206 protein-coding genes, 2 tRNA genes and 7 pseudogenes (2 of these 215 only partly in view) are annotated in these 230,686 nt (G+C 60.0%); 108 read left to right on the forward strand and 107 right to left on the reverse strand.

The window, feature by feature from the left end; translation table 11 throughout:
- On the reverse strand, positions 1-270 hold the start of the coding sequence (locus ACGSLL_RS10335; RefSeq protein WP_394505499.1) for a LysR family transcriptional regulator. Its footprint begins 627 nt before the window's first position; the window shows 270 of its 897 coding nt (coding positions 1-270); it begins with the start codon at positions 268-270; its stop codon lies off the left edge, out of view.
- Between the two features lie 179 nt (positions 271-449).
- Between ACGSLL_RS10335 and ACGSLL_RS10340 the strand changes: the two genes are divergently transcribed.
- Positions 450-1,664 carry an MFS transporter gene (locus ACGSLL_RS10340; RefSeq protein WP_394505903.1) on the forward strand — a complete coding sequence of 405 codons (1,215 nt, stop codon included), beginning with the start codon at positions 450-452 and terminating at the stop codon, positions 1,662-1,664.
- 172 nt (positions 1,665-1,836) lie between these two features.
- Here ACGSLL_RS10340 and hemE read toward each other — a convergent pair whose 3' ends face one another.
- The 11 genes from hemE to ACGSLL_RS10395 form a co-directional block, all read right to left on the reverse strand.
- Complete coding sequence (gene hemE / locus ACGSLL_RS10345) at positions 1,837-2,904, reverse strand: uroporphyrinogen decarboxylase (protein WP_394505501.1); 1,068 nt, start codon at positions 2,902-2,904, stop codon at positions 1,837-1,839.
- Between the two features lie 253 nt (positions 2,905-3,157).
- A complete protein-coding gene (locus ACGSLL_RS10350; RefSeq protein WP_007909438.1) occupies positions 3,158-4,576 on the reverse strand; it encodes an FAD-dependent oxidoreductase in 1,419 nt (472 codons plus the stop codon).
- A gap of 33 nt (positions 4,577-4,609) precedes the next feature.
- Positions 4,610-9,055 (reverse strand): glutamate synthase large subunit, encoded by a 4,446-nt coding sequence (gene gltB / locus ACGSLL_RS10355; protein WP_394505504.1) that lies wholly within the window; start codon positions 9,053-9,055, stop codon positions 4,610-4,612.
- A 351-nt stretch (positions 9,056-9,406) separates the two neighbouring features.
- Positions 9,407-10,993 (reverse strand): AAA family ATPase, encoded by a 1,587-nt coding sequence (locus ACGSLL_RS10360; protein WP_394505506.1) that lies wholly within the window; start codon positions 10,991-10,993, stop codon positions 9,407-9,409.
- Between the two features lie 10 nt (positions 10,994-11,003).
- Positions 11,004-12,104 carry a 3-dehydroquinate synthase gene (gene aroB, locus ACGSLL_RS10365; protein WP_394505508.1) on the reverse strand — a complete coding sequence of 367 codons (1,101 nt, stop codon included), beginning with the start codon at positions 12,102-12,104 and terminating at the stop codon, positions 11,004-11,006.
- A 151-nt stretch (positions 12,105-12,255) separates the two neighbouring features.
- Positions 12,256-12,774, reverse strand: coding sequence for a shikimate kinase AroK (gene aroK / locus ACGSLL_RS10370; RefSeq protein WP_090280433.1), 519 nt, complete (start codon positions 12,772-12,774; stop codon positions 12,256-12,258).
- A gap of 4 nt (positions 12,775-12,778) precedes the next feature.
- The gene (gene pilQ, locus ACGSLL_RS10375; protein ID WP_394505511.1) at positions 12,779-14,857 is read right to left on the reverse strand and encodes a type IV pilus secretin PilQ; all 2,079 of its coding nucleotides are present in this window, start codon (positions 14,855-14,857) and stop codon (positions 12,779-12,781) included.
- Between the two features lie 13 nt (positions 14,858-14,870).
- Positions 14,871-15,398 (reverse strand): pilus assembly protein PilP, encoded by a 528-nt coding sequence (locus ACGSLL_RS10380; protein ID WP_394505513.1) that lies wholly within the window; start codon positions 15,396-15,398, stop codon positions 14,871-14,873.
- Positions 15,395-16,018 (reverse strand): type 4a pilus biogenesis protein PilO, encoded by a 624-nt coding sequence (pilO, locus tag ACGSLL_RS10385; protein ID WP_394505515.1) that lies wholly within the window; start codon positions 16,016-16,018, stop codon positions 15,395-15,397. The genes ACGSLL_RS10380 and pilO overlap by 4 nt, the downstream gene beginning before the upstream one ends.
- Positions 16,015-16,581 carry a PilN domain-containing protein gene (locus ACGSLL_RS10390; protein WP_394505517.1) on the reverse strand — a complete coding sequence of 189 codons (567 nt, stop codon included), beginning with the start codon at positions 16,579-16,581 and terminating at the stop codon, positions 16,015-16,017. The genes pilO and ACGSLL_RS10390 overlap by 4 nt, the downstream gene beginning before the upstream one ends.
- The gene (locus ACGSLL_RS10395) at positions 16,581-17,645 is read right to left on the reverse strand and encodes a pilus assembly protein PilM (RefSeq protein WP_394505519.1); all 1,065 of its coding nucleotides are present in this window, start codon (positions 17,643-17,645) and stop codon (positions 16,581-16,583) included. Before ACGSLL_RS10395 ends, ACGSLL_RS10390 begins: the two co-directional genes overlap by 1 nt.
- Positions 17,646-17,864: 219 nt before the next feature.
- On the opposite strand from ACGSLL_RS10395, the gene ACGSLL_RS10400 reads away from it, so the two are divergent.
- Both ACGSLL_RS10400 and ACGSLL_RS10405 read left to right on the forward strand, forming a co-directional pair.
- A complete protein-coding gene (locus ACGSLL_RS10400) occupies positions 17,865-20,309 on the forward strand; it encodes a penicillin-binding protein 1A (protein WP_394505905.1) in 2,445 nt (814 codons plus the stop codon).
- A 111-nt stretch (positions 20,310-20,420) separates the two neighbouring features.
- Positions 20,421-21,643, forward strand: a protein-coding gene (locus ACGSLL_RS10405) for an IS3 family transposase (RefSeq protein WP_394505521.1) whose coding sequence is annotated in 2 segments (ribosomal slippage) — positions 20,421-20,772 and positions 20,772-21,643 — 1,224 coding nt in all. Because the reading frame shifts where the segments join, the coding sequence is not laid out codon by codon here.
- 290 nt (positions 21,644-21,933) lie between these two features.
- Here ACGSLL_RS10405 and ACGSLL_RS10410 read toward each other — a convergent pair.
- From ACGSLL_RS10410 to rpmE, 3 genes are all read right to left on the reverse strand, one after another.
- On the reverse strand, positions 21,934-23,202 hold the full coding sequence (locus ACGSLL_RS10410) for a malic enzyme-like NAD(P)-binding protein (RefSeq protein ID WP_093105782.1): 1,269 nt from the start codon (positions 23,200-23,202) through the stop codon (positions 21,934-21,936).
- Between the two features lie 183 nt (positions 23,203-23,385).
- Positions 23,386-24,168, reverse strand: a complete 783-nt coding sequence (locus tag ACGSLL_RS10415) for a thermonuclease family protein (RefSeq protein ID WP_394505907.1) — start codon at positions 24,166-24,168, stop codon at positions 23,386-23,388.
- 41 nt (positions 24,169-24,209) lie between these two features.
- Entirely contained in the window at positions 24,210-24,431 is a 222-nt protein-coding gene (gene rpmE / locus ACGSLL_RS10420) for a 50S ribosomal protein L31 (protein ID WP_016772055.1), read from the reverse strand.
- A gap of 289 nt (positions 24,432-24,720) precedes the next feature.
- On the opposite strand from rpmE, the gene ACGSLL_RS10425 reads away from it, so the two are divergent.
- A complete protein-coding gene (locus ACGSLL_RS10425) occupies positions 24,721-26,940 on the forward strand; it encodes a primosomal protein N' (RefSeq protein WP_394505524.1) in 2,220 nt (739 codons plus the stop codon).
- A gap of 112 nt (positions 26,941-27,052) precedes the next feature.
- Here ACGSLL_RS10425 and ACGSLL_RS10430 read toward each other — a convergent pair whose 3' ends face one another.
- Complete coding sequence (locus ACGSLL_RS10430) at positions 27,053-27,175, reverse strand: hypothetical protein (protein ID WP_258450780.1); 123 nt, start codon at positions 27,173-27,175, stop codon at positions 27,053-27,055.
- On the opposite strand from ACGSLL_RS10430, the gene argS reads away from it, so the two are divergent.
- From argS to ACGSLL_RS10475, 9 genes are all read left to right on the forward strand, one after another.
- A complete protein-coding gene (gene argS / locus ACGSLL_RS10435) occupies positions 27,174-28,910 on the forward strand; it encodes an arginine--tRNA ligase (RefSeq protein ID WP_394505527.1) in 1,737 nt (578 codons plus the stop codon). The genes ACGSLL_RS10430 and argS overlap by 2 nt on opposite strands.
- Before the next feature lies 1 nt (position 28,911).
- The gene (locus tag ACGSLL_RS10440; RefSeq protein ID WP_203420403.1) at positions 28,912-29,628 is read left to right on the forward strand and encodes an SPOR domain-containing protein; all 717 of its coding nucleotides are present in this window, start codon (positions 28,912-28,914) and stop codon (positions 29,626-29,628) included.
- A gap of 233 nt (positions 29,629-29,861) precedes the next feature.
- The gene (gene hslV / locus ACGSLL_RS10445) at positions 29,862-30,392 is read left to right on the forward strand and encodes an ATP-dependent protease subunit HslV (protein ID WP_090280391.1); all 531 of its coding nucleotides are present in this window, start codon (positions 29,862-29,864) and stop codon (positions 30,390-30,392) included.
- Positions 30,393-30,447: 55 nt separating this feature from the next.
- The gene (hslU, locus tag ACGSLL_RS10450) at positions 30,448-31,785 is read left to right on the forward strand and encodes an ATP-dependent protease ATPase subunit HslU (protein WP_090280386.1); all 1,338 of its coding nucleotides are present in this window, start codon (positions 30,448-30,450) and stop codon (positions 31,783-31,785) included.
- 153 nt (positions 31,786-31,938) lie between these two features.
- Positions 31,939-32,316 (forward strand): gamma-butyrobetaine hydroxylase family protein, encoded by a 378-nt coding sequence (locus ACGSLL_RS10455; protein WP_394505530.1) that lies wholly within the window; start codon positions 31,939-31,941, stop codon positions 32,314-32,316.
- 258 nt (positions 32,317-32,574) lie between these two features.
- Entirely contained in the window at positions 32,575-34,254 is a 1,680-nt protein-coding gene (gene phaC / locus ACGSLL_RS10460) for a class II poly(R)-hydroxyalkanoic acid synthase (RefSeq protein ID WP_394505532.1), read from the forward strand.
- Positions 34,255-34,348: 94 nt separating this feature from the next.
- Complete coding sequence (phaZ, locus tag ACGSLL_RS10465) at positions 34,349-35,203, forward strand: poly(3-hydroxyalkanoate) depolymerase (protein WP_090280374.1); 855 nt, start codon at positions 34,349-34,351, stop codon at positions 35,201-35,203.
- Positions 35,204-35,342: 139 nt separating this feature from the next.
- Complete coding sequence (gene phaC, locus ACGSLL_RS10470; RefSeq protein ID WP_394505535.1) at positions 35,343-37,025, forward strand: class II poly(R)-hydroxyalkanoic acid synthase; 1,683 nt, start codon at positions 35,343-35,345, stop codon at positions 37,023-37,025.
- Between the two features lie 30 nt (positions 37,026-37,055).
- The gene (locus ACGSLL_RS10475) at positions 37,056-37,676 is read left to right on the forward strand and encodes a TetR/AcrR family transcriptional regulator (protein WP_394505537.1); all 621 of its coding nucleotides are present in this window, start codon (positions 37,056-37,058) and stop codon (positions 37,674-37,676) included.
- 201 nt (positions 37,677-37,877) lie between these two features.
- Here the strand turns inward: ACGSLL_RS10475 and ACGSLL_RS10480 are convergent, their stop codons facing one another.
- From ACGSLL_RS10480 to ACGSLL_RS10490, 3 genes are all read right to left on the reverse strand, one after another.
- The gene (locus ACGSLL_RS10480) at positions 37,878-38,783 is read right to left on the reverse strand and encodes a phasin family protein (protein WP_394505539.1); all 906 of its coding nucleotides are present in this window, start codon (positions 38,781-38,783) and stop codon (positions 37,878-37,880) included.
- A gap of 10 nt (positions 38,784-38,793) precedes the next feature.
- The gene (locus ACGSLL_RS10485; protein ID WP_394505541.1) at positions 38,794-39,216 is read right to left on the reverse strand and encodes a phasin family protein; all 423 of its coding nucleotides are present in this window, start codon (positions 39,214-39,216) and stop codon (positions 38,794-38,796) included.
- Positions 39,217-39,446: 230 nt separating this feature from the next.
- Positions 39,447-39,722: a polyhydroxyalkanoic acid system family protein gene (locus tag ACGSLL_RS10490; RefSeq protein ID WP_394505543.1), complete on the reverse strand. Its 276-nt coding sequence runs from the start codon at positions 39,720-39,722 to the stop codon at positions 39,447-39,449.
- Between the two features lie 154 nt (positions 39,723-39,876).
- Here ACGSLL_RS10490 and ubiE point away from each other — a divergent pair, with 154 nt between their 5' ends.
- The 11 genes and pseudogenes from ubiE to ACGSLL_RS10545 all read left to right on the forward strand — a co-directional run bounded on the left by ubiE (position 39,877) and on the right by ACGSLL_RS10545 (position 47,990).
- Positions 39,877-40,647, forward strand: a complete 771-nt coding sequence (gene ubiE, locus ACGSLL_RS10495; RefSeq protein ID WP_186531921.1) for a bifunctional demethylmenaquinone methyltransferase/2-methoxy-6-polyprenyl-1,4-benzoquinol methylase UbiE — start codon at positions 39,877-39,879, stop codon at positions 40,645-40,647.
- Positions 40,647-41,270 carry a ubiquinone biosynthesis accessory factor UbiJ gene (locus ACGSLL_RS10500; protein ID WP_394505546.1) on the forward strand — a complete coding sequence of 208 codons (624 nt, stop codon included), beginning with the start codon at positions 40,647-40,649 and terminating at the stop codon, positions 41,268-41,270. Before ubiE ends, ACGSLL_RS10500 begins: the two co-directional genes overlap by 1 nt.
- Positions 41,267-42,871, forward strand: coding sequence for a ubiquinone biosynthesis regulatory protein kinase UbiB (gene ubiB / locus ACGSLL_RS10505; protein WP_093105832.1), 1,605 nt, complete (start codon positions 41,267-41,269; stop codon positions 42,869-42,871). The genes ACGSLL_RS10500 and ubiB overlap by 4 nt, the downstream gene beginning before the upstream one ends.
- Positions 42,872-42,990: 119 nt before the next feature.
- Positions 42,991-43,392, forward strand: coding sequence for a phosphoribosyl-AMP cyclohydrolase (gene hisI / locus ACGSLL_RS10510; RefSeq protein ID WP_007909357.1), 402 nt, complete (start codon positions 42,991-42,993; stop codon positions 43,390-43,392).
- On the forward strand, positions 43,385-43,717 hold the full coding sequence (locus ACGSLL_RS10515; protein WP_007909355.1) for a phosphoribosyl-ATP diphosphatase: 333 nt from the start codon (positions 43,385-43,387) through the stop codon (positions 43,715-43,717). Before hisI ends, ACGSLL_RS10515 begins: the two co-directional genes overlap by 8 nt.
- A gap of 25 nt (positions 43,718-43,742) precedes the next feature.
- Complete coding sequence (locus tag ACGSLL_RS10520) at positions 43,743-44,024, forward strand: twin-arginine translocase TatA/TatE family subunit (RefSeq protein WP_090280346.1); 282 nt, start codon at positions 43,743-43,745, stop codon at positions 44,022-44,024.
- 10 nt (positions 44,025-44,034) lie between these two features.
- Entirely contained in the window at positions 44,035-44,487 is a 453-nt protein-coding gene (gene tatB, locus ACGSLL_RS10525; protein WP_394505551.1) for a Sec-independent protein translocase protein TatB, read from the forward strand.
- Positions 44,484-45,275: a twin-arginine translocase subunit TatC gene (tatC, locus tag ACGSLL_RS10530; RefSeq protein WP_394505553.1), complete on the forward strand. Its 792-nt coding sequence runs from the start codon at positions 44,484-44,486 to the stop codon at positions 45,273-45,275. Before tatB ends, tatC begins: the two co-directional genes overlap by 4 nt.
- Positions 45,272-45,979, forward strand: a complete 708-nt coding sequence (locus ACGSLL_RS10535; protein ID WP_394505555.1) for a 16S rRNA (uracil(1498)-N(3))-methyltransferase — start codon at positions 45,272-45,274, stop codon at positions 45,977-45,979. Before tatC ends, ACGSLL_RS10535 begins: the two co-directional genes overlap by 4 nt.
- A gap of 211 nt (positions 45,980-46,190) precedes the next feature.
- A pseudogene (locus ACGSLL_RS10540) lies at positions 46,191-47,135 on the forward strand (methyl-accepting chemotaxis protein); the annotation flags it as partial.
- Positions 47,136-47,276: 141 nt separating this feature from the next.
- The gene (locus ACGSLL_RS10545; RefSeq protein WP_394505909.1) at positions 47,277-47,990 is read left to right on the forward strand and encodes a methyl-accepting chemotaxis protein; all 714 of its coding nucleotides are present in this window, start codon (positions 47,277-47,279) and stop codon (positions 47,988-47,990) included.
- Between the two features lie 39 nt (positions 47,991-48,029).
- Here ACGSLL_RS10545 and ACGSLL_RS10550 read toward each other — a convergent pair whose 3' ends face one another.
- The 18 genes from ACGSLL_RS10550 to hutC all read right to left on the reverse strand — a co-directional run bounded on the left by ACGSLL_RS10550 (position 48,030) and on the right by hutC (position 69,574).
- A complete protein-coding gene (locus ACGSLL_RS10550) occupies positions 48,030-48,494 on the reverse strand; it encodes an HIT family protein (protein ID WP_394505557.1) in 465 nt (154 codons plus the stop codon).
- Between the two features lie 53 nt (positions 48,495-48,547).
- Positions 48,548-49,177 carry a ThiF family adenylyltransferase gene (locus tag ACGSLL_RS10555; RefSeq protein WP_394505911.1) on the reverse strand — a complete coding sequence of 210 codons (630 nt, stop codon included), beginning with the start codon at positions 49,175-49,177 and terminating at the stop codon, positions 48,548-48,550.
- On the reverse strand, positions 49,178-49,522 hold the full coding sequence (locus ACGSLL_RS10560; RefSeq protein ID WP_394505559.1) for a hypothetical protein: 345 nt from the start codon (positions 49,520-49,522) through the stop codon (positions 49,178-49,180). It abuts the gene before it with no gap.
- 430 nt (positions 49,523-49,952) lie between these two features.
- On the reverse strand, positions 49,953-52,523 hold the full coding sequence (gene mdoH / locus ACGSLL_RS10565; protein WP_394505561.1) for a glucans biosynthesis glucosyltransferase MdoH: 2,571 nt from the start codon (positions 52,521-52,523) through the stop codon (positions 49,953-49,955).
- Complete coding sequence (locus ACGSLL_RS10570) at positions 52,516-54,300, reverse strand: glucan biosynthesis protein G (RefSeq protein WP_332765494.1); 1,785 nt, start codon at positions 54,298-54,300, stop codon at positions 52,516-52,518. The genes mdoH and ACGSLL_RS10570 overlap by 8 nt, the downstream gene beginning before the upstream one ends.
- A 351-nt stretch (positions 54,301-54,651) precedes the next feature.
- A complete protein-coding gene (gene dtd / locus ACGSLL_RS10575) occupies positions 54,652-55,089 on the reverse strand; it encodes a D-aminoacyl-tRNA deacylase (protein WP_394505564.1) in 438 nt (145 codons plus the stop codon).
- Complete coding sequence (gene pip / locus ACGSLL_RS10580; RefSeq protein WP_208939085.1) at positions 55,086-56,057, reverse strand: prolyl aminopeptidase; 972 nt, start codon at positions 56,055-56,057, stop codon at positions 55,086-55,088. The genes dtd and pip overlap by 4 nt, the downstream gene beginning before the upstream one ends.
- A gap of 241 nt (positions 56,058-56,298) precedes the next feature.
- Complete coding sequence (gene hutG / locus ACGSLL_RS10585) at positions 56,299-57,102, reverse strand: N-formylglutamate deformylase (RefSeq protein WP_394505567.1); 804 nt, start codon at positions 57,100-57,102, stop codon at positions 56,299-56,301.
- Between the two features lie 10 nt (positions 57,103-57,112).
- The gene (gene hutI, locus ACGSLL_RS10590) at positions 57,113-58,318 is read right to left on the reverse strand and encodes an imidazolonepropionase (protein ID WP_394505569.1); all 1,206 of its coding nucleotides are present in this window, start codon (positions 58,316-58,318) and stop codon (positions 57,113-57,115) included.
- 134 nt (positions 58,319-58,452) lie between these two features.
- A complete protein-coding gene (gene hutH / locus ACGSLL_RS10595) occupies positions 58,453-59,985 on the reverse strand; it encodes a histidine ammonia-lyase (protein ID WP_394505571.1) in 1,533 nt (510 codons plus the stop codon).
- 115 nt (positions 59,986-60,100) lie between these two features.
- A complete protein-coding gene (hutH, locus tag ACGSLL_RS10600; RefSeq protein WP_394505573.1) occupies positions 60,101-61,624 on the reverse strand; it encodes a histidine ammonia-lyase in 1,524 nt (507 codons plus the stop codon).
- A gap of 133 nt (positions 61,625-61,757) precedes the next feature.
- Entirely contained in the window at positions 61,758-62,588 is an 831-nt protein-coding gene (locus ACGSLL_RS10605; RefSeq protein WP_258450796.1) for a quaternary amine ABC transporter ATP-binding protein, read from the reverse strand.
- Positions 62,585-63,436: an ABC transporter permease gene (locus ACGSLL_RS10610; RefSeq protein WP_007949591.1), complete on the reverse strand. Its 852-nt coding sequence runs from the start codon at positions 63,434-63,436 to the stop codon at positions 62,585-62,587. Before ACGSLL_RS10610 ends, ACGSLL_RS10605 begins: the two co-directional genes overlap by 4 nt.
- A gap of 83 nt (positions 63,437-63,519) precedes the next feature.
- Positions 63,520-64,488: an ABC transporter substrate-binding protein gene (locus ACGSLL_RS10615; protein ID WP_208939091.1), complete on the reverse strand. Its 969-nt coding sequence runs from the start codon at positions 64,486-64,488 to the stop codon at positions 63,520-63,522.
- 71 nt (positions 64,489-64,559) lie between these two features.
- A complete protein-coding gene (locus tag ACGSLL_RS10620) occupies positions 64,560-66,032 on the reverse strand; it encodes a purine-cytosine permease family protein (protein ID WP_394505577.1) in 1,473 nt (490 codons plus the stop codon).
- A 151-nt stretch (positions 66,033-66,183) separates the two neighbouring features.
- Complete coding sequence (hutU, locus tag ACGSLL_RS10625; RefSeq protein ID WP_394505579.1) at positions 66,184-67,866, reverse strand: urocanate hydratase; 1,683 nt, start codon at positions 67,864-67,866, stop codon at positions 66,184-66,186.
- Between the two features lie 428 nt (positions 67,867-68,294).
- Positions 68,295-68,867, reverse strand: a complete 573-nt coding sequence (locus ACGSLL_RS10630; protein WP_394505581.1) for a HutD/Ves family protein — start codon at positions 68,865-68,867, stop codon at positions 68,295-68,297.
- Positions 68,864-69,574, reverse strand: a complete 711-nt coding sequence (hutC, locus tag ACGSLL_RS10635) for a histidine utilization repressor (RefSeq protein WP_162803449.1) — start codon at positions 69,572-69,574, stop codon at positions 68,864-68,866. The genes ACGSLL_RS10630 and hutC overlap by 4 nt, the downstream gene beginning before the upstream one ends.
- 145 nt (positions 69,575-69,719) lie before the next feature.
- Here hutC and ACGSLL_RS10640 point away from each other — a divergent pair, with 145 nt between their 5' ends.
- The gene (locus ACGSLL_RS10640; protein ID WP_394505583.1) at positions 69,720-71,084 is read left to right on the forward strand and encodes a formimidoylglutamate deiminase; all 1,365 of its coding nucleotides are present in this window, start codon (positions 69,720-69,722) and stop codon (positions 71,082-71,084) included.
- A gap of 122 nt (positions 71,085-71,206) precedes the next feature.
- On the opposite strand, the gene ACGSLL_RS10645 is transcribed toward ACGSLL_RS10640, so the two are convergent.
- Positions 71,207-71,776 carry a lipocalin family protein gene (locus ACGSLL_RS10645; RefSeq protein ID WP_394505585.1) on the reverse strand — a complete coding sequence of 190 codons (570 nt, stop codon included), beginning with the start codon at positions 71,774-71,776 and terminating at the stop codon, positions 71,207-71,209.
- Positions 71,777-71,805: 29 nt separating this feature from the next.
- On the reverse strand, positions 71,806-72,060 hold the full coding sequence (locus ACGSLL_RS10650; RefSeq protein ID WP_093105895.1) for a hypothetical protein: 255 nt from the start codon (positions 72,058-72,060) through the stop codon (positions 71,806-71,808).
- Positions 72,061-72,343: 283 nt separating this feature from the next.
- On the opposite strand from ACGSLL_RS10650, the pseudogene ACGSLL_RS10655 reads away from it, so the two are divergent.
- Positions 72,344-73,378, forward strand: a pseudogene (locus ACGSLL_RS10655) (HAMP domain-containing protein); the annotation flags it as partial.
- A gap of 93 nt (positions 73,379-73,471) precedes the next feature.
- On the forward strand, positions 73,472-74,236 hold the full coding sequence (locus ACGSLL_RS10660; protein ID WP_394505914.1) for a methyl-accepting chemotaxis protein: 765 nt from the start codon (positions 73,472-73,474) through the stop codon (positions 74,234-74,236).
- A 184-nt stretch (positions 74,237-74,420) separates the two neighbouring features.
- On the opposite strand, the gene ACGSLL_RS10665 is transcribed toward ACGSLL_RS10660, so the two are convergent.
- The 5 genes from ACGSLL_RS10665 to ACGSLL_RS10685 all read right to left on the reverse strand — a co-directional run bounded on the left by ACGSLL_RS10665 (position 74,421) and on the right by ACGSLL_RS10685 (position 83,979).
- Positions 74,421-75,023 carry a DUF924 family protein gene (locus ACGSLL_RS10665; RefSeq protein WP_394505587.1) on the reverse strand — a complete coding sequence of 201 codons (603 nt, stop codon included), beginning with the start codon at positions 75,021-75,023 and terminating at the stop codon, positions 74,421-74,423.
- Between the two features lie 2 nt (positions 75,024-75,025).
- A complete protein-coding gene (locus tag ACGSLL_RS10670; protein WP_039756611.1) occupies positions 75,026-76,036 on the reverse strand; it encodes a class 1 fructose-bisphosphatase in 1,011 nt (336 codons plus the stop codon).
- 292 nt (positions 76,037-76,328) lie between these two features.
- Positions 76,329-77,693 carry a DUF3999 domain-containing protein gene (locus tag ACGSLL_RS10675; protein ID WP_394505590.1) on the reverse strand — a complete coding sequence of 455 codons (1,365 nt, stop codon included), beginning with the start codon at positions 77,691-77,693 and terminating at the stop codon, positions 76,329-76,331.
- Positions 77,690-81,274, reverse strand: coding sequence for a DUF2339 domain-containing protein (locus ACGSLL_RS10680; RefSeq protein WP_394505592.1), 3,585 nt, complete (start codon positions 81,272-81,274; stop codon positions 77,690-77,692). The genes ACGSLL_RS10675 and ACGSLL_RS10680 overlap by 4 nt, the downstream gene beginning before the upstream one ends.
- A 254-nt stretch (positions 81,275-81,528) precedes the next feature.
- Positions 81,529-83,979 (reverse strand): glycogen/starch/alpha-glucan phosphorylase, encoded by a 2,451-nt coding sequence (locus ACGSLL_RS10685; RefSeq protein ID WP_090280262.1) that lies wholly within the window; start codon positions 83,977-83,979, stop codon positions 81,529-81,531.
- 258 nt (positions 83,980-84,237) lie between these two features.
- Between ACGSLL_RS10685 and ACGSLL_RS10690 the strand changes: the two genes are divergently transcribed.
- Positions 84,238-84,675 carry a YkgJ family cysteine cluster protein gene (locus tag ACGSLL_RS10690; protein WP_252887178.1) on the forward strand — a complete coding sequence of 146 codons (438 nt, stop codon included), beginning with the start codon at positions 84,238-84,240 and terminating at the stop codon, positions 84,673-84,675.
- A gap of 271 nt (positions 84,676-84,946) precedes the next feature.
- Here the strand turns inward: ACGSLL_RS10690 and typA are convergent, their stop codons facing one another.
- Positions 84,947-86,767: a translational GTPase TypA gene (gene typA, locus ACGSLL_RS10695; RefSeq protein WP_208939100.1), complete on the reverse strand. Its 1,821-nt coding sequence runs from the start codon at positions 86,765-86,767 to the stop codon at positions 84,947-84,949.
- A gap of 139 nt (positions 86,768-86,906) precedes the next feature.
- Positions 86,907-88,361: a tRNA uracil 4-sulfurtransferase ThiI gene (thiI, locus tag ACGSLL_RS10700; RefSeq protein WP_093105919.1), complete on the reverse strand. Its 1,455-nt coding sequence runs from the start codon at positions 88,359-88,361 to the stop codon at positions 86,907-86,909.
- A gap of 328 nt (positions 88,362-88,689) precedes the next feature.
- Here thiI and glnA point away from each other — a divergent pair, with 328 nt between their 5' ends.
- From glnA to ntrC, 5 genes are all read left to right on the forward strand, one after another.
- On the forward strand, positions 88,690-90,096 hold the full coding sequence (glnA, locus tag ACGSLL_RS10705; protein WP_186552128.1) for a type I glutamate--ammonia ligase: 1,407 nt from the start codon (positions 88,690-88,692) through the stop codon (positions 90,094-90,096).
- A gap of 235 nt (positions 90,097-90,331) precedes the next feature.
- Positions 90,332-90,844: a DUF4124 domain-containing protein gene (locus tag ACGSLL_RS10710; RefSeq protein WP_394505596.1), complete on the forward strand. Its 513-nt coding sequence runs from the start codon at positions 90,332-90,334 to the stop codon at positions 90,842-90,844.
- Positions 90,841-91,458, forward strand: a complete 618-nt coding sequence (locus ACGSLL_RS10715) for a DUF4124 domain-containing protein (RefSeq protein ID WP_394505598.1) — start codon at positions 90,841-90,843, stop codon at positions 91,456-91,458. The genes ACGSLL_RS10710 and ACGSLL_RS10715 overlap by 4 nt, the downstream gene beginning before the upstream one ends.
- Before the next feature lie 230 nt (positions 91,459-91,688).
- Positions 91,689-92,774, forward strand: coding sequence for a nitrogen regulation protein NR(II) (gene glnL / locus ACGSLL_RS10720; protein WP_090280248.1), 1,086 nt, complete (start codon positions 91,689-91,691; stop codon positions 92,772-92,774).
- Positions 92,771-94,207 (forward strand): nitrogen regulation protein NR(I), encoded by a 1,437-nt coding sequence (ntrC, locus tag ACGSLL_RS10725; protein ID WP_394505601.1) that lies wholly within the window; start codon positions 92,771-92,773, stop codon positions 94,205-94,207. The genes glnL and ntrC overlap by 4 nt, the downstream gene beginning before the upstream one ends.
- Positions 94,208-94,833: 626 nt before the next feature.
- Here the strand turns inward: ntrC and ACGSLL_RS10730 are convergent.
- Positions 94,834-97,302 carry a leucine-rich repeat domain-containing protein gene (locus tag ACGSLL_RS10730; RefSeq protein ID WP_394505603.1) on the reverse strand — a complete coding sequence of 823 codons (2,469 nt, stop codon included), beginning with the start codon at positions 97,300-97,302 and terminating at the stop codon, positions 94,834-94,836.
- 183 nt (positions 97,303-97,485) lie between these two features.
- A complete protein-coding gene (locus tag ACGSLL_RS10735) occupies positions 97,486-97,926 on the reverse strand; it encodes a hypothetical protein (RefSeq protein WP_394505605.1) in 441 nt (146 codons plus the stop codon).
- Here ACGSLL_RS10735 and ACGSLL_RS10740 point away from each other — a divergent pair.
- Complete coding sequence (locus ACGSLL_RS10740) at positions 97,925-98,380, forward strand: tRNA (cytidine(34)-2'-O)-methyltransferase (protein WP_394505607.1); 456 nt, start codon at positions 97,925-97,927, stop codon at positions 98,378-98,380. The two genes, ACGSLL_RS10735 and ACGSLL_RS10740, sit on opposite strands and share 2 nt — an antisense overlap.
- Positions 98,381-98,545: 165 nt before the next feature.
- On the opposite strand, the gene secB is transcribed toward ACGSLL_RS10740, so the two are convergent.
- Genes secB through ACGSLL_RS10755 form a run of 3 tightly spaced genes read right to left on the reverse strand, consistent with a single transcriptional unit; the run spans position 98,546 to position 99,758 of the window.
- Entirely contained in the window at positions 98,546-99,031 is a 486-nt protein-coding gene (gene secB, locus ACGSLL_RS10745; RefSeq protein WP_064117041.1) for a protein-export chaperone SecB, read from the reverse strand.
- A gap of 57 nt (positions 99,032-99,088) precedes the next feature.
- Positions 99,089-99,343: a glutaredoxin 3 gene (gene grxC / locus ACGSLL_RS10750; RefSeq protein ID WP_090280239.1), complete on the reverse strand. Its 255-nt coding sequence runs from the start codon at positions 99,341-99,343 to the stop codon at positions 99,089-99,091.
- Between the two features lies 1 nt (position 99,344).
- A complete protein-coding gene (locus ACGSLL_RS10755) occupies positions 99,345-99,758 on the reverse strand; it encodes a rhodanese-like domain-containing protein (RefSeq protein WP_394505610.1) in 414 nt (137 codons plus the stop codon).
- A gap of 153 nt (positions 99,759-99,911) precedes the next feature.
- On the opposite strand from ACGSLL_RS10755, the gene gpmI reads away from it, so the two are divergent.
- The 5 genes from gpmI to ACGSLL_RS10780 all read left to right on the forward strand — a co-directional run bounded on the left by gpmI (position 99,912) and on the right by ACGSLL_RS10780 (position 106,544).
- Entirely contained in the window at positions 99,912-101,441 is a 1,530-nt protein-coding gene (gene gpmI / locus ACGSLL_RS10760) for a 2,3-bisphosphoglycerate-independent phosphoglycerate mutase (RefSeq protein ID WP_394505612.1), read from the forward strand.
- 218 nt (positions 101,442-101,659) lie between these two features.
- A complete protein-coding gene (locus ACGSLL_RS10765) occupies positions 101,660-102,946 on the forward strand; it encodes a murein hydrolase activator EnvC family protein (RefSeq protein WP_016772118.1) in 1,287 nt (428 codons plus the stop codon).
- 31 nt (positions 102,947-102,977) lie between these two features.
- Entirely contained in the window at positions 102,978-104,297 is a 1,320-nt protein-coding gene (locus ACGSLL_RS10770) for a S41 family peptidase (RefSeq protein ID WP_093105959.1), read from the forward strand.
- 2 nt (positions 104,298-104,299) lie between these two features.
- Complete coding sequence (locus ACGSLL_RS10775) at positions 104,300-105,076, forward strand: divergent polysaccharide deacetylase family protein (protein WP_394505615.1); 777 nt, start codon at positions 104,300-104,302, stop codon at positions 105,074-105,076.
- A 139-nt stretch (positions 105,077-105,215) separates the two neighbouring features.
- Positions 105,216-106,544: a Vps62-related protein gene (locus tag ACGSLL_RS10780; protein ID WP_394505617.1), complete on the forward strand. Its 1,329-nt coding sequence runs from the start codon at positions 105,216-105,218 to the stop codon at positions 106,542-106,544.
- 6 nt (positions 106,545-106,550) lie between these two features.
- Here ACGSLL_RS10780 and ACGSLL_RS10785 read toward each other — a convergent pair whose 3' ends face one another.
- The 7 genes from ACGSLL_RS10785 to ACGSLL_RS10815 form a co-directional block, all read right to left on the reverse strand.
- Positions 106,551-107,306: a substrate-binding periplasmic protein gene (locus ACGSLL_RS10785; protein WP_394505619.1), complete on the reverse strand. Its 756-nt coding sequence runs from the start codon at positions 107,304-107,306 to the stop codon at positions 106,551-106,553.
- An 85-nt stretch (positions 107,307-107,391) separates the two neighbouring features.
- Complete coding sequence (gene hisF, locus ACGSLL_RS10790; protein ID WP_007909211.1) at positions 107,392-108,162, reverse strand: imidazole glycerol phosphate synthase subunit HisF; 771 nt, start codon at positions 108,160-108,162, stop codon at positions 107,392-107,394.
- A gap of 9 nt (positions 108,163-108,171) precedes the next feature.
- Positions 108,172-108,909, reverse strand: a complete 738-nt coding sequence (gene hisA / locus ACGSLL_RS10795; protein ID WP_095137961.1) for a 1-(5-phosphoribosyl)-5-[(5-phosphoribosylamino)methylideneamino]imidazole-4-carboxamide isomerase — start codon at positions 108,907-108,909, stop codon at positions 108,172-108,174.
- A gap of 102 nt (positions 108,910-109,011) precedes the next feature.
- Entirely contained in the window at positions 109,012-109,272 is a 261-nt protein-coding gene (locus ACGSLL_RS10800; protein WP_339448188.1) for a DUF2164 domain-containing protein, read from the reverse strand.
- Positions 109,273-109,911, reverse strand: a complete 639-nt coding sequence (gene hisH / locus ACGSLL_RS10805; protein WP_394505623.1) for an imidazole glycerol phosphate synthase subunit HisH — start codon at positions 109,909-109,911, stop codon at positions 109,273-109,275.
- Positions 109,911-110,504: an imidazoleglycerol-phosphate dehydratase HisB gene (gene hisB / locus ACGSLL_RS10810; protein WP_007909204.1), complete on the reverse strand. Its 594-nt coding sequence runs from the start codon at positions 110,502-110,504 to the stop codon at positions 109,911-109,913. The genes hisH and hisB overlap by 1 nt, the downstream gene beginning before the upstream one ends.
- A gap of 271 nt (positions 110,505-110,775) precedes the next feature.
- The gene (locus ACGSLL_RS10815) at positions 110,776-112,440 is read right to left on the reverse strand and encodes an OFA family MFS transporter (protein WP_208939116.1); all 1,665 of its coding nucleotides are present in this window, start codon (positions 112,438-112,440) and stop codon (positions 110,776-110,778) included.
- A 224-nt stretch (positions 112,441-112,664) separates the two neighbouring features.
- Between ACGSLL_RS10815 and ACGSLL_RS10820 the strand changes: the two genes are divergently transcribed.
- The 11 genes from ACGSLL_RS10820 (at position 112,665) to ACGSLL_RS10870 (ending at position 121,229) form a co-directional block, all read left to right on the forward strand.
- Positions 112,665-113,114, forward strand: coding sequence for an acetyl-CoA sensor PanZ family protein (locus ACGSLL_RS10820; protein WP_394505627.1), 450 nt, complete (start codon positions 112,665-112,667; stop codon positions 113,112-113,114).
- Between the two features lie 33 nt (positions 113,115-113,147).
- On the forward strand, positions 113,148-115,364 hold the full coding sequence (locus tag ACGSLL_RS10825; RefSeq protein ID WP_394505629.1) for an AsmA family protein: 2,217 nt from the start codon (positions 113,148-113,150) through the stop codon (positions 115,362-115,364).
- On the forward strand, positions 115,361-116,428 hold the full coding sequence (gene mutY, locus ACGSLL_RS10830) for an A/G-specific adenine glycosylase (protein ID WP_394505631.1): 1,068 nt from the start codon (positions 115,361-115,363) through the stop codon (positions 116,426-116,428). The genes ACGSLL_RS10825 and mutY overlap by 4 nt, the downstream gene beginning before the upstream one ends.
- Positions 116,425-116,697, forward strand: coding sequence for an oxidative damage protection protein (locus ACGSLL_RS10835; RefSeq protein WP_258450837.1), 273 nt, complete (start codon positions 116,425-116,427; stop codon positions 116,695-116,697). Before mutY ends, ACGSLL_RS10835 begins: the two co-directional genes overlap by 4 nt.
- A gap of 91 nt (positions 116,698-116,788) precedes the next feature.
- Positions 116,789-116,864, forward strand: a tRNA-Phe gene (locus ACGSLL_RS10840).
- 331 nt (positions 116,865-117,195) lie between these two features.
- Positions 117,196-117,657, forward strand: a complete 462-nt coding sequence (locus tag ACGSLL_RS10845) for a hypothetical protein (RefSeq protein ID WP_394505634.1) — start codon at positions 117,196-117,198, stop codon at positions 117,655-117,657.
- Positions 117,658-117,780: 123 nt separating this feature from the next.
- Entirely contained in the window at positions 117,781-118,047 is a 267-nt protein-coding gene (locus ACGSLL_RS10850; RefSeq protein ID WP_394505636.1) for a hypothetical protein, read from the forward strand.
- A gap of 179 nt (positions 118,048-118,226) precedes the next feature.
- Positions 118,227-119,285, forward strand: coding sequence for a PDDEXK nuclease domain-containing protein (locus ACGSLL_RS10855; protein WP_394505638.1), 1,059 nt, complete (start codon positions 118,227-118,229; stop codon positions 119,283-119,285).
- 67 nt (positions 119,286-119,352) lie between these two features.
- Entirely contained in the window at positions 119,353-120,327 is a 975-nt protein-coding gene (locus ACGSLL_RS10860; RefSeq protein WP_394505640.1) for an alpha/beta hydrolase family protein, read from the forward strand.
- Between the two features lie 29 nt (positions 120,328-120,356).
- Positions 120,357-120,770, forward strand: coding sequence for a hypothetical protein (locus tag ACGSLL_RS10865; protein WP_208939122.1), 414 nt, complete (start codon positions 120,357-120,359; stop codon positions 120,768-120,770).
- A 6-nt stretch (positions 120,771-120,776) separates the two neighbouring features.
- Positions 120,777-121,229 carry a hypothetical protein gene (locus ACGSLL_RS10870; RefSeq protein ID WP_394505643.1) on the forward strand — a complete coding sequence of 151 codons (453 nt, stop codon included), beginning with the start codon at positions 120,777-120,779 and terminating at the stop codon, positions 121,227-121,229.
- A gap of 82 nt (positions 121,230-121,311) precedes the next feature.
- Here ACGSLL_RS10870 and ACGSLL_RS10875 read toward each other — a convergent pair whose 3' ends face one another.
- Both ACGSLL_RS10875 and gabP read right to left on the reverse strand, forming a co-directional pair.
- Positions 121,312-121,638: a hypothetical protein gene (locus ACGSLL_RS10875; protein ID WP_394505645.1), complete on the reverse strand. Its 327-nt coding sequence runs from the start codon at positions 121,636-121,638 to the stop codon at positions 121,312-121,314.
- Positions 121,639-122,009: 371 nt separating this feature from the next.
- Positions 122,010-123,401 (reverse strand): GABA permease, encoded by a 1,392-nt coding sequence (gene gabP / locus ACGSLL_RS10880; RefSeq protein WP_394505647.1) that lies wholly within the window; start codon positions 123,399-123,401, stop codon positions 122,010-122,012.
- A gap of 543 nt (positions 123,402-123,944) precedes the next feature.
- On the opposite strand from gabP, the gene ACGSLL_RS10885 reads away from it, so the two are divergent.
- The 8 genes from ACGSLL_RS10885 (at position 123,945) to ACGSLL_RS10920 (ending at position 130,887) form a co-directional block, all read left to right on the forward strand.
- The gene (locus ACGSLL_RS10885; protein ID WP_039756564.1) at positions 123,945-124,718 is read left to right on the forward strand and encodes an ABC transporter ATP-binding protein; all 774 of its coding nucleotides are present in this window, start codon (positions 123,945-123,947) and stop codon (positions 124,716-124,718) included.
- A gap of 13 nt (positions 124,719-124,731) precedes the next feature.
- Positions 124,732-125,481 carry an ABC transporter substrate-binding protein gene (locus ACGSLL_RS10890; protein WP_394505650.1) on the forward strand — a complete coding sequence of 250 codons (750 nt, stop codon included), beginning with the start codon at positions 124,732-124,734 and terminating at the stop codon, positions 125,479-125,481.
- A 77-nt stretch (positions 125,482-125,558) separates the two neighbouring features.
- A complete protein-coding gene (locus tag ACGSLL_RS10895; RefSeq protein WP_394505652.1) occupies positions 125,559-126,251 on the forward strand; it encodes an ABC transporter permease in 693 nt (230 codons plus the stop codon).
- Positions 126,251-126,940, forward strand: coding sequence for an ABC transporter permease (locus tag ACGSLL_RS10900; RefSeq protein ID WP_394505654.1), 690 nt, complete (start codon positions 126,251-126,253; stop codon positions 126,938-126,940). The genes ACGSLL_RS10895 and ACGSLL_RS10900 overlap by 1 nt, the downstream gene beginning before the upstream one ends.
- Positions 126,921-128,156: a methyltransferase gene (locus tag ACGSLL_RS10905; protein WP_394505656.1), complete on the forward strand. Its 1,236-nt coding sequence runs from the start codon at positions 126,921-126,923 to the stop codon at positions 128,154-128,156. Before ACGSLL_RS10900 ends, ACGSLL_RS10905 begins: the two co-directional genes overlap by 20 nt.
- Before the next feature lie 344 nt (positions 128,157-128,500).
- Positions 128,501-129,337, forward strand: coding sequence for an FkbM family methyltransferase (locus ACGSLL_RS10910; protein WP_394505658.1), 837 nt, complete (start codon positions 128,501-128,503; stop codon positions 129,335-129,337).
- Positions 129,338-129,412: 75 nt separating this feature from the next.
- Positions 129,413-129,488 (forward strand) — tRNA-Thr (locus ACGSLL_RS10915).
- Positions 129,489-129,729: 241 nt separating this feature from the next.
- On the forward strand, positions 129,730-130,887 hold the full coding sequence (locus ACGSLL_RS10920; RefSeq protein WP_394505660.1) for an ATP-binding protein: 1,158 nt from the start codon (positions 129,730-129,732) through the stop codon (positions 130,885-130,887).
- A 145-nt stretch (positions 130,888-131,032) separates the two neighbouring features.
- Here the strand turns inward: ACGSLL_RS10920 and ACGSLL_RS10925 are convergent, their stop codons facing one another.
- From ACGSLL_RS10925 to ACGSLL_RS10950, 6 genes and pseudogenes are all read right to left on the reverse strand, one after another.
- Positions 131,033-131,674, reverse strand: coding sequence for a BRCT domain-containing protein (locus tag ACGSLL_RS10925; RefSeq protein WP_394505662.1), 642 nt, complete (start codon positions 131,672-131,674; stop codon positions 131,033-131,035).
- A 204-nt stretch (positions 131,675-131,878) separates the two neighbouring features.
- Positions 131,879-132,007 (reverse strand): annotated as a pseudogene (locus ACGSLL_RS10930) (helix-turn-helix domain-containing protein); the annotation flags it as partial.
- A gap of 165 nt (positions 132,008-132,172) precedes the next feature.
- Positions 132,173-132,598: a type II toxin-antitoxin system HicB family antitoxin gene (locus tag ACGSLL_RS10935; protein ID WP_394505664.1), complete on the reverse strand. Its 426-nt coding sequence runs from the start codon at positions 132,596-132,598 to the stop codon at positions 132,173-132,175.
- Positions 132,599-132,681: 83 nt separating this feature from the next.
- Positions 132,682-133,347: an RES family NAD+ phosphorylase gene (locus ACGSLL_RS10940; protein ID WP_394505916.1), complete on the reverse strand. Its 666-nt coding sequence runs from the start codon at positions 133,345-133,347 to the stop codon at positions 132,682-132,684.
- An 11-nt stretch (positions 133,348-133,358) separates the two neighbouring features.
- Positions 133,359-133,769, reverse strand: a complete 411-nt coding sequence (locus ACGSLL_RS10945) for an MbcA/ParS/Xre antitoxin family protein (protein ID WP_203420345.1) — start codon at positions 133,767-133,769, stop codon at positions 133,359-133,361.
- Between the two features lie 309 nt (positions 133,770-134,078).
- Positions 134,079-134,588: a PBECR2 nuclease fold domain-containing protein gene (locus ACGSLL_RS10950; protein WP_394505667.1), complete on the reverse strand. Its 510-nt coding sequence runs from the start codon at positions 134,586-134,588 to the stop codon at positions 134,079-134,081.
- A 443-nt stretch (positions 134,589-135,031) separates the two neighbouring features.
- Here ACGSLL_RS10950 and ACGSLL_RS10955 point away from each other — a divergent pair, with 443 nt between their 5' ends.
- Positions 135,032-135,958, forward strand: coding sequence for a LysR family transcriptional regulator (locus ACGSLL_RS10955; RefSeq protein ID WP_394505669.1), 927 nt, complete (start codon positions 135,032-135,034; stop codon positions 135,956-135,958).
- On the opposite strand, the gene ACGSLL_RS10960 is transcribed toward ACGSLL_RS10955, so the two are convergent.
- From ACGSLL_RS10960 to ACGSLL_RS11005, 10 genes are all read right to left on the reverse strand, one after another.
- Complete coding sequence (locus ACGSLL_RS10960) at positions 135,875-136,192, reverse strand: AzlD domain-containing protein (protein ID WP_090288359.1); 318 nt, start codon at positions 136,190-136,192, stop codon at positions 135,875-135,877. The two genes, ACGSLL_RS10955 and ACGSLL_RS10960, sit on opposite strands and share 84 nt — an antisense overlap.
- The gene (locus tag ACGSLL_RS10965) at positions 136,171-136,887 is read right to left on the reverse strand and encodes an AzlC family ABC transporter permease (protein WP_394505672.1); all 717 of its coding nucleotides are present in this window, start codon (positions 136,885-136,887) and stop codon (positions 136,171-136,173) included. Before ACGSLL_RS10965 ends, ACGSLL_RS10960 begins: the two co-directional genes overlap by 22 nt.
- Complete coding sequence (locus ACGSLL_RS10970; RefSeq protein WP_394505918.1) at positions 136,884-137,261, reverse strand: GNAT family N-acetyltransferase; 378 nt, start codon at positions 137,259-137,261, stop codon at positions 136,884-136,886. Before ACGSLL_RS10970 ends, ACGSLL_RS10965 begins: the two co-directional genes overlap by 4 nt.
- Positions 137,262-137,340: 79 nt before the next feature.
- The gene (locus tag ACGSLL_RS10975; RefSeq protein ID WP_090288355.1) at positions 137,341-138,087 is read right to left on the reverse strand and encodes a 2OG-Fe dioxygenase family protein; all 747 of its coding nucleotides are present in this window, start codon (positions 138,085-138,087) and stop codon (positions 137,341-137,343) included.
- A 231-nt stretch (positions 138,088-138,318) separates the two neighbouring features.
- Positions 138,319-139,605, reverse strand: a complete 1,287-nt coding sequence (locus ACGSLL_RS10980) for an OprD family porin (RefSeq protein ID WP_394505674.1) — start codon at positions 139,603-139,605, stop codon at positions 138,319-138,321.
- Positions 139,606-139,901: 296 nt separating this feature from the next.
- Positions 139,902-140,570: a DsbA family protein gene (locus tag ACGSLL_RS10985; RefSeq protein ID WP_394505676.1), complete on the reverse strand. Its 669-nt coding sequence runs from the start codon at positions 140,568-140,570 to the stop codon at positions 139,902-139,904.
- Positions 140,571-140,942: 372 nt separating this feature from the next.
- Positions 140,943-141,155: a hypothetical protein gene (locus tag ACGSLL_RS10990; protein ID WP_090288350.1), complete on the reverse strand. Its 213-nt coding sequence runs from the start codon at positions 141,153-141,155 to the stop codon at positions 140,943-140,945.
- A 246-nt stretch (positions 141,156-141,401) separates the two neighbouring features.
- Positions 141,402-142,508 carry an agmatine deiminase gene (gene aguA, locus ACGSLL_RS10995; protein WP_394505679.1) on the reverse strand — a complete coding sequence of 369 codons (1,107 nt, stop codon included), beginning with the start codon at positions 142,506-142,508 and terminating at the stop codon, positions 141,402-141,404.
- A 5-nt stretch (positions 142,509-142,513) separates the two neighbouring features.
- Entirely contained in the window at positions 142,514-143,392 is an 879-nt protein-coding gene (gene aguB, locus ACGSLL_RS11000; RefSeq protein ID WP_090288346.1) for an N-carbamoylputrescine amidase, read from the reverse strand.
- Positions 143,393-143,695: 303 nt separating this feature from the next.
- Positions 143,696-146,608 carry an aminotransferase gene (locus ACGSLL_RS11005; RefSeq protein WP_394505681.1) on the reverse strand — a complete coding sequence of 971 codons (2,913 nt, stop codon included), beginning with the start codon at positions 146,606-146,608 and terminating at the stop codon, positions 143,696-143,698.
- A gap of 145 nt (positions 146,609-146,753) precedes the next feature.
- Between ACGSLL_RS11005 and ACGSLL_RS11010 the strand changes: the two genes are divergently transcribed.
- The 5 genes from ACGSLL_RS11010 (at position 146,754) to ACGSLL_RS11030 (ending at position 151,651) form a co-directional block, all read left to right on the forward strand.
- A complete protein-coding gene (locus ACGSLL_RS11010; RefSeq protein ID WP_394505683.1) occupies positions 146,754-147,344 on the forward strand; it encodes a DUF3916 domain-containing protein in 591 nt (196 codons plus the stop codon).
- A gap of 82 nt (positions 147,345-147,426) precedes the next feature.
- Positions 147,427-147,972, forward strand: coding sequence for a dTDP-4-dehydrorhamnose 3,5-epimerase (rfbC, locus tag ACGSLL_RS11015; RefSeq protein WP_394505685.1), 546 nt, complete (start codon positions 147,427-147,429; stop codon positions 147,970-147,972).
- A gap of 42 nt (positions 147,973-148,014) precedes the next feature.
- The gene (locus tag ACGSLL_RS11020; RefSeq protein ID WP_394505687.1) at positions 148,015-149,823 is read left to right on the forward strand and encodes a sensor histidine kinase; all 1,809 of its coding nucleotides are present in this window, start codon (positions 148,015-148,017) and stop codon (positions 149,821-149,823) included.
- On the forward strand, positions 149,820-151,199 hold the full coding sequence (locus ACGSLL_RS11025) for a sigma-54-dependent transcriptional regulator (RefSeq protein ID WP_394505689.1): 1,380 nt from the start codon (positions 149,820-149,822) through the stop codon (positions 151,197-151,199). Before ACGSLL_RS11020 ends, ACGSLL_RS11025 begins: the two co-directional genes overlap by 4 nt.
- Positions 151,196-151,651, forward strand: a complete 456-nt coding sequence (locus ACGSLL_RS11030) for a YiiD C-terminal domain-containing protein (protein ID WP_394505691.1) — start codon at positions 151,196-151,198, stop codon at positions 151,649-151,651. The genes ACGSLL_RS11025 and ACGSLL_RS11030 overlap by 4 nt, the downstream gene beginning before the upstream one ends.
- Positions 151,652-151,853: 202 nt before the next feature.
- Here the strand turns inward: ACGSLL_RS11030 and cysQ are convergent, their stop codons facing one another.
- The gene (gene cysQ / locus ACGSLL_RS11035) at positions 151,854-152,681 is read right to left on the reverse strand and encodes a 3'(2'),5'-bisphosphate nucleotidase CysQ (RefSeq protein ID WP_394505693.1); all 828 of its coding nucleotides are present in this window, start codon (positions 152,679-152,681) and stop codon (positions 151,854-151,856) included.
- A 7-nt stretch (positions 152,682-152,688) separates the two neighbouring features.
- On the reverse strand, positions 152,689-153,258 hold the full coding sequence (nudE, locus tag ACGSLL_RS11040) for an ADP compounds hydrolase NudE (protein WP_394505695.1): 570 nt from the start codon (positions 153,256-153,258) through the stop codon (positions 152,689-152,691).
- Between the two features lie 88 nt (positions 153,259-153,346).
- Between nudE and yrfG the strand changes: the two genes are divergently transcribed.
- A complete protein-coding gene (gene yrfG / locus ACGSLL_RS11045; protein WP_258450876.1) occupies positions 153,347-154,009 on the forward strand; it encodes a GMP/IMP nucleotidase in 663 nt (220 codons plus the stop codon).
- Between the two features lie 93 nt (positions 154,010-154,102).
- Here the strand turns inward: yrfG and lysM are convergent, their stop codons facing one another.
- Positions 154,103-154,543: a peptidoglycan-binding protein LysM gene (gene lysM / locus ACGSLL_RS11050; RefSeq protein WP_394505698.1), complete on the reverse strand. Its 441-nt coding sequence runs from the start codon at positions 154,541-154,543 to the stop codon at positions 154,103-154,105.
- 138 nt (positions 154,544-154,681) lie between these two features.
- On the opposite strand from lysM, the gene ACGSLL_RS11055 reads away from it, so the two are divergent.
- The 4 genes from ACGSLL_RS11055 (at position 154,682) to ACGSLL_RS11070 (ending at position 159,667) form a co-directional block, all read left to right on the forward strand.
- The gene (locus ACGSLL_RS11055) at positions 154,682-155,569 is read left to right on the forward strand and encodes a LysR family transcriptional regulator (protein ID WP_394505700.1); all 888 of its coding nucleotides are present in this window, start codon (positions 154,682-154,684) and stop codon (positions 155,567-155,569) included.
- 92 nt (positions 155,570-155,661) lie between these two features.
- Complete coding sequence (fdhD, locus tag ACGSLL_RS11060) at positions 155,662-156,501, forward strand: formate dehydrogenase accessory sulfurtransferase FdhD (RefSeq protein WP_394505702.1); 840 nt, start codon at positions 155,662-155,664, stop codon at positions 156,499-156,501.
- Entirely contained in the window at positions 156,498-158,846 is a 2,349-nt protein-coding gene (locus ACGSLL_RS11065; RefSeq protein ID WP_394505704.1) for an FdhF/YdeP family oxidoreductase, read from the forward strand. Before fdhD ends, ACGSLL_RS11065 begins: the two co-directional genes overlap by 4 nt.
- Positions 158,847-159,184: 338 nt before the next feature.
- Positions 159,185-159,667, forward strand: a complete 483-nt coding sequence (locus ACGSLL_RS11070) for a glycine zipper domain-containing protein (RefSeq protein WP_394505706.1) — start codon at positions 159,185-159,187, stop codon at positions 159,665-159,667.
- Between the two features lie 53 nt (positions 159,668-159,720).
- Here the strand turns inward: ACGSLL_RS11070 and ACGSLL_RS11075 are convergent, their stop codons facing one another.
- The 3 genes from ACGSLL_RS11075 to ACGSLL_RS11085 form a co-directional block, all read right to left on the reverse strand.
- Positions 159,721-160,152, reverse strand: a complete 432-nt coding sequence (locus ACGSLL_RS11075; RefSeq protein ID WP_394505708.1) for an acyl-CoA thioesterase — start codon at positions 160,150-160,152, stop codon at positions 159,721-159,723.
- A 143-nt stretch (positions 160,153-160,295) separates the two neighbouring features.
- Positions 160,296-161,522, reverse strand: coding sequence for a 3-hydroxyacyl-CoA dehydrogenase (locus ACGSLL_RS11080; protein WP_394505710.1), 1,227 nt, complete (start codon positions 161,520-161,522; stop codon positions 160,296-160,298).
- A 127-nt stretch (positions 161,523-161,649) separates the two neighbouring features.
- Entirely contained in the window at positions 161,650-163,584 is a 1,935-nt protein-coding gene (locus ACGSLL_RS11085) for a RecQ family ATP-dependent DNA helicase (protein WP_394505712.1), read from the reverse strand.
- Positions 163,585-164,033: 449 nt separating this feature from the next.
- Between ACGSLL_RS11085 and ACGSLL_RS11090 the strand changes: the two genes are divergently transcribed.
- From ACGSLL_RS11090 to ACGSLL_RS11115, 6 genes and pseudogenes are all read left to right on the forward strand, one after another.
- The gene (locus ACGSLL_RS11090) at positions 164,034-164,309 is read left to right on the forward strand and encodes a hypothetical protein (RefSeq protein WP_090288313.1); all 276 of its coding nucleotides are present in this window, start codon (positions 164,034-164,036) and stop codon (positions 164,307-164,309) included.
- 94 nt (positions 164,310-164,403) lie between these two features.
- Complete coding sequence (locus ACGSLL_RS11095) at positions 164,404-165,546, forward strand: hypothetical protein (RefSeq protein WP_394505715.1); 1,143 nt, start codon at positions 164,404-164,406, stop codon at positions 165,544-165,546.
- Between the two features lie 340 nt (positions 165,547-165,886).
- Positions 165,887-166,186 (forward strand): hypothetical protein, encoded by a 300-nt coding sequence (locus tag ACGSLL_RS11100; RefSeq protein WP_394505717.1) that lies wholly within the window; start codon positions 165,887-165,889, stop codon positions 166,184-166,186.
- A gap of 130 nt (positions 166,187-166,316) precedes the next feature.
- Positions 166,317-166,760 (forward strand): hypothetical protein, encoded by a 444-nt coding sequence (locus tag ACGSLL_RS11105; protein WP_394505719.1) that lies wholly within the window; start codon positions 166,317-166,319, stop codon positions 166,758-166,760.
- Positions 166,760-167,032 (forward strand): type II toxin-antitoxin system RelE/ParE family toxin, encoded by a 273-nt coding sequence (locus tag ACGSLL_RS11110; protein ID WP_394505721.1) that lies wholly within the window; start codon positions 166,760-166,762, stop codon positions 167,030-167,032. Before ACGSLL_RS11105 ends, ACGSLL_RS11110 begins: the two co-directional genes overlap by 1 nt.
- 82 nt (positions 167,033-167,114) lie before the next feature.
- A pseudogene (locus ACGSLL_RS11115) lies at positions 167,115-167,595 on the forward strand (helix-turn-helix domain-containing protein).
- Between the two features lie 64 nt (positions 167,596-167,659).
- On the opposite strand, the gene ACGSLL_RS11120 reads toward ACGSLL_RS11115, so the two are convergent.
- Together ACGSLL_RS11120 and hslO are read right to left on the reverse strand one after the other, a co-directional pair.
- The gene (locus ACGSLL_RS11120) at positions 167,660-169,201 is read right to left on the reverse strand and encodes a phosphoenolpyruvate carboxykinase (protein WP_394505723.1); all 1,542 of its coding nucleotides are present in this window, start codon (positions 169,199-169,201) and stop codon (positions 167,660-167,662) included.
- Positions 169,202-169,382: 181 nt separating this feature from the next.
- Positions 169,383-170,285: an Hsp33 family molecular chaperone HslO gene (gene hslO, locus ACGSLL_RS11125; RefSeq protein WP_090288303.1), complete on the reverse strand. Its 903-nt coding sequence runs from the start codon at positions 170,283-170,285 to the stop codon at positions 169,383-169,385.
- 105 nt (positions 170,286-170,390) lie between these two features.
- Here hslO and ACGSLL_RS11130 point away from each other — a divergent pair, with 105 nt between their 5' ends.
- Positions 170,391-171,191 (forward strand): phosphatase PAP2 family protein, encoded by an 801-nt coding sequence (locus ACGSLL_RS11130; RefSeq protein WP_394505726.1) that lies wholly within the window; start codon positions 170,391-170,393, stop codon positions 171,189-171,191.
- 131 nt (positions 171,192-171,322) lie between these two features.
- On the opposite strand, the gene ACGSLL_RS11135 is transcribed toward ACGSLL_RS11130, so the two are convergent.
- Positions 171,323-171,727 carry an RNA-binding S4 domain-containing protein gene (locus tag ACGSLL_RS11135; protein WP_394505728.1) on the reverse strand — a complete coding sequence of 135 codons (405 nt, stop codon included), beginning with the start codon at positions 171,725-171,727 and terminating at the stop codon, positions 171,323-171,325.
- Positions 171,728-171,843: 116 nt separating this feature from the next.
- Here ACGSLL_RS11135 and rimA point away from each other — a divergent pair, with 116 nt between their 5' ends.
- From rimA to rimK, 3 genes are read left to right on the forward strand one after another with little or no spacing between them, the layout of a single operon-like run.
- Positions 171,844-172,626, forward strand: coding sequence for a S6 modification regulatory phosphodiesterase RimA (gene rimA, locus ACGSLL_RS11140; RefSeq protein ID WP_258452055.1), 783 nt, complete (start codon positions 171,844-171,846; stop codon positions 172,624-172,626).
- Between the two features lie 16 nt (positions 172,627-172,642).
- Positions 172,643-173,122 (forward strand): retropepsin-like aspartic endopeptidase RimB, encoded by a 480-nt coding sequence (gene rimB / locus ACGSLL_RS11145; RefSeq protein ID WP_090288295.1) that lies wholly within the window; start codon positions 172,643-172,645, stop codon positions 173,120-173,122.
- On the forward strand, positions 173,119-174,024 hold the full coding sequence (rimK, locus tag ACGSLL_RS11150) for a 30S ribosomal protein S6--L-glutamate ligase (protein ID WP_007949201.1): 906 nt from the start codon (positions 173,119-173,121) through the stop codon (positions 174,022-174,024). Before rimB ends, rimK begins: the two co-directional genes overlap by 4 nt.
- Before the next feature lie 147 nt (positions 174,025-174,171).
- Here rimK and ACGSLL_RS11155 read toward each other — a convergent pair whose 3' ends face one another.
- On the reverse strand, positions 174,172-175,485 hold the full coding sequence (locus ACGSLL_RS11155; protein ID WP_090288293.1) for an ATP-binding protein: 1,314 nt from the start codon (positions 175,483-175,485) through the stop codon (positions 174,172-174,174).
- Positions 175,486-175,596: 111 nt separating this feature from the next.
- A complete protein-coding gene (gene ompR / locus ACGSLL_RS11160; protein WP_090288291.1) occupies positions 175,597-176,337 on the reverse strand; it encodes an osmolarity response regulator transcription factor OmpR in 741 nt (246 codons plus the stop codon).
- Positions 176,338-176,695: 358 nt separating this feature from the next.
- On the opposite strand from ompR, the gene ACGSLL_RS11165 reads away from it, so the two are divergent.
- From ACGSLL_RS11165 to ACGSLL_RS11205, 9 genes are all read left to right on the forward strand, one after another.
- Positions 176,696-179,020 carry a Tex family protein gene (locus ACGSLL_RS11165; protein ID WP_394505733.1) on the forward strand — a complete coding sequence of 775 codons (2,325 nt, stop codon included), beginning with the start codon at positions 176,696-176,698 and terminating at the stop codon, positions 179,018-179,020.
- Positions 179,020-179,403: a PaaI family thioesterase gene (locus tag ACGSLL_RS11170; RefSeq protein ID WP_258452056.1), complete on the forward strand. Its 384-nt coding sequence runs from the start codon at positions 179,020-179,022 to the stop codon at positions 179,401-179,403. Before ACGSLL_RS11165 ends, ACGSLL_RS11170 begins: the two co-directional genes overlap by 1 nt.
- Positions 179,404-179,672: 269 nt before the next feature.
- On the forward strand, positions 179,673-181,256 hold the full coding sequence (gshA, locus tag ACGSLL_RS11175; protein ID WP_394505736.1) for a glutamate--cysteine ligase: 1,584 nt from the start codon (positions 179,673-179,675) through the stop codon (positions 181,254-181,256).
- A gap of 209 nt (positions 181,257-181,465) precedes the next feature.
- On the forward strand, positions 181,466-182,443 hold the full coding sequence (gene tauA / locus ACGSLL_RS11180) for a taurine ABC transporter substrate-binding protein (RefSeq protein WP_394505738.1): 978 nt from the start codon (positions 181,466-181,468) through the stop codon (positions 182,441-182,443).
- Between the two features lie 16 nt (positions 182,444-182,459).
- The gene (gene tauB, locus ACGSLL_RS11185; RefSeq protein WP_394505740.1) at positions 182,460-183,254 is read left to right on the forward strand and encodes a taurine ABC transporter ATP-binding subunit; all 795 of its coding nucleotides are present in this window, start codon (positions 182,460-182,462) and stop codon (positions 183,252-183,254) included.
- Positions 183,251-184,084, forward strand: coding sequence for a taurine ABC transporter permease TauC (tauC, locus tag ACGSLL_RS11190; RefSeq protein WP_394505742.1), 834 nt, complete (start codon positions 183,251-183,253; stop codon positions 184,082-184,084). The genes tauB and tauC overlap by 4 nt, the downstream gene beginning before the upstream one ends.
- Before the next feature lie 142 nt (positions 184,085-184,226).
- On the forward strand, positions 184,227-185,069 hold the full coding sequence (gene tauD / locus ACGSLL_RS11195; RefSeq protein WP_394505744.1) for a taurine dioxygenase: 843 nt from the start codon (positions 184,227-184,229) through the stop codon (positions 185,067-185,069).
- A 114-nt stretch (positions 185,070-185,183) separates the two neighbouring features.
- Positions 185,184-185,858, forward strand: a complete 675-nt coding sequence (locus tag ACGSLL_RS11200; protein WP_394505746.1) for a hypothetical protein — start codon at positions 185,184-185,186, stop codon at positions 185,856-185,858.
- Positions 185,859-185,861: 3 nt separating this feature from the next.
- The gene (locus ACGSLL_RS11205; protein ID WP_394505748.1) at positions 185,862-187,064 is read left to right on the forward strand and encodes a helix-turn-helix domain-containing protein; all 1,203 of its coding nucleotides are present in this window, start codon (positions 185,862-185,864) and stop codon (positions 187,062-187,064) included.
- Positions 187,065-187,136: 72 nt separating this feature from the next.
- Here ACGSLL_RS11205 and mgrA read toward each other — a convergent pair whose 3' ends face one another.
- The 3 genes and pseudogenes from mgrA to ACGSLL_RS11220 form a co-directional block, all read right to left on the reverse strand.
- Positions 187,137-188,174 carry an L-glyceraldehyde 3-phosphate reductase gene (gene mgrA / locus ACGSLL_RS11210; RefSeq protein WP_394505750.1) on the reverse strand — a complete coding sequence of 346 codons (1,038 nt, stop codon included), beginning with the start codon at positions 188,172-188,174 and terminating at the stop codon, positions 187,137-187,139.
- A gap of 109 nt (positions 188,175-188,283) precedes the next feature.
- Positions 188,284-188,559: pseudogene (locus ACGSLL_RS11215) on the reverse strand (nitrilotriacetate monooxygenase); the annotation flags it as partial.
- Positions 188,560-188,618: 59 nt separating this feature from the next.
- Complete coding sequence (locus ACGSLL_RS11220; RefSeq protein ID WP_394505752.1) at positions 188,619-189,020, reverse strand: type II toxin-antitoxin system HicB family antitoxin; 402 nt, start codon at positions 189,018-189,020, stop codon at positions 188,619-188,621.
- A 282-nt stretch (positions 189,021-189,302) separates the two neighbouring features.
- Between ACGSLL_RS11220 and ACGSLL_RS11225 the strand changes: the two genes are divergently transcribed.
- Positions 189,303-189,569, forward strand: a complete 267-nt coding sequence (locus tag ACGSLL_RS11225) for a hypothetical protein (protein ID WP_394505754.1) — start codon at positions 189,303-189,305, stop codon at positions 189,567-189,569.
- Between the two features lie 24 nt (positions 189,570-189,593).
- Here ACGSLL_RS11225 and betT read toward each other — a convergent pair whose 3' ends face one another.
- Both betT and epsC read right to left on the reverse strand, forming a co-directional pair.
- Complete coding sequence (gene betT / locus ACGSLL_RS11230) at positions 189,594-191,555, reverse strand: choline transporter BetT (protein ID WP_394505920.1); 1,962 nt, start codon at positions 191,553-191,555, stop codon at positions 189,594-189,596.
- Between the two features lie 401 nt (positions 191,556-191,956).
- Entirely contained in the window at positions 191,957-192,883 is a 927-nt protein-coding gene (epsC, locus tag ACGSLL_RS11235) for a serine O-acetyltransferase EpsC (protein WP_394505756.1), read from the reverse strand.
- 190 nt (positions 192,884-193,073) lie between these two features.
- Between epsC and ACGSLL_RS11240 the strand changes: the two genes are divergently transcribed.
- The 13 genes from ACGSLL_RS11240 to ACGSLL_RS11300 all read left to right on the forward strand — a co-directional run bounded on the left by ACGSLL_RS11240 (position 193,074) and on the right by ACGSLL_RS11300 (position 206,105).
- Entirely contained in the window at positions 193,074-194,066 is a 993-nt protein-coding gene (locus ACGSLL_RS11240) for a D-cysteine desulfhydrase (RefSeq protein WP_394505758.1), read from the forward strand.
- A 306-nt stretch (positions 194,067-194,372) separates the two neighbouring features.
- A complete protein-coding gene (gene tcyJ, locus ACGSLL_RS11245) occupies positions 194,373-195,173 on the forward strand; it encodes a cystine ABC transporter substrate-binding protein (protein ID WP_332765743.1) in 801 nt (266 codons plus the stop codon).
- A complete protein-coding gene (gene tcyL, locus ACGSLL_RS11250; RefSeq protein WP_093106265.1) occupies positions 195,173-195,838 on the forward strand; it encodes a cystine ABC transporter permease in 666 nt (221 codons plus the stop codon). Before tcyJ ends, tcyL begins: the two co-directional genes overlap by 1 nt.
- Before the next feature lie 4 nt (positions 195,839-195,842).
- Positions 195,843-196,592 carry an L-cystine ABC transporter ATP-binding protein TcyN gene (gene tcyN, locus ACGSLL_RS11255; RefSeq protein WP_394505761.1) on the forward strand — a complete coding sequence of 250 codons (750 nt, stop codon included), beginning with the start codon at positions 195,843-195,845 and terminating at the stop codon, positions 196,590-196,592.
- A gap of 463 nt (positions 196,593-197,055) precedes the next feature.
- Complete coding sequence (locus ACGSLL_RS11260) at positions 197,056-197,820, forward strand: hypothetical protein (protein WP_394505763.1); 765 nt, start codon at positions 197,056-197,058, stop codon at positions 197,818-197,820.
- 232 nt (positions 197,821-198,052) lie between these two features.
- Positions 198,053-199,294 (forward strand): SfnB family sulfur acquisition oxidoreductase, encoded by a 1,242-nt coding sequence (locus ACGSLL_RS11265; protein ID WP_394505922.1) that lies wholly within the window; start codon positions 198,053-198,055, stop codon positions 199,292-199,294.
- 38 nt (positions 199,295-199,332) lie between these two features.
- Positions 199,333-200,526 (forward strand): SfnB family sulfur acquisition oxidoreductase, encoded by a 1,194-nt coding sequence (locus ACGSLL_RS11270; protein ID WP_394505765.1) that lies wholly within the window; start codon positions 199,333-199,335, stop codon positions 200,524-200,526.
- Positions 200,526-201,884, forward strand: a complete 1,359-nt coding sequence (locus ACGSLL_RS11275) for an LLM class flavin-dependent oxidoreductase (RefSeq protein ID WP_394505767.1) — start codon at positions 200,526-200,528, stop codon at positions 201,882-201,884. The genes ACGSLL_RS11270 and ACGSLL_RS11275 overlap by 1 nt, the downstream gene beginning before the upstream one ends.
- Positions 201,885-202,032: 148 nt before the next feature.
- A complete protein-coding gene (locus tag ACGSLL_RS11280) occupies positions 202,033-202,842 on the forward strand; it encodes a MetQ/NlpA family ABC transporter substrate-binding protein (protein ID WP_007952748.1) in 810 nt (269 codons plus the stop codon).
- 2 nt (positions 202,843-202,844) lie between these two features.
- Entirely contained in the window at positions 202,845-203,966 is a 1,122-nt protein-coding gene (locus tag ACGSLL_RS11285) for a methionine ABC transporter ATP-binding protein (protein ID WP_394505770.1), read from the forward strand.
- Complete coding sequence (locus tag ACGSLL_RS11290; RefSeq protein WP_039756400.1) at positions 203,956-204,600, forward strand: methionine ABC transporter permease; 645 nt, start codon at positions 203,956-203,958, stop codon at positions 204,598-204,600. Before ACGSLL_RS11285 ends, ACGSLL_RS11290 begins: the two co-directional genes overlap by 11 nt.
- A gap of 413 nt (positions 204,601-205,013) precedes the next feature.
- On the forward strand, positions 205,014-205,370 hold the full coding sequence (locus ACGSLL_RS11295) for a DUF6124 family protein (RefSeq protein WP_394505773.1): 357 nt from the start codon (positions 205,014-205,016) through the stop codon (positions 205,368-205,370).
- Between the two features lie 108 nt (positions 205,371-205,478).
- Positions 205,479-206,105, forward strand: a complete 627-nt coding sequence (locus tag ACGSLL_RS11300) for a class I SAM-dependent methyltransferase (protein ID WP_394505775.1) — start codon at positions 205,479-205,481, stop codon at positions 206,103-206,105.
- Positions 206,106-206,305: 200 nt separating this feature from the next.
- On the opposite strand, the gene ACGSLL_RS11305 is transcribed toward ACGSLL_RS11300, so the two are convergent.
- Genes ACGSLL_RS11305 through ACGSLL_RS11315 form a run of 3 tightly spaced genes read right to left on the reverse strand, consistent with a single transcriptional unit; the run spans position 206,306 to position 211,520 of the window.
- Positions 206,306-209,359, reverse strand: coding sequence for an efflux RND transporter permease subunit (locus ACGSLL_RS11305; protein WP_394505777.1), 3,054 nt, complete (start codon positions 209,357-209,359; stop codon positions 206,306-206,308).
- Positions 209,356-210,420, reverse strand: a complete 1,065-nt coding sequence (locus tag ACGSLL_RS11310; RefSeq protein ID WP_394505779.1) for an efflux RND transporter periplasmic adaptor subunit — start codon at positions 210,418-210,420, stop codon at positions 209,356-209,358. Before ACGSLL_RS11310 ends, ACGSLL_RS11305 begins: the two co-directional genes overlap by 4 nt.
- Positions 210,417-211,520 carry an efflux RND transporter periplasmic adaptor subunit gene (locus ACGSLL_RS11315; protein ID WP_394505781.1) on the reverse strand — a complete coding sequence of 368 codons (1,104 nt, stop codon included), beginning with the start codon at positions 211,518-211,520 and terminating at the stop codon, positions 210,417-210,419. The genes ACGSLL_RS11310 and ACGSLL_RS11315 overlap by 4 nt, the downstream gene beginning before the upstream one ends.
- 146 nt (positions 211,521-211,666) lie before the next feature.
- Here ACGSLL_RS11315 and ACGSLL_RS11320 point away from each other — a divergent pair, with 146 nt between their 5' ends.
- Positions 211,667-212,827, forward strand: coding sequence for an AAA family ATPase (locus tag ACGSLL_RS11320; RefSeq protein WP_394505783.1), 1,161 nt, complete (start codon positions 211,667-211,669; stop codon positions 212,825-212,827).
- Between the two features lie 112 nt (positions 212,828-212,939).
- Here the strand turns inward: ACGSLL_RS11320 and ACGSLL_RS11325 are convergent.
- The 10 genes and pseudogenes from ACGSLL_RS11325 to ACGSLL_RS11370 all read right to left on the reverse strand — a co-directional run.
- A pseudogene (locus ACGSLL_RS11325) lies at positions 212,940-213,401 on the reverse strand (type 2 periplasmic-binding domain-containing protein); the annotation flags it as partial.
- Positions 213,395-213,652, reverse strand: a pseudogene (locus ACGSLL_RS11330) (ABC transporter permease subunit); the annotation flags it as partial. The pseudogenes ACGSLL_RS11325 and ACGSLL_RS11330, both read right to left, overlap by 7 nt.
- Positions 213,653-214,287: 635 nt before the next feature.
- Entirely contained in the window at positions 214,288-215,085 is a 798-nt protein-coding gene (locus tag ACGSLL_RS11335) for a MetQ/NlpA family ABC transporter substrate-binding protein (RefSeq protein ID WP_042608547.1), read from the reverse strand.
- Positions 215,086-215,252: 167 nt separating this feature from the next.
- On the reverse strand, positions 215,253-216,185 hold the full coding sequence (locus ACGSLL_RS11340) for a sigma 54-interacting transcriptional regulator (protein WP_394505786.1): 933 nt from the start codon (positions 216,183-216,185) through the stop codon (positions 215,253-215,255).
- Positions 216,186-216,237: 52 nt separating this feature from the next.
- The gene (locus ACGSLL_RS11345) at positions 216,238-216,819 is read right to left on the reverse strand and encodes an alpha/beta hydrolase (RefSeq protein WP_332765749.1); all 582 of its coding nucleotides are present in this window, start codon (positions 216,817-216,819) and stop codon (positions 216,238-216,240) included.
- A gap of 288 nt (positions 216,820-217,107) precedes the next feature.
- Complete coding sequence (locus ACGSLL_RS11350; RefSeq protein ID WP_203420279.1) at positions 217,108-217,509, reverse strand: ExbD/TolR family protein; 402 nt, start codon at positions 217,507-217,509, stop codon at positions 217,108-217,110.
- A gap of 1 nt (position 217,510) precedes the next feature.
- Positions 217,511-218,236: a MotA/TolQ/ExbB proton channel family protein gene (locus tag ACGSLL_RS11355; RefSeq protein ID WP_394505789.1), complete on the reverse strand. Its 726-nt coding sequence runs from the start codon at positions 218,234-218,236 to the stop codon at positions 217,511-217,513.
- A 45-nt stretch (positions 218,237-218,281) separates the two neighbouring features.
- Positions 218,282-219,091, reverse strand: coding sequence for an energy transducer TonB (locus ACGSLL_RS11360; RefSeq protein ID WP_394505791.1), 810 nt, complete (start codon positions 219,089-219,091; stop codon positions 218,282-218,284).
- Positions 219,092-219,471: 380 nt separating this feature from the next.
- Entirely contained in the window at positions 219,472-219,798 is a 327-nt protein-coding gene (locus ACGSLL_RS11365) for a hypothetical protein (RefSeq protein ID WP_394505793.1), read from the reverse strand.
- A 195-nt stretch (positions 219,799-219,993) separates the two neighbouring features.
- The gene (locus ACGSLL_RS11370) at positions 219,994-222,354 is read right to left on the reverse strand and encodes a TonB-dependent receptor (RefSeq protein WP_394505795.1); all 2,361 of its coding nucleotides are present in this window, start codon (positions 222,352-222,354) and stop codon (positions 219,994-219,996) included.
- A 165-nt stretch (positions 222,355-222,519) separates the two neighbouring features.
- On the opposite strand from ACGSLL_RS11370, the gene ACGSLL_RS11375 reads away from it, so the two are divergent.
- The gene (locus tag ACGSLL_RS11375; RefSeq protein WP_394505797.1) at positions 222,520-223,464 is read left to right on the forward strand and encodes a LysR family transcriptional regulator; all 945 of its coding nucleotides are present in this window, start codon (positions 222,520-222,522) and stop codon (positions 223,462-223,464) included.
- A 104-nt stretch (positions 223,465-223,568) separates the two neighbouring features.
- Complete coding sequence (locus ACGSLL_RS11380; RefSeq protein WP_394505799.1) at positions 223,569-225,185, forward strand: alkaline phosphatase family protein; 1,617 nt, start codon at positions 223,569-223,571, stop codon at positions 225,183-225,185.
- Between the two features lie 223 nt (positions 225,186-225,408).
- On the opposite strand, the gene ACGSLL_RS11385 is transcribed toward ACGSLL_RS11380, so the two are convergent.
- Positions 225,409-226,317 carry a TauD/TfdA dioxygenase family protein gene (locus ACGSLL_RS11385; RefSeq protein ID WP_394505801.1) on the reverse strand — a complete coding sequence of 303 codons (909 nt, stop codon included), beginning with the start codon at positions 226,315-226,317 and terminating at the stop codon, positions 225,409-225,411.
- A gap of 180 nt (positions 226,318-226,497) precedes the next feature.
- On the opposite strand from ACGSLL_RS11385, the gene ACGSLL_RS11390 reads away from it, so the two are divergent.
- Positions 226,498-227,418, forward strand: a complete 921-nt coding sequence (locus ACGSLL_RS11390; protein ID WP_394505803.1) for a LysR family transcriptional regulator — start codon at positions 226,498-226,500, stop codon at positions 227,416-227,418.
- A gap of 134 nt (positions 227,419-227,552) precedes the next feature.
- Here the strand turns inward: ACGSLL_RS11390 and ACGSLL_RS11395 are convergent, their stop codons facing one another.
- The gene (locus tag ACGSLL_RS11395) at positions 227,553-228,566 is read right to left on the reverse strand and encodes an ABC transporter substrate-binding protein (RefSeq protein WP_394505805.1); all 1,014 of its coding nucleotides are present in this window, start codon (positions 228,564-228,566) and stop codon (positions 227,553-227,555) included.
- Between the two features lie 293 nt (positions 228,567-228,859).
- Between ACGSLL_RS11395 and ACGSLL_RS11400 the strand changes: the two genes are divergently transcribed.
- Positions 228,860-230,458 carry an ABC transporter permease gene (locus tag ACGSLL_RS11400; protein ID WP_394505807.1) on the forward strand — a complete coding sequence of 533 codons (1,599 nt, stop codon included), beginning with the start codon at positions 228,860-228,862 and terminating at the stop codon, positions 230,456-230,458.
- Positions 230,455-230,686 carry the beginning of an ABC transporter ATP-binding protein gene (locus ACGSLL_RS11405; protein ID WP_394505809.1) on the forward strand. It continues 584 nt past the right edge of the window, so 232 of the gene's 816 nt are visible here — the first part of the coding sequence; its start codon is at positions 230,455-230,457; its stop codon lies beyond the right edge, outside the window. Before ACGSLL_RS11400 ends, ACGSLL_RS11405 begins: the two co-directional genes overlap by 4 nt.

A 230,686-nucleotide genomic window follows, 5' to 3' on the forward strand; every position in this document is an offset into this window, starting at 1 on the left:
CAGTTCACCCAACTGTGCCCGGCGCGCGACATCGGCGGCCTTATCGACCTGCGCCAGCGCCAACCGCGCTTCCTGTAGAAACAGCCGGCCGGCTTCGCTGAGTTCGACCCGACGATTGGTCCGCTCAAACAGGCGCGCGCCCACCTCTTGCTCCAGCGCCTGAATCTGCTGGCTCAACGGCGGTTGGGAAATGCCGAGCACCTGTGCCGCACGACCGAAATGCAGTTCTTCGGCGACGGCAATGAAGTAGCGTAGATGGCGCAGTTCCATGGATTTCTCATTAGGTCGTAAAAGCTATCAAACAGGTCGAACAATATATTGGATAGAAACATTAGCCAGCTATATGATTTTTTCATTGCCTGCCTGGCTGTGCTCTCCCGAGGTCTGAAGTGAAAACTGCCGTTGCGCCATTAGCCCACGAAGTCCCGCCTGCTGCAGCGGACGATGCCATCGCCGAGCTGCAGGAGATTTTTATCGAAAAAGGCACACCGGCGTTCATGCGCACGGTGCTGGCGCTGTTCTGCGGCGGTTTTGCGACCTTCGCCTTGCTCTACTGCGTGCAGCCAATGATGCCGCTGCTGTCCCACGAATACGGGATCAACGCGGCGCAAAGCAGCCTGATCCTTTCGGTGGCAACCGGCATGCTGGCGTTCGGTCTGCTGATCACCGGGCCGATTTCCGATCGGGTCGGGCGCAAACCGGTGATGGTTGCCGCCTTGTTCGCCGCTGCGCTGTGCACCATGGCCAGCGCGATGATGCCGAGCTGGCACGGCGTCCTGGTCATGCGCGCGCTGATCGGCCTGTCACTCAGTGGCCTGGCGGCGGTGGCGATGACTTACTTGAGTGAAGAAATTCATCCACAACACATCGGCCTGGCGATGGGCTTGTACATCGCTGGCAACGCGATCGGCGGGATGAGCGGGCGCCTGATTACCGGGGTACTGATCGACTTCGTCAGTTGGCACACGGCAATGCTGGTGATTGGCGGGCTGGCGCTGATTGCCGCAGCGGTGTTCTGGAAGATCCTTCCCGAGTCGCGCAACTTCCGCTCCCGCTCACTGCACCCGCGCAGTCTGCTCGACGGTTTCACCATGCACTTTCGCGACGCCGGCCTGCCGCTGCTGTTTCTCGAAGCGTTTGTATTGATGGGCGCGTTCGTCACGCTGTTCAACTACATCGGCTATCGCTTGTTGGCAGCGCCCTACCACCTCGATCAGGTGTACGTCGGTTTGCTTTCGGTGGTCTATCTGTCAGGAATCTACAGCTCGGCGAAGATCGGTTCACTGGCGGACAAACTGGGACGGCGCAAAGTGCTCTGGGCGACGATTGCGCTGATGTTCGTCGGCCTCGCGCTGACGATGTTCGCACCGCTGCTGCTGATCATCGTCGGCATGCTGATCTTCACCTTCGGCTTCTTCGGCGCGCACTCGGTCGCCAGCAGCTGGATCGGCCGCCGCGCGACCAAGGCCAAGGGCCAGGCATCGTCGTTGTACCTGTTCAGCTATTACGCCGGCTCGAGCATTGCCGGCACGGCGGGTGGGGTGTTCTGGCATTTGGGCGGGTGGAACGGGATCGGGTTGTTCATCGGGGTGCTGTTGCTGATTGCGCTTGGGGTGGCGTTGAAGCTGGCGAAGTTGCCGCCGCTAGGCGGTGTCAAAGCCTGACGCAACTTGTAGGAGTGAGCCTGCTCGCGATAGCGGTGTGTCAGCCAACATATTGGGCGACTGGCTCACCGCTATCGCGAGCAGGCTCACTCCTACAATTGATCTGCGTACGACGTTGAATTGTGGAAACAAAAACGCCCGGCACAAGCCGGGCGTTTTTATCAGGCGAAAATTACTCGTGATACTGCGCCGACAGCTCATGCACCGCGCGCAGGAATGCGCCGGCATGTTCAGGATCAACCTCAGGCGTGATGCCGTGGCCGAGGTTGAACACATGCCCGCTGCCCTTGCCATAGCTGGCCAAAATGCGCCCGACTTCGGTGCGGATCGCTTCCGGTTTGGCGTAGAGCACGGTCGGGTCCATGTTGCCTTGCAGCGCGACCTTGTCGCCGACGCGGGCGCGGGCGTTGCCGATGTCGCAGGTCCAGTCCAGGCCCAGGGCGTCGGCGCCGGCTTCGGCGATGCTTTCCAGCCACAGGCCGCCGTTCTTGGTGAAGAGGATCACCGGCACCTTGCGACCATCGTTCTCGCGAATCAGGCCGCTGACGATTTTCTTCATGTAGGCCAGCGAGAATTCCTGATACGCCGCGGCCGACAGGTTGCCGCCCCAGGTATCAAAAATCTGCACCGCTTGCGCACCGGCCATGATCTGGCCGTTGAGGTACGAAGTCACCGACTGCGCCAGTTTGTCCAGCAACAGGTGCATGGCGTGCGGGTTGTCGTAGAGCATCGCTTTGGTCTTGCGGAAGTCTTTCGACGAACCGCCTTCAACCATGTAGGTCGCCAGGGTCCATGGGCTGCCGGAGAAGCCGATCAGCGGCACGCGGCCGTTCAGCTCGCGGCGAATGGTGCTGACTGCGTCCATCACATAACCGAGGTCCTTGTGCGGATCAGGAATCGGCAGGGCTTCGATGTCGGCCATGGTGCTGACGACTTTCTTGAAGCGCGGACCTTCGCCGGTCTCGAAATACAGGCCCTGGCCCATGGCATCGGGGATGGTGAGGATGTCGGAAAACAGGATCGCCGCGTCCAGTTGCGGATAGCGGTCGAGCGGTTGCATCGTGACTTCGCAGGCGAATTGCGGATTCATGCACAGGCTCATGAAGTCGCCGGCGTGGGCGCGGCTGGCGCGGTACTCCGGCAGATAGCGACCGGCCTGGCGCATCATCCACACAGGGGTGACGTCAACGGGTTGCTTGAGCAGGGCGCGAAGGAAGCGGTCGTTCTTCAGGGCAGTCATGTCGGCATCCGGAAAAAAAGTGCGGGCATTTTCTCAGAGCGCGAGGCAAAAGGCACGGATGTGGGTCAGCCTTTTGTCTATCGGGTCAATTTATCGCGCTGGAACACGATTTTCCGCAACGCCCTAAAACAACTGTGGGAGCGAGCCTGCTCGCGAAGAGGCCGACACATCCAACATTGAAGTTGGCTGACAGACCGCTTTCGCGAGCAGGCTCGCTCCCACAGGGGTATTGCGTTTGGCTCAGGCGCCGGAGTTAGACGCCCAGGTAATCGAGGATCCCTTCAGCCGCATTGCGGCCTTCGAAGATCGCCGTCACCACCAGGTCGGAACCGCGCACCATGTCGCCGCCAGCAAAGATTTTCGGGTTACTGGTCTGGTGCTTGTACTGACCTTGCTCAGGCGCAACAACGCGGCCCTGGCTGTCGGTCTGGATTTCGAACTGTTCGAACCACGGCGCCGGGCTCGGGCGGAAGCCGAAGGCGATGACCACGGCGTCGGCCGGAATGATCTCTTCGGAACCAGGGATCGGCTCGGGGCTGCGACGACCACGGGCATCCGGTTCGCCAAGACGGGTCTCGACGACTTTCACGCCTTCAACCTTGTCTTCACCGACGATGGCGATCGGCTGGCGATTATAGAGGAATTTCACGCCTTCTTCCTTGGCGTTCTTCACCTCTTTGCGCGAGCCGGGCATGTTCGCTTCGTCACGACGATAAGCGCAGGTCACCGACTTGGCGCCCTGACGGATCGAGGTGCGGTTGCAGTCCATCGCCGTGTCGCCGCCGCCAAGTACCACGACCTTCTTGCCTTTCATGTCGACGAAATCTTCCGGCGACTTTTCAAAGCCCAGGTTGCGGTTGACGTTGGCGATCAGGAAGTCCAGCGCGTCGTAAACGCCCGGCAGGTCCTCACCGGCAAAACCGCCCTTCATGTAGGTGTAGGTGCCCATGCCCATGAACACCGCATCGTATTCAGCGAGCAGTTGCTCCATGGTCACGTCTTTGCCGACTTCGGTATTGAGACGGAACTCGATGCCCATGCCGGTGAAGACTTCGCGGCGATTACTCAGCACGGTCTTTTCCAGCTTGAACTCAGGGATGCCGAAGGTCAGCAGACCACCGATTTCCGGGTTCTTGTCGAACACCACCGGGGTTACGCCACCACGCACCAGCACATCGGCACAGCCCAGGCCCGCCGGGCCCGCGCCGATGATCGCGACACGTTTGCCGGTCGGTTTGACCTTGGACATGTCCGGGCGCCAGCCCATGGCGAACGCGGTGTCGGTGATGTACTTCTCGACCGAACCGATGGTCACCGCGCCGAAGCCGTCGTTGAGGGTGCAGGCACCCTCGCACAGACGATCCTGCGGGCACACCCGGCCGCAGACTTCCGGCAGAGTGTTGGTCTGGTGCGACAGCTCGGCGGCCTGAAGGATGTTGCCCTCGGCCACCAGCTTCAGCCAGTTGGGAATGAAGTTGTGCACCGGGCACTTCCATTCGCAATACGGGTTGCCGCAACCCAGGCAGCGATGGGCCTGGTCGGCCGACTGCTGGGGTTTGAACGGTTCGTAGATTTCGACGAACTCTTTCTTGCGTTGACGCAACAGTTTCTTCTTCGGATCCTTGCGCCCGACATCGATGAACTGGAAGTCGTTATTCAGACGTTCAGCCATTGTTAAAACCTCATCAAACTCTTCAGGCGCATATCACTGCGGGTTGGCACGAGTGCTGGAAAGCAACGATTTCAGGTTGGCAGCCTTGGGCTTGACCAGCCAGAAACGACGCAAGTAGTCATCGAGGTTTTCGGCGAGTTCACGACCCCACTCGCTGTCGGTTTCCGCGACGTACTCGTTCAGCACGTTTTGCAGGTGGCTGCGATAGGCTTCCATCGCCTCGCCGCTGATCCGCTGGATTTCCACCAGTTCGTGGTTGACCCGGTCAACGAAGGTGTTGTCCTGATCGAGCACGTAGGCGAAACCACCGGTCATGCCTGAGCCGAAGTTGTAACCGGTCTTGCCCAGCACGCAGACGAAACCACCGGTCATGTATTCGCAGCAGTGATCGCCAGTGCCTTCCACGACGGTATGGGCACCGGAGTTACGTACGGCAAAACGCTCGCCTGCGGTGCCAGCGGCGAACAGCTTGCCGCCCGTGGCGCCGTACAGGCAGGTGTTGCCGATGATGGCGCTTTCCTGAGTCTTATAAACGCTGCCCTTCGGCGGCACGATGGTCAGCTTGCCACCGGTCATGCCTTTGCCGACGTAGTCGTTGGCATCGCCTTCCAGGTACATGTTCAGACCGCCAGCGTTCCACACGCCGAAGCTCTGCCCGGCCGTGCCTTTGAAACGGAAGGTGATCGGCGCTTTCGCCATGCCCTGGTTGCCGTGCTTGCGGGCGATCTCGCCGGAGATCCGCGCGCCGATCGAACGGTCGCAGTTGCAGATGTCCAGATCGAACTCGGCACCGCTCATGTCGTTGATTGCCGCCGAAGCCATCTCGACCATTTTCTCGGCCAGCAGGCCCTGGTCGAACGGCGGGTTGCGCTCAACCCCACAGAACTGCGGTTTGTCCGCCGGGATGTGGTCGCTGCCCAACAGCGGCGTCAGGTCCAGGTGGTTTTGCTTGGCGGTCTGGCCTTCGAGGATTTCCAGCAGATCGGTGCGACCGATCAGCTCTTCCAGCGAACGCACGCCAAGCCTGGCCAGCCACTCACGGGTTTCTTCGGCGACGTAGGTGAAGAAGTTCACCACCATGTCGACGGTACCGATGTAGTGATCCTTGCGCAGCTTCTCGTTCTGAGTGGCGACGCCGGTGGCGCAGTTGTTCAGGTGGCAGATACGCAGGTATTTGCAGCCCAGCGCGATCATTGGCGCGGTGCCGAAGCCGAAGCTTTCAGCGCCGAGGATCGCAGCCTTGATCACGTCGAGGCCGGTTTTCAGGCCGCCATCGGTCTGCACCCGGACCTTGCCGCGCAAGTCGTTGCCGCGCAGGGTCTGGTGGGTTTCGGCGAGGCCGAGTTCCCATGGTGCGCCGGCGTATTTGATCGAGGTCAGCGGCGAAGCACCGGTACCACCGTCGTAGCCGGAGATGGTGATCAAGTCCGCATAGGCCTTGGCCACACCGGCAGCGATGGTGCCAACGCCCGCTTCAGCCACCAGTTTCACCGAAACCAGTGCCTGCGGGTTGACCTGCTTGAGGTCGAAAATCAGCTGCGACAAGTCTTCGATCGAATAGATGTCGTGGTGCGGCGGCGGCGAAATCAGGGTCACGCCCGGCACTGCATAGCGCAGCTTGGCGATCAGCCCGTTGACCTTGCCGCCTGGCAGTTGCCCGCCCTCGCCCGGCTTGGCGCCCTGGGCAACCTTGATCTGCAGCACTTCGGCGTTGACCAGGTATTCCGGGGTCACGCCGAAACGGCCAGTGGCGACCTGCTTGATTTTCGAGCTCTTGATGGTGCCGTAACGCGCCGGGTCTTCACCGCCTTCGCCGGAGTTGGAACGTGCCCCGAGGCGGTTCATAGCTTCGGCCAAAGCTTCGTGAGCTTCCGGCGACAGCGCGCCCAGCGAGATACCGGCGGAGTCGAAGCGCTTGAGCACCGATTCCAGCGGCTCGACTTCACTGAGGTCCAGCGGCGTGTCGAGGGTCTTGACCTTGAACAGGTCGCGAATCATCGACACCGGGCGGTTGTCGACCAGCGAGGTGTATTGCTTGAACTTGGCGTAGTCGCCCTGCTGCACAGCGGCTTGCAGGGTGTTGACCACGTCCGGGTTGTAGGCGTGATATTCGCCACCGTGGACGAACTTCAGCAAACCGCCCTGCTGGATCGGCTTGCGCGGGCTCCAGGCTTCGACGGCGAGGGCTTTCTGCTCGGCTTCGATGTCGACGAAACGCGCGCCTTTGATGCGGCTCGGCACGCCACGGAAGCTCAGGTCGCAGACTTCTTCGGACAGGCCGATGGCCTCGAACAGCTGCGCACCGCGGTACGAAGCGATGGTCGAAATGCCCATCTTCGACAGGATCTTCAGCAGGCCTTTGGTGATGCCTTTGCGGTAGTTCTTGAACACCTCGTAGAGGTCGCCCAGCACTTCACCGGTACGGATCAGGTCGCCCAGCACTTCGTAGGCCAGGAACGGATACACCGCCGAGGCGCCGAAACCGATCAGCACCGCAAAGTGGTGCGGGTCACGGGCGGTGGCAGTTTCAACGAGGATATTGGAATCGCAACGCAGGCCTTTTTCGGTCAGGCGGTGGTGTACCGCGCCGGTCGCCAGGGAGGCGTGGATCGGCAGTTTGCCCGGGGCGATATGGCGGTCGCTCAGGACAATCTGGGTACGCCCGGCGCGCACGGCTTCCTCAGCCTGATCGGCAACGTTGCGGATCGCCGCTTCGAGGCCGAGGCTTTCGTCGTAGTTGAGGTCGATGATCGCCCGTTCGAAACCCGGACGGTCGAGGTTCATCAACGAGCGCCACTTGGCCGGGGAAATGACCGGCGAGCTGAGGATCACCCGCGAGGCGTGTTCCGGCGATTCCTGGAAAATGTTGCGCTCGGCACCGAGGCAGATTTCCAGCGACATCACGATCGCTTCACGCAGCGGGTCGATCGGCGGGTTGGTGACCTGGGCGAACTGCTGACGGAAATAGTCGTACGGCGTACGCACACGCTGGGACAGCACGGCCATCGGCGTGTCATCGCCCATCGAGCCGACGGCTTCGTAGCCTTGTTCGCCGAGCGGACGCAGTACCTGATCGCGCTCTTCGAACGTGACCTGATACATCTTCATGTACTGCTTGAGCTGATCGACGTCGTAGAACGCCGAACCGTGATCGTTATCTTCCATGGTCGCCTGAATGCGCAGGGCGTTCTTGCGCAGCCATTGCTTGTACGGATGACGGGATTTCAGACGGTTGTCGATCGCATCGGTGTCGAGGATCTGCCCGGTTTCAGTATCCACGGCGAAGATCTGGCCCGGGCCGACGCGGCCCTTCGCGAGCACGTCTTCGGGCTGGTAGTTCCACACGCCGATTTCCGAGGCGAGGGTAATGAAACCGTTCTTGGTGGTGACCCAGCGCGCCGGACGCAGACCGTTACGGTCGAGCAGGCACACCGCGTAGCGACCGTCGGTCATGACCACGCCGGCCGGGCCGTCCCACGGTTCCATGTGCATCGAGTTGTACTCGTAGAACGCACGCAGATCCGGGTCCATGGTTTCGACGTTCTGCCACGCAGGCGGAATGATCATCCGCACGCCACGGAACAGGTCGATGCCACCGGTGACCATCAGTTCGAGCATGTTGTCCATGCTCGAGGAGTCGGAACCGACACGGTTGACCAGCGGGCCGAGCTCTTCCAGATCCATCAGATCGTTGCTGAACTTGGTCCGACGGGCCTGTGCCCAGTTGCGGTTACCGGTGATGGTGTTGATCTCGCCGTTGTGCGCGAGGAAGCGGAACGGCTGCGCCAGCGGCCATTTCGGCAGGGTGTTGGTGGAGAAGCGCTGGTGGAACACGCAGATCGCGGTTTGCAGGCGCTCATCACTCAGGTCCGGATAGAACGCGGCCAGATCGGCCGGCATCATCAGGCCTTTATAGATGATGGTCTTGTGCGAAAAGCTGCAGATGTAGTGGTCGGTGTCCGCGGCGTTGGTCACCGACGAACGGCGACGCGCGCTGAACAGCTTCACCGCCATGTCCTGATCGCTCAGGCCTTCGCCGCCGATGTAGACCTGCTCGATCTGCGGCAGACGCTCCAGGGCCAGACGGCCGAGGACGCTGGTGTCGATCGGCACTTTGCGCCAGCCGATCAGTTGCAGGCCTTCGGCGAGGATCTCGCGGTTCATGTTCTCGCGCGCGGCTTCGGCCTTGGCCGGGTCCTGGTTGAAGAACACCATGCCCACAGCATATTGCTTGGGCAACTCGACGCTGAAGGCTTCCTGGGCAATGGCTCGCAGGAACGTATCAGGCTTTTGAATCAGCAGACCGCAACCGTCACCGGTCTTGCCGTCGGCATTAATCCCACCGCGGTGGGTCATGCAGGTCAGGGCCTCGATGGCCGTTTGCAAAAGGGTATGACTGGGCTCGCCCTGCATATGGGCTATCAGGCCGAAACCGCAGTTATCCTTGAATTCATCTGGTTGGTACAGACCTGCTTTCATAGACACTTTCTCACCAGGCTGCCTCTATTCGAGGCAAATTTCTTTTCAATTCAACCACTTGCGTTCCGCGCCGAACGTACGCCGGCTTCGCGGGGGCAAAAGGGTGGTCATTGTACACAGCGACACAGAAGCTCACAAATTTGACGACGAACTGTCGCAAATTCATGTCGCATTTGTGAAAGGTTTAAAGCGATCTGCTGTGCTAGTCAAAACTTTTTTAAATTATGACTGCAACGACTCAAAGACTACTGTGACGCAGACACCACAAGGCACGCATCCTTTTCAGAAAGCGCGCACTTATGGAGATTTTGAGGTGCCGGGAGAGGCGGCCTGGGTAAGGCCGCCGAATCTTCAGCGAGTTGTTGCCAGTTCCTGTTGGACGCTGGCGACAGTGCGAGGCCAAGGTTTACCAGCCTGAACCTTCGCTGGCAAGGCCTTGATGGCAGAAACGGCCGCATCACGATTGGCAAAGTTGCCGTAGGTAATCACGTAAAGCGGCTTGCCGTTGAGAACTTTCTTGAAATAACGGTACTCGCCGCCCTGCTCCTTGACGAAGTTCTGCGCAGCGGTTTCCGAGCTGGTACCGAGGATCTGTACCACGTAGTTGCTGGTCGGCTGACCGGCGTACCAGCTGCCACCGGCGGCTTTGGCAACGGTCACTGGTTTCTCGGCCGGTTTGGCTGGTGCTGGCGCTGGTTTGGCGGCTGGCGCGGCCGGAGCAGGCTTGGCCGTGGCGACTTGCGTTGGGGCTGGCGTCGGCGCTGGAGCCGGCTTGGTTGCTGGCAGCGGGACCGGAGTCGGCGCAGGACCGGCCGGCACGCCTGCAGGCGGCGCGGAGGTGGTCACGGTCGGCGGGGTATCACTGGAGCCTTCCACCGGCACACCGTCGTCACCTTCAGTGATGCCACCGGCCGCTTCGGCCAACGGCCCACGCATGACCGGTTGCGAGTTGCCGACCAGCGGCAGCGGCATCGGCTGGGTGTTGCCGGCGAATTCGACGTTCGGTGCCGCGCCGTTGGCGGGCGCCTGACCCAGAGGCAACTGCGCCTGTTCATTGGCTGGCGCGCCGGTGGTCGGCGCCTTGTTGCGACCCGGCATCAGCCAGGCGGCAGCGACCGCGACCACCACGACGGCGGAAATCGCCAATACGTGTTTCTTCGGCATGTTGAACCCCATACTTGGACGCTTCACCGCGGAGCGGCTGGCTATCATGACTTCGATCAGAGCATCGCGAGCGACCTGGTTGATGTTGCCCGGCCAACCCTCGGAGCTTTCGTGAATATCAGAGATCTGATCCGCGGTGAAAAGTTCGACACCCCGGCCCGCGCCTTCGAGCCGCTGGTCGAGATATTCGCGAGTCTCTTCTTCGGTGTACGGCTGCAGCTCGATGACGTGAAAATGCTCTTCTTCAAGCTGCAACGCCTCAAGCTGAGCGATCAGCGACGACTCGCCGAACAGGAACACATGCGGACGCCCTTCCGGCGTGCCGGCACCCAGCGCCATCAGCGCTTCGAGAGCGGATTCGTCGAGCTGCTCAGCGTCGTCCACCAGCAGATAGACTTCCTGACCGGTCAAGCCGAGCTGGACGACCTGTTCGAGAATCGCACCGACCTCAGCCTGGGCAACGTCCAGCGCCTGCGCGACCTGGCGCAGCACACCGGCGGCATCGCCGGCGCCACGGGCGGAAACCACCACGCTCTGCACCGACTGCTTGTTGGTGCTGGCGACCAGCGCCTGACGCAGCAAGGTCTTGCCGCTGCCCTGCGGGCCGGTGACCACCAGCAGCAACTGGCTGTAACGCGCCAGATGATGCAGTTGACCCAGCACCGGTTTGCGCTGGGCCGGGAAAAATTTGAAGCCTGGCACCCGCGGCGCGAACGGGTCATGACTTAACTGGAAATGGCCGAGAAACGCCTCGTCGGCATGCAAACTAGTCATCGGAATCTTATTAACCTTTAAGCTGAGCCAGGGCGCGGTAATCCGCTCCCAGCGTGGCCTGTAGAACCTCTTTCGGATAATCGTCGGTCACGACCGCTTCACCCATCCGGCGCAGCAGCACCAGGCGCAAACGACCGTCGATCACTTTTTTATCAATTGCCATGTGTTGCAGAAAATCGGCTTCACGCATTTCTTCGGGCGGAATCACCGGCAGACCGGCGCGCTGGAACAGACGAATGCCACGATCGCGCTCCTGCTCGCTGATCCAGCCAAGACGCGCGGACATCTCCAGCGCCATCACGGTGCCAGCCGCGACCGCTTCACCGTGCAGCCACACACCATAGCCCATATGGGTCTCGATGGCGTGACCGAAGGTATGGCCGAGGTTGAGCGTTGCACGCACGCCGGTTTCCTTTTCATCGGCGCCGACTACCGCAGCCTTGGCCGCGCAGGAGCGCTCGATCGCGTAGGTCAGGGCTTTCTGGTCCAGCGCGCGCAGGGCGTCGACGTTGTCTTCGAGCCAGGTCAGGAACGGCTCATCACAGATCAGACCGTATTTGATGACTTCGGCCAGACCGGCGGAGAGTTCACGCGCCGGCAGGGTTTTCAGCGACGCGGTATCGATCAGCACCACGTTCGGCTGATAGAAAGCGCCGACCATGTTCTTGCCTAGCGGATGATTGATGCCGGTCTTGCCGCCCACCGACGAATCGACCTGGGACAACAGCGTGGTCGGAATCTGAATGAAATCGACGCCGCGCTGATAGCAGGCAGCGGCGAAACCGGCCATGTCGCCGATCACACCGCCGCCCAGAGCGATTACAGTGGTACGGCGATCATGCCGAGCGGTCAGCAGACCGTCGAAGATCAACTGCAGGGTTTCCCAGTTCTTGAACGCTTCGCCGTCCGGCAGCACCACGGAAATCACCGAGAACTGCGCCAGGCTGCGGGTCAGACGTTCGAGATAGAGCGGCGCAACGGTCTCATTGGAGATGATTGCCACTTGCCGCCCGTGGATATGCGGCGCCAGCAGTTCGGGCTGGTCCAGCAGACCTTCGCCAATATGAATCGGGTAGCTGCGCTCGCCCAGGTCGACCTTGAGTGTCTGCATGTGTCCCCACAGTGAAGATGGAAGCAGGCGTCCTGCCCTGAATTATTGGTATCCGCCGTCTGTAACGGGTATGACGCCGCTCGCCGGCCGTCTGCCACACCCTCGGCGGGCGGTGACAGGACGCCGAGGATAGCGCATTTCGAGCGCGGCTTTAACGGGGTGGAAGCTGTGCCAGACGGTCGAGAATATCGAGCACCACCATGCGCGGCGGCCGTTCGTCGGTTTCCACCACCAGATCGGCAATTTCCCGATAGAGCGGATCGCGGATCGCCAACAGGTCGCGCAGGGTTTTCGCCGGATCGGCGGTGCGCAGCAACGGCCGGTTGCGGTCACGCGAGGTGCGGCCGACCTGCTGTTCGACGGACGCATGCAGGTACACCACCCGCCCGCCCTCGAACAGGGCCTTGCGATTGGCATCACGCATCACCGCGCCACCGCCGGTCGCCAGCACCACGCCGTCGAACGCGCACAGCTCGGCGATCATCGCCTGCTCACGGTCACGAAAGCCTGGCTCGCCTTCCTTGTCGAAGATCCATGGGATATTGGCACCCGTGCGCAGCTCAATTTCCTTGTCGGAATCCTTGAACGGCAGGCGCAGCTCTTTGGCCAGCAATCGGCCGATGGTGCTTTTGCCAGCACCCATCGGTCCTACAAGTATCAAATTTCGCACAGAATCAACGACTCACAGCAATCGCCTGGTTATTCATGATACGCGGAGTGAGAAATACCAGCAGCTCGGATTTTTTCTCCGAAACCACATCACGCCGGAAAAGGCGGCCAAGATACGGCACATCGCCAAGAAATGGCACCTTATCTACAACCTTGCTCTGAGTATTTGAAAAAACACCACCAATCACGATGGTTTCGCCGTCGTTGACCAGCACCTTGGCGTTGACCTCGTTTTTCTTGATCGGCGGCACATCCTGCACTTTGTTCAGGTAATCCGGTTCGTCCTTGGTGACCTTGACCTCCATGATGATGCGGTTGTCCGGCGTGATCTGCGGCGTGACCTCCAGCGACAGCGAGGCCTCCTTGAACGACACCGAAGTCGCGCCACTGGAACTGGCTTCCTGATAGGGAATCTCGGTGCCCTTGAGGATTTTCGCGGTTTCCTTGTCGGAGGTGACCACTTTCGGTTGCGAGACGATTTCGCCGTTGCCGGTCTTTTCCATCGCCGTCAGCTCAAGATCGAGCAGAACGTTATCGGTGATGAACGCGATGCCAATTCCGGAAGTATTGTTGACAGTGCCCATGTCGACGAACGGCGAGTTGGTGCTGGTGCTGCCCGGCGTACCGATGGTGCTCGACGAACCGTTGACCCCGGACGCGTTCCAGTTGCCCTTGTTCTGCACTGAACCACCCCAGCGCACACCGAGACTCTTGTCGTAATCGACGTTGGCCTCGACGATGCGCGCCTCGATCATCACCTGACGCACCGGAATATCCAGTTGCGCCACGATCCGCCGCAGCTCGTCGAGGCGATCCTGGGTCTGGTAGGCAATGATGTTGTTGGTCCGCTCATCGACGGTGATCGAACCGCGCTCATCGACTTTCGCTTCCGCGCTGGTCACCGACTGGAACAGTTTGGCAATGTCTGCCGCCTTCGCATAATTCACCTGCAACAGTTCGCGGCGCAGCGGCGCCAGTTCGGCAATCTGCTTCTGCGACTCGAGTTCCTGGCGCTCGCGGGCAGCGATCTCATCGGCCGGCGCGACCAGCAGCACGTTGCCGATCTTGCGTTTATCCAGGCCCTTGGTTTTCAGCACAAGATCCAGCGCCTGATCCCACGGTACGTTTTGCAGGCGCAGGGTAATGCCGCCCTGCACCGTATCGCTGGCCACCAGGTTGAGGTTGGTGAAGTCGGCGATCAGTTGCAGCACCGAGCGGACATCGATGTCCTGGAAATTCAGCGAGAGCTTTTCGCCGATGTAGGTCTGACGGTCGGCGTTGCGTTTTTGCAGGTCGTCGACGCTCATCGGGCGGACGCTGACGGTCAATTTGTTGTCGGTCTGGAAGGTCGAGTAGTCATAGGTGCCGCTGGGCTCGACGGTGATCAGCGTGCGATCACCGCTTACCGCGGCATTGACGAACTGCACCGGTGTGGCGAAGTCCTTGACGTCGAGGCGCACGCGCAGCTTTTCCGGCAATTGCGTGCGGGTGAAGCTGAGGATGATCTTGCCGTCGTGCTCCTGGATATCCGGGGCGATGGTCGGGTCGGACAGATCAATGACGACATTGCCCTCGCCCTCGGTGCCGCGCTGAAAATCGACGCCACGAATACCGCGGGGTTTCGGTGCGAATGCCTTTGCCGCTGGCGCAGCTGGCGTACTCGTGCGGGGCGCAACGGCGACGGGACGCGAGGCAGGCGCCGGAGCGCCCTGACCCACCACCACGAACAGCTTGTTGCCCTCGATGCGCGTGGTGTAAGGCGCAAGCTGGGTGAGGCTGACGATCAGCCGCGTGCGATCCTTGGCCTCGACCACCGTGGCGGTACGCGCATTGCCGCTGCCCAGGTCAAGATTCTTGTTGGTCAATTGGCTGGCAACACCGGGCAGATCGACAGCGATCCGCGCCGGCGATTCGGTGGTATAGCCCTTGGGCGACGGTGGCGGGCCGTCGAACGACAGCTTCAGTTCGACGCGGTCACCCGGTAACGCCGCTACATCCAGCGCTTTCAGGTTGGCCGCATTTACCATCGGCGACATCAGCGCTATCCATAGCGAAAAACCGAGGGTGGAGAAAATCCTGTTCATTATTCGACTTCCACTATGAATGCTCTTTCAAAGGAATGGTGCGCGGCCGCTCGAGCCAGGCGCCCTGCCCGTCGGGCACGATTTCGACGACGTCGATCTGTGTCGCACTGATGGCGACGATGCGCCCGTCGTTGCGCCCCAGGTAATCGCCGACTTTCAACCGATGCACCCCGCCCGCACCGCGCAGCAGCGCGAACGAGCCCGAGGCATTGGCAATCGTGCCGACCATCTCGAACTGCTCGATGTTGAAACCTTCCAGGTATTGCTTGACCCGATTGGGGTCGGGCTTGACGTTGCGTGAACCGTGTTTGCGCCCGGCCAGATCGACTCGCACCTGCGGTGAAAACGGACTGCGCAGGTTGGCCGCGCTGTAAGTGAATGTCGGGTAAGACCGGAATGTCGGCGTTGGTTCAATCTTGCCAGCCGGACGCAGGCGCACTTCATTCATGTAGGCGTCGAGATCACTGAAGTCATCCCCCCCGCCACACCCGCTCAATGCGAGCAGCGTCATCGCCCATGCCATGTAACGAATCGGGGTCATTTCTGCAGCCCCTTGTCGTTATAGCGGTAAGTCTTGGCGAGGATGCTCATGCGCAGCTTCGGTCCGACTTCCTTGTTGGCCGGTGCGAGCTCGAAATCGTGCAGGGTAACGATGCGCGGCAATCCGGCTACGCCACTGACGAATGTGGCGAGGTCGTGGTAAGCGCCGGTAACAGTGATCTGGATTGGCAGCTCGATGTAGAACGGCTGGGTGACTTCCGGCAGCAGCTTGATCTCTTCGAATTCCAGGCCGCTGCCCAGGCCAGTGCGGGTGATGTCTTCGAGCAGGCCCGGCACTTCGGTGTCGCTGGGCAACTGCCGCAGCAACTCGCCGAAGGTAGTTTCCATCTCCTTCATCTGCTGGGTGTACAGCTCGAGATTGGCCGACAGACGCGCCTTGCTGGCGAACTGTTCCTTGAGCGTCAGCTCCTCCTCCCGCTTGAGGTCGTGCTGGTTTTCCAGATCGCTGATGAAAAAGTTATAGCCAAGCGCCAACACCAGCACCATCAACAGCGCGCCGGCAATGAACTTCACCGCTGCCGGCCACGAACCGATGTTGCTGGTGTCGAGGTCGTTGAAGTCGACGCTGCGCAGGCTTTCCAGCCATTCGGACGGCTTCATTGGTCGTCCTCGGCAGTCTTGGGCTGCGTCTGGCGCACGGTCAGCTCAAAAGTGTTGGCCTGATCGACTTGGCCGGCAGTGGTCGCCTTGACTTCGTTGAGGCTCGGTGCATCGAACCAGTCCGATGCTTCCAGATTGCGCATCAGGTCGGAAACGCGATTGTTGGATTCAGCGGCGCCGCTGATCGACAGGGCTTTGCCGGCCATTTTCACTTCGGTGAAATACACACCGTCCGGCAGCGTGCGCGCCAGTTGATCGAAGATCCGCCCGCTGACCTGCCGGTTGCCCTGCAGGTCCTGGATGATGCGCATGCGTTCGACCAGTTGCTGGCGGCGCGCCTTGAGTTCACTGATCTGCTTGATCCGCTCGTCGACCACAGCGATTTGCTTGCTGATGTAGTCGTTGCGCGCAATTTGCCGGTCAATGGCGGCGCTGATGATCTGATCGGCAATCAGCAAGGCGCCGACCGAGCCGACGAACACGCCAGTCAATACCAGCAGAAAGCGCTTGCGCCGTTCCTCGCGACGCTCTTCGCGCCAAGGTAAAAGGTTGATCCGCGCCATCAGTCGAAACTCCTGAGCGCGAGCCCGCAGGCAACCATCAGCGCCGGCGCGTCGCTGGCCAGCGCACCGGCGTTGACCTTGCTGCTCAACGACATGTCGGCGAACGGATTGGCCACTTGCGTCGGCGTGTTCAGGCGCTGTTCGATCAAGCGATCCAGACCCGGTACCGAGGCCGTGCCGCCGGCCAGAAGAATGTGATCGACAGAGTTGTATTGCCCGGAGGCGAAGAAGAATTGCAGCGAGCGTGACACCTGCTGCACCAGCGCCTCGCGAAACGGCTGCAGGACTTCACTGACGTAATCGTCGGGCAGGCCACCCTGTTTCTTCGCCAGCCCGGCCTGCTCGACGGTAAGGCCGTAACGCCGCTGGATTTCCTCGGTCAATTGCCGACCGCCGAACAGTTGCTCGCGGGTGTAGATGATCTTGCCGTTATGAAGGACGCTGAGAGTGGTCATCGTCGCGCCGATGTCGACTACGGCGACGGTCAGGCGCTCCTGGGACGCCGCCAGTTGCGTCGCCAGCAAAGCGTATGAGCGTTCCAGCGCGTAGGCCTCGACGTCCACCACGCGGGCCGTCAGCCCGGCAAGGGCCAAGGCCGCTTCGCGCACTTCAACGTTTTCCTTGCGACAGGCCGCCAGCAGGACGTTGACTCGTTCGGGATTGCGCGGCGATACGCCCTGGACTTCGAAGTCGATGGCGACTTCATCCAGCGGATAGGGAATGTATTGGTCGGCCTCGATTTTCAGCTGGTTTTCCAGCTCGTCGTCGGACAGCCCGGCGTCCATCTCGATGACCTTGGTGATCACCGCCGAGCCGGCCACCGCCACCGCCACGCCCTTGAGCCCGGTGCGCGCCTTGCTCAGCACGCGACTGAGGGCCTGGCCGACGCCTTCAAGTTCGGCGATGTTCTTTTCGACCACTGCGTTGGCCGGCAAGGGCTCGACGGCATAGGCCTCGACCCGGTAGCGCTCGCCCTGACGGCTCAGTTCCAGCAGCTTCACTGACGTAGAACTGATGTCGATCCCCAGTAACGTATTGGCTTTTTTATTGAAGAGTCCCAGCACTACCAATTCCCTATGACTTTCCGTGAGTTACGGACTCTGTAATACGCATTGCGTTCCTTCACCCCGTCTTGACAGAAGCGCAAATGACGCCCCCTGCGGAAAAGTGCTTATAATGCCCAGCGTTTTTTTCCGCTTTTTACTGCCCGCGCGGACCGTTCTGTGTGTTACCAGAACCCCGTCGCCAAATTCATTCTTTGCTCTGGATGTCCAAAAGCCTTGATTCGTCTGCTGAAATTTTTCGGTTGGTCCATCGTCGCCGTTTTCTGCGGACTGCTATTAGGTCTCAGCGGCGCGTTTCTTTACCTTAGTCCGGGTTTGCCGTCTGTGGAGGCTCTGCGAAGCATTCAGTTGCAGATTCCGCTTCGCGTCTACAGCAGCGATGACAAGTTAATCGCAGAGTTTGGCGAAATGCGCCGCACACCGATCCGTTTCGCCGACATTCCGCCCAATTTCATTAATGCGTTACTAAGTGCTGAAGACGACAATTTCGCCAACCACTACGGCGTCGATCCGAGCAGCCTGATGCGCGCCGCAACGCAACTGGTCAAAAGCGGGCACATCCAGTCCGGCGGCAGCACCATCACCATGCAGGTGGCGAAGAACTTCTTCCTCACCAGCGAACGCAGCTTCTCGCGTAAAACCACGGAAATTCTTCTGGCCCTGCAGATCGAACGCCAGCTGACCAAGGACGAGATCCTTGAGCTGTACGTCAACAAGATCTATCTGGGCAACCGCGCCTACGGCATCGAGGCGGCGGCGCAGGTGTATTACGGCAAATCGATCCGTGACGTCAGCCTGGCGCAGATGGCGATGATCGCCGGCCTGCCGAAAGCCCCGTCGCGCTTCAACCCGCTGGCCAACCCGGCGCGCAGTAAAGAGCGCCGCGACTGGATCCTCGGGCGCATGTACAAACTCGGCAAGATCACCGAGGCCGACTACACCGCCGCGATCAACGAACCGCTGAATGCCAGCTACCACGTACCGACGCCGGAAGTGAACGCGCCGTACATCGCCGAAATGGCCCGCGCGGAAATGGTCGGCCGCTATGGCAGCGACGCCTACACCGAGGGTTTTCGCGTCACCACCACGGTGCCGAGCAACCTGCAGGAAATGGCCAACACCGCGCTGCACGAAGGCTTGATGACCTACGACCAGCGCCACGGCTACCGCGGCCCCGAGTCGCGCCTGCCGGGCAAGACCCGCGAGGCCTGGGCCAGCGAACTGACCAAACAGCGCACCATCAGCAGTCTGGAGCCGGCGATCGTCACTCAGGTCGACAAAAACGGCCTGCAAGTGCTGACCCGCACCGGCGAAGAACATGTCGCCTGGGACACCATGAAATGGGCGCGGCCGTTCCTCAATACCAACAGCATGGGCGCCAATCCGCGTCAACCGGCGGACGTCGCGCAGGTCGGCGATCTGATCCGCGTGCAGCGCCAGAAAGACAACTCGCTGAAGTTCAGCCAGATCCCGCAGGCGCAAGGCGCTTTGGTGTCGCTGGATCCGCAGAACGGCGCGATCCGTTCGCTGGTCGGTGGTTTCGCGTTCGAGCAGAGTAACTACAACCGCGCCATGCAGGCCAAGCGTCAGCCGGGTTCGAGCTTCAAACCGTTCGTTTACAGTGCCGCACTGGACAGTGGGTACACCGCTGCGACTTTGGTCAACGATGCGCCGATCGTGTTCGTCGACGAGTACCTGGACAAGGTCTGGCGTCCGAAGAACGACACCAACACCTTCCTCGGTCCGATCCGTCTGCGCGAGGCGCTGTACAAGTCGCGTAACCTGGTGTCGATCCGTCTGCTGCAGGCGATGGGCGTGGGTAAAACCATCGACTACATCACCCGCTTCGGCTTCAACAAGCAGGACCTGCCGCCGAACCTGTCGCTGGCATTGGGTACCGCGACGCTGACGCCAATGGAAATCGCCACCGGCTGGAGCACCTTCGCCAACGGCGGTTACAAGATTACCCCGTACATCATCGACAAGATCGAGAGTCGTAACGGCGACACGCTGTTCGTGGCCAACCCGCCGACTGTTCCGCAAGGAGGCTCGGCGACGGACGGTATCGCCGCGCCGCCATCTGAGTCGTTCACAGTCAACGCCGCACCGGTTCCCGGCGAAGCGCCGGGCAACCAGGCAGTGCCGCAAGCGCCAGCGGTGGCCGAGCGGATTGTCGATGGTCGCACCACCTACATCCTCAACAGCATGTTGCAGGACGTGATCAAGCTCGGCACCGGCCGCCGCGCCCTGGCCATGGGCCGCAGCGACATCGCCGGCAAGACCGGTACTACCAACGAATCGAAGGATGCGTGGTTCTCCGGTTACAACGCCGATTACGTGACCACCGTGTGGACCGGTTTCGACCAGCCGGAAAGCCTCGGCCGCCGCGAATTCGGCGGCACTGTGGCACTGCCGATCTGGATGAATTACATGTCGGCCGCGCTGAAGGACAAGCCACCGCATGTCCAGCCAGAACCGGAAGGCATCCTCAGTCTGCGCGTCGACCCGGTCAGTGGCCGTGCAGCGTCGCCGAGCACACCGGGCGCGTACTTCGAGCTGTTCAAGGCTGAAGACTCCCCTCCGTCGATGAATGAGCTGGGCAACGGCGTCGTACCGGGCAGCCCGCTGCCGGCGGATGAGCAGGCGCCGATCGACTTGTTCTGATCCGCGATTAATAAAAAGCCCCGCCCTCATGAGAAGCGCGGGGCTTTTTAATGGCTGATGTCTCGTCCTGAATAAGGTTTACACCTTCTGGCTTCTTATCAGGAGGGTGCAATGGAGACGGGCGAAAAGCGCAGTCAGCGTGATTACACGCTGACTTTTAAATTGTCGGTTGTCGATCAGGTCGAAAAAGGCGAGTTGAGTTATAAAGAGGCTCAACGGCGCTATGGGATTCAAGGCCGGTCGACGGTTCTGGTTTGGTTACGCAAGCATGGTCGGCAGGATTGGAGCCAAGGCGCCTCCATTCGCTCTCAGAGGACTCGACCGATGGACGAGCCAACTTTGCCGCTAACGCCTGAGCAGAGAATCAAAGAGCTTGAAGAACAATTGGCGCTGGCCAATCAGAAAGCCAAGTTTTTTGAAGACGTGGTCGATGTTCTGAAGAATGACTATGGCGTATCCGTTGTAAAAAAGCGGCCAGGCAAGTCGTTGCGCAAACCCAAACCCTGAGTGTCAGCAGGGCTTGCCAGTTTATGGGAATAAGTCGCCAAGCCTATTACAAGCGAGATCGGGCCTACCGATCCAGGCTTGAGCAAGACCAGAAGCTCATCAAGTTTGTGCATGAGATCCGCTTACGTCAGCCCTGCATCGGTACTCGTAAGTTACATTCGATGATGCATGCCAAACGCGAGAGACAAGAACTGCATGTTGGAAGGGATCGTCTATTCGATGTTTTGCGCGATCATCGCCAACTGGTACGAAGAAAACGGGCCTATCACAAGACGACTGACAGCCATCATCGCTTTCGCTGCCATCCCAACCTTCTGAAACCTGGCCCGCAGCAAGTGATTGCGACCGGCCCAGAACAGGTCTGGGTAGCAGATATCACCTACATCCCCACCCGAGAAGGATCTGTTTACTTAAGTTTGGTGACAGATGCCTACTCGAGAAAAATTGTCGGCTTTCACGTGCATGACAGCCTGCACGCCAAATCCGTGGCTCAAGCCTTCCGAAAGGCGCTAAAAGAGCGCCGAACAAGCCAACGACTGGTGCATCACTCGGATCGCGGCGCACAGTACTGCTCTGATCTCTACCAGAAGCTGCACTCCAAACATGGCGTCATTTGCTCAATGACCGATGGCTACGATTGCTACCAAAACGCTCTCGCAGAGCGGGTTAACGGCATTCTGAAAACAGAGCTGCTGCTCTACAGGCCAGAAAATCTAGAACAGGCTGAACAGATGGTGCGGGAGGCTATTACGATCTACAACCAAGAGCGGCCGCACCTTTCCTTAAAATACAAAACGCCCGATGCGGTGCATCGGGCGTTGGGGTGAATAGGTGTAAACCTATTTCAGGACTAGACATGAAGATCAAAAGCCCCTCACCCTAGCCCTCTCCCAGAGGGAGAGGGGACTGATCGAAGTGTCTGGAGGCTCCCATCAACCTGAAAGCGCTGTGTCGATTATGGATTCGGCAGAACACTTTCAGGTCGGCGTAGCTCCCAAGCATCCCGCAATTTGTCCCCTCTCCCTCTGGGAGAGGGTTAGGGTGAGGGTTGTTTCTGACCAACAAAAAAGCCCCGACTCTCACGAGCCGGGGCTTTCGCTTGTAGCGCTACAACGACTTAGCCGTTGAACACGTCATCCACGCTTTTCAGCGGGTAGTTCTTCGGATACGGCAGAGTGGCCACACCGGTCTCGATCGCCGCTTTAGCCACAGCGTCGGAGATCAGGGTGATCAGGCGCTTGTCCATTGGCTTCGGAATGATGTACTCACGGCCGAATTCCAGCGGAGCACCACCGTAGGCATCGCAGACGTCCTGTGGCACTGGCAGCTTGGCCAGTTCACGCAGAGCGTTGGCCGCGGCGACTTTCATTTCTTCGTTGATGCGCTTGGCGCGAACGTCCAGGGCACCGCGGAAGATGAACGGGAAGCCCAGGACGTTGTTGACCTGGTTCGGGTAGTCCGAACGGCCGGTCGCCATGATCACGTCGCTACGGGTGGCGTGAGCCAGTTCCGGGGAAATTTCCGGGTCCGGGTTGGAGCAGGCGAACACGATCGGGTTCGGTGCCATCGACAGCAGGCCTTCAGCGCTCAGCAGGTTCGGGCCGGACAGACCGACGAACACGTCAGCGCCTGCCAGTGCGTCAGCCAGGCTGCGCTTCTCGGTGGCGTGAGCGAACACGGCCTTGTACTGGTTGAGGTCGTCACGGCCGGAGTGGATCACGCCGGTACGGTCAACCATGAAGATGTTTTCGATGCGTGCGCCCATGCTCACCAGCAGCTTCATGCAGGAGATGGCGGCAGCGCCGGCGCCCAGGCAGACGATCTTCGCTTCTGGCAGGGTTTTGCCAGCGATTTCCAGGGCGTTGATCATGCCGGCCGCGGTAACGATCGCGGTGCCGTGCTGGTCATCGTGGAATACCGGGATGTCGCACTGTTCGATCAGCGCGCGCTCGATCTCAAAGCATTCTGGTGCCTTGATGTCTTCGAGGTTGATACCGCCGAAAGTGATGGAGATGCGCTTGACCGTGTCGATGAAGGCCTGCGGGCTTTCCGAGTCGACTTCGATGTCGAACACGTCGATACCGGCGAAGCGCTTGAACAGCACGCCCTTGCCTTCCATCACTGGCTTGGAGGCCAACGGGCCGAGGTTGCCCAGGCCGAGAATCGCGGTGCCATCGGAAATCACTGCAACCAGGTTGCCCTTGCCGGTGTACTTGTAGGCCAGTTCGGGATCGCGGGCGATCTCGCGCACTGGTTCAGCTACGCCGGGGCTGTACGCCAGCGACAGGTCGCGAGCGGTAGCAGTGGCCTTGGTGAGCTCGACACTCAGCTTCCCGGGACGAGGATTGGCATGATATTCGAGAGCGGCAGTTTTCAGATCAGACATTTTGGCATTCCGCTTTTTACTGTTGGACAGACTGGTCAGCGAGGATACGCGCCTCGCAAAGTCCCCACAAGACTGGGCAGTCACCACTGTCAAGCGCCCTGCCCTACGACTTTGGGCCAAGAGCCACGGCGCACAAGGGCTGGACTGTTCACAATCGACATGAAAAATGTCTACAATTTTTCTTCAGCGCGAACCCTGCAGCATCGAAGGATCGGTCAATGGCAACAGCCAGCGCGCCTGCCCCGCCTGCAAGCCACCGCGGCGCGAGCGATCGACGATCCAGCCGCGTGCCTCGATCTGCTGGCCCTTCAGCGCTTGCAAACGGGCATTGTCGAATTGTCCGACCAGATTGGGTGCAATGCGCAGTACAAGCGCGTCCTGTATCTCGATCCAGATTCCACCGCGATTGCGCTGCACCTTGCTCACCCGACCGCTGACCACAGCAAAGCCCGAACGCTGGATCTGCTGCGCTTTGAGCACCGGTGACTGCCGCCAGATGCCGCGGCCGGCCTGCCGCGCCGAGGCTTCGGCGGCCTGCTGACAGGCGACCAGATCGACGTTCGGCGCAACGGCCACCTGGAAACCGAGGCCATCAGCCAGCATTTGCGCTTCGAGATTGGCACCGCTGGCACTGTAGACATGCGCTAGCGCACGGCCGTAGTGGTCCTTTCCCTGCTGTCCGGAACGCAAGCCGACACGCCCGCCGCTGTCCGCGACCAGCGCTTCGAGCCGTTTGCGCGCGGCCACGGCGAACGGCTCGTCGCTACGGCCCTGCTTGCCCAGCTCCGGCGTATTGAGGCCGATCATCCGCACGCTGCGGCCGTCGCTCAGACGCAGCGTGTCGCCATCGACTACCCGCTGCACAGTGACGCTGGCCAGCCCAGCGGGTGCTGGACAGAACGCTTGCGCCCCCGAAAGCCAAATCGCAGACACAAAAAAGGCGCCCGCAAGGGACGCCTTTTTCATCAGTCTGGAGAAGTCGACACGACCTTCCAAAATGATCAGCCTCAGGCTTTTTTGCCGACGCCGAAAGTAGCGAAACGGTCTGCGAACTTCTGCACGCGGCCGCCGGTGTCCAGAGTCTTCTGCTTACCGGTGTAGAACGGGTGGCATTCGTTGCAAACGTCGATCGCCAGGGCTTTGCCGTAGGTCGAACGAGTTTCGAACTTGTTACCGCAGCTGCAGGTAACAGCGATTTCCGGGTAGTTCGGATGGATTTCGGCTTTCATGGTGTCTTCCTCAGGCTAGCGTGCCGCCACCCAACACTATTGTTGAATACCGCACGTAATTAGGCCGCGGATTCTACCAGACCTTTTCAAACGCGCAAGCTGTCACCGAGACCGACCGTCTGCTAGGCTCCCGGCCCATTGCACTGCCCCTGTGGGAGCGAGCCTGCTCGCGAAGACGATCTACCGGCCAGCATCTTCGTCGCCTGACACACCGCTTTCGCGAGCAGGCTCGCTCCCACAGGTTATGTACGCAGTCCTTTTAATCGTCTGTTGATCGAGATCCCCCCGCGTGCCCGACGCCATTCTGCGCCTTGCCTTGCCTTCACCCCTGCGCCGCCTGTTCGATTACCGGGCGCCGGCCGGGGTGCGGCGCGAGCAATTGCAGCCGGGCATGCGCCTGCGGGTGCCGTTTGGGCGGCGCGAGATGATCGGGATTCTGGTCGAGGTCACCGACACCAGCGAAGTGCCGGTGGAAAAACTCAAACCGGCGCTGGCCCTGCTCGATACCACCGCGCCACTGCCGCCGGCGCTGTTCAAGCTGTGTCTGTGGACGTCGCAGTACTACCAGCACAGCCTCGGCGACACCCTGAGCTGGGCGTTGCCGGTGCTGCTGCGTCAGGGCGAACTGGCCGAGGCCCGCCAGGAACGTTTCTGGTCAGCGGCGCCCGGTTCCAGCCTTGATGATCCGCGCATCGCCCGCGCGCCACGCCAGCGTGAAGCCCTGGCAACGCTGGCCCAGCATCCACACGGCGTGGCGCATCAGTTGCTGAGCAAGCTGATGCTGAGCAAGGACAGCCTCGACTTGCTGTTGGCCAAGGGTCTGGTGCAAGTGGAAATCCGCCGCCACCTCCCCGGCGCGCGGCATGAACATTGGCTGGCGCAACCGGAACTGCCGCTCAACAGCGAGCAACGTGCGGCGTATGAAGCGATTCGCGCCGGTTTCGACAGTTATCACGCGTTTCTGCTGGCCGGCGTTACCGGCAGCGGCAAGACCGAAGTCTATTTGCAGCTGATCCGCGAAACCCTCGAAGCCGGCAAACAGGCGCTGGTGCTGATCCCGGAGATCAACCTCGGCCCGCAGACCCTGGCGCGCTTCGAGCAGCGCTTCAATGCGCGCATCGCCCTGGTGCACTCGGCGGTCAACGATCGTGAACGCCTCGACGCCTGGCTCGCCGCCCGCGATGGCGAGGCTGACATCATTATCGGTACCCGCTCGGCGCTGTTCACGCCAATGAAAAATCCGGGGCTGATCATCATCGATGAAGAGCACGACGGCTCTTATAAACAGCAGGAAGGCTTGCGCTACCACGCGCGTGATCTGGCGCTGGTGCGAGCACGTCAGGAAAACATCCCGATCGTGCTCGGCTCGGCCACGCCGTCGCTGGAAAGCCTGCACAACGCCTACACCGGGCGTTACGGCCTGTTGCGCCTGAACGAGCGCGCTGGCGGCGCCAAACAGCCGCGTTTTCTGCGCCTGGACGTGAAAAGCCGTCCGCTGGACAGCGGCATTTCCGGGCCGATGCAACAAGCCATCGGCCAGACCCTCGCCAACGGCCAGCAGGTGCTGGTGTTCCTCAACCGCCGCGGCTTTGCCCCGACCTTGCTCTGCCACGATTGCGGCTGGATGTCCGAATGTTCACGCTGCGATGCGCGGATGACCGTGCACCAGCGCTACGGTGAGTTGCGCTGCCACCATTGCGGCAACGTCGAACGCACGCCGCGCCAGTGCCCGAAGTGCAACAAGGTCGACTTGCGCCCGGTGGGGGCCGGCACCGAACGCGCCGAAGAACGCCTGGCGATTCTGTTCCCGGATTACCCGGTGCTGCGCGTCGATCGCGACAGCACCTCGCGCAAGGATGCGATGAATCAGCTGTTCGCGACGATTCAGAAGGGCCAGCCGTGCATCCTCGTCGGCACGCAGATGTTGGCCAAGGGTCACCATTTTCCGCGAGTGACACTGGTGTCGATCCTCGACGCTGACGGTGGCCTGTTCTCCGGCGACTTCCGCGCCAGCGAGCGCATGGCGCAGTTGATTGTTCAAGTTGCAGGTCGTGCGGGGCGGGCAGAAGAGCCCGGCAAAGTGATTATTCAGACGCACCTGGCCGACCATCCTTTATTGGTGCAACTGACCGAGCAAGGTTATTTCGCCTTTGCCGAGCAGGCGCTGAGCGAGCGCCGCGCCGCCGGGCTGCCGCCGTTTGCCCATCTGGCGCTGTTGCGCGCCGAAGCGCACAAACCCGGGCAGGCTGAAGGCTTCCTCGACGAGGCCTGCACTGAGGCAGAGCGCTTGCTCAGCGAACTGAATCTGAGCGGCATCGAATTGCTCGGGCCGGTGCCGGCGCCGATGGAACGTCGCGCCGGACGTTATCGCGCGCAATTGTTGTTGCAGGCGACCGCGCGGGCGTCCCTGCATCGGTTGCTGGCCAGTTGGTTGCTGGCGCTGGAGCAGATGCCGAGCGGGCGGGCGGTGCGCTGGTCGCTGGATGTCGACCCTGTGGATTTGTATTGAGCTGAAAATCGCTTTCGCGAGCAGGCTCGCTCCCACAATGGATCAGCGCTGCACTTTTGCGTCCTGCTTGACCCCTGTGGGAGCGAGCCTGCTCGCGAAAGCAGAGTTTTTGTCACCACATATCCACAACCGGCCTGCTAAGGTTGGCAAGCCCGGCTCCGCCACGGATAATGCCCAGTTTTTCCACCCGCGCACCGATGCGCCCGCCGCGCTTGCGGTCGAAAGAGAAGACCATGAAAGACACCATTCGCCAGCTGATCCAACAAGCCCTCACCCAACTCGTCAACGAAGGTGTGTTGCCTGAAGGCCTGTCGCCGGCGATTCAAGTGGAAAACGCCCGCGACAAGACGCACGGCGACTTCGCCAGCAACATCGCGATGATGCTGGCCAAGCCAGCCGGAATGAAACCGCGCGATCTGGCGGAAAAAATCATCGCCGCGCTGCCGGCTGACGAAAACGTCACCAAGGCGGAAATCGCCGGCCCGGGTTTCATCAACTTCTTCCAGAACACCCAGGCGCTGGCCAACCGTCTCGATGCCGCGCTGGCCGACGCCCATATCGGCGTGCGCAAGGCCGGCCCGGCACAGCGCACCGTGGTTGACCTGTCGGCGCCGAACCTGGCCAAAGAGATGCACGTCGGCCACTTGCGTTCGACCATCATCGGCGACGGCGTCGCTCGCGTCCTCGAATTCCTCGGCGACGAAGTGATCCGCCAGAACCACGTCGGCGACTGGGGCACGCAGTTCGGCATGCTCATGGCCTATCTGCAGGAAAACCCGATCACCAGCGACGAGCTTTCCGATCTGGAAAACTTCTACCGCGCTGCCAAACAGCGTTTCGACGAGTCCGCAGAGTTCGCCGACCGCGCCCGCGGTCTGGTGGTCAAGTTGCAGGCCGGCGATGCCGAGTGTCTGGCGCTGTGGACCCGGTTCAAGGACATTTCGTTGTCGCACTGCCAGAAGATCTACGAACTGCTCAACGTCAAACTGACCATGGCCGACGTGATGGGCGAAAGCGCCTACAACGACGACCTGATCAATGTGGTCAACGACTTGAAAGCTGCGGGCATGCTGGTCGAGAGCAACGGCGCGCAGTGCGTGTTCCTCGACGAGTTCAAGAATGCCGATGGCGATCCGCTGCCGGTGATCATCGTCAAGGCGGACGGCGGTTATCTCTATGCCACCACTGACCTCGCCGCCGTGCGCTACCGCAGCGGCAAGCTGAAAGCCGATCGTGCGTTGTACTTTGTCGACCAGCGTCAGGCCCTGCACTTCCAGCAAGTCTTCGCCGTGGCGCGCAAGGCCGGTTTCGTCACCCATCCGATGGAAATGGAACACATGGGCTTCGGCACCATGAACGGCGCCGATGGCCGTCCGTTCAAGACCCGTGACGGCGGCACCGTGAAGTTGATCGACCTGCTGACCGAAGCGCAGGAACGTGCCTACAACCTGGTCAAAGAGAAAAACCCGGAACTTGCCGAAGACGAATTGCGCAACATCGCCAAAGTCGTCGGCATCGGCGCGGTGAAATACGCTGATCTGTCCAAGCACCGCACCAGCGACTACAGCTTCAACTTCGACCTGATGCTGAACTTCGAAGGCAACACCGCGCCGTACCTGCTGTATGCCTACACCCGCGTCGCCGGTGTGTTCCGCAAACTGGGCAAGGATTTCAGCGAAGTTGACGGCCAGATCGTCCTCGAAGCGGCGCATGAACTGGAACTGGCGGCGAAACTCGCGCAGTTCGGCGAAGTGCTCAACAACGTCTCCGACAAGGGCACGCCGCACATTCTCTGCACGTACCTGTACGACGTCGCCGGCCTGTTCTCCAGCTTCTACGAGAACTGCCCGATCCTCGCCGCCGATACCCCGGCCCAAATGCAGAGCCGTCTGCGTCTGGCCGCACTGACCGGTCGCACCCTCAAGCAAGGCCTGGAGCTGTTGGGTCTGGAAACTCTGGAGCGTATGTAAGTTGGCTGCCAAGAAAAAACCTGCACCCAAGCGCGGCGCCAGCCGCTATCAGGCTCCGGCGAAGCAACCGATTCCGGGTTGGCTGTGGATGGCCATCGGCCTGACGGTCGGCGCGTTCATCGTGTTTTTGATGAAGCTGGAGCCGGGCAAGGGCAGCGACACGGTCAAGCGTGAGAAAGTCGAGCAGGCGCAACAGCAGAAAGCGACGAAAATCGCCGAAGCCAACAAGACCCCGCCGAGCCCGACGCAACCGGTCAAGCCGAAATACGACTTCTACACGCTGCTGCCGGAATCGGAAGTGATCGTGCCGCCGGATGCCGTGCCGGAGAAGACCCTGCCGACGCCACAAGTGCCGGCCATCCCGACCACGCCGGTCACCCCGGCGGAAGCGGCGAAGATCGACACCGCGCGCGCTCAGGCTGCACTGGCCGGGATTACCCCGCCACCCGCGCCACCGGTAAGCAAAGCGGCGCCGGTGACCAAGTTTTTCCTGCAGGCCGGTTCGTTCCGCAAGGAAACCGATGCCGACAAGGTCCGTGCGCAGATCATTCTGCTCGGTCAGGCCGTGGCGGTTGAGTCCGGAACGGTGAAGGATGAAACCTGGTACCGCGTTCTGGTCGGCCCGTTCAGCAACCGCGAACAGCTGACCACCGCGCAGAAACAACTGGCCGGCGCCGGCTTCAGCAACCTGCTGTTACAACAACGCCAGAGCCGCTGATCCAGACAGAATTACCGCGTCGCCAATATTCGCGAGCAGGCTCGCTCCCACAGAAAATGCACAGTACCTGTGGGAGCGAGCCTGCTCGCGAAGGCGTACGCGCAGTCCCCCGCTGCGTTCACCTGGCAAGACACCGCTCGTCCCCTCTCCCGCACCAAGGTTGAAATCCTCTCCAGCACCCCCATATGAATGGGCATAAGGCACTTTCGCCCCGCTGTGTGGAGACTCTTCCCTTGACCACCATCGTTTCAGTCCGCCGTCACGGCAAAGTCGTCATGGGCGGCGACGGCCAGGTTTCTCTCGGCAATACCGTGATGAAAGGCAACGCGAAAAAAGTCCGTCGCCTGTACCACGGCCAGGTCATCGCCGGTTTTGCCGGTGCCACCGCCGACGCCTTTACGCTGTTCGAACGTTTCGAAGGCCAGCTGGAAAAACACCAGGGCCACTTGATCCGCGCCGCCGTCGAACTCGCCAAAGAGTGGCGTACCGACCGCTCCCTGAGCCGCCTCGAAGCGATGCTCGCGGTCGCCAACAAGGATGCCTCGCTGATCATCACCGGCAACGGTGACGTGGTCGAACCCGAAGATGGCCTGATCGCCATGGGTTCCGGCGGTGCTTTCGCCCAGGCCGCAGCCAGCGCCCTGTTGAAAAAGACCGACCTGTCGGCCCGCGAAATCGTCGAGACCGCACTCGGTATCGCCGGCGACATTTGTGTATTCACCAACCACACCCAGACCATTGAGGAGCAGGATCTCGCCGAATAAGCCTGTCGCGGCCTGTGTGCCACGGCTTGTTTGTGCTTGAGGACCGTCAATTACTATGTCCATGACTCCCCGCGAAATCGTCCACGAACTCAATCGCCATATCATCGGCCAGGACGATGCCAAGCGCGCCGTCGCGATTGCCCTGCGCAACCGCTGGCGCCGCATGCAACTGCCTGAAGAGCTGCGCGTTGAAGTGACGCCGAAGAACATCCTGATGATCGGCCCGACCGGTGTCGGTAAAACCGAGATCGCCCGTCGCCTGGCAAAACTGGCCAACGCGCCGTTCATCAAGGTCGAAGCGACCAAATTCACCGAGGTCGGCTACGTCGGCCGCGACGTCGAATCGATCATCCGTGATCTGGCTGACGCTGCGATCAAGATGCTCCGCGAGCAAGAAATGACCCGCGTGCGCCACCGCGCCGAGGACGCAGCCGAGGACCGCATCCTCGACGCGCTGCTGCCACCGGCACGCATGGGCTTCAGCAATGAAGAAGCACCGGCCAGCGATTCCAATACCCGCCAGCTGTTCCGCAAGCGCCTGCGTGAAGGTCAGCTGGACGACAAGGAAATCGAGATCGAAGTCGCCGAAGTATCCGGCATCGAAATCGCCACGCCGCCGGGCATGGAAGAGATGACCAACCAGCTGCAGTCCTTGTTTGCCAACATGGGCAAGGGCAAGAAGAAGTCGCGTAAGCTCAAGGTCAAGGAAGCGCTGAAACTGGTGCGCGACGAAGAAGCCGGGCGTCTGGTCAACGAAGAAGAACTCAAGGCCAAGGCGCTGGAAGCGGTCGAGCAGCACGGCATCGTGTTCATCGACGAGATCGACAAAGTCGCCAAGCGCGGTAACGTCGGCGGCGCCGATGTGTCCCGTGAAGGTGTGCAGCGCGACCTGCTGCCGCTGATCGAAGGCTGCACCGTCAACACCAAGCTGGGCATGGTCAAGACTGACCACATCCTGTTCATCGCTTCCGGTGCGTTCCACCTGAGCAAGCCGAGCGATCTGGTCCCGGAACTGCAAGGCCGTCTGCCGATCCGCGTTGAACTCAAGGCGCTGAGCCCGGAAGACTTCGAGCGCATCCTCAGCGAACCGCACGCCTCGCTCACCGAGCAATACTGCGCGCTGCTGAAAACCGAAGGCCTGCACATCCAGTTCCAGCCGGAAGGCATCAAGCGTCTGGCGGAAATCGCCTGGCAGGTCAACGAAAAGACCGAGAACATCGGTGCCCGTCGCCTGCACACGCTGCTCGAGCGTCTGCTCGAAGAGGTGTCGTTCAGTGCCGGCGATCTGGCCAGCGCCCATGACGACAAGCCGATCCTGATCGACGCCGAATACGTCAACAGCCACCTCGGCGAATTGGCGCAGAACGAAGACCTGTCCCGTTATATCCTGTAAGCCATACTTACAGCGGTAGCGGACCCTGTGGGAGCGAGCCTGCTCGCGAAGAGGCCGTGTCAGTCGGCATCAATGTTGGCTGACACAGCGCTTTCGCGAGCAGGCTCGCTCCCACATTACATCCAGGGTCGCCCACACATCGGAGGCCAGCCCATGAATCGAATTCCCACCGACATCAAACTGCACAAAGCCTCGAAAACGCTGACGCTTACTTACGCGTCCGGTGAAGAATTCACCCTGCCCGCCGAATTCCTGCGCGTGCATTCGCCCTCCGCCGAGGTCCAGGGCCACGGCAAACCGATCCTGCAATTCGGCAAGCTCAACGTTGGCTTGAGCAAGCTGGAACCGGCCGGTCACTACGCACTGAAACTGACCTTCGATGACGGTCATGACAGCGGCTTGTTCACTTGGGATTACCTCTACGAACTCGGCAAACGCCAGAAAGAACTCTGGGACGATTATCTGGCCGAGTTGCGTGCTGCCGGAAAAACCCGCGATCCGAACGAGTCGTTCGTCAAGCTGATGCTCTAGCCCGAGCCTTGCGCTCATTAGAAGGCATTTTCTAACTTCATCTGTTTGAATGCTCCGCTGTATGGCCGAGGATCGGCCTGCTTGCGAAAAAAATTAAACTCGGGTAACCAATGGAGCTGGCAAGTTCCCTGCAATGCTCTACGACTGTAAAGCAGCTATGCAGAATCAACGGTCACCCGAGCAGTAGTACCTGGCATTGGCTGTGGAACTGCACAGCCGCAAACCGGGTACTCGTCTCAGGACAATGGAGCGTCGTAGATGAGTAACAAGAATAACGATGACCTGAAGTATCAAGCCTCGGAAAACACCTTGGGGCTTAATCCCGTCGTTGGGCTGCGCGGAAAGGATCTGCTGGCCTCTGCTCGGATGGTGCTGAAACAGGCCATCAAACAACCGATCCATAGTGTTAAACACGTGACCCATTTCGGCCTTGAGCTGAAGAACGTGCTGTTCGGCAAATCCGAACTGCAACCGGCCGGTGACGACCGTCGCTTCGCCGATCCCGCGTGGAGCCAGAACCCGCTCTACAAACGTTATCTGCAAACCTATCTGGCCTGGCGCAAGGAACTCCATGCCTGGATCGACGACAGCAGCCTGACCCCCAAAGATATCGCCCGTGGCCACTTTGTCATCAACCTGATGACCGAAGCCATGGCGCCGACCAACACCGCGGCCAACCCGGCAGCGGTCAAACGCTTCTTCGAAACCGGCGGCAAGAGCCTGCTCGATGGCCTCTCGCATCTGGCCAAGGATCTGGTGCACAACGGCGGCATGCCGAGCCAGGTCAACATGGGTGCGTTCGAGGTCGGCAAGAGCCTCGGCGTGACCGAAGGCGCGGTGGTGTTTCGCAACGATGTGCTGGAGCTGATCCAGTACCGGCCGATCACCGAGCAGGTCCACGAACGGCCTTTGCTGGTGGTGCCGCCGCAGATCAACAAGTTCTACGTATTCGATTTGAGCCCGGACAAGAGCCTGGCGCGTTTCTGCCTGCGCAATAACGTGCCGACCTTCATCATCAGCTGGCGCAACCCGACCAAGGCTCAGCGTGAGTGGGGCCTGTCGACCTACATCGAGGCGCTGAAAGAAGCGGTCGATGTGGTCACCGCGATCACCGGCAGCAAAGACGTGAACATGCTCGGCGCCTGCTCCGGCGGTATCACTTGCACCGCCCTGCTCGGCCACTACGCGGCGATCGGCGAAAACAAAGTCAACTCACTGACTCTGCTGGTCAGCGTGCTCGATACCACCCTGGACAGCGACGTCGCCCTGTTCGTCGACGAGCAGACTCTGGAAACCGCCAAGCGCCACTCGTATCAGGCCGGCGTGCTCGAAGGCAAGGACATGGCCAAGGTCTTCGCCTGGATGCGCCCCAACGACCTGATCTGGAACTACTGGGTCAACAACTACCTGCTCGGCAACGAGCCGCCGGTGTTCGACATTCTGTTCTGGAATAACGACACCACGCGCTTGCCCGCGGCGTTCCACGGTGACCTGATCGAGATGTTCAAAAACAATCCACTGATCCGCCCCAACGCACTGGAAGTGTGCGGCACGCCGATCGATCTCAAGCAGGTCACCGCCGACATCTTCTCGCTGGCCGGCACCAACGACCACATCACCCCGTGGAAGTCCTGCTACAAGTCGGCGCAGCTGTTCGGCGGAAAAGTTGAATTCGTGTTGTCGAGCAGCGGCCATATCCAGAGCATTCTCAATCCGCCGGGCAATCCGAAATCGCGCTACATGACCAGTGAAGAAATGGCTGCCAATGCCGATGAATGGCAAGAGAACTCGACCAAGCACACCGATTCCTGGTGGCTGCATTGGCAGGCGTGGCTGGCCGAGCGCTCGGGCAACCTGAAAAAGGCCCCGGTGAAACTGGGCAACAAGGCGTATCCGGCGGGCGAGGCTGCGCCGGGTACCTACGTTCATGAAAGATAGCGGCAAGCCACAAGCGACAAGCCGCAAGCTGAGCACATTCTGCTTGAAGCTTGTGGCTTGGAGCTGCTCCTCTCTAACCCGAAGGGTTTGATCCATGCCGCAACCGTTCATATTCCGCACCGTCGATCTGGATGGCCAGACCCTTCGCACGGCGGTGCGTCCCGGCAAGCCGCACTTGACGCCCTTGCTGATTTTCAACGGCATCGGCGCCAACCTGGAGCTGGTGTTTCCGTTCGTCGCGGCGCTGGATCCGGATCTGGAAGTGATCGCCTTCGACGTTCCCGGGGTCGGCGGTTCCTCGACGCCGAACCGGCCGTATCGCTTTCCCGGTCTGGCCAAACTGACGGCGCGGATGCTCGATTACCTCGACTACGGTCAGGTCAACGTCATTGGTGTGTCGTGGGGTGGCGCGCTGGCGCAGCAGTTCGCCTATGACTACCCCGAGCGCTGCAAGAAACTGGTGCTGGCGGCCACCGCCGCCGGTGCGGTGATGGTGCCGGGCAAACCGAAAGTGCTGTGGATGATGGCGAGTCCGCGGCGCTACATTCAGCCGTCCCACGTGATTCGCATCGCACCGATGATCTACGGCGGCTCGTTCCGCCGGGACCCGACGCTGGCGGCCAGCCATGCGGCGAAAGTGCGCTCGGCGGGCAAGCTCGGTTACTACTGGCAGCTGTTCGCCGGCCTCGGCTGGACCAGCATTCACTGGCTGCACAAAATCCACCAGCCGACGCTGGTACTGGCCGGGGATGACGACCCACTGATCCCGCTGATCAACATGCGCGTGCTCGCCTGGCGCATTCCCAATGCGCAGCTGCACATCATCGATGACGGTCATCTGTTCCTGATCACCCGCGCCGAAGCCGTGGCGCCGATCATCATGAAATTCCTTCAGGAGGAACGTCAGCGCGCAGTGATGCATCCGCATCCGACGCCGCTCGGCGGCTAAACGCAGCGGCAGGCTTTATGCAGGGCTTTACCCACAAGTGCGCGGCAGGACGCCGCGCAGGCAGCAACCCGTAACAGCGTCTATGGTGTTCTGGTTCGGTGAGTTTGTTTTTGCCCTGAAGACGAAGGAGTGTTGAGTCATGCGCGACAAACCAGCGACGGGCGTGGTGCCCAGCCCCGCCGTGTTTATCAACGCACAAAGTGCGATCACTGGCCTGCGCGGCCGCGACCTGCTCTCGACCTTGCGCAGCGTCGCCGCCCATGGCTTGCGCAACCCGGTGCACACGGCAAAGCATGCCTTGAAACTGGGCGGCCAATTGGGCCGCGTGCTGCTCGGTGAAACCGTGCACCCGACCCATCCGAACGACAGCCGTTTTGCCGATCCGGCGTGGAGCCTCAACCCGTTCTATCGGCGCAGCCTGCAGGCGTATCTGGCCTGGCAGAAGCAGGTCAAGAGCTGGATCGACGACAGCGACATGAGCCCGGAAGACCGCGCCCGCGCCCAGTTCGTTTTCACCTTGCTCAACGATGCCGTGGCACCGTCCAACACGCTGCTCAATCCGCTGGCGGTCAAGGAGTTGTTCAATTCTGGTGGCCACAGTCTGGTGCGCGGCCTCAGCCATCTGTTCGACGACCTGCTGCACAACGATGGCCTGCCACGTCAGGTCACCCGGCAGGCATTCGAAGTCGGCAAGACCGTCGCCACCACCACCGGCTCGGTGGTGTTTCGCAACGAAATGCTCGAACTGATCCAGTACCGGCCGATGAGCGAAAAGCAGTACGCCAAGCCACTGCTGGTGGTGCCGCCGCAGATCAACAAGTACTACATTTTCGACCTGAGCCCGCACAACAGTTTCGTTCAGTACGCGCTGAAAAACGGCCTGCAGACCTTCATGATCAGCTGGCGCAACCCGGATGTGCGCCATCGCGAATGGGGTCTGTCGAGCTACGTCGAGGCCGTGGAAGAGGCGATGAACATCTGCCGGGCGATCACCGGCGCCCGCGAGGTCAACCTGATGGGCGCCTGCGCCGGCGGCCTGACCATCGCGGCCCTGCAAGGGCATCTGCAGGCCAAGCGACAACTGCGGCGTGTTGCCAGCGCGACGTATCTGGTCAGCCTGCTCGACAGCCAGATCGAAACCCCGGCAACGCTGTTCGTCGATGAACAGACTCTCGAAGCGGCCAAACGGCGTTCTTATCAGCAGGGTGTGCTTGACGGGCGCGACATGGCCAAAGTCTTCGCCTGGATGCGCCCCAACGATCTGATCTGGAGCTACTTCGTCAACAACTACCTGCTGGGCAAGGAGCCGCCGGCCTTCGACATTCTCTACTGGAACAATGACAACACACGCTTGCCGGCAGCGCTGCACGGCGATCTGCTGGATTTTTTCAAACACAACCCGCTGACCCATCCCGGCGGGCTGGAAGTGTGCGGCACGCCGATCGACTTGCAGAAAGTCACGGTCGATAGTTTCAGCGTGGCTGGCATGAACGACCACATCACGCCGTGGGACGCAGTGTATCGCTCGACCCTGCTGCTCGGTGGCGACAAGCGCTTCGTGCTGTCCAACAGTGGCCATGTGCAGAGCATCCTCAATCCGCCGAGCAATCCGAAAGCCAATTATGTCGAAAACGCCAGGATGAGCAGCGACCCGCGCGCCTGGTACTACGACGCCAAACGTGTCGACGGCAGCTGGTGGCCGCAGTGGCTGGATTGGATTCAACAGCGCTCGGGCGCGCAGCACGAAACCCGCATGACCTTGGGCAACCCCAACTATCCGCCGATGGAAGCCGCACCCGGTACCTACGTGCGAGTGCGCTGACGTTCAACGAATTTTTTCTAAGAAGACTGGATGAAAACCCGCGACCGGATTCTCGAATGTGCGCTGCACCTGTTCAACGAAAAGGGCGAACCGAACGTTTCGACCATGGAGGTCGCCAATGAAATGGGAATCAGCCCCGGCAACCTTTACTACCATTTCCACGGCAAGGAACCGCTGATCCTCGGCTTGTTCGAACGCTTCCAGCACGAACTGACACCGCTGCTCGATCCGCCGTCGGATGTTGAGCTGGCACCGGAGGATTATTGGCTGTTTCTGCACCTGATCGTCGAGCGCCTGGCGCAATACCGCTTCCTGTTCCAGGACCTGTCGAACCTCGCCGGGCGCCTGCCGAAACTGGCCAAAGGCATACGTCACCTGCTCAACGCGTTGAAGCGCACGCTGGCGTCATTGCTGGCGCGGTTGAAGGCCGCGGGGCAACTGGTCAGCGATACGCAGGCGTTGGGGCAACTGGTGGAGCAGATAACTCTGACGCTGCTGTTTTCCCTGGACTACCAGCGGATTCTCGATCGTGAAGGTGAGGTGCGTTTGGTGGTGTATCAGATCATGATGCTGGTGGCCCCGCATTTGTTGCCGCCGGTGAAAGTCGCGACGGAGCGGATGGCGCTGCAGTACCTTGAGGATCATGACTGACCCAAGCGCTGCGCCTATTCACAATCCAATGTGGGAGCGAGCCTGCTCGCGAATGCAAACTTCCAGCGGATGCCTGTGTAACTGATCCACCGCTTTCGCGAGCAGGCTCGCTCCCACAGGGACTCGCAGTGATCCAGATAATTTCCACAAACAAAAACGCCCGACCTTCACAGGCCGGGCGTTTTTTGATTTGCCCTGAAATCAGGACTGACTGGATGGCGTCGACGGAGTCGATGCTGCAGTCGGGGTGGCTGCTGCCGTGGGTGCTGCAGCGGAGTTCGCCGCGTTGGCCGGAGCCGTTGGAGCAGTCGATGCAGCAGCGGCCGGTTTTGGCGCAGCGGCTTTCGGTACAGCCGGTTTTTTCACCGCAGGCTTTTTCGCCGCAGCCGGTTTGGCGGCTGGCTTGGCTGCAGGCTTGGCGGTAGCGGTTTTCGCGGCTGGTTTGGCCGCTGGTTTCGCTGCCGCTTTAGCCGCAGGTTTGGCTGCCGGTTTCGCCGCAGCTTTAGCGGCCGCCGGTTTGGCGGAAGCTTTGGCCGCGGGCTTGGCGGCGGCCGTTTTCGCTGCCGGTTTGGCGGCGGCTTTAGCTGCAGGTTTGGCTGCCGCTTTCGCCAGTGGCTTGGCCGCAGTTTTCGCCGCAGGCTTGGCCGCTGCAGTCTTGGCTGCAGGTTTCGCCGCAGCGGTTTTCGCCGCTACAGGCTGGACTTTCAGACCGGTGAGTTTTTCGATCTGTCTGGTCAGCGTATCGACCTTGGCGTTGAGCGCCTTGACCTCATTGCGGCTCGGCACACCGAGGCGTGAAATCGCGCTGTTCAGGCGCTTGTCGAAGGCCCCTTCCAGCTCGTCCCACTTGCCCATGGCGCGATCTTTCACGCCGCTGATGCGCGACTTCGCCGAAGAGGTCGAGTCCTCGACTTTTTTGCCGACCGCGGACTTGGTGAGCTTCTCGGCTTTCTCGCCGTCTTTGACCAATGTGTCGAAGAGCTTGCTGCCGTCAGTGTCGATCTTCGAGTACACGCCTAAACCCGCCAGCCAGATTTTGCGGGAGTACGACTCGACCTTCCCGACCCACGAGCTGCTTTCTTTATCGGTGTTCTTTTTACCAGCCATCCCGTTCTCCTTAAGATTTACGCGCGACGCGTTCGAGCAATGCCGTCAGCTCATCGAGCTTAGCAGAGAGTGTCTCAACGTCATGTTTAGACGGAATGCCGATACGATTCAAGGCGCTTGCTACGCGGCTGTCGAAGGCCTTCTCGACCTTGTCCAGCTGAACTTCGACACGACCTTTGAAAGAGCTGACTTGAGTGGCGGCCTCGTCGATCTCGACGTTGGCCGCGACCAGTTTTTCGGTGACAGCCTTTTTGCCTTTCTTTTCAACGATTTGACCGGCTTCGATCAGCTCCTGAAAGTACTCGCTGCCCTCTTGCCCGACCTTGGCGTAGGCACCCAGGCCAGCCAGCCAGATCTTGCGGGCATAGGATCGGACGTCGCTCAGAGTCGAAGTCGAAGCGTCGATTTTTTTCTTCAAAATAACTTTGGCCATGGTGCACCTCACGCGCAGAAGGTTTGAGGAACTGCCGGACGAGTGTCGGGCTCAGGCACAAAGTAGATAGAAAAATTAGAAAGGGCACCCTAACCAGCGGGAGCAACACTAAACAAATGTGGGAGCGAGCCTGCTCGCGAAAGCGGTTTGTCAGTCACGGATAATCCGACTGAAAGACCGCTTTCGCGAGCAGGCTCGCTCCCACAGGGGACTGGATTTCAATCTGGAAATCAGGCTAGGGCTTTATCCAACGCCTTTTCGATCTCGGCTTTGATCATGCCGCTCATGGCCGACATCATCAGGCCCAGTTCGACGTCGACCCTGATCGAATCGTCCGCTATATGCACTTCGCCTTTCACGCCCGAGCGCTTGAGGTTCAGGGTATCGCCAGACCACTGCGGCTCCAGACCATATTGTTCATTGAGCTTTTTGGCCAGTTTGTCGGCGTTCTCGCGGGCGGCTTCCTTGCCCAGGGTGTGGGCACGCTCAACACTGATTTTGGCCATCGAATGACTCCTGATAGATGAAGGTGTGTCGGTAGATCTTGACCGCCACTGCGGCAAATCGTCCCGAAGGTGGCCCATCTTACCTTTAGCCATTCGAAGACAAAGCATGGCTTGGGGATTAGAATGTCGCGCATTCTCTTTTGGTGACAGCGATATGACTGATCAGCGCAAAGGCAGCGATGCCGAACCCACCACTCACTTCGGCTTCAAAAACGTTCCGGAAAGCCAGAAAGCGGAAAAAGTCGCTGAGGTTTTCCATTCCGTAGCCGCTAAATACGACCTGATGAACGACCTTCTGTCGGGCGGCATGCACCGTCTGTGGAAGCGTTTCGCGATCGAACTGTCCGGCGTACGCAGCGGTAACCGCGTGCTCGACATCGCCGGCGGCACCGGTGACCTGACGCGCAAATTCTCGCACCTGGTCGGCCCGACCGGTCAGGTGGTGCTGGCCGACATCAACGAATCCATGCTCAAGGTCGGCCGTGATCGCCTGCTGGATCTGGGTGTCGCCGGCAACGTCGAATTCGTTCAGGCGGACGCCGAAAAACTGCCGTTCCCGGACAACCATTTCGACTGCGTGACCATCGCCTTCGGCCTGCGCAACGTGACGCACAAAGAGGACGCCCTGCGTTCGATGCTGCGCGTGCTCAAGCCCGGCGGCCGCCTGTTGGTGCTGGAGTTCTCCAAACCGACCAACGCGTTGATGTCGAAAGCCTACGACGCTTATTCGTTCGCCTTCATGCCGCTGATGGGCAAGCTGATCACCAATGACTCGGAAAGCTATCGCTATCTGGCCGAGTCGATCCGCATGCACCCGAATCAGGAAACCCTGAAGTCGATGATGGTCGACGCCGGTTTCGACCGCGTGACCTATCACAACATGACCGCAGGCATCGTTGCCCTGCACCGCGGCATCAAGCCCTGATGTTGCTCACCGGGCTGCTCGCCAGCGTTGAACTCGGTCTCAACCGGGTGCTGCGTCTCGACAGCACGGCGCTGCCGCGACTGGCGCATTTGACCGGCAAGGTGATCGCCGTCGACTGCCGCAGCCCGGCATTGCAGTTGTTCATTCTGCCCAGTGATGAGGGCTTGATGCTCGCTTCGCAGTGGGCAGCCGGCGTCGACTGCACCTTGCGTGCGCCGGCTTCGAGCCTGGTCAAACTGGCCCTGAGCAAAGACAAAACCGCCGTGCTGCACGCGCCGGAAGTCGAACTCGATGGCGACAGCGGCGTGCTGCTGGAGCTGGCCAGTGTGCTGCAGGATCTTGAGTTGGACTGGGAATACGAACTCTCGCGCTGGCTCGGCCCGGTCGCCACGCAATTGCTCGGCGGCCATCTGCGCAGCCGCGCGCGCTGGTATCAGCAAGGATTTGCCAGCCTCAACCAGAACCTCGCCGAATACCTCGCCGAAGAATCGCGCACCCTTGTCGGGCAGCGCGAAGCCGAAGCGCGGTTCAGTGAACTGGACCGGATCAAACTTGATCTGGAACGACTCGAGGCGCGTTTCGAGCGCCTTTCCCGATCCCTCGACCCAAGCGATAACGCATGAAGCTGCTTGCCGTCCGCCGTCTGTTGCGCATCCAGCGCGTCGTGATCCGCTACCGCCTCGATGACCTGCTGTTCGCCCTGCCGCTGCCCTGGTTTCTCCTGGCGCTGCGCTTTGTGCTGCCGTGGCGCTGGTTACCACGCAAACGCCTGGAGCTGAGCCGTGGCGCGTGCCTGCGTCTGGCGTTGCAGGATCTGGGGCCGATCTTCATCAAGTTCGGGCAGATTCTTTCGACCCGCCGCGACCTGCTGCCGGAAGACATCGCCGATGAGCTGATGCTCCTGCAGGACCGGGTACCGCCGTTCGATTCGCAGCTGTCGGTCAAGCTCATCGAAGAACAGCTGGGCAAGAAGATCAGCGAAGTGTTCAGCCGTTTCGACGTCGAGCCACTGGCCTCGGCTTCGGTGGCGCAGGTGCATGCCGCGCAGTTGAAGTCCGGTGAAGAAGTGGTGGTCAAGGTGATCCGCCCGGGTCTGAAACCGATCATCGCGCAAGACCTGGCGTGGCTGTTCATCCTCGCTCGCGCGGCTGAAAAACTCTCGGCCGATGCGCGTCTGCTGCACCCGGTCGATGTGGTGCTGGATTACGAAAAAACCATTTACGACGAACTCGATCTGCTGCGTGAGGCGGCCAACGCCAGCCAGCTGCGGCGCAATTTTGAAGGCTCGTCACTGCTCTATGTGCCACAAGTCTACTGGGACTGGTGCCGGCCGAAAGTGCTGGTGATGGAGCGCATCTACGGCATTCAGGTCACCGATCTGGCGACCCTTGCCGACCAGCGCACCGACATGAAAATGCTCGCCGAGCGTGGCGTGGAGATCTTCTTCACCCAAGTGTTTCGCGACAGCTTCTTCCACGCCGACATGCACCCGGGCAACATCTTCGTCAGCACCGTCAACCCGTGGAGCCCGCAGTACATCGCAATCGACTGCGGCATCGTCGGCAGCCTGACCCCGGAAGACCAGGATTATCTGGCGCGTAACCTGTTCGCCTTCTTCAAGCGTGATTACCGTCGCGTGGCGCAATTGCACATCGATTCGGGCTGGGTGCCGGCGGAAACCAAGCTCAACGAATTCGAAGCGGCGATCCGCACAGTCTGCGAACCGATCTTCGAAAAACCGTTAAAAGATATTTCATTCGGTCAGGTGCTCATGCGCCTGTTCCAGACTGCACGGCGCTTCAACATGGAAGTGCAGCCGCAGTTGGTGCTGTTGCAAAAGACCCTGCTGAATATCGAAGGCCTCGGGCGTCAGCTGTACCCGGATCTGGATCTGTGGAACACCGCGCAGCCGTTCCTCGAACGCTGGATGCGCGAGCGCGTCAGCCCGAAAGCCTTGCTGGGCAACGTGCAGAGCCAGTTCGAGCAGATACCGCACCTGGCCAACATGGCCCGCGACCTGCTCGAACGCATGTCGCAGCCGCACGCCAACGACCCGCCGCCGCCATGGCATCGACGCAAGGACGACTGGTTCCTGCGCCTGCTCGGTTGCGCGCATCTGGCCGGCGGGGCGATCCTTGCCGCCGGTGGCCCACTGACCGATTGGGCGCACTGGCCAGCGGGAATCATGGTGGCCGTCGGCTTGTATCTGGTCGTTCGCCGATAGCACGAATCAGCTGCAAGTTATAAGCTGCAAGCCTTGAGCTTGACGATACAGGTCCACCGCAACCTGCTTTTACTTGCAGCTTGAAGCTTGCAACTCGAAGCTGCTTTCAGGAACTGAAGATGAAAAACTGGCTGGACGAGATCAAGTGGGACGCTGACGGCCTGGTGCCGGCAATTGCCCAGGATCACAAGACCGGACGCGTGCTGATGATGGCGTGGATGAACCGCGAAGCGCTCGAACTGACCGCCGCGGAGAATCGTGCAATCTACTGGTCACGTTCCCGTGGCAAGCTGTGGCGCAAGGGCGAGGAGTCCGGCCATGTACAGACCCTGCATGAAATGCGTCTGGACTGTGACGCCGACGTGATCATCCTGATGGTTGAACAGATCGGCGACATCGCTTGCCATACCGGCCGTCAAAGCTGCTTTTACCGCGTCTTCGAAAACGGCGACTGGAAGACAGTCGACCCGGTGCTGAAAGACCCGCACGCTATTTATTCCGCAGGACACAAACATGAGTGACACACTCACCCGTCTGGCCGAAGTGCTCGAAGAGCGCAAAGGCGCAGCCGCCGACAGTTCGTATGTCGCCAGCCTGTACCACAAGGGGCTGAACAAGATTCTGGAGAAGGTCGGCGAAGAGTCGGTCGAAACCATTATCGCCGCCAAGGATGCCGCCATCAGCGGCGACTGCAGCGATGTCATCTACGAGACCGCCGACCTGTGGTTCCACAGCATGGTCATGCTTGCCCAACTGGGGCAGCATCCGCAGGCCGTGCTGGATGAACTGGATCGCCGCTTCGGCCTGTCCGGACACGTCGAGAAAGCCTCGCGTCCGTCCGCCTGAACAACTATTCGAGAGGAACAGCAACATGGGCATTTTTGACTGGAAACACTGGATCGTCATCCTGGTTGTCGTGGTGCTGGTGTTCGGCACCAAGAAACTGAAAAACCTCGGTACCGACGTTGGCGAGTCGATCAAGGGCTTCCGCAAGGCCATGAACGACGACGAAAAACCTGCCGAACCGAGCGTGACCCCGCCGGCGCAGCCAGTGCCGCCGGTACAGCCGCAGACCACCGCGCAGGCCAACCCGCCGCACACCATCGACGTGCAGGCGCAGAAAGTCGAAGAGCCGATCCGCAAAGACGTGTGAGCACTGACTAATGTTTGGTATCAGCTTCTCTGAACTGCTGCTCGTCGGCCTCGTCGCCCTGCTGGTGCTGGGCCCCGAGCGTCTGCCGGGCGCTGCGCGCACCGCCGGCCTGTGGGTCGGTCGGCTGAAGCGCAGCTTCAACGCGATCAAACAGGAAGTTGAACGTGAAATTGGTGCCGACGAAATCCGCCGGCAGCTGCACAACGAGCACATCCTCTCGCTGGAGCAGGAGGCGCGGAAGATTTTCAGCCCGGTTCAGCAAGAGACGACGCCGGTTGAACACGTGGGCGAGCAGACGATTCATGCGCCTGCTGCACCTGCATCTGCACCGACGCCTGTAGCCGTTGCGCCGACAGAACCGGCGCCTGCTGTAGCAGACTCCTCGGTTGAACACATAGCCCCAACCGCCGCGCCGACTGCACCAGCGCCTCACGACCCAACATTGCCGCCGCGAGCCCCATGAGCGATCTTCCGGAAAACGACCAGCACATGCCGCTGGTTTCGCACCTCACCGAGTTGCGCACCCGCCTGCTGCGTTGCGTGGCGGCGATCTTCATCATTTTTGCCGGGCTATTCGCCTTCACCCAGCAGATCTACACCTTCGTCTCGACGCCGTTGCGCCAGTACCTGCCGGTCGGCGCGACGATGATCGCCACCGACGTGTCGTCGCCGTTCCTGACGCCGCTGAAACTGACGATGATGGTCTCGCTGTTCCTGGCAATCCCGGTGATCCTGCATCAGATCTGGGGCTTCATCGCGCCGGGCCTGTACAAGCACGAGAAGCGCATCGCGGTGCCGTTGCTGGTGTCCAGCATTCTGCTGTTCTACACCGGCATGGCGTTCGCCTATTACTTCGTCTTCCCGCTGATCTTCAAATTCTTCGCCGCTGCCACCCCGGCCGGTGTGGAAATGATGACCGACATCGCCAGTTACCTCGATTTCGTCATGACGCTGTTCTTCGCCTTCGGCGTCGCCTTCGAGATCCCGGTGGCCGTGGTCCTGCTGGTGTGGATCGGCGTGGTCGACGTCGCGTACCTGAAGAAGATCCGCCCGTACGTGATCATCGGCTGTTTCGTGGTCGGCATGATCCTCACGCCGCCAGACATCTTCTCGCAGACCCTGCTGGCCGTGCCGATGTGGATGCTGTTCGAGATCGGCATTCTGTTCGGCGGTCTGATCAGCAAGCGCGAACGCACGGAAGACAACCCGGCCGACGATCACAACGACCAGCCGCCAGCGACCCAGGCATGAACCTGCTGCTGCTCGAAGAAGCCGACTTCATCGCGGCCGACCGCGTGGTCCTGCGTGATCGGCGCTTGACCCATATGCAGGAAGTCCATCGTTCGCAAGTTGGCGACAGCCTGCGCGTCGGGCGCATCAACGGGCTGATGGGCTCAGCTGAACTGCTGCGCCTCGACGCAGGCGAAGCCGAGCTGCGCGTCAGCCTCGATCAGCCGCCGCCGGCGAAACTGCCACTGACCCTGGTGCTGGCGCTGCCACGGCCGAAAATGCTCCGGCGGGTATTTCAGACCGTGGCGACCATGGGCGTCTCGAAGGTGATTCTGGTCAACAGCTACCGGGTCGAGAAAAGCTTCTGGCAGACACCGTTTCTCGAGCCCGAAGCGATTCGTGAGCAACTGATCCTCGGCCTCGAACAGGCCCGCGACACGGTGCTGCCGGAGATCATCATCGAGAAGCGCTTCAAGCCTTTCGTTGAAGATCGGCTGCCCGCGATCAGCGACGGCACCCTTGGCCTGGTCGGCCATCCGGGCAATTACCCGCCCTGCCCGCGAGCGCTGAGTGAACCGGTGACCCTGGCGATCGGCCCGGAAGGCGGCTGGATCCCTTACGAGATCGATCTGCTGGCCAAATCCGGTCTGCAACCCGTGCAACTGGGTGAGCGTATCCTGCGCGTCGAAACTGCCGTCACCGCCCTGCTCGCCCGCTTGTTCTGACTTTTCGCCCCAGACAGATGGTGTTACAGATTGCCATCATCCAGCCGATACATTACCCATAAGTCCAATTTAGTGGTCCGAAGGGAGTGGTCGCATGTACCGTTGGTTAGCCGAAAGTCTTGGGAACGTCAGCGTCAAACGCAAGCTGGGCATCGGCTTCGGCCTGGTGCTGTTACTGACGCTATTGATCACGTTCACCGGCTGGACCGGTATGAGCGGCATCATCAGCCGCGGCGATAAACTCGGTTTCATCTCCAGCCTCAACGAGCTGACCAAGGACCTGCGCCTGGCGCGCATGGACTACGACATGCGCCGTGGCGATCAGGGGCCAGGCGCGGTCAATGAATTGCTGGCCAAGCTGGACAGCGGTCTGCGAGAGGCGCGCGGCATGATCGAACAGCCCGCCGATGCGGCAATGGTCGATCAGCAACTGGCCGCCGTGGCCGAGTACAAGCGCGCCTTCGGTGACATGACCCAGGCCACCGTGCAGCGTGAGGACGCCCGCAGCAAGCTGGGCGCGAATGCCGACAACGCCGTGGCCAAGGTCGGCGAAGTCGAGCAGGCGCTGTTGCAAGGTGACAGCGTGGCGCAATACAACGCGGTGATCGAGCTGAGCAAACTGTTGCAGCAGGCGCGTTATCAGGTGCGCGGCTACACCTACAGTGGCAAGGCCGATGCCGAGCAACCAGCGCTGACCGCGATCGAAAACGCCCTGAAAAACCTCGAAAGCCTGCCAAGCCGCGTGCCGGAACAGCACATCGCCAACTTGCAGCAGGCCACCGACTCGCTCAAAGCCTACCGCGCCGCCGTCAGCCAGTTTCGCGACTCGCAGGTGAAAAATGCCGCTGCGCTGACGGCCATGTCGGCACAAGGCGACATTTTGATCGCCGTCAGCAAGAAGCTCACCGAATCGCAAACCGTGGTGCGTGATACCGATGCCGCACACGCCAAGAACATGCTGCTGGTCGCCACCGCGCTGGCGTTGATCTTCGGTTTGATCGCTGCCCTGGCGATCACCCGGCAGATCATCATTCCGCTGAACCAGACCCTGCAAGTCGCCGAGCGCGTCGCTGCCGGCGATCTCACTCAAAACCTGGTCTCCCTGCGCCGCGACGAACTCGGCCAGCTGCAGCGCTCGATGCAAAGCATGACCCAAGGCCTGCGCGAGTTGATCGGTGGCATCAGCGATGGCGTCACCCAGATCGCCAGCGCCGCCGAAGAGCTGTCGGCGGTGACCGAGCAGACCAGCGCCGGGGTTAACAATCAAAAGGTCGAGACCGATCAGGTCGCCACCGCCATGAATGAAATGGCCGCCACCGTGCAGGAAGTCGCACGCAACGCCGAAGAAGCCTCGGAAGCCGCTGTCGCGGCCGACCAGCAGGCCCGCGAAGGCGACAAGGTGGTCGGTGAAGCCATTGCGCAGATCGAGCGCCTGGCCGCTGAAGTCAGCCACTCCACCGAGGCGATGGGCGAGCTCAAGCGCGAAAGCGACAAGATCGGCAGCGTCCTTGACGTGATCAAATCCGTCGCCCAGCAAACCAACCTGCTGGCGCTCAACGCCGCCATCGAAGCGGCCCGTGCCGGCGAGGCCGGTCGCGGTTTCGCCGTAGTGGCTGATGAGGTGCGCAGCCTTGCCCAGCGCACGCAGAAGTCCACTGAAGAGATTGAAGAACTGATCGTCGGCCTGCAAAACGGCACCCAGCAAGTGGCAACGATCATGGACAACAGCCGCACCCTGACCGACAGCAGCGTCGAACTGACCCGCCGCGCCGGCGGCTCGCTGGAAAGCATCACCCGTACCGTCTCGGCGATCCAGGCGATGAACCAGCAGATCGCCGCCGCCGCCGAGCAGCAAAGCGCAGTGGCCGAAGAGATCAACCGCAGCGTGCTGAATGTTCGCGATGTGTCGGACCAGACCTCGGCGGCAAGTGAAGAAACAGCGGCGTCGAGCGTTGAGCTGGCGCGGTTAGGGACACATTTGCAGACGCTGGTGGGCCGGTTCAAGGTTTAAATGCAAAAAGGGGCCTGTCATCAGGCCCCAGCACTACCTTTACAACTCAGCGGTACGCCGGATTTTCTGCGCAATTTCCGCAAGGTCCATATCTGTCTCGCCCTTGAAATCATGGGACGAGATGTAACCTTCGTATTGGTTGAAGAACTTATCCATATTGGAACTGATGGGTTTGAAGCCGGACGACTGACCAGTACCGTGCATGGGGAAGAGCTTTGCATGCAGATGGTCAACGCCATACCCCTCCAATATGAGTCCGGTCCTTCCGACCTCAGGCCACGCCTTGTCAATCAACAACGCAACTTTTTTGGCTGCGATAATTAACGCCGATATGACCTCATCAGACTGCGCGAACGCATAACTACTGTAATGTTGCTTGGGCACCACCACTGAAAAGCCTGGTGTATTGGGGTAGATGGAAAGAAATGCGGCATGCGTAGCGTCCTCCCATATAAGGTGCATAGGCGCATCGCCGTTAATCATCTTGCAGAAAATACAATCCATACAGGCAAGTCACCGTTCAAAATATCGGTATGCAGGATCAGTGGTTGTCGTGATCATCCCGAGAGTGTATTAAATTGCCACGGCGAGCTATTGGCGTCCCCGACAATGCTATGTTGCTGCGCAGCTCCAAGTGTGTGACGCGCCAGCGCGGCTATAACAGACGATGCCAACATCGACGCCAGACTGAAGTTGGTCGGTCCGAAGCTCGGCATAATCCCGTTGGGTAAACGCTTCCAATCAAACTGGCGCAGTGTTGATCGCCGGAAGTCATCGCCCATCGTACCAAGGCAGTTCGACGCCTCACCTGTATAAAAATTCGTCATGCACATTCGATGCAAGTAGCCCGCGCTCACCACCGGAATATGATACTGATCGGCTATCCGTTTGCATTGCGCAGCCAACGTAGCAGGCTCATCGGCTGTCACCACGACTGCGTCATAACCGTTGCGGACCAAACCAAAAGCCTCGTCGAGTCCGATATTTCGCTTGATGGTTTCGACCTCAAAGCCCGGAAACTTTTCTCGCAAAATTTCCGAAAGAACATCAACTTTGTAAGCACCAACATCGCTTCTTCGCCAGAATAGCTGGCGATTGAGATTACTTTCTTCTATCCGATCACCGTCGGTGATGGTGATATGGCCTATGCCGCTTCCAGCTAACAACAAACTGGCGGTACTGCCGATTCAGCCGCATCCGAACAGCAGAATTCGAGAGTTCTTGAGTGCGGCCACATCCTCCAATACATCCTCACAAGAACGCGCACTGCAAAGCAGATAACTGACTGTTCGACTAAGGTGGGGGTTCTCAAGCAATTTCCGCACTTCCTGCATGGCGTTCGGCTTTCCCGGGATCAAGGCCCCTGCGGCGCTCAAAGCGTCGAACATTGCTGTTTCGCCCTGGCCGTCTAATTGCACTACACCAGAAGGTCCGCTGATGTACATCGCTCCTTCATGAATGCCATAAAGCGTGGAAGGCGCAACAATACCCAGGTAACCGGATCCGGCAAAAAACCTCTCTCGCTTTTCCATGTCTCACCCATTCTTCAACCCCGTCCCGAAAGGACAGGGTTTTACCTAAAAAAGCTTCGATAGAACTTTTTAATTGCAGAGTGGAGTGAAGCCATGCCTGCGCATGTAAGCGAGTTCTTGAGAGGAGCAAGGCAGTCGCCCAAAAGCCACAACCTTGTTATCAGGTCGCATTTGGTACTCGGCCACGAAGGGATTTGCAGGTCTTACGTCTTCAGCTTGAGCAGTCACAGAAACGGCCGCTACACTCGCCAGGAAGGCAACGACACCGCAGGTTTTCTTTTCCATAAGATCAACACTCATAAACGTGGTTTTTGAAGGTTAGACACATCTCCTTGATGCGCTTTTAATGAACGTGATTGGCCGCCGAGAATTTAGGTGATGCGTTCACCAAGACATAAAAAAACCCCGCTGACTCAGCGGGGTTTTTTCATCAGGCCAGTTGCGCCTGCATCGTCGCCGGCCGCAACGGCAGCAGCGGCGCATGCGGGTCGGCTTTCACCGAGGCTCGCCATGCGTCCAGCCATTCGGTCAGACCTTCAGCCCAGACTTGCTCATGCAAACGCGCAAGGGCCACCGGGTCGCTCAGCAGTTGCAGGCGATCATGGTTGCTCAGCTCCGCTGGGCCGACCTTGACCGCGTGTCGTACGCGTTCCTGACGCAGCCACTCGATCGGCTCGGCCTGGCCGTGACGGGAGGTCGCCAGCGAGCACGCCAGGGCGTTCTGCTGTGGATCGACCACCGCGCGGACGAACCCGTCGTTGAGTGCGTGGTAGCGGTTTTCATGGGTGTACTGGTCGGTCGCCAGCAGCGCCTGTGGCGGATTGTATTCCTCAGGAATGAGGAACAGGCTCGCGTCACGGGTCTTCAGGCCCAGGCCAACACGGCTGGAAATCACCGACACCGGGATCGACAGCATCAGCGAACCGACGATCGGCACCAGCCACCAGAGGAAGCTCGGGTTCAGCCAGATCACCAGCAGCGCCCAGCAGAAACCCAGCAGGGTCTGCGGGCCGTGACGCTTGACCGCTTCGCTCCAGGGCGTCGAGTCGTCGTCACGCTGTGGCGAGTTCCAGGTCGCGGCCCAGCCGAGGAACGCGGCGAGGACGAAACGGGTGTGGAAAATCATCCGCACCGGCGCCAGCAGCATGGAGAACAGCATCTCCAGCAGCATCGACAAGGTCACCTTGAACTTGCCACCGAACTCTTTCGCGCCCTTGGCCCAGATCAGGATGATGCTCAGCAGTTTCGGCAGGAACAGCAGCACGATCGTCGTCGAGAACAGCGCGATGGCTTTGTCCGGGTGCCATTGTGGCCACAGCGGATAGAGCTGCCGCGGTTCAAGGAAGTACTGCGGCTCCATCAGCGTGTTCACCGCCAGCAGCGCAGTCGACAGCATCAGGAAGAAGAACCACAACGGCGCCGACAGGTACGACATCACGCCAGTGAGGAACACCGCACGGTGCACCGGGTGCATGCCCTTGACCAGGAACAGGCGGAAGTTCATCAGGTTGCCGTGGCACCAGCGACGGTCACGCTTGAGTTCGTCGAGCAGGTTCGGCGGCAGCTCTTCATAACTGCCCGGCAGATCGTAGGCAATCCACACGCCCCAACCGGCACGGCGCATCAGCGCGGCTTCAACGAAGTCGTGAGACAGGATCGCACCGGAGAAAGCACCCTTGCCCGGCAACGGCGCCAGGGCGCAGTGGTCGATGAACGGCTTCATGCGAATGATCGCGTTGTGACCCCAGTAGTGCGATTCACCCAACTGCCAGAAGTGCAGACCGGCAGTGAACAGCGGGCCGTATACGCGGGTGGCGAACTGCTGCATGCGCGCATACAGGGTGTCCATGCCCGACGCACGCGGCGCGGTCTGGATGATCCCGGCGTCCGGCGTGGCTTCCATCAGGCGCACCAGACTGGTCAGGCACTCGCCGCTCATCACCGAGTCAGCGTCGAGCACGACCATGTACTTGTAGTCACCGCCCCAACGACGACAGAAGTCGTCGAGGTTACCGCTCTTGCGCTTAACACGACGGCGACGGCGGCGGTAGAAGATCTTGCCGAAGCCTTTGGCTTCGCGGCAGACGTCCAGCCAAGCCTGTTGCTCGGCCACGCAGATATCGGTTTCGTTACTGTCGCTGAGGACGAAAAAGTCGAAGCGATCCAGATCACCCGTCGCGGCAACCGATTCGAACGTCGCCCGCAGACCGGCGAACACGCGCGGGACGTCTTCGTTGCAGATCGGCATGACCAGCGCGGTGCGCGCATCTTTGGCAATCGGCTCGTTGCCGGCACTTTTCCCGGAGATGCGGTATTTATCGTGACCGGTGAGCAACTCGAGGAAGCCCATCAGCGCGGTCCAGAAGCCGGCCGAGACCCAGCAGAACAGAATCCCGAACAGAATCAGGATGCTGGTTTGCAGCGCATACGGCAGCACTTGCGTGGCGGTTTGCAGCAACGGCTGATGCAGCACTTCGTCGAGATCGACGAACGACCAGCCCTGGTACGGCATGATGCCTTTCATGTACCAGCCAGCGACGATGGTCTGGCCGAGCATCAGCAACAGCAGAATGTAGCGACGGATCGAACCGACGGTGCGCCAGCGCGCGGCCGGCAGGACGTTTTCGTCCTTCGGCGGCTGCGGCGGGTTGGTGCGCCCGGTCAGGCGGCGCCAGCCACGCACCAGGATATTGGTGCGCCATGGCTCCGGCACGACCTTGGTGCGACGGATCGGCGGAGTGGCTTTCATGCTGATCCGGCCGCTGGCGTCGAGCACCAGCATTTCCGCTTCTTCCAGCTCTTCGGCGGTGCTCAGGGTCAGGCGCTTGCCCACCGAAGCCTGGGCGGCTTCGGTGGGCGCGTCGAACGTCGAGGACGACAGGCGTTGATGCAGCTCGCTGAACGACTGGCAGCCCGCGAGTTCCGCGCGCTGCTCGTCGGTCATCGGCAGATGCGCCAGATACTCGGACAGAGTCTCTGGCTGTACTTGAGAGTTACTCATCGGCAGGCAACTGATAGCTCCAGGTCTCGGTCAGGACTTCTTCAGTCGGTGCCGATTCCGGTGTGGCTGGGGCCGCGTCCGCAGCGGCTGGCTGCTTGGCGTCTTTGTTGGCCTTGTCCTTGGCCTCTGCTACCGGCTTGGCTTCGGCCTGTTTGGCCTCGGCGGCCTTGGCTTCCTTGTCGGCTTTTTCCTGCTGCTTGGCGGCGACCTTGTCGGCTTTGGCAACAGACGAGTTGGACGCCGGCACCGCAGACTTGGCCAGATCGGCCGTGACCACCGGCTGCACCAGGGCGGCACGCATCTCGGTGGACTTGCTTGCGTCCTTGATTTTCATCCGCAGGGTCAAGCGCCAGCCCTTGGTTTCCGGGTTGTAGCGCACGCTGTTTTCCACCAGTTCGGCATTGTCGCCGACACTTACCTGGCTGCGCACATCGGCGTCTGGCGCCAGAGCGGCCAGCGATGGACCTTCGAAGTCGACCAGATAAGCGACGCTGCCATCCGGTTGGCGGATCAGGTTCGATTGCTTGACGTCACCGGTAGAGCGCAGGGTTTGTGCAACCCAGGCACTGTCAGGTGCATGCAGGGCGGCTTCATCCATGGTCCAGTGCAGGCGGTAGGCGAAGTCCAGCGGCTGGCCCGGCTCCGGCATTTTTTCCGGGCTCCAGAACGCAACGATGTTGTCGTTGGTTTCATCGGCGGTCGGAATTTCCACCAGATCGACGGTGCCCTTGCCCCACTCGCCCTTCGGCTCGATCCAGGCGCTTGGACGTTTGTCGTAGCGGTCGTCGAGGTCTTCGTAGTGGCTGAAGTCGCGGCCACGTTGCAGCAGACCGAAACCACGCGGGTTTTCGACGCTGAAGTTGCTCACGGCCAGGTGTTTCGGGTTGTTCAGCGGACGCCAGATCCACTCGCCATTGCCGGCGTGGATCGACAGACCGCTGGAATCGTGCAGTTCACGACGGTAGTTGAGGACTTTCGACGGCTGGTTGGCGCCGAACAGGAACATGCTGGTCAGCGGCGCGATACCCAGTTTGCCGACCTTGTCACGCAGGAACATCTGCGCCTTGACGTCGACGATGGTGTCGCTGCCCGGACGCAGGATCAGGCGGTAGGCACCGGTGGCACGCGGCGAATCGAGCAGCGCGAAGATCACCAGGTGCTTGTCGCCTGGCTTCGGCTGTTGTATCCAGAACTCGCGGAAACGCGGGAATTCTTCGCCCGACGGCAGCGCCGTGTCGATCGCCAGACCACGGGCCGACAGACCGTAGGTGTGACCCTTGCCCACCACGCGGAAGTAACTCGCGCCGAGCATGGTCATGATTTCGTCTTGCTTGTCGGCCTTGTTGATCGGGTACAGCACACGGAAACCGGCATAACCCAGTTGTTCGGTGGCCTTCGGATCGAATTTCAGGTCGCCGAAATCGAAGCGGGTCGGATCGTATTTGATCTCTTCGACGGTGTTCGCCGTGATTTCGTTGATTTTCACCGGCGTGTCGAAGTGCATGCCCTGGTGATAGAAGGACAGCTTGAACGGGGTCTTCTGATCGGCCCACTCAGCCTTTTCGGTGAGGAAGCGGATTTTCTGATAGTCCGCGAACTTCATATCGCGGAACTCGTTCGGCAGGTTGCTGCGCGGGGCTTCGAACTTCTGCCCGGCCAGCTCTTTGGCCTTGGCCGACACATCGTCAAGATTGAACGCCCAAAGCTGACCGGCGCTGAGCAGGCACAGGAGCGCCGAACCCGCTACCAGGGCACTTCGCATGCGTTTGGCAGACATTTTTGCTGCATTACAGGGACTAACAATCACGAGCAACCCTCGCCGAAAACAGATCAATAAACCAACGGCCAGATGAAGTGCCTGTGGGGATTCCGGCGATAAAAAACCGACCTTCCAGCGCACCCTTGCCAAGTTGGCGAGCATTGTTCCGACTCCGCTGGGGCAAAATGATTCCCCAATCGGATCCGGACAAGTCTCTACCTAAGTCAAAACGGACCAACGAACGCCGATCCCCGTAGCGCGCGATTATCTAGTAGCCCGCATGACAACGCATCAGGGGTAACAAAGTATTTATCGCGAAAGCACCCTAAAAACAGTCGAAATTTCCCAAAGAAGGTGTTTCAAGCATTTTCAGGTCTGTAACAAAAAGGTAACCGGGCCATCGTTGACCAGATGCACCTGCATATCGGCGCCGAATCTACCTGATGCCACAGTGCCATGCACCTGTTTCGCGTTGCTCAATAGATAGTCGAACAACTCCTCACCAAGGGCCGGCGGTGCCGCGCTCGAAAAGCTCGGGCGCAAGCCGCTTTTGGTATCCGCCGCGAGGGTGAACTGGGAGACCAGCAGCAACCCTCCGCCGACATCGGCGAGGGACAGGTTCATCTTGCCCTCGGCGTCACTGAATACCCGATAGTTAAGCAGCTTATGCAGAAGTTTGTCGGCGCTGGCACGCGTGTCGTCGGGTTCTACCGCGACCAGCACCAGCAAGCCTTGATCGACTGCACCGACGACTTCCCCGTCGACCTCGACGCGTGCGCCGCGCACGCGCTGTAACAGCCCCTTCATGCTTCTTCAGGCGGCAGATCAAGCAGACGCTGAGCCATTTTGCTCGCCGCGCGCACCAGCGCATCGGTAATGCCCGGTTCGGACGCCGCGTGGCCGGCATCGCGGATCACCTGCAGTTCGCTGTTTGGCCAGGCCTGGTGCAGTTCCCAGGCATTGTCGAGCGGACAGATCACGTCGTAGCGGCCGTGAATGATCACGCCCGGCAGATGCGCAATCTTGGCCATGTCGCGAATCAGCTGGTTCGGCTCGAGGAAGGCATTGTTGGTGAAGTAATGGCATTCGATCCGCGCAATCGACAACGCGCGCTGCGGCTCGGAGAAGCGATCAACCACCAGCGGGTTCGGCCGCAGGGTCGCGGTGCGCCCTTCCCACGTCGACCACGCCTTGGCCGCATGCATCTGCGCGATCTGGTCATTGCCGGTGAGGCGTTTGTGGAAGGCGTTGAGCAGGTCGTCGCGCTCGTCCAGCGGGATCGGTGCGATGTAGTCCTGCCAGTAATCGGGGAACAGACGGCTGGCGCCGGCCTGATAGAACCACTCGATTTCCTGCGGGCGGCAGAGAAAGATCCCGCGCAGGATCAAGCCATGGACGCGCTCCGGGTGGGTTTGCGCGTAAGCCAGCGCCAGGGTCGAGCCCCATGAGCCGCCGAACAGCACCCATTTGTCGATGCCCAAATGTTTGCGGATGCGCTCGAGGTCTTCGACCAGATCCCAGGTGGTGTTGTTTTCCAGGCTGGCGTGGGGCGTCGAGCGTCCGCAGCCGCGCTGGTCGAAGGTAACAATGCGATACAGGTTCGGATCGAAGTAGCGGCGGCTCTGCGCGTCGCAACCGGCGCCGGGCCCACCGTGGATGAACACCACTGGCAAGCCTTCCGGCGAGCCGCTTTCATCGACATACAGCGTATGGGTGTCATCGACAGCCAGATCGTGCCGGGCGTGGGGTTTGATCTGCGGAAACAAAGTCTGCATTGCGCGCTCCGTAAGGGGTCGAGGTCATCCCTGGGGGGACTTCTATTATTCTGCCGTTGGGCATCATAAACCCGATTTACGTCAATGAGCATGCCTGTGCGTTGTCACCGTTTGTCAGCGATCAACCTCACGGGCCGAACGCGATCCTGTGGGAGCGAGCCTGCTCGCGAAAGCGGTGGGTCTTTCAGCCGGGATGTTGACCGAGCTGACGCCTTCGCGAGCAGGCTCGCTCCCACAGGGATCATGCGCGGTAGTTAGAATGGCCCCAGGCGAGGAGGCCTTCGAGCAATTCCTTGAGCACCACCTGCGTCGGCTCGGCCAGGTCGGCGCGGTAGCGGAACGGTTCGAACTCTTCCATGTAGGTGGACTGGCACAGTTCCAGTTGCACCGCGTGGATGTGTTCGGCCGGATTGCCGTAGTGGCGGGTGATGTGGCCGCCCTTGAACCGACCGTTGAGCACGTGGCTGAAGTTGCCGTGCTGCGCGCAGATCACTTCCAGCTGCGCGGCCAGTTGCGCATCGCAGCTGGCGCCATTAAACGTGCCGAGGTTGAAGTCCGGCAGCTTGCCGTCGAACAGGTGCGGGATGATCGAGCGGATCGAGTGCGCGTCGAACAGCAGCGCGTAGCCGAATTCAGCCTTGAGCCGTGCCAGCTCCTCTTGCAGCTTGCGGTGATACGGCGCCCAGATCTGCTGCAGATAGGTGGCGCGCTCCTCTTTCGAGGGCTCCAGACCTTCACGGAACAATGGAATGCCATCGAACAGCGTCGCCGGATACAGGCCGGTGGTGGCCCCGGCGTACATCGGCTTGTCATCGGATGGCCGGTTGAGGTCGATGACGAAGCGCGAATACTCGGCGGCCAAGGTGCTGGCGCCTAGCGCTTCAGCGAAGTCATAAAGTTTGGGGATGTGCCAATCGGTGTCCGGCAGACTTTTCGCCGCCGGGATCAACCCGGCCTCGACCGCAGGCGTCAGGCGTACCCCGGCATGCGGCATGCTGATCAGCAACGGCACGCGACCTTGTTTGAAATGCAAAACCTTATCCACGACCGCTCTCCTACAGATTTGATTCAACGCCGTGACGCACGACGCGCTTGTCCAGATCGCCGCCGAGCCAATAAGCCAGATCTGCCGGTCGATCGATCTGCCAGGCGACAAAATCGGCGACCTTGCCGACCTCCAGCGAACCATGGGTGGCAGCCATGCCCAGCGCCTGCGCGGCGTGGATCGTCGCGCCGGCCAAGGCTTCTTCCGGAGTCATACGGAAACAGGTGCAAGCCATGTTCAGCATCAGGCGCAACGACAGCGCCGGCGACGTGCCGGGGTTGAGGTCGCTGGCAATCGCGATTTTCACGTTGTGCTTGCGCAGGACGTCCATCGGCGGCAGCTGGGTTTCGCGCAGGAAATAGAACGCACCCGGCAGCAGCACGGCGACGGTGTCGGCTTCGGCCATGGCGATGGCGTCGGCTTCGTCCATGAATTCCAGATGATCGGCAGACAGCGCTTTACAGCGCGCGGCGAGACTGGAACCGTGCAGCGATGACAGTTGCTCGGCGTGCAACTTCACCGGCAGACCGAGTTTTTGCGCGGCGACGAACACGCGCTCGACCTGCTCCGGCGAGAACGCCAGGTATTCGCAGAAGGCATCGACCGCATCGACCAGGCCCTCGGCGGCCAGCGCCGGGAGCATCTCATTGCACACCAGATCGATGTAATCGTCGGCGCGATCCTTGTATTCCGGCGGCAATGCGTGGGCGGCCAGGCAGGTGCTGCGGACGCTGATCGGCAGTTCTTTCTGCAGACGACGAATGACCCGCAGGATCTTGCGTTCGTTGGCCAGATCGAGGCCGTAGCCGGATTTCATTTCGACCGTGGTCACGCCGTCGCGCATCAGGCTTTTCAGGCGTTTGGCGGCGCTGGCGAACAGCTGGTCTTCGCTCGCTTCACGGGTCGCACGCACGGTGCTGGCGATGCCGCCACCCTGCGCGGCGATCTCGGCATAACTGACGCCTTGCAGACGCTTTTCGAATTCACCGCTGCGGTTGCCGCCGAACACCGTGTGGGTGTGGCAGTCGATCAGCCCGGGGGTGACCCAGGCGCCTTGCAAGTCATTGACCGCCGGGTATTCGCCGGACGGCAATTGCTGGCGCGGGCCGATCCACTCGATCAGCGCACCGGAGGTGACGATAGCGGCGTCCTCGATGATCGAGTAGACACCGTGGGCCATGGTTGCGACGTGGCAGTGTTGCCAGAGGGTTTTCACTGTTGGCCTCCGTTTGGATTGTGATCGTTCCCACGCTCTGCGTGGGAATGCCTCAAGGGACGCTCTGCGTCCAGTGACGCGGAGCGTCACGGGCTGCATTCCCACGCAGAGCGTGGGAACGATCAGTGGTGGGGTTAAAGGCTAGGCAGCAACTTCGCCGGAACCAGCTCGGTCAGACACCGCGAAGCCAGCAATTCAGTCGCCGCATTAATGTCCGGCGCAAAGAACCGGTCCTTCTCATAAAACGGCACTTCCTTGCGCAAAATCGCCCGTGCCTGTTCCAGCTTCGGCGAGGTCTTCAGACCGTTGCGCAGGTCCAGCCCCTGCGCCGCCGCCAGCCATTCCACGGCGAGAATGCCCCGGGTATTCTCGGCCATTTCCCACAGACGCTTGCCCGCTGCCGGGGCCATCGAGACGTGGTCTTCCTGGTTGGCCGAGGTCGGCAGGCTGTCGACTGAATGCGGGTGGGACAATGCCTTGTTCTCGCTGGCCAATGCCGCCGCCGTCACTTGGGCGATCATGAAACCGGAATTCACGCCACCATTGGCGACGAGGAACGGCGGCAGTTGCGACATGTGCTTGTCCATCATCAGCGAGATACGCCGCTCACTCAGCGAGCCGATTTCAGCGATGGCCAGTGCCATGTTGTCGGCGGCCATGGCCACCGGTTCGGCGTGGAAGTTGCCGCCGGAAATCACATCGCCTTCAGCCGCGAACACCAGCGGGTTGTCCGACACCGCGTTGGCTTCGACAGCGAGCACTTCAGCAGCCTGTCGGAACTGTGTCAGGCAGGCGCCCATGACCTGCGGCTGGCAGCGCAGCGAGTATGGATCCTGGACCTTATCGCAGTTCTGGTGCGACTCGGAGACTTCGCTGCGCTCACCGAGCAGATCGCGGTAAGCAGCCGCGGCGTCGATCTGGCCTTTTTGGCCGCGAGCCGCATGAATACGGGCGTCGAACGGCGAGCGCGAGCCCAGCACGGCTTCAACGCTGAGACTGCCGAGCGCCAGTGCACCGGCGAACAGATCTTCACCTTCAAACAGACCGCGCAGCGCGAACGCGGTGGACACCTGAGTGCCGTTGAGCAGCGCCAGACCTTCTTTTGCCGCCAAGGTCAGCGGGGTCAGACCAGCGATTTTCAACGCCTCGGTGGCTTGCATCCACTCGCCCTTGTAGCGCGCCTTGCCCTCGCCCAGCAGCACCAGCGACATGTGCGCCAGCGGTGCCAGATCACCCGAGGCACCGACCGAGCCCTTCAGCGGAATGTGCGGATAAACCTCGGCGTTGATCAGCGCAATCAGCGCATCGATCACCTGTCGACGGATGCCGGAGAAACCCCGGCTCAGGCTGTTGACCTTGAGCACCATGACCAGCCGCACCAGCGCATCGCTGATCGGCTCACCGACACCGGCGGCGTGGGACAGCACCAGCGAGCGCTGCAGGTTTTCCAGGTCTTCGCTGGCAATGCGCGTTGACGCCAGCAGGCCGAAACCGGTGTTGATGCCGTACGCGGTGCGGTTCTCGGCGAGAATCTGCTCGACGCAGGCGACGCTGGCCTCGATCTGCGCGGCGGCGCTGTTGTCGAGGCTCAGCTTGACCGGGTGCTGGTAGACGTCACGCAGTTGGGCCAGGCTCAGTTGGCCGGGAATCAGGTTCAGCGCAGTCATGTTTGTGCTCCTTTTGAGAGTTTCTTATTAACTGACCAGTCGCTCCGGAAATGTCCGTTGTCCGTCGCTGCTCATCTTTTGGAGAGCCGCGCCTTGGCACGCTGGCAGGGTAGTGTCAGTGCAGATTCGGTAAAACGTTGTGTGGCAGATTCGGGTCTTTCAGCACGCTCGCCGCGGCGGCGATGTCCGGCGCCAGCCAGCGATCCTGATCGTAGGCCGGGACCTTTTCGCGCAGCAGGCGCCAGGCGATATCGGTGCCGGCGCCGAAGCGTTGCTCCTTGAGAAATTCAAACGCCTGGGCCGCCAGCAGATACTCGATGGCGAGGATCTGCGTGCAGTTTTCCACGGCGCGATGCAGTTTCAGCGCGGCATTGGTGCCCATGCTCAGATGGTCTTCCTGCAGGCCCGAAGTGATGTAGTTATCGAGCACCGCCGGTTGCGCCAATTGGCGGTTTTCCGCGCACAGCGAGGCGGCGACGTATTGCACGATCATCATTCCGGAATTGACCCCCGGGTTGGCCACCAGAAACGCCGGCAGGCCGCTGACGTGCGGGTTGATCAGGCGATCGAGTCGACGCTCGGCGATCGAGCCGATCTCGGCCATGGCGATCGCCAGCAGGTCGGCGGCCATTGCCACCGATTGCCCGTGCGGGTTGGCCTGCGACATCACCCGGAAGTTCTCCGGCGTACCGAGCAGCAACGGGTTGTCGGTGCAGGCGTTGAGTTCGATCTCGACTTGTCTGATCGCATGCTCCAATTGATCACGCGCGGCGCCATGCACCTGCGGGATCGAGCGGATGCTCAAGGCGTCCTGGGTGCGAATGCCTTTGCTCGTGGCGATCACTTGACTGCCATCGAGCAGCGCGCGCAGATTGCTGCCGACCTGCTGCATGCCCGGGTGCGCTTTCAGTGCGATGATTTCTGCATCAAAGGCGTCGATCTGGCCACGCTGCGCTTCGAAACTCATGGCGCCGATGACGTCGGCCCACTGCACCAGCCGCGTCGCATCGGCGATCGCCAGGCAACTGAGGCCGGTCATGCACGGCGTGCCGTTGACCAGGCACAAACCGTCCTTGGCACCAAGCTGCACCGGTGGCAGGCCCTCTGCGGCCAGTGCCTGTTGCGCTGGCACAATCTGCCCGCGATAGCTGACGTTGCCGACGCCCAGCAACGCGATACCGATGTGCGCCATGTGCGTCAGGTAGCCCACCGAACCTTGCGAAGGCACCTGCGGGGTGATGCCGCGATTGAGCAGCGCCAGCAGGCCTTCGACCACACGGCGATGAATGCCGGATTTGCCCTGGCTGTAGTTGTGGATTGCCGCGCAGATGATCGCGCGAGTCTGTTCGTCGCTAAGCACCGGGCCGACGCCGCAGGCATGGCTGAGCAAGGTGTTGCGCGAGAGCTGACTGAGTTGTTCGTCTTTCAGTGAGACGTTGGACAGTCCACCCAGACCGGTGTTGACGCCATAGGCCCGCTCGCCACTTTCGACGATGCGCTGAACGATGGCCTGCGCATTGTCGATACGCGCCCAGGTGCCCTCCGACAGCTCCAGTTGCGCGGCGCGCCGGGCCACGGCGACCACGTCCTGCCAATGCAGGTCGTCGCCGGTGATGATGATTTTTTCAGCCTGGGACATCATTAACCTCATCCGAACATTGATGCAGCTGTGCCGCCGCCTTCGCGAGCAGGCTCGCTCCCACATTGGAATGCAGTCCCCTGTGGGAGCGAGCCTGCTCGCGAAGAGGCCAGCCCAGCCAACACAAATCTAACTAAACCACCGCCGCCCGCCGCTGCACGAACCGGTCGACATACTCATCCGCCGGCGAATGCAGGATCTCTCTCGGCGTACCGACCTGAATCAACTTCCCATCCTTGAGAATCGCAATGCGGTTACCAATGCGCACCGCCTCGTCGAGGTCGTGAGTGATGAACACGATGGTCTTGTGCAATGTCTTTTGCAGCTCCAGCAACTGATCCTGCATCTCGGCGCGGATCAGTGGGTCGAGCGCGCTGAAGGCTTCGTCCATCAGAATGATATCGGTGTCCGCCGCCAAGGCGCGGGCCAGGCCGACGCGCTGGCGCATGCCGCCGGAGAGCTGGTGCGGGTATTTGTTTTCGTAGCCTTTGAGGCCCACGGTGTTGATCCAGTGCAGCGCGCGCTCGGTACACAGCTGCTTGCTCTCGCCGCGCACTTTCAAACCGTAGGCGACGTTGTCGAGCACGCTCTTGTGCGGCAGCAGGCCGAAGCTCTGGAACACCATGCTGATCTTGTGCCGACGAAATTCGCGCAGCGCGTCCATGTCGTATTGCAGGATGTCCACGCCGTCGACGAGGATCGCCCCGCTGGTGGGATCGATCAGGCGATTGAAGTGGCGCACCAGGGTGGATTTGCCCGAGCCGGACAGGCCCATGATCACGAAGATCTCGCCGGTGCCGATGCTCAGCGACAGGTCGTTGACGCCTACCACGCAACCGGTTTCGTTCAGTACCTGATCCTTGGTCTTGCCCTGGCCAACCATCGCCAAAGCATCCTTGGCGCGGTTGCCGAAAATCTTGAAGACGTTTTTGACTTCGATCTTGCTCACGGTTGCGTTGCTCATTTGCTCACCTCATGCCGTGGTCGACCATACGCCTGAGTAATGCGGTCGATGACCACTGCGAGAATCACGATCGCCAGACCGGCTTCAAGGCCACGTCCGACGTTGAGGGTCTGAATCCCCACCAGCACATCTTCACCCAGACCACGGGCGCCGATCATCGAGGCGATCACCACCATCGACAGGGCCATCATGGTGGTCTGGTTGATCCCGGCCATGATGCTCGGCAGGGCCAGCGGCAGTTGCACGCCGAACAGTTGCTGCCAGCGGTTGGCGCCGAACGCGTTGATCGCTTCCATCACTTCGCCGTCAACCTGGCGAATGCCCAGATCGGTCAGACGAATCAGCGGCGGCGCGGCGTAGATCACCGTGGCGAAAATCGCCGGCACCTTGCCCAGGCCGAACAGCATCAGCACCGGAATCAGGTACACGAAACTGGGCATGGTCTGCATGATGTCGAGCAGCGGCATCAGCACCGAACGCAGGCGATTGCTGCGCGCCGAGAGAATCCCCAGCGGGATGCCGATCAGCACCGAAATGATCGTCGCGACCATCATCAGCGCCAGCGTCTGCATGAGCTTGTCCCACAGACCGACCGCGCCCACCAGGAACAGCAGACCGACGATGACCGCCGTGGTCACGACTTTGCGCGTGGCGTGCCAGGCGACCACACCGACGATCGCCAGCATTAGCCACCATGGCGCTGCGCGCAGCAGGCCTTCGAGGTTGACGATGGCCCACAACAGCGTGTCGGAGATATGGCGGAACACATCACCGTAGTTGGTGACCAGCGAATCGACCCAACCGTTGACCCAGTCGGCGATGGAAAAGGTAAAGCTCTCGGGAAACATAAGCGGCTCTCAGTCAGCAATCTCAATCCAGCGTTTACGGCGTATCTCCCGGCCAGCCTCGCGGTTGACCGGGAGGTATCGACCTACAGCGCCGCGTCGATTTTCTTGGCTGCGTCTGCACTGACCCACGCATGCCAGACTTCAGGATGTTCCTTGAGGAAGATTTTCGCCAGTTTCGGCGACTCGATACGTTCCTTGGCCATGCGCCCCAGATTCTGGTTCAGCAGGTCGATCGGCAGGTTGACCTTTTCCAGCACGGCGACCAGTTCCGGGGCTTCGTCGTGGAAGGTTTTCGACAGGCCGACCTTGATGCTCACGCTCTTGTCGACGCCGGCTTTCTCTTCAAGTTTGACCGCGTCGATCTGGCCCATCAGCGGGGTGGGCGACCAGTAGTAGAACAGGATCGGCTCGCCACGCTTGTAGCTCGACAGCACCGCCGCATCCAGCGCAGGGCCGGTGCCCGGACGGAAGTTGGTGTAGCTGTTTTCCAGGCCGTAGCTTTTCAGCATTTCGCTGTTATCGAGCTCGCAGGTCCAGCCGGCCGGGCAGTTGTAGAAGCGGCCCTTGGACGGCTCTTCGGCGTCCTTGAACACGGCGGCATATTTGCCCAGGTCAGCGATGTTTTTCAGGTCTGGGGCTTTTGGTTCGAGCTTGCGCTTGGCATCACCTTCGATGACGTAGCGCGGCACATACCAGCCTTCGATGGCACCGACGATCGGCGCGCCAACGCCGACCACCTTGCCGGCCTTCTCGGCCTTGTTCCAGACCTCGCTGCGGCCGACCCATTCTTCGGCAAACACTTGAATGTCATTGCTGCTCAAGGCGTTTTCCATGGTGATGGAATTGCCCGGCAGGCTGTCGGTCTTGCAGTCGTAGCCTTTCTCCAGCACCACTTGCAGCACGTCGGTCAGCAACATGCCGCTTTCCCAGTTCAGGCCGGCGAATTTCACCGGTTTGCCCGATTCGCACCAGCCGGCAGCCTGAGTAGCGCCGGCACTGGCCAACAGGCCCATGGACAGCAACGTGGTCAGCAGGGTCTTGTTCGATTTCATTGTAATGACGCTCCTAATCATGAATGGGCTTACGGCAGTTCAAGAGGCATCCAGCCCTGTCCACGTCCAGATCAGGCCTGCGCCGCAGCGCGACCGGCCCCGCTTGTTTCGGGTTGTACTTGGCTGCTCTGCTCGACTGGCAGAATCAGTTGATCAGGCACTGCGCTGTGCCATTTTTTTGCGCACACGTAGTAAACGGCGGCAGGCAGCACCAGACCGATGATCCAGGAAATATCCACATCACCGAGGGCAGCCACCAGCGGACCGGTGTAGAACTTGGTCGAGATGAACGGCAGCTGCACCAGCACACCGAACACGTAGACGCTGATCCCCAACAGGTTCCAGCGACCGTAACGTCCCTTCGGATCGGCGAGTGCCGGCACGTCGTAGCGCTCACGGGTGATGCAGTAGTAGTCGACCAGATTGATCGCGCTCCACGGTGTGAAGAACGCGAGCAAAAACAGGATGAAAGACTTGAACGCGCCGAGGAACGAGTGCTGACCGAGCAGCGCGATCAGCGTGGCCGCGCCGACGATGACCAGCACAAACACCAGGCGCTGCATGCGCGTAACGGTCAGGTGGCCTTTGAAACCACTGATGATCGTCGCGATACACATGAAGCTGCCGTAGGAGTTGAGCGTGGAGATGGTCACCTTGCCGAAGGCGATGCTGAAGTACAGCAATGCCGCGGTGGCCCCGGTGCCGCCCAGACCGACGATATAAGCCACTTCATGCCCGGCGAACTGGCCGTTGGCCGAAGCCGCCGCGAACACACCGAAGATCATCGCCACCTGCGCACCGATCACCGAACCGGCACCGGCGGCGAAAAAGGTTTTCACCGCCGAGGTGTTGCTCGGCAAGTAGCGCGAATAGTCGGCGACATACGGGCCGAACGCGATCTGCCAGGACGCCGCCAGCGACATCGCGAGCAGGAAGCTGCTCCAGCTGAAGTGGCGGATTTGCAGGAGCGCACCGACGTCGGTCTGGCTCATCAACCGCCAGAACAGAAAGACGAAAGCAATCACGCCGATGATGCTGGCGACCCGGCCAATGAAGTGAATCACCCGATAGCCGAGCACGGTCACCAGCACGATAACGCTGGCAAACAGCAGAATGCCGACGCTGTCGCTGACACCAAACAACTGCCCCAGCGCTTGCCCGGACAGCACGGTGCCGGTCGCGGTGAAACCCAGGTACATCAGGCACACCAGCACGATCGGAATCGCCGCGCCGTAAACGCCGAACTGCACGCGGCTGGAAATCATCTGCGGCAGGCCCAGTTTCGGCCCTTGCGCGGCATGCAGTGCCATCACGCCACCGCCGAGCAATTGGCCGATCAGCAAGCCGATCAACGACCAGAACACATCACCGCCCAGCACCACGGCCAGGGCCCCGGTGACAATCGCGGTGATCTGCAGATTGGCGCCCATCCACAGGGTGAACTGGCTGAACAGACGACCGTGTCTTTCCGCTTCCGGGATGTAGTCGATCGAACGCCTCTCGATCAACGGTTTGTTGCCTGCACGATCGGTGTTGACAGCCATGATTCAACCTCTGTGGATTGTTCTGGGTGGTTATGCTTGTTCGGCTTCTGTGGGAGCGAGCCTGCTCGCGAAGAGGTCAGCACATTCAACAACTGTGTTGGCTGACAGACCGCATTCGCGAGCAGGCTCGCTCCCACAGGGGGTTCTGTGTTTATTTGCCAGTAATCATCGGCAGGTTCAGCCCCTGCTCCTTGGCGCAATCGATAGCGATCTGGTAACCGGCATCGGCATGACGCATGACGCCGGTCGCCGGGTCGTTGTGTAGAACGCGGGCAATGCGTTCGGCCGCTTCGTCCGTGCCGTCGCAGACAATCACCATGCCCGAGTGCTGCGAGAAACCCATGCCGACGCCACCACCGTGGTGCAGCGAAACCCAGGTCGCGCCGCTCGCGGTATTGAGCAGGGCGTTGAGCAGTGGCCAGTCGGACACGGCGTCGGAACCGTCCTGCATCGATTCGGTTTCGCGGTTCGGGCTGGCGACCGAGCCGGAGTCGAGGTGGTCACGACCGATCACGATTGGCGCCGACAGCTCGCCGCTGCGGACCATTTCGTTGAACGCCAGACCGAGCTTGGCGCGCAGGCCCAGGCCGACCCAGCAGATCCGTGCCGGCAGACCCTGGAAGCTGATGCGCTCGCGGGCCATGTCCAGCCAGTTGTGCAGGTGCGCATCGTCGGGGATCAGCTCTTTGACCTTGGCGTCGGTTTTGTAGATGTCCTGAGGATCACCCGACAAGGCCGCCCAACGGAACGGGCCGATGCCACGGCAGAACAGCGGACGGATATAGGCCGGCACGAAGCCTGGGAAATCAAAGGCGTTTTCGACGCCTTCTTCCTGAGCCATCTGACGGATGTTGTTGCCGTAATCGAAGGTCGGGATGCCTTGTTTCTGGAATTCCAGCATGGCTTTGACGTGCACGGCCATCGACTGCTTTGCAGCTTTGATTACAGCGGCGGGTTCGGTCTTGGCGCGGGCGCGATACTCGTCCCAGCTCCAGCCGGCCGGCAGGTAACCATTGAGCGGATCGTGGGCGCTGGTCTGGTCGGTGACCATGTCCGGGCGCACGCCGCGCTTGACCAGTTCCGGGAGGATTTCGGCGGCGTTACCCAGCAGGGCGATGGAGATCGCTTTGCCTTCTTTGGTGTATTTGTCGATACGCGCCAGCGCGTCGTCGAGGTCTTTGGCCTGCTCGTCGACGTAACGGCTTTTCAGGCGGAAATCGATGCTCACCTGCTGGCATTCGATGTTCAGCGAGCAGGCGCCGGCCAGTGTCGCGGCCAACGGCTGCGCGCCGCCCATGCCGCCGAGACCGGCAGTCAGTACCCAGCGACCTTTGAGGTCAGCGTTGTAATGCTGGCGCCCGGCTTCGATGAAGGTTTCGTAGGTGCCCTGAACGATGCCCTGGCTGCCGATGTAGATCCAGCTGCCGGCGGTCATCTGGCCGTACATGGCCAGGCCTTTGGCGTCGAGTTCGTTGAAGTGTTCCCAGCTCGCCCAGTGCGGCACCAGGTTGGAGTTGGCGATCAGTACGCGCGGGGCGTTGCTGTGGGTCTTGAACACGCCGACCGGTTTGCCGGATTGCACTAGCAGGGTCTCGTCGTCATTCAGATTGGTCAGGCTTTCGACGATCTTGTCGTAGCACTCCCAGTTGCGCGCGGCGCGACCGATGCCACCGTAGACCACCAGCTCTTTCGGGTTCTCGGCGACTTCCGGATCGAGGTTGTTCATCAGCATGCGCAGTGGCGCTTCGGTCAGCCAGCTCTTGGCGGTCAGCTTGTTGCCGCGCGATGCACGGATTTCGACGTTACGAACCTTAGTAGGCTTATTGTCAGTCACGAAAAAGACTCCTCAGCGATCAATTCAAACCAACCCTGGCAGTGGGCAAGCAGCCTGCGTGCGTCAATGCGCGACAAGCGAATCAGTGGACGCTGCGGAGAGTCTCAAGCGACTCATACGCATACGTCTTTACTTGTACATACAAGCATATGCAATCAAGCGGCCAACTTGTTGGAGGGGCGTTCAAGATAAAACGCGCAAAGGGCTGGAGAGCTTCTGGATCAAGGGCTCAGGCGTTGATGAAATTTTTTGCAGGAGTGTTTTCGTGTATTGGGGATTTGCCAGATGGGCGTGGTATTGCGCCACGCTGGGGCGTTCGGTAACAAGTTGGTGCGTGCAGGAAACAGGTTTCGGGATCGGTGGTGACGCAGAGCGTCACGGGATGCATTCCCACGCAGAGCGTGGGAACGATCAAGAGAAAGGCGTAATTAGCGAGCTGTCAGCTCGACCACGCAACAAGCGGCATAGGTCGAGACTTCGATCAACCCGGTGTTACCGTCCAGTTGCAGACAATCATGTCGCCCCAGCTGCGAAGCGTTGTCACCGATCTGCACTTGCAGCGCGTCACTGACGCTGAACACCAGCAGCGTCGACGCCGAGCTGAAAAAGCGTTGCTCCCCCTCCAGCCATTGCAACCGCGCGCTGTAACGCTGCGGTGCATAGATCAGGTTGAAATCGCGAATCGCGCCGCCGAGCAACGTGCACGACACCTGACTTTCGCCACTGAAGGCGAACGGGTCGAGCGGTAACAGCGGCCGGGTATCTTCGCCATCGACGCACAGTGTCATGCCGTTACCCTGCAACACGGTGATAACCCGCTGATAACCGGCGAACGTTGAAAAACCGCCTGATTCGGCAATGTCGGCAATCGACAGGCGCCAGCCGAAACCGTCGAGACCGGCGCCGGCATCACGGCTGATTTCTTCAGTGCTGCCGCCGCCGTTTTTCCACGGCATACGCGGGTAGCCTGCGGCGCGCAGAACCTTCACTTCGTTACTCATTTATGAAACCGCCCTTCCAGACGATGACGGGAACCCGGATGGATCAAGCGCGCTGCGGTCACTGGCTGACGGCCCGACCACGTGCGACGACGAATCAGCAGGCACGGCTCGCCCTTTTCGATCTGCAGCAATTTGCACTCGGACGGCTCAGCGAGAATCGCCTCGACCACATGCTCGCCCTCGGTCAGCGGGGCGACCTGGTTGAGGTAGGCGTAGGGGGTTTGCAGGGTGAAGTCCTGTTTGAGGTATTCCGGGGCGACCAGCGCGTTGACGAAGCGGTCTTCGATTTGCACGGGAATGTCGTTTTCGTAATGCACGATCAGCGAGTGAAACACCTTCTGCCCCTCGCGCATGTCCAGCGCCAGCGCGCGCTCGGAACCGGCGGCCTCTTCTTCGAGGGTGATGACCTGGCAGGTGTGGCGATGGCCACGGGAGGCGATCTCATCGGCGATGTTGTGCACTTCGAACAGCGCCGACTGGCTCTTCGGTTCGGCAACGAAAGTGCCGACGCCTTGCATGCGCACCAGCAGGCCGTCGGCGGTCATCTCGCGCAAGGCGCGGTTGATGGTCATGCGGCTGAAACCCAGCTGGCTGACCAGCTCGCTTTCGGACGGCACGCGGTAATGCGGCGGCCAGTTACCGCTGTCGATCTGCTGGGTAATCATCTGTTTGACGCGGGCGTACAAGGGCGCCGGACTGTCGCCCATGTTCGCGGCCAACGGGGAGACTGGAGGCGGAGTCGGCACGGTGGATCCTTGTTCTTGGATGAAAGTGGCTAGCTTGCCGGAGTTTACCGGGCAGGCAAACGTCTGTATATGTATATACAAATAACACACGATGGGGTGCCGAACCATGTCCGCCTTCTTTGCCGAACGCGCACTGCTGCCTAATGGATGGGCCAATAATGTACGTCTTGATGTCAGCGGCGATGGCTTGTTGACCCAAATCCAGGCCGATGCCAGCGCAGACGGCGCCGAACGGTTGAGCGGCCCGTTGCTGCCGGGCATGCCGAATCTGCATTCCCATGCCTTCCAACGGGCGATGGCCGGGCTGGCCGAAGTTGCCGGCAATCCCAACGACAGTTTCTGGACCTGGCGCGATCTGATGTACCGGCTCGTCGGAAAGATCAGCCCGGATCAGCTCGGCATCATCGCCCGTCAGCTGTACATTGAAATGCTCAAGGCCGGTTACACATCGGTCGCCGAATTCCACTATGTGCATCACGACAGCAATGGTCAGCCGTATGCCGACCCGGCCGAACTGGCCCAGCGCATCAGCCAGGCTGCCAGTGACAGCGGCATCGGCCTGACCCTGTTGCCGGTGCTGTACAGCCACTCCGGTTTTGGCGGCCAAACGCCGAATGAGGGCCAGCGCCGCTTCATCAACAGCACCGAAAACTACCTGAATCTGCAATCGCGCCTGCAGCCAATGCTGGCCCAGCAAAAGGCGCAATCGCTGGGCCTGTGCTTCCACTCGCTGCGCGCGGTGACGCCACAGCAGATCAGCGAAGTTCTCGCCGCCAGCGACAAACAATGCCCGGTGCACATCCACATCGCTGAGCAACAAAAAGAAGTCGACGATTGCCTGAGCTGGAGCGGTCGCCGGCCGTTGCAATGGCTGTATGAAAATACCGAAGTCGACCAGCGCTGGTGCCTGGTCCACGCCACCCATGCCAACCCCGAAGAAGTCACGCTGATGGCCAAGAGTCGCGCCATTGCCGGGTTGTGCCTGACCACCGAAGCGAATCTGGGCGACGGGATTTTCCCGGCAGTGGATTTCCTCGCTCAGGGCGGGCGCATGGGCATCGGCTCGGACAGCCATGTATCGCTGAGTGTGGTGGAGGAATTGCGTTGGCTGGAATACGGCCAGCGCCTGCGTGACCAGCGCCGCAATCGCTTGTACGGCACGGATCAGCCGATGGTCGGGCGCACGTTGTACGACGCCGCGCTGGACGGCGGCGCGCAGGCGTTGGGACAGCCGATCGGCGCACTGGAAGTTGGCAAGCGTGCCGACTGGATTGTGCTCGATGGCAACGATCCGTATCTGGCGACGGCCAGTGGCGACGGGATTTTGAATCGCTGGTTGTTCGCCGGTGGCGATCGGCAGGTGTGTGATGTGATGGTCAATGGTCAGTGGGTGGTGCGAGATGGCAGGCATGCCGGAGAAGAAGACAGCGCGCGTGCCTTCACCCAAGTCCTGCGCGACCTTCTTGGCTGACGATTGATCGTTTCCACGCGCAGCAAAGGAATGCAGCCCGGGACACTCTGCGTCCCAAAGCGGACGCAGAGCGTCCATTGAGACACTCCCACGCGGAGCGTGGGAGCGATCAATACAAATGCTTAGTTCGAAGTTTTGGCCATCTGCCGATCCGTCGTCCGCCAGATCAGCCGCGTGGTGTCATACCCTTGCTGGCGTGCCTTGCTCAGCAAGTCCTCGCGCACCACACCGTTGACGGTCGGTGTGCGCGACAGCAACCACATGTACTTGCGACTCGGGTCGCCGACGATGGCGGTCTTGTAGTCGTCGCTGACGTACAACACCCAGTATTCGCCTTTGGCCACGCCCGGCAGCAGGCGCGAGAACCAGTTGTCGAACTCGACCCAGAGCTTGTCGGTCTTGCCCGGCACTTGCGGATAAGCCGTGCCCTTGGCCTCTTCCCATTGCCAGTCCGGCGTCAGGCAGCGGTTGAGCACCGCGACGTTGCCATCAGGCTTGAGGGTGTAATGCGCTTCGGATTGCGCGCAGTTGCGCTGGAAGTACATCGGCAGACGCGCCAACTCATACCAGGTGCCTTGATAACGCTTCAGATTGACGCTGTTGACCGTTTTCGGTGCCAACGAGTCGACGCCGGAAGTGGCGCAGCCAGCCAAAACCAGGCCGGCAAAAAGAACTAACAATAACCGCTTCATTTTTTTCTCCGTGGGCGCGAAGCCCCGGTTTACTTCAGGCCTTGGCCGGAAAACATCAGCACTTTGTCACCGGCGTACTGCACGCTGATAAAGCTGTTCTTGTCGCCCCAGGTGCAACTGGACATGCCGAGCGCGCCCGAGCAATCAGTCGGTTTGCCCAGCAGGGTCTCGACTTCGGCCTTGGCCATGCCGGCCGAGAGCTTCGAGTAGTTTTCCTGATTGACCTTGCTGCATGCGGCCAGCAGCACGCAAAAGCACAGAAGGGCGAGAGATCGCAGCGACATGGTGTAACTCCTGGAGCGGAAGGGGGCTGGCATGGTGCCAACCAGAAGCTTAGAAGAGAAAACCCTCCTCTGGTTCCCTGACCAGATGGCTATTTGTTCATCCGCCCGTCCGGCATTTGTCGGTAAAATCAGACACTTTGTAGGGCTATTGAGCATTTCGTCGAATTTCCGCCCGCACGCCTAATCTTTGGCGCGCGCCGGTCGAAATAAGAGCAGCGCAACGCCAGGGAATATGGCAAATTGCCGCCCTTTCCTGACCAGCCCCTGCTCGGTAGTTCATTCGATGACCAGAAACCTGAAATTCAGCCACAAAATCTTGTTGGCTGCCGCCCTTGTGGTGGCCGTTGCATTCGCCTGTTTCATTCTGTTCAACGACTATCGACAACGTCAGGCCCTGAGCAGCAGTACCGAAGCGACCATGCAGGAACTGGGCAGTCTGACCACCAGCAACATCCAGACCTGGCTGGAAAGCCGCATCCAGCTGTTGCAATCGTTATCCCAGCAAGTGGCGGTCGACGGCAACGCGCCGGCCAGCCTCAAGCGCATCATCGACCTGCCCGCCTATACCGGCAATTTTCAGCTCAGCTACTTTGGCGGTGCGGACGGCGTGATGTTTTCGGTACCGGCCGGCAATCGCGCGCCGGATTACGATCCGCGCGCCCGCGGCTGGTACAAAGCGGCCAACAGCGCGCAACAGACCATTGTCACCGAACCGTACATCGCCGCCTCGTCGGGCAAACTGGTGATTACCGTGGCCACGCCGGTACAACGCCAGGGTCAGATGCTCGGCGTCGCCGGTGCAGATATTGATCTGACCAGCGTCAGCGCAATCATCAACTCGCTGAACTTCGGCGGCCACGGTCATGCGTTCATTGTCAGCGCCGAAGGCAAGATCCTTATCCACCCGGACAGCAAACTGGTGCTCAAGACCCTCGCCGAGGCCTATCCGAATGGCGCACCCAAAGTCAGCCCGGGCCTGAAAGAAGTCGAGTTCGACGGTAAGACTCAGTTGATCTCGTTCACCCGCGTTAACGGCGTGCCGTCGGCTGACTGGTACGTGGCGCTGGTGCTCGATAAAGACACCGCTTTCGCCATGCTCAGCGAGTTCCGCACCTCAGCGCTGATCGCCATGGCCATTGCCGTGGTCATCATTCTGGCGTTGCTGGGCATGCTGATTCGCGTGCTGATGCAACCGCTGCTGACCATGGGCCGCGCCATGCACGATATTGCTGAAGGTGAAGGCGACCTGACCAAGCGACTGGTGATTCACGGTAACGATGAATTCGGCGCGCTGGGCACCTCGTTCAACCGCTTCGTCGAGCGTATTCACACCTCGATCCGCGAAGTGTCCTCGGCCACCGGCCAGGTCAACGAAGTCGCCCTGCGCGTGGTCGCGGCGTCGAACTCGTCGATGTATAACTCCGACCAGCAAGCCAGCCGCACCAACAGCGTCGCCGCCGCGATCAACCAGCTCGGCGCCGCCGCCCAGGAAATCGCCCAGAACGCGGCCCTCGCCTCGCAGCACTCCAGCGATGCGCGCGGCCTCGCCGTCGAAGGTCAGCAGGTGGTGGATAAAACCATCCAGGCGATGCAACAGCTGTCGGCGAAGATCAGCGACTCCTGCGGCAACATCGAAACGCTTAACAGCAACACGGTGAACATCGGCCAGATTCTTGAAGTGATCACCAGTATTTCCCAGCAAACCAACCTGCTCGCGCTCAATGCCGCGATCGAAGCGGCGCGGGCCGGTGAGGCCGGGCGTGGTTTCGCCGTGGTCGCCGACGAAGTGCGCAATCTCGCCCACCGCACTCAGGATTCGGCGCAGCAAGTGCAGAAGATGATCGAAGAACTGCAAGTCGGCGCACGTCAGGCGGTGAGCATCATGACCGTGAGCCAGCGCGAGAGCGAAAGCAGCGTCGGCATCGCCAACCAGGCTGGCGAACGCCTCGGCAGCGTGACCCAGCGTATCGGCGAGATCGACGGCATGAACCAGTCGGTGGCCACCGCGACCGAAGAACAGACCGCTGTGGTCGAGTCGATCAATGTGGATATCAGCGAGATCAACACGCTGAATCAGGAAGGGGTGGAGAACTTGCAGGCGACCTTGCGCGCGTGTTCGGACCTGGAACAGCAGGCGGCGCGGTTGAAGCAGTTGGTGGGTAGTTTCAGGATCTGAAGATCAAGAGCATACCCCCCTCACCCCAGCCCTCTCCCCCAAGGGGGCGAGGGGGAAAGGGAGCAGATCTTCATGCTGTTCAAAACCTGAGTTCGACTCGAAGTTTGCAGGTCGATGTATCACGTCCAGACAACTTGGTCAGTCCCCTCTCCCTCCGGGAGAGGGTTAGGGTGAGGGAAAGCCTTTAAAACCGCGACCCAGGCTCAGAAAGAAACGCCAATTCCTCAGCCGTAGACTCCCGCCCCAACACCGCATTGCGATGCGGAAACCGGCCAAACCGTGCAATCACCTTCTGGTGCCGCTCGGCGTAATCCAGATTATCTGCAAACACCGCCCTCTGCGCTTCCGGCTGTTCAGCCACCAGCTCGATAAATCGGGACACTGCCTCGTTCTGCACCGCGAGGTTTTCGCAGTGTTCAAACACCAGATAAATGAATACGCGCTGAATCGGTTTCAACTGCCGGTCGAAATCCGCGGCAATGCCTTGGGCGACGAGTTTCTGCGCGCGCAAATCACCGGAGTAGGCTTTAGGGGTGTTGCGATGGATCATGCGCGGCAGTTGATCGAGTAAAAGCACAACCGCCAGCCAACCTTCGGGACATTGCGTCCACTCGGTCAATTCGCCGGCCAGGGCCTGATCGACAAAGACCCCGAAACACGTCTGCGCTTCGAGGTCCTGGCTGGCTCGCTTGCCGAACCACAACTTGCCCTTGTCAGCCGCCACTGCGTCCGGTGATTCGGCATGTCCGAACCACCATTCGAGCAACGGCTGCCAGGGCGCGGTCATGGTTACTCCTTGTGGTAAGCCGTGGCGCGAGCGACTTCTTCTTTCGAGCCGAGGAACACCGCTACACGCTGGTGCAGGCCTTCGGGCTGGATGTCGAGGATGCGCTGGTGGCCGTCGGTGGAGGCGCCGCCCGCTTGTTCGACAAGGAACGACATCGGGTTGGCTTCGTACATCAGGCGCAGCTTGCCCGGCTTGGACGGCTCACGGCTGTCGCGCGGGTACATGAACAGACCGCCACGGGTGAGGATGCGGTGCACATCGGCAACCATCGCTGCGACCCAGCGCATGTTGTAGTTCTTTTTCAGCGGACCTTCTTCACCGGCCAGCAGCTCGCCGACGTAGCGCTGTACCGGGGCTTCCCAGTGGCGCTGGTTGGACATGTTGATAGCGAATTCCTGGGTGGTTTCAGGAATGGTGATGTCTTCGTGAGTCAGCACGAAGCTGCCCATTTCGCGGTCGAGGGTGAAGCCTTTGACGCCGTCACCCAGGGTCAGCACCAGCATGGTCTGTGGACCATAGATCGCGTAGCCGGCGGCCACTTGCTGGGTGCCTGGTTGCAGAAAGGCCTTTTCGTTCAGCGGCTCGTTCTGGCTCAGGTATTCGTTGGGGCAACGCAGTACCGAGAAAATGGTGCCGACCGGCGCGTTGATGTCGATGTTCGACGAACCGTCCAGTGGGTCGAATACCAGCAGGTAGGCGCCTTTCGGGTACTTGCCCGGAATCTGGTAGGCATTGTCCATTTCTTCGGACGCCATGCCGGCCAGGTGACCGCCCCATTCGTTGGCTTCGAGCAGAATTTCGTTCGACAGCACGTCGAGCTTCTTCTGCACTTCGCCCTGGACGTTTTCAGTGCCCATGCTGCCCAGAACACCACCGAGGGCGCCTTTGGACACGGCGTGGCTGATTTCCTTGCAGGCACGCGCCACCACTTCGATCAAAAAGCGCAGATCGGCAGGAGTGTTGTTGCTGCGGGTCTGCTCAATCAAATAGCGACTCAAGGTAACGCGGGACATGGACGGCTCCGGTGGAATGGGGGGCTAAAAACCCGCGCAGTTTACAGGGAGTCTGAAAACCTAGCGAGCGAAGACGCCCGCTAACGTGCGTCGGGGCGTATTTGCCTGCATCAGACGTGATTGTCGGTGGAGAGTTCAGGTGACGGATTTGAGCGTAGACCGGTTCGGAAGGCCCGCCGAGAATTTCAGTGTCTGTCCGGCCGCTTTCGCGAGCGAGCTCGCTCCCACATTTGAAGTGCATTCCCCTGTGGGAGTGAGCCTGCTCGCGATTGGCGCGCAGCGCCAGCCCTGCTCAGGTATTGGCGGGCGGCTTGCGCAACAGGCTGAACGCCATCGCCCCGAGAAACACCACACTCAACAGCAATACCGCCCACAAACCGATCTTCTTCCAGTTGGTCCCGGCGACCGCAGCCGCGGTCGTCGTCGAGGTCTGCGTCAACACGGCTTCGCTCTGCACCGAGGCCTTGCCCAGCGTCGCCAGCATCTGCGGTTTGAAATCCGGAATCAGCGTGGTCAACGGCAGGTTCGCCGTTTTCACCGTGGCATTGCCTACGGCGAGGCTGTACGGCCCATCGCCCCGGGCGAGGAAAATCACCTGCGTGGCGCGCACCGCGTATTTCAGATCCGGCGCCTGCTCACCCAGCCCACCGCCGCGCTCGTCCACGGTCAGCTTCAATTGCTGCACGGTCTGCCCGTCGAGAGGGATTTGGTTCTGCACCACGTCCTGATTGTTCTGGGTCAGGCGATACAACAAGCCACTGCTCAGCGTCTGCCACGGCAAACTGCTCTCGCGGCGGCCGGCCAGCGTGACCGGCGCCAGACTGTTCGGCTGTTTCAGCTCGACCTGCACGCGCTCGACATTCAGCCCCATCGGCAGCTGCCAGGTGTATTCCCCGGCCTTGATGCTGCTGCCGGCCACGGTTTGCGACCAGACCAACGGCAGCGGTAGATGACGCGGGTCGCTGCTTTTCAGTTGCGCCGAAGTAAGGATGGGCGCTGAACCCGGCGACTCCCAGAGCAGGCGTACATACCGCGCGGTCTGCCCCGGCAGGGTCACTTCGTGCTGTTCGATGCGCTCATCAGAGAACGTCAGCCGAGCAACCTGGCCTTCGCCCCATGCCTGCCAATGTTGCAGGTCGTCGCTGGCTTCGATGCTGAAACGCTGGAAGCCGTCGCGCTCGCTGGTCCAGTCGAGGACCAATTGCTGCAACGGTGCCTTGATCGCGCTGGCATCGAGCAACCAGCCACGCAGCACTTCTTCGCCGGCCTCCAACTGACTGGACGGCTGCACTTCGACCAGCGTGCCATTGGTGGTCGATTGCACGCGCACGTTCGGCGCGCGTTCGCTGGCGTCGGCGGCGTTGTACAGCGGGAACCACTTTACGTCGTGCAACTGGCCGTCGTCGCGGGTCTGCGCGGATTCACGCGCCAGCGCGTAAGCCTGCGTTTCACCGGCGGCGTTGAACACGCGCAGGTCGCTGAGATCGGTCTGACGCGCCTGCAATTGCACGCTCAGCGGCAACTCAAGGCGATACCACGGGCCGTCACCACTGACCGACAGCGGCACCTGCGTGGCGAAGTCCGCGGGTTTTTCCTGGGCGCCGGCAGCCATCACCACGCCCAACGCCAACCAACCCAGATTCAGCATGCGACTCAAGAGACAACTCCTTCGGTTTGCGTGGCGGGCTTGTCCGCCGCCGGTTCGGCTTCGACGCGCTTGGGCGGCAGCGGGGCAAAATAGCCCACCACGAGCAGCAACACGCCGACGCCGATAAACGAGACGATCCGGGCGAGGCCGCCACGGTTGCTCAGTTCGACAAAAATCAGTTTCGCCACCACCAGCGCAATCAGCGCCGCGCCGATCAGCCACACTTCGCGGCGATGGCGCAGATGACCGCCGATCATCAGCCCCAGCGCCATCAGCGTCCAGACGATCGACAACCCTGCCTGCACCAGCATCGAGGCGAGCAACGTGTCCAGTTCGAACGGGATCCCGGCCCAATGATGCGCGGCGCGGGTCACCAGCGCCGTGCAGAAAGCGAACAGCGAAACCCCGGCGATCAGTTGCGTGCTGTAATCGGCGTAGTTCCGGCGGATCGACAGTTGTGCCACCGCACTGCGCGACCACACATAAACGCCGAACAAGGCAAACAGCAGCCCCAGCTCCAGAGGGTTGAGCAGCGGCACATAAGGCAGCGGGTCGGCGTTGCCATCGCTGACAGCGTTGGCCAGCCAGAACCACGCCAACATCAACACCGCCAGCGGCGCAGCGGCATACAAACGGTACTCGCGGACAAACGCCGATACCGGCCACGGCCAGGCGCGCGGTGCCGCTGCAAGCAACAGATAGATACTCGGCAGAATCGCCCAACCCAGCCAGCGCCAGGCGTTGTACTGCTCGGACAACAGCAGCAGACCGTAACGCAATTCCAGCGCCAGCACGCCGATCAGCAGCCAGCAGCCGAGTACATGCGCGGTACTTAAAGCGCGTGCCGGAAGCATCGGCGCGAGACGGCGCAGGCTGAAGAAATGCACGGCGAATACCAGCATCCAGGCCAGCCAGCCGAAGTCGGCCGCCGGGTGATAACGCGACTGCCACGCGCCAAGCAATACCAGCGCTGCCGCCGGAATCAGCGAGGTGCAAAGCAAGCCCAGCGCCGGCCATTTCAGCCGCAGTGACACCAGCGTCCACAGCGCCACACTGAGCGCCGCGACCAATAGCAGCAGCGTCGCTTGCAGATTGGCCGGGGCAAAGCGCAATACCTCACTGACCCACGCCAACGCCCACCAAGCGGTGCCCCACACCAGCAACACTTCAGACAAGCGCTGCAAACTCAGCGCATCAAAGGCCGAAGCATGGTTGCCCAGTTGCAAGCGCCACGCACCGATCATCGCCGCCAACCCCAGCACCAGCGGCGTCCAGAAGCCACCATGGGCCAGCGGTTTCAAGCCTTCGCTGGACAGCGGCCCCAGCAACTCCGGGCCGGCCAACAAAAATGCTGCGCCGCCGATCACCTGCAACAGCAGACCGAATACGAAACTGACGCGCTGCTGCAGATACAGGCTCAGCCAGATGATCAGCAAACCACTGGCCGCCCACACCGCACTCGCGGTCTGCCACGGCAGGACAAACAGCACTGCCAGGTTGATCAGCACCAGGCCGGCCAACAGCACCACGGACAGACCGCGCAGCAGACGCACGTCGCTGCGCACCATGTCATCGCGTGCCGCCAGCAACATGCCGGCAATCAATGCCAGACCGATCAGCGATGCGCTGAGTAAACCACTCCAGCCCGCGCTGAACACTGCTGACGAATCCTCACCTGCGCCTTGCAGGCGTAACAGAAATAACGCGCCACCGAGCAATTGCACGGCAAACGCGCTGAACAGGAACGTGCGCGATTGAATGCGCAGGCCAACCAGCAACGTTGCCAGTCCGGCCAGTGCCCAACTGATCGCCGTACCCTGGATGAAGAAAAACAGCGGTGCCAGCAGGTACAGGAAAGTCAGGCCAAGGCTCGCCAGCACGGGCAATGCCTGGCGCTCCCACGGCGCGGCCTGCTCCGGTACTGATTTGCGCAATTGGTAGAAGCTGAACAACAGCGCACCGCCGAGCATCAACGCGCCCAATGGAGCACCGTCGAGCAAACTGTTTTCGCCAAAACGCAATTCGTTCAGGAAGGCCAACGCCGAGCCCAATTGCAGCAACAGCGCAAAGGCCCGCGCGAATGGTCGATGCTGACGCAGGCCAAGCCAGAAAATCCCCGCCCCCTCGACGGCCCATGCCGCTGAAGTCCAGCGCGCATCGAGCCCCAACGGAATCGCCAGACTGGCAAAAATCACCCCGAGCGCCAAGCAGGTTTCGCCCAGCAGCACTGCGCGTCCACCCATCAATAGCCTGGCCAGCGCCATATGAAGCATGCCCAGCGCCAAGGCACTGAACGCCGCCGCGAACTCCAGATGCTGAACGAGAGCGAACTGCAAACCGAAACCAATGATTGGCGGGCCGAACAGCATGGTGCCGTCGACGTAATCGCCCTTGCGCGCCGACCAGTGCAACAACGCCTCGCGATCAGCGTCCGCCGGGGCATCGGTCAGGTCGAGCAGCTTGCGTCGGGCAAACAGCAAGCCGATGCCCAGGTACATCAGGAAAAACAGGATCAGGAACGGCTCGGTGCTCCACAACAGCTCCGGAACATAGGAGCGCAGCCCCCAGGCGAACCCGATGCCAAAGGTGCCAACGAAGCCGATCAGATTGAGCAGGCGCCAGGCCTTGAACCAGGCAATGGCCAGAATGCCGGCGTTGAGCAGGGCGAAATAACTGAACAGCGCGACGTGATTGCCTTCTCCCGTGGAGGTCAGGATCGGTGCGGCAAAACCGCCCAATGCCGCCGCTGCAGCCAGCCCCAGCGCATCCTGGGTGATTGCCAGTATGGCCGAGAACACCGTCACCGCCACCAGCAGGCCCAGCGCGGCGGAAGGATCGAGCAGCGGATGCAAACGCATCGCCGCGAATACCGTCAGGTACAGCACCGCGATGCCGGTACCCTGCAGCATCAACGCATAGTGTGTGTTGCGCCGGCGTAACCACCAGCCCAGCGCAAGCAGGCCCAACGCAGCCGCCGCCACCCCGGCGTAACGCAACTCGATGGGCACCACCATGCCTTCGGTGGCGTAACGCAGCAAAAACGCCAGACCGAAAAACAGCAGCACCACGCCGACGCGCAGCACCGTGTTGCCACCGAACAGCCAGTTGCGTGCCGCGCTGATGCCGCGTTCGATCAGGTTCGGACCACGGGGTTCGGCAGGTTTTTGCGGTTCACGAGGGGCCGGTTCGGCGCGCCAGACGTCGTCCGGCAGCGGCTGACTGGTTTCACGGGTGGCGGCTGTTATCGGCTCGAACTCGGGCGGGAGTTCCCAGATCAGCTCAGGCGCGGGGGCTTGCTCAAGGATTTCGGCGGGCTCGGCGACAGGCTCAGCGACGGGCGCAGGAGACGGCGGTGGCGCAGCGTGAAGCGGCGCGCCTTCGAGCAGAAACAGCCGCTGCTCGATGCCTTGCAAGGCGACTTTGGCGTGTTCGAGTTGCTGCTGTTGCGCAGCCGTCAGTTTGGCGAGCCGCGTAATGCGGATCGTCTGCGCAATCGCCAGCCCGAGCAGCCCGCCCAACAGCGCAGCGCTGAACGACTCGTCGAGCAGTCCACCGAGCACCAGCCCGATCAACATGAACATCCATTGCATGGTCGATATCCCTAAGCAGCCCCGGGGCGGGGCGAGTCCGGCGATGGCTTCAGTCTAGGCACAAACCCCGTGGGAGCGAGCCCGCTCGCAAAAGCGCTTTGTCAGTCAACATTTCTGTTTAATGTGACAACGCTATCGCGAGCAGGCTCGCCCCCACAGGGTCCGGGTGGTGACTGAAGCAACCGGTAACCGGCGCTCAGTATATCGATCCGGCCCAACAAACGTTGGGCTTTGCACAGATCTGTTGCGGAAAGTTACTCCAGCGCTTTCCAGATATCGGTGGCGTACTCACGAATGGTCCGGTCAGACGAGAACCAGCCCATCCGCGCGGTGTTCAGCACTGCCGAACGCCACCAGTTATTGGAGTCATGCCAGTGCGCTTCCACGCGCTTCTGCGCTTCCCAGTACGAGTCGAAATCGGCGCAGACCAGGAAACGGTCATAGTCGATCAACGAGTCGATCAGCCCGGTGTAACGCGAGGTATCGTCCGGCGAGAACACACCGCTGCGGATCGCTTGCAGCACATCGTTCAGACGATGCGACGCGGCGATGTCCGGCAAGGCGCTGAACTCATGGTTCTGCTTGCGCGCTTCAACCTGCTGCGCACTCAAGCCGAAGATAAACATGTGCTCGGCACCGATGCGCTCGGCCATTTCCACGTTGGCGCCATCGAGGGTGCCGATGGTCAGCGCGCCGTTGAGGCCGAACTTCATGTTGCTGGTGCCCGACGCTTCGAAACCGGCGGTGGAAATCTGTTCGGACAAGTCCGCCGCCGGAATGATGCTCTCCGCCAGGCTGACGTTGTAGTTGGGCAGGAACACCACTTTGAGCAAGCCGCGTACCGTCGGGTCGTTGTTGACCACCCGGGCGATGTCGTTGGTCAATTTGATGATCAGTTTGGCCTGGTGATAGCTCGCCGCCGCCTTGCCGGCGAAGATTTTTACCCGTGGCACCCAGTCAACTTCCGGCTCGGCACGAATCGCTTGGTACAGCGCGACGGTGTGCAGCAGGTTGAGCAGTTGACGCTTGTATTCGTGGATGCGTTTGACCTGCACGTCGAACATCGCCGCCGGGTTGACGGCAATGCCCAGACGCTCGTGAATCAGGTAGGCCAAGGCTTTCTTGCTGTGCAGGCGCTGTTCGGCAAAGGCTTTACGGAACGCGGTTTTTTCAGCGAATGGCTCCAGTTCAAGCAGACGCTCTTCGGGATGGTCCAGTATCTCCGGCCCCACAGCATCGACCAGCATCGAGGTCAGCTCGGCGTTGGCCTGGAACAGCCAGCGGCGGAACGTAATGCCGTTGGTCTTGTTGTTGATCCGCTCCGGGTAGAGTTTGTGCAGTTCGGCGAATACCGTTTTGCGCATCAGTTGCGTGTGCAACCCCGAGACGCCGTTGACGCTGTGCGAGCCGAGAAACGCGAGGTTGCCCATGCGCACGCGACGGCCGTTGTCCTCTTCGATCAGCGACACCGCGCGCAGCACGTCGAAATCGTGAATGCCTTTGGCCCGCAGCGAGTCGATGTGCTGGGCGTTGATCAGATAAATGATCTGCATGTGCCGCGGCAGCATGCGCTCCATCAGGCCGACCGGCCAGGTTTCCAGCGCTTCGGGCAGCAAGGTGTGGTTGGTGTACGACAGCGTGTCGACTGTTACCTGCCACGCCGCATCCCACGCCACGTCGTAGACGTCGACCAATTGACGCATCAGTTCGGCAACGGCAATCGAAGGGTGGGTGTCGTTGAGCTGAATCGCCGCATGATCACCGAGGGTCAGCACAGAGGTGTGCATGTTGCGGTGACGGCGCAGCAGATCCTGTAGCGATGCGGCGACGAAGAAGTATTCCTGACGCAGGCGCAGTTCCTGACCGGCTTCGGTGCTGTCCGCCGGGTAGAGCACTCGCGAGATACTTTCGGCGCGGGCCACTTCGGCCACGGCGCCAAGGTGGTCACCGGCGTTGAAGCGCTCCAGATGCAACTCTTCCATCGCCCGCGCACGCCACAGCCGCAGGGTGTTGACGCTGGCGCCGCGCCAGCCGACCACCGGGGTGTCATAGGCAATTGCGCGCACGGTTTCCGCCGGTGACCAGACCTGGCGGGTTTTGCCATTGGCGTCGGTGACGGTTTCGACGCTGCCGCCGAAGCCGATCGGGTACACCACCTCCGGCCGTTCGAATTCCCACGGGTTGCCGAAATCCAGCCAGTGTTCGGTCTGCTCCTGCTGCCAGCCATCGACAATCGCCTGACGGAACAAGCCGTGCTCATAACGAATGCCATAGCCGTGACCGGCAATGCCGAGGGTCGACATGCTTTCCATGAAGCACGCCGCCAGGCGCCCGAGGCCACCGTTGCCGAGCGCTGCGTCAGGTTCCAGCAAACGGATACGTTCGAGATCGACGCCGAGTTCGGTCAGCGCTTCACGGGCGACGTCGAGCAGGCCCAGGTTGCTCAGGCTGTCGTAGAGCAAGCGGCCGATGAGGAATTCCAGCGAGAGGTAGTACACCCGCTTCTGACCTTTGCGGTAGATCTGCCGGGTGTGGTCCATCCAGTGTTCGACCATGTGATCACGCGCGGCCAGGGCGATGGCTTCGAACCAGTCATGGTCAAAGGCGTGATCGGGATCCTTGCCCACCGCGTAGGTGAGCTTGGTCAGGACGGCGTCGCGGAATGCGGCCACCTCTGCTTCGCGAACTAGTGGTTCTTGAGTCATCAATAGGACCTCGAGCGAGCGGGGAATTGTCTGAGCCTAGACGGTCTGACCGACGGTAGCGGCTCTGGTTCGGCTGTATTTCCGGAGACTGTGAAGTGGCCCGGCATAACCTTGGCGGATGAACCAATGAATGCAGGGGCCGTGCCGAATTGCCCGGCGAAGTGCAGGTAGCGAGAAAAATCTGGCGAAAGGTTGTTCAAAAATCCACCCGTCCCGGTATGATCGCGCGCCCTGATGCACACACCCTGGTAACTCCCGATGATGAAACCCAACCTGATCGCCGCCGCCGAGATCGATCGTCTCGATACGTGGGCCAAATATTCGGCGCCGATGTGCGGCTCGTGCATGTCCAGCTGCTGCACGCTGCCGGTCGAGGTGAAGATCAAGGATCTGGTGCGCATCGGTGTGGTCGACGAGTTCGAACTGGGCGATCCGCCGAAGAACATCGCCAAGCGTTTGCAGAAGGAAGGCCTGGTCGAGCGTTTCAATCAGAAGTCGGGGATCTTCACCCTCCAGCGCATGAGCAACAACGATTGCTATTACCTGGATCGTAAGAGCCGCCTGTGCACCATTTATGACAAGCGCCCGGACACCTGCCGCAACCACCCGAAGATCGGCCCGCGGCCGGGTTATTGCGCGTACAAGCCGAAGGAAGTCGAGCGGGTGCAGAATTTCCGCGCGATCGATAAGTTCTGACCGCATCTGAGTTGTAGCTAGCCACTGATCGTTCCCACGCTCTGCGTGGGAATGCAGCCCGGGACGCTCCGCGTCCCTTCTGAAGCCGAACGCAGAGCGTCCGTTGAGGCATTCCCACGCAGAGCGTGGGAACGATCATTTGCGTAAGCACCCGACAACCCTGTGTGCGAGCCTGCTCGCGAAGGGGCCAACGCGAACCTCACAGAAACCCCAGACAAACAAAAACGCCCCCGGTCTCGCGACCGGGGGCGTTTTTTATTCCAAAGCTAGATTACGCCTTGGCTTTCTTGGCAGCGCGGGTACGCTCGCTTTCGTCGAGGATCTTCTTGCGAAGACGGATCGACTTAGGCGTGACTTCGCACAGCTCGTCTTCCTGGATGTATTCCAGAGCCTGTTCCAGAGTGAAGCGAACAGGTGGAACCAGAGCGATGGTTTCGTCTTTACCCGAAGCACGCATGTTGTCGAGCTTCTTGCCTTTGGTCGGGTTTACACCCAGGTCGTTGTCGCGGCTGTTCTGACCAACGATCTGACCGTTGTAGATCTCCTGGCCGTGTTCTACGAACAGCTTGCCGCGAGCCTGCAGGGTTTCCAGCGAGTAGGTCAGTGCCTTGCCGGTTTCAACCGAAACCAGAACGCCGTTCTGACGGCCGGACATGTGGCCCGACTTGACGGTGTCGTAACGATCGAAGATCGAGGTCAGGATGCCAGCACCGTTGGTCAGGGTCAGGAACTGGTTACGGAAACCGATCAGACCGCGAGCAGGGATGTTGTATTCCAGACGTACACGGCCCTTGCCATCCGGGACCATGTTGCTCAGGTCGCCCTTACGCAGACCCATCTCTTCCATGACCTTGCCCTGGGATTCTTCAGGGATGTCGATGGTCACGTTTTCGAACGGTTCCTGCTTCACGCCGTCAACTTCACGGATGATCACTTCAGGACGGCCCAGGGCCAGCTCGAAGCCTTCGCGACGCATGGTTTCGATCAGTACCGAGAGGTGCAGCTCACCACGGCCGGAAACCTTGAACTTGTCAGCCGAGTCGCCTTCTTCAACGCGCAGAGCAACGTTGTACAGCAGCTCTTTGTCCAGACGATCCTTGATGTTACGGGACGTCACGAACTTGCCTTCTTTACCGCAGAATGGCGAGTCGTTTACCTGGAAGGTCATCGAAACGGTTGGCTCGTCAACGGTCAGCGGCTTCATCGCCTCGACGGTGTCCGGGTGGCACAGGGTGTCGGAGATGAACAGCGAATCCATACCGCTGATGCAGACGATGTCGCCGGCCGCAGCTTCTTCAACGTCAACGCGGTGCAGACCGTGGTGACCCATCAGTTTCAGGATACGGCCGTTGCGGCGCTTGCCGTCGGCACCGATCGCGACAACCGGAGTGTTCGGCTTGACGCGACCGCGAGCGATACGGCCAACACCGATAACACCCAGGAAGCTGTTGTAGTCCAGAGCGGAGATCTGCATCTGGAACGGACCGTCACGGTCAACGGCCGGAGGCGGAACGTGGTCGACGACTGCCTGGTACAGCGCAGTCATGTCTTCGCCCATGGCGGTGTGGTCCAGACCGGCAATGCCGTTCAGGGCCGAAGCGTAGACAACCTGGAAGTCCAGTTGTTCTTCGGTCGCACCGAGGTTGTCGAACAGGTCGAAGATCTGGTCCAGAACCCAGTCCGGACGCGCGCCTGGACGGTCAACCTTGTTGATCACCACGATTGGACGCAGGCCGGCTTCGAAAGCCTTCTTGGTCACGAAACGGGTTTGCGGCATAGGGCCGTCTTGAGCGTCAACCAGCAGCAGAACGGAGTCGACCATCGACATTACGCGTTCAACTTCGCCGCCGAAGTCGGCGTGGCCCGGGGTGTCCACGATGTTGATGTGGTAGCCGTTCCAGTTGATGGCGGTGTTCTTCGCCAGAATGGTAATACCGCGCTCTTTTTCCTGGTCGTTGGAGTCCATCACGCGCTCGTCGTTGAGCTCGTTGCGCTCCAGAGTGCCGGATTGACGCAGGAGTTTGTCTACCAGGGTGGTTTTACCGTGGTCAACGTGGGCAATGATGGCGATGTTGCGTAGATTTTCGATCACTTGTGTATCTCGATCAGAGGATTCGGTTTGCTGACAAGTCTTGGCAGCGATTAGCAGTAGTGTCCGGCATGGCCGTTACAGCTTGACGGCGGTGTCGGGGGGCCGGTGACGCAGGCCACAGGCAAACAGCCCCGGGCACTTAGCTCGGTCGATAAACGCGCACATTGGCATGCCCCTCACTGAGCAAATGGTGGGCATGCAGGCGACTCATCACGCCTTTGTCGCAATACAGCAGGTACTGGCGAGTCGGATCCAGCTCCTTGAAACGAGCGTTCACTGCATAGAACGGCATCGTCTGTACTTCTACGCCAGCAAGTTCCAGCGGCTCATCCTCGGCGGCATCCGGGTGACGGATGTCGATCACGATCTGGCCGGCCAGTGCTTCGCTGACTTCTTCAATCTGTACGTCCTGGCCCAATTCGTCGATCACCCGATCGATTGGCACCAGTTTGGCGTTGGCGAGCGCACGCTCTAGCACCGCCATGTCGAATTGCTGCTCTTCGTGCTCAACCCGACCGCGTTTGGCGGCGGTTTTCGGGTTGACCGAAATGACTCCGCAGTATTCCGGCATGTGCCGGGCGAAATCGGCGGTACCGATCTCGTTCGCGGTGTCGATGATGTCCTGTTTGTGCGCCACGATCAGTGGGCGCAGGACCAGCTTGTCGGTTACGCAGTCGATCACCGACAGGTTCGGCAGCGTCTGGCTCGATACCTGGGAGATCGCTTCGCCGGTGACCAGCGCATCGATGTGCAGGCGCTCGGCGATGTTCGACGCCGCGCGCAACATCATACGCTTCAAAACCACGCCCATATGACTGTTATCGACTTTACCGAGAATTTCGCCGAGGACTTCCTCGAACGGAACACTGACAAATAGCACGCGTTGCGAGCTGCCGTACTTCTTCCAGATGAAATGCGCGACTTCCATCACGCCCAATTCGTGGGCACGACCGCCCAGGTTGAAGAAGCAGAAGTGCGTCATCAGGCCACGGCGCAGGATCTGATAGGCCGCCACGGTCGAATCGAAACCGCCGGACATCAACACCAGCGTCTGCTCCAGCGCACCGAGCGGGTAGCCGCCGATGCCGTTGTGCTGGCTGTGGATGACGAACAACCGTTTGTCGCGAACTTCGATGCGGACTTCGATTTCCGGCGCTTTCAGGTCGATTCCGGCCGCACCGCACTCGCGACGCAGCTTGCTGCCGACGTATTTCTCGACGTCCATCGAACTGAACGTGTGCTTGCCGGCGCGCTTGCAGCGCACCGAAAAAATCTTCCCTGCCAGTGCGGCACCGTAGTGCTGTTTGCACTTTTCGGTGATGTCGTCGAAGTCGCCCAGCGGGTACTCGTCGATCTGCAGAAAGTGCGCAATACCCGGCATGCAGGTCAGGCGCTCGCCCATCTCTTTCAAGGCTTTGGGGTCGGTAACACGGGTTTCCAACTCGAGATTGTCCCACACGCCGTTCACCACCACTGCCGGGTCCAGGTCGCGGAGCACGGTGCGGATGTTCTTGGCCAACTGGCGGATGAACTTCGTCCGGACAGGTCGGCTTTTGATGGTGATCTCGGGGAAGACTTTTACGATTAGTTTCATGAAAACAGCGCGCGAACGGCCAGCCGAAAAAGGGGGGCGCGGATTATAGCGGAAATTGCTCAAGGTTTAACCAGTTAATGTGCATAAGGTTTTACATGCACCAAAACAGGTCGTTTTCAATTTGCGCCGCCACATTAAAGGGCGATATTTTCAGGATTAGGCCGTTTGAGGCGCTTACAAGCATGAAATTGGGGCAAAAAACCCATGCTGGGGCACTGGCATGCAATTTGCTCCCTTGTGAGGCAGGTTGCCTTGGCAGAGTATTCGCGCCGGCATCACCCAACTTTAAGGGCATCCACTACTAGCCCTAAGCCACCCGGAGGACAGTATGTCGAAGACGGTTCAACTCATCAAAGATCATGACGTCAAATGGATTGATCTGCGCTTCACGGACACCAAAGGCACTCAGCACCACGTGACCATGCCGGCTCGCGATGCGCTGGATGAAGACTTCTTCGAAGTCGGCAAAATGTTCGACGGTTCCTCCATCGCTGGCTGGAAAGGCATCGAAGCCTCCGACATGATCCTGATGCCGGTTGACGAAACTGCCGTGCTTGACCCGTTCACCGAAGACGCCACCCTGATCCTGGTGTGCGACATCATCGAACCTTCGAGCATGCAAGGCTACGACCGCGACCCGCGTGCGATCGCCAAGCGCGCCGAAGAACACCTGAAAGCCACCGGTATCGGTGACACCGTTTTCGCCGGTCCAGAGCCTGAGTTCTTCATCTTTGACTCGGTGAAATTCAAGTCGGACATCTCCGGCTCCATGTTCAAGATCTACTCCGAGCAAGGTTCGTGGATGTCCGACCAGGACGTCGAAGGTGGCAACAAAGGTCACCGTCCAGGCGTCAAGGGTGGCTACTTCCCGGTTCCACCGTTCGACCACGATCACGAAATCCGTACCTCCATGTGCAACGCACTGGAAGAAATGGGCTTGACCGTTGAAGTTCACCACCACGAAGTGGCGACTGCCGGCCAGAACGAAATCGGCGTCAAGTTCAACACTCTGGTGAAGAAAGCCGACGAAACCCAGACCCTGAAGTACGTTGTCCACAACGTTGCTGACGCTTACGGCCGCACCGCGACCTTCATGCCGAAGCCACTGTACGGCGACAACGGTTCGGGCATGCACGTGCACATGTCGATCTGGAAAGACGGCAAGAACACCTTCGCCGGTGAAGGCTATGCCGGCCTGTCCGATACCGCTCTGTACTTCATCGGCGGCATCATCAAGCACGGTAAGGCGCTGAACGGCTTCACCAACCCGGCCACCAACTCGTACAAGCGTCTGGTGCCAGGTTTCGAAGCGCCGGTCATGCTGGCCTACTCGGCTCGCAACCGTTCCGCTTCGATCCGTATTCCTTACGTGTCGAGCCCGAAGGCCCGCCGTATCGAAGCACGCTTCCCGGATCCGGCTGCCAACCCGTACCTGGCCTTCGCAGCACTGCTGATGGCTGGTCTGGACGGTATCCAGAATAAGATCCACCCAGGCGATGCCGCTGACAAAAACCTGTACGACCTGCCGCCTGAAGAGGCGAAAGAGATCCCACAGGTTTGCGGCAGCCTGAAAGAAGCCCTGGAAGAGCTGGACAAGGGCCGCGCGTTCCTGACCAAGGGCGGCGTATTCTCCGACGACTTCATCGACGCTTACATCGCGCTGAAATCGGAAGAAGAAATCAAGGTTCGCACCTTCGTACACCCACTGGAATATGAGCTGTACTACAGCTGCTGATCCGGTAGCGCTGCGTAACGCGGCGTGACAAAAAGAGGCCTCCTTCGGGAGGCCTTTTTTATTGCAGACCAAAAGTCCCTCACCGTGGCCCTCTACCAGAGGGAGAGGGGACTGATCTTGGTGCTCTCACATTGATCGTTCCCACGCAGAGCATGGGAACGATCATTAACGGTTTTGGCCAACCGCCCTGCGTGTCCTATGCTGCTACCCATCGTTTTCAATCCCGGTCGATTTCATGGGTCGCACCTTTCTCTACATTCTGCTGCTGGTCGCCCTGCCCGCCGCTGCGCAGATCTACAAATACACCGACGCCAATGGCAACACGGTCTACAGCGATCATTCGCCGGACGGTGTGAAGGCGCAGTCAGTCGAGCTGCCGCCGTTGAACCGTGTCGAACCGCAAGCGCCGCCTTCATCGCCCGTGCCTGAAGCCGAGGCGCGCCAGCCACCAGGCAATGCCTACGAAATCCTTGAACTGGCCGACCTGCCCACTGACGAAGCGTTGCGCGCCAACAACGGCACCTTCACCGTCAGCGTGCTGATCAAGCCGCGCCTGCAGCCGCCGCATCAATTAAGACTGGTACTCGACGACGAACCCTACGGCCAACCGAGCAATGTGCCGAGCCTGCAACTGGTCAACGTCGATCGCGGCGAACATCGACTTGCGGTGCAGGTGATCGATGGCCAGACCGTCATCCAGCAAAGCCCACCCGCGGTCTTCACCGTGCAGCGGGTGCACAGACCATGAAAGCGCTGTGCCTGGTTCTTTGCCTGCTCGCTCTGCCCGCCTCGGCCGAGGTGTTCACCTATATCGATGCCCAGGGCAACCGCGTCTATACCGACCAGCCGCGCGGCAACGCCAAGCGTGTGCCGATCGCCACCAGCAATCGCATGTCTGCCACCCCGATCGCCGCCGCGCCGAGTAGCCCAACGAAGAACGCCCCCGCGCAGCCACCCTACCATTACGACATGCTGCGGGTTCTGGTGCCCGAGCCCGATGCGACCATCCGCAGCAGTGCCGGGGAACTGATTGTCAGCATCACCAGCGAGCCCGGCTTGCAGCAAGGTCACCGCTATCGCTTGTTGCTGGACGGAAAACCCACCGGCGAACCCGGCCCGAGCCCGGTCTTCCCGCTGAGCAATATCGATCGCGGCAGCCACAACCTGTCGGCGGAAATTCTCGATGCTGACGGGCGCACCGTCGAACGCACTGCCAACCAGCCCTTCCACATGTTGCGCATTTCTCTCGCGCAAAAACGCCAGGTCAAACCCTGCGCTAAAGATGATTACGGTGTACGGCCGGAATGCCCGCTGAAGGACAAACCGGAAGAGCCGAAAAATCCCTTCCTGCGCTTCTTCTGACGCCAACGGGCGGTGCGCACCGCATTGGTGCGCTAAGCTGCACCCTACTCAAATTCCAACCCATTTTGGTTCGAAACTTCCCGATCGAGCTGGCTTCGTGCCATACAAACGCGCGTCAAACGCCTGTTTCAGGGGGCAAACGCTTCTTTTCGGAGCCTTGGTTTGGTTTTTGCATTTTCCCGGTATCAGCGCTTAGTTCTCGCGCACGCCTTGCTCCAAAAGGGGTCCAGATGACCATAAGCGACGCAATCCATCGTTTGCTGCTCGACAACCTGACCACCGCGACCATCCTGCTCGACGCGCAATTGCGCCTCGAGTACATGAACCCGGCGGCGGAGATGCTGCTGGCCGTCAGCGGTCAGCGCAGCCATGGCCAGTTCATCAGCGAGCTGTTCACGGAATCCCCCGAGGCGCTCAATTCTCTGCGCCAGGCGGTCGAGCAAGCGCACCCGTTTACCAAGCGCGAAGCGATGCTCACCGCACTCACCGGCCAGACACTGACCGTGGATTACGCGGTAACGCCCATCCTCAGCAACGGCGAAACCCTGCTTTTGCTGGAAGTCCATCCGCGTGACCGCTTGCTGCGGATTACCAAGGAAGAGGCGCAGTTGTCCAAGCAGGAAACCAGCAAGATGCTGGTGCGCGGCCTCGCCCACGAAATCAAGAACCCGCTCGGCGGCATTCGTGGCGCGGCGCAGTTGCTGGCCCGCGAACTGCCGGAAGACAGCCTGCGCGATTACACCAACGTGATCATTGAAGAGGCCGATCGCCTGCGCAATCTGGTCGACCGCATGCTCGGCTCCAACAAGCTGCCGTCGCTGGCGATGTGCAACGTGCACGAAGTGCTCGAACGCGTCTGCCAACTGGTCGAAGCCGAAAGCCAGGGCTGCATCACCTTGGTGCGCGACTACGACCCGAGCATTCCTGACGTGCTGATCGACCGCGAGCAAATGATCCAGGCCGTATTGAACATCGTGCGCAACGCGATGCAGGCGATCAGCAGCCAGAACGAGCTGCGTCTGGGCCGCATCAGCCTGCGCACCCGCGCCATGCGCCAGTTCACCATCGGCCACATCCGCCATCGCCTGGTGACCAAGATCGAGATCATCGACAACGGCCCGGGCATCCCGGCGGAGCTGCAGGAAACCATTTTCTTTCCGATGGTCAGCGGACGCCCGGACGGTACCGGGCTGGGGCTGGCCATTACCCAGAACATCATCAGTCAGCATCAGGGTCTGATCGAGTGTGAGAGCCATCCAGGCCACACCACCTTCTCGATCTTCCTGCCACTGGAACAAGGAGCCACATCGACATGAGCCGTAGTGAAACCGTGTGGATCGTCGATGACGACCGTTCTATCCGTTGGGTTCTGGAAAAGGCCTTGCAGCAGGAAGGCATGACCACCCAGAGCTTCGACAGCGCCGACGGCGTGATGAGTCGCCTGGCGCGGCAGCAGCCGGACGTGATCATTTCCGACATCCGCATGCCCGGCGCCAGCGGTCTGGACCTGTTGGCGCGGATTCGCGAACAGCACCCGCGGTTGCCGGTCATCATCATGACCGCTCACTCCGATCTGGACAGCGCGGTCGCCTCGTATCAGGGCGGCGCGTTTGAATATCTGCCGAAGCCGTTCGACGTCGACGAGGCCGTTTCGCTGGTCAAGCGTGCCAATCAGCACGCTCAGGAACAGCAAGGCCTGGAAGTCGTACCGGCACTGACCCGCACCCCGGAAATCATCGGCGAAGCGCCGGCGATGCAGGAAGTGTTTCGCGCCATCGGCCGCCTGAGCCATTCCAACATCACCGTGCTGATCAACGGCGAATCCGGTACCGGTAAAGAACTGGTCGCCCACGCCCTGCACCGTCACAGCCCACGGGCGGCGTCGCCATTCATTGCGCTGAACATGGCGGCGATCCCAAAAGATCTGATGGAGTCGGAGTTGTTCGGCCATGAAAAAGGCGCGTTCACTGGCGCGGCGAATTTGCGTCGCGGCCGCTTCGAACAGGCGGACGGCGGCACGCTGTTTCTCGATGAGATAGGCGACATGCCGGCGGATACCCAGACGCGTCTGTTGCGCGTGCTGGCCGACGGCGAATTCTATCGGGTGGGCGGGCATGTGCCGGTCAAGGTCGATGTGCGCATCATCGCCGCGACGCACCAGAATCTGGAAACCCTGGTCCACGCTGGCAAATTCCGTGAGGACTTGTTCCATCGCCTCAACGTGATTCGCATCCACATCCCGCGCCTCTCCGATCGTCGCGAAGACATCCCGACCCTGGCCAAACACTTCCTCAGCCGCGCTGCGCAGGAACTGGCGGTCGAGCCGAAGCTGCTGAAAAGCGAGACCGAGGAATACCTGAAAAACCTGCCATGGCCGGGCAACGTGCGTCAGCTGGAGAACACCTGCCGCTGGATCACGGTGATGGCCTCCGGGCGCGAAGTACACGTCAGCGACTTGCCGCCAGAACTGCTGAACCTGCCGCAGGATTCGGCACCGGTGACCAACTGGGAGCAGGCGTTGCGTCAGTGGGCCGATCAGGCCTTGGCGCGCGGCCAGTCGAGCCTGCTCGACAGCGCGGTACCGGCGTTCGAGCGAATCATGATCGAGACGGCTTTGAAACATACGGCCGGCCGCCGCCGTGATGCTGCGGTATTGTTGGGTTGGGGACGTAACACCCTGACGCGCAAGATCAAGGAATTGGGAATGAAGGTTGATGGTGGGGATGATGAGGAGGGGGAAGAAGGATAACGCTTCGTTCGCTTGAGATTGTCGGTGTATTCGAGATCCAATCCCCTCACCCCAGCCCTCTCCCCAGCCCTCTCCCAATGGGAGAGGGAGCAGAGCGCTTTCAAAGCTTGAGTTCGGCTCGGTAGCTCTGGTCGGCGTAATACGGACAAACGCCACGTTCAGTTCCCTCTCCCTCCGGGAGAGGGTTAGGGTGGGGCCGCTGTGCACCGCATCAATGCACAATGACCCGAGATCGCGCATAGCGACATCGCCTCGCTCTCGATTGAAAAAGCTGCAAGCCTCACAAGCCGTATACGCGAAAGCCCCGAATTCCGGGGCTTTCGTGTTCCTGTCCAGGCTTTTTGTTACAGCAGATGAAAATCTGGCACGCCCCCTGCAATACCTCTTACAGGTGATTCGATTCACCACCCGTTTCGGGGACCTTGGTACAGGCAGGCCGGGGATTCCCCTCTTTACACCGGGCGCACACCGCTTCGCGACGCGCTCACCCTTTTGGGATCCTTGGTACAGGCAGGCCGGGGGTTCCCTCTTTACACCGGACCGACGCTCACAGCGAAGTCCGCCCCTTTTGGGAACCCTGATACAGGCAGGTCAGGGATTCCCGCTTTTATTCCTCCCCCTGAGGCTCAATCGAGCTTTGGGCGTTTGGGCAAATGATGTAGCGGCTGATGCTGCCAAGTCGGATCAAACTTCTTCACTTCCTCTTCCAACCTGTCCAGCATCTTGCCTGGGCTGGGCTCAGTGACCGCCAAGTCCCGCAAAACTTCCTGCTCGCCGAGACTGGCCTTTTTGAAGTGCTCGAGAAATGACCAGACACGACGCTGCAAGAGCGGGCGCTCGACCTGAAACTCGGGCGTGCGAACCAGATCTCTGATTTTTGCCATCATTGCGATGTTTGTCTGATTGGTTAACGCGGCCCAAAGGGCATGTTTTGCTGAGTGTTGCACCTGTGGGACATTGTGCATCCAGTGCCCGATCACCAGATCATGCGTATACCTTCCCAACCAGAAATCCGTGCCTGTCTGCCGCCGTGCAGCAATCAACCGCCGAAAGGTGACTGGGTCGGAAATCGGTGCGTGACTGAGGCTGACACCTTTTCTGAGTTCAACGGTTTCAGGTATTGAGGTGATTCCGGTATAGGACAGATCCAGACGTATCCCGGGAATCTCCGATGTAACACCTTCCGGAAAGCTTCTGATGGGAGTCTGGCTGAGGTCGACCTCCAGCAACGCTGTCATCCCGCGCAGTGACGGCGGCGCGGTAAGTCGGCTTTGCGATAGATTCAGTATTTCGAGTCGCGAAGGGCCGGTCTGCAAACCAAGTCCAGGCGGCGGCGCAGAAATGCGGGTCCAGGCGAGATTCAATACTCGCAAATCGGACATCTGCGTCACATCAGGCGCTTCTGTCAGTTCAGGATTATGGTAAAGATCGAGTACCTGCAACCGTGACGCCGCAGGCATGTCACCGAGTCCTGCAGGCAGTCGGAACAAGTCACAGGAACGTGCGCGCAGGACCCGCAATTCCGTCATTCCCTGCACCGAAAGACGCGGCCAGATGCTGCAGTTCGTCAGGCTCAATTCCTGCAAGCGGGTCATTCGGGTGAAATGTTCAGCATTGCTCGACGTAAGCCAGACTCTGCTTTCCTCAATCACCAGTACCTTCAATGCCGCAAGTTTATTGATCTCAGCGATTAACTCATGGCTCTTGCCCAGGAAGCTGCGAACTTCGAGCGATTCAATATGGGAAAACGTCGAAAATAAATTTCCCAGACTTTTCGATGGGCTGCCGTCCATGCTGAGAGAGACAACGGATCTGAGCGGCATCGAAAAAGCCGGTAGTGCAAAATTTCCCCGAACGTTGAGATCGAGCTCCAGCTTGAAGCCGACCAGCCGCCCGTCTCGGTAGACTTTCTCCGAAGCCTCTCCCTGCCATTTGTACAGCCGACGTATCCGGGCACCTATTGCCTGTCGCCGGCCACGCTCACCACTGACCTTGCCCTTATAGCCCGACTCCCACGCACTGACCTCACGGTCCAGCTGCACAAATTCGAGCTGCAGCCGCTTGAGCTCCACTTCGGCCACAGCCGCTTCACCGAATCGCGCAATGAAATCATCAGCATGCTGATCCGTCGAATCCGCGAAAAACCGTTTGACCTGTGCCCGTGTCGTCGCGACAACGACCGGCGCGTGCCCTGCTGAAGTCCCCGCGCCGCTGAGCCAGGGGCGGTAAAAATTGAACGGGTTGGCATTAGCCGGGGCATTGCCATCCATGCCACCGCGCAACCCTGTGAGGATGGTGACCCACGTGTTTTCCTGATCGCGTGTTATGGCTCGAGTTTCACCGCCAAGGCTGGCGCGATAAATATTTGCGCTGTCAGTGGCGACGGGATCCTTGGCGTTGACCAGACGCCAAACCTTGTATTCCGGCCGCGACGCAACAGGGTCCTGCATCACCTGATACGTCTGTTCCTGGATCACCACGTAGAGCTTGCCTTCGTGACGTATCACTCCGTCAGGGCCTGGTTCTACACTGCGGACATCCAGCCCGGTACGAAACACCCGCAAGCTTGCGTCGGTCAGTGGATTGGTGTGTGCGTTGAAGTCGCTGTGCGGATGCCAGGTGCCGCTCTCGCTATCGCGTAACATCCATGGACCGGAGGGCAGCAACTCGCTGGGAAGTCGAGCGCGATACAGGCCCGTGTCCGGATCCACCCCGACAAGGACGAGACCACCGTCAGCCACCTGCGCATACTGGCGGTTTTTGTGCACTCTCAACCCTTCGCTGTCGGCGTCAGGCAGCCCGGCTGCTGAATTTATCCGGTAGCGCTCCAGCGGTCGATACAGGGGAGAGACTGCGGCAAGAGTCGGCGCCGGGCGAACCTCGACCACCGACGTCGATAAGGTCGCATCGCGACCTGCATCGCCGCCATGTGAGGCGCTTTGCAGCTCCGGATCATCGAGACGCACCCGAGGGGCTGCGCCATCGCGGTCAAGGCTGCCCGTCTGGGTGAAATCCTTTTCCGAACGTCGATTCGGGGCAGTGTGAACATCGCTGTCTACGCGGGTGCTGCCACTGCGAGGTGGTTTTACTGGCATATTATTCGTCCTTGAAAATCGTCTCTGGGCTTTATGCCAGAGGCGATGGGTATCGGCATCCTGCCGATTGAAGGAGCGAACAATAGCGTGGATAAGCATTCGACGGAGGAGGGAAATGCCGACGGGCACAGTGGGAAACGACCTCAGACCGTGTAAGAGCGAATCAAGAAAGATGAATGCCTACTAGGGCTCGCTCAAGCGGATCTCCAGCCGCCAGCGGTCGTCGACTTCGCTGCCGACCCACTCGCCTTTGAGCGGCCGTGCCGCCAGCACCGTCAGCAGCAAACCACCATCGCTCTTGCGGGTGCGCCAGTTGACGTCCCGGCCATTGAGCTTGAGCTGGCCTTTCTGCGAACGGCCTTCAGCCTGAAACAGCAGCGCGACGCTGCCGTCGATGATCTCGCCGTGCAGCTTCGGTTCGTTGTTGAACCACACGACCAGGCCGCCATCGATCACCTCGACCTGCTGCAACTCGCTGGGGTCCGGCGTGGTCAGGCGGCCGATCATCAGACCGACCATCAGGCCGACAATCGCCAGTGAACCGATCACCCGCGGGAATAGTTTCGAACGGTTGTCCACAGGCGGCGTAGAATGCCGCTCATCTTTACCTTCGGAGCCGTGCATGTTTCACGTCATCCTTTTTCAACCAGAAATTCCGCCGAATACCGGCAACGTTATCAGGCTGTGCGCCAATAGCGGCTGCCACCTGCATTTGATCGAACCGCTGGGTTTCGAGATGGACGACAAGCGCCTGCGCCGCGCCGGTCTCGACTACCACGAATATGCCACGCTGCAACGTCACGCGGATCTGGCCAGCTGTCTGGAAAGCCTCGGCAACCCGCGCTTGTTCGCCTTTACCACCAAGGGCTCGCGGCCGTTTCACGACGCGGCGTTCGTACCCGGCGATGCGTTTATCTTCGGCCCGGAAAGCCGTGGCTTGCCGCCGGAAGTGCTCGATGCACTGCCGCCGGAACAGCGCCTGCGCCTGCCGATGCGCGAAGGCTGCCGCAGCCTGAACCTGTCCAACACCGTCGCGGTCGCCGTGTACGAAGCCTGGCGCCAGAACGAATTCAAGTAACACCACACCTGATCGTTCCCACGTTCTGCGTGGAAATGCAGCCCGTGACGCTCCGCGTCACTGGACGCGGAGCGTCCCCCGAGGCATTCCCACGCGGAGCGTAGGAACGATCAGCCAAGAAAAAAGCGCCTGTTACGGCGCTTTTTTCGTTGCAGCTCAAACCGTTTATTGAACGGTAGGCGTCTCGCCGCTTTCCTGCATGCGCTGCAGCTCTTGCGCGTACAGGGCGTCGAAGTTCACCGGAGCCAGCATCAGTGCCGGGAACGAACCACGGGTGACCAGGCTGTCCAGGGTTTCGCGCGCGTACGGGAACAGGATGTTCGGGCAGAACGCACCCAGGGTGTGGCTCATCGAAGCCGCGTCGAGATTCTTGATCAGGAAGATACCGGCCTGCTGCACTTCAGCGATGAAGGCGACTTCTTCACCGTTTTTCACGGTTACGGACAGGGTCAGCACGACTTCAAAGAAATCGCCTTCCAGCGCTTTCTGGCGGGTGTTCAGATCCAGCGCGACCGCCGGGTCCCACTGCTGGCGGAAGATCGCCGGGCTTTTCGGGGCTTCGAAGGACAGGTCGCGTACGTAGATGCGCTGCAAGGAGAATTGCGGTGCGGTTTCTTCTTCGCTGGCTGCAGTGTTCTGTTGGTCAGTCATCTCAGATCCTTATCGATCTTGGGTCTTTTAGGGAGTGCTGTACGTGGGTGCAGCCGTTCAGCCCTTGAGCAGTGCGTCGAGTTTGCCGGCGCGCTCCAGAGCATATAAATCATCACAACCGCCGATGTGCTTTTCGCCGATCCAGATCTGCGGCACGGACGTGCGTCCGGCCTTCTTGGTCATTTCGGCGCGCAACTGCGGCTTGCCATCGACCTTGATCTCTTCGAAGGCCACGCCTTTGCTGGCGAGCAGGTGCTTGGCGCGCGAGCAGTAAGGGCAGTAATCGCTGGAGTAGACGACGACGTGGCTCATATCACTTCACCAATGGCAGGTTGTCGCCTTTCCAGCTGGAAATCCCGCCGGACAGCTTGGCGGCGGTGAAGCCGGATTTCATCAGCTCGCGGGCGTGGGTGCCGGCGGTCTGGCCCAGCGCGTCGACCAGAATGATGGTCTTGGCCTTGTGCTTTTCCAGCTCGCCGGCGCGGGCAGCCAGTTTATCCTGCGGAATGTTCACCGCACCGACGATGTGGCCAGCGGCGTAATCCTTGGCCGGACGGATGTCTACCACCACGCCTGCATCTTTATTGACCAGTGCGGTCAGTTCGCCGGTGCTCAGGCTTTTACCGCCGCCCTGCATCGTATGCGCCAGCAACAGAGCCAGCAGTACGACGAAGATACCGACAAGAATGTAGTGGTTAGTGGCAAATTCAATCAGGTGAGCAACCATCGAAGGAGGTTCCAGGGCGTTAAAATGTCGGCCAGTATACACAGCCACTATGGTCGGCCAAACCCCGTCCGGCGGTGACGCGGTCGGAACTTCGCTTTAAACTCCAACTCCGTTTTCCATCGCCCTCTTCTTTATCAGCCACGAGTGGATTCCATGACGACGACGCCTAAACCTTTGGTCCTGATGATTCTCGACGGCTTCGGTCACAGCGACAGCCCCGAATCCAACGCCGTGTTCGCGGCGAAAAAGCCTGTTCTTGATCGTCTCTGGGCCACGGTGCCGAACGGCTTGATCTCGGGCAGCGGCATGGACGTCGGCCTGCCGGACGGGCAGATGGGCAACTCCGAAGTCGGCCACATGAACCTCGGCGCCGGCCGGGTGGTATATCAGGACTTCACCCGCGTCACCAAAGCGATCCGCGACGGCGAGTTTTTCGAGAACCCGACCATCTGCGCCGCGGTGGACAAAGCCGTGGCCGCCGGCAAGGCCGTGCACTTCATGGGCCTGCTGTCCGATGGCGGCGTACACAGCCACCAGGATCACCTGATCGCCATGGCTGAACTGGCGTTCAAGCGCGGCGCCGAAAAAATCTACCTGCACGCCTTCCTTGACGGCCGCGACACGCCGCCGAAGAGCGCCGCGTCGTCGATCGAACTGCTCGACGCGACCTTCCAGGCACTCGGCAAGGGCCGCATCGCCAGCATCATCGGCCGTTATTTCGCCATGGACCGTGACAACCGCTGGGATCGCGTCGCTCAGGCCTACAACCTGATCGTCGACGGCAACAGCGATTTCCACGCTGCCACCGCTCAGGAAGGTCTTGAAGCCGCCTATGCGCGCGGCGAGAGCGACGAATTCGTCAAAGCCACGACTATCGGCGAACCGGTGAAAGTCGAAGACGGCGATGCCGTAGTGTTCATGAACTTCCGTGCCGACCGCGCCCGCGAGCTGACTCGCGTGTTCGTCGAAGACGACTTCAAGGACTTCGAACGCGCCCGTCAGCCGAAGCTGGCCGGTTTCGTCATGCTGACCCAATATGCGGCGAGTATTCCTGCACCGTCGGCCTTCGCCGCTGGCACCCTGGAAAACGTCCTGGGTGATTATCTGGCGAAAAATGGCAAGACCCAGCTGCGCATCGCTGAGACCGAGAAGTACGCCCACGTGACGTTCTTCTTCTCTGGCGGACGTGAAGAACCGTTCCCGGGCGAAGAGCGCATCCTGATCCCGTCGCCGAAAGTCGCTACCTATGACCTGCAGCCGGAAATGAGCGCGCCAGAGGTGACCGACCGCATCGTCGATGCCATCGAAAACCAGCGTTACGACGTGATCGTGGTCAACTACGCCAACGGCGACATGGTCGGCCACAGCGGCGTGTTCGACGCAGCGGTCAAAGCGGTCGAATGCCTGGACACCTGCGTAGGGCGCATCGTTGAAGCGCTGGAGAAAGTCGGCGGTGAAGCGCTGATCACGGCCGACCACGGTAACGTCGAGCAGATGGCTGACGAATCCACCGGCCAGGCGCACACCGCACACACCACCGAGCCGGTGCCGTTCATTTACGTCGGCAAGCGCGACCTCAAGGTGCGTGAGGGTGGCGTGCTGGCAGACGTGGCGCCGACCATGCTGATGCTGCTGGGGCTGGAAAAACCGGTGGAGATGACCGGAACTTCGATCCTCGTATAAACGACACCAGCCCCTTGTGGGAGCGAGCCTGCTCGCGAAAAGGGTTGGTCAGACAACATTGATGTTGCCTGACACGCCGCTTTCGCGAGCAGGCTCGCTCCCACATGGGGTGCGTGGTGTTTTTCAGGCCAGTTATCACACAGCCCCAATTGGGCGTTTTTTTTGCAGCCTCGGGCGGGCATACTAGGCCGTCCCTTACCCTGGTGCCGCCCGCCCCTATGCTTCGCGTCCTGATCGCCCTTGCTCTGACCTGTCTGCTCCAGCCGGCCTTCGCCGACGAGCGCGCGCAAACCCAACAGCAGTTGGACGCCACGCGTCAGGATATCGCCGAGCTGAAAAAGCTCCTGGGCAAGCTGCAGGAAGAAAAATCCGGAGTGCAGAAGGAGCTCAAGGGCACCGAAACCGAGATGGGCAAGCTGCAGAAGCAGGTCGACGCCCTGCAGAAAGAGCTGCAGAAAAGCGAATCCGAGCTGCAGCGGCTCGATGCAGAGAAAAAAAAACTCCAGAGCGCGCGCACTGAACAGCAGCGACTGATCGCCATTCAGGCCCGAGCGGCCTATCAGAACGGCCGGCAGGAATACCTCAAGCTGCTGCTCAACCAGCAGAACCCCGAGAAATTTGCCCGCACCCTGACCTATTACGACTACCTGAGCCAGGCCCGCCTGGAACAGCTGAAGAATTTCAACGAAACCCTGCGCCAACTGGCCAATGTCGAAAAAGACATCGGTCTGCAGCAGGCGCAGTTGCTCGTACAGAAAAGCGACCTCGACACCCAGCGTGAAGCACTCGAGAAAGTGCGCAAGGAGCGCCAGCAGGTTCTTGCCAGGCTCAATGACGATGTGAAAGCCCGCGACCAGAAACTTGCCGCCCGCGAGCAGGATCAGGCAGACCTGTCTAAAGTCCTTAAAACCATTGAAGAAACCCTGGCTCGCCAGGCTCGTGAGGCAGAAGAAGCGCGACAGAAAGCGCTGATCGCCCAGCAGGAAGCGGAAAAAAAGCGCTTGCGTGAGGCGCAGGCTGACAACAGCGACGCCCCACGAAAACCCGCCAGATCAAGCCCCGGCGCCCTGGTATCGAGCAGCGGCGAGACGTTTGGCGGGCCTTTTGCTGCAACCCGGGGAAAACTTCCATGGCCGGTTGATGGTCGATTACTCGCACGCTTCGGTGAAAGCCGCGGCGACGATGCCCGGACCAAGTGGGACGGCGTGATGATCAGCGCCTCCGCTGGCAGTCAGGTGCATGCCGTCCACGGCGGTCGCGTGGTGTTCGCCGACTGGCTGCGCGGTGCCGGGCTGCTGGTGATCCTCGATCATGGCAATGGTTTTCTGAGTCTGTACGGCCACAACCAGACGCTGCTCAAGTCGGCGGGTGATGTGGTCAAAGCGGGTGAGTCGATCTCCACTGTCGGTAACAGTGGCGGTCAGGACACACCAGCGCTGTATTTCGCAATTCGTCAGCAGGGTCACCCGAGTGATCCGGCGCAATGGTGTCGTGCGCAAGGATAAGCGCCGCATCTAATTCAGGAGTTCGTTCGACATGCTGCATTTGTCCCGCCTTACCTCGCTGGCCCTGACGATCGCCCTGGTGATCGGCGCGCCTCTGGCGTTCGCCGCGCAACCGGCCCCGACCGTCGCTCCGGCAGGCACTGCCGCGACCGCCAAGGCCCCGCTGCCGCTGGAAGAGCTGCGCACCTTCGCCGAGGTCATGGACCGGATCAAAGCCGCCTACGTCGAACCTGTGGACGACAAGACCCTGCTGGAAAACGCGATCAAGGGCATGCTCAGCAACCTTGATCCGCATTCGGCCTATCTGGGCCCGGAAGATTTCACCGAACTGCAGGAAAGCACCAGCGGTGAATTCGGCGGCCTGGGCATCGAAGTCGGTGCCGAGGATGGCTTCATCAAGGTCGTCTCGCCGATCGATGACACTCCGGCATCGAAGGCCGGCATTCAGGCTGGTGACTTCATCGTCAAGATCAACGGCCAGCCAACACGCGGCCAGACCATGACCGAAGCCGTCGACAAGATGCGCGGCAAGATCGGCCAGAAAATCACCCTGACCCTGGTGCGCGATGGCGGTACGCCGTTCGACGTGACCTTGGCGCGTGCAGTGATTCAGGTGAAGAGCGTCAAGGCGCAATTGCTCGAATCGGGTTACGGCTACATCCGTATTACTCAGTTCCAGGTCAAGACCGGTGACGAAGTCTCCAAAGCGCTGGCCAAGCTGCGCAAGGACAACGGCAAGAAGCTCAACGGCATTATTCTCGACCTGCGCAACAACCCGGGCGGCGTGCTGCAATCGGCGGTGGAGGTGGTCGACCACTTCATCACCAAAGGCCTGATCGTTTACACCAAGGGCCGCATCGCCAACTCCGAATTGCGCTTCTCGGCTACCGGCAAGGACGAAAGCGAAGCAGTGCCGATGGTCGTACTGATCAACGGCGGCAGTGCCTCGGCATCGGAGATTGTCGCCGGCGCCCTGCAGGATCAGAAGCGCGCAGTGGTCATGGGCACCACCAGTTTCGGCAAAGGCTCGGTGCAAACCGTGCTGCCGCTGAACAACGACCGCGCATTGAAAATCACCACGGCGCTGTATTTCACGCCTAATGGCCGCTCGATCCAGGCACAGGGCATCGTGCCGGATATCGAAGTGCGCCGCGCGAAGATCACCAACGAAGCCGACAGCGAATACTTCAAGGAAGCCGATCTGCAGGGCCATCTGGGCAACGGCAACGGCGGCGCGGACAAACCGACCGGCTCCGGCGGCAAGGCCAAAGCCATGCCGCAGGATGACGATTACCAGTTGGCCCAGGCCCTGAGCCTGCTCAAAGGGCTGAGCATCACGTCCGGCCGTTGAGGATGTCGCTGCGTTTTCTGTTCGTTCTGCTGTGCTGTCTAGCGGGTACTGTTCACGCAGAGCCCGCCAGCCCGAAATCGCACAAAGCCTACCTGACGCTGATCATCGATGACCTGGGGCAAAACCTGCCCCGGGATCGTCGCGTGCTCGCCCTGCCCGGCCCGGTGACCACCGCGATCATGCCGGACACACCGCACGCCACCGAGTTTGCCCGCGAGGCCCATCGCGCCGGCAAGATCGTCATCCTGCACATGCCAATGGACCCGGCCACCGGGCCTTATGCCTGGCACCCGGAACTGCCGATTGAAGAACTCGAAAAACGCCTGAACGCCGCCTTCGAGAAAGTCCCGTTTACCGCCGGCATCAACAACCACATGGGCAGCCGCATGACCGCGCAGCCAGCCGCGATGGCGTGGCTGATGGGTGAGTTGCAGCGCCGCCACAAGTTCTTCGTCGACAGCCGCACCAGCGCCCAGACGGTCGCCGCGCAGCAGGCGCAGAAGATCGATCTGGCGAGTGTCTCGCGGGACGTATTCCTCGATGACGAACGCACGGAGGCTGCAATCGCCACGCAGTTGCAGACGGCAATCAGTCTGGCGCACAAGCAGGGTTCGGCGGTGATGATCGGTCACCCGTATCCGCAGACCCTCGCGGTGCTCGAGCGTGAATTGCCGAAACTGAAGGCGCAGGGCATCGACTGGATCGATATCCGGCAGATGATCAGCGTACGCAGCAACCGCGCCATGGCCGCTCACGGCAAAGATGGCGCTTATCGGTAATAACCGGTTACGTTGCAGTGACCGCGCAACACCCAACGCAATACATAGTTACCACCAGCCATCTGGCCCAATTCCGGAAAGTGAGACCTGTATCAGGTCGCGACGCCCTTGCGTCGCCTTTCAACTATCAGGAATTGCAATGACGACTCATGACAATAGCGCTTTGCCTCCCGCGCCCCTGCACCCCATCCGAAACGACAACTTGCTGATCAGCTTTACAACTGAATTTCTGCGCATCTGGGACACCTCCGGTTCTCGGGCAAAACCGGCCGCTTTTTGGCGCCCTGTGCCAGCTGGCGATGTGCTGCCGGGCTACTTTCCGTTGGGCGATGTGGTCATTGACGGCAATCAGAACATCACCGGAAAACACGTGGTGGCCGTGGTTCGAGAGGCTGAAACGCTCAGTATCGATCCGACCAAAGGCACTGCATTGCGGCGCCCGGACGACTACGAGTTGGTTTGGCGAGACTCCGGCTCGCGATCTGAGAAGGACGGCGCGATCTGGAAACCTGTGCCCCCGCAAGGGTACGTGGCACTGGGTTGGGTCTGCTCCGACGGCCACGAAAAGCCTTCTTTCAACGCTGTTCGTTGCGTACGCGCCGACCTGTTGACCGCTGCCGGCCTGAGTGAAGCGGTGTGGTCTGACAGGGGCAGCGGTGCTCGGCAAAGCATCAGCCTGTGGAGCGCGATTACGCCAGCGGCTCGACCCGATGAGATCCACTTGGCGCCCGGTACTTTCATCGGGGTGAACAGCTATACCAGACCGACGAATTTCGTTGTCCATGCGTTGCGCATTCCCATCCTGATGGAGTCCAATCCACGACCTGCCGTGCCGGTTCTGGAAAATGCAACACCGCCGGTCATCGCGCCGCCCGGGCAACCCACCTTCACCGCTCGACTGCCGTGGTTCACGATAAAAGACCCACAGCTCACGCCTCCTCAGCAATTTCGCCAGTCACCTGAATACCTGCTGCAGCGTACGGACCATCATCAACTGGTGGGTCATTGTCACAACGAGGAAAACACAAACAAGACCGTGCGCTGGACCGCGCCACGTCTACAGAAAACCGAGAGCCTGCGCACGTTTGCCAACGCCACTTCGATCGAGTTCGGTGCGCAGTGGCAAAGCCACCTGCCCCGCCCCTTTGTATTCTCGGCGCGGCTGAACAATGATTTTACCCAGTGCGAAAGTCACTCCAACGAATGGCTTAACCCGGCACCCATAGAGGTCGCAGCCATCGTGCCCCGAAAAAGCTCAATGGCGGTTTATCTGACGCAGAGTGACTACACGCTCCTACGCACGGACGGCACACAGGTCGGTAGCAAGTTCAGCTACACCGATGGGAAAAATCTGCATTTGAGCCAATACTCGACGCCGCCGTTGACTGAATCAGTCGTGCCCGCTGAGGCATCGCCTGTTCACGAGGCGAATAACGAACCCACAGGCGTGCCGGCAGTAGCGGAGTGACCGCCACTACAGATATCGCCCCATGATCTCGTCAACCACGCCTTCCTTGCGCAACTGATCCAGCGCCGCCTGCAGCCTGGCGACGACTTCATCAGGGACATCCTTGTTCAACGCCAGATAAAGCTCGGCGCTGTTGAAGCGCAGCACGGTTTTCAGGCCGCTGACACCTTCCTGCCGGGCCAGATAGCGCCCGGCAGGATCGCCGGTGGCCCACAAATCGATCTGCCCGTTGACCAGTTTCTTCGCATTGTCCTGGTCACGCAGCACCACGATCGGCTTCAGACCTTGCTTGGCCAGAGTCTCGGCAATCGCATCGCCCTTGTAGGCACCGATCCTGTACTTGCGCGCATCTTCCAGTGTGTCGAGGGTGATCTTGCTGTCCGCCCTGGCCAACAGAATCCAGTCGTCCGGCCCGATCGGACCGACCCACTTGAAGAGCTTTTCCCGGTCGCGCAGACGCGCCATGACAAAGGCGCCGTAGCCAGGATTTTCCAGAGCGAGTTTGTACACTCGCTCCCAAGGGAAGCGCAGGGTCAGGCTGTAGGTAAGGCCGGCACGCTGGAACATTTCGCGCACGATATCGGTAGCGATGCCGTTGATGTTCTCGCCCTGGGCGAAATTCTTGCCGTTTTTCGCCATGTTGTACGGCGGGAAGTTTTCGGTGAGAAGCACCAGATCGGTGTCGGGAGCGTTTTCGGCGCGAGCAGTGTGGATGAGCAACATCGAGGCGCTGGCGAGAACGAGAAGCAGGCGTTTGATCATGTCGGGCTACCGGAATCCATGGCGTGCCCAAGAGTGCCTTGGGTGCGCCATGGTGTCCACTGGCCTGTACCTTTTTGCGTTGCGACTAGCGCATCACAATGCCGCGTTTGGCCATATACGCCTTGGCCTCCTGCACGGTGTATTCGCCGAAATGGAAAATACTCGCCGCCAGCACGGCGCTGGCGTGACCTTCGAGGATGCCGTCGGCCAGATGCTGCAGGTTGCCGACACCGCCGGAAGCGATCACCGGGATACCCAGCGCGTCACTGATTGCGCGGGTCACGCCGAGGTCGAAGCCGTTCTTCATGCCGTCCTGATCCATGCTGGTCAGGAGGATTTCACCGGCACCGAGGCCTTCCATTTTCTTCGCCCACTCGACGGCGTCGAGGCCGGTTGGCTTGCGCCCGCCATGGGTGAAAATCTCCCAGCGCGGGGTTTCGCCGGGGCCGGAAACCTTTTTCGCGTCGATGGCGACAACGATGCACTGCGAGCCGAAATGCTGCGCCGCTTCACCGACGAATTCCGGATTGAACACGGCGGCAGTATTGATCGACACCTTGTCCGCGCCGGCATTGAGCAGGTTGCGGATGTCCTGCACAGTGCGCACGCCACCGCCCACGGTCAGCGGGATGAACACCTGGCTGGCCATGCGCTCAACGGTATGCAGCGTGGTATCACGGCCATCGACGCTGGCGGTGATGTCGAGAAAGGTAATCTCGTCGGCGCCCTGCTCGTCGTAGCGACGGGCGATTTCCACCGGGTCACCGGCGTCGCGGATGTTCTCGAACTTCACACCTTTGACGACCCGGCCGTTGTCCACGTCCAGGCAAGGGATGATGCGTTTGGCCAGCGCCATGGTCAGTCCTCAGCCTTGGTACGAATCGCAGAAAGCTTGCGCTTCGGCGACGTCGAGAGTGCCTTCGTAGATCGCGCGACCCGTGATGGCGCCGATGATGCCCGGCGCCTTGGCGTCGAGCAGCGACTTGATGTCACCCAGATTGTGGATGCCGCCGGAGGCGATCACCGGGATCTTCGTCGCCGCAGCCAGCGCAGCGGTGAACGGCACGTTGCAGCCCTGCATCATGCCGTCTTTGGCGATGTCGGTATAAACGATCGACGAGACGCCGTCGGCTTCAAACTGTTTGGCCAGATCGATGACCTGCACAGTGCTGATTTCAGCCCAGCCGTCGGTGGCGACGAAACCGTCCTTGGCATCCAGGCCGACGATGATCTTGCCCGGAAAGGCGCGGCAGGCTTCAGCGACGAAGGCCGGATCTTTCACGGCTTTGGTGCCGATGATCACGTAGCTCACGCCCGCCTTGACGTAATGCTCGATGGTTTCCAGCGAACGGATGCCGCCGCCGATCTGGATCGGCAGGTTCGGGTAGCGCTTGGCGATCGCGGTAACCACTTCGCCATTGACCGGCTGGCCTTCGAAGGCGCCATTCAGATCGACCAGATGCAGACGGCGGCAACCGCCCTCCACCCACTTGGCAGCCATGCTCACCGGGTCATCGGAGAACACCGTGGAATCTTCCATGCGGCCTTGGCGCAGACGTACACAGGCGCCGTCCTTGAGATCGATAGCGGGAATAATCAGCATGCTTTTTCCTTCGTCAAAGAGCTGCAAGCTGCAAGCTATAAGCTGCAAGCACGCATGTATGGCTGTTTCTTGCAGCTGGTAGCTTGAAGCTTGCCGCTGCTCCTAATTTTTTTCGAGGGCCCACAGGTCGCTTTCGATGCTTTCAAACCGCTCTTTGAGGTGGGTCTGCACATCGAAAATCGCCCTGTTGTAGTAGTGCGGAGCAATTTCGCGGGTAAACAGCTCAAGAATTTCCGCCGCTTCGAACGAACCCAGGTCCAGTTCGAAACGGTCTTCCATGAACCGCTGAATCTTGCGATTGGCCTCGCTCTCCTGCTCGGGAGTGAGGGTCAGAATCGGCGGTCTGGACTTCTTGGCGGCCATCTACCAGCGACCGTCCCACGCGGCGAAGTTCTGCAGCAACTGCAGGCCATGGGTATGGCTTTTCTCCGGGTGGAACTGCACGGCGAAACGCGAGCCATCGGCCAGCGCTGCGGCGAAATCAACACCGTAGTGACCGCCACCGACCACCTGCCGCGCGTTGGCGGCGGCAATGTAGTAGCTGTGCACGAAGTAGAAACGCGCCATGTCCGGAATGTCATGCCACAGCGGGTGGCTGACCTTCTGCTTTACCTCGTTCCAGCCCATGTGCGGGACTTTCAGGTGCTCGCCTTCTTCATGCAGATCTTTGCCGAAGAACTTCACCGCCCCCGGAAACAGGCCGATGCAGTCGACGCCATCGTTCTCTTCGCTGCTATCGAGCAAGGCCTGCATGCCGACACAGATGCCGAGAAACGGGCGATCCTGACTGACTTCACGCACCAGCGAGTCGAAACCGAGGCGACGGATCTCCGCCATGCAATCGCGAATCGCGCCCACACCGGGAAACACTACGCGGTCAGCTTCGCGGATCACGTCCGCATCGCTGGTGATCAGCACCTTGCCCGCGCCGACGTGCTCCAGCGCCTTGGCCACCGAGTGCAGGTTGCCCATGCCGTAGTCGATAACTGCAACCGTCTGCATTACAAAACGCCTTTGGTCGAAGGCATTTGCCCGGCCATGCGCTCGTCCAGCTCGACGGCCATGCGCAGCGCGCGGCCGAAAGCCTTGAACACGGTTTCGATCTGGTGGTGAGTGTTGGTGCCGCGCAGGTTGTCGATGTGCAGGCTGACCAAGGCGTGATTGACGAAGCCCTGGAAAAATTCCTGGAACAGGTCAACGTCGAAGCCGCCAACGGTAGCGCGGGTGTACGGCACGTGCATCTGCAGGCCCGGGCGACCGGAGAAATCGATCACCACGCGCGACAGCGCTTCATCGAGCGGCACGTAGGCGTGGCCGTAGCGACGGATGCCTTTCTTGTCGCCGATGGCTTTGGCAAACGCCTGGCCGAGGGTGATACCGACGTCTTCCACCGTATGGTGGTCGTCGATATGCAGATCGCCCTTGCATTCAATATCCAGGTCGATCAACCCGTGACGGGCGATCTGATCCAGCATGTGCTCAAGAAAAGGGACACCGATATCGAATCGGGCCTTTCCGGTGCCATCAAGGTTGATCGAGGCTTTGATCTGGGTTTCCAGAGTGTCGCGCTCGACAGACGCCTTACGTTCGGCCATCACCAGCTCCGCAAAATCATTGGGCGAAAAAGGCAGCCATTATAGGCACGCGGGGCGTAAACAGAAACACGAGAGGTGAGATGGCTGACGGATAGAACGCCCGGCGGTCGCGGGTAGACATGTCCATACAAGCCATTTCGCACACGCCGCAGACAAATGTGGGAGCGAGCCTGCTCGCGAAAGCGGTTGGTCAGCCAACATTCATGTCGACTGGCACTCCGTCTTCGCGAGCAGGCTCGCTCCCACAGGGGTACTGCGTTCTAGCAACTACTTAGTGAAACAGTACCGCCGTCTTCTGCAGGGTCACCCACACACCCCACGCCAACGGAATACCGACCACCAGCCACGCAGCGATTGCCAGCGGCTTGCTGCCCGGTGCGGCTTTCCACTCAAGAACGGTGCTGCCATCAGCCCCCTTGTCATGGCCCAGCGCCTGTTCGGCCGCCAGTTCAGCGTCGGTCATGAAGTACTTGTCGGCCACCGGACGCACCATCAGGTTGCACAGGAAGCCCAGCACCAGCAGACCGGCGAGGATGTACAAGGTGATGTCGTAAGCGGCGGCGCGTTCAACGCCGATGCTCAATTGATATTCACGCAGGTAGTTCACCAGCACCGGACCCAACACGCCCGCGGCAGCCCAGGCGGTCAGCAGACGACCGTGGATCGCGCCGACCATTTGTGTACCGAACAAGTCAGCCAGATACGCCGGCACGGTGGCAAAACCACCGCCGTACATCGACAGGATGATGCAGAACGCGCCCACGAACAGCGCAACGTTGCCCAGATGACCCATATTCGGAATCAGCGCGTACAGAGCAAAACCCAGGGCGAAGAACACGAAGTAGGTGTTCTTGCGGCCCAGGTAGTCCGAGAACGAAGCCCAGAAGAACCGGCCACCAATGTTGAACAGGCTCAACAGACCGGTAAAACCGGCGGCAATCGCAGCGATCGAAGCCAGTTGACCCGCGTCAAGTTGACCGAACGGCACATCCACGCCCAGCAGCTTGCCGCCGAACACTTCCTGCAACAGTGGCGAAGCCATGCCGAGGATGCCGATACCCGCAGATACGTTCAGGCACAGCACCAGCCAGACCAGACGAAATTGCGGGGTTTTCCACGCGACGTTCACGTGGACGTGACGGTTGGTGATCATCGCGTTCGAGGCTTTCTTCGCCGGCGCGGTCCAGCCTTCAGGCTTCCAGCCGGTTGGCGGCACGCGGTAGGACAGTGCGCCACCGATCATGAACACGAAGTAGATCGCAGCCATGGCCACGAAGCTCTGCCATACGCCCACGCCTTCAGCCGAAGCAAAGTGGCTCATCAGCGCAGTGGCCAACGGTGCGCCGACCATCGCGCCGCCACCGAAGCCCATGATCGCCATGCCGGTCGCCATGCCGCGCTTGTCCGGGAACCACTTGATCAGGGTCGACACTGGCGAGATATAGCCCAGGCCCAGACCAATACCGCCGATTACCCCAGAGCCAATCCACATCAGCCAGATCTGGTGGGTATAAATACCCAGCGCCGAGATCAACAGACCGCCGCACCAGCACAGTGCCGAAACAACGCCGGCCTTGCGTGGCCCGGCATGTTCCAGCCAGCCACCCCAGATCGCTGCCGAGCAGCCGAGGAAGATGAAGAACAGCGTGTAGATCCAGCCGAGCATGGAGATCGGCCAGTCGCAGTTCGAAGAAAATACCTGTGCGATGAAACTCATGTCCGGTGCGCAAGCCACCGGAGCGGTAACGCCCAATGCCTTGGACAGCGGCAACCAGAACACCGAAAAGCCATAGGCCATGCCGATGCACAGGTGAATGGCCAAAGCGGCGGGTGGAACCAGCCAGCGGTTGAAACCGGGCTTGGCGATGATGCGTTCCTTGGACAGGAACGCAGGCTGGTCGGCGCGCAGGCCGTCCGCCGTGATGCTCGTGCTCATTGTGTATCCCCCAATTGTTAGTATGGTTCGCCAGCCACTGCTCACCCTCGGCCTTATGCACGCAGGCATGACCGTTTTTTCAGGTGAAGCTCCTTGAAGGCGCGACGTTAAGTCGCAGACGGGCGGACGAACTGGCGAAGGTTACCATTCTCAGGTGACAGAAAAACCAAACTGACATCACCTTTTTTCAAGTCATCTGTTCTCGTACCACTCAGGAAACGACCATGCCGATCACCGTCCAGGTGCTACAAGACGCCAATAATCAAGATCAGCAGGACTTGCAGAAGATCTATCGCGACGCGCCGCCATGGCTATACGCGCCGTTTTCCGGGGCTTTCGGACTGATCGAAAGCAGCCTCGCCGACGGCGCTCTGATCGCCGCGCGCTTCAACGACCGCCTGCTCGGTGCCGGGCGTCTGCAAAGGCACCACGATGTCTGGTACTTGTCCCATTTATGCGTGCGAAAAGTTACCCGCCGTCGCGGAGTCGCCGAACGGCTGGTGAACCAAGCGCAGGAAATGGCGTCGCAAGCGGGGGCTGAACTGCGCCTGCTCGCGCCTGCCGGACAGGTCGAGGCGCAAGCCCTCGCGGCCAAATTGCACGTAACGCTGGACGTACTGGCAACAGGACGCCACAGCGAACCGGGCCGTTGCAGCGCTATACTCCCCGGCTAATTTACGAATTCGACTCACTACAAGGACTCGCCCATGAAAGCGTTCGGCAAAATCCTGGGTCTGGTGCTTCTCGGGTTGTTGCTGATCATCGTGGCGGCAGGCTTTGCCCTGACCCACCTCTTCGATCCCAACGACTACAAAGACGAGATCCGCCAGATAGCTCGCGACAAGGCCCACATCGAGCTGACGCTCAATGGCGATATCGGCTGGAGCCTGTTCCCCTGGCTCGGCCTGGAATTGCACGAAGCCAGCGTCGCCACCCTGGCCAAACCTGCCGAACCGTTCGCCGACCTGCAGATGCTCGGCCTGTCGGTGCGCGTGCTGCCGCTGCTGCGCCGCGAAGTGCAAATGAGCGATGTCCGCGTCGAGGGCCTGAACCTGCGTCTGAACCGTGACAAGAACGGTCACGGCAACTGGGAAGACATTGGCAAGGTGCCAGTTGCGCCGGGCACAACCCCGCCGGCCAAAATCGACGCGCCTGCCGGCGAACCGACCGTAGCTGTGGAAAAACCGGCGCAGCCGATTCGCCTCGACATCGACAGCCTGACCGTCAACAACGCCCGCGTTGAGTACACCGACGAGCTGACCGGCAAGCAGTTCAGCGCCGAAAGCATCCAGTTGAGCACCGGCCCGGTCCACGACTCGACCAATATTCCGGTTAAAGCCACCGCGTTTCTTGGCACCAATCAACCGGTGCTGCGCGTGCGTACCGAGCTCAGCGGCGAGTTGCGCTTCGAACGCGCCGTACAGCGCTACAAGTTCGAAGACTTGAAGTTGTCCGGCGAACTGGCCGGCGATCCGCTGCAAGGCAAGACCATGACCTTCTCGGCGCAAGGCCAGCTATTGCTGGATAAAGCCGCGAATGTCGCCGAATGGACTGGCATCAAGATTTCCGCCAACCAGCTGCGCGCCTTGGGCGAACTGAAAGCCAACGACCTCGACAAGACGCCGCAGATCACTGGCGGTATTTCCATCGCCCAGTTCGATCTGGCGAAATTCGTCGATAGCGTCGGGCAGACGCTGCCGGCCATGGCCGAAGGCAGTCTGAGCAAGGTCGAACTGGTCAGCCGCATCGCGGCCACGCCCAGCAGCATCGCCTTCGACAACATCAACCTGAAGCTCGACGACAGCAGCATCAGCGGCCGTATCGCCGTGGAAGACTTCGCCAAGCAATCGCTGCGGATGATCCTCAAGGCCGACACCTTCAACGCCGACCGTTATCTGCCGCCAAAATCGGCGCAGGCCAACAGCGCCACACAGACGCGTCAGGCCGAGGTTGCAAGCACCGAGGCCGGTGCCGTCGCAGGCACCACGCCGCTGCCGGACAAACCGAGCAAAACCGCCTGGAGCACCGAGCGCCTGCTGCCGGTCGAACGTCTGGCCAAGCTCGATGTGGACGCTGATCTTAGCTTCGGCCAATTGACCCTCGACAAGCTGCCGATCGACAACGCCGCGCTCAAGGCCAGCGGCCAGGGCGGCCTGCTGACCCTGACCAACCTCAGCGGCGATCTGTACAACGGCGGATTCGTCGCCAACGGCACGCTCGACGTGCGCCCGAGCGCGCCGGTGTTGAATCTGCAGACCCGACTCAATCGGGTGCCCGCAGAAAAGATCATCGAAAGCCAAGGCAAGAATCCGCCGGTCAAAGGTCTGGTGACACTCACCGGCAGCTTCACCGGCAGTGGCAACAGCCAGCAGGCGCTGATCGACACGCTGAACGGCAACGCCAGTTTCGTCATCAACAACGGCGTGCTGCTCAATGCCAACCTTGAGCAGCAACTGTGCAAAGGCATCGCCACGCTCAATCGCAAAACTCTCAGCGGCGAGCCGCGCGGCAAGGACACGCCGTTCGAAGAACTCAAGGGCAACCTGACTGTACGCAACGGCGTCGCCAGCAACCCGGACCTGAAAGTGCGCATCCCCGGCATGACCGTCAACGGTGACGGCGACATCGACCTGCGCGTACTCGGCATGGATTACCGCGTCGGCATCATCGTCGAAGGCGACACCAGCGCCATGCCTGACCCGGCGTGCCAGGTCGGCGAAAAATTCGTCGGCGTCGAATGGCCGCTGCGTTGCCGCGGCCCGCTGGAACTCGGCGCCAAGGCCTGCCGCATCGACAATGACCGCCTCGGCCAGGTCGCGAGCAAAATGGCCGGCGACAAGCTCAGCGAAAAGATCGACGAAAAGCTGGGCGACAAAGTCAGCCCGGAACTGAAAAACGCATTGAAGGGGCTGTTCAAGCGATGACAGCGGAGCAGTTTTCCACCGCGGTGCTCGACTGGTTCGACCGCCACGGCCGCCACGATCTGCCTTGGCAACAGAACATCAATCCGTATCGGGTGTGGGTGTCGGAGATCATGCTGCAGCAGACCCAGGTCAGCACGGTGCTCAATTATTTTGATCGCTTCATGACCGCGCTGCCGACCGTTGAAGCGCTGGCCTCAGCACCGGAAGACGAGGTGCTGCATCTGTGGACCGGGCTGGGTTACTACACCCGCGCGCGCAATTTGCAAAAGACCGCGAAGATCGTCGTCAGCCAGTACGGCGGCGAGTTTCCGCGCGACGTCGAAAAACTCACCGAACTGCCGGGCATCGGCCTGTCCACAGCTGGCGCCATTGCCAGCATCAGCATGGGCCTGCGCGCGCCGATTCTCGACGGCAACGTCAAACGCGTGCTGGCGCGTTTTACCGCGCAGGAGGGTTACCCCGGCGAGCCGAAGGTGGCCAAACAGCTGTGGGCCAACGCTGAGCGCTTTACCCCGCACAATCGGGTCAACGCCTACACCCAGGCGATGATGGATCTCGGCGCCACGCTCTGCACGCGCAGCAAACCGAGCTGCCTGCTGTGCCCGCTGGAGCGTGGCTGCGAAGCGCACATGCTCGGCCTGGAAACCCGCTACCCGATTCCCAAGCCGCGCAAAGCCATTCCGCAAAAGCGCACGCTGATGCCGATGCTCGCCAACGGTGAAGGCGCGATTCTGCTTTACCGCCGCCCTTCGACAGGACTGTGGGGCGGTTTGTGGAGCCTGCCGGAGCTGGATGATATGGACGATCTGCAGCATCTGGCCGATCAGCACTCGCTGACCATGGGCCAGCAGCAGGCGCTGCCGGGCCTTGTCCACACGTTTAGCCATTTCCAGCTGTCGATCGAACCCTGGCTGGTTCAGGTACAGGAGGCCGCCCATCACGTGGCCGAGGCCGACTGGCTCTGGTATAACCTCGCCACCCCGCCGCGCCTGGGCCTCGCCGCCCCGGTCAAGACCTTGCTCGAACGCGCGGCCGCCGTCTTGAATGCAGGAGTATCGCCATGACCCGCACCGTAATGTGCCGCAAGTACAAAGAACAACTCGAAGGCCTTGAACGCGCGCCGTTCCCTGGCGCCAAGGGCCAGGACATCTACGACAACGTGTCCGCCAAGGCCTGGGCCGACTGGCAGAAACACCAGACCCTGCTGATCAATGAAAAGCGTCTGAACATGATGAACGCCGAAGACCGCAAATTCCTTCAGGGCGAAATGGACAAGTACTTCTCCGGCGAGGAATACGCCAAGGCCGAAGGCTACGTGCCGCCATCCGAATAACCCGGGGTTTTCGTAAGCGACGGAATTAATTTAAGAAATTTTCAAAAAGTCGTTGACGTAAATCCGAAAAACCCTTTTAATGCGCCCCGTTGCCCAGATAGCTCAGTCGGTAGAGCAGGGGATTGAAAATCCCCGTGTCGGCGGTTCGATTCCGTCTCTGGGCACCAAATACCGAAAACCCTGAATCGCAAGATTCAGGGTTTTTTTATGTCTGCGATTTGATAAACCCGGCGAATGAACCCAACGGCGCACCCGAAAACTTTTAGCTTTAGTGCTCTGATTGATTGATGGCTCCGTGCTATTATTTTTCAGGTACATGGAAGACCGTCGATGTTGATGCCGAAATGCCCCCGCTTTCGAATCAGTCGCCACAGGATCGAGATACGCAAGGAGTGCGTGCTTTTCACCCCTCCGCGCAAACATCCCCGCCCTGCCCGACCAGACTAGTCAGCCTTCCAGGCACGCCCACCTTCTCGAAAAACCGAACCTGGAATCGTTATGTCCGACATCAATGAGTTGAAAGACAAGATCAACACCAAAACCTTGAACATGGTTCTGCTGTCGATGGCCACCGCCGGGCTGTACCTGTTGCTTTGGCTGTACAAGAGCAATCAGAAGATCAGCGAAACCACAAAAATCAAACTGGTCGACGATACCTACATCATTTGGCTCGCCGTCTGCCTTGGCTGGTGCGGCCTGCTGTCGAACCTGGGCGATGTGCTGTTCGACACACTGTCGTTTGCTCTGATGATTGCCTATAACGCGCTTTATATCGTCTGGGCGTTCAAGGCGAAGAACGCATTGTCGGAATACGCTCTCAACGTGCACAAGATCGATTTGCGCATGAACGGTTTCTACACCTTCTTCTTCAACATCTTCTACGTGAATTACTGCATCAACGACTTGCCTGAAGAACAGCGCAAGCAGCAAATCCTGCGCGCTCAAACGACGCAAGCCTGATCCAGGGATAAGTGGCAGCCCAATGGGCTGCCACTGAATCTCATGAACCAGAAGCGCACTCGTATTCCGCGGCCGCATCCATCCCCACCCCGCGATAGCCTGGTGTCCAGAGGGCTGGCAATCATGATTTACCTGTTTCTGATCGGTACCGGCGCGCTGCTGGGTTACTCCGCCATCGACGGCGTTATCCACGAGACGATCAGCACCGCCACGCGCGGCGGGCCGAGCAAGGTCTACACCCTCGCCGGGCAGCCGGGCGCGTACTGGTTTCATGTCGTACTTCAAGGTCTGTTCGGCGCGTTACTGATGGCCGCAGGCCTGGCGTGGCACAGACTGACGCGTATCGACAAACCTGTGGCCAGAACCCAACGCAAACCGCGTTCGCGTTAACGGTTGTCCTCAAGCGTACGAAATAGACTACAGACGCCGGCCCGGCAAAGCTTCGGTCCTCGGCAACGTCCTGCAATGGCAATCTCTTCTTCCTGCGGACTTCACCGTCTCCCCCGACATACTGAAACGGCGACAATCGTCATGCTTTTGCGTCTGTTCACCCTGACGCGGAAGACTCGATGAGCCAGCTAAAACCTGCTGATACGCAAGATCCGAAAATCGATTCACTGCTGGGCGAACTGGGCGAGCTGATTCGCCAGGCGCGGCAAAAAGTGCTGCGAGCGGTTGATACGATTCAAGTGCAGACTTGTTGGCAGATCGGCCGGCATATTGTCGAGTTCGAGCAAAAAGGCGCTCAGCGTGCGGGTTATGGCCAGCGGTTGCTGGCGCTACTGGCGAAGGATCTGACGGAGCAGTTCGGGAAGGGGTTTGACGCCTCCAATCTGCGCTACATGCGCCTCTTTTATCAGGCGTTTCCAATTCGTGACGCACTGCGTCACGAATTGAGCTGGACCCATTACCGCCGCCTGCTACGCGTCGAAAGCGAGAAAGCACGTCTGTGGTACATGAACGAATGTGCCGACCTCAACTGGTCAAGTCGCGCCCTTGATCGGCAGATCCTGACGCTCTATTACGAGCGCCTGCTCATGAGCCAGGACAAAACCGAAGTGGTCGAGGAAGCAACCACCAACATCAATGCCATGAAATGCAATCCACGGGAATTCATTCGCGATCCGGTCATGCTCGAATTCCTCGGTCTGCCCTCTGCGGGCAAAGTCAGGGAAAGCGGACTCGAACAAGCTCTCATCGATCACCTGCAAAGCTTTTTGCTTGAACTGGGCAAAGGCTTCTCCTTTGTCGCTCGGCAACAACGCATCAGCACTGACGGCGTTGATCTCTACATCGATCTGGTGTTCTACAACTACCTCCTCAAGTGCTTCGTGATCATCGACCTCAAACGCGGCAAGCTCAGCGCCCGCGATGTCGGGCAGATGGACATGTATGTGCGCATGTACGACGAGCTCAAGCGCAGCGAGGGCGACAAGCCGACTGTCGGCATCATTCTGAGCGCCGAGAGCAACGACTCGGTTGCGCGTTATTCGATGCTCAAAGGCAATGAGCAACTGTTCGCCAGCAGTTACAAAACGATATTGCCGAGCGAAGAACAGCTACGTGCCGAACTGAACCGCGAACAGGCGCTGATTGAAGAACGCATGCTCACCCAATCCGCTGAATAAACCGGCTGGATTGTTCACAGACACCACTGAGACTATCGTTGGCGAATCTCCGTCGAGGTCGAGCACCATGAGCAGTCAGCACACAACCGGACCGGAAAACGCTGAATTGAGCCAACCGGTTCTGACTGCAAGCGAAGGTATCGCCTTCAAGGAAACCGCCGACGACGGCTATGCACTCGGCGGTTTCACTTGGCGCCACAGCTCGCCCGACCCGCAACGCCCGGTGGTCATCATCAATGCCGCCACGTCCGTGCGTTGCCGTCACTATTCACGTTTCGCGGCTTATCTGTTCAGCCATGGCTTCGACGTGATGACCTACGACTATCGCGGCATCGGCGAATCACGCCGCGCTTCGATCAAAGGCTTGAACGCGTCATGGACGGATTGGGGCTCGCTGGATTTCGAAGCGATGCTCAAACGTGCGCAGCGGGAGTTTCCCCGGCAGCCGATCGATGTGGTCGGTCACAGTTTTGGCGGTTGCGCGGCGGGGCTGGCCGAATCCGGGCGAGGAATCCGACGGCTGGTCACCGTCGGCGCGCAGTTCGCGTACTGGCACGACTACGCAACCGAACAGCGCTGGCGCATGTTGGGCAAATGGCATGTGGTCATGCCTCTGCTGACGCTGCTCTGCGGCTTTTTCCCGGGTAAGCGGCTCGGCTGGCTGGAAGACACGCCAAAGGGCGTTGTACGCGACTGGAGCACGCCTGCCGCACGTTTCGAACAGCGCCCGAGCGGTCGCGCCCTGTTGCAGAAAACTGGCGCCCTGCCCTTCGCCAACGTTCATGCACAAACCCTGGCCATCAGCATCAGCGACGACCCTTACGGCACGATCCCGGCCATCGAACGCCTGCTCGACTACTTCAGCAACGCGACAAAAATTCACCTGCGTATCGAGCCGAGGGACATTGGCGAACAACAAGTCGGACATTTCGCCTTTTTTCGCAGCGCATACCAAGCCACACTATGGCCCATCGCTCTGACCTGGCTGCAGACCGGCGCACTGGCCCCCGACACACCCGGCCGGCAAGTCCCGCGCAGCTGAGCCCTTCCCAACGCACGACGGAACACATCATGGCCTCCGCCAACAAGCAGCAAAAACGCGCCGCCCGGGCCAAGACCAAGGCCAAGCAGAACCGCACCAAACGCGCCGAGGCGCCGGTCGAACTGGACCCGAACGACGACCGCATCGACTTCGAATCGGTGGACCTCACCGAGCTGTTCAAGAAGATGATCGACGCCGAAAAGATCAGCCAGCAAGCGATGTGCAGCGCGTTCCTCGAAGACCCGCTGCTGGAACTGGTCTATGAGCAGGAAGGCGAAGAAGGCGCGATGGATTTCATCCTCGCCGCGCTGATCGAATATCGCCAGTGGTCGCAGGAAACCGATGAGGCCGGCGCGCTGGCGTGGATCGAATCCCCGGCCTTCCAGGCCGACTATGTGGCCGCGTCCGACGCGATCGCCGCGCAAACCCAACAGAAGAACTGAGTTCCCATGGCATCCCTGAACAAGCAACAGAAACGCGCCAAACGCGCCAAGGCCAAAGCCAAGCAAATCCGCATGGTCGGTCGCAAGCCGCTGGATCAGGACGAAGACCTCGGTCACCTCGCCGAGCCGATCCCGGAATACACCCTGGCGATGTTCAGCAAAATGCGCGACGCCGAAGCCGTCAGCCGCGATGAGATGTTGCTGACGCTGCTGCGCGAACTGGCCTTCATCATCGTCGACCATCCTGAACTGCTGGACATGGAAAACGCCGACAACGAAGGCATGGCCGCCACCCACCTGGCCGCAGACATGCTGATCGACTACCGCATGTGGGCCGACGGCATGACCATCGAAGAAGCCCAGGCCTGGCTGAGCGAACCGCAGTTCATCACCGATTTCGGGATAGCGCTGGATACTTACAGTAAATCGGTAGACGACAGCGAAGCGAAAGCCGAATAACGCCTGGCGTTAATTCCGGGCGCAAAAAAACGGGCGCAATCAGTGATGATTGCGCCCGTTTTTTTAAGCCGGATGTTCGCTATCAGATCGCTGCTGCTTCCAGCCGCGGGATCTCCATACCGATTTTCGAACTGACGTAATTCAGGTCGCCACTGGCAATGGATTGAGCCTTGTAACCGGCGCCGATCAAGTCGCGTACGTACAGTTTGTTGTAGATGAACATGAATACGATATTGCTTAAACCGAAGGTCATGCAGGCCAGGACAAACATGATCGCTGCCCATTTGATGTCACCACGGAACAGCGGCGGCAGGAAACTGAAGAAAAACACAGTCCACGAAAAGCCGATCGGCGCTTCTTTCATCGCACCGGTATTAGGGTTTTTGAATACAACCGATGTAAACGCCATACATGTCTCTCCTTGATGCCCTGATGGGGGTCGCTGAATGGCCGGGCCAATTCGACTCAGCTTCTACTGCGTGCCGCTCTTGAAAAGTCGGCAGCAGAAAATGCACCGTGGCTGACGCGCACGATGAGGAGCAGGCTGGAAAGGGTCGACGGCTTTGGCTGCAAGGCGGGGGCGTGACGAACAATCCGTGTCCTGAAACTCCAATGCACCCGTAACACCGGGATACACATTTTCGGAGAAGGCTACTATCTCGCCATCACTGTGTCCATCACAAGCATGCCTGGATCGAGTTAAGGAATGCCCAAAGAAAACGACCGCGATCATCTCTGATCGCGGTCGCCTGGCCCTTACGTCCAGGAAAGCGGATTGAATTACCGTGCCACGGCAACACTGAGCTTTTCCTGACGACGGCGGCGTGCCACCAGCAAACCGGCAGCCACCACCATCAGACTCAGCAGGCCTGTGGCGAGGATTTCGACGCGATGGGCTTCCTGGAACAGCATGATGGTCAGCGCCGCGATGATGAAGATGATCACCGCGTAGGTCAGCCCCGGGAACAGCCACATGCTGAAGACAATTTTCTCGCCGCGTGCCACGAGCTGCTTGCGCATGCGCAGTTGCGAGAAGGCGATCACCAGGTACACCAGCAGGGCAATGGCGCCGGAGCTGGCCAGCAGGAACTCGAACACCGCAGCCGGTGCGACGTAATTGGCGAAGGTGCAAAGGAACGCTGCGCCGGTCGACAACATGACTGCCCAGTAAGGCGTGCCGCTCTTGTTGGTGCGGGTCGACATGGCCGGGGCGTCGCCGCGCTTGCCGAGCGAGAACAGCATGCGCGAAGACGTGTACAGCGCCGAGTTCAGGCAGCTGGTCACCGCCACCAGCACGACGATGTCGACGATCATCTTGGCGTTCGGGATGCCCATGCGCTCAAGCACAGTCTGGTAGGAGCCGAGGTTGGCCAGCGTAGGATCGTTCCATGGCACCAGCGCCACGACGATGAAGATCGACACCAGATAGAACAGGCCGATCCGCCAGATCACCGAGTTGGTGGCCTTGGAGATCTGCTTGCCCGGGTCTTTCGATTCCGCCGCCGCGATGGTGACGATCTCGGTGCCCATGAAGGAGAACATGGTGGTCAGGATCGCGCCCAGCACAGCGCCCATGCCATTGGGCAGGAAGCCGCCGCTGTCGAACAGGTGCGAAACGCCGCTGACCTGACTGGTCGGCAGGACGCCGAAAATAGCAGCGAGGCCGAGAGCGATAAAGCCGATGATTGCCAACACCTTGATCAAAGCGAACCAGAACTCGAACTCACCGTAATTCTTCACGCTGAACAGGTTGGTCACGGTCAGCAGCATGGTGATGACCAGCGCAAAAGCCCAGATATCCACGCCCGGGAACCATGCGTGCAGGATGGTCGCAGCGGCGTTGGCTTCCAGTGGAATCACCAGTACCCAGAACCACCAGTACAACCAGCCGATGGTGAAACCGGCCCAATGCCCGATCGCGCGGTCGGCGTAGGTCGAGAAAGAACCGGTGTCCGGCGACGCGACGGCCATTTCGCCGAGCATGCGCATCACCAGCACCACCAAGGTACCGGCAGCAGCGTAAGCCAGCAGCACGGCCGGGCCGGCGGCAGCGATGGCGTGGCCGGAGCCAACGAACAGACCGGCGCCGATCACACCGGCGATCGACAACATGGTCACATGACGCGGTTTGAGCCCCTGTTCGAGGCCATTGGAGCTTGGGGTACTGCTCATAGAGACTACCTTTGCAAGGAAAGCGGGTGCATCCGGCCGGTCTGAAAATTCTCTCTCGTAAAAAGAATCCAACGGGCTGTTCCTTATTCTGCACGCAAGATTTGCGCCAAAATGTTTCATACCCTTGTATGCCGGGGTATACGGCATCCGATGCAAGTCCTTGAGTTCAATGGCAATTCGCCAGAGCGTTACCCTGCGACTCACATTCAGGACAAATCCGCGCACCAGCAACACACAGAAAAAGTCTCCGACGCACAGAAAAAGGGCGAATCGGTAACGATCGGCCGGATAGCGCTTCCAACACCCCGCCAAAGCTGGCAACATCGCGCCTTTTTTTACGCGACACCCACGGGCGTGCTTGATCAAACACCCGTTCGGTTGTTGATGGGGCGACAGTCTGCTGCGCCGATGCGACACCCTGCCACAGGCCACCCGATTACCGCTCGTAGCGCTGTTGGCTGCCATTGAAACGCTATGCTAGCTTGGCCGCCTCGCCTGGAAGGCCCGCCAACAGCAGGAGCGCAACATATATGAGGAACGCACATGGCTGAGGCCACGCCCGCGCTGGAAATCCGCAACTTGCACAAACGCTACGGACAGCTTGAGGTGCTCAAAGGCATATCGCTGACCGCCCGCGATGGCGACGTGATCTCGATCCTCGGTTCCTCCGGTTCCGGCAAGTCCACCTTCCTGCGCTGCATCAATCTGCTGGAAAACCCGCACCAGGGCCAGATTCTGGTAGCCGGGGAAGAACTCAAGCTCAAAGCCGCGAAGAACGGCGAACTGGTTGCCGCCGACGGCAAACAGATCAATCGCCTGCGCTCGGAGATTGGTTTTGTATTTCAAAACTTTAATCTGTGGCCGCACATGAGCGTGCTCGACAACGTCATCGAAGCCCCGCGTCGCGTGCTCGGCCAGAGCAAGGCCGAAGCCATCGAAGTCGCCGAAGCACTGCTGGCCAAGGTCGGCATCGCCGACAAGCGCCACGCCTATCCGGCGCAACTGTCCGGCGGTCAGCAACAACGCGCGGCCATCGCCCGCACATTGGCGATGCAGCCGAAGGTGATCCTGTTCGACGAGCCCACCTCCGCGCTTGACCCGGAAATGGTTCAGGAAGTACTTAGTGTCATCCGCGCATTGGCCGAAGAAGGCCGCACCATGTTGCTCGTGACCCACGAAATGGGCTTCGCCCGTCAGGTTTCCAGCGAAGTGGTGTTCCTTCATCAGGGCCTTATAGAAGAGCAAGGATCGCCACAGCAGGTGTTCGAAAACCCGCTTTCGGCGCGCTGCAAACAATTCATGTCCAGCAACCGCTAACGGAGCAACATGCATGCAGAATTTCAAAAAGGTCTTCCTGGCCGCCGCCGTCACCCTGGCGTTCAGCGCCGGCGCCATGGCTGAGACACTGAAGATGGGCATCGAAGCGGCCTACCCGCCGTTCAACAACAAAGACGCCAGCGGCCAGGTTGTCGGCTTCGACAAGGAAATCGGCGACGCCCTGTGCGCGAAGATGAAAGTCGAATGCAGCGTGGTCACTTCCGATTGGGACGGCATCATTCCGGCCCTGAACGCGAAGAAGTTCGACTTTCTGATCTCCTCGCTGTCGATCACCGACGAGCGCAAGGGCGCGGTGGACTTCACCGACCCGTACTACTCGAACAAGCTGCAGTTCATTGCACCGAAAAACGTCGATTTCAAAACCGACAAGGATTCGCTCAAAGGCAAGAAGATCGGTACCCAGCGCGCGACGCTGGCCGGCATCTGGCTGGAGGATACTTACGGTGATGACATCTCGGTCAGCCTTTACGACACCCAGGAAAACGCCTACCTCGACCTGACCTCCGGTCGTGTCGACGCGATCCTCGCCGACAAGTACGCCAACTACGACTGGCTGAAAACCGACGCAGGCAAGAACTACGAGTTCAAGGGCGACCCGGTCGTCGAAAGCGACAAGATCGGCATCGCTGTGCGCAAGGGTGATCCACTGCGCGAGAAGCTGAACGCCGCCCTGAAGGAAATCGTCGCTGACGGTACCTATAAGAAAATCAACGACAAGTACTTCCCGTTCAGCATCTATTGATCTGACCTGTCGGACTGGCGCTGTGACCAAGCGGCGCCGGCTCCCGACTTTGCCTGCCGCAATTTGAACAGAAATCCATGATTATCGACCTCTACGGATTCGGCCCGGCGCTTGCTGCCGGCGCGCTGATGACCGTCCAACTGGCCCTCACCGCCCTGTGCCTGGGCCTGGTGCTCGGCCTGCTCGGCGCCTTGGCCAAGACATCCCCGTACAAGCCGTTGCAATGGCTTGGCGGCACTTATTCGACACTGGTACGTGGCGTTCCGGAATTGCTCTGGGTGCTGTTGATCTACTTCGGTACCATCAACACGATGAATGCCATTGGCGCATATTTTGGTCATCCCGAACTGGCGCTAAGCCCCTTTGTCGCGGGCGTAACCGCTCTGGGCCTGTGTTTCGGCGCCTATGCCACGGAAGTATTTCGCGGTGCCATCCTGGCTATTCCGAAAGGTCACCGAGAGGCAGGCCTGGCGTTGGGCCTGTCGAAATGGCGAATCTTCACCAGACTCATCATGCCGCAGATGTGGCGGATTGCCCTGCCGGGTCTGGGTAACCTGTTCATGATTCTGATGAAAGACACTGCGCTGGTATCGGTCATCGGACTGGAAGAAATCATGCGCAATGCGCAGAACGCCGTAACCTTCGCCAAACATCCATTTACTTTCTTTCTGGTCGCAGCCTTTATTTATCTGGGCCTGACGATCCTGGCCATGACCACTATGCACTTCCTGGAAAAACGCGCCGCTCGCGGCCTGGTGAGGACGCCTTAATGGAATGGGAAGTCATCTACAAGTGGCTGCCAAAGTTCTTTCAAGGCGCCGTCCTGACACTTGAGCTTGTGAGCATTGCCGTAATTCTGGGGCTGTTGCTGGCGATTCCATTGGGAATTGCTCGCTCTTCCAAGCTCTGGTTCGTGCGCGCAGTTCCTTATGCGTACATCTTCTTTTTTCGTGGTACGCCGTTGCTCGTGCAACTGTTTCTGGTCTATTACGGGCTCGCTCAGTTTGAAGCCGTACGCAACAGTTTCATGTGGGTCTATCTGCGCGAACCCTTCTGGTGCGCCGTGGCCACCATGACCTTGCACACAGCAGCCTATATCGCCGAGATCCTGCGAGGCGCCATCCAGGCCATCCCGCCAGGCGAAATTGAAGCCGCACGGGCATTGGGCATGTCGAGAGCCAAGGCCATGTTCTATATCGTGCTACCCCGTGCCGCGCGCATCGGCCTGCCGGCGTATAGCAACGAAGTGATTCTGATGCTCAAGGCCAGCTCTCTGGCGAGCACGGTGACGTTACTCGAGCTCACTGGTATCACCCGCACAATCATTGCTCGCAACTACCTGAACGTTGACATGTTCTTTACCGCCGGCGTCATCTATTTGTTGATGTCGTTTGTTCTGGTTCAGGCATTCAAGCAGCTAGAGCGCTGGCTGCGCGTCGATGCCTGCCAGGGCCGCTGAATCTTCCGACGTGCTGACGGGCGAGGCCCTACTCGCCCGCTTCACCGCGCTGGATGCTTTTCTCACGGCGCATCAGGCGTTGTGGAAGCCTCGTCCGTTCACCCATCGTTCACTGGCTTGGGAAACGTCCTTCCCCGAATTGGCTTCATGGCTACGCGGGCGATCGTTGGAAGACGCCGAGAACGCTCACAATCACCCTGCTGATCTTGTCGATGCGCCAGAACCGTTTACCTCACTGGCGAAGCTGTCGGCTGAATTGAGCGCGGTCGGTTCGCTGCCGGCGCATGCGCTGGAAACCGCCGGCCATCGATTGAATGTCGATGTACCGGGGCGCAAGTGGCAGCAGATCGAGGCGTTTGCCAGCCGCTTGGCTTTTTCAGCGCAGCCGATGCATTGGCTGGACTGGTGTTCGGGCAAAGGTCATCTGGGCCGGCGGTTGCTCAACGCAGGGCAACAACTGACGTGTGTTGAGTACGATCCTGCGCTGGTCGCCAGCGGTCAGGCACTGAGTCAGCGTCACCATTTGCATGCTCTGCATATCGAACAGGACGTGCTGGCGGCCGACGCGTGCACAGTCCTGAGCGCTGCCCACACCCCCGTCGCGCTCCACGCTTGCGGCGATCTGCATGTTCGCTTGATGCAACTGGCCAGCGCGGCCGGGTGTCAGCAAATGGCGGTTGCGCCGTGCTGCTACAACCGCATCGAACGCAGCGAATATCAGGCGTTGTCCTACGCCGGACTGCGATCTTCCCTACGGTTATCGCGGGAAGATCTGGCTCTGCCGATGAGCGAAACCGTCACCGCCGGCGCACGAGTCCGACGCCAGCGCGACACGTCCATGGCGCGACGCCTGGCCTTCGACTTGCTGCAACGGCAGCTGCGTGGCGTTAACGAATATCTGCCCACCCCGTCATTGCCAAGCGCCTGGCTGGATAAACCGTTTGCTGACTACTGCCGCGATCTCGCCGCCCTCAAAGACTTATCCACAACCGGCTCGACGGATTGGGAGCGTCTGGAAGCCGCCGGTTGGCAGCGTCTGGCCGAAGTGCGCAACCTGGAATTGCTGCGCGGGCTCTTCCGCCGGCCGCTGGAGCTTTGGCTGAATCTGGATCGCGCGCTTTTTCTGGTCGAGCAAGGCTATGCCGTGCGTCTGGGCATATTCTGCGAAACGGCGCTAACGCCGCGTAATCTGCTGCTCTTGGCCCAGCGCGGATAAGAGTCCGCCAATCTGTGGATAACTCTGTTAATGAAATTCGCTTGGATCCGATATATGCGCCTGTTTCGGCCCTTCTGCTGCTCTGGTCATTTTTTGTTCACATAAATAAAAAACCGGCAAAACAGCAATTTGCATACAAAATGAGAATGCCTGCTAAAAAACCGGACTAAGTCGCTAACCAAGGCTTCCCGTTGTGCATAAGCCGCCAATGAAAACGGCATAACCGCCGAATTCCGGGCATCCAAAGCGAATAATTGCGAGCGTCCGCCAGCCTTGCTATACAAAGCCTCACCGCCTCGCCAGCACATGCCTGAACAATAAAAACCGACCGACAGGAAGCGACCGTGACGTTCATCTCCTATGCACAGAACTTTGAAGACGTCCGCCTGTGGCGCGCGCTCAAGCAGGTCGAGCACGGCTGCTACATCGACGTCGGCGCCAATGATCCGTGCCACGACTCGGTCACCAAAGCGTTCTACGACCATGGCTGGCACGGCATCAACGTCGAACCGATGCAGAATTATTACGACGCGCTCTGCCAGCAACGCCCGCGCGACACCACCTTGCAATGCATCGCCAGCGACCAGCCCGGCGCCGTAACCTTCTACGGCATCCCGGACACCGGCCTGTCCACCGCCGACCCCATCGTTGCGCAACAACGCAAAGACCTCGGCATGAACGTGCACGATCTCACGGTCGAGGCCCGCACACTCACTTCGATCTGCGAACAACACGCCGCCGACCGGCCCATCCACTTTCTCAAGATCGACGTCGAAGGCCACGAAGAAACCGTCCTGCGTGGCATGGACTTCAGCCGCTTCCGCCCATGGATCATCCTGATCGAAACCCCATGGCTGCGCGATCACACCTGGGAACACCGGGTCACCGACGCCGGCTATCAGTCAGTCATGTTCGACGGCCTCAACACCTGGTTCCTCGCCGACGAACACCTCAACCTAAAACCGGCCTTCGAGCTTCCACCCTGCAACCTTGACAACTTCCAGCTCTGCCGCGGCCACGCCCTCGCCCACCCGCTCAACCCCGACGAACCCGACACCGCCAGACAACTCGCCGACGCCCAGCACCGCGCCGAGCAGGCTGAAAGCCAACTGCATGCACTGCAAAACAGCCGCACAGTGCGTGCCGCGCAGAAGCTGCGAAACATACTGCGCAGAGCCTGATTTGCAGCAACGCAAAAATAGTCTGAATTCAGGGGTTTACAGGATCTTCCCAATCGCTATAATCGTCGCCCACACGCCGGTATAGCTCAGTTGGTAGAGCAACTGACTTGTAATCAGTAGGTCCCGGGTTCGACTCCTGGTGCCGGCACCATACAAAACGAAGCCCCTGCAGAAATGCAGGGGCTTTGTTGTTTCTGGGTATTTATATTTTTGGGCGACGTCTCGCCTTGATAGGACCTGCTCCTGCCCTTTTTAGGTAAAGCTCTACTGCTCTGCTTGTTTGCGACGTAACTGGCAAACGCCGCGTTTGCGCCAACGGTTCAAATCTCAATTTTTATAATGAATTATGAACAGCCAATAATTATGGCTTGCCCACAATCAGGGGTAATTGGATGAGCAACATCTTTCAGCGCTCTGAGTTGGCTGAATCGATGGCAAACCAGCTTTTGAGTCCGAGCGTACTCGATGAAGGTCTGCGCTCAGGCCTATTCCTGTCCAGCCCGCGCCGTACAGGCAAAACCACATTTCTGAGGAACGATCTTGTCCCGGCACTGGAAGATCGCGGTGCTTTGGTAATTTACGTCGACCTGTGGAGCAATACTCTCGCTAAGCCAGCCACGCTCTTACACACCGCCATCCAAAAAACTCTGAAAGATCTCCAAACGCCGGGCTCCTCGGTACTGGAAACATTCAGACGCGTCAGCAATGTCGAAACTGGCGCCGCAGTATTCAAGTTCGGCTTCAAACTCGACAGCATTGGCAGCCCCCACGGACCGACACTGGCGCAAGCACTCACAGAAGTCGTGGATCAAGCGAAGACAGATCTGGTATTGATCATCGATGAAGTGCAGCACGCCATCTCCTCCGATGACGGCAACCAGTTACTCTTGGCGCTCAAAGCCGCTCGGGACGCAATCAACCCACGACCACATACACCGGGCTATTTCCTTTTCATCCGGACCGGCTCCCACAGGGCGCAAGTCAGCGAACTGACCGCCAAACGCAACCACGCCTTCTCCGGCGCCACGTCAGCCACCTACCCGTTGCTCAAAGGCGATTACGTTGAATTCCTGCTCAACCGACTCGCAATGACAGTAAAGAAGGAGAGGCTGCCCTCCCTCGAAGTCGCCATCGATGCGTTCGATACCTTGGGAAACAGACCTGAAGAGATGCTCAAAGCCCTGCGCCAGCTATTGCAGCAAGAGGGCGAGCCCGACGTTTTCCTGCCCGTAATCGCCAGCACTTTACGCTCTGCGGCGGCGAGCATTGAGCTGGAAAAAGTTGAACAACTGGGCAGCCTGGCCCAAGCCATCTTCAACAAAATCGCCTCAACTGAAGGCGATGCACGCGGGATATTTTCCACTGACGCAGCGGCTGAATATTCAAAATCAGTAGGGCGAGAAGTGCGTGTCGAAGAGATTCAACCGGTGGTGATTGCGCTGGTTGCCGAAAACATCATCATGCGACGCGGGCACGGGATTTATGCGATCACAGATCAGTTTGTTCAAGAGATCTGGCTGGAAGAGCGGGCTTTGATTGAGGGGAGTTAGGTTGCGGGCTGATCCACACTGTCGTGGTTCGCGCCAATTACGATTGGCGGCCTGCAACTCGCGCGATCAGAGCGATATGATGGAGGCACACGATTAACACACCAAAAACACAGGGGTGAGTTTCCCAAAACACCAACGAACAACTTCAACCAAATAGCATCTTCTGCCAATGATCCTCACCCACAATGGCAATCGACGCTCCCGCTTCACGCAGCTCGACGGCTTTCATGATCTTCGTTCCATAAGTGCTATGGCGCCACTGCTCATTACCCACGCTACCAACCACCAGGTAATGCACCTTTCTACTGATGCTGCCCCCAATCAGGCCGCCTCGTTCTTCGACCAGCGCCTGACAATCCTTACGCGGCCCAAAGGCCATGACGCCGGTAAAGACGAACATTCGGCCGTCCCAAACCAAATCGGGGACCGGTGAGTTGAATGGAAGGTCTGTAGGAATAACGGCCGCAGTACCGCCATCCTTCGGTCCCTCAATGCGCACTCCTGAGAAACTACGCAGAATATCAAGCAGCTCTCGCGACTCATCCACGTCTAGAGCATTGTCCTGAAGCATGCACGCCAAACGTGAATACAGCAGATTGATCACCGGATCGTTCAAATGCGCGAGGTTGTCCTCCAACCACTGCTTTAGAAATACCGCCTCAGCTATGTTCACGATACCGTCGGCTGTAATCCCAGCGGCCAACCCGACCAAAGCATCGGCGGCGCGACGATCGATACGGGATCGGTGGAAAAATTGGCTGTTCTCAAACTCATGATGTAGATCCATTACGCGTTTTCCTTGAGTAGTGCACTGGCTCGATACTGAAGCATAAGCAAGCAAGTAGATGTTGTATTCAAAGCTAGCATCACTGGGCGCAAATACCGCTTTTGAAACAAGAAAAGATAGGTCCGCCCCGTTCGTGCTTTCCCTACAAAGCGAAGCCCCTACGGAAATGCAGAAGCTTTGTTAATTCTCGGGTGCGGATACTTCACCCATCTTATCTGGCGTGCCGACTGGTGGTGAAAGCGTGCCTTCGGTGACGCGTGCAGCTTTTCCAGCATTCATTTGCCGTACAGAGTCCAGCAAATCCTGCTGAAATTGTTCCTTCTCACGATCCATCGTTTATCCCTCTTACAAGTCGCTTTGGAAGGTTGCCGCCGAGCCGCTGAACTCTGCCTGTTTATCAGTAGTAAACGCTCGAAAACGACGCAGATACCGCGTCATATTTGGACGCTGCGCTCTGAACCGCCTCATATGGTGATCTTTCTAACGTTCAATGCTGAACTACGCCGCCTCCACCGATAAAGAAATCCGTCGCCCTAACCGTTGCAATGCGCGCTCGACATTCTCGATTTTTGAGTGGTGCAGGAAATCAACTAGCCGATCGACCTGGGGCCGTTGCACACCAAGACGACGCGCCAGTTCGGCTTTGCTGACACCTGACTCCAATAGCGAATTCCAAAGCGCAACTTTCGCGGCAGTCAGTGCAGGAAGGCGCAACACAACACCGTTTTCCTGCTCTTCTGTGTGAGCAGTTGGGATCAACCGGCGATCATCCACATAGATGGAAAATGCCGTCTCAATCGCATCGATGGCGGTAGCTAATGCCTCCCCCAGAGTGTCGCCGACAGCGTGCATCTCTGGAATAGCAGCGCAAGTCAGCCAGACGCTGCCCAGCTCTTCGTGAACATCCAAGGAGTATTCGAACATCACACTTTCTCTAATGGGTACAGCTGAGGCCTCAATTGAACACCAGCTGTTCCGTTACCGTTTTGACGCAAGGCATTTCAGTCTCAAACCTGATTAATCTCAAACACGATCGAAATCTTGCGCTCGTTCGCACTCCACACATAGCGCAAATGCTTCCCCTGCTTGGGAATCGAAACCGCCGGCGGCCGAAGCGCCGCGACACATTCATGCCCAGCCATTCGCACGCTGTTATAAAGCAAGCCCCACGATTCAGCATCGCGCAGTTGCCGCGCGAACGCCTGCGATGGCCCATACGCTTCCGGGTCAGGCTGATGCAGACTTTCGAAGCCTTGGCGAACATCATGCAGCGGCTTGACCACTCGATTGACGTAAGTGCGCATGGTCAATTCAAGATCAGCTTCCTGAGTCGCAGCGAGAAAACGCTCCTGATGAAAACAGGTCTCGGCAATCGCCGCTGCCTGGCTGCTGGCGGCGTAGTAGACGCCGAAGGTGCCGTCACTGAAACGGCTGCGTTTGCCGACGTGGGTGAAGGCGGCCATCACCGGGCTGGAGCCGGGGCCGGACAGGCGATCTTCGGGGCGTACGCGGGCGAGCACGCCGGCCTGTTCGATCAGGCGATCGTTGGTCAGTGCTTCGATGGCGTAGGCGACTTCGAGGTCTTCGGGGTCGAGGACGTCTTCGAACAGGGCGATCGGCGGGAAGCTGCTGTTGACGATGCGATACGCCCGCGGCCATGGCACATCGACCAGCGCCGGGGTCTTCAACCGCGCACTCCGTCGAGATAGCGGCGCACATCCGCGATGTCGATCACCCTCCCCGCCAGCATGTAATCGAGCGCCGTTTTGCCATTGAACGGTGCTGCCGTGTTCGGGCTGCTGACCCACGTGTAGGCACGTTCGCGGCTGTTGCTGAAGATGATGCTCAACGCCTTGTGAATGCCCATCAGGTACGAAATGCGCTCAAGAGTGTCGTGGGGCAAACGGATGTTGGGCGGCAGGTGCTTGTATTTGTAGAAGGTGGTGTTGCCGACGCCGCCAAGTAACGTACGTTGCTGCTCGGCGCTGCAGCCCCAGTGCTCCATGAGATTGAAAAAGAACTTCAGCGCAACGCGGCCGGCTTCGGGGGCGTCGAGTTGTTCATGGGGCGTGAGGGCTGTGGAAGAGGTCGGCATGTCTAATCCTTCGTGGCTGATCAGCAAAGTGAGCTTAGTACAAATATGAATAGATTCAACTTCATGGTCCACATACGGATTGTTAATTCAAAACCTCAGGTTGACACCTCAGTGTTCCCCAGCACAAAATCGGGCCCAAGAGCGCGAAACCGACTGCCTTCAGGTGGCTATAGTCGGCGTTAGGAACCCCGTTGATGACCTGAAAATCAGCGCTCGGGTGAGACCTCTTCTCCCCTGCTTGAGGGAGCACAATATCAAGCGACATACATGAAAAGGGCAGCCTTAAACGGCTGCCCTTTTTCGTTTTTGCTATTCGTAACGCTGATATAACAGTTCACCGTGGCGATGCTTGTTCAAGCCTTTCCTGTCGCAGTTCATGAAATTCCACAGTACGTTACCGCGCTCGATGTGGATCACTACCAGCATCTGATATTTAGTGTCGTAGGCCCCGATGAAGGAAAGTCGAAACGAAGCGTCGTCGTAGCGAACCCTCCATATCTCAAAGGGATTCGTCAGGGTATCTCGCGCAAATAAGGTGAACCGCTCACGCGCATTCGGGCGCTTTTCCACCGCATGAAGCAAATGTTCACGCTTCACCAGAATCGGCGCGTAGGGCGTTTCGATCAGAACAGCGTCTAGACCATCATCAAGTCCAAAGCCTCTGGCAACTTGCTCCCACGCTGCATTCAGGGACGATGCACTAGGTAATTCACTCACCGAAGAAATCAGTAGCTCTGGGTCAATATCTCGAATGTCCGGCAACTTCAGGTCTTTCCAGTTATTTTGATCGGGCAACGCCCTGCTTACCTGCAAACCCATGGCATCGACTCGCTAGCTTCGCGGATGCCGGCATTGCCTGGATATCCATCGCCTCGGACTAAAAGTCCCGAAAATAACTGCCTGACATTCCAGCTATTTTTGCTTTGGTGGTAAATCAGCCCCTTCGCTTTTTTCGATAGGACGCTTCCGGCAGAGATACAAAACAGCGACGTATCGGTGTGGGAAAAAACTCGAAATGCTGTAATCCCTACTCGTAAAAAACCGTTTCAGTCACACTCGAGACATCGACTTTCTTGACCCCCATTACCCCCTCCCCACCAAAAACCCCGATCCTGTGTCAGCCTCCAGCCATCGGCGGGGAAATCAATTCGCTACCAAGTCCGCGACAACTATGCTCAGGTACGGGAATATAGCCAGCATATGGCGCCGGTTCGGTCGTCTCGTAAACAACAATACCCAGCCCACTTCAGAGGGCATTACCCATGGATAGCAGAACCTTACGCAACCTGATGCGCATCGTGCAGACCGGCTCGTTGTCGGCCGCGGCGGAGCATTCGTGTCTGACCGTGCAGGCGTTGGCCGCGCAGTTGAACAAAGTCGAAGAACAGTTCGGTTTTCGTTTGTTTCGACGCTCCAACAAAGGTCTGACGCTGACGCCGCAAGGCACCGAGCTCACGCCTTACATCGACAAAGTGTTGATCGCGACGCGACAGATGGAAGAAAAAGTCGCGGCCTTGAAAGTGCCGGGCCAGCGCACGTTGAAGGTGGCGTTGAACAATACCCTGGCGCCTGACTTCAACCGGCGCATGATCGGGCGGCTGATCGAGGTGTTTCCGGATTATCAGATGGAGTTCAGCTACGCCGAGTCGATGGAGAATCTCAGCAAGCTGAAAAATGAGGATTTCGACCTGGCGGTGTTGATCGGTCCGCAGCGGCCCGGCTTGCCGAGCATCGTACTGCCGGACGTGCAGGTCCAGGTGGTCGGTGCGCATTGCGGTCAGGAAAACGATCCGCTGACGTTGCTGGGCAACAAGTTTCAGGTGCGTCCTGCGGAAGATTGTCCGTATTCCCACAGCTTTTTGCGCTTTCTCGATGCCGGGCTGGGCAATCACGAGAATGGCCAACGCATGGTTTATTCGTGCAGTGAAACCCTGACGCTGTCGTTGATCACGCAGATGGACGCGGTGGGCATGGTCTCTCGCGAGGCCGCACAGAAAAACGGCCTGACGATTTTCCCCGGCTTCGAGGATTTCCTCGAAGTGCGCCTGGCGGTGAACAATCCGGAGTTGTCGAGCCAGGCGTTGAGCGATGTCGTCGACTTGCCGTTACATGAACGAGCCGAGCGCAATGTACGCAGCCGTCCCCACCGCCACACTGAGAAAGAGGTTTTTGCTGAAATACGCACATAGCAACGTCGGAATCGCGGCATAGAATTCCGGGCGATCAAGCTGTATCTGCCGGTCCTTGATCAACAAAGGGGTCAGGCTGATCGCGGCGACGATCGCCACCGGTAAGTATTCCAGTGCCCGCGCGATAAACGGCGGCCAGTGTTCGGTGTTGATTTGCAGCGGTAGCGCGCGTGGCAGGAACGTCACCGCCATCATCAGCGCGACTACCAGAATCAGGAACGTTTGGTCAGGCATACACCGACTCCGCAGCCCACAAACGTGGCGATAAACACATTGAACGGCGAACTGCCCATCAGGCTCAACGCACCCATGCAAACTACCGCAGCGGCGGCAGCGATGAGTTTGTTGCGTGTGTTGCACAGCGACACCAGCACATACAGCATCATCGCCGTCAGGGCGTAATCGAGCTGATATTTGATCAGGTGCGCGGCGTACTGCGCGCACACCGCGCCGAGCAGGCCACCGAGCACCCAAGAGGTGTGGCAGAACAGGTTAAAACCGATCAAATAGCGCACGTTGACCGGGGCGCCCGTGCCGAGCTTGACGCTGTGGAACGCAAAGGATTCATCGGTCAGGCCACCGGCGTAGCACCAGCGCTCCATGCGGCTCAGGCCGAGCGCACGCAGGGCCTTGGCCATATACACCGACATCAGCATGTGCCGCGCGTTGATCAGAAAAGTCGTCAGCACGATGGTGGTCAGCGATGCGCCGCTGGAGATCAGCGCCAGCGCGGCGAATTGCGAAGCGCCGGCATAGACGAACAGACACATCGCCACCGGCAGCCACATCGGCAGCCCGGCATTCACAGCCATCAGGCCGAACACGAACGCCACCGTGAAATACCCGGCGACCACCGGGCTGGCTTCGGCAAACGTGCGCGACGGCTGATGGTTGACCATCAACGGCGCACTGCCGGACGTTTCATTCATAGGTCCCTCTCAAATGTCCGTTCGCCGTGAGGCTCGCAAAAACCCTGGGCGGCCCAAAAACGCTTGCCCGCGAGGTTAGCATCGTCGACAAACAGGAACATCCGCAACACCCCGACCCGTTTCATGTCCGATGACGCCGCTTCAACCAGGCGTTGACCGACGCCCTGGCTGCGATAGCGTGGGCTGACCGCCAGGTGATTGATGGTGCCGCGGCTACCGAGCATGCCGCCTAGCACCGCGCCGACGATTTCGCCGGCAACGTCAAAGGCCAGATAGGCGGTTGTGGTTTTCTGGATCAACACGCCGCGCAGGCACTTGGCGTCCTGCCATTGGCAGAACGACACTTCATCGAACTGACGGAAGAAGCGCTCCATGCGCTGCGCATCCTTGGCAGTGGCGCGGCGCAGCACCACGGGCGTCGAGCACTCGACGCCATCGATTGGGGTGATCTGATTAGCGAACAATGTCGAAAGCGGTCCCGGGCCGCGAGAAGGAAATCGCCAGAATCTGCCGGAATGCCATGGCATGGGTGTGCGTATTGCGCGCCGGGGTCACGTAGTGGCGCATGTCACGGTCGAGGAAATACGTCGTGTCGAGAATTTCCTGGTAAGTGGTCGACGCCAGTTGATGCTCGTGAATGTCGTACAAACGACTCTCCGCACCCTCGACGTTATTGCGCCCCCAGAAATGCACACCGCTGAACGGGTAGCCGTCGCAGTGAATGCCTTCCGGGGTGATTTCCAGTTGTTTGCCGGGTTTGATTTCGATGCGGATCTGATGGATCTGGCACTGCCAGATTTCATCGTGCAGCTCTTCCGGCAGTACGCTTTTATACACTTCGAAGTCGGTGTCGATCAGGCTGCGCATCACCGGCGAATTCATCACTTCTTCAGAGAAGTCCTGGAAGTGCCGCACGACGCCGCCGACATAGGCATTGTTTTCCTTCGACTGCACGTAAGCACGATGTTCGAGTTGCTTCAGTTCGCGAGTCTTCGGGTTGTATTCGAAGTCGCTGTAACGACGGTAACGCATGCCGGCTTCGGCCTGACCGTAGTAACTGTCAGGCTCCATGTTTTCCCAACTTTTGGTCAATCTGACGAAGTCGGCAAAATGACCGTAGAGATTGAAGTCACCACCCTGGACGTTGACATATTTGTCGCGCCGTAGCGATTCGCCCACTTCTCTGTTCAAAACGATCATTACCCAAATCTCCGCTGCGTTGAGCGGCCTAATCTATTAGGTGGAGAATTTGCGTCCATGAGAAAGAATTTCAGGCATTTGAAGCGCTGTTTGAAACGGCACTTGCAGCGCTTGAAAAGCAACTTTTACATGACAAAAACACGGGGTTTTTCGTCTTTTTGTCGAAAAACCGGCGAAAAAAAACCCCGAACGAATCGGGGTTTTCTCATTTTCGTTACAGCTGCCCGAGCATCAGAAGATGTTGATCGGGTAGTCGACGAATACACGCAGCTCGTTGCCGCTGACGTTGTATTCACTGGATTTCTGCGATACGCGCAGAATCGAGCTGCGCAGTTTCACGCTCAGGTCTTTGGCCGGGCCACTTTGCACGACGTATTTGACCTGGTTGAAGATTTCGCGCTCGGTGCCGCCTTCGCTGGTCGACGTGGTGATGTTGTCGCCACGCACGTAGGCAAAGTTGTAGCTCAGACCCGGTACGCCGAATGTGCTGAAGTCCAGGCCGTAGCCCAACTGCCAGCTGCGTTCGTCTTCGGCGTTGAAGTCGGACCAGTAGGAGTTGGCCAGGTAGATGGAGTTACCGCCGTCGCCGACACGACCCTGATCTTTCTGATAGCCACCGTAGGCGTAACCGAGGTTGCTGTCGCCCGTCGAACGCTGGTGCGCCACGGTGAAAGAGTGCGGGCCGGTGGCGAAGGTCGCTGCCAGGCTCCAGATCTTGTTGTCGTCGCCGGTTACGCTGTTTTCGCGGACGTACGAGTTGTCCAGCTTGGTGCGATAACCGTTGAAGTCCAGGGTCAGCGACTGATCCTTGTTGAACGGAATCACGTAGTTGGCATTCACGTACTGTTTCTTCAAGACGTCTTCAACGTCGGAGGCGTACAGCGCGCCTTTGAAGTGTTCGGTGAACTGATAGCTGCCGCCCAGGACGTTGATCGCCTTCAGACCGCCGCTGTCACGGCCTTCATCGCTCTTGCGCGATTCGGCGGTGAAACGCCCGGCATTCAGTTCCAGACCTTTGATCTCACGGGAAGTGATCAAGGTACCGGTGTAGCTTTCCGGCAGCAGACGCACGTTGTCGTAGCTCAGTACCGGCAGGGCCGGCATCTGGTCGCCATAAGTCAGCACGGTGTTGGACACACGGAATTTGACCGCTGCGCCGCCCTTGGCGATGTCGTGCGCCGCGCGACCGTCGTTTTCCTGTTTGAAGAAGTCGATACCTTGCGCGCCGGTGCGACCCTGGCCGCCGTCCAGACGCAGCGCATACAGACCAAATGCGTCAACGCCGACACCCACGGTGCCTTGGGTGAAGCCGGACGAGAACGTACCGATCGCCGCTTGACCCCACTCGGCTTTGTCCGGACGACCGTCCTTGTAATCACGATTGATGTAGGCGTTGCGCAACAGCACTTTCAGGCTGCTGTCTTCAACGAAACCCTTGGATTCGGCCTGGTCGTTAGCCATGGCCTGTGTAGCACTCAACATCCCCAGTGCGATCAGACTGATTCGCTTGTTCAACATTTTGTTTTCCTTATTACGGGTTGAAACGCGCTGTGTCGAACGGCTTGAACGGCGCTTTTGCACTCTTGTATTCACCCCGAAACAAAAAGACCCGCCGCGATCATGTCACGGCGGGCCTGCTCCCTGTTTTGAGTCATGGCGGTTAGCCACAGGCGTTGGGCCGAATCGTAGCCGCGCCCCGAACAATGTGTCAATTTCAAGAATCGTCTTTAAATAGGCAGAAATCGTCTAAGAAACGTAAATTTTGCGCTGGCTGCTTGCTGTTAATTGCAGGCAGCCAGTGAATCCGTAACGTATCAAACACAGCCGTCGGTGCTACAGAATGCAGCCTGTTGGCCCGAAACATCGGGCGCGCTGGTCTGGCTCAGCCAAGCGGCGAAGGCTTGCGGTTTTCCCAGCCACGGGCTGATGTCGATGGTGCTGAATTGCCCGTTGTGTTCCAGCACGAACGTTGGAAAACCCTGCCCGCCGACGCGGGCCAACAGTGCGCGACTGGTCTTTATATGCTCGGTGGTTTGCGCAGCCTCAAACGCGACCTTGAAAGCTTGCGCGGCATATCCCGATTGCAGGGCGATTTCCAGCAGCACTGGCTCATCGGCAATCCGCCGGCCGTTCACGTAATGCGCCGTCTGCAAATGCCCGAGCAGCTGCAGGCCGCGGCCGTCGATAGCTTCCGCCGCCAGTACTGCCGCGATCGGAGGCGTCGAATCGAAAACTGCTGAAGGGTCACGCAGCAACCCGTCGAAATAGGCTTGGCCAAAAGGCTGGCCGGTGTATTCGGCGATGCGTCGATCATGAGGCATGACGTAATCACGCAATTGCTCGCAAACGCGCTGGCGGTTGCTGCCGCTCATCATTCCACCGGCGTGAGCGGCGACGGGCAAGACCTGCTGCGCCGCTTCGACCAGCGGCTTGGCGCCGTAACACCAGCCACAGAGCGGGTCATAGATGTAGTGAAGGATCACCTGAGAGGACTCCGATAGAAGTAATTGCAGCAGGTTAGCCCCATCACCCTGGCAGAAAAACGCTGCAACGGCTTTCAGTCTGTTTCGTGAACCGGTCGAATCACGGACCTGCTGATCGACCTCAGTCCCAAATCGCCAACCAGGCGTGCCATGCAGCCGAATCATGACCGGCACCGAAAATGTCTGATTTCACACAAATCCTGTGGGAGCGAGCCTGCTCGCGAATGCGGTGCACCAGTCAATGAAGAGGGTCGCTGACACAACGCTTTCGCGAGCAGGCTCGCTCCCACATTGAATTCGGTTGCACAAACAATCGGGCATAAAAAAGCGCCGCCTTCCCGGCAGCGCTTTTTCCAATCCCTGTTGTTCTTCTTATCCTTCCATCACAGCCCACAACGCATCCAGTTCGGCCTCGCTGAACAGGTCAGCGGGATAGCGCTCGATCATCATCCGGCGCGGATCAGGTTCTCTGATCTGACGCGTTCCATTGGACTTCAACCAGTGCGCCACACGCTGGAGCGTTTCGCCGTTAACGGCCATGGGATGCAAAGTCCGCTCGCTGATTACGTTCACTTCGGCGTTCATTTCAGCGCTCTCTCCCCGTTCGTGAGCGGCTACGTTATCCAAGATTCATGACAGAACTGTTGAAGTTCTTCTCCCTCCCTAGTGCAACAGAAGCAATACAAGAGCTATGCCAAGCTTTTGGTCGGGCGACCGGCAGAGACAAAAAAAGCCCGCGGTCCTTTCGGGCCGCGGGCTTGGTGTTCCTGACCGGTACGTTAAAAAACGTCTGGCTTTTTTACCTGTTATCTCAGGCTGTTACGACTCAACTCACTCTTTGTGCGGCGCCGGTTGCTGTTGGGTAAGGCAGTGAATATTGCCCCCGCCCAGTAACAGTTCGCGACCGGGCACCATCACCACTTCGTGCTGCGGGAACAGCTTCTGCAGGATTTCCCGGGCCGGCGCATCCATCGGATCGTCGAAGCTCGGCGCGATGATGCCGCCATTGACGATCAGGAAGTTGACGTAGGAACCAGCCAGGCGCACGGACGGGTTGCGCTCCTGCGAACCGTCGACCGGGTCGACGCCGGCGCACTCTTCTTCAGTCGCGTACAGCGGTCCCGGAATCGGCATCTTGTGCACCGTGAACGGGCGGCCCTTGGCGTCGGTGCTGCTTTGCAGTACGTTCATTGCGGCTTGGCAGCGCGGATAGTTCGGATCCTGCGGATCATCAGTCCAGGCCAGCAACACTTCGCCCGGACGCACGTAGCAACAGAAGTTATCCACATGGCCGTCGGTTTCATCGTTGAACAGGCCATCCGGCAGCCAGATGATCTTGTCCACAGCCAGATTGGCGCTGAGCACTGCTTCGATTTCTTCGCGGCTCAGGTGTGGATTGCGATTGCGGTTGAGCAGGCATTCTTCAGTGGTGATCAGCGTGCCTTCGCCGTCGACGTGAATCGAACCGCCTTCGAGCACAAAACCTTCAGTGCGGTAACGCGGGCTGCGTTCGATCTCAAGGATCTTGCCGCCGACCTGCGAATCACGGTTCCACGGCGCATACAGGCCGCCAGCGAAGCCGCCCCAGGCATTGAAATCCCAGTTCACGCCGCGCACTTCGCCGCTGTTGTTGATGACGAACGTCGGGCCGCTGTCGCGCACCCAGGCATCGTCGCTGGACATCTCAACCACGCGGATATTCGGCACATCGAGGCGCGCACGGGCGTTTTCATATTGGCCGGCGGAGACCGCCACAGTCACCGGTTCGAAACGGGCGATCGCTTTGGCTACCGCGGCGTGTGCGGCCTGCGCCGGTTTGCCGCCCAGGCGCCAGTTGTCCGGGCGTTCGGGCCAGATCATCCAGGTCTGGGTTTGCGCTGCCCACTCGGCCGGCATGTAGAAGCCGTCGGCGCGTGGGGTGCTTTTCAAGGTGGTCATCGGGATCAGGACTCCAGGGAACCGTCGAGGGTTTTCAACGCACCGTACAGGTTCGGACGGCGGTCGCGGAATGAACCCCACGCGCTGCGAATGTGTTCGAGCTCGTCAAGGTTAAAAGTGTGCACAAGAATACCTTCTTCGGTTTTATTCAGCTCCTGCACTTTTTCGCCGAACTGGTTGGCGATGAATGACGAGCCGTAGAACGTGATGTCATAGCCGTCCTGTTCTTCGCGGCCAATGCGGTTGCTGGCGATCAGCGGCATCAGGTTCGCGCCGGCGTGGCCCTGTTGCACACGCTGCCAATGGTCGCGCGAGGAAATCGTCTGGTCGTGCGGTTCGCTGCCGATCGCAGTCGGGTAGAACAGGATTTCCGCGCCCTGCAACGCCATGCTGCGCGCCGCTTCCGGGAACCACTGGTCCCAGCAGATGCCCACGCCGATTTTTGCGTAACGGGTGTTCCACACTTTGAAACCGGTGTCGCCGGGGTTGAAGTAATACTTCTCGTGATAGCCGGGACCGTCCGGAATGTGGCTTTTACGATAAATCCCGAGGTTGCTGCCGTCAGCATCGATGATCGCAATGCTGTTGAACCGCGCACGGCCGGCCAGTTCGTAGAAGCTGATCGGCAGTACCACTTGCAGCTCTTTGGCGATGTTCTGGAAATGCTTGATCGCGACGTTGTCCTCGACCGTCGTCGCCAGCTGCAGGTAGTCCGGGTTGGGCTTCTGGCAGAAGTATGGCGCCTCGAACAACTCCTGAATCAGGATGATCTGCGCGCCTTTGGCAGCAGCTTCACGGACCAGTCTTTCAGCGATTTCGAGGTTGGCGTGCAGATCCCACGAACAGGCCATCTGAGTAGCGGCAACGGTAACGATACGGCTCATGAATCATCTCCCGGCAGGTGCTTCGACGGTCGGAAAGTCGACCGAAAAGTAAACGCGCGCCGGACAAAAAGATCGCCATGCCGGAGCGATGGCGACTTTATAGCCGATAAATATCGGCTTTAGAAGCGATCGAAACGCCTTCCGTCGAAATAAAACCTAAAAATACCGATACAAATCGAACTGCCAACCTAAAATAACTGTGGGAGCGAGCCTGCTCGCGAAGGCGATCACGCAGTCAACAATGATGTCGATTGATCAATAGCTTTCGCGAGCAGGCTCGCTCCCACAGGAGATTCGCAACGCTTACAGGCCTTCGCTGAACACCCGGTCGAGCATGTCCACGAAGAAATCCACGCTCTGGCGCGATGTCACCATCGGCGGTTTGATCTTGAGAATATTCAGATCATCGCCAGTCGGCTGCATGAAGATTCCCAGCTCACGCAAGCGATCGCACAGCAGCGCGGTCTCTTCGGTCGCCGGTTCCAGCGTGTCGCGGTTGCGGATCAGTTCAAGCCCCAGATAAAACCCCGAACCATGCACCGCTCCCGCGAGCGGATGTTTATCGATCAACGCTTCGAGCCGCGCCTTGAAATGGCCACCGACCACCTGGGCGTTTTCCCAGAGTTTTTCTTCTTCCATGGCGTCCAGCACTGCCATGCCGATCTGGCAACTGACCGGACTACCGCCCGCCGACGAGAAGAAATAGCCCTCGGCCTCCAGCGCCTCGGCGATTTCGCGCCGCGTGATCACCGCGCCCAATGGCTGGCCGTTGCCCATGCCCTTGGCCATGGTGATGATGTCCGGCACCACGCCCTGTTCTTCAAAGCCCCAGAAAAAATGGCCCATGCGCCCGTAACCGACCTGTACTTCATCGGCAATGCATACGCCGCCCCGGGCGCGCACCAGCCCATAGACGTGTTGCAGATACCCCGGCGGCAGCGAGATGCCACCGGCATTGCCGTACACCGGTTCGCAGATGAAACCGGCCAATTGGCGATTCTGCTCAGCCAGTTTGTGTAATTGGTGTTCCACGCTGCGCACGTAGTCCGGGGTGGAGTCGAGGCCACGGAATTCACCGCGATAAGTGTTCGGCGCGGTCACCGGATGCACCCAGTCCGGGCGACTTTCGAGGGCTTTGGGGTTGTCGGCGATCGAAGTCGATACCGCATCGGCGCCGACCGTCCAGCCGTGATACGCCTCCAGCACACTCAGCATGTCGCGCCCGCCGCTGTAGGCCCAGGCCAAGCGAATCGCCAGGTCATTGGCCTCACTGCCGCTGTTGACCAGAAACACCCGGTCCATGCCTTCCGGCGCCAGCTTCAGCAGGCGTTCGGAAAACTCGGCGACTGCCGCATAGTTGAAGCGCGAGTTGGTGTTGAGCAGCGACCATTGGCGCGCCGCCACCGCCGCCATGCGCGGGTGGCCGTGACCGAGCACCGCGACGTTATTGAGCATGTCGAGATAGGAACGGCCCTGCATGTCGATCAGGTGATTGCGCCAGCCGCGCTCGATGCGCGGCGGGTCGACGTAGTAGTGTTTTTGCGTGCGGGCGAAACTGGCGTCGCGCCGTTCAAGCAGGGTTTTGCCGTCCAGTTCCGGCTCGGCATTACAGGCCAGCCCCAGCACCGCGGCCGGCGAAGGACAAAGGGCCTGCCACGCCGCCGCGCGCATTGGCGCGCAGAACAACGGCGCCGGCATTTGTGCGTCACGGCAAAGTTGCACCAGCAACGGTCCGCGGACCGCAGCCAGCGCCTGCCCTTTGGCCAGCGTCGAACCGCCGGGCAGCGAGGCCGTCACGCCCCACAGCCGTACGCTGAGCTGCGGGCCGTCCAGACAAACCGCGCCGTCAGCCGTCTCGCGCAGGACACCAGTGAACGGCGCTTGCACGACGCTGCCATGGGGAACACGCAGTTCAACGTGCAATGGGAAAGTCTGCGGCTCGACGGCGCTGTCAGGCTGTGTGCGTGACAATCGATACTGGCCGTAACGGCTCGCCGCCAGACCATGAGCGGCTGCGGCATCGTCCAACAGGCGCTGATCAACGCCCGTCTGCTCCCAATTGCCAGCCTCGAAATGCGGACTCAGAACGCCAAGGTCGATCAGGGCAAACTCGCGGCCGACCAGTCCCGGTAGCAACGCTGCGAAATCGCCACTGTCGATCGCCGGCAGGCTGCGCCCCACCGAGGTCAGGATCGCCGCTTCCATCAGCGCCAACGGCACCGACGTCGCGACACGGAAAATTTCCCACTCATGGCTGAGGTTGTCGCGGCTGTAGTCGTTGGTCGGATCGATGCTGACCTGCTGCTCGCCACTGAGCACCAGTACCGCCGCGCGCGCGACGATCAACGGCCACAGCGCCTGCAACTCCTCATGGTGCAGCGGATTGACCGCGTGGTAGGCCTGCACCGCCGGCAGAATGACGAATGGATCGCCGGCGGCATGGTGCAGCAAAGCAGCGCAGGTCACCGACAGATCGGTGATGCGCCAGGTGCGCACCAGATCGCCGAAGTCGATCACGCCCTGCAATTGCCAATGGCGTTGAGCATCGCGCTGCCAGACGACATTGTCATCGGTGATGTCCATATGGATCGCCTGCACCGGCAGTTTGTCTTGCAGCGGCTGCAAACAACGCTCGGCCTGTTCGGCAGCTTCGGCAATCAATGTGCGTTGCTGTTCGTCCTTGATCACCGGCAGCAGATGCTCGATCAAGGCACTGGCGTGGCGTGCGTCCCACTGCAAGGTACGCGCAAGCCCCGGATGATCGAACCCGGCGAGGGCCAGATCCATCTCACCGCATAGCCGCCCAAAGCCAGCCACGACCTTCTGGCCGAGATGCGCAAGATGCGTCAGCGACTGGCCCTCGATGTAATCGAGCAGACGCACGTGCACCGCTTCACCGCCGGTCTGCAGCGTCAGCAAGTCCTCACCGTTGTTGGCCACGATGACGCGCGGCACCATTATCGCCGAGTGCTCGGCCAGATATTTCAGACCCGCATGCTGGGCTTGCAACTCCACCAGTGCGTAATCCCCCCGGCAGATTTTCAATACGAAGCGCCCACGCGAGCTGTCGACACGGTAGTTGAGGTCCTGCTGACTGCCGAGCGCCTGCAGTGTGCCGCTGAGCCCGTAATGTTCCGCCAGCCATTGCTGTACTTGCTCCTGCGCAACCTGCGGGCTGGGCAAACTGGCGCGGTGAATCAACGTGGCGAGCGGCATGGAACGACCCCTGAAATTTTATTAGGCGCTTATATCGCCATTGCTTCAGAGGTTGCGCAACTCTTTATCACAACGACAAAGCAGTTAGACGCGGCAACGTCGTAGCGAGAGCGTCGCCGGGAAAATTCCACACAGGAGTTTTAGATTGAGTTTCCGTGCGACTCTCGGCAACCTGCGTGCTGAGTTTCCACTGCAGGATGCAATCCTCGTCATGTCCTTCCGTCGCCTCGCCCTTTCGAATAAAAAGGTCCGCAACATCCCTCGCCGACTACGTGCCTTGGCTAACTGGGCCGCTGACTTCGAGGGGCATTTTCCAGCCGGCCTGACCCAGGAAAGTAGATACTGCAACTGGAAAATTCCGATCCATATGTCGTTGGTGGAAGGAAAACAGGCCACCGCCGAACTGAAAAGGCAATGCGCGCAGCACATGGTCGACGCAGCACAGCATCTGCGCCTGTCACGTCCAGCGGGCGCCATCGACTGCCGGGTTGTTGCAGCCATTTGTGTTCCGTGCATGTTTTCCAGCGAAATTTGTATCTATACAGATCTCGAATACCATCGCGGTCATATCCCTTTGGCTGACAGCGAAGAAGTCGAAACCGGTAGAAGCCTGGCTCAGGAATGGGGATTCGTCCTGCCACCCGGCATGGGTGAACGAGGCTTACGCTACAAGGTTGAAAACTGGGAAGGCCAGATTCATGAAGAAGAACGCTGGTATTTCGGTGAGGTCGACTGATTCGACCACGCCATCCGCGCTCGCACCGCGCAGCTCTTTGCGCAAGAATGGCGACCTTTCAAGCCCGACTACGGAAATCTTCATGAATGTAATCACCACCGATCTGCCCGGTGTTCTGATCATCGAACCCAAGGTGTTTGGTGACGAGCGCGGTTTCTTCTACGAGAGTTTCAATGCCAAGGCGTTCCGGGATGCGACCGGCCTCGATATGCAATTCGTCCAGGACAACCACTCGCGTTCGCAAAAAGGGGTGCTGCGCGGCCTGCATTACCAACTGCAAAACACTCAGGGCAAACTGGTTCGCGTGACGGCCGGTGAGGTTCTGGATGTGGCCGTCGATATCCGCCGCAGCTCGCCGGACTTCGGCAAGTGGGTGGCCGTGCGTCTGTCGGCCGAAAACCATCGCCAGCTGTGGGTGCCGGAAGGTTTCGCCCATGGTTTTGTGGTGCTGAGCGAGTTTGCCGAGTGTCTGTACAAGACCACTGATTACTACGATCCATCGTCCGAACGCAGCATTCGCTGGGATGACCCGGCGTTGGGCATCGACTGGCAGCTCGACGAAGCGCCGAAACTGTCGGCCAAGGATCAGGCCGCCGTGCTGCTCAAGGACGCTGACGTCTTCGCCTGAGGCCGGGCATAATGCGCCTGTCCCTACAGGCGTTACCGGCTCATGAAACCGACTCTTCCCCGCAGACCCCGCTGGCGCAGCCTCGCCCTGCTTGCGCTGTGCCTGGCGCCGCTGTTGTGGCCGCTGGAGCATCTGGCCGAGCGCTATTACCGCAGCGAGCTGGCCGGGCAGAACCGTCAGACCCTCGACCTGTACGTCGCCAACCTGCTCGGCACCCTGCACCGCTACGAGGTGTTGCCGCAAATTCTCGGCGACTTGCCGGCGCTGCGCGCCGTGCTTGGCGCGCCGGACGATGGCGTTACCCAAGGCAACGCCAATCGCCTGCTGAAGAACATCGCTGCGCAGACCGGCGCCGAAGTCATGTACCTGATGGACACCAGCGGCCAGACGCTGGCGGCGTCGAACTGGGACAAACATGACAGCTTCGTCGGCCGCAATTTCTCGTTCCGCCCGTATTTCAGCGAAGCCATGGCCGGGCGCCTCGGGCGTTTCTTCGGCCTCGGCACGACGTCGGCCAAACGCGGTTATTTCTTCGCCGCCGCCGTGCGCAACGGCGAAAAGATCATCGGTGTGCTGGTGATCAAAGTCGACCTCGACCATACCGAAAGCCTGTGGGGCAAAACCCCGGAACAACTGTTGGTCACCGACCACAACGGTGTGGTGATCCTGACCTCGCGGCCGGAGTGGCGTTTCCGCTCGACCCGCGAATTGAGCGATACCGAGCGCTCGGCGATCACCGCGATCCAGCCGTACCCGACGCGTGAGCCGCGGCCGCTGAACCTCAGCGCCGACGCCTGGCTGATCCAGACCCACGACATCGCCGAAACCGGCTGGAGTGTCAGCATCCTCGCACCACGGACGCTGATCGACCGCCCGGTGCGCACCGTCGTCGCGATTGGCGGCGCGACGCTGCTGGTGGTGATGCTGCTGGTGGGGCTGATGATGCAGCGCCGTCGGCATTACCTGGAGCGCATCGCCTTCGAGGCCAAGGCGCGGCGCGAACTGGAAGGTCGGGTTGCCGAGCGCACCAGCGATCTTGAAGGCCTCAACCGACGCCTGAAGCAGGAAGTGCTCGAACGCGAAACCGCGCAGCAGGAATTGGTCCGCGCCCAGGATGATCTGGTTCAGGCTGGCAAACTGTCGGCGCTGGGGACCATGTCGGCGAGCATCAGCCACGAACTCAATCAGCCGCTGGCGGCGATCCGCAGCTACGCGGAAAACGCCGAGGTGTTGCTCGATCATCAACGCACCGACGACGCGCGCGGCAATCTCAAGCTGATCAGCGAACTGACCGGGCGCATGGCCTCGATCATCGCCCACCTGCGCGCCTTCGCCCGACGCGATCGCCATGCCCCGGAAAGCGTCGCCCTGCAACCGGCGCTCGACGATGCGCTGGCCCTGCTGGCCAAGCGTCGACGCAGCATGGAGGTCGAACTGATCCGCGATCTGCCCGCTGCTACGCTGTGGGTCGAGGCGGGTGAAACCCGTCTGCGCCAAGTCCTGGGCAACCTGCTCGCCAACGCCCTCGATGCCCTGACGGAAAAGGGTCCGCCGCGCAAACTCTGGCTGAGTGCCGAATCCACTGCCGACGGCGTCAACCTGTACATTCGCGACAACGGCCCGGGGTTCTGCATGGAAGCCCTTGGCCGCGCCAGCGAGCCCTTCTACACCACCAAGACCCGCACGCAGGGTCTGGGTCTGGGGCTGGCCATTTGTGAAACACTGATGCGCGCCTTCGGCGGTGAACTGTCGTTCGCCAACCACAGGCAAGGTGGCGCCCTGATTACCCTGCGGCTGCGCGCCGGCGCGCCCGGGGTCAGCCTGCAACCCTCCGAGGACCGAAGTGCATGACCATCGACAATCGCATTCAGGTGGTGTTGATCGACGACGATCCGCACCTGCGTCAGGCCCTCGGCCAGACACTGGATCTGGCCGGCCTGAAAATCCTGCCCTTGTCTGAAGCCAAAGGTCTGGCCGCGCAACTGGAGCGTGACTGGCCGGGCGTAGTGGTCAGCGATATTCGCATGCCGGGCATGGATGGCCTCGAACTGCTGAGCGAATTGCACGCACAGGACCCGGAGCTGCCGGTGTTGCTGATCACCGGCCACGGCGACGTACCGCTGGCGGTGCAGGCGATGCGCGCTGGCGCTTATGATTTTCTCGAAAAACCCTTTGCCAGCGACGCGCTGCTGGACAGCGTGCGCCGCGCCCTCGCCTTGCGCCGCCTGGTACTGGATAACCGCAGCCTGCGCCTGGCCCTCAGTGATCGCAATGAGCTGAGCGCGCGGCTGGTCGGTCATTCAACGCCGATGTTGCGCCTGCGCGAGCAGATCGGCGCGCTGGCGGCGACCAAGGCTGATGTGCTGATTCTTGGCGAAACCGGCGCCGGCAAAGAAGTGGTCGCCCGCGCCCTGCACGACTTGTCCAGCCGCCGCAACGGCCCTTTCGTGGCAATCAATGCCGGCGCACTGGCCGAGTCGGTGGTGGAAAGCGAACTGTTCGGCCACGAACCCGGTGCGTTCACCGGCGCGCAAAAACGCCGGATCGGCAAGTTCGAATTCGCCAACGGCGGCACGCTGTTTCTCGATGAAATCGAAAGCATGAGTCTGGACGTGCAGGTCAAATTGCTGCGCATGTTGCAGGAACGCGTCGTCGAGCGACTGGGTGGCAATCAACTGATCCCGCTGGACATCCGCGTCATCGCCGCGACCAAGGAAGACCTGCGCCAGGCCGCCGATCAGGGGCGCTTTCGCGCCGACTTGTATTACCGCCTGAACGTGGCGCCGCTGCGGATTCCGCCGCTACGTGAACGCGGCGAAGACGCACTGCTGCTGTTCCAGCACTACGCCGATGAAGCCAGCGCCCGCCACGGTCTGCCACCCCACGAACTGCAACCGGCACAACGCGCGTTACTGCTGCGTCACACCTGGCCGGGCAACGTGCGTGAACTGCAAAACGCCGCCGAACGCTTTGCCCTGGGTCTGGAACTGGCGCTGGACAACGGCGAAGGCAGCGCCGGCGCACCGGTCGAAGTCGTCAGCGGCGGGCTTAGCGAGCAAGTGGAAAACTTCGAAAAAACCCTGATCGCCGCAGAACTGGCGCGCTCACACAGTTCGGTGCGCAGCCTCGCCGAAGCCCTGGGCATTCCGCGCAAGACCCTGCACGACAAATTGCGCAAGCATGGCCTCAACTTCGGCGACAGCAGCCAGGGGGACGAAAACGAATGAGCGGCAACACTGAATATCTGCAATCGGTTCTGCATCACGATATCCCGCTGACCACCGAGATGGGCCTCACGGTACTCGAGTGGCGTGAACAGCGACTGAGCCTGCATTTGCCGCTCGCGCCGAACGTCAATCACAAGAGCACGATGTTTGGCGGCAGCCTCTACTGCGGCGCGGTGCTGGCCGGTTGGGGCTGGCTGCATTTGCGCCTGAAGGAAGAAGGGATTACCGACGGGCACATTGTGATTCAGGAAGGGCAGATCAGCTATCCGCTGCCGGTGACGGGCGATGCCACGGCGATTTGCCCGGCGCCTGACGCGAAGGTATGGAAGAAGTTTCTGGCGATGTATCAGCGCTATGGGCGGGCGCGGTTGACGCTTGATACGCGGATCGTCAATCAGGGCAGTGAAGCACACGCCGTGACGTTTACCGGGCAGTACGTTTTGCACCGTTGAAGATCAACGGCCCCTCACCCTGGCCCTCTCCCGGAGGGAGAGGGGACTGATTAGGGGATGCTGCAGATTTACGTCTACCTGAAACTGCTTTGCCGAATCCACAATCGACTCGAATCTACAGGTCGATGCATCGCGCCAGACACCTCGGTCGGCTCCCTCTCCTGGGGGAGAGGGCTGGGGTGAGGGCAAGCTGGACAGAATCCTAACCCCGGGCCAACTCCAGCAATCTCTCACGCCACGAAGCCTTCGCCGGCAACGCCAGAAAGAACTCATTCAACAGCGATTCCCGCGCCGGATAACAAAACGCTTCACCGCGCAGATCCAGCACTTCGCCCCCCGCGCCTTCCAGCACGCCCTGCGCTGCTGCCGTGTCCCACTGCGAAGTCGGCGCCAGTCGCGGATAACAATCCGCCGCGCCTTCCGCCAGTAAACAGAACTTCAGCGAGCTGCCAATGTTGGCCAACTGCAACTCGCCCAGACTGGCACTCAGCCCGGCCAGCAGACGCTCCTGCTCAGGACTCGAGTGTCGGCGGCTGGCAACCACGGTGAAGGCTTCGCCCGGTTGCAGCGCGTCACGCACCTGAATGGCAACCGGTGTACCGTGCTTGTCGCACCGCCACGCGCCAAGCCCGGCGCCGCCGACGTAGTAGCGACTACTGGTCGGCATCGACACCACTCCAAATACCACCCGACCGTTTTCGATCAGGGCGATGTTGACGGTGAATTCTTCGCTGCCACTGATGAATTCCTTGGTACCGTCCAGCGGGTCCACCAGCCACCAGCGCTGCCAGCCAGCACGCACGCTTTGCGGGATATTGGCGTCTTCTTCCGATAACACCGGGATGCTCGGGTCCAGTGCTGTCAGCCCAGCGACAATCAGGTGATGCGCGGCCAAGTCGGCTGCGGTCACCGGCGAATCATCGGACTTGGCCGTGACTTCCACGCCCGAGCGCCAGAACGGCAAAATCGCCTCGCCAGCCTGTAATGCCAGGGCAACAACAGGTGCCATCAACGGGTGGGGGAAATTCATCGACATCTCACTCAAGATTGAAAGAACCGCGCTGAGTCAGCAGGTCGCGGGTCAGATACAGCGCCGCCAGCGCGCGCCCTTCGGAAAACTGCGGATTGAGCGCCAGCGCCGACAGCTCGCGCAGGTTGATCTTGTCGACGCGCATCGGCTCAGGCTCGTCGCCCTCCAGGCGCTCTTCGTACAGATCGGTGGCGAGCACCACCTGAATCTTCTGGCTCATGTAACCGGGCGACAACGACAGCTCGGTCAGGTGTTCGAGTTGCCGCGCGCCGAAACCGGCCTCTTCCTTGAGCTCGCGCTCAGCCGCAGCCAGCACATCCTCACCCGGCTCGATCAGGCCCTTGGGCAAAGACAATTCGTAGGCATCGGTGCCACCGCAATACTCTTCGACCAGCACCGCATGTTCGGCATCGAGCATCGCCACGATCATCACCGCGCCGTAGCCCGCGCCTTTGCCGACCAGCCGCTCGTAGGTGCGCTCCACGCCGTTGGAAAAGCGCAGCTTGAGTTCTTCGACCGCGAACAGACGACTGGTGGCGACGATCTCGCGGGCAAGTACGGTGGGTTTCTGGCGCATGCGAAGCTCCTTGGCGTGAACGCGCTACTATAACGCGGCTTTCCCGATTGTTTACCTCGGATATCCTTCTACCGCTCGAGACGTTGCCATGCCTTCATTACCGTGGTCCGACATCGATACCGTCCTGCTCGACATGGACGGCACGTTGCTGGATCTGCACTTCGACAACCACTTCTGGCTCGAACACCTGCCCCAGCGTTACGCCGAACTGCATGGGGTCAGCCGAGCCATGGCCGAGATGGAACTGCAGCCGCTGTTCGAGCGCCACGCCGGCCAGTTGCAGTGGTATTGCCTGGACTTCTGGAGTGCGGAACTGAAACTGTCGGTGCGCGAACTGAAACAGGAAACCGCACATCTGATCGCTTTGCGCCCGGATGCCGACACCTTTCTCGAGGCGATCAAACGCGCCGGTAAACGGGTGATCATGATCACCAATGCGCACCGCGATTCGCTGTCGCTGAAACTGGAGCGGATCGAGCTGGCACCGTACTTCGAACGGCTGATCAGCTCGCACGATTACGGTTATCCCAAGGAAAATCCGCAGTTCTGGGATGCCTTGCAGGCGGATATCGGGTTCGATCCGGCGCGCAGCCTGTTCATCGACGACACCTTGCCGATTCTGCGCAGTGCGCGGGATTTTGGCGTAGCGCACTTGCTCGCGGTGAAAGAGCCGGACAGCCGCAAGGGGCCGAAGGACACCGCCGAGTTTGCTGCGGTCGAGGATTATCGGGATTTGATCGCAGGGCTTTGAAACCGCAGTGCGCCCTTCGCGAGCAGGCTCGCTCCCACAGGGAAACGCATTTCCATGTGGGAGCGAGCCTGCTCGCGAAAGTGGTTGCGAAGGTTACTCAGGAATACGCAGTGTCTGGCCTGGATAGATCTTGTCCACATCCTTGAGCATCGGTTTGTTGGCCTCGAAGATCTTGTTGTACTGATTGGCGTTGCCGTATACCGCGAGGGAGATCGCGCTGAGGGTGTCGCCTTTTTTCACCACGACAAATCGCGCCGCAGCGACCACCGGCCCGGTCACGGTGATCTGGTCATCTACGCTGCCCACCCCTTGAATGTTGCCCACCGCCAGAAGAATTTTCTCTTTCTCTTCCTGACTGGCGACTTCACCGGTCACCGTCACCTTGTCGCCGTCCACAGTCGCCTGTACGTTGGGATTGCCCAGCCCGACCTTGCTGATGTGTTCCTTCAATTGCTCGCTGGCATTGGCATTGCCGGGGGTCAGCAGGTCCAGCAGCTTTTCACCGGCTTCCTTCACAAAGCTCAAAAGACTCATGGCGCACACTCCTTGATTTGGGTTCCAGACGCCCAAGCCTAGACCACCCCGGCCAAACCCGGTTCCAGTCCGACCAATGACCCTGTGCATGCGCACGCGGTAGAATCGCCTACCCCGCCAACCTTTCCCGGAGCGAAGATGGACATCAAGCAACTGAAATTCCTCATCGCCCTCGACGAAACCCGTCACTTCGGCCAGGCCGCTGCGCGTTGCCACATCACCCAGCCGACCTTGTCGATGCGCCTGCGCAGCCTCGAAGAAGAACTCGACCTGCCGCTGGTCAACCGTGGGCAGCGCTTTGAAGGTTTCACCGCGCCGGGCGAACGCGTGCTGGCGTGGGCGCGCACGGTGCTGGCGGCTTATGACGGCTTGCAGGCGGAAGCGGCGGCCTGTCGCGGCAATCTGATCGGTACGTTGCGCCTGGGCGTGGTGCCGCTGTCGAGCTTCGACCCGCTGCCGCTGATGCAACGCCTGCACGCTGCGCACCCGGAGTTGCGCTTCGAATTATCGTCGCTGAGTTCCGAGCAGGTCCTCGAGCATCTGGCCAACAATCGCATCGACATCGGCGTGTCGTATCTGGAGCGTCTGGACAGCGAGCGATTCGATTCTCTGGCCTTCGACGAAACGCGCATGGGCCTGCTTTACGATCAGCGCTCGTTCACCTTTGGCGAAGCACCGCTGAGTTGGGAAGCGCTGATCGAGTTGCCGCTGTGCATGCTCACCAGCGGCATGCATTTTCGCCAGTCCATCGACCACAACTTCCACAGCCGCGGCCTGACCCCGCAGCCATTGCTGCAAACCGACGCCGTGCATCAATTGTTACAGGCCGTACACGGCGGCTTTTGCTGCGCGATCATGCCGCTGGATGGAGGTGCGGAAACTCTGGCCGATCACCTGCGTCTGCAACCGATCGAAAACGCCCGCACGCTGGCGCCGCTGGGCCTGATCATGCGCCGTGGCGCGCCACGCTCGGCGCTGGCCGAAGCCTGTTTCGCGCTGTATCAGAAATCGTCTAAAGAGGCTTGATCGACGGCATCTATCGGCAGATCGGTAATAGCGATTAGACGCGACAACTTGACGCGCCTAGTCTTGACCTAGATCAAACCGTCGGTGATGCCATGAACGCCAAGCGCCCAGCCTGCGCGGCGCCAGCCCTCGAAACGCCCGCGCCCGCCGCCAGCCAGACCTACAGCTACAGCGATTTGCCCCGCGGGGAATCGGCCAGCACCGCGCTGGCCGAAGAAGTCGCGTTGGCGATTGCCTATAACGGCATCAGTCAGGCGGTGATGCTGGTGACCCCAACGGATCTGGAAGACTTCATTGTCGGCTTCAGCCTCGGCAGCGGCATCATCGAAGACGCCAGCGATATCTACGACCTGCAACTGACCGGCTCAGGCTCAGCGCAGTATGCGCAGGTGACCATCGCCAATCGCGCCTTCTGGAACCTCAAGCAACAGCGTCGGCAATTGGCTGGTACCAGCGGTTGCGGTCTGTGCGGTGTCGAAGCGGTGGAACAGGCGCTGCCGGATCTCAAGGTGTTGCCCGGCGCGCCGCTGCCGCCGATCACCTGGCTCGACGGTCTGCGCCAGCGCATCGGTGCGTTTCAGCCGTTGGGCCAGCATTGCGGCGCCGTGCATGCCGCGGTGTTCATGAATGCCAGCGGCGAGTTGCTGCTCGGTCGCGAAGATATCGGCCGGCACAACGCCCTCGACAAGCTGATCGGCGGCCTGATTCGTCAGAAGATTTCCACCGAGGGCGGCTTGGCGATTGTCACCAGCCGTTGCAGTCTCGAACTGATTCAGAAAGTCCTGCGTGCCGGTATCCAGACCCTTGTCAGTCTGTCGGCACCGACCGGGCTTGCCGTGCAATGGGCACGGCGCCACAACCTCAATCTCATCCACCTGCCGCAGAAAAGTGCGCCGCGGGTGTACAGCCCCGCGATGGAGAATCAAGCGTGAGCCAACATCATCAAGCCGACCAGAAACCTGTCCCGCGCTACAAGCCTTACAAAGGTGCCGCCGGCGGCTGGGGTGCCCTGATCAGCGTGGCGCAGGCCTGGTTGACCAGCGACAACGCGCTGAAGAACCTGCGCATGATGCTCAAGACCAACCAGAACGGCGGCTTCGACTGCCCTGGCTGCGCGTGGGGCGATTCGCCGGAAAGCGGCATGGTCAAGTTCTGCGAGAACGGCGCCAAAGCGGTGAACTGGGAAGCGACCAAGCGCCGCGTGGACGCGAAGTTCTTCGCCAAACACAGCGTCACTGCGTTGCTGGAGCAGAGCGATTACTGGCTGGAATATCAGGGCCGCCTGACCGAGCCGATGGTCTACGACGCTGAAACCGATCGCTACAAGCCGATCAGTTGGGAAGATGCGTTTGCCCTGATCGGCAAGCATTTGCGCAATCTGCCGAGCCCGGACCAGGCTGAGTTCTATACCTCCGGTCGTGCCAGCAACGAAGCGGCGTACTTGTATCAGCTGTTCGTGCGCGCTTACGGCACCAACAATTTCCCTGACTGCTCGAACATGTGCCACGAGGCCAGCGGTGTGGCACTGGCGCAAAGTGTCGGCGTCGGCAAAGGCACGGTGACGTTCGATGATTTCGAGCACGCCGATGCGATTTTCGTCTGGGGCCAGAACCCCGGCACCAACCACCCGCGCATGCTCGAGCCACTGCGTGAAGCGGTGAAGCGCGGCGCGCAGGTGGTGTGTATCAACCCGTTGAAAGAGCGCGGCCTGGAACGTTTCCAGCATCCACAGCACCCGATCGAAATGCTCACCAACGGCGACAAACCGACCAACACCGCGTATTTCCGCCCGGCGCTGGGCGGCGACATGGCGGTGCTGCGCGGCATGGCCAAGTTTCTCCTGCAATGGGAACGCGACGCGCAGAAGGCCGGCGAGCCGGCGGTGTTCGATCACGACTTCCTCAATGCCCACAGCGCCAACGTGCTGGAATACCTCGGTGTGGTCGATGACACGCCGTGGGAGCAGATCGTCGAGCAGTCGGGCCTGACCCTGGTCGAAATCGAACAAGCCGCGCGCATGTACGCCAAAGGCAAGAACGTGATCATGTGCTGGGCGATGGGCATCACCCAGCATCGCCATTCGGTGCCGACCATCCAGGAAATCGCCAACCTGATGCTGCTGCGCGGCAACATCGGCAAGCCGGGCGCCGGTCTGTGTCCGGTGCGTGGCCACAGTAACGTGCAGGGCGACCGCACCATGGGCATCAACGAACGTCCACCGGTGGCGTTCCTCGACTCGCTGGAACGCCGTTTCCAGTTCAAGGTGCCACGCCACAATGGGCACAACGTGGTCGAGGCGATCCACGCGATGGCCGAGGGCCGCGCCAAGGTGTTCATCGGTCTGGGCGGCAACTTCGCCCAGGCCACCCCGGACAGCCCGCGCACTTTTCAGGCGCTGCGCAATTGCGACCTGACCGTACAGATCAGCACCAAGCTCAACCGCAGCCACTTGGCTCACGGCAAAGACGCACTGATCCTGCCGTGCCTGGGTCGTACCGACATCGATATTCAGAGCGAAGGCCCGCAAGCGGTCACCGTGGAAGACTCGTTCAGCATGGTTCACGCCTCCAACGGCCAGTTGCAGCCGCTGTCGAACCAGATGCGCTCGGAGCCGTCGATCATCGCCGGCATCGCCGCCGCGACATTGGGCAGCAAACCGGTGGACTGGAACTGGCTGGTCGCCGATTACGGGCGTATTCGCGAGTTGATTGCCGACACCATTCCGAACTTCAAGGACTTCAACGAGAAGGTGAAAAACCCGGGTGGTTTCTACCTCGGCAACAGCGCTGGCGCGCGCAAGTGGAACACGCCGTCGGGCCGGGCCAATTTTCGTCCGAACCTGCTGCCCACGGATCTAGTGCACGAACGCACCCGCGCTACCGGGCAGCTACCGGACCTGATCCTGCAATCGATGCGTTCCCACGATCAGTACAACACCACCATTTACGGTCTCGACGATCGTTATCGCGGCGTCAAAGGCCAGCGCGACGTGTTGTTCGTCAACGAGGCCGACATCATTCGCCTGGGCTTCCGTCCGGGGCAGAAGGCCGACATCGTGTCGCTGTGGGACGATGGCCGCGAGCGCCGGGTGAAAGGTTTTACATTATTGGCGTTCGATATTCCTGCCGGCCAGGCGGCGGCGTACTATCCGGAAGTGAATCCGCTGGTGCCGCTGGAAAGCACCGGCGATGGCAGCCATACGCCGACGTCGAAATTCATTGCGATCCGCCTGGAAGCGGCGAGTGAGAGCGGGTTGATCATGGCCAAATCGGCTTAATCGACTTAATCGGCGCTTGTAATGGCCCCTTCGCGAGCAGGCTCGCTCCCACATTGGAATGCAATCCTCTGTGGGAGCGAACCTGCTCTCTAAAGCGATGGAACTGCCAACTTACCAACCGTGGCGGACGCTTTTCAATCGCCCACAAAAAAGGCCGTTTTTGCATAAAAACGGCCTGTCCGAAGTAGCTAAAGACCGGCGAAAATCGGTTAAGTTCCGGTGAAAAAACAGTAACTTGCAATATTGTATACAAGTCGTGTTATTCGTCGGATTTTGATTGTCACGCCCATTGCAGAGCCTCAGGATCGGCGCCGTCATCCCTTTGAGGCTCATCCTCTATGAAGTTCTCCTCGATTCTCTTGTTGTCCCTTGGCCTGGTCAGTGGCTTCGCTTCTGCAGGCGGCACCACCGAAGCAGGTGTGGGCGGCGCATTGGGCGGGGTTCTTGGCTCAGTCGTCGGTCAGTCTATAGGCGGCAATACAGGTTCCACCATCGGCGCAGCCTTGGGCGGCGCGGGTGGTAGCGCGGTCGGCGCAGACAAACGCAGCCGTGGCGAAGCCGCCATTGGCGGTGCATTGGGCGCGGCCGGTGGTAACGTCGTTGGTCGCAGTCTGGGTGGCACTACCGGCAGCCTGATCGGTTCCGCGGCAGGTGGCGGCGCAGGCGGCGCGCTGGGCAACTACATGGGCAACAAGAGCGATGACGATGATCGTCATTACGATCGCCGCGATGATCGCCGTTACTATCGCGATCGTGGTCATCCCGGCCGTGGCCACGCTTACGGCCATCGCAAGCATCACAAGCACTATCGCCACCGTTAAGGCGAGGCTTGAACAAAAATCGCAGCCCTCGGGCTGCGATTTTTTTTGCCTGTTCAGATGGCCAGACGTTGCAGCGCTGCGCGCAACCCGGGCGGAATCGGCACCGGCTGATTGCTCGCCCGGTCCACGAAGACATGAACGAAGCGCCCGGCTGCGCAGGCCTCCGCTTCTCCAACCTTGAACACCGCCAGCTCGTATTGCACCGAACTGTTGCCCAGCTTGCCCACGCGCAAGCCGATTTCGATCAGATCCGGGAAAGCGATCGAGGCGAAATAATCGCAGGCTGAGCTGACGACAAAACCGACTACTTCGCCGTCATGGATATCCAGACCACCGACCTGGATCAGGTAAGTGTTCACCGCCGTGTCGAAGAAGCTGTAATAAGTGACGTTGTTGACGTGACCGTAGGCGTCGTTGTCATGCCAGCGCGTGGTGATGGGCTGGAAGTGTGGGTAGTCGGCGCGTTGGGGGGTCGGGTTGGACATTGATCCTCGATTCCTGAAAGTGTTTTGGCGAGTCTGATTTAAAACCGTGGCGCGCCCTTCGCGAGCAGGCTCGCTCCCACAGGAATCCGCGGTCCATGTGGGAGCGAGCCTGCTCGCGAAGGCGTCAGCACAGCCGACATGTCTTAACGATCGGCAAATCCCCTCCCCTGCGCCGCCAGTTCGCCGATCAGCCGCGCCGGTTTCCACTGATCACCCTGCCGCGTCTCCAGCGCCAGCAGACGTTGATGAATATCCGCCAGCCCTTGCTGATCCGCCCAGGCCATCGGCCCGCCCTTGTCGGCCGGGAAGCCGTAACCGTTCAGGTACACCAGATCGATGTCATGGGCTGACTCGGCAATGCCTTCCTGGAGAATCTTCGCGCCCTCGTTGACCAGCGCCAGCAAACAGCGCTCGAGGATTTCCTCAGGACCGATCTCGCGGCGCTGGTAACCCAGCCCTTCACTGACCTGCAACACCAGTGCGTCAACCTCGGGGTCATGCTCAGCCTGTCGGCTGCCGGGTTCGTAATGGTAATAACCGTTGCCGGATTTCTGTCCGAAGCGGCCCAGCTCGCACAGTCGGTTATCGACCTGCACTTCTGGCGCATCCTGCCCCTTGCCCGCCAGTTCGCGGGCACGCCATTCCAGATCGATGCCGACCACGTCGTACATGCGGAACGGCCCCATAGCGAATCCGAAACCCTGCAGCGCTGCATCAACCTGATGCGGGTAGGCACCTTCGAGCAGCATCTTGCGCGCTTCCAGCACGTACGGATGCAACATGCGGTTGCCAATGAAGCCATGGCAATTGCCCGAGACCACACTGACCTTGCCCATGCGCTTGCCCAGCTCGAGAGCCGCCTGCAGCGCCGCCGGCGCGGTCTGCGCACCGCGGACGATCTCCAGCAGTTTCATGATGTGCGCCGGGCTGAAGAAATGCAGGCCCAGCACTTGCTCCGGACGGCGCGTGGCCGCGGCAATCGCATCGATATCCAGCGCCGACGTGTTGCTGGCGAGCAGCGCTTCAGGCTTGAGCAGGCCATCCAGTTCGCGAAAGATCTTTTGCTTGAGCTCAAGATTTTCGTACACCGCTTCGATCACCAGATCGACATTGCGAATCGCCGCATAATCGGCAGCGGCACTGACCCGGGCGATACGCGCGTCAGCCTCGGCCTGATCGATCCGCCCCTGACGCACGTTGTGCGCGTAGGTTTCGGCGACAGCGGCGAGCGCCTGTTCGAGCATTTGTGGATTATTGTCCACCCATTGCACCGCGACGCCAGCATTGGCCAGGCACATGACAATGCCACGGCCCATGGTCCCCGCGCCGATCACCGCAGCTTGCTGAATATCGAAGGATGTCTGGCTCATGTTGTTCTCTTGTTGGCGATCCAAAGACTGGAATCACCATAGTCAGCCAATGAAGGTTTTTGAAGTTTATTACCGTGATGGTTGGTATTCAGCGGATGGATAGAGGCTCGCTCCCACAACGTCCCGGTCAGCCAGGTATATTGTCAGCAGCCCAACGGCGCACTTCGCCAAAGGGATACTCCTCCAGCGCCGCGAATCCCGAAATCGTCCGCGCCTTCAGTTTGGTGAACAGCGGCACGCTGATCCCGCACAAGAACCGCGTCAGCCGCTCGGCCGATGGCATCGAGCCGGTGTGTTGCTCGTGCTTGTTAATAAATTCGCCACACAACTGCGCAAAATTTTCATCCACAAGCGCTGGTAGCTCCGGCGCTGCTGGCAGTCGTGCAACGTGGCCGTGACATACCGAACAATGGCCACATTGTTGCGGAGCATTGTGGTCGCCAAAGTATTCGGCCAGGCGATAACCAAGGCAGCGTTCGCTGGCGAACATCGCAAGCATAGTGTGAATACGTGTGATTTCAGCCTGCTCATGGCGGGTGAAATAGTCGTGTAGCTCGGTGCTCAAGTGTTCACTATCGAAATCACTGCGCAGCAGGCTGTAGACCTCGGTCATCTGCTTGCTTTCCAGCTCGATCCAGCCTTTTTCCTGAAAATAGTCCAGCGCCTTGACCACCCGACTGCGCTCGGCGGAATAGCGCGTATACATCGCATCGAAATTCACCGTGGCCCACGTACGTGCACGGGTTGAGGTCTGGATCAGCGCGGCAACGAAGTCCCGGCGTTCGCCGTCGAAACGCTCAAGCAGTACCTCCGGCTCCAGCAGGTATTTGAAGCGGTAGTCGGCGTAATAGGCGTAGCGCGGCGCGATCAAACCGCGCAGTTCCAGCTGAACCAGCAAAGTCTTGAGCGGCAACGAGCGAATGTTGCTCTGGTCCGCCAGCGGCCCGAGCATGAACTCCCACTGCCCCTGCACTGCCGAGGCCTTGATTTCATCCAGCACGTAACGAATGCCTTCACGCTCCGGGGTGTCGCCGTAGACGAAGTTTTCCAGCACGTTGAGGCTGTCGCGATTAGCCAATACCAGGCAATCGGACGGCTGCCCGTCACGACCGGCGCGGCCGATTTCCTGACTGTAGTTTTCGATGGACTTGGGCAGGTCGAAATGCACCACGTTGCGAATGTCGCTCTTGTCGATGCCCATGCCGAACGCAATGGTTGCCACGATACAATTGGACTGCCCGGCCATGAAGCGTTTCTGGATCGCTTCGCGTTGGTCATGGGGCAGACCGGCGTGATACGCCTCGGCCTGAATGCCATTGCGTTCAAGGTGCTCGGCGATGTCTGCAGCAGTTTTCTGCAAGGTCACGTAGACGATGCTTGGCTGCCCCGCTCGCGCGTTCATCCACTCCACCAGACGCCGGCGCTTGTCTTCACCGCGCACCGGTTCCACCAGTAGATTGAGATTGGGTCGGTAGAAGCCGGTGGTCACCACGTCCTCGGCGGCGATATTGAATTTGGCCTGCATGTCGGCAATGACATTCGGCGTTGCCGTAGCCGTCAGCAGCAGGGCTTGCGGGATGTTGAACTGGCGTTGGTAGTCCGGCAGCTTCAGGTAATCGGGCCGGAAATTGTGGCCCCACTCGGAAATACAGTGCGCTTCGTCGACAACTAATAACGAGATGGGTACCTGCTGCAGAAAATTGCGAAAGCGCTCGTTCTTCAAGCGTTCCACCGAGACCATCAGGATCTTCAATTCACCCGAACGGGCGCGGGCCATCACCGCACTGGCGTCATCACGATTTTGCGCCGAATCGATGCTGCCGGCCGAGATGCCATGGCGATGCAGAAAGGCCAGTTGATCCTGCATGAGCGCCAACAGCGGCGACACCACCAGCGTCAGATGCGGCAACAACAGGGCCGGCAGTTGATAACAAATCGACTTGCCGGAACCGGTGGGGAAAATCGCCGCCGCCGAGCGCCCGGCCAGCACCGCAATGATCGCGGATTCTTGCCCGGGTCGAAACTGTGAGAAACCAAAAACCTGTTCCAGGGTGTTGTGCATTCGCTGTCACTCCGTTGACTGCTGCCATGCCAACAGCCTAGCGGGCGATTGCAGCGAGTCGAGAAAAGGTCGGGGGTCAAATCGATTCGGAATGATACCGCGTGGGGAAATGCTCAACGCAAGCGCACGCGAAACGCGATTAAAAAGAGCCGATTCCGTTCAAGCGAGTGTCAGACGCCTGGAAACTTCCTACTGAATCCAAGCCGCATGTTATGAAGGGCGATCAAGAATCGTCTGCCCCACAAGTAGGAATATTCACCGGTTGATTCTTGGCCAAAACAAACCGCGAAAACGTGTAGGAAAGATCGCTCAATTGACGAAAAAGTCCCTACGAAAGCTGTCCATTGCGGCTGTCTTGTCTCACCGCAAAACGCCCTTCTATAGTGACCGGCGCGGCCTGAACACACCACCAGCCCGCCCGAACGCCTCAGCACAGGACACGCCTGACCATGATCAACCGCTACCGCCCGCTCAAGACCCGCTACAGCGAAAACCCCGTCCTGCTCATCGACAGCCATGCCAGCCCACGCGACCTCATCGACGCCGCCGATCAACGCTTGCGCGCTGCCGGAGATTTGCTGGAAACACTCTATTGCCTATGTTTTAAACAGGCAGACGTGAAAGACATTCCCAATATCGTTAACGCGCTTTACTTACTGGTACAGGACGGCTGCGATTTGCTGGAAGTCGCCAAACAGAACTCACCACAAACAACTTATAACTAAGCGGAACTACAAACGCCGAAACAACAGAACGCTTTATTTATCCACACAACCATCACTAACTTGTTTGCTCTTACAACTAACCAAGGGCAATACAATGACTGTTTTAACTATATTTTTTTGCGGCACCGGCTCCAACAAGTTTGATGTCACCCATGAAAATTTCTGGGACGGCGAACTGGTTTCGACACTGGCCGCCAACCATGCGGGCCGCGAGTTCGCCGAATGGATCGTCGTCGACGGGCCGGGCAGTGGCAACCTGCAAGCCGACGATCTGTTTACCAAAACCGAGGAATACGGCCTGACCGGCACACTGTTCGGCAAAGGCTGGGAAGAAAACGTGCAGCACGCCGTAAATATCATAAAAGGCAAATGTGACTGGCAGCGCGAGCAACTTACCGAAGAAGAATACAACCGTCTGAAAGCCGCCGGCATTCCTATCGACGATGTGAAGACCGAAGGTTCGTGGTTCTGGCGTAAATATAACTACGGCGATCGCAGCGTGACCCAGCAAACGTTACAAGAGCAAATTATCAAGACGTTCCGCAAGGACGGTGTAATCCCCACCCAAGTCAATCTGGTGGGCTGGAGCCGTGGCGGAATCAGCTGCCATATGTTGGCCAACGCAATGTTGAATGATCCAAAGCTGAACCATATTCCGGTGAATATCTTCGCTCTTGATCCGGTGCCGGGCATTGGCAACTTCCAGGACCAACGCGTCAAGCTCGGTGCCAACGTCAAAGAGTACGTTGCATTCTATGCCCGCGATGAACGGTCCAAAGGTTTCAGCTGTGTCATTCCACAGACCGCGGTCGGCACCAAAACCTCCATCTACCCAATGGCCGGCCGCCACGCGACCATGGCCGGCAATGCCACCGCCGCCGGTGGCGTACCGACCAGCAGCAGCGATCTGAAAACCTTCATCGAACCAGGCCGCATCGTCCGCCACTTCGCCGAAATCTGCCTCAACCGCTGGGGCGTGCAACTGAACAAAACCCTGAACCTCAGCGAAGCCGACCTGCTGCGCCTCACCGGCGCCATCGCCAGCGACGAAGCGCGCTACAAACTGATGCACAAGGTTTCCTACACCTACTTCACCGAACTCGATCAAGGCGAACGTTATGTGTCGCTGGGCAGCAAAGGCGTGCCGTTCTCGGCGGTGAAGGGTTCGATCTACGCGCCGGCAACGGGATTGACGACCAGCGTGCTGGAGTTGGCGGCGTATAAACATCTGCGTTGAAAAGTGAGCAGCCGTTGATAGCAACGTCCGATGAGATCTTCATACCGGTCCTACGCAGGCAGACTCTTTGTCTTCTATCGGGGTTGGGGAATGCGAACTTATAGTCGTGGCTGTCGCTGTTCACTTAGCGGCTCAGGTTTGGTCACCTGAAAACAGAGATAACTGATGCATGCCCTTGTATGCTGCCAGCACATTCTGTCGGCACGCTTAATGGCGGCTGTGTTTGGGACGCTTCGGCGTACCGGGTTATCTCTGCCGGTTTGACCAACTTGAACACAGTCCGCCTCCACCGCTTGGTCACGGTAGCAGCGGTTTTCGTTGCCTTCAGAGATGTCAAAAAATGAAAACATGGAATGAGTTTCTCACCGATCGCTACCACCCACTCGAATCCAGCCTCACCGACACCAGGCCGCTGCTCATCGACACCGCCGCCAACCCGCAGGACATCCTCGAATGTGCTGTCCAGCGTCTGCGCGCTTCCAGCGACCTGCTCCGCACCCTGTACTGCCTCAACTTCAAACAAGCCGACGTCGAAGACATCCCCCACATCACCCACGCGCTTTATCTGTTGACGCAGGACGGCTGTGACCTGCTGCAGGTCGCACAGCAGCGGATGCTCCACTGGAAAGCACCGACCTGATAACAAGCTGCCTGCCTTTAACTTAAGAACATGATTGCTGGACACCCGGCGTCCAGCCAAGGAGTGAATTTTGCAAACTACTATTGATTGCGTACGATGGAAGCCATTGTTCAGCCAAGGACTTGTCTTCATGATCACTGAAACCATCGATCACAGCACCCTTACCCACCTGATTGAAAACGGTTCTGTTAGCAGCACCAGCATTATCGCCAAACCCGGTGGCTGGTCGATCCAAATTCAGCAAGGAAGCAAAACATTTGCACTGGCAGCGCAACGCAGCGGTCAGGTGCGTCTATTCAAACGACTTGAAACCCTAGTCAGCTATCTGCAGGGTTTAGGTATAAGCCGCTTTGGAGTGGATGCCTCAAACTACGATCCGCTGCAACTTAAAACCTATGCTCGTCCGGATCGCTCCGAAGCTCTGAAACAGGCACATGAAGCCGCTGCGTATGAAGAATGGTTCAAGCAGCAAGTTCAGATCAGCATCGATGATCCAAGACCAAGCGTTAGCGATGAAGATGCTCGCCGAATATTCGCTGCCAAGCGTGATGCCTTGCGTCAACGAGCGCGCTGATGAGGCTGGTCTGGCGCCAACAAGCGCTTGATGACCGAGACCGAATCATGAATCGCATCGGGCAAGACAATCCTGAAGCGGCTGCGGATCTGGACGACGTTTTCGAATCAAAAGGGGACATCGCCCGACAGCGTCCCACCTTATACAAAAAGGGCAAAGTTGAAGGAACTAGGGAAATAGTCGCTGCCTCCAACTACGTCATCGTCTACACGATCAAAGATGAATGCGTGGAGGTGTTGCGAATTATTCATGCCCGGCAGCAATGGCCGTGATGGCGTACTAGAGCCTCTACATCGAGCGGGAAGTGCAATTATTCTGGCGCCATCACTACTCGAGTGAAGGAATATCAGCGTTATGGCCAAAAAGACCGCACCCCTGCTTCCGAAAAACTGCAGCGCTGCCGAGCAATCTGGGCGACCGTCTGAAATTGACACGTTTGCGCAGAAAGCTGACTGCCAAACAGGTCGCCGAACGAGCCGGAATGTCAGTCATGACACTACGGTCTCTGGAAACAGGTGCTACGGGGGTGACGATAGGGGCTTATGTGTCAGTAATGCAGGTTCTGGGTTTGGAACAAGACTTGAACCTGCTGGCATCTGCAGATGGCTTGGGCCGCTCTCTGCTGGATGCACGACTGACCAGTTCCAAACATACAAACAACGGGAAGCGAGCACGGGTCATTACCAGCGGCGGCAGCGTCAATGCCCGTGGCTCAACGGAGCAAATCTCGAGTTATGGAGAGCTATCCACTGAGTTCAGTCGCAAGTTTCCACTCAACACTTTTTCTCTATCCGAGCTTTTAAACGATGTGAATAAATTGAAGAAGGAAGACTAAGAACTGATGACCCACAAAAAAGCCGCCCCAAAAGGGCGGCTTTTTCATTCACAACAAACCAATCTTACAACTTCGGCCCTGCAGCCTTGATCGCGTCGCTCACTTCGAACTTCTTGAAGTTCTCGATGAACAGACCGGCCAGTGCTTTCGCGGCTTCGTCGTATGCGACCTTGTCAGCCCAAGTGTTGCGTGGGTTGAGCAGGACGGTGTCGACGCCCGGGACGGCCAGAGGCACGTCGAGGTTGATGGTGTCGAGATGTTCGGTGGCGGCACCGATCAGTGCGCCGCTCTGGATCGCTGCGATCACTGCGCGGGTGGTCGGGATGTTGAAGCGTTTGCCGACGCCGTAGCCGCCGCCGGTCCAGCCGGTGTTGACCAGGTAGACCTTGGAGCCGAAGCCGCGGATGCGCTTGATCAGCAGCTCTGCGTATTCGCCGGCCGGGCGCGGGAAGAACGGTGCGCCGAAGCAGGTGGAGAAGGTCGACTTGATGCCGCTGCCCGAACCCATTTCAGTCGAGCCCACCAGTGCGGTGTAGCCGGACAGGAAGTGGTATGCCGCTTGTTCTTCGTTGAGGATCGACACTGGCGGCAGCACGCCGGTCAGGTCGCAGGTCAGGAAGATCACCGCGTTCGGCTCGCCACCGAGGTTCTTCTCGGAACGCTTGGCCACGTGCTCCAGCGGGTAGGCGGCACGGCTGTTCTGGGTCAGGCTGACATCGGCATAGTCGGCGTGCTTGGCGTCGTCGATAACGACGTTTTCCAGTACAGCACCGTGCTTGATGGCTTTCCAGATAACCGGCTCGTTCTTCTCGGAGAGGTCGATGCACTTGGCATAGCAGCCGCCTTCGATGTTGAACACCACGCCTTCGCCCCAGCCGTGTTCGTCGTCACCGATCAGGTAACGGCTTTCATCGGCCGAGAGGGTGGTTTTACCGGTGCCCGACAGACCGAAGAACAGGGTCACGTCGCCTTCTTCGCCGATGTTGGCAGCGCAGTGCATCGGCAGCACGTCAGCGGCCGGCAGCAGGAAGTTCTGCACGGAGAACATGGCTTTCTTCATTTCACCGGCGTAACGCATGCCAGCGATCAGGACTTTTTTCTGCGCGAAGTTGATGATCACGCAACCGTCGGAGTTGGTGCCATCACGCTCAGGCACGCACTCGAAGTTGGCCACGTTGAGCACTTGCCACTCATCACGACCAGCCGGGTTGTACTGGGCCGGGTTGATGAACAGGCAACGACCGAACAGATTCTGCCAAGCAGTCTGGGTGGTCATTTTCACGGCCAGGTAGTGATCTTCCGCAGCGCCTACATGCACGTGGGAGACAAAGTGCTCTTGCGCATTGTTGAAGGCTTCTACGCGAGCCCACAGGGCATCGAACTTGTCGGCCGGGAACTTGCGGTTGATCGGGCCCCAGGCGATAGCGGCCTGGGTGGAAGGCTCTTCAACGATGAAACGGTCGACTGGCGAACGGCCGGTGCGATGACCGGTGCGGACTACCAGAGCGCCGGTATCGGCAAGCTCGCCCTCACCGCGTTGCAGGGCTTCTTTTACCAGATCATCAACACTCAGATCGGTGTACACGGCGTTATTGGCTTGCGTCATGAGGTTCCCCGTCGGCCAGTGGCCGAGTGTGCTCCAAACGTTTTGTAGTAGAAAGTCGTGCACTACTACCGCGAAAAAAGTGGGCCGGATTATGCCAGAAAAGCCCAAAAAGAGTAGGGTCCTCCCGTCGTAACGGCGAAATTCCGTCGCTACGCAGTGAATTTACCTGCGCTGAACCGTTTTAGTGCCGGGTATCTGACGGCGTGTCGACACCCGCGCCAGCGAACAATTGAGCGATATCGGCCGAGTCGAACACGTACTGCTGATTGCAGAACTGGCAGTCGATCTCGACCTTACCGCCTTGTTCGGCCGCCAGTGCCAGCGCATCCTCCAGCCCAAGACTGACCAGCGCATTGCCGGAGCGTTCCCGCGAGCAGCTGCAGTTGAAGCGCAGATGCTGCACGTCGAACAGGCGCACTTGCTCTTCGTGATAGAGGCGGTGCAGCACGGTTTCGTTATCCAGGCTGAGCAACTCATCGGCGCCCAGAGTGCTGGCCAGCGCGGTGAGGTGCTGCCAACTGGCGGCGCGATCTTCCTCGTCTTTCAAGCGGTCGGCAGGCAATTGCTGCAGCAGCATGCCGCGGGCACGACGGCCGTCGGCGAACAGCTTGAAGCGAGTGCCGACCTGTTGCGACATGACGAAATAGTTGGTGAAGCAATCGGACAGGGTTTCGCCGTCGAGATCAACGATGCCCTGATAACGCTGGCCAACGGTCGGATCGACAGTCAGGGCCAGTACGCCGTTCGGCATCAGGTCTGCCAGGGTGGCGTCGGCGGCAATCTGCTCGGCGTCGTAACGCGCCAGGCCACGAATCTCGCGCTCGCTTGAACATTCGATCATCAACAGCGGAATCGGCCCTTCGGAGCGCGCCTGCAAAATCAGCAGCCCGTCAAACTTCAAAGTGCCGACCATCAGCGACGCCGCCGCCATCAATTCGCCGAGCAACTGCGCCACCGGCTCCGGGTACGGGTGCTTGGCAAGAACCTCGGCGTAGCTGCGCTCAAGCGCGACCAGTTCGCCGCGAGTGTCGCTGTCGTCGAAGATGAAACGTTGGGTGAAATCGGTATCCGTTAGGTCGGTCATAGGTCCGGGTATCTGAAAGTGATGACAAAATGATTACAAAACGTGAAAATTTGCGGTTCTTGGCACCCTTTTTGGTGCCGGCGTTTTGGCCATGGGAGGCATTTTATGAACAATCCGGGTTTGTTCCAATCAAGGTGGAACCTCGGCCGGCTGGTTCTGTGTAACGTAGTGCCATTGGCGCTACTGGCTTTCTGGTTATGGCCTACGGGCCAGATGCTGTGTGTGATTTTCGACGAGTGGCTGTTCCGCTCGCTCAATGCACCGCTGGCCAGCAACCCGATATGGCTCCACATCTGGGCAATTGCAAGTCTGCGCCCGTTCGACATCGTTGTCGGTCTGATTTTGCTGACGCTGCTTATCAAGGGCGACTGGGTGTTCAAGGCGATCGATGTGCGCCGCGCATTTTTTGGGTTCTTCTCAATCCTGCTGCTGATGGTGGTGATCCGCGCGCTGTTTTCCAAATTCGCTGATCACATGGGCTGGCAACACAGCAGCCCGTCGATGGTCCTCGAAGGCGCGGTGCATATCAGCGATTACTTTCCGCACCTGGAAAAAACCTGGGAACTGAAGGACCGCTCGGGCCAGAGCTTCCCCGGTGATCATGCTTCGGTGCTGTTGATCTGGGCGTTGTTCATGGCGGTGTTCAGCCGCACGGTGGGCCAGTTTCTGACGGTCTGGGGCCTGGCGCTGTTGTTCATGCTGCCGCGCCTGGTGGCCGGTGCGCATTGGGGCCAGGACGATTACATCGGCGGCGTGTTGCTGGCGGTGTGGGCGTTGGGTTGGGGTTATTACACGCCGTTCGCTTATCACGCGGCAAATTTCTGGCTGAAGGTGACTGCGCCGATTTTTGCGCTGCTCGGCAAGTTGCCGGTGGTTGCGAGGATGAGTGTGGTGCGTAGCGCCTGATACCGCGTCGCCTTCAGCGAGTGCTGCACACTCGAATCGCCAGCAGGCTGGCTCTCACATTGAAATGCAATCTCTTGTGGGAGCGAGCCTGCTCGCGAAGAGGCCGACATCAGCGGCCCAGAATGTCGCGCTTACTCGTTGCTGCTACCGCGAAATTTGAACAGATCCCGCCGCTGCTTCTTGCTCGGCTTGCCATCGGTGCTCACACCCAACGCCCCCGCCTTGCGCATCGCCGCAGCGGCTTCGCGCTTGGCAATACTCGCCTCAGTCTCGCTGTACAGCGTCTGTGCTTCCGGCGCCCCGCGCCGCACAATCGATAACGCCTCCACCCTCACCGTGCGCTCTTCAAAACCGGTACGGATCTCGAACTCGTCGCCAATGCGCGGTTCCTTGCCCGGCTTACAGCGCTCACCGCGACAATGCACTTTGCCGCTTTCAATCGCCGCCTTCGCCAGCGCCCGGGTTTTATAGAAGCGCGCAGCCCACAGCCATTTGTCGAGACGAACCTTGTCGTCCTCTTCCTGTTTTTGCGCCATATGAATTCCTCGTTCAGCCAGTAGTCGGAACTGTACTACCGTTTCTGTCGGGCGCAAGAACTCGGCCCTCCAGATAGACTGTGATCTAGGCCGGCTATGCGGCATGGAGTGTTCGAGTGACTACAATTTTCCCCTCTTCGTTGACCGCGCCCAAAAGCGGTTGCCAAGGCTGCCAGCAAAGCGAGCCGCTGGACTTCGATTTCGCATTCGCCTACCAACCGATCGTCGACCTGCGCGACCAGTCGGTATTTGCCCACGAAGCGCTGGTGCGCGGCGTCGCCGGTGAAGGCGCGATGTCCGTGTTAGATCAGGTTACAGAAGCAAACCGCTACCGTTTCGACCAGCTCTGCCGGACCCGCGCCATCGAAGGTGCGGCCGCGCTAAACATGCAGACATACTTGTCGATCAACTTCATGCCCAACGCCGTCTATCGTCCAGAGCTATGCATTCGCAGCACACTGGAGGCTGCCAAGAAACACCATTTCCCGATCGACCGGCTGATTTTCGAAACCCTGGAAAGCGAGCACGTAGATAACTATCGCCATTTGACCAATATTCTGCGTGAATACCGCGAATTCGGCTTCAAGACCGCCATCGACGATTTCGGTGCCGGGTATTCGGGGCTCAATCTGCTGGCGGATTTCCAACCGGACCTGATCAAACTCGACATGGCGTTGATTCGCGATGTCGACCGTGACCGTGTTCGTCAGGCGATCGTTCGGGGGATTGTCACAATCTGTGCGGAGTTGAACGTTACAGTCATCGCCGAAGGTATCGAGAGCGCCGGTGAACGGGATTTCCTGGCGGACTGTGGAATATTTCTGATGCAGGGCTACTGGTTCGCCCGGCCTGCATTCAAAGCGTTGGCCCAGGTATCGCCTGAGGCCTGGACACGTTAATCGTTGGTTTTTTTCTTTGAAGACATTTGATCATTTGACCGTTGTCGGTCTGCGCGAGTGGGTGGCGCTCCCGGATCTGGGAGTCGCCGGCCTGCGCGCGAAAATCGACACCGGCGCCAGCACCTCCAGCCTGCACGCCACCGATATCGAGCCGTTCGAACGGGACGGCGAGAAATGGGTGCGCTTCACCGCGCACCTCGGCACGGTGGTGCAGTTGCGTCATCGCCGCTGCGAAGCGCCATTGGTGACGCGCAAGACCATCAAAAGCTCCAACGGCCATGCGCAGGTGCGCTACGTGATCAGCACCACCCTGGCCTTGGGTGATCGGGTGTGGCGGGTCGAGTTCACCCTCGCCTGCCGCAAGTCCATGCGCTATCGCCTGCTGCTCGGCTCCAAAGCCCTGATCGATGGCCACTTGGTGGTCAATCCGGGCATCAAATATGTACAAGACAAGCCGGTGTTCCCGGTATCTACCTTTTCCACAGGTGTTGCATGAAGATCGCTGTGCTGTCGCGTAATCCGCGTCTGTATTCCACCCGCCGTCTGGTCGAAGCCGGAACCGAGCGCGGGCATGAAATGGTGGTGATCGACACCTTGCGCGCCTATATGAACATCGCCAGCCACAAGCCGCAGATTCACTATCGCGGCAAACCGCTGGAAGGCTTCGATGCGGTGATTCCGCGGATCGGCGCGTCGGTGACTTTCTACGGCTGCGCGGTGTTGCGCCAGTTCGAAATGATGGGGGTGTTCCCGCTCAACGAATCGGTGGCCATCGCCCGCTCGCGGGACAAGCTGCGCTCGCTGCAGTTGCTGTCGCGCCGCGGTATCGGCCTGCCGGTGACCGGGTTCGCCCACTCGCCGGATGACATCCCCGACTTGATCGACATGGTCAACGGCGCACCGCTGGTGATCAAAGTGCTGGAAGGTACTCAGGGCATCGGTGTGGTGCTGTGTGAAACCGCGACCGCTGCCGAGTCGGTGATCGAAGCGTTCATGGGCCTGAAGCAGAACATCATGGTCCAGGAGTACATCAAGGAAGCGGGCGGCGCGGATATTCGCTGTTTCGTGGTTGGCGACAAGGTGATCGCGGCCATGAAGCGCCAGGCCAAACCGGGTGAGTTTCGTTCCAATCTGCACCGTGGTGGCAGCGCCAGCCTGATCAAGATCACCCCGGAAGAACGCATGACTGCATTGCGTGCGGCCAAGGTCATGGGCCTGGCGGTGGCGGGTGTGGATATCCTGCGCTCCAACCATGGGCCGCTGGTGATGGAAGTGAATTCGTCGCCGGGACTGGAAGGGATCGAGACCACCACCGGGAAGAACGTGGCGGGGATCATCATCGAGCATCTGGAGAAAAATGGCGGCCCGAATATGACTCGGACCAAAGGCAAGGGTTGATCCTTTACAGAGGTGGTGGCCAGGGATGCCGCCTTCGCGAGCAGGCTCGCTCCCACAGTTGATCGCTTTCCTTCAGGAAGAACACGGTCAATGTGGGAGCGAGCCTGCTTGCGAAGGGGCCATGAACCCCACTGCCGATGTCAGCGCTTAAACGGCATCCCGAGGCAACATCAAACCCAACGGCAATCTCACCCGCGCCTCCAATCCACCCCCGGACCGATTACGCAGTTCGACATTGCCGCCATGCATCGAAGCAATGCGCTTGACGATCGCCAGACCCAGCCCGGTGCCCTTGCCGCCACGGGCACGATCGCCTCGGGTGAACGGGTTGAAAATCGCCTCCAGCTCCGACGGATCGATCCCCGCGCCGCGGTCCATTACGCTCAGCACCACATAGGGCGCGCTGACGTCTCCGGACACGTAAGCCGCCACTTCGACGTGGCCGCCGGCATGGTTCAAGGCGTTGCCGATCAGGTTATTGAGCAGGCGCTTCATCGATACCCGACGCAGCGGAAACGGCTGGATCGGTTCCAGGCGCAAGCGCACCTTCTCTTCATTCTGGTTGTATGGCGCCGCTACTTCACGCACCAGATCACTGAGGTCGACCTCTTCCACCGACTCGTCGCGACCATCGCGAATGAACGCGAGGAACTGGTCGAGAATGGCGTCCATGTCTTCGATGTCGCGGACCATGTCGTCGGTCAGGTCGTTGCGGTCGCCCATCAATTCCAGCGACAGCCGCAGCCGGGTCAACGGTGTGCGCAAGTCATGAGACACGCCGGCCAGCATCAGCTCACGCTCGCGTCCGGCCTGTTCGACGTCTTCGGCCATCTGGTTGAAGGCGCGATAAACCTCGGTCATCTCACTCGGCGTGTCACTGATCGGCAGGCGCACGCTGCGGCCCTGACCGAGTTGACGTGCGGCATACACCAGACGTTTCAGAGGCTGGTTGAGCTGGCTGACGAAAATCCATGCCGAGGCCGTCGACAACAGGCCGATGGCCAGGAACCAGCCGAGCACATTCCAGATTTTCTGGCCACGCAGAGGGTGCGGATATAACGGCACCTTCAGCCAGCCGTCGCCCAGGCTTGGCGCGCGCACCCAGAGCGCGGGCGGCGAGTGCATGCGCAAGCGTACTTCGGTGTCGGCACCCAGTTCCGCCTGCATTTGCCGCTGGTAGATTTCGCTGTACGGCCAATGCTGTTCGCCTTCCGGCACACCGGCGCCGACCACGCGGATCAGGGTCGCGGCATCAGCGATTTTGGCGCGGTTTTCTTCATCGGCGGCCCAATAGGCACGCAGCGTCAGGGCGACGCCGTGGCTGTATTGACGGTCCACCAGCACGTCCTCGTTCATCAACAGATAAACCAGGGTCAGCGCCTTGGAAAACAGCACGACGATGAGCACCAGCCAGAGGGTGCGGGAGAAAAAACTTTGGGGGAACCAGACGGGGGTTTTCATCTTTAACCGCTACACACTTGCAGGAGCGAGCAATGCTCGCATATTGCGGATTGCGAGTCTGCGGGCTGGCCGTTCGACCAAAACCGCAGACCCGCTCCTACAAATCACCGATCACTTGCTGGCGGTGCCATCCGGTACGAACACGTAACCAACGCCCCAGACAGTCTGGATATAACGCGGTTTGGACGGATCAGGTTCGATCATCCGGCGCAGACGCGAGATCTGCACGTCGATGGAGCGCTCGAGAGCATCCCATTCGCGGCCACGAGCCAGGTTCATCAGCTTGTCGCGGGTCAGTGGCTGACGGGCGTTCATTACCAGCGCCTTGAGCACCGCGAACTCACCGGTGGTGAGCATGTGTACTTCGTCACCGCGCTTCAGTTCGCGGGTCGCCAGCGACAACACGTAATCACCGAAGGTGACGTTTTCGTCTTCGCTGCCTGGCGCGCCGGGTACCGGGGCGGCCTGGCGGCGCAGCACAGCTTTGACCCGAGCCATCAGTTCGTCAGGGTTGAACGGCTTGGCCAGATAGTCATCGGCGCCCAGTTCCAGGCCCTTGATGCGGCTCAGCTCGTCGCCTTTGGCGGTGAGCATGATGATCGGGATCTGATTGTTCGCGCCACGCAAGCGGCGGCAGGCAGTCAGGCCATCTTCGCCCGGCAGCATCAGGTCGAGCACGACCAGATTGAACACTTCACGCGACAGCAGACGATCCATCTGCTCGGTGTTCGGTACGGTACGGGCACGGTAGCCCTTGCTGACGAAAAAACGTTCCAGCAGGCTGCTCAGCCCCGGATCGTCGTCAACGATGAGAATTTTTTCGCCTTCAGCAGTTTGTGCAGTGCTGCTCATTGGATGCTCCTTTTAGCTCGGCGCGCATTATGGCGTAGCTGCCGTTATACGCACCGTGTGCATTGTTAGCAGATTTTTCCTTCACTGCCAGAAAACCGGGGTTTATGCCTACAGACTGCAACGCCCCCGAATGACAGAACGCTGGTTATAATGCGCGGCGTTTTGTGCCAGGCAACGTCTGAATCGTTACCGCAGGTGGCAGGCTTTTTTCCTCGCCTCGCGCAGTAATCGTTCGATTTCACGGGTCAATGGGCTGCCTCTTGATCCAGGCAGCGGCAATTCTCTAGCCGCTCAACCAGACTCCGGGCCTTTATTTCCGTGCCCGCGAGCCTGCTTTCACACTATGTCAGGTGGTTTTATGGACAGCATCAACAGCCGCATCGCCGAAGAGCTCGGTGTACGCCCACAACAGGTCGAAGCGGCCGTCGCGCTACTCGATGAAGGCTCTACCGTTCCCTTCATCGCCCGTTACCGGAAAGAAGTCACCGGCAGCCTCGATGACACCCAGTTGCGTCATCTGGAAGAGCGCCTGCGCTACCTGCGAGAACTCGACGAACGGCGCATCAGCATCCTCGCCAGTATCGAAGAGCAAGGCAAACTCACCCCGGCTCTTGAGCGCGACATCAAGCTCGCCGACACCAAAACCCGCCTCGAAGACTTGTACCTGCCGTACAAGCAGAAGCGCCGCACCAAGGGCCAGATCGCCCTCGAAGCCGGCCTCGGCGAGCTGGCGGACGGCCTGTTCAACAACCCGACTCTGGCCCCCGAAGCCGAAGCCGCGCGCTTCGTCGATGCCGAAAAAGGCGTAGCGGACGTCAAGGCTGCGCTGGAAGGCGCCAAGTACATCCTCATGGAGCGCTTCGCCGAAGACGCCAGCCTGCTGGAAAAATTGCGTAACTACCTGAAACAGGAAGCCACTCTCAGCGCCCGCGTGATCGCTGGCAAGGAAGAGGAAGGCGCCAAGTTCCGCGACTACTTCGAACACGATGAACCGCTGAAAAGCATGCCGTCGCACCGTGCGCTGGCGATTTTCCGTGGGCGCAACGAAGGCATCCTCAGCTCCGCGCTGAAAGTCGGCGACGAGCTCCCGGGCACCATGCACCCGTGCGAAGGCATGATCGCCCAGCAATTCGGCATCCAGAACCAGAATCGCGCGGCGGACAAATGGCTCGGCGAAGTGGTGCGCTGGACCTGGAAGGTCAAGCTCTACACCCATCTGGAAACCGACCTGCTCGGCGAGCTACGCGATGGCGCCGAAACCGAAGCGATCAATGTCTTCGCGCACAACCTGCACGACTTGCTGCTGGCCGCCCCGGCCGGCCCGCGCGCTACCCTCGGCCTCGACCCGGGCCTGCGTACCGGTTGCAAAGTGGCCGTGGTCGACTCGACCGGCAAGCTGCTCGATCACGCCACGGTTTACCCGCACGTGCCGCACAACAAATGGGATCAGACCATCGCCATCCTGGCCGCCCTGTGCGCCAAGCATTCGGTGGACCTGATCGCCATCGGCAACGGCACCGCCAGCCGCGAGACCGACAAGCTGGCGATCGAGCTGATCAAAAAATACCCGGCGATGAAAATGACCAAGGTCATGGTGTCCGAAGCCGGTGCTTCGGTGTACTCGGCGTCGGAACTGGCGGCCAAGGAATTCCCGGACCTGGACGTATCGATCCGTGGCGCGGTGTCGATCGCTCGTCGCTTGCAGGATCCGCTGGCGGAGTTGGTGAAGATTGATCCGAAATCCATTGGGGTCGGTCAGTACCAGCACGACGTGTCGCAGCTGAAACTGGCGCGCGGTCTGGACGCGGTGGTCGAGGATTGCGTGAACGCCGTCGGCGTTGACGTCAACACCGCTTCGGTAGCGCTGCTGGCGCGCATCTCCGGCCTCAACGCCACACTGGCGCAAAATATCGTCGCGCACCGCGACGAACACGGTGCGTTCAAGACTCGCGCGGCGCTGAAGAAAGTCGCGCGTCTAGGCGAGAAAACCTTCGAACAGGCCGCCGGTTTCCTGCGCGTGATGAACGGTGACAACCCGCTGGATTCGTCGGCGGTGCACCCGGAAGCCTATCCGCTGGTGCAGCGTATCGCCGCCGAAACCGACCGTGACATTCGCTCGCTGATCGGCGACGCCGCGTTCCTCAAGCGTCTCGATCCGAAGAAATTCACCGACGAAACCTTCGGTCTGCCCACCGTGACCGACATCCTTCAGGAACTGGAAAAACCCGGCCGTGACCCGCGTCCAGAGTTCAAGACCGCCGAGTTCCAGGAAGGCGTCGAAGACCTCAAAGACCTGCAACTGGGGATGATCCTCGAAGGCGTGGTGACCAACGTGACCGCGTTTGGCGCGTTCGTTGATATCGGCGTGCATCAGGACGGCCTGGTACACATTTCTGCGCTGTCGGAGAAATTCATCAAGGACCCGCGCGAAGCGGTGAAGGCCGGTGACGTGGTGAAAGTGAAGGTCATGGAAGTCGACATTCCGCGCAAACGCGTCGGCCTGTCTATGCGCATGGGCGACACGCCGGGCGAGAAAATCGACGGTGCCCGTGGCTCGCGTCCGGGCTCGGCGCAACGCCAGCCGTCGAACAACGCGCCACGCAAGGAAACCGTCAGCGCAGCGCCGGTGAACAATGCGATGGCCTCGCTGTTCGCCAACGCCAAACAGTTGAAGAAACGCTGATGGAGCTGCCGGCCGGGCTTGTCGAGAGCGCCTTTTTCAAGCTGTTGGGCTGCCGCCTGCACAGCCTGGAAACCGGGGTGGCGCAAGTCGCCCTGGTGTTGGAGCCGCAGCTGCGCAATCGCGGCGGCAAACTCCACGGCGGCGCGCTGTTCAGCCTGGTCGACATTGCCATGGGGCTGGCCTGTTCCAGCAGCCACGGTTTCGATCAGCAGAGCGCAACCATCGAATGTAAGATCAACTACATCCGCGCCGTTTCCGACGGCGAGGTGCTGTGCACGGCCCGGGTGATCCACCCGGGCCGCCGCACGCTGGTGGTAGAGGCCGAGGTGATGCAGGGCGACAAACTCGTCGCAAAAGCGCAAGGCACCTTCGCTGTCCTGTAGATGTTGGCCATCATTTTGAGTTAATTTCGGCGCAACGAACCCTGTGGGAGCGAGCCTGCTCGCGATAGCGGTGCCTCAGCAATGATGATATTGACTGACACACTGCTATCGCGAGCAGGCTCGCTCCCACAAGGATTGTGCAGTTCCTGACTGACCGGCAAATGGCCTGCCGCTACAAAACCAGGCGATAACGCCAGTTTCAACTTCACCCTTGTAGACCGTCCTGCCCACCCCCATATTGGGGCGACTGACGCGTGAAGGAATCCAAATTGAGCGAACTTCTCAACCGCCGCCTGGCTCTGCTCGGCGAGCGCGCTAACCTCTCTCTGCTCGAACAGTGCCTGCACGGTATCGAACGTGAATGCCTGCGCGTGACCAGCGAAGGTCGCCTGGCGCAAACGCCGCACCCCGAAGCCCTGGGTTCCGCGCTGACCAACGAACAGATCACCACCGACTACTCCGAGTCGCTGCTGGAATTCATCACGCCCGCCCTGCCCGATCCGGCCGATACCCTGGCGAGCCTGGACAAGATTCATCGCTTCGCCTACAGCAAACTCGGCGACGAGTACCTGTGGAGTCCGTCGATGCCGTGCCCGTTGCCGGCCGAGGAAGATATCCCGATCGCCTATTACGGCACCTCCAACATCGGTCAGCTCAAGTACGTCTATCGCAAGGGCCTGGCCCTGCGCTACGGCAAGACCATGCAATGCATCGCCGGGATTCACTACAACTTCTCGTTGCCGGAACAGCTCTGGCCGTTGCTGCGCGAGTCCGAGGGCTTCGTCGGCACCGACCGCGATTTCCAGTCGGTTTCCTACATTGCGCTGATCCGCAACTTCCGTCGCTACAGCTGGCTGCTGATGTACCTGTTCGGTGCCTCGCCGGCGCTGGATGCGGGATTCCTGCGCGGTCGTTCGCATCAGCTCGAACAGCTCGATCCGGACACCTTGTACCTGCCGTATGCGACCAGCCTGCGCATGAGCGACCTCGGTTACCAGAGCAACGCCCAGGCCGGTCTGACGCCGTGCTACAACGATCTGGCAAGCTACACCGACAGCCTGCGCAAAGCCGTGGCCACGCCGTACCCGCCTTACGTCGAAGTCGGCACGCATAAGGATGGCGAGTGGGTGCAACTGAACACCAACATCCTGCAGATCGAAAACGAGTACTACTCCAACATCCGCCCGAAACGCGTGACCTACACCGGCGAGCGGCCGATTCAGGCCTTGATGGCGCGCGGCATTCAATACGTCGAAGTGCGTTGCCTGGACATCAACCCGTTCCTGCCGATGGGCATTGACCTGACCGAGTCACGCTTCCTCGACGCGTTCCTGCTGTACTGCGCGTTGAACGACAGCCCGTTGCTGACCAACACTTCGTGCAGTAACGCGACCTCGAACTTCCTCAGCGTGGTCAAGGAAGGCCGGCGTCCGGGCCTGCAATTGCAGCGTGACGGCCAAGCGGTCGAAATGAAGACCTGGGCTGCCGAACTGCTTGAGCAAATCGCTCCGCTGGCTGCGCTGCTCGATCAAAGTCATGGCGGCGATGCGCACAGCAAGGCGCTGGATGCACAACTGGCGAAAGTCAGCGATCCGTCCCTGACGCCGTCCGCGCAGGTGCTGGCAGCAATGGCCGAGCACAAGGAAAGCTTTGCGCAGTTCTCGCTGCGCCAGAGCCAGGCGCATGCAGAGTTTTTCCGTAGCGAGCCTTTGGCGGCGGATGAGCAGGCGAAGTTCGAGGAAGTGGCGCGCTCGTCACTGGCGCAACAGGCAGAGCTTGAGCAGAACGAGGTCGGTGATTTCGATGTGTTTGTCGGGGCGTATCAGGCGAGCATTCTGGCGATCAGCAACTGATATAGAAGGTCCTCCGGCCCTTTTCGCGAGCAGGCTCGCTCCCACAGAGGAATCCGATCTCCTGTGGGAGCGAGCCTGCTCGCGAATGGCCGCTGCGCTTAGATTTTTCCGCTCATAAGCTCATTCGAAAAAGTTATTTATTTCGAGATTCTTAGATCATTTAGTCTCCATTCACGCCGACGCTCGGTCGCCTGATATGGAGCTCTTCAATGAAACTGAATGTCACGCTTCGCCTGCTCGCCACGGCCACTCTGGCTGCCGCAAGCTTTCTGGTGCAGGCTGCCGACCTCACCGTCGCCTACCAGACCACCGTCGACCCGGCGAAAGTTGCCCAGGCCGACGGCGCTTACGAAAAAGCCACCAAAGCCGATATCGCCTGGCGCAAGTTCGATAACGGCGCCGACATCATCGCCGCCATCGCCTCTGGTGACGTGCAGATCGGTTACCTCGGTTCAAGCCCGCTGACCGCAGCGATCACCCGCAAGGTTCCGGTGCAAACCTTCCTCATCGCCACGCAGATCGGCGCCGCTGAAGCGCTGGTGGCGCGTGACGGTTCCGGCATCAAGACGCCGCAGGATCTGATCGGTAAGAAAATCGCCGTGCCGTTCGTTTCCACCGGGCACTACAGCCTGCTCGCCGCGCTGAAGCACTGGAACATCGACCCGTCGAAAGTCACTGTGCTCAACCTCGCCCCGCCCGCGATCATCGCCGCCTGGAAGCGCAGTGACATCGACGCCACCTACGTCTGGGATCCGGCGCTCGGCGTGGCCAAGGAAAACGGCAAAGTGCTGATCACCTCCGGCGAACTGGCCAAATTCGGCGCGCCGACCTTCGATGCGTGGATCGTGCGCAAAGACTTCGCCGAAAAGCACCCGGAAATCGTCACCGCATTCGCCAAGGTCACCCTCGACGCCTACGCCGATTACCGCAAGGACCCGCAAGCCTGGCTGGCGAATCAGTCCAACGTCGACAAACTGGGCAAGCTGTCCGGCGCCAGGGCCAGTGACATTCCGTTGCTGCTGCAGGGCAACGTCTACCCGCTGGCGGCGGATCAGGTCAGCGACCTCGGCGCGCCGACCACCAAAGCCATCACCGACACCGCCGCGTTCCTCAAGGAGCAAGGCAAGGTCGAAGCCGTACTGCCGGACTACGCGCCGTACGTCAGCGCCAAATACATCACCAACTGATCGGGAGTAGACAGCGATGGCCTTGCTACAGCTGGAGCGCATCAGCGCACAGTACCCGGGCAGCCCGGAGCCGGTGCTGGCGGATATTTCTCTGACCCTGGGGCCTCAGCAGTTGCTGGTCGCCCTCGGCCCGTCCGGCAGTGGCAAGACTTCGCTGTTGAACCTGATTGCCGGTTTCGTCGAACCGAGTGCCGGGCGCATCACCCTTGACGGCGTGCCGGTCAAAGGCCCGAGCGCCGAGCGTGGTGTGGTGTTTCAGGACGACGCCTTGCTGCCATGGCAGGACGTGCTGGCCAACGTTGCGTTCGGTCTGGAACTGGCCGGTGTCGCCAAAGACAAACGCGAAAAGATTGCCCGCGAAATGCTCGCACTGGTTGATCTTTCCGGTTTCGAAAGCCGCCGTATCTGGCAACTCTCCGGCGGTCAGAAACAACGCGTCGGCCTCGCGCGCGCCCTCGCCGCCGACCCGCGCGTATTACTGATGGACGAACCCTTTGGCGCCCTCGACGCTTTCACTCGCGAGCAGATGCAGGAGCTGTTGCTGCAGGTCTGGCAGCGCACGGCCAAACCGGTTTTTCTGATTACCCATGACATTGAAGAAGCGGTGTTTCTCGCCACTGACCTGATTCTGCTGGCGCCGAATCCGGGGCAGATCGTCGAGCGACTGCAGCTGGATTTCGGCCAGCGTTATGCCGCTGGTGAGTCGGCCCGCGCGATCAAATCCGATCCGCGCTTTATCGAAACCCGCGAGCATGTGCTGAGCAAGGTGTTCTCGCAACGCAGCGCCGGACCACGACAGGAGCGCGCATGAGCAGTTACGACGTTTCCGCTGCGGCGGTGAAAACATCCTCGGTGGTCACCCCGGTGCGCCGCAGCCTGAGCACACGCTGGATCAGCCTGTTGACGCTGTTCGCGTTGCTGGCGATCTGGTGGGCGGTCACCGCCACTGGATTGATCGAGCCGTTGTTTCTGCCGCCACCGTCCGCGGTGCTGCAAAAAGGCTGGTTGCTGGCGACTACTGGCTATATGGATTCGACCCTGTGGCAGCACCTGGGCGCGAGCCTCAGCCGCATCGGTCTGGGCCTGGGCTTTGCCATTCTGACCGCCGTGCCGGTGGGCATCGCCATCGGTGCCAATCGCATTGCTCGTGGCGTGCTCGATCCGTTGATCGAGTTCTACCGACCGATTCCACCGCTGGCTTATCTGCCGCTGATCGTGATCTGGTGCGGCATCGGCGAATTGTCGAAAGTGCTGCTGATCTATCTGGCGATTTTCGCGCCGATTGCCATCGCCACCGCGACCGGCGTACGCACGGTTGATCCGGCGAAATTGCGCGCCGCGCAGTCACTGGGTGCGACTCGTGCACAACTGATTCGCCATGTGATTGTGCCCAGCGCCCTGCCGGACATCCTGACCGGCGTACGCATTGGCCTGGGGGTTGGCTGGTCGACGTTGGTGGCCGCTGAATTGATCGCGGCGACCAGTGGCCTGGGTTTCATGGTGCAGTCGGCCGCGCAGTTCCTGGTTACCGATGTGGTAGTGCTGGGGATTCTGGTCATCGCCCTGATCGCCTTCGCCATGGAAATGGGCCTGCGCGCCCTGCAGCGCAAGCTGGTGCCATGGCACGGCAAGGCGCACTGACAAGTTTCCTTTGATTTCCTGTGGGAGCGAGCCTGCTCGCGAAAGCGTCGGACCAGTCGCAGCACTATTGCCTGACACTGCGCCTTCGCGAGCAGGCTCGCTCCCACAAAAAGCTCGATACCCGCATTTGAAGAGAACGACCATGAGCAGCCTCACCATCACCCCGTTAAGCTCGGCACTCGGCGCGCAGATCAGCGGCGTCGACATCAGCCAGCCACTGAGCCTGGAACATCGCGATGCCATCGAGCAGGCGCTGCTCAAGTATCAAGTGCTGTTCTTCCGCAACCAGCCGATCGAGCCGCCGCAGCAGGCACGTTTCGCGCATTATTTCGGCGACCTGCACATTCACCCGATCTACCCGAACGTGCCGGAACAACCGGAAGTGCTGATCCTCGACACCGCCGTCACCGACGTACGCGACAACGCCATCTGGCACACCGACGTGACCTTCCTGCCAACCCCGGCGATGGGCGCAGTGCTCAGCGCCAAGTTGCTGCCAGAGTTTGGCGGCGACACCTTGTGGGCCAGCGGCATTGCTGCGTATGAGGCGTTGTCGGCGCCAATGAAAGGCTTGCTCGAAGGGATGACCGCGACCCACGACTTCACTCGCTCGTTTCCGCTGGAGCGCTACGGCAACACGCCCGAGGCGCTGGCGCAGTGGGAAGAAGCGCGGCGCAAGAATCCGCCGCTGTCGCACCCGGTGATTCGTACGCACCCGGTCAGTGGCCGGCGCTCGTTGTTCGTCAACGAAGGCTTCACCGCGAAGATCAATGAACTGGCGGAAACCGAAAGCGAAGGGATCCTGAAATTTCTGTTCGCCCACGCAACGCGGCCGGAATTCACCATTCGCTGGCGCTGGCAGAAGGACGATATTGCGTTCTGGGACAACCGTGTGACCCAGCATTACGCGGTGGACGATTACCGCCCGGCGCGGCGGGTGATGCAGCGGGCGACGGTGTTGGGGGATGTGCCTTTCTTTCGCTGAGCCCGACCTACACAACCATCTATCTGGTCAGCTGGACAAAAATACAGTCCCGACTTCCATAACGAATAAAAATAACGTAAAAATCCGCTTACCGAACAGTGAGTGGTGAAACGCATGGTCACAAAAGAAGAAATCCAAGATTTCATTCGTACACAGGTGGACAGGGAATTCTTCGACGAGCTTGAAGTATTGATTCCGCAGACCTTTCAAAAAGCAGCAAAGGAAGTCGGAGACCTCTTGATTCACACACCTCCAGAAGACCTGCGTGGCCACTTGCGTCACTCACTTGTTCAGGAAGCTTTGGCAGGTATGAAGCGCTGGAACCCAATCATCAAGGCCACAGATCCGAAAGGGCATAACTATGTCCTATTGGAGTTGGGCAAAATGCGAGTCACGGCGGTCGTATTGCCTTGGCAGAAAGAAATTCGAGCCGCTAAACACCGAACCGAGCTCAAGACGCTGAATGAATCGTTATCGTCGATCCAAATAGATTGGATCGACGGCCTTAAGCACACCGTTACCGAACAACTGATCCATGCTCTTGTCGTAGTCCATGCGCCACCGCCACGTTTCGCGGATCAGTCAGAGCCTGTCGCGATCATGATGGCAGTGCCCTATTTCAACGGGAAAGGATTTCACATGGATTGCACGCTTGAAGAATTGCTCCAGAGCTATTCTGATAATCAGGCAACCGATCCAAAACCGATTGAGTTGGTGAAATTGCGAGATAAGATGCGCCGCGCCGAAACACTTGAAGATCAAATTGATGAGCAGAAAACCAAGAGGTGAACCATGAGAACTGGAGTCGCAGGCTTTCAGTCCGAACGCCTCAGACAGTTACGGCTCACGTTTGGCATCACCCAGACCGCTCTGGCCGAGATGGTGGGGCGCGCCTCTGGAAACATCTCTAAATGGGAGAACGGGGTTCAGGCTCCTGAGGCCGATGCATTTCAACGACTATGTGAGGTCTTCGACGTCAGTGAAAATTGGCTGCTCGAAGAGCAAATCGTAACCAATGAGGAAATACCGTTCTTCTTTCGTTCTCAGGTCAGCGCTACCGCTAACGCTAGGGAAATTGCAGAAGTACGTTTGGCATGGCTTCAAGAGATCTCATATAAACTTCAGGAAAGCCTTGAGTTCGTCGCGGTCAACGTACCTCATTTAGAGGAAAGCAACTGTCTTGTGATTTCGGATGAGGAAATCGAACAGATGGCCTCCAAATGCCGCAAGGTCTGGGGGCTTGGGACGGCGCCCATTCCCAACGTTGTTCAAACGCTCGAAAACGCAGGTATCGTCTGCACTCGAACCACGCTGGGCCATCTGAAAATGGATGGGGTTTCAAACTGGCATGAATTGGACCAACGTCCTTACGTGCTCCTTGTAGCAGATAAGGCAAACGGCATACGAAACCGATTCGATGCGGCTCACGAGTTGGGGCATATCGTTCTTCATCGACATGTTTCCAAAGAGCAGTACGAATCGAATTACGATCTGCTTGAATCACAAGCACATCGATTCGCCAGCGCATTTTTGATGCCCGCAGAGAGTTTCCTCAGAGAAATTCGATGGCCAACTTTGGATACCTTGCTCGCTCTGAAACCGCGCTGGAAAGTCTCAGTAGCCGCGATGGTTCGTAGATGCAAGGATCTAGAAATAATCAACGAAACCACTACAACGAGATTGTGGAAGGCCAGGTCAGCGAGAGGCTGGGTCAAAGGTGAACCGATGGACGCCGACTTTGATTTTGAAAGACCTCAGCTCATTGCACGGGGCGTGAAAATGCTCGTGGAACAAAACGTTTTTTCTCGATCTCAACTCAGGCAGCTGCTAGGGCTGCCACTGCCGACGCTTGAAAGCCTGTGCAGCTTGGACAAAGGTTACTTTACCCTGCCAGATCAGTCACAGGTGATCGACATGCAACTGCGTAAAAGGTCTGCAAGGGACACTTTTTTCAGCGAGGCCGCTCAGGTGCTCGGTTTTCCCAGCAAAAAATAAAATGCAGATGAATCACGGTGAAACCTCACTCCAGAGGTTTCGCCGTAATGAAGCTGCGGTTCTTAGTAAGGCTTACTCCGCCGTCGAAGGCTTCTCCCAAAGATTGATCCCGCCCTCTTGGGCAAACCGGTCAATCTCCGCCAGCTCTTCCGCGCTGAAACTCAAATTCTTCAACGCGCCGACGTTCTCGATGATCTGCTCCGGCCGGCTCGCGCCGATCAGTGCCGAGGTCACCCGCGGATCGCGCAGCGTCCATGCCAGCGCCAGTTGCGCCAGGCTCTGGCCGCGACGCTTGGCGATCTCGTTCAACGCGCGCACGTGAGCAATGTTGGCCTCGGACAGGTGCGAAGCTTGCAACGAGCCACCGCCCGGACGATTGACCCGCGCATCCGCCGGTACGCCGTTGAGGTACTTGTCGGTGAGCAGACCTTGCGCCAGCGGCGTGAAGGCAATTACGCCGGTGCCGAGTTCATCGGTGGTGTCGAGCAAATCCTTTTCCACCCAGCGATTGAGCAGGTTGTACGCCGGTTGGTGGATCAGCAGCGGCACTTTCCATTCTTTCAACAGCTCGGCCATTTCGCGGGTTTTCACCCCGGAGTACGACGAGATGCCAATGTACAAGGCCTTGCCCTGCTGCACCGCCGTGGCGAGGGCGCTGGCGGTTTCTTCCAGTGGCGTGTCCGGGTCGAAGCGGTGCGAATAGAAGATATCGACATAGTCCAGACCGAGGCGTTGCAGGCTCTGGTCGAGGCTGGCCAGCACGTATTTACGCGAACCGCCGCCCTGGCCGTAAGGACCGGGCCACATGTCCCAACCAGCCTTGCTGGAGATGATCAGCTCATCGCGGTACTGCTTGAAGTCTTCGCGCAGCAAGCGACCGAAATTGATTTCGGCGCTGCCGTACGGCGGGCCGTAGTTGTTGGCGAGATCGAAGTGGTTGATGCCCAGATCGAACGCAGTGCGCAGCAGGGCGCGCTGGGTGTCGATCGGCGTGCTGTCGCCGAAGTTGTGCCACAGGCCCAGCGACAGTGCCGGCAGCACCAGACCGCTGCGCCCGACGCGGCGGTAAGGGATGGAGTCGTAGCGGTTTTCGGCAGCGGTGTAGGTCATCGAATGCTCTCTTGTCTGTCTTGAATGGGTGTCGACTGCTTCGCGAGCAGGCTCGCTCCCACAAGCGAATGCATTTCAAAGGTGGGAACGAGCCTGCTCGCGAAGGGCGTTACGCAAATCTGTTTTTCGGTCGCGCCAGACCCAGATTCTGGCGCAACGTCCGGCCTTCATACTCCGTTCTGAACAGTCCACGCCGCTGCAGTTCCGGAACCACAGCGTTGGCGAAGTCTTCCAGCCCGCCCGGCAGGCTTAGTACCAACTTCGACAAATCGAAGTTGCCCAGCATACGCCCACGCAAGGCCACGCCTACCTCCGGTTCGACCAATTGCTGAAACGTTTCACACTTTTCCTGTGCTTTCGCTTCGGTACGGCCGACCACGACAAAAAACTCCAGGCACTGCCAGGTTATCGAGCGGGAAAACGCACGTGTCCTGCAGTTCTCGCTCAGCTCGACAATTCGCGCAAGGCTGCCGCAGCCAGGAATCCTGACCGCGAGTTGTAGCGCTGATCGCGCCTGACTGTTTGATCGATACGCTCCAACAGTTGCTCAGGCAGTGTGGCGTTGAACCGCACTGACTTGCCGAAATACGGCGTGATATCAAAATCGACCACGCCCCAGATCCCTCCTGCGTAATCCGGGTTATCAAGATGCGCATCAATGTCTTGCACCTGCGGCAACGGCGCTCCGTCGGCAACCAGACCTTCATAGTGAAGCGCCAACGCTTCCCGAGTACTTTCAAAAGCCTCAGCAACCGTAGCGCCTGCGGAAAAGCAGCCGGGGACATCCGGGATAATCACTCCGTAGTCCGAGTCGACATCCTTGTGCAGAACGACCGGGAATTTCATACCAATCCTGTATGTGTGCGAGTTAATGCTCGCAACTATAGGTTTAACCCCTAGCCGTAATTTCAAAGTACACATTTGGAATTGATCCTCTGGCAGGCTTAGAGTCGGCGGGATTGGCTATGCTGAAGGTGACACCGAGGAGGCCCCTTCGCGAGCAGGCTCGCTCCCACAGGGATTTCATGCGTATATAAAATTTATGTCCTACCGAGGTCCATTGTGGGAGCGAACCTGCTCGCGAAGGCGATCCTTCAAGCAATGCATCTTCATCAGGCAGAACGCACCATGCACACCGCCATCATCATTTTCTTCGGCCTGGTCCTGGTCCTGCTCGCGCTGATGCTCTACATCGGTGAGCGCATCGGCTTCAGTCGGCAGACCATGGCCTACGGCTTCGCCGTGCTGTGGCTGGCGTTGACGTTGATCAATGGCGTGGTGGGGGTGGTGCATGCCGGCCAATCGGTGGGAGCGGAGATTGCGCTGGGCAGTGTGGTGTTCGGCGTGCCGATGGCGGCGATGGTGTTGTTCATGGTGCTGAGCGCCGAGTCCTGAACCGACCCGACGCTCAGCCGCCGATCAACGCACCAGATGCAGGAACTGCATGTGCCGTTCGTACTGGTCGAGGATGTCGTTGATGATCTGCTCTTTGGTGTAGCCGACCAGATCGTAATCCTGACTGCCCTCGCTCAAGTGCACTTCGGCGCGGTAATAGCGGCGGTTGTTGAGCTGCTTGGAGCCCATGCCACCGCGGGCAAACGACGGCGTGAAGTAGCCACGCATCTGCACTTGATAGATGAACGGATGCTGCTCGCCATGGCCGATTTCCAGGCTGACGCTGTCATGTGCCGGGTCTGGCTGGGTGACCACGTTCAGGCCTTTCTCGACGAACACCGCCGTGACTTCTTCAATCGCCGGACGCACCGTGCTGTCCATGAAGCGATACACCTCGTCACGCGACGGGAAATGCACTGCCTGGCTCAGGCGCTGGCGCCAGCCACCGGTGCCACGCCGCGAACCGGAAACCGGCGCCAGCGAATGCAGCTGCGCAATCTGCTTCTGCGATTCCAGGTAGAACGCCTTGTGCAGCCCCCACATCATCAGCAGCAGAATCAGCGAGAACGGCAACGACGTGAGGACCACTGCTGACTTCAACGCATCGATGCTGCCGGAGAACAACAGCGCACTGGTGATCAGCGCGGTCATCGCGCCCCAGAACACCCGCAGCCATTTCGGCCCGTCCTCGTCAGGGTTGCCGCCCTTGGCCGACAGCGTCGAGAGCACGACGGTGCCGGAGTCCGCCGAGGTGACGAAGAACACGAAGCTGATGAACACCGTCACGGCGATCACGGTTTTGCTCCACGGATAGGTTTCCAGCAACAGATAAATGCTCATCGACGGGTTGTCGATGGCCGACATGCCCAGCGCGCTCATGCCATGGTTGAGCACTTGATCGAGGGCGCTGTTACCGAAAATCGACATCCACGCCAGGGTAAAGCCGAGCGGAATCAACAGCACGCCGAAGACGAATTCGCGGATGGTGCGGCCACGGGAAATCCGTGCGATGAACAGGCCCACGAACGGCGACCAGGCAATCCACCAGGCCCAGTAGAACACCGTCCAGCCGCCGAGCCAGTCGCTCGGTTTGTCGTAGGCATACAGGTCAAAACTCTTCATCGGCAGGGCGCCGAGGTAGTCGCCAAGGTTCTGGATCAGCGTGTTGAGCAAGTGCTGAGTCGGCCCGGCGAACAACACGAACAGCAGCAGCGCACAGGCCAGCAGCATGTTGATGTCGGACATCACCCGCACGCCTTTATCCACCCCGGAAACAGCGACGATGATCGCTGCGCCCATCATCAGCGTGATCAGGCCGACCTGAATCCACTGGGTATGAGCGATGCCGAATAAATAATCGAGACCGGAGTTGAGGTGCAGCACGCCAAAGCCCATGTCGGCACCCAGACCGAACACCGTGGCGATGATGCCGAAGCCATCCACGGCGTAACCGATCGGGCCGTTGATGCGTTTGCCGATCAGCGGATACAGCGCCGAGCGCAGCGCCAGCGGCAGGTTGTGGCGGTAGGCGAAATAGGCCAGCGCCATGCCAACGAAGGCGAACACGCCCCAGCCGTGCAGGCCCCAGTGCAGAAACAGAATCTGCATGGCCTGACGCGCCGCATCTGCGGTGCCCGCCTCGCCTTGCGGCGGCTGGATCATGTGCGTCAGTGGCTCGGATACGCAGAAGAAAAACAGCGTGATGCTGATCCCGGCGGCGAACAGCATGCCGGCCCAGGACAGATAACTGAATTCGGGCTCGTCGTGGTCGGCACCGAGTTTTATCTTGCCGTAGCCGGATAAGGCGGTGACCACCACGAAGATCAGATACACCGTCATCGCGAGCATGTAATACCAGCCGACCGTGTTGGCCGCCCAGTTCTGCGCTTGCAGCAACCAGGCGCCGGCCTGCTCGGGCATGGCAATAACGACGAGACCAAACAGCAGAATGACCGTCGCGGCGAAGTAGAACACCGGCGGATTCATCCGCACCAGACCGCTGGCGGGGGTAGACGATGCACTCATGAAACGTGCACCTCGAGGAGTTGAAACATGGCTGAAATGATCGGACTCAGCAAAGGCAAGCCTCCTGTTGTGAGCGGGCAGCGAACCACCGGTTTAACTTGAATGAACGTTCAAGTTAAACATGGATAGGGTGGTAAGGACTAATCGCAGGGCTGGGCGGTAGTTTTCCTACAGTTGCCCGAGGAGGGGTATGACGCGGGTTTCAGGGGATTCGTTCACTGCTGAATTGGCTGACGGAGATTATCTCGATTCGGCCTGACAACCATTCGCGAGCAGGCTCGCTCCCACATTGAAACGCATTTCCAAGGTGGGAGCGAGCCTGCTCGCGAAGAGGCCTGAAGCAATAGCACAAATTCAGAAGGCTACTTCTGCGTCCCGTCATCATGCTGCAAATTGGCCTGCGTCAGGTTCGCCCCCGCCGGCACGCTGCGGGTCAGCCACACGTTGCCGCCGATGGTCGAGCCCTTGCCGATGGTGATCCGCCCGAGAATCGTCGCCCCGGCGTAGATCACTACATCGTCCTCAACGATCGGATGGCGCGGGTGGCCCTTCTGTAACTGGCCGTCCTCGTCCGCCGGAAAGCGCTTGGCGCCGAGGGTCACCGCTTGGTAGATGCGCACCCGCTCGCCAATGATCGCCGTCTCGCCAATCACCACACCCGTGCCGTGATCGATAAAGAAACTGCGGCCGATCTGCGCGCCCGGATGAATGTCGATACCGGTCGCCGAGTGGGCGATTTCCGCGCTGATCCGCGCCAGCAGCGGCAGACCCGCGCGGTACAAATGATGCGCCAGGCGATGGTGAATCACCGCCAGGATTCCCGGATAGCACAGCAGCACTTCGTCGACACTGCGCGCGGCCGGATCACCGTGATAGGCCGCCAGCACGTCGGTGTCGAGCAAGGTGCGCAGGCCAGGCAAAGCCAGGGCGAAATCCTGAACGATCTGAATCGCGCGGGCTTCGACTTCGCTGTCGTCCTGGGCGCTGTGGCGCGCTGCGTAACGCAGCTCCAGTCGTGTCTGCGTGAGCAAGGCATTCAGGGCGACGTCGAGGGTGTGGCCGACGTAGAAATCTTCACTTTCTTCACGCAGGTCAACCGGACCCAGACGCATCGGGAACAGCGCCCCGCACAATGCTTCAAGAATCTCCGCCATCGCTGCGCGCGAAGGCAATTCGCGGCCACCCTGCTCGCCGGAAGCCCGGCCATTCTGTGCCCGCCATTGATCGCGCGCGCTGCGCAACTGGCCGACGATGGTGTGCAATTGCCAATGACTGGAACGCTCGCTCACGGTAGAGACTCCTCACGGGCGGCCGGACTGTCTGGCCGCGTCAACGGCGCCCACTTTACGACATGACCATGAGGGCAAATTAAGAACCGATAGTGCTGACGTAAGTCCAACGGGCTATAAGCGATTGGCGGTTGCCCCTGCAAATGCGCGTGCCTATAGTCGTTTCATCTTCCTCCGCCAGTACGGACCCATGATCAAGAATCAGCTGGAACGCTTCAACCGTCTCGACCTGCTCGGCCACCCTACGCCACTGGAAAAACTCGAGCGCCTCTCCGCCTGGCTCGGCCGCGAGGTGTACATCAAGCGTGATGACTTGACGCCGCTGGCCATGGGTGGCAACAAGCTGCGCAAGCTCGAATACCTCGCCGCCGATGCGCTGGCACAAGGCGCCGACACGCTGATCACCGCGGGCGCGCTGCAATCGAACCACGTTCGCCAGACCGCTGCGCTCGCCGCCCGACTTGGTCTCGGCTGCGTTGCACTGCTGGAAAACCCGCTGGGCACCGAGGACAGCAACTACACCGGCAACGGCAATCGCCTGCTGCTGGACCTGTTCGATGCCAAGGTCGAGTTAGTCGACAACCTCGATAACGCTGACGAACAACTGGCCGCCCTCGCCGTGCGCCTGCGCAGCAACGGCAAGAAACCCTATCTGGTGCCGATCGGCGGTTCCAATGCGCTCGGTGCGTTGGGTTACGTGCGCGCCGGGCTGGAACTGGCCGAGCAGATCAAGGACACCGGACTGCAGTTCGCCGCTGTCGTATTGGCTTCGGGCAGCGCTGGTACGCATAGCGGCCTGGCCCTGGCGCTGAGCGAGGCGCTGCCGCAACTGCCGGTGATTGGCGTGACCGTGTCGCGCAGCGAAGAAGATCAGCGGCCGAAGGTCCAGAGTCTGGCCGAGCTCACCGCAGATCTGCTCGGTGTCGAGCTGCCGAGCAGTTTCAAAGTCGAGCTGTGGGACGAGTATTTCGGCCCACGCTATGGTGAGCCAAACGCCGGAACCCTGGCAGCGTTGAAACTGTTGGCGGGTCAGGAAGGTCTGCTGCTTGACCCGGTCTATACCGGCAAGGCCATGGCCGGGTTGCTCGATGGCATCGGGCGCCAGCGCTTCGATGAAGGCCCGATCATTTTCCTCCACACCGGCGGGTCGCCAGCGTTGTTTGCCTACAAGGATTTCCTGTAACAGAACGTTCCCACGCTCCGCGTGGGAACGCAGCCTGGGACGCTCTGCGCCCTTCCGAAGCTGGAACTCGGAGCGTCTTTCGAGGCATTCGCACGCCGAGCGTGGGAGCGATCCATATGCAGGAAAAGAATAACCAGTCAGATATTGAGTATTTTCAAGTCTATAGCCGACATCCTATAGTCACGCCGCGGGCGAATTTCGGGCGAGACGCATAAGCTGCTTTGAGGCAGGATAGCGCTGTCGTCAAATTCCCGAATGTGCCTACATTCCTTAAGCGTCTTCCATAAGAAAACACAGGGGCTTGTCATGAATTTTTCCGCACTACGTCGCACTCTGCTGGTCGGTTCGCTGGGTCTTGCGCTGGGCGCCGGTCTGATCGGCCAGGCCGTGGCCGGTGAGCAACTGCAACAGATCAAGGACAAAGGCGTGCTCAACGTCGGCCTGGAAGGCACTTATCCACCGTTCAGTTTCGTCGACGAGAACGGCAAGCTGTCCGGCTTCGAAGTCGAACTCTCTGAGGCGCTGGCGCAAAAACTCGGTGTCAAAGCCAAGGTTCAGCCAACCAAGTGGGACGGCATCCTCGCCGCGCTGGAATCCAAGCGTCTGGACATCGTGGTCAACCAGGTGACCATCTCCGAGGAACGCAAGAAGAAGTATGACTTCTCCAAACCGTACACCGTCTCCGGGATCCAGGCGCTGGTGCTGAAAAGCAAAGAGGCCGCGCTGAACATCAAGACCGCCGCTGACCTGTCCGGCAAGAAAGTCGGCGTCGGCCTGGGCACCAACTACGAACAATGGGTTCGCGCAAACGTGCCAGGTGCTGACGTACGCACCTACGATGATGATCCGACCAAATTCGCCGACCTCAACAACGGCCGCACCGATGCGATCCTGATCGACCGTCTGGCCGCGCTGGAATACGCCAAGAAAGCCCCGAAAACCGTGGCCGCCGGCGAAGCGTTCTCTCGTCAGGAATCCGGGATTGCCCTGCGTAAAGGCGAGCCGGAGCTGCTGGCTGCGGTGAACAAGGCCCTCGACGAACTGCGCGCCGACGGCACGCTGGAAAAGCTGTCGAAGAAATACTTCAACGCTGACGTCACTCAATAATGGAAGAAGCTTTCCAACTCGCCCTGGATTCCGCGCCCTTCCTGCTCAAGGGCGCGTATTACACGGTAGTCCTCAGCCTCGGCGGCATGTTTTTCGGCCTGCTGCTGGGCTTCGGTCTGGCGCTGATGCGCCTGTCGCGCTTCAAATCGGTCAGCTGGCTGGCACGCATCTACGTGTCGTTCTTTCGCGGCACGCCGTTGCTGGTGCAACTGTTCGTGATCTATTACGGCTTGCCGCAATTGGGTCTCGAGCTTGATCCGCTGCCGGCAGCGCTGATCGGCTTCTCGCTGAACATGGCCGCCTACGCCTGTGAAATCCTCCGCGCCGCAATCGGTTCGATCGAACGTGGTCAGTGGGAAGCGGCTGCGAGCATCGGCATGACCCGCGCGCAGACCTTGCGCCGGGCCATCCTGCCGCAAGCGATGCGCACGGCGCTGCCGCCGCTGGGCAACAGCTTCATTTCGCTGGTCAAGGACACCGCGCTGGCCGCCACCATTCAGGTGCCGGAGCTGTTCCGTCAGGCGCAATTGATTACCGCCCGGACTTTCGAAGTCTTCACCATGTATCTTGCCGCCGCGCTGATCTACTGGATTCTGGCCACGGTGCTGTCGCACCTGCAGAACAAGTTGGAAGAGCGGGTCAATCGGCACGACCAGGAGTCCTGAGCCCATGATTGTCGTGGAAAAGCTGACCAAGCAATTCAAGCAGCAGGTGGTGCTCAACGGCATCGATCTTGAGGTCAAGGAAGGCGAGGTCGTGGCGATCATCGGCCCCAGCGGTTCGGGGAAAACCACGTTCCTGCGCTGCCTGAATTTTCTTGAACAACCCACCAGCGGCCGGATCAAGGTCGGCGATATCGAAATCGATACCAGCCGCCCGCTGAATCAGCAGCAGAGCCTGGTGCGCAACCTGCGCCAGCACGTGGGTTTCGTGTTCCAGAACTTCAACCTGTTCCCCCATCGCACCGCACTGGAAAACGTCATCGAAGGCCCGATCGTGGTCAAGAAGATCCCGCGTGACGAGGCCGTCGCGCTGGGCAAAAAGCTCTTGGCCAAAGTCGGACTCGCCGGCAAAGAGGACGCTTATCCGCGCCGCCTTTCTGGTGGTCAGCAGCAGCGCGTGGCGATTGCCCGGGCACTGGCGATGGAGCCGGAAGTGATCCTGTTCGATGAGCCGACCTCGGCGCTCGACCCGGAACTGGTCGGCGAAGTGCTGGCGACCATCCGCGGCCTCGCTGAGGAAAAACGCACCATGGTCATCGTCACGCACGAGATGGGTTTTGCTCGCGATGTTGCCAACCGTGTGGTGTTTTTCGACAAGGGCGTAATTGTCGAACAAGGTGAAGCCAAGGCATTGTTTGCCAATCCAAAAGAACACCGCACGCAACAGTTTCTCAGCAAGTTCCTGAATCACGCCTGAGTCTCTTTCCAAGTGCGCCTCGGTAACTTCCACGGATGGAAGATGCCCTATCAATATTTATATAAAGCAATATAAAAACACCTGTAGCAGGCGCATTTGCATACATTGCGCAACAGTTGAGTTGCGCCTGCAACTTCACCCCATCGGTTTGATTACCCAGCCATAAACTCAAGCAGAAACGGGCGAAAAGCCGTGCGGCGCGTGGCCCTATTCGCCTCGACGCCTAGGCATTAGGCGTCCACGACGTAGGAGCTTTCTGATTAACTTGTAATTCGTGGATTAACTAAGCTCGTCTATTGACACTCCTTCCGACACGCTCTTATCTAGTCGACAACCGGCACCAATCAGTTCAACCACGCCGTCTTCAACTTGAATAAAAGTTCGACGCTTTATTGCCGGTTTATTCACGCCTTTTGTTCTTTCAGAAACGGACTTCGCTGCAAGGCTTCAAGGAGAGAAATCGATGACCCGCACTTCGCATACCCCCGAACTGGCAGCGCCGAGCCTGGCGCCCGCGCAGAAAACCGGCATCAATCTGGCCGCCGCCGCTCATCTTTTGATCGAGGTCGCGCCCTACCCCGACATGGACAGCGGCGACCTCATCGAGTTGTTCTGGAACAAGTGTTACGTCGGCTCCAGAGTTCTGGCCGCTGAGGATGTCGGCACGACGGTCAGCCTGCGGGTGCCGGAGAGCTTCATCGACAACGGCACTGCGCGCATTCACTACCGCGTGATGCAGGTTGGCCAGGGTCCGGCGTTCTCGGCGGCGACAAGAGTGTTGGTCAAACTCGATTGCCCCGGCGGCCAGCCATCGGCCCTCAGCGCAGACGAAAACCAGCAACTGGCGCCGGTGACGATTCCTGAAACCATCCGCCGCCAGGGCGTCAATCCGAACCAGATCAAACGCGGCGTGCCGCTGAGCATCGAGCCGTACCTGAACATGGCCGAAGATGACGCCATCACCTTGCGCTGGGGTGATGTGCGGATGGACCTGGCACCGATCACCGCTGCCGACATCGGTTTACCCATTCAGGTCTGGGTGCCACCAGCGGTGATTGTCGAAGCGGGCGAAGATCTGCGACTGGACGTGACCTATTGCATCCTCGATCGGGTCGGCAACAACTCCCGCTGGGCACCGCCCCGCACCTTGAAAATCGGCTGCGTCAATCCTTACCTGAAAGTACCGTTGAGGCACGAACTCAAAGCGGCCGAAGCACGCGAGCATTGATCTCGCCGAGAGGTGACGTGGGATCTCCCCACCCTTCTATGCATATTCCTACAAGTTAGTTTATTTAATTTTTATACACGCTTAGGGTATATGCACCGGACCACCGGACATTCTTTCGTTCGCCGCACCTTGCGGCGCTTTCAATGAGATGTGAGGTAGGTCGTATGGTCCGGAACACAATCACCCCAGTGCAGATCGCCAGGGCATTGCGTGCAGCCAGGGAGTGGCGATGATGTCCAGTCTGGCCGATGCAAACGTCCAGTCGGATCTGGACATCGCCCCGCTGTTGTTGCCCGCGCAGGTCTTGCGCAACGATGCCCAAGCCATCAACGCGGCCCGCGAACTGGCGCAGGTCGCCCGCGTCCAGGCGGCGAAACGCGATCGTCAGCGCAAGTTGCCGTGGGCGGAGATCGAGCAGTTCACCCGCAGTGGCCTGGGCAGCATTGCCATACCGCGCGAGTACGGTGGCCCGCAGGTTTCGTTCGTGACGCTGGCGCAAGTCTTCGCGATCATTTCCGCCGCCGACCCGGCGTTGGGGCAAATCCCGCAGAACCAGTTCGGCATCATCCATCTGATCCTTGGCTGCGCCAGCGAGGCGCAGAAACAGCAGTTGTTCGACAGTGTTCTGCAAGGCTGGCGCATCGGCAACGCCGGCCCGGAACGCGGCAGCAAAAACACCCTGGAATTGAAAGCGCGGATCAGCGCCGATGGCGACGATTACGTGATCAACGGCCAGAAGTTCTACTCCACCGGCGCACTGTTTGCACACTGGGTGGCGGTGAAAGCGCTCAACGATGAAGGCAAGCAAGTGCTGGCGTTCGTCCGGCGCGGCACGCCGGGTTTGCGCATCGTCGACGACTGGTCGGGCTTCGGTCAGCGCACCACCGCCAGCGGCACAATTGTGCTGAACAACGTGCGTGTCGAGTCGAGTCTGGTCATCGACAACTGGAAGATTAACGAAAAGCCCAACACCCAAGGCGCCGTGTCGCAATTGATCCAAGCGGCCATCGACGCCGGCATCGCCCGTGGCGCAATCGACGACGCCATCGAATTCGTCAAAACCCGCGCACGGCCATGGATCGACGCCAAGGTCGATCACGCCAGCGATGATCTCTATGTGATCGCCGATATCGGCAGATTGAAAATCGAATTGCATGCCGCCGAAGCGCTGCTGCGCAAGGCCGGGCAGGTGCTCGATCAGGTGCATGCCGCACCCGTCACGGCGGCCTCCGCCGCGCGTGCGTCGATCGCCGTGGCCGAAGCGAAAGTGCTGACCACCGAGATTTCCTTGCTTGCCAGCGAAAAGCTTTTCGAACTGGCTGGTAGCCGCGCGACGCTCGCCGAATTCAACCTCGACCGCCATTGGCGCAACGCCCGCGTGCACACCCTGCATGACCCGGTGCGCTGGAAATACCACGCGGTCGGCGCCTATCGCCTGAACGGCACTTTACCGGCTCGCCACTCCTGGATCTGACGACCAGAACACTTTTGACCAGATCCTTGGAGAAGCACATGACTTTTTCCCAACCCGTCGCGGTCATCGCCAGCGACGAGCAAGCCCTGATTATCGCCAGCGACCTGGCCGAAGATTTCCAACGCGACAGCGCCCTGCGTGACCGCGAACGCCGCCTGCCATTGGCAGAACTGGAAGTATTTTCCCGCTCCGGCCTATGGGGTATCAGTGTGCCGAAAGAATATGGCGGTGCGGGCGTATCCAATGTCACCCTGGCCAAAGTCATCGCTTTGATCGCGCAGGCTGACGGCTCGCTGGGGCAGATTCCACAGAACCATTTCTACGCACTGGAAGTGCTGCGCGTGAATGGCAGCGACGAACAGAAACAGCGCCTGTACGCAGAGGTTCTTGCCGGCCAGCGTTTCGGCAATGCCTTGGCGGAACTGGGTACCAAAACCGCTCACGACCGCGTAACCCGTCTCAAGCGCGACAGCGATGGTTATCGCATCAACGGCCGCAAGTTCTACGCGACCGGGGCGATTTACGCGCAGCGCATTCCGACCTCGGTGGTCGATGAAAACGGCGTGCAGCAACTGGCATTCGTTCCACGCCACAGCAAAGGCCTGAGCATCATCGATGACTGGAGCGGCTTCGGCCAGCGCACCACCGGCAGCGGCTCGGTCGTGTTCGAAGACGTTTACGTTGCCGCTGAAGACGTGCTGCCATTTCAGAGTGCTTTCGAACGACCGACAACGGTCGGCCCGCTGGCGCAAATTCTTCACGCCGCCATCGATACCGGTATCGCCCGCGCCGCTTATGAGGACGCCTTGCATTTCGTGCGCAGCAAGACGCGGCCGTGGATCGACTCCGGCAGCGACAAGGCCACCGAGGACCCGCTGACCCTGAAGAGCTTCGGCCACCTGAGCATCCGCCTGAGCGCCACCGAAGCTTTGCTCGAACGCGCCGGCGAATTCCTTGATGCCGCACAGGCTGACACCAACGCCGAAACCGTTGCAGCGGCCTCTGTCGCCGTCGCCGAGGCTCGCGCGATCAGCACGCAAATCTCCCTGGCGGCGGGCAGCACCTTGTTCGAACTGGCCGGCAGCCAGGCCACCCTCGCCGAGCACGGCCTCGACCGCCACTGGCGCAACGCCCGCGTGCACACGCTGCATGACCCGGTGCGCTGGAAATATCACGCCGTTGGCAATTACTACCTCAACGACGAAAAGCCTCCGCTGCGAGGGACGATCTGATGAGCGCGGCGAAAAAGAAGATTCTGCTCAACGCCTTCAACATGAACTGCATCGGCCATATCAATCACGGCTTGTGGACGCATCCACGCGATAACTCGACCCGTTACAACACGATCGAATACTGGACCGAATTGGCGCAGTTGCTCGAGCGCGGCTTGTTCGACGGTCTGTTCATCGCCGATATCGTCGGTGTGTATGACGTCTACCAGAACTCGCTCGACGTGACGCTGAAAGAGTCGATCCAGTTGCCGGTCAACGATCCGTTGCTGCTGGTCTCAGCGATGGCTGCTGTGACCAAAAATCTGGGCTTTGGCCTCACCGCCAATCTCACCTACGAAGCGCCGTACCTGTTCGCCCGGCGTCTGTCGACGCTCGATCATTTGAGCCGTGGCCGGGTAGGCTGGAACATCGTCACCGGCTATCTCGACAGCGCCGCCAAAGCCATGGGCCTCAGCGCGCAGCTCGAACATGACCGCCGTTACGACCAAGCCGATGAGTACTTGCAGGTGCTCTACAAACTCTGGGAAGGCAGCTGGGAAAATGGCGCGGTGCTCAACGACCGCAAGCAGCGCATCTACGCGCAGCCGGACAAAGTCCATAAGGTCGAGCACAAGGGCGAGTTCTACCAGGTCGAGGGTTATCACCTGTGCGAACCGTCGCCGCAGCGTACGCCGGTGCTATTTCAGGCCGGCAGTTCCGAGCGCGGCCTGCAGTTCGCCGGGCGGCACGCCGAGTGCGTGTTCATTAGCGGCCAGAACAAGCCATCGACCAAGGCGCAAGTGGACAAGGTCCGCGCCAGTGCCGTTGCGGCGGGACGCAACACCGAAGACATCAAGGTGTTCATGGGCCTCAACGTGATTGTCGGTGCCAGCGAAGAGGCGGCCTGGGCCAAGCATGCCGAGTACCTCGGCTACGCCAGCGCCGAGGCCGGCGTCGCGCATTTTTCCGCCTCAACCGGCATTGATTTTTCCCGGTACGAAATCGACGAACCGATCCAGTACGTGAAAAGCAACGCGATCCAGTCGGCCACCAAGACCCTGCAGAACAACGACTGGACCCGCCGCAAATTGCTCGACCAGCACGCCCTCGGTGGCCGCTACATCACCGTGGTCGGCTCGCCTGAACAAGTGGCCGATGAGCTGGAGTCGTGGATCGCCGAAACCGGGCTGGATGGCTTCAACCTGACCCGCATCGTCACGCCGGAAAGCTACGTGGATTTCATCGACCTGGTGATTCCCGAACTCCAGCGGCGCGGCTCGTACAAGACCGCGTATGACGGCGGCACCTTGCGCGAGAAGCTGTTTCACGGCGAAGCGCAGTTGCCTGAACAACACACCGGATCTTCGTACCGCCACTGATCCCTTGCACTGATCGTTCCCACGCTCTGCGTGGGAATGCAGCCGGGGACGCTCCGCGTCCCAACAGCGGACGCAGAGCGTCCATTGAGGCACTCCCACGCGGAGCATGGGAACGATCAAAGATAACTTACGGACTGGATAACTCATCATGACCAAGAAACTGCTCTCCCACCCAGTCAAAGCACTGGCCCTGGCCTTCGGCCTGTTCAGCTCGGCGGTGTTTGCCGCCGATGCACCGTTGAAAATCGGCACCACCGCCGCCTTCGCCATTCCGCTGGAAGCGGCCGTCGAAGAGGCCTCGAAGCAAGGCCTGAAGGTCGAGCTGGTGGAGTTCACCGACTGGATCGCGCCAAACGTCAGCCTCGCGGCCGGCGATATCGACGTGAATTATTTCCAGCACATTCCGTTTCTGGAAAACGCCAAAGCCGCGTCGGGTTTTGATCTGGTGCCGTTCGCGCCGGGGATCATCAACAACGTCGGCCTGTACTCGAAAAAATACAAAAGCTTCGACGAATTACCGGAAGGCGCCAGCGTTGCCATCGCCAACGATCCGATCAACAGCGGTCGCGGTCTGCAATTGCTGGCCAAGGCCGGTTTGATCACGCTCAAACCGGGCGTCGGCTACAAGGCCACCGAGGATGACATCGTCGCCAATCCGAAGAAGATCAAGATTCTTCAGGTCGAAGCCGTGCAACTGGTGCGCGCCTACGATGACGCCGATCTGGTCCAGGGCTACCCGGCCTACATTCGTCTGGCGAAGACCTTCGATGCCGGTTCGGCGCTGCTGTTCGACGGCCTCGATCACAAGGAATACGTGATTCAGTTCGTCATTCAACCGAAAAGCAAAACTGATCCGCGCCTGATCAAATTCGTCGACATCTATCAGCATTCGCCGGCCGTTCGCGCCGCGCTGGATAAAGCTCACGGCAAGCTCTATCAAGCCGGTTGGGAAAGCTGAGCATGACCGCCGCGATCCAACGGCGACTGGAGACTCCAGAGCCACACACTGCGCAAAAAACCGAGCTGCATCCCGAGCTCAATCGTGCCCACGTACGCTTCATCGGGCTGGGCAAAACCTACAACGGCCGGCAAGGCCCGGTCGCGGCTTTGCAGGGCATCGATCTGGCAATTCAGCGCGGTGAAGTGTTCGGCATCATCGGCCGCAGCGGCGCCGGCAAGTCGTCGTTGATCCGCACGATCAATCGCCTTGAGCTGCCGACCTCGGGGCGCGTTCTGATCGATCAGGTCGACATCGGCGAATTCGACGAAGATCGCCTCGTCGCGTTGCGCCGGCGCATCGGCATGATCTTCCAGCACTTCAATCTGATGTCGGCCAAGACCGTTTGGCAAAACGTCGAACTGCCCTTGAAAGTCGCGGGTGTACCGAAGGAACAGCGCGAGAAAAAGGTCCGCGAACTGCTCGAGCTGGTCGGCCTGCAAAGCAAGCACACAGCGTATCCGGCACAACTTTCCGGTGGACAGAAACAACGCGTCGGCATCGCCCGTGCGCTGGTACATGACCCGGACATTCTGCTGTGCGACGAGGCCACTTCGGCGCTCGATCCGGAGACCACGCAATCGATCCTCGCCCTGCTGCGCGAGATCAATAAGCGTCTGGGTCTGACCATTGTGCTGATCACTCATGAGATGGCGGTGATTCGCGAGATCTGCGACCGCGTCGTCGTGCTTGAGCACGGCCGTATCGTCGAGCAAGGCCCGGTCTGGCAGGTATTCGGCAATCCGCAGCACGAGGTCAGCCAGACCCTGCTTGCGCCGCTGCAACACGCCTTGCCGGAAGAACTGCAGAGCCGTTTGCAGGCGCAATCCACGGCTTCTGATGCAGCGGTGGTGTTGCGTTTGCAGTTCACCGGCAGTGCCGCTGATGAGCCGGATCTGGCCGCGTTGTTTGCGGCGCTGGGTGGACGAGTGAAGTTGCTTCAGGGCGGGGTCGAACGGATTCAGGGTCATGCGCTGGGGCAGTTACTGCTGGCCGTCAGCGGCTCGGCATTCAGCGCCGAGCAATTGCGCGAACGCGCCGGGCAATGGGCGCAACGAGTGGAGGTATTGGGCTATGTGGTTTGATCGCTTGCTGCAGGGTTTTATCGACACCTTCCTGATGGTTGGCGTGTCCTCGCTGATCGCGCTGCTGGTGGGCATTCCCATGGCGGTCATTCTGGTCACCAGCGACAAGGGTGGGATTTACGAAGCGCCGCTGTTGAACCGTGCGCTGGGCGCCTTCGTCAATCTGTTCCGCTCGATCCCGTTTCTGATTCTGATGGTCGCGCTGATTCCGTTTACCCGCCTGATCGTCGGCACCACCTACGGTGTCTGGGCCGCTGTGGTGCCGCTGACCATCGCTGCGACGCCATTCTTTGCGCGGATCGCTGAGGTCAGTCTGCGCGAGGTTGATCATGGCTTGATCGAAGCCGCGCAGGCGATGGGTTGCCGGCGCTGGCACATCGTCTGGCATGTACTGCTGCCCGAGGCGCTGCCGGGAATCGTCGGTGGCTTCACCATCACCTTGGTGACGATGATCAATTCGTCGGCCATGGCCGGGGCAATTGGTGCTGGTGGGCTGGGGGATATCGCCTATCGCTACGGCTATCAGCGCTTTGACAGCCAGATCATGTTGACGGTGATTGTCTTGCTGGTGGCGTTGGTGGCGGTGATTCAGTTGGGTGGAGACAGACTGGCGCGCGGGCTGAATAAGCGCTAAGGTCGATAGCGGCAGGTGGCCATCAAGCAGATCCATGTGATCGCACGTATTTGGGCAATGCCCTTCGTAAAAACCAGACCCGTCCTACGCGAAATTTATCGTTTCGCCAGCCTGAACCACGCGGGTTTGCAGGACGCTTCCTAGAATGATTTGCCCGCTTGTACCCGAAATATCCTGTAGCTAATCTCCGCTCGTCACTGCTTGGCGGTGACCGGATTCAGTTGTCCGGATTCGCTGGGCGTGCGGTCAGGCCTGACCTTGGCAGAGCTCCAAGCTGCCCGATGTTGGCTGTGCGCAGGGCACTTTCGGGTGCGCCGATAACCGGCGGCCGACGACTGATCCGCGTGCAGCCGCCGTCCTGCTCGTTTAGTCGCGAAATGGTTGGCTCCCCACTTGAAGTCAGGAGTTTACCCATGGAAAAAAATCTTGCCGATCCGCCACTCAGCCTCACCTCCACCAAGCGGTTCACCGAGGATTTGCTCAAGGATCGCTCTGCACTGTGCCGTGCCGTCGACTCGCATCTGGCCGGTAAACAGGTCACGCTGGCGGGACAGAAACGCGTCTACAGCATCAGTGAGGACGTGACGCTGGAGGATGCCCAGTTGTATGTCGCCGATCTGCTGCGCTGCGCTTCGGTGACCGTCCATCAATGCGGCGATCAGCTCGGGGGCGCGGATCGAGCCATGGTGTTCTCGGTCTGGCATCTGCTGGAGATGGCCAAGGCGATGATGGATCGCTCAATCGATTGCCTGGGGGCGAAGCAGCCCTGAAACCGGGGCACCCGTCGCCGCCTGCGCTGGTGCCAGCGCAGGCGGCGTTTTTTTGCCGGCGAAAAGCTTATAGTCGGTTCTCTCCCTCCGCCAAATACAGCACCGATGATGAAGCAGACCCCCAGCGACCTCGAACAAATCACTGCAACCACGCTAGGCCATTACAACTCGGTGGCCGAGGACTTCCGCGAAGGCACCCGCGATCACGATGTCAGTCAGAACATCGATGCGTTGCTGCGGCATATTCAAGGCCAGGCGCCGTTTACCCTTCTGGATTTCGGCTGCGGGCCGGGGCGGGATTTGCAAACTTTCACGCGGATGGGTCACGTCGCTGTCGGGCTGGACGGTTGCGAAGAATTCGCGCGGATGGCCCGCGAGGACAGCGGCTGCGAAGTGTTGCAGCAGGATTTCCTCAAGCTGGATCTGCCGGCGGAGCGCTTCGACGGGATCTTCGCCAACGCGGTGTTGTTTCATGTGCCGTTGCAGGAATTACCGCGGGTACTCAAGCAATTGCACGGCGCGTTGAAACCGGGTGGGGTGTTGTTCAGCTCCAATCCCCGTGGCGACAATCGCGAGGGCTGGAACGGGCCGCGCTATGGCTCGTATCACGATCTTGAGGCCTGGCAGGGTTTGCTGACGGCGGCGGGGTTTGTCGAGCTGGAGCATTACTACCGGCCGGCGGGGCTGCCGCGCGAGCAGCAGCCTTGGTTGGCGAGTGTCTGGCGTAAATCTTGATAAACCGTTCTGACGCCATCGCGAGCACTCGCTTTTAAGCCGCGTCCTTTTTGATCGTTCCCACGCTCCGCGTGGGAATGCAGCCAATGGCGCTCTGCGCCACAGGGACGCGGAGCGTCCCGAGATTCATTCCCACGCAGAGCGTGGGAACGATCAAGACACCATCGCCGGCCTGATGGCGATGAGCGAAGGGGCCGCTTTTACTCTGTTTCTTTTTGCGGCTCGCGAATCTTGTACCAGGCCACATACAGCGCCGGCAGAAACAGCAGCGTCAGCAACGTCGCCACCACGATCCCGCCGATCATCGCGTAGGCCATCGGCCCCCAGAACACTTCGCGAGCGATCGGGATCATGCCCATGCTCGCCGCGGCGGCGGTCAGCAGAATCGGCCGGCGCCGGTGCTCGGTCGCTTCCACCACTGCATCCCATGGCGCATAGCCCTTCTGCTCGAACTCATCGATCTGCGTCACCAGAATCACCGAGTTGCGGATGATGATGCCGATCAGCGCGAGAATCCCCAGAATAGCCACAAAGCCCATCGGCGTGCCGGTCGGCACCAGCGCCAGCACCACGCCGATCAGCCCCAGCGGCGCGACGCTGGCCACCAGGAACATCTTCTGCACGCTGTGCAACTGGATCATCAGGAACGTCGCCATAAGGAACAGCATCAATGGCAAGACCTTGGCAATCGGCCCCTGAGCCTTGCCGCTCTCCTCGACGGTACCGCCAGTGGCGACCTTGTAGCCGACCGGCAGTTTCGACGCGAACGCGTCAATCGATGGCTTGAGCAGTTTCACCAGATCGGTTGGCTGAATCTCGTCGCGCACCGAAGCCTTGATGGTGATCGTCGGCAAACGGTCGCGACGCCACACCAGCGGCTGCTCCAGTTCATAGCGCACGGTGGCGAACGCCAGCAGCGGAATCGAGGTGCCGCTCGGCGTGACGATCTGCAGGTTCTGCAGGGTTTCCGGCGTGCCGCGTTCGGAATCCACCGCGCGACCGACCACGTTGATCAGGTAGATATCATCATCGACCTGGGTCAACGGCGAACCGCTGACGATGCTGTTCATCAGGTTCGCCACGTCTTCCGACGACAGCCCGAGCTGGCGCGCCTTGTCCTGGGCGATGTCGATGCGCAGGACTTTGCCCGGCTCGTTCCAGTCGTAGATGATCTCGCCGATATGCGGGTTCTTGTCCAGCTCGGTGGCCAGATCGATTGCGTGTTTACGCACCTGATCGACGTCCTTGCCGCTGACCCGGTACTGAATCGGCCGCCCGACCGGCGGGCCCATTTCCAGCGCCTGGACGTAGCTGCCGATACCGACGAAGTCTTTGTGCAAGCGCTCGCGCAGGCGCTGGCTCAGCGCTTCGCGGGCTTCGAAATCCTTGCTGACGATGACCAGTTGCGCGTAGTACGGGTTCTGCAATTGCTGATCGAGGGGCAGGTAGAAACGGATCGCGCCCTGACCAATGTAAGTGCTCCAGCGCACAATGTCAGGGTCGCCCTTGAGCGTGGCTTCGAGCTTGTCCACCGCTTTGCGGGTTTCATCGATCGAGGCGTTTTGCGGCAGGTTCAGGTCGACGAGAATTTCCGGGCGGTCCGACGCGGGGAAAAACTGGTTCTGCACAAAGCGCATGCAGAACACCGCCAGCACGAACAGCAGCACGGTGACGCCGATCGCCCACCAGCGGTTGCGCATCGCCCATAGCAGGCCGCCGTTGAAGGCGCGACCGATGCGACCCGGTTCGGCGTCATGCGCCTTCACCTTGTCGCTGAGAATATGCACGCCGATCACCGGCGCAAAGAACACCGCCACCACCCACGAGACGATCATCGCCACGGCAATCACCGCAAACAGCGTGAACGTATATTCACCGGCGGAGCTGGCGTTGAGGCCGATCGGCACAAACCCGGCGACCGTCACCAGCGTCCCGGTGAGCATCGGAAATGCCGTCGAGGTGTAGGCGAACGTCGCCGCCTGCTCCTTGCTCTCGCCCATTTCCAGGCGTGTGACCATCATTTCCACGGTGATCATCGCATCGTCCACCAGCAGGCCGAGGGCAATGATCAACGCACCGAGGGAAATCCGTTGCATGGTGATGCCGCTGTACTCCATGAAAACGAAGACCATCGCCAGCACCAGCGGAATCGAGCACGCCACCACCAGACCGGCGCGCACGCCGAGGCTGATGAAGCTCACCACCAGCACGATGATCACCGCCTCGAACAAGGCGCTGGTGAAGCCGCCGACGGCTTCTTCCACCACCACGGCCTGATCGGACACCGTGTGCACGCCGACGCCCACCGGCAGGTCTGCCGTCAGTTCGTCGATGCGCTGGTGCAAGGCCTTGCCGAACTCCTGAACGTTGCCGCCCTTCTGCATCGCAATCGCCAGACCGATGGCCGGTTTGCCGTCGAAGCGGAATTCAGGCGTGGCCGGGTCGACGTAGCCGCGACGGATGTCGGCGATATCGGCCAGACGATAGAAGCGATCGTTGAGCTTGAGATTGACCTCGGCCAGATCCTTTTCCGAAGCGAATTGCCCCGACGTACGCACGGAAATTCGCTCGGGGCCGGCCTCGATCACGCCGGCCGGAGTCACCGCGTTCTGCGACTGCAGGCTTTGCACCACCTGACGCTGATCGATGCCCAGCGCGGCGAGTTTGCGTGTGGAGAAGTTCAGGTAAATCGTTTCGTCCTGCTGGCCGACCATTTCGACCTTGCCCAGCCCCGGCACGCTGCGAATCTCGGCGCGCGCTTGCTCCACGTAATCGCGCAACTGGCGCATGGTCAGGCCATCGGCGGTAAACGCATAGACCGAGCCGAACACATCGCCGAACTCATCGTTGAATCCCGGCCCTTGAATCCCTTGGGGAAACTGCCCGCGAATGTCATCGATCTTCTTGCGCACCTGATACCAGATTTGCGGAATGTCTTCGGCGCCGGTGGTGTCGCGCAGGTAAACGTACACCGTCGATTCGCCGGGGCGCGTGTAGCTTTTCACGTAATCAAGCGAGTCGAGTTCTTCGAGTTTTTTCTCGATGCGGTCGGTGACCTGCTTGAGGGTTTCCTCCTGGGTCGCGCCGGGCCATTTGGTCTGGATGACCATGGTCTTGATGGTGAACGAGGGGTCTTCTTCGCGGCCCAGATTGAAATAGGAGAACACCCCCATGAGCAATCCGACGAACATCAGATACCAGACGAATGACTGATGCTTGAGGGCCCATTCGGAGAGGTTGAAAGAGCCTTTCATTGACTGTCCTCGTCAAGTTTTACCGATTGTCCGGGTTTGAGACTGTTGACGCCGGCGCTGACCACGCGCTCGCCGTTCTTCACGCCGCCGGCCAGCACCACGCTGCTGTCGGTGCGGCTGATTACCGTGACGTCGCGGGGACTGACGGTTTTGCTCTGAGTATCGATCACCCAGATCCGCGGTTTGCCTTCGACCTCCTGCAACGCGGTGGCGGGCAATTCGATGCGCGGTTTGATCGCCGAACTGAGGGTCACACTGATTGCCGTACCGAGGCGAAAACCGTCCGGGGTGTCGGTCAGGGTCAAACGCGCCCGGCGCGTGCGTGTGGCGCTCTGCGCCTGCGGTTCGATTTCGCGGATGATCGCCGTGGTGTTGATGCTCGGGTCGAGTTGCGCGGCCACTGAAAACACCACGTCCTGCGGAATCTGATCGACGAGGGTATCGGGCAGATCGATCACCGCTTCCTTGATGTCCGGCTGGGCCAGCGTCACGACTTGCTGGCCGGCGGTCACCACCTGCCCGGCTTCGGCGTTCCACGCGGTGACCACCGCTTTGTGATCGGCGCGCAGTTCGGTGTAGCCGAGTTGATCCCGGCTCTGGTTGACCGCCGCGCGCGCCTGGTCCAGCGAGGCCTGGGTGGTTTTCAGATCAGTCGTGGCAACGTCCAGTTGCGCCTGCGCACCAACGCCGCGATCAAACAGCGCCTGCTGTCGGCGCGCGTTGGCCTGCGCATTGATCAGTTGCGCCTGAACCCTGGCAAGATCACCTTCGGCCGAACGCAGCTGGTTTTGTTGGTCGGACGGGTCGAGGGTGGCGAGCAGCGTGCCCTTCTGCACTTCGGCGCCGACATCGACGTTGCGACTGGCAATGCGCCCGCCAACGCGAAAGCCAGTGTTGCTCTCGTAACGCGCCTGAATGCTGCCAGCGAAACGCCCGAGATTTTCCTCGCTCAACGCTTCGACCTTGACCGACAACACCGGACGCACCGGTTCCGGCGGAGTTTCCTTTTCCGAGCAGGCGCCCAGCAGCAGCGCCAGGCAAAACAGTCCGAGACGCTTCATGGCTGCGCTCCCGGTTGCAGGTCTTTGTAAGTGTTTTCGGCGATCTCGACTTTCATCCCGGGATGCAACAGTTGCCCGCCGGCGACGATGACTTTTTCCCCGCCCTTCAGACCTTCGCTGATGATGACTTTGCCGGTCAGATAGCGGCCGACCGTGACCGTGTGCAGCTGCGCCTCGCCCTTGTCATCGACCATCCAGACCGCCGGTTCGCTGATGTTTTTCGTCAGCGCCGACCATGGCAGTTCCACCGCCGACTTGCCCGAGCCTTTTGCCGTGGCGCTGACCACCGAGCCGAGCTGCATGCCCGGCGGCAGTTTGTCGAGGCTTACCTTGACTTGCACGGTGCCGGATTGCGCCGACACCGCCGGGGTTATTTCACGCACGGTGCCGGTGGTTTTGATCTCGGGATTATCGAGCAGGCTGACCACGATCGAATTGTCCGCCGGGCGCTCGGCCAGCAGCGATTCATACACGTTGAACACCGCATCACGATCGCCATCGCGGGCCAGACTGAAAATCGGTGCGGTGGCCTGCACCACTTGCCCGACTTCAGCCTGACGCTCGGTGATCACTCCGGGCGCATCGGCGATCAGCGCGGTGTAGCTGAGTTGATCCCTGGCGTTGGCCAGTTGCGCCTGCGCGGCGCTCAGGGCGCTCTGGCTGCTGCGCAACGCCGCTTGGGCGGAATCGTATTCGCTCTGGCTGGTGTAGCCCTTGGGCAGCAGTTTTTGCTGGCGGACGAAAGCTGCAGCGGCCTGTTTCACGCGAGCCTGTTCGGCGAGGACCTGAGCCTGGGCCGAATCGACGTTGGTCTGCAGATCCTTGGGGTCAAGCTTGGCCAGCACCTGCTTGGCAGTGACACGGTCACCGACGTCGACCATGCGCTGGATGATCTTGCCGCCCACGCGAAATGACAATTGCGTCTGCACGCGCGCCTGCACGTCACCGGTCAGGGTTACCGCTGCCGCGTAGTTCTGGGGTTTGACCTCTTGCACAAAGACCCGTGGCAAGTATTCCTGAGCGGGTTTCTTGTCGCCGCAAGCGGTGAGCAAGACCATGGCGCTTAACACCATCAGCACTTTCAATCCGGGACCCGCCATGCACACTCCTTGGCCTTTAATGCTGCTGTCGAGACGATACGACTTCAGAGCTTAGAACAGGGTTCCACGGTTGCGGGCGTCAAGCACAGATTTATCTCATTGCGGGTATGCTGCGAACGTTCCGCAGTTACCCGGAGAAGGATTTCATGCTTAACACCCTGGCGGTGGCCAACTACCGCTCGATCAACAAACTGGTGATCCCGCTCGGGCGTCTGAACCTGATCACCGGGCCCAACGGCAGTGGCAAATCCAACCTGTACCGCGCGCTGCGTCTGCTGGCGGAAACCGCGCAGGGCGGCGTGGTCAACGCGCTGGCACGCGAGGGTGGGCTGGACTCGACCTTCTGGGCCGGGCCGGAAACCATCAGCCGGCGCATGCGCAACGGTGAAGTGGCGATCGAGCCGACGGTGCGTCAGGGCGTAAGGCGATTGCGCCTGGGCTTTGCCGGGGAGGATTTCAGTTATTCGATCGCCCTCGGTTTGCCCGAACCGAGCCGCTCGTATTTCGCCCTCGACCCGGAAATCAAACGCGAATGCATCTGGGCCGGCCCGCTGTATCGCCCGGCGAGCCTGCTGGTGGATCGCAACGGCCCGATGATCAGGGCGCGCGAAGGTCGTGGCTGGGATGTCCTGGCGCAGCACACACCAAACTTCGACAGCCTGTTCGATCAGATCGGCAGCCTGCGCAGCTCGCCAGAGGTGTTCCAGATGCGCGAATTCATCCGCCGCTGGCGCTTCTACGATCACTTTCGCAGCGATGCCGAGGCGCCGGTGCGCCAGCCGCAACTGGGCACGCGCACGCCGGTGCTGCACCACGACGGGCGCGACCTGGCGGCAGCCTTGCAGACCATCATCGAAATCGGCGACCCCGAAGCCTTGCGCGCGGCGATCAGCGATGCGTTTCCCGGTGCGCGGCTGAACATCGCACCGCTGGCCGGTGGACGCTTTGCGATCGAGTTTTTTCAGGAAGGCTTGCTGCGGCCGTTGTCGGCGGCGGAGCTGTCGGACGGGACTTTGCGTTATCTGCTGCTGGTCGCGGCGCTGCTGACGCCGCGACCTCCGTCACTGATGGTGCTCAACGAGCCGGAAACAAGTCTGCACCCGGACCTGTTGCCGGCGCTGGCACGGCTGATCATTCGCGCCTCCGAGCAGTGTCAGGTGTGGGTGGTGTCGCATGCACGGCGGTTGATTTCGGCGCTGCAGGAAGATCCCGAGTGCAATTGCATCGTGCTGGAGAAGACGCTGGGGCAGACCGGAATGGTTGGCCAGCGGGTGCTGGATGAGCCGGCGTGGAACTGGCCTGACTAAGCGGTGACTGAAAAATTCGCGAGCAGGCTCGCTCCCACAGTCGTACGCGCACTCATGTGGGAGCGAGCCTGCTCGCGAAGGCCCTTCAAGCCACCAGTTATAGATCAGACCATCACCCCTGCCACTTGCCCCCCTCGACAATCACACTCTCAGGCCGGGTGTCATCGCTCAGTTCCTTGCGCACATACTGGTCATACAGCTTGAGCAGGTATTTCTCCTCGCCCAGCTTCGCCAGCTCGGTATTCACCCAATCGCGCAATTCGAGATTGCCCTTCTTCACCGCCGGGGCAATCGGCGCTTCAGCCCCGAGTTTTTCCTCAAGCACGCGATAGCCCGGATTCTGCTTGGCCCAGCTGAACAGCACCAGATTGTCCTGCGCGTAGGCATCGCCGCGACCGTTGGCCAGGGCTTGCAGCGATTCGGAATTCTTTTCGAACTTGAGCAGCTTCCAGTCCGGATGAGTCTTGGTCAGCCAGATATCGGCGGTCGTACCGGTGGTGACGATGGTGGTGCGAGTCGCCAGATCATCGAGTTTTTTCACCGAGCTGCCCTGCGGCACCAACGCCTGGAGACTTTGATCCCCAGTGCGGGCAAAGCGAAGTAGACAAAGAACAGCTGAATCAGCAAAGGCGTATTGCGCGCCAGTTCCACATACAGGCCGACCAGTTTGCGAAGGTACGGCGTGCGAAACACCAGGATCGTCGCGTTGAGCAGCGCCACCAGCAGCGAGGTGCCAATGGCGATCAAACCGACCTGCAGCGTCACGCCGACGGCTTTGAGAAACGCCGGCAGGGTGCTGAGGATAAATGCGTAGTCGAAAGTCATGCCGTGTCCTGACGTCGCTTGGTAAACGACGGTGAAGCAATCCATGGACAGCGTGCTGGCTGTCCGGCAGGCACTGACTTTATAGGTATAAAAATCAGAATTTAAATACCGTTAAAGCATATTGATATCACGCAAAAAACTATCTTGTCGGTTTGCCGGGAAGGAATAAGAAGGCTATTTTCCTTTGCGCTGTAGGACGGATCTTTTTTTCAAGAAAGGCCTCCAAGGACGGGCAGCTTTTGGCCAGACTCCCTCGGCCAAACCAAAACAAGGAAGATGACATGGACGTAAAAGCACCGCAGCGACTGGATCCGCAGGATATTTTGAAATTGCTGGTGGCGTTGCGCCGGGCGTTGAAGGCGCAGGTGGCCTGAGATCAAGAGCACCCTCACCCCAACCCTCTCCCGGAGGGAGAGGGGGCCGACCGAGGTGTTTCGCGCTTACATCGACCTGTTGAATCGAGTCGATTGCAGATTTAACGCAAGTCTTTCAGGTCTGCGGAGATCTGAAGCATCCCCCAATCAGTCCCCTCTCCCCCTGGGAGAGGGTTAGGGTGAGGGGCTTTCAAGGCACACACAAAAACGCCGATGACCATCACTGGCCATCGGCGTTTTCACATCAAATCAACGCTCGGATCAGAACGCCGGCAACACCGCGCCGCTGTACTTTTTCTCGATGAACGCTTTGACTTCCGGGCTGGTCAGCGCTTTGGCCAGTTTCTGGATGGCGTCGCTGTTCTTGTTGTCCTCTCGGGCAACGAGGAAGTTCACGTACGGCGAGTCAGCGCCTTCGATCACCAGAGCATCCTTGGTCGGATTCAGCTTGGCTTCCAGCGCGTAGTTGGTGTTGATCATGTCCAGATCAACTTCCTTCAACACGCGCGGCAGCAGCGCCGATTCCAGTTCCTTGAACTTGAAGTTGTGCGGGTTCTTCGCGATGTCTTTTGGCGTTGCCAAAGCGTTTTTCGGATCTTTCAGTTCGATCAGGCCAGCCTTCTGCAGCAGGATCAGCGCACGGCCGCTGTTGCTGCCTTCGTTCGGGATGGCGATGGTGGCGCCGTCCGGCAACTCAGCCAGAGTCTTGTACTTGCTCGAGTAGCCACCGAATGGTTCAACGTGTACACCTTGCACGGTTACCAGGTACTTGGACTTGTCGTCCTTGTACTTACCCTGGTTGAAGCTGTTCAGGTACGGCAGGGTCTGGAAGTAGTTGGCATCGAGACGCTTCTCGCCGACCTGCACGTTGGGTTGCACGTAGTCGGTGAAAACCTTGATCTCCAGATCCACGCCTTCTTTGGCCAGGGTCGGTTTGATCAGCTCGAGAATTTCAGCGTGCGGCACCGGGGTCGCGGCGACCACCAGTTTTTCGCCAGCATTGGCGAAAGAAGCAGTCAAAGCAGCCGCCAATGCGGTAAACAACAGAACCTTTTTCATGCAGTGTCCTTATCGAAAATCACGGTCGTCATCGACGACGGCATCTAATACGTGTGCCAGTGAAGTGATATCGCTGGCGTGAGGCGGACAATACCCGGATTTTTTATTCCCGGACAATAACGTTTATTCAGCTTCATATTCCATTTTGTTCATGTTGAAGAAAATGGCTATAACCCGTCGCTCAAGCGAATCAGCAAATCTTTCAAGGCTTTACGTTCTGCAGTGCTGCCGCCGATATGGATTTGCGCAACCAACCGTTCGATCCGCAGCCCCGGCCCAGACACCTCGGGCAGGTTCAGATGCTGCGGCAGGATTTCTTCGCCGGTGCTGACCAGCAACGCAAAGTGAATGACATTTTCCAGCTCTCGCGTGTTGCCCGGCCAACTGTGTTGTTCGAGCGCATGCTGCGCGGCTTCGCTGATCAAGGGCACGGGCAGGTCGAGGCGCTGGCTGTAGATGCCGAGAAAATATTCGGCCAGCGACAGGATATCGCCGGTTCGCGCGCGCAGTGCCGGCAGTTCGAGTTGGCCCTCGCTGAGATAGTGATAGAGCCGCTCGTGGAATTTTCCTGCATCGACGGCTTGTGCCAGATCGATGCTGGTCGCCGCCACCAGACGCACGTCGACCGGGCTGGGTTGATGCGCACCGACCCGAGTGACTTCGTGGTTCTCCAGGGCGGCGAGCAATTTCACCTGGATCGGCAGCGGCAAATCGCCGATTTCGTCGAGGTACAACGTGCCGCCATTGGCCGAACCAAACCAGCCGGCGCGACTGCTGGCCGAACCGCTGTAGCTGCCTGCCGCATAGCCGAACAGCTCGGCGTCAGCATACGTCGGGCTGATCGCCCCGCAGTTCACCGACACGAACAGCCCGCTGCGATCACTGGCGCGATGGATATGCCGGGCGAGCAGTTCTTTACCGGTGCCAGTCTCACCGCGGATCAATACCGAGATCGCGCGTGGCGCCAGTTGTTCCAGTTCTTCCCGCAGTTGGCGTGAGCGTGGGTCAACGAACACCAGCGCTTTGGCGCGAATGCTCAGCGGGCTTTTTTCCGCATCGGGAAAGGTCAGCAACGGCTGACCGAAAGTTTCGAAACTCATGGCAGGCTCCCGCCCTGAACCGCCTGGCAGACGGGGGCGTTAAAAATGAAAGTCAGGCGCGACGACGGGCATGATGTTCCAGGCGATTCTGCAGGCGATAAAGATAGGCAAAACCCTGCTCCCAGCGCTGATGCCCGGACTTGACGTTGATATGCCCGGCACCGGCGAGAATCCCCGCTTCCGCGCCCCAGTTGCGCGCCAACTCCAACGCGCGCGGCGCACTGACGGCAGCGTCGTTGTCGGAGCTGACGACCTGGCTCGGAAACGGCAACAGGTCCGTGGGGATCGGTGCAAAGTTGCGCAGCGCCGGTGAGCACGCGGGACGCTCCACATCCGCAGGCGCAACCAGCAACGCACCGCGAACCTGACGCAGGTATTGCAGCGGCGCGGTCGCCGCCCAATGCGCGACGGTGATGCAACCCAGGCTGTGGGCGATGAGGATCACCGGCGTGCTGTCGGCGGCAATCGCTTCGGCGAGCGCCGCGACCCAGTCCTCACGGCGCGGGGTTAGCCAATCGGCCTGCTCGACCCGCGCACTGTTCGGCAGGCTGTTCTGCCAGTGGGTCTGCCAATGATCTTCTGGCGATCCTTGCCAGCCCGGCACAATCAGGTAGCGGATTGATTCGTTGCGCATGGGAAGCTCTCCTGCGTCGTGTCTGTTCTCGGTCGAGTATAGGGACGGGAGTTATATTCGTTAAGGAATAAGAAGCTATTTATTAAGATCAATAATGCATATATGGCGCGAGACCTGTGGGAGCGAGCCTGCTCGCGAATGCGGCGCATCAGTCGGCGTTAATGTTGCGGCGAATGGCGCCTTCGCGAGCAGGCTCGCTCCCACATTGGAGTGCGTCGTGGGCAAAAAACGGGTAAAAAAGGGGCCGCACCCTGCCAAGGAAACGGCCCCGGAAAACTGTTGAATCTGTCACCGCGCAGTAATCACCGACAGCTTGGTAATCCCTGCCCGCTCAATCGAAGCCATGGCCCGCGCCACTTCGCCGTAGTTCACCCCGTCATCGGCCTGCAACTGCACGCGCACCTCCGGGTCCTTGGCTTTCGCAGACTTGAGGTTGAATTCCAGCACGTCCGGCTGAATCTCATCCTTGTTGATAAACAGCTTGCCGGCACCGTCGATGCTCACCACCAGCGGGTCCTTCTGCTCGACCGGCGCCACCGCTTCGGTCTTGGGCAGATTGATCGGTATCGCGTTGGTCAGCAGCGGCGCAGTAACGATAAACACCACCAGCAGCACCAGCATCACGTCCACCAGCGGGGTCACGTTGATCTCGCTGAGGACTTCATCCGTGTCTTGCGTGGAGAAGGCCATATCAGGAGGCCTCCTTCACTTTTGTCGCATTCCCCGGCGCAGAAACCTTGTGTGCGGTCGGGTGAATCAACACCCGGAACGCACTCTTCTGCGCCAGGCTGTAGAAGTCGTGGGCGAAGTCGTCCAGGTCCGCCGCGGTCAGTTTCAGACGGCGCAAAAAGTAGTTGTAAACCAGTACCGCCGGTACCGCGACGGCGATGCCCACACCGGTTGCCACCAGTGCCGCACCGATCGGCCCGGCCACCGTTTCCAGGCTCGCCGACCCGGCCGCGCTGATGCCTTTCAACGCTTCCATGATTCCCCACACCGTGCCGAACAGTCCTATGAACGGCGAGGTGCTGCCAATACTCGCGACCACTGCCAGACCGATTTCCAGCGAACGTCGCTCGCGGACGATCTGCTGGCGCAAGGCACGCTCCAGACGATCCTGATGGTTGATCGCCTGGCTCAGGTCATTGGCCTGTGGCGGCTCGCCCACCTGAATCGCCGCGTAACCGGCCTGCGCGACACGCGCCGCAGCCCCGGGCTGGGTTTCGCTCAACTCGGCGGCTGCATCAAGACTCGACGCCGCCCAGAAGCGCTTATGAAAACGCCGGTCCTGCGCTTTCAAACGCCCGAACTGCAACGCCTTGAGCAGTGCCAGCCCCCAGGTGACGACGGAAAAAACCACCAGCAGCCAGATCACCGCGCTTTCGATGGATTCCAGTGGAGAAGCCAGTAACGTCATGATGTATTCCCTCGTGTAAACGTTTCGCGCGAATTTGATTGCGGTTTAGTGAATCTTGAAATCGATAGGCACGCTGACCCAACCGTTCTGGGCGACATCGCCCTGCCTGGCCGGGACGAAACTCCAGCGTTTCACGGCGTTGAGTGCCGCATCGTCGAGCTGCTGGCGGCCGCTGCTTTTCTGAATCTGAATCTCGCCCGGTTTGCCACTGGCCAACACCTGCACGCGCAGCAACACCGTGCCTTCCCAACCGCGACGCTGCGCCAGCGACGGATATTCCGGCGCCGGGTTTTTCAGGTAAGCGGCGCTGGCCGAGGCCGGTGTGACCGGCGCCGGCACCGGTGGCGCGGGTGGCGCTGGCGCAGCGACCGGGGCGGCCGGTTTGGGCGGTACTGGCGCTTGCTCGACGGCTTTGGGCGCCGGTTTGGGTGGCGGCTTGACTACCGGCTTGGGCTTCGGCACGGGTTTGGGTGGTGGCGGCTTCACCGCCAGCTCGTCTTCCACCGGTGGCGGTGGTTCAACCACCGGCGCAGGAGGCGGCGGCGCCACAACCGGCGGCGCGGGCGGTGCCGGACGGGAAAACTCGATGGTCATCGGCGGAATTTCCGGCGGCACGATTGGCAGCGCGGGGGTCGGATGCTGATTGATCCAATAGATCACCGCGCCATGCACCACCAACGCCAGCACCGCGAGCAAAACGGTTTCGCGGCGACTCAGAATACCCTTGGGCGCACGCTGCAAACGCAGTTGCCCCAACGGCACCCGGTGCGCCCGGCCGAGGTCGATCAGTTCGCCACCCGGCGTTTGCCGCCACAGCAATTCCCCTGCGCTGGCGGCGGTCTGGACACTGCCCATTGTTTGACTCCCTGCGGTCTTTTTGCGGTTCTTGCACAACAGCTGAGCAACCGTTTGTTGAATCCCCCAACGGCTGGCCCTGGGTGAATCATTGGTCTTGCCGCTTATCTCCGAAAGAAATATTTAACGTTATGCATAGGTCTTTATGGAATATAAAAACGATCAATTTCACCGACGCCTTGCGCCACGCGGGCTGCAGCGAGACGCAAAAAATCGCATGCCTTGCCGGCATTGAAAGTATTCATTCAGCGCATCGGATTCGGCTGACCCGGTTTTAAAGGACAGGCTCAAAACGATGTGGTTAGTTGAAAACTACATTCTTCCGAGCAACAAAAAAGGCCGATACACTTTCGTGCACCGGCCTTTTGTTTGATCAGCTGTTATTGTTTTATGAATTCTCCAGCCAAACCTACTACATCACCGTCAAAGTTTGTTCGCGCGCCAACTGCACGCACTTTCGAATAATTGTGATCTGGCGAAAACAATGTCCATGCCTGATAACCCGAGCCCTCGTTCAAAGCTGTTAAGGTGATGACCGTCGGCTGCCCGGTGCTGTTCTGGAAATGGTAGTGGCCGTACGCGATGTCGTAGTTCACGCCGTTCTGGCTGAATTTCCCGCTGAATGTGCCGTTGTAATCGTTGCCATCGGTAATTGTCAGCCTGGCGCCCGCGTTGGCGTTTACATAATTGCCATTGATGCTCGACATAATGCGATTTCCTTTATCGTTGAAATGGGTATCTTCCGATGAGAGCAAGTTTCTTTCCTGGAAACTCGCGACACAGATCATGGTTCGACATCGATTGATTGTCCACGGGAGCAACTAACTGAATCGGCATAAACACTATTCAAGAGACGTCTAAGTTATTGCGAAATAACTGTAAGCATATTCCGATTGGTACGATTAAAAATCATAACGCCCAGTCACCCCAAGCGTACGCGGCGTGCCGAGCAGCCCCTCATAACCGCCATTGCCGCCCGTCCACAGCGTCGTGTAATAGGTTTTGTCGAAGGCGTTTTTCAGCCACAACGAAACATCCCACTGACCTTGATTGAAATCGCCACGCAAGCCTGTGGAAAAGTTGACCACGGCGTAGCTGGGAATCTGCCCGTAGTCGGAGTCCTCCACTGTGCCCACGGCTTTGGAGCGGAATGCATAGCTGCCGGTGACGTAGGGTTCGAAGCCGTTATCCAGATTCCATTTGTATTCGCCGTTGGCATTGCCGATCCATTTCGATGCGCCGACCACTTGATGGCCGCTGAGATCGCAAGAGGCCGGCGCACCCGGCGCCTGGCTGACTTCCGGCGGGCACGGCGCATCTTTGTAGGAGAGATAGCTGACGTCGTTGTACGAGCCGTTGAAGTTCAGCGTCAGGCCACGCAGCGGCATCACGGTGCTTTCGAACTCGATGCCGCGCGAGCGCACGGAGCCGGCATTGGTCAGGTATTGCACGCGGTTGTCGGCGTCATAGGCATTGGTCTGGTAGGCGTTGACCTGGGTCCAGAACACGTTGGCGTTGAGCTGCAGACGGTGATCCCACAAAGTGCTTTTGAAACCGAGTTCGGCGTTGTTCGCCCGTTCGGTGCCGATCAGCAGCGAGTCGGCACCCGCGGTTGGCGCGGAGCCGACTGCGAGGTTGACCCCGCCGGATTTTTCGCCGTGGGACAACGTCGCGTAGCCAAGCACCTCATCGGTGATGCGATAGCTGAGATTGAGCAGCCCCGAAGGGCTTGAGCTGTATTGATTCAAGTCACCGGAGTCGTAGGCGCCGGCGCGGCCTCGGCGCGCATTGGCCGCCGCGCCCGCCACGGCCACACCGCCGACCGGGGCATTGCGGTTGACCCAGGCATTTTTCTCTTCGTAGGTGCCACGCACCCCGGCGGTGAAATCCAGCCGCTCGGTCAGGTGCCAGGTGCCTTGGGCAAACAGCGCAAAGCTGTCGGTCTTGATGTGGCCCTTGCCGACGCTGGTCACATTGGCCAGCGCACCCGCCGGCGTGCCGTTCCAGATGTCCGCCTGCGGGCCGTAATAGGCGAAGGATTTGTTGTCCAGATCGGAACCGAAATAGTAGGCACCGACCACGTAGTCGAAGAATTCCCCCTTGGGCGAGGCGAGGCGAAATTCCTGCGAATACTGTTTGTCTTCCACCGACACCCCGGCGTTGTAACTGGCCGGCACGTTGAGGCCGTCATCATTGCGTGGAGTGAAGTTCCAGAAGCGATACGAGCTGACCGAGGTCAGGGTGAAATCGCTTGGCAACGTCCAGTTGGCTTCTACCGAAGTGCCGCCCTGATGCACGGTAACGTGTTGGTCGTTGTCGAGATTGACCTTGCGGTGTGTGCCGTTGACCAGCGTCGCGCCGGCCGCGTTGGCACGGGATTGATACAGGTTGACGCCGTTGATGGTCGGCCCGATGTTGTACAACACGCGGGTGCCGGCGCTGGAATCCTCTTCGTTGTAATCGCCGATCCAGCGCAGGTTGAAATTTTCGTTGGGCTTGAACAGCAGTTGCGCGCGAAAGCCTTCGCGCGAGCCGCCATTCAGATCATGGCCGTCGTATTCGTTCTTGATGTCGCCGTCGCTGCGCGTGCGATACGCGGAAAAACGCCCGGCCAGTTGCTCATTCAGCGGCCCGGAAATCGTGCCCTTGGTCTGGAAATAACCGTCCTCGCCAACCGAGGTTTCGATGCTGCGCTCAGGGGTAAAGGTCGGCGCACGGGTGCTGATGTTGATCACCCCGGCGGTGGTGTTTTTACCGAACAGTGTGCCCTGCGGCCCGCGCAAGACTTCGAGCTGTTCGATGTCCATCAAGTCGAACACCGCCATCCCCGGGCGGCCCAGATAAACGTTGTCGATGTACAGGCCGACGCTGCCTTCCAGACCATCACTGGCCGGATTGTTACCCAGACCGCGAATCGACACGCTGGACTGCCGCGCGTGCATATAGGCGACGTTGACGCTGGGCACCAGTTGCTGCAGATCCTGAATCCGATAGACCCGTTGCGTCTCCAGATTCTGTCCGCTGACCACACTCATTGGCGTCGGTACATCCTGCGAACTTTCCTCGCGACGACGGGTGGTCACGGTCACGGTTTCCAGCTGCGAACTGCTCGCCGCCGCTTTGCCTGCGGCGACCGGCGCCGGGATTTCGGCTTCGGCGGCGTAGCCGTGAGTCCAGCTCGCGCTGCCGGCGAGAAACAAGGCCAGAGGCAGGCGCTTGAGCCGTCGAGGTGGTTGGGGTGACGCGTGTTTCAACGGACTCATGGCGCGGCTCCTGGTCAAAAAATACACAGGCTTCACCAGCACTGCATATTCTTTTAAGTTATTTATTTATGGATTTACAAATATTTACTGCATAAGAGATTGCCTTTATAAGGAGTCGACCTAATGCATATCCAATGCATTTCCCGGATATTTTTTATGTGAAAAATGCATATCGACCTGCGCCAACTTCGTCACTTCATCGCCCTGGCTGAACAACGCAGCTTCGTTGCCGGCGCGCAGGCGGTGAACCTGTCGCAGTCGGCGTTCAGCCGCAGCATTCAAGCGCTGGAACACAGCGTCGGCTGTCAGTTGGTCGATCGCGGGCGCAAGGAATTGCCCCCCACCAAACAGGGCCAGGTCTTGCTCGAACATGCGCGGCGGCTGGTCAGTGGCGCGCAGCAAATGGCCAACGAGATCAGTCAGTTCAACGGGCTTGAGGCTGGGGAATTGCGCTTCGGTTGTGGGCCGGCGCCCGCCGCGGGACTGATTCCGCGGGCGATCGGTGCGTTCATCGGGCGCTACCCGAAAGCGCGGGTTCAGTTTGTGGTAGATGACTGGCAGAGCCTGAGCAAACGCCTGCTCAGCGAAGAGTTCGAGTTCTTCGTCGCCGACACCCGGCAGTTCGAGGCGGACCCGGACTACCTGACCCATCGCCTGCGCGCGCGCAAATGGCATTTCTGCTGTCGCGCCGGGCATCCGCTGGCGGCGTTTGAACGCGTCAGCGCCGAGCAGTTGATGAGTTATCCACTGGCAGTGAGCATTCGTCCGCCAAACCTGCGCAAAGTCATCGTCGACCTCAGCGGCCGGCCAGATTTCACGCCGAATGTGGAATGTGAAAACAGCTCGAGTTTGCTCAGTGTGGTGCTGCGTTCGGATGCGATCGGGATTGTCGGCGCCTATTCCGACGCGTTGCATCTGGCCAAGGGTGAGCTGGTGTGCCTGAAGATCGAAGGATTGGCTGACGATCTTGAGGAGCTGTATACCCGCTACGGGATCGTCAGCCGCGCCGGGTATCGGTTATCGCCGCTGGCCGAGGCGATGATTGAGCAAATCAAAGCGATTGATGCGGTGGATGAAGAAGTCTGTTCACTGGAGAATCTTGCGGTCTGATTTACCGATGCATTTGCTGCATAAAACCCATTCCCCAAACGCACTTGCCGTACACCCCTGCCGACGGCGACAACCCTCACCTGTCCCACTGACCGGTGAACTCCATGCCCACCCCGCCCAACCCCGTGCGCAACGTGCTGTACATCATGTGCGACCAACTGCGCCGCGATTACCTGTCCTGCTACGGCCATCCGCATCTGCATACACCGAACATCGATCGCCTCGCTGCCGCCGGCGTACGGTTCAGCCGCGCTTACACTCAGGGCACGATTTGCGGTCCTTCCAGAATGTCGGCCTACACCGGGCGCTATGTCAGCAGCCATCAGGTGGCATGGAACGCCGTGCCGTTGCCGCTGGATGAACTGACCATCGGCGATTACCTGCGCCCGCACGGTATTCGTACCGCTCTGGTCGGCAAGACTCACGCGACGGCAAACATTGATGCCTTGCAGCGCCTGGCAATCAACCCTGACAGCCTGCAGGCCGAAATCCTCAACGAAGTCGGCTTCGAACCCTACATGCGCCATGACGGCATCTACCCCGACGACCCACTGTTCGATGACAAGCGCGAATCCGCCCCCTACACCCGTTACCTTCGCGAACACGGTTTCGACGGCCGCAATCCCTGGCACGACTGGGCGAACGCCGCCGAAGGCGCGAACGGCGAGATCCTCAGCGGCTGGAAAATGCGTCATGCGAATTTGCCAGCACGAATTCCCGAGCAACACTCAGAGACTGTCTACACTACCAATCGAGCCATCGACTTCATCACCGAGCAAGGCGAGAAATCGTGGTGTTTACACCTCTCGTACATCAAACCGCACTGGCCCTACATCGTACCGGCGCCATACCATTCTTTGTACAGTACGAAATCGATTCTCGAACCGATCCGCGCGACGCCCTCCGAAGCCAGTAAACACCCCGTATACACGGCCTTTCGTCAACATGAAGAAAGTCTCAACTTCTCCCGGGACGCAGTACGATTGACTGTAATCCCTACCTACATGGGCTTGGTCAAACAGGTGGATGACCAACTCGGAAGGCTGTTCGATTTTTTGCAGAGCAATGGCCGTTGGGACGACACGCTGATCGTGTTCACCAGCGATCACGGCGACTTTCTCGGCGACCACTGGCTGGGCGAGAAGGAGTTTTTGCTCGAACAAGCGGTTGGCGTGCCGCTGATCGTGCGCGACCCGCGCACGGCGGCGGATGTCACCCGCGGCACGGTTGATGAGCGACTGGTGGAAACCATCGATGCACTGCCGACATTTCTGGCGGCGCTGGGATTGCCGGGCGCCGAGCATCGTCTTGAAGGGCGCTCCTTGATTCCCCTTCTGCACGGCGAGAATCCCGATTGGCGCCGCTACGCAATCAGCGAATATGACTACGCCTTCCAGGCGCCGGCCCGCGCGCGGTTGGGCCAGCCGATCGACCGCTGCCGCATGACCATGGTGCGCAGCGAGCGCTGGAAATACCTGGCGTACGACGGCTTCCGGCCACAGTTGTTTGATCTGCTCAATGACCCGCACGAGCTGCGCGATCTAGGCGATGACCCGGCGCACGCGGCCGTGCGCGAAGAGCATGCGGGGTACCTGTTTGAATGGCTGCGCGGGTTGAAGCGGCGCACGACGATCAGCCATGAGGAGATCGATTCACGCGGGCAGCGGTTTCGTTATGGAGAGCCTGAAAGCGAGAAAGTGGTGCAGATCGGGATCTGGTGAAAGCCCTTCGCGAGCAGGCTCGCTCCCACAGGTTCAAGCGATCGTTCCCACGCGCAGCAAAGGAATGCAGCCCAGTACGCTCCGCGTCCCAACAGCGGACGCAGAGCGTCCATAGAGGCATTCCCACGCAGAGCGTGGGAACGATCATTCAACTCAGGCTCGAAAAGCCCCCAATAGGCTCCCTCTCCCTCTGGGAGAGGGCTGGGGTGAGGGGCTGTTGATCTCAGTCACGACCTTTGATGGTTTTACTGCGCTGCCCATTCACCCCCACCGCCACCTCGCCTTTCAACGTCACCCGACGCACCACCCGATCCTGGGTGCCGTAATCATCGATCGCGTAATGCTGCGTCGAGCGGTTATCCCAGATCGCCACATCACCAGCCTTCCAGCGCCAGCGCACGGTGTTTTCCTGACGGATCACATGGCTTTGCAGCAGCCCGAACAGGTGCGCCGAGTCCGCTTGCGAGTAACCCTTGATGCGTTTGACGAAATGCCCCAGCAGCAGGCTCTTCTCACCGCTGATCGGATGCACCCGGACGACCGGGTGTTCGGTTTCGTACACCGTCGAGGTGAAGACCTTGCGGTAGCGCTCAAGCTTCTCCGCCGAAACGTCCGGTTTAGCGCTGGCGTAGTCGTATTCGTTGCTGTGCACTGCGACCAGTTTGTCGGCCAGTTCACGCAGCTCGCTCGGCAAGCCGTTATACGCCGTGGCGGTGTTGGCCCACAGCGTGTCGCCGCCGAATGCCGGGGCCACCGCCGAGCGCAGGATCGAGGCTTTCGGGTAGGCATCAACGAAGGTCACGTCAGTGTGCCAGGAGTTGGCGCGCTGACCTTCGGCGCCGTCCAGTTCGAGCAGATAACGGGTACCTTCGCGCGACGGCACGGTCGGGTGCGCCACCGGTTCGCCGAGCAAATGCGCGAAGGCTTCCTGACGCTGATCATCAAGCCGGGTCTGTTCGCGGAAGAACACCACCTTGTATTCGATCAGTGCCTGCTGAATGGCTTCGACCGTGGCGGCGTCCAGCTCACCGGAGAGGTGCACGCCACGAATCTCGGCGCCGATACGACCGGCCACCGGGTGAATTTCCAGCGCATGGACAGCGGGTTTTACAGCGAGTGCGGCATTGCTCATGGGAAGATCCTCATCGACTGCTTGCGGTTGGCGGCAGCGAAACAACGCTCTATCTATATGCCATTTACATCTAACAGATAGGTGCGTGCTTCGTTGACGGAATAAGAGCTTGCATTTAAAACCTCAGGCAACCCTCGTCGCAAATGCCTTCGAGCTATTTTTAGGATGCCGGAAAAGCATATGGATCTTCGCCAGTTGCGTTACTTCATCGCCCTCATCGAACACCGCAGTTTTGTCCGTGCGGCGGACGCGATGGGCATCACTCAACCGGCGTTCAGCCGTAGCATTCAGGGGCTGGAGCAGGAGTTCGGCTGTGTGCTGGTGGACCGCGGCAACAAGGATTTGCGCCCCACCCCCGAAGGCCAGGTGGTGCTGCAGCACGCCTTGAGCCTGGTGCAGGGCGCGGCACTGCTCAGCGCCGAAGTGACGCAAATGACCAAGCTTGATGCCGGTGAAGTGCACTTCGGTTGCGGCCCGGCGCCAGCGGTGAAACTGGTGCCGGATGCGGTGGCGCAATTCATTAATGCACACCCGAAAGTGCGCACCTGTTTCCAGGTGGATAACTGGGAAAAACTCAGCCGCGCGCTGAGCCGCGAGGAGATCGAATTCTTCATCGCCGATATTCGCCATTTCGAATCCGACCCGAATTTCCAGACCCAGGCGCTGACGCCCAAACGCGGCGTGTTCTTTTGCCGTCCGGGGCACCCGTTGCTGGCCAAGGAAAGCCTGTCGACCAACGATATGTTCGACTATCCGTTGGCGACTACGCTGATCCCGCCGGGGATTCGCAAACTGTTGGCCAACCTCAGCGGCCGCACCGATTTTTCCCCGACCATCGAGACCGAGCATTATCCGGCGCTGGTCAAAGTGGTGCTGCAATCGAATGCAATCGGGGTGGGCACCGAGGAGGCGTTTGCCGAGGACATTGCCAAGGGTTCGCTGGTGCTGCTGCACTGGCGTAATTTGCCGCAGAACCTGGAGAGCATGAACGCGCGCTGCGGCATCGTCAGCCGTACCGGGTTTCGCTTGTCGCCAGCGGCCAGGGCGCTGATCGAGACGTTGGTGGCGGTGGATCGGCAGAAAGTCAGCGTCGCCGTATGAAAACCTTCGCGGCAGACGCCGATCGTTCCCATGCTCCGCGTGGGCATGCATCAATGGACGCTCTGCGTCCGCTTTTGGGACGCGGAGCGTCCCGGGCTGCATTCCCACGCAGAGCGTGGGAACGATCCGTTACTCTAAAGTTTGGCCGCCGCCAGTTCAGGCGCCACCCAATCGCTGACCTTGAACGGCTTGCGAATCAGCTTCTGCTGCGCCGCCAGATCCACCGAATCCTGCAATTTGCCGAGGAACACTGGGTCGAGCGTCGACTGGAACACTTCACGCAAATCCTGATCCTGCAAATCCTGAGTCAGGATCACTGGCGGGTAACTGGCCAGCCCCGACACCAGTTGCACGTAAGCGCCCTTGTTGCCGTCTTCGCTCAGCCAGTCAAAAGCTTGCTGCTGTGCCTTGAGCAGTTTCGCCACCACCTCGGGGTGCGCGTCGACAAACTTTGCCGTGCCCAACAGTACGGCCTGCACACTGCCGGCCCCGCCCAGATCCTTGGTATTGAGCGGCAACTCCGCCAGGCCTTTGGCTTGCAGAGCCGATAGCGCGGAACTGCCCCATGATGCATCGATCTGCCTGGCCGCCAGTGCTGCGACCGCCGCGTTGAAGTCCAGGTTGATGACCTTCAAATCCTTTTCGCTCAAGCCCTGACTGGCCAGCGCCGCGTCGAAGGAAAGCTGTGTCGCGGTGCCACGGAAGATCGCCACCCGCTTGCCCTTGAGATCCTGCAGGGTCTTGATTCCCGACCCCGGCACCACGCCCAGATACTGCTTGACCCCGCGTGCGGTGGCGCTGAGCAGGCGGGTGTCCAGCCCGTTGGACTTGCCAATGATTGCCGCCAGATCGCCCAGATACGCGAGATCGACCTGACCGTTGGCGAACGCTTCATTGATCACCGGCCCTGCACCTTTGAAAAAGCTCCACTGAATCTTGATGCCTTGTTCGGCAAAGGCCTTTTCGAAGATCTGCTGATTGCGCAGTACATCGACCACGCCGCCACCACTGTGCTGGGTACCGGCGCTCAGGTCAGGCACGGCAATGCGGATTTCCTTCAGCTCCTCCGCGTGGGCGCTGAACGCCAGCAGGCCAGCCAGCGCGGGAACGGTAAACAGACTGAAAACTCGTTTGAAGGGAAGGTTCATGGGTACAGCTCCTTGATCACGACTGGGCGGTGAGGAGCCGAAAGTAGGCCGAAGCGGGGCCTGCGCTTAAATACTATAAACGCACATTTTTATAGCTTAATAAGCTAAGCAAGCGCGGCCGGGGCTTGCAGGGATGTATGCATAGACAGCATGGAAAATATTCTCCGAATGCATTGGATGCGCTTGGGCTGGAGGCCTTAAATGGTCTGGCTTATCTCTCGATAGCATTGATTCGCTATTTGTTAGATCAATTTTGCATACGGTCCGTCTGCGTCCGACAACGGAGGTCAACCATGGCCCGACACTCCCTGCTCAGCCTGCCGCTGCCGGCGCCACCGCTCAAGCGCCAACCGATCTGGCCAAGCCTCAACCAGCGAGTTTTGCCATGGCTGCTGCCGCTCGCTCTATTCACGCTGTGGTGGCTGGCCGCACGCAACGCATGGATGAGCGAGCAGATTTTGCCAGCGCCTTCGCTGGTCTGGAACAGCGCCGCGGAGCTGGCGCAAGGCGAACTCTGGAGCCATCTGTGGATCAGCCTGCAGCGTTTGTTCTGGGGCCTGCTAGCAGGAATTTCCGCGGGCGCCGTACTCGGCGCTGCGCTGGGTTTCAGCCAGCGGCTGGAGCGGTTGATTCTGCCGACATTTGCCGGACTGGCGCAGGTGCCGACACTGGCCTGGATTCCCTTGTTCATGGTGTTTTTCGGCATTGGCGAAGTGCTGAAACTGGTGGTGCTGATCAAAGCGATCGTGGTGCCGGTGACCTTGCACACGCTGGTCGGGGTGCGCGATGCGCAACCGAAACTGCGTGAAGCGGCAGCGGTCCTGCGCCTGCCGCCACACCTGTTAGTCCGCCGCCTGGTCCTGCCCGCCGCCCTGCCTGCGTTCATGGCGGGTGTACGTCTGGCACTGGCCGCCGGGTGGACCTCGCTGCTCGCCGTCGAACTGCTGGCGTCCAGCGAAGGCATCGGCTACCTGATGGTCTGGGCGCGGCAGTTGTTCATGCTCGACATCGTGTTCGTGTGCATCGTGGTCATCGGTTTGCTCGGCGTGGCCATGGATCGCGGCATCGGCCTGCTCGATCGCAAGCTGGTGCACTGGCCGCATCCAGCGACTGCCGAAATTCGTCGCGGCCCGCGTTATCAAGGCTGGCAACGACTGCAACCGTGGCTGCTGCCGCTGAGCTTGCTGGCGCTGTGGCAATTGGCGGTCGATCAGCAGTGGGTCGATGCCAACATTCTGGTCAGCCCGCTGGCCGTTCTGTTAACCGCGTGGGAAGGTTTGCGCGACGGAACCTTGAGCAGCGGCCTGGCCCTGAGCCTCGGACGCACAGTCGGAGGATTACTGCTCGGCGGCGGGCTCGGTTTCGCCCTCGGCTTGCTGCTGGGTCTGTCGCGCACCAGCGAACGCTTGCTCGGCCCGACGCTGGCGGCGATCCGGCAAATTGCGATTTTCGCTTGGGTGCCGCTGCTCACCGCGTGGTTCGGCCTCGGTGAACTGGCCAAGTGGGTATTCGTTGCCCTCGCCGGGTTCTTTCCGTTGTTCGTCGCCACGCAACGCAGCGTCGCCAATCTTTCGCCGCAACTCAACGAAGCCGCGCAGGTGCTGCGCCTGAGCCTCGGTCAACGCCTGCGCCGCCTGGTGTTGCCCGGTGCCGCGCCGGGCATTTTCGCCGGCCTCAGGCTGAGCCTGATCTACGCCTGGCTCGGCACCATCGGCGCCGAATACTTCATGCCGTCCGATGGCGGCATCGGCAGCCAGATGATCGGCGCACAGCAACTGCTGCGCATGGACCTGATCATGGCCGGCATGCTTCTGGTCGGTCTCACCGGCGCCCTGCTCAACCTGATCGGCCAACGCCTGGAAATTCGCGCGACCCGCTGGAGACACGCATGAACGCACCGATTGTCAGCTTCAACCACGTGGGCAAATCCTTTGACGTCGACGGCTTCGAACTGGAGGCGATTCACGAATTCAACCTGGACATCGCCGAGGGCGAATTTGTCGCCATCGTCGGTTCCAGCGGCTGTGGCAAATCGACCTTGCTGCGCTTGCTGGTCGGACTCGACACGCAGTTTCGCGGGCAGATCAGCGTAGATGGCCAGGCCGTCAAGGGCGTCGGCA

The sequence above is a fragment of the Pseudomonas retamae genome, from assembly GCF_043496865.1.
In the GTDB taxonomy this organism is placed as follows: Bacteria; Pseudomonadota; Gammaproteobacteria; order Pseudomonadales; family Pseudomonadaceae; genus Aquipseudomonas; species Aquipseudomonas retamae.

Coding starts and splice junctions, on each gene's coding strand:
- ACGSLL_RS10535 (WP_394505555.1), top strand. CDS start 45,272: ATGAACCTGCTGCTGCTCGAAGAAGCCGACTTCATCGCGGCCGACCGC.
- ACGSLL_RS10570 (WP_332765494.1), bottom strand. CDS start 54,300: ATGTCTGCCAAACGCATGCGAAGTGCCCTGGTAGCGGGTTCGGCGCTC.
- phaZ (WP_090280374.1), top strand. CDS start 34,349: ATGCCGCAACCGTTCATATTCCGCACCGTCGATCTGGATGGCCAGACC.
- ACGSLL_RS11170 (WP_258452056.1), top strand. CDS start 179,020: ATGGAGCTGCCGGCCGGGCTTGTCGAGAGCGCCTTTTTCAAGCTGTTG.
- aroB (WP_394505508.1), bottom strand. CDS start 12,104: ATGCAGACACTCAAGGTCGACCTGGGCGAGCGCAGCTACCCGATTCAT.
- ACGSLL_RS11005 (WP_394505681.1), bottom strand. CDS start 146,608: ATGCCGCTCGCCACGTTGATTCACCGCGCCAGTTTGCCCAGCCCGCAG.
- ACGSLL_RS10755 (WP_394505610.1), bottom strand. CDS start 99,758: ATGGTTGCTCACCTGATTGAATTTGCCACTAACCACTACATTCTTGTC.
- ACGSLL_RS10390 (WP_394505517.1), bottom strand. CDS start 16,581: ATGGCGCGGATCAACCTTTTACCTTGGCGCGAAGAGCGTCGCGAGGAA.
- hisB (WP_007909204.1), bottom strand. CDS start 110,504: ATGGCCGAACGTAAGGCGTCTGTCGAGCGCGACACTCTGGAAACCCAG.
- ACGSLL_RS10815 (WP_208939116.1), bottom strand. CDS start 112,440: ATGAGCACGAGCATCACGGCGGACGGCCTGCGCGCCGACCAGCCTGCG.
- ACGSLL_RS10690 (WP_252887178.1), top strand. CDS start 84,238: ATGATGAAACCCAACCTGATCGCCGCCGCCGAGATCGATCGTCTCGAT.
- cysQ (WP_394505693.1), bottom strand. CDS start 152,681: ATGAATTTCCCCCACCCGTTGATGGCACCTGTTGTTGCCCTGGCATTA.
- grxC (WP_090280239.1), bottom strand. CDS start 99,343: ATGAGCCACGTCGTCGTCTACTCCAGCGATTACTGCCCTTACTGCTCG.
- ACGSLL_RS10785 (WP_394505619.1), bottom strand. CDS start 107,306: ATGATCAAACGCCTGCTTCTCGTTCTCGCCAGCGCCTCGATGTTGCTC.
- pip (WP_208939085.1), bottom strand. CDS start 56,057: ATGCAGACTTTGTTTCCGCAGATCAAACCCCACGCCCGGCACGATCTG.
- ACGSLL_RS10925 (WP_394505662.1), bottom strand. CDS start 131,674: ATGGATCTACATCATGAGTTTGAGAACAGCCAATTTTTCCACCGATCC.
- ACGSLL_RS10660 (WP_394505914.1), top strand. CDS start 73,472: ATGTATAACTCCGACCAGCAAGCCAGCCGCACCAACAGCGTCGCCGCC.
- ACGSLL_RS10855 (WP_394505638.1), top strand. CDS start 118,227: ATGAGCCAGCTAAAACCTGCTGATACGCAAGATCCGAAAATCGATTCA.
- ACGSLL_RS11280 (WP_007952748.1), top strand. CDS start 202,033: ATGACCAAGAAACTGCTCTCCCACCCAGTCAAAGCACTGGCCCTGGCC.
- ACGSLL_RS11130 (WP_394505726.1), top strand. CDS start 170,391: ATGAACAATCCGGGTTTGTTCCAATCAAGGTGGAACCTCGGCCGGCTG.
- ACGSLL_RS11205 (WP_394505748.1), top strand. CDS start 185,862: ATGAGAACTGGAGTCGCAGGCTTTCAGTCCGAACGCCTCAGACAGTTA.
- ACGSLL_RS10715 (WP_394505598.1), top strand. CDS start 90,841: ATGAAAGCGCTGTGCCTGGTTCTTTGCCTGCTCGCTCTGCCCGCCTCG.
- ACGSLL_RS11265 (WP_394505922.1), top strand. CDS start 198,053: ATGTCCAGTCTGGCCGATGCAAACGTCCAGTCGGATCTGGACATCGCC.
- phaC (WP_394505532.1), top strand. CDS start 32,575: ATGAGTAACAAGAATAACGATGACCTGAAGTATCAAGCCTCGGAAAAC.
- hemE (WP_394505501.1), bottom strand. CDS start 2,904: ATGACTGCCCTGAAGAACGACCGCTTCCTTCGCGCCCTGCTCAAGCAA.
- ubiB (WP_093105832.1), top strand. CDS start 41,267: ATGAAGCTGCTTGCCGTCCGCCGTCTGTTGCGCATCCAGCGCGTCGTG.
- ACGSLL_RS11270 (WP_394505765.1), top strand. CDS start 199,333: ATGACTTTTTCCCAACCCGTCGCGGTCATCGCCAGCGACGAGCAAGCC.
- ACGSLL_RS10965 (WP_394505672.1), bottom strand. CDS start 136,887: ATGAATGAAACGTCCGGCAGTGCGCCGTTGATGGTCAACCATCAGCCG.
- yrfG (WP_258450876.1), top strand. CDS start 153,347: ATGCCTTCATTACCGTGGTCCGACATCGATACCGTCCTGCTCGACATG.
- mgrA (WP_394505750.1), bottom strand. CDS start 188,174: ATGACCTACACCGCTGCCGAAAACCGCTACGACTCCATCCCTTACCGC.
- fdhD (WP_394505702.1), top strand. CDS start 155,662: ATGAACGCCAAGCGCCCAGCCTGCGCGGCGCCAGCCCTCGAAACGCCC.
- tauA (WP_394505738.1), top strand. CDS start 181,466: ATGAAACTGAATGTCACGCTTCGCCTGCTCGCCACGGCCACTCTGGCT.
- ACGSLL_RS11365 (WP_394505793.1), bottom strand. CDS start 219,798: ATGTCGAGCATCAATGGCAATTATGTAAACGCCAACGCGGGCGCCAGG.
- ACGSLL_RS10545 (WP_394505909.1), top strand. CDS start 47,277: ATGAATGAAATGGCCGCCACCGTGCAGGAAGTCGCACGCAACGCCGAA.
- rpmE (WP_016772055.1), bottom strand. CDS start 24,431: ATGAAAGCCGAAATCCATCCGAACTACCCGGAAATCGCTGTTACCTGC.
- lysM (WP_394505698.1), bottom strand. CDS start 154,543: ATGAGTCTTTTGAGCTTTGTGAAGGAAGCCGGTGAAAAGCTGCTGGAC.
- gpmI (WP_394505612.1), top strand. CDS start 99,912: ATGACGACGACGCCTAAACCTTTGGTCCTGATGATTCTCGACGGCTTC.
- ACGSLL_RS10490 (WP_394505543.1), bottom strand. CDS start 39,722: ATGGCCAAAATCAGTGTTGAGCGTGCCCACACCCTGGGCAAGGAAGCC.
- ACGSLL_RS10945 (WP_203420345.1), bottom strand. CDS start 133,769: ATGCCGACCTCTTCCACAGCCCTCACGCCCCATGAACAACTCGACGCC.
- ACGSLL_RS10475 (WP_394505537.1), top strand. CDS start 37,056: ATGAAAACCCGCGACCGGATTCTCGAATGTGCGCTGCACCTGTTCAAC.
- ACGSLL_RS11285 (WP_394505770.1), top strand. CDS start 202,845: ATGACCGCCGCGATCCAACGGCGACTGGAGACTCCAGAGCCACACACT.
- ACGSLL_RS10740 (WP_394505607.1), top strand. CDS start 97,925: ATGTTTCACGTCATCCTTTTTCAACCAGAAATTCCGCCGAATACCGGC.
- ACGSLL_RS11155 (WP_090288293.1), bottom strand. CDS start 175,485: ATGAAAACCCCCGTCTGGTTCCCCCAAAGTTTTTTCTCCCGCACCCTC.
- ACGSLL_RS10775 (WP_394505615.1), top strand. CDS start 104,300: ATGTCGCTGCGTTTTCTGTTCGTTCTGCTGTGCTGTCTAGCGGGTACT.
- ACGSLL_RS10950 (WP_394505667.1), bottom strand. CDS start 134,588: ATGGGTTTGCAGGTAAGCAGGGCGTTGCCCGATCAAAATAACTGGAAA.
- ACGSLL_RS10640 (WP_394505583.1), top strand. CDS start 69,720: ATGTCCGCCTTCTTTGCCGAACGCGCACTGCTGCCTAATGGATGGGCC.
- ACGSLL_RS10780 (WP_394505617.1), top strand. CDS start 105,216: ATGACGACTCATGACAATAGCGCTTTGCCTCCCGCGCCCCTGCACCCC.
- ACGSLL_RS11345 (WP_332765749.1), bottom strand. CDS start 216,819: ATGCGCAACGAATCAATCCGCTACCTGATTGTGCCGGGCTGGCAAGGA.
- ACGSLL_RS10520 (WP_090280346.1), top strand. CDS start 43,743: ATGGGCATTTTTGACTGGAAACACTGGATCGTCATCCTGGTTGTCGTG.
- ACGSLL_RS11165 (WP_394505733.1), top strand. CDS start 176,696: ATGGACAGCATCAACAGCCGCATCGCCGAAGAGCTCGGTGTACGCCCA.
- ACGSLL_RS10905 (WP_394505656.1), top strand. CDS start 126,921: ATGCCTGCCAGGGCCGCTGAATCTTCCGACGTGCTGACGGGCGAGGCC.
- dtd (WP_394505564.1), bottom strand. CDS start 55,089: ATGAAGGGGCTGTTACAGCGCGTGCGCGGCGCACGCGTCGAGGTCGAC.
- ACGSLL_RS10485 (WP_394505541.1), bottom strand. CDS start 39,216: ATGGCCAAAGTTATTTTGAAGAAAAAAATCGACGCTTCGACTTCGACT.
- ACGSLL_RS11295 (WP_394505773.1), top strand. CDS start 205,014: ATGGAAAAAAATCTTGCCGATCCGCCACTCAGCCTCACCTCCACCAAG.
- hisA (WP_095137961.1), bottom strand. CDS start 108,909: ATGCTGATTATTCCCGCTATCGATCTCAAGGACGGCGCCTGTGTACGT.
- ACGSLL_RS10860 (WP_394505640.1), top strand. CDS start 119,353: ATGAGCAGTCAGCACACAACCGGACCGGAAAACGCTGAATTGAGCCAA.
- ACGSLL_RS11375 (WP_394505797.1), top strand. CDS start 222,520: ATGCATATCGACCTGCGCCAACTTCGTCACTTCATCGCCCTGGCTGAA.
- ACGSLL_RS10455 (WP_394505530.1), top strand. CDS start 31,939: ATGAATCGAATTCCCACCGACATCAAACTGCACAAAGCCTCGAAAACG.
- phaC (WP_394505535.1), top strand. CDS start 35,343: ATGCGCGACAAACCAGCGACGGGCGTGGTGCCCAGCCCCGCCGTGTTT.
- ACGSLL_RS10850 (WP_394505636.1), top strand. CDS start 117,781: ATGATTTACCTGTTTCTGATCGGTACCGGCGCGCTGCTGGGTTACTCC.
- ACGSLL_RS10935 (WP_394505664.1), bottom strand. CDS start 132,598: ATGTTCGAATACTCCTTGGATGTTCACGAAGAGCTGGGCAGCGTCTGG.
- ACGSLL_RS11095 (WP_394505715.1), top strand. CDS start 164,404: ATGACTGTTTTAACTATATTTTTTTGCGGCACCGGCTCCAACAAGTTT.
- ACGSLL_RS11070 (WP_394505706.1), top strand. CDS start 159,185: ATGAAGTTCTCCTCGATTCTCTTGTTGTCCCTTGGCCTGGTCAGTGGC.
- hisH (WP_394505623.1), bottom strand. CDS start 109,911: ATGCAGACGGTTGCAGTTATCGACTACGGCATGGGCAACCTGCACTCG.
- ACGSLL_RS10990 (WP_090288350.1), bottom strand. CDS start 141,155: ATGAACGCCGAAGTGAACGTAATCAGCGAGCGGACTTTGCATCCCATG.
- argS (WP_394505527.1), top strand. CDS start 27,174: ATGAAAGACACCATTCGCCAGCTGATCCAACAAGCCCTCACCCAACTC.
- ACGSLL_RS10410 (WP_093105782.1), bottom strand. CDS start 23,202: ATGTCTGATCTGAAAACTGCCGCTCTCGAATATCATGCCAATCCTCGT.
- ACGSLL_RS10730 (WP_394505603.1), bottom strand. CDS start 97,302: ATGCCAGTAAAACCACCTCGCAGTGGCAGCACCCGCGTAGACAGCGAT.
- glnL (WP_090280248.1), top strand. CDS start 91,689: ATGACCATAAGCGACGCAATCCATCGTTTGCTGCTCGACAACCTGACC.
- ACGSLL_RS10845 (WP_394505634.1), top strand. CDS start 117,196: ATGTCCGACATCAATGAGTTGAAAGACAAGATCAACACCAAAACCTTG.
- ACGSLL_RS11395 (WP_394505805.1), bottom strand. CDS start 228,566: ATGAACCTTCCCTTCAAACGAGTTTTCAGTCTGTTTACCGTTCCCGCG.
- ACGSLL_RS10650 (WP_093105895.1), bottom strand. CDS start 72,060: ATGTCGCTGCGATCTCTCGCCCTTCTGTGCTTTTGCGTGCTGCTGGCC.
- ACGSLL_RS11290 (WP_039756400.1), top strand. CDS start 203,956: ATGTGGTTTGATCGCTTGCTGCAGGGTTTTATCGACACCTTCCTGATG.
- pilO (WP_394505515.1), bottom strand. CDS start 16,018: ATGAAGCCGTCCGAATGGCTGGAAAGCCTGCGCAGCGTCGACTTCAAC.
- ACGSLL_RS10895 (WP_394505652.1), top strand. CDS start 125,559: ATGATTATCGACCTCTACGGATTCGGCCCGGCGCTTGCTGCCGGCGCG.
- ACGSLL_RS11220 (WP_394505752.1), bottom strand. CDS start 189,020: ATGAAATTCCCGGTCGTTCTGCACAAGGATGTCGACTCGGACTACGGA.
- ACGSLL_RS10620 (WP_394505577.1), bottom strand. CDS start 66,032: ATGGCTGTCAACACCGATCGTGCAGGCAACAAACCGTTGATCGAGAGG.
- nudE (WP_394505695.1), bottom strand. CDS start 153,258: ATGCGCCAGAAACCCACCGTACTTGCCCGCGAGATCGTCGCCACCAGT.
- ACGSLL_RS11110 (WP_394505721.1), top strand. CDS start 166,760: ATGAGGCTGGTCTGGCGCCAACAAGCGCTTGATGACCGAGACCGAATC.
- ACGSLL_RS11200 (WP_394505746.1), top strand. CDS start 185,184: ATGGTCACAAAAGAAGAAATCCAAGATTTCATTCGTACACAGGTGGAC.
- ACGSLL_RS10960 (WP_090288359.1), bottom strand. CDS start 136,192: ATGCCTGACCAAACGTTCCTGATTCTGGTAGTCGCGCTGATGATGGCG.
- ACGSLL_RS11090 (WP_090288313.1), top strand. CDS start 164,034: ATGATCAACCGCTACCGCCCGCTCAAGACCCGCTACAGCGAAAACCCC.
- ACGSLL_RS10735 (WP_394505605.1), bottom strand. CDS start 97,926: ATGCACGGCTCCGAAGGTAAAGATGAGCGGCATTCTACGCCGCCTGTG.
- ACGSLL_RS10480 (WP_394505539.1), bottom strand. CDS start 38,783: ATGGCTGGTAAAAAGAACACCGATAAAGAAAGCAGCTCGTGGGTCGGG.
- ACGSLL_RS10610 (WP_007949591.1), bottom strand. CDS start 63,436: ATGTTTCCCGAGAGCTTTACCTTTTCCATCGCCGACTGGGTCAACGGT.
- ACGSLL_RS10630 (WP_394505581.1), bottom strand. CDS start 68,867: ATGAGTAACGAAGTGAAGGTTCTGCGCGCCGCAGGCTACCCGCGTATG.
- ACGSLL_RS10890 (WP_394505650.1), top strand. CDS start 124,732: ATGCAGAATTTCAAAAAGGTCTTCCTGGCCGCCGCCGTCACCCTGGCG.
- mutY (WP_394505631.1), top strand. CDS start 115,361: ATGACAGCGGAGCAGTTTTCCACCGCGGTGCTCGACTGGTTCGACCGC.
- rimK (WP_007949201.1), top strand. CDS start 173,119: ATGAAGATCGCTGTGCTGTCGCGTAATCCGCGTCTGTATTCCACCCGC.
- ACGSLL_RS10680 (WP_394505592.1), bottom strand. CDS start 81,274: ATGCAATGGATGTTCATGTTGATCGGGCTGGTGCTCGGTGGACTGCTC.
- aguA (WP_394505679.1), bottom strand. CDS start 142,508: ATGACCACCTTGAAAAGCACCCCACGCGCCGACGGCTTCTACATGCCG.
- ACGSLL_RS10975 (WP_090288355.1), bottom strand. CDS start 138,087: ATGATCGTTTTGAACAGAGAAGTGGGCGAATCGCTACGGCGCGACAAA.
- ACGSLL_RS10765 (WP_016772118.1), top strand. CDS start 101,660: ATGCTTCGCGTCCTGATCGCCCTTGCTCTGACCTGTCTGCTCCAGCCG.
- ACGSLL_RS11120 (WP_394505723.1), bottom strand. CDS start 169,201: ATGACGCAAGCCAATAACGCCGTGTACACCGATCTGAGTGTTGATGAT.
- tatB (WP_394505551.1), top strand. CDS start 44,035: ATGTTTGGTATCAGCTTCTCTGAACTGCTGCTCGTCGGCCTCGTCGCC.
- ACGSLL_RS11055 (WP_394505700.1), top strand. CDS start 154,682: ATGGACATCAAGCAACTGAAATTCCTCATCGCCCTCGACGAAACCCGT.
- ACGSLL_RS11350 (WP_203420279.1), bottom strand. CDS start 217,509: ATGGCCTTCTCCACGCAAGACACGGATGAAGTCCTCAGCGAGATCAAC.
- ACGSLL_RS11360 (WP_394505791.1), bottom strand. CDS start 219,091: ATGGGCAGTGTCCAGACCGCCGCCAGCGCAGGGGAATTGCTGTGGCGG.
- ACGSLL_RS10865 (WP_208939122.1), top strand. CDS start 120,357: ATGGCCTCCGCCAACAAGCAGCAAAAACGCGCCGCCCGGGCCAAGACC.
- ACGSLL_RS10350 (WP_007909438.1), bottom strand. CDS start 4,576: ATGGCTGAACGTCTGAATAACGACTTCCAGTTCATCGATGTCGGGCGC.
- ACGSLL_RS11260 (WP_394505763.1), top strand. CDS start 197,056: ATGACCCGCACTTCGCATACCCCCGAACTGGCAGCGCCGAGCCTGGCG.
- betT (WP_394505920.1), bottom strand. CDS start 191,555: ATGAATCCGCCGGTGTTCTACTTCGCCGCGACGGTCATTCTGCTGTTT.
- ACGSLL_RS11080 (WP_394505710.1), bottom strand. CDS start 161,522: ATGAGCCAGACATCCTTCGATATTCAGCAAGCTGCGGTGATCGGCGCG.
- ACGSLL_RS11340 (WP_394505786.1), bottom strand. CDS start 216,185: ATGAGTTTCGAAACTTTCGGTCAGCCGTTGCTGACCTTTCCCGATGCG.
- ACGSLL_RS11400 (WP_394505807.1), top strand. CDS start 228,860: ATGGCCCGACACTCCCTGCTCAGCCTGCCGCTGCCGGCGCCACCGCTC.
- ACGSLL_RS10970 (WP_394505918.1), bottom strand. CDS start 137,261: ATGGAGCGCTTCTTCCGTCAGTTCGATGAAGTGTCGTTCTGCCAATGG.
- hslU (WP_090280386.1), top strand. CDS start 30,448: ATGTCCATGACTCCCCGCGAAATCGTCCACGAACTCAATCGCCATATC.
- hisF (WP_007909211.1), bottom strand. CDS start 108,162: ATGGCGCTGGCCAAACGCATCATCCCTTGCCTGGACGTGGACAACGGC.
- ACGSLL_RS11075 (WP_394505708.1), bottom strand. CDS start 160,152: ATGTCCAACCCGACCCCCCAACGCGCCGACTACCCACACTTCCAGCCC.
- ntrC (WP_394505601.1), top strand. CDS start 92,771: ATGAGCCGTAGTGAAACCGTGTGGATCGTCGATGACGACCGTTCTATC.
- ACGSLL_RS10920 (WP_394505660.1), top strand. CDS start 129,730: ATGAGCAACATCTTTCAGCGCTCTGAGTTGGCTGAATCGATGGCAAAC.
- ACGSLL_RS10415 (WP_394505907.1), bottom strand. CDS start 24,168: ATGAAAAAGGCGTCCCTTGCGGGCGCCTTTTTTGTGTCTGCGATTTGG.
- ACGSLL_RS11275 (WP_394505767.1), top strand. CDS start 200,526: ATGAGCGCGGCGAAAAAGAAGATTCTGCTCAACGCCTTCAACATGAAC.
- tauD (WP_394505744.1), top strand. CDS start 184,227: ATGAGCAGCCTCACCATCACCCCGTTAAGCTCGGCACTCGGCGCGCAG.
- ACGSLL_RS10820 (WP_394505627.1), top strand. CDS start 112,665: ATGCCGATCACCGTCCAGGTGCTACAAGACGCCAATAATCAAGATCAG.
- ACGSLL_RS11335 (WP_042608547.1), bottom strand. CDS start 215,085: ATGAAAAAGGTTCTGTTGTTTACCGCATTGGCGGCTGCTTTGACTGCT.
- hutH (WP_394505573.1), bottom strand. CDS start 61,624: ATGTCCCAGGCTGAAAAAATCATCATCACCGGCGACGACCTGCATTGG.
- ompR (WP_090288291.1), bottom strand. CDS start 176,337: ATGAGCAGCACTGCACAAACTGCTGAAGGCGAAAAAATTCTCATCGTT.
- aguB (WP_090288346.1), bottom strand. CDS start 143,392: ATGAGCCGTATCGTTACCGTTGCCGCTACTCAGATGGCCTGTTCGTGG.
- tauC (WP_394505742.1), top strand. CDS start 183,251: ATGAGCAGTTACGACGTTTCCGCTGCGGCGGTGAAAACATCCTCGGTG.
- ACGSLL_RS10770 (WP_093105959.1), top strand. CDS start 102,978: ATGCTGCATTTGTCCCGCCTTACCTCGCTGGCCCTGACGATCGCCCTG.
- ACGSLL_RS11380 (WP_394505799.1), top strand. CDS start 223,569: ATGCCCACCCCGCCCAACCCCGTGCGCAACGTGCTGTACATCATGTGC.
- ACGSLL_RS10685 (WP_090280262.1), bottom strand. CDS start 83,979: ATGACTCAAGAACCACTAGTTCGCGAAGCAGAGGTGGCCGCATTCCGC.
- tcyJ (WP_332765743.1), top strand. CDS start 194,373: ATGAATTTTTCCGCACTACGTCGCACTCTGCTGGTCGGTTCGCTGGGT.
- tcyN (WP_394505761.1), top strand. CDS start 195,843: ATGATTGTCGTGGAAAAGCTGACCAAGCAATTCAAGCAGCAGGTGGTG.
- ACGSLL_RS10670 (WP_039756611.1), bottom strand. CDS start 76,036: ATGTCCCGCGTTACCTTGAGTCGCTATTTGATTGAGCAGACCCGCAGC.
- ACGSLL_RS11300 (WP_394505775.1), top strand. CDS start 205,479: ATGAAGCAGACCCCCAGCGACCTCGAACAAATCACTGCAACCACGCTA.
- hslO (WP_090288303.1), bottom strand. CDS start 170,285: ATGACCGACCTAACGGATACCGATTTCACCCAACGTTTCATCTTCGAC.
- ACGSLL_RS10800 (WP_339448188.1), bottom strand. CDS start 109,272: ATGGCCGCCAAGAAGTCCAGACCGCCGATTCTGACCCTCACTCCCGAG.
- ACGSLL_RS10955 (WP_394505669.1), top strand. CDS start 135,032: ATGGATAGCAGAACCTTACGCAACCTGATGCGCATCGTGCAGACCGGC.
- ACGSLL_RS10380 (WP_394505513.1), bottom strand. CDS start 15,398: ATGACCCCGATTCGTTACATGGCATGGGCGATGACGCTGCTCGCATTG.
- ACGSLL_RS11310 (WP_394505779.1), bottom strand. CDS start 210,420: ATGAAGCGTCTCGGACTGTTTTGCCTGGCGCTGCTGCTGGGCGCCTGC.
- ACGSLL_RS11370 (WP_394505795.1), bottom strand. CDS start 222,354: ATGAGTCCGTTGAAACACGCGTCACCCCAACCACCTCGACGGCTCAAG.
- ACGSLL_RS10615 (WP_208939091.1), bottom strand. CDS start 64,488: ATGAAATCGAACAAGACCCTGCTGACCACGTTGCTGTCCATGGGCCTG.
- ACGSLL_RS10430 (WP_258450780.1), bottom strand. CDS start 27,175: ATGGTCTTCTCTTTCGACCGCAAGCGCGGCGGGCGCATCGGTGCGCGG.
- gltB (WP_394505504.1), bottom strand. CDS start 9,055: ATGAAAGCAGGTCTGTACCAACCAGATGAATTCAAGGATAACTGCGGT.
- ACGSLL_RS11390 (WP_394505803.1), top strand. CDS start 226,498: ATGGATCTTCGCCAGTTGCGTTACTTCATCGCCCTCATCGAACACCGC.
- ACGSLL_RS10665 (WP_394505587.1), bottom strand. CDS start 75,023: ATGACCGCGCCCTGGCAGCCGTTGCTCGAATGGTGGTTCGGACATGCC.
- ACGSLL_RS11315 (WP_394505781.1), bottom strand. CDS start 211,520: ATGGCGGGTCCCGGATTGAAAGTGCTGATGGTGTTAAGCGCCATGGTC.
- hisI (WP_007909357.1), top strand. CDS start 42,991: ATGAAAAACTGGCTGGACGAGATCAAGTGGGACGCTGACGGCCTGGTG.
- ACGSLL_RS10605 (WP_258450796.1), bottom strand. CDS start 62,588: ATGAGCAACGCAACCGTGAGCAAGATCGAAGTCAAAAACGTCTTCAAG.
- ACGSLL_RS11105 (WP_394505719.1), top strand. CDS start 166,317: ATGATCACTGAAACCATCGATCACAGCACCCTTACCCACCTGATTGAA.
- ACGSLL_RS11305 (WP_394505777.1), bottom strand. CDS start 209,359: ATGAAAGGCTCTTTCAACCTCTCCGAATGGGCCCTCAAGCATCAGTCA.
- ACGSLL_RS10900 (WP_394505654.1), top strand. CDS start 126,251: ATGGAATGGGAAGTCATCTACAAGTGGCTGCCAAAGTTCTTTCAAGGC.
- ACGSLL_RS10645 (WP_394505585.1), bottom strand. CDS start 71,776: ATGAAGCGGTTATTGTTAGTTCTTTTTGCCGGCCTGGTTTTGGCTGGC.
- secB (WP_064117041.1), bottom strand. CDS start 99,031: ATGACTGACCAACAGAACACTGCAGCCAGCGAAGAAGAAACCGCACCG.
- gabP (WP_394505647.1), bottom strand. CDS start 123,401: ATGAGCAGTACCCCAAGCTCCAATGGCCTCGAACAGGGGCTCAAACCG.
- ACGSLL_RS10710 (WP_394505596.1), top strand. CDS start 90,332: ATGGGTCGCACCTTTCTCTACATTCTGCTGCTGGTCGCCCTGCCCGCC.
- ACGSLL_RS10360 (WP_394505506.1), bottom strand. CDS start 10,993: ATGACTAGTTTGCATGCCGACGAGGCGTTTCTCGGCCATTTCCAGTTA.
- ACGSLL_RS11240 (WP_394505758.1), top strand. CDS start 193,074: ATGATCAAGAATCAGCTGGAACGCTTCAACCGTCTCGACCTGCTCGGC.
- ACGSLL_RS10835 (WP_258450837.1), top strand. CDS start 116,425: ATGACCCGCACCGTAATGTGCCGCAAGTACAAAGAACAACTCGAAGGC.
- ACGSLL_RS10550 (WP_394505557.1), bottom strand. CDS start 48,494: ATGGATTGTATTTTCTGCAAGATGATTAACGGCGATGCGCCTATGCAC.
- ACGSLL_RS10515 (WP_007909355.1), top strand. CDS start 43,385: ATGAGTGACACACTCACCCGTCTGGCCGAAGTGCTCGAAGAGCGCAAA.
- thiI (WP_093105919.1), bottom strand. CDS start 88,361: ATGAAACTAATCGTAAAAGTCTTCCCCGAGATCACCATCAAAAGCCGA.
- ubiE (WP_186531921.1), top strand. CDS start 39,877: ATGACTGATCAGCGCAAAGGCAGCGATGCCGAACCCACCACTCACTTC.
- ACGSLL_RS11355 (WP_394505789.1), bottom strand. CDS start 218,236: ATGACGTTACTGGCTTCTCCACTGGAATCCATCGAAAGCGCGGTGATC.
- tauB (WP_394505740.1), top strand. CDS start 182,460: ATGGCCTTGCTACAGCTGGAGCGCATCAGCGCACAGTACCCGGGCAGC.
- tcyL (WP_093106265.1), top strand. CDS start 195,173: ATGGAAGAAGCTTTCCAACTCGCCCTGGATTCCGCGCCCTTCCTGCTC.
- ACGSLL_RS11030 (WP_394505691.1), top strand. CDS start 151,196: ATGAGCGGCAACACTGAATATCTGCAATCGGTTCTGCATCACGATATC.
- ACGSLL_RS11320 (WP_394505783.1), top strand. CDS start 211,667: ATGCTTAACACCCTGGCGGTGGCCAACTACCGCTCGATCAACAAACTG.
- ACGSLL_RS11135 (WP_394505728.1), bottom strand. CDS start 171,727: ATGGCGCAAAAACAGGAAGAGGACGACAAGGTTCGTCTCGACAAATGG.
- ACGSLL_RS10870 (WP_394505643.1), top strand. CDS start 120,777: ATGGCATCCCTGAACAAGCAACAGAAACGCGCCAAACGCGCCAAGGCC.
- ACGSLL_RS11020 (WP_394505687.1), top strand. CDS start 148,015: ATGAAACCGACTCTTCCCCGCAGACCCCGCTGGCGCAGCCTCGCCCTG.
- ACGSLL_RS11085 (WP_394505712.1), bottom strand. CDS start 163,584: ATGCACAACACCCTGGAACAGGTTTTTGGTTTCTCACAGTTTCGACCC.
- ACGSLL_RS10980 (WP_394505674.1), bottom strand. CDS start 139,605: ATGTTGAACAAGCGAATCAGTCTGATCGCACTGGGGATGTTGAGTGCT.
- ACGSLL_RS10500 (WP_394505546.1), top strand. CDS start 40,647: ATGTTGCTCACCGGGCTGCTCGCCAGCGTTGAACTCGGTCTCAACCGG.
- ACGSLL_RS10560 (WP_394505559.1), bottom strand. CDS start 49,522: ATGGAAAAGCGAGAGAGGTTTTTTGCCGGATCCGGTTACCTGGGTATT.
- ACGSLL_RS11100 (WP_394505717.1), top strand. CDS start 165,887: ATGAAAACATGGAATGAGTTTCTCACCGATCGCTACCACCCACTCGAA.
- ACGSLL_RS11225 (WP_394505754.1), top strand. CDS start 189,303: ATGCACACCGCCATCATCATTTTCTTCGGCCTGGTCCTGGTCCTGCTC.
- mdoH (WP_394505561.1), bottom strand. CDS start 52,523: ATGAGTAACTCTCAAGTACAGCCAGAGACTCTGTCCGAGTATCTGGCG.
- ACGSLL_RS11385 (WP_394505801.1), bottom strand. CDS start 226,317: ATGAGCAATGCCGCACTCGCTGTAAAACCCGCTGTCCATGCGCTGGAA.
- ACGSLL_RS10875 (WP_394505645.1), bottom strand. CDS start 121,638: ATGGCGTTTACATCGGTTGTATTCAAAAACCCTAATACCGGTGCGATG.
- rfbC (WP_394505685.1), top strand. CDS start 147,427: ATGAATGTAATCACCACCGATCTGCCCGGTGTTCTGATCATCGAACCC.
- pilQ (WP_394505511.1), bottom strand. CDS start 14,857: ATGAACAGGATTTTCTCCACCCTCGGTTTTTCGCTATGGATAGCGCTG.
- hutC (WP_162803449.1), bottom strand. CDS start 69,574: ATGGGCGACAGTCCGGCGCCCTTGTACGCCCGCGTCAAACAGATGATT.
- ACGSLL_RS11025 (WP_394505689.1), top strand. CDS start 149,820: ATGACCATCGACAATCGCATTCAGGTGGTGTTGATCGACGACGATCCG.
- hutH (WP_394505571.1), bottom strand. CDS start 59,985: ATGACTGCGCTGAACCTGATTCCCGGCCAACTGAGCCTGGCCCAACTG.
- tatC (WP_394505553.1), top strand. CDS start 44,484: ATGAGCGATCTTCCGGAAAACGACCAGCACATGCCGCTGGTTTCGCAC.
- ACGSLL_RS10885 (WP_039756564.1), top strand. CDS start 123,945: ATGGCTGAGGCCACGCCCGCGCTGGAAATCCGCAACTTGCACAAACGC.
- ACGSLL_RS10825 (WP_394505629.1), top strand. CDS start 113,148: ATGAAAGCGTTCGGCAAAATCCTGGGTCTGGTGCTTCTCGGGTTGTTG.
- glnA (WP_186552128.1), top strand. CDS start 88,690: ATGTCGAAGACGGTTCAACTCATCAAAGATCATGACGTCAAATGGATT.